This window comes from Galliscardovia ingluviei (assembly GCF_014635685.1).
Taxonomy (GTDB): domain Bacteria; phylum Actinomycetota; class Actinomycetes; order Actinomycetales; family Bifidobacteriaceae; genus Galliscardovia; species Galliscardovia ingluviei.
The window spans coordinates 1-230,686 of sequence record NZ_BMDH01000001.1 but is presented as its reverse complement, the minus strand read 5'-3'; the positions used below and the strand labels follow the sequence as shown (position 1 = coordinate 230,686).

Here is a 230,686-nt window from a genome sequence, read left to right as displayed (position 1 = left end):
TTTGTTCAGGCAGCACACGCCCTAACACATCAACATGTTCTAATACTTCAGCAAGTGCCTCAATATTTTGGACATCTGGAAGTTCTCGCGCATCCATGGCAATGGGTTCACGCTCACCTGTTAAAGCAACTTTTCGAGCAATGGCTGCTACTGTACGTGGATTATCACCAGAAATAACACGGCATCGCACACCTTGCTCTCTAAACCATGCAAGCGTGTCTTTGGCATCTTCACGAATACGCTCTGCACATGTTACCAGCGCAATAGGCGTGATCTGCGCAGGTAATGATGGCTGATCTACGAATGCATCTATTGTATGGCGCATCGCATTATCTTGAGTAGCATTATTTTGTGAAGTATCTTGCGCTGCATCCTGCTGCTGTTGGTGCTGATTGAGCTGTTGCAATGGCACTGCTGCAAGAATAAGCACACGTGAACCTGCATCGGCAAGACTACCAACTTGTGCTAATAGTGCTTGATATCGCTCAGCCTCCTGTGCAAGCACAACTTCAGGAGCTCCCATAATCCATAGCACGGGACTCTTTGGCTCGTTTTGCATAACTGCATCGGTAATAATCGCACTCCACTTTCGCGCAGAAGAAAATGGAATTCGAGCCAATGGTTCGCGCCCCGCATAGCCTTGCTCACGGAGCGAAGCGAGTAGCGCTTGCGCTGTACTATTGGGCTGCCCCTCATTACTGATATCAAATAATACTTGGTAAACTTGGCTTGCACTATAGGTACTAAAAGCACTATGTTCACTATTTTGTTGTGCACCATGTTTTGAAAGTTCGGTTGCATTAAGCGATACATCGTCAAGCAGTGTCACACGTTCTAATGCAATACCACCATCCGTAAGCGTACCTGTTTTATCAAGATTCAGCGCATCTACACGCGCGAGCGTTTCTACTGCTTCTAATTCTTGAACCAGCGTATTATGACGGGCAAGACGCATGGCAGCAACAGCAAAATTAAGTGATGTCAGTAAAACCAGACCTTCTGGAATCATTCCAACGACACCAGCAACCGAAGAGACTACTGCCTGCTTCCAAGCGCCAGTTTGTATGGCAATATCCCAACCGCCAACCGTACGAATCTGTGTCCATACCAGCAACGCGCATAATGGAACCACTACTACCGTCATCCACTTTAAGATGGTATTGATTCCGGTTACCAGATCAGAATGTGTACGCTGATATACCTTTGCTTGTGCAGTAAGTTTTGCTGCATAACTATGCTCTCCAACCGCATGAACTGTACCTATAGCTAATCCAGACACTGCTGTTGAACCGGAGTGAGCAATATCTCCTACACCTTTACGAATAGTATTTGATTCACCAGTGAGCATGGATTCATCCAGCTCTAACCCCCAGGTTTGTTCAATGCGCGTATCAGCTGGAACCTGCTGCCCTGCACGAATCCACAGAGTATCGCCAAGTACGATATCTTCACTGGCAACTTCGATATCATGACCATCCCGTCGCACAGTATATTGTGCAGCCACTAAAATAGCGAGTTTATCCAGAGTGCGCTTGGCTTTAAGCTCAGTAATAATGCCAATTCCCGTGTTGATAATAATAACGAATCCAAATACGGAGTCTTTCCACTGACCGGTCAGTAGTACTAGCACCATCGCAGTGAGCACAATGCCATTAAATAAGGTGAATACATTCGCTGTAATAATTTGCCCGAGTGTGCGCGTGGAACGATTTTGCACAATATTGCTTTGACCTGCTCGTACTTTTTCTTGTACTTGCGCCGAGGTGAGACCAATTGTGGCTACTTGTGGCAACGATTGTTCTGTGTCCATGGCACCCCCATGCCTTAACCGCATATCAACTACATGTAGTCTACATGAATATCGGGTTTGTAGTATGAGGTTAGGTGAAGCTTCGTGAAATACTTACCGAATACTTCTTTGCCTTTACCAGCATTACTTGACTGCACTTGTACGCATAGCCTTTATTCGCTTAACCAAGCAGTATCTAAGGTAAGTGTTCGAGCATGAGGCTCGTTATTGATTACATCGGCAATGGTCTGTGCAAGTTGTGTTTTTGCTTGGTCAGCAGTAGTTGACTGGTGACTTTCCTGCCATACAATCCTTGCAGCATAGAGTTTATTTGCAATGTATTGATCTATTTCTTCACCCTTTTGCGCATACTCTTCATGCAAAATAACTGGAATCCCAGCAGCGCGGGCTTTTGCTAAAGTATCATCCCAACCTTGAGCACTATCGTATGCAAGAATAATAGCGCTTACTCCTCGAGTTATAGCATCTTGTACAAGCCGCTGCTGACCGCCAGCATCACCATGCGATTGCATGACAATAGCTTTCATATCCTGAATGTTGACGGCAGATTCAATGAATGCACTGCGCCGATCAGTATCTTGGTGTTCGCTTGAGTGCGCAATAATCGCAACTTGCATATCACTAAAATCAACACCATCATGTGCAGGATATGGCTCAAGATGCGGTGTATCTCCAATTGCAGACTCTTGTGCAACTTTCGGCCAAAGCTGTTCTTGACTGCAGCCACCAACACCAATAAGCAAGCATACACTGAGAGCACCTGCTATTACACGGCATATAGTGATATGCAAATGATGCACTATTTTCATGCTCTATCCTCAAACTCCATATTGTACATACAGCAGTTGCATATACTTCAGTTTTGACCTATTACCCTTACTTAGTCGCATCTTAGTCGGTAGGTATGTAACACCGGATAAAATCGGAAAAGCTTCCTGTAATACTCTATAACGCTGATACCGACTATTGGATTTGTCCGAAAACGTCATCACGATATATCCTTCAACAGCTCCTTTTGGTGCAGCTACGCCCTTTTGCAGAAGTACAAGGACTGGCCGGTCTTTATTGCCAATGTCCCTGGCATTATCTTCGGCCTGATCACTTTTGTAACCGCCTTGCACTAAGCCGTCTTCATCTTTCTTTTTCGATAGTAAAAAAATCTCCTCCTAGTAATCTAGAGGGAGATTTTTCTTGTCTATTACAAGTCCAGCAGACCATCTTCATCAAGGATTTTCACCTGTTTGCCTGTCCTTTTCAGATAGCCCATTTTTTCGAGGAGTTTGAATTTGCGGGAGAGGGTTTCGGGAGTAGTTCCCAAGTAGAAGGCGATATCTTTCATCTTCATGGACAGCTGGACCTGGTCGCTTCCAGCCACTTTAGCCAAGTCGAGCAGGTAGCTGGCCAGCCTTTCTTCGACCCGCTCCATGGCCAGGAACTGGGTCTGCCTTTCCGTGGCCAGCAGCTTCTGGGTGCTTAGTTCCAGCAGTTTGAGGGAGAGCTGGGGATTTTCTAGGAGGACCCGGTTGAAGTCGGCCTTGCTCAAGCTGCAGATTTCCGTATTCTCCATGGCCTGGCCGAAGAAGCTGTCGTTTTCCAGGCCAAAAAGCTGCTTTTCCCCTTCATAGTCACCCGGCTGGGCAACCCGGAGCAGCTGCTCACGGCCGCTGGAGGTCAGCTGGTAAACCTTCATGTTTCCCCGGGCCACGATTTGCAGCTTTTCATCCCCTGGCTGAAAAATCGTCTCACCTTTTTGATACCGCCGGTGGATGGCCAGGGAATTGATCTTAAGCTGGTCTTTTTCTGGCAGGTCCATGAATAAGGGAACCAGGCTGACACACGTATGCTGCACTTTGCTCTCCTCTGCTGGTAAAAATTAGCCCAAGACCAAGTGGTCGAATTCTTCCAGGGTCTGATAGGTCTTAGTCATCGCACCGCAGGCGTCGGCCGGAATGGCGTAATCCGCGGTCAAGGACCGCAGCTTGCTGAAGTCGGCAGTCAAGTCTTCCTGGCCTGCTTTCACCTTCTTTTGGATGTCTTCATAAACCTTGCGGACTTCAAAAACTTCCGGGTGGTGGGAGCCGTGGGCCTTGGTAATTGCCTTCGTATATAAGTCTAACATTTCATCGTTCTTGGTAAAAAATTCCTTGATCATCATTTTTCTCCTTTTTCTTGATTAGTCGTTTTTCTTTTTTGCTTTTCTCTTATTTAGCGCTGGCCTTCAAGACGTCATAGCCGATATTCTTCACGGCTTGAGTGATCGTGTCCACATTGGTTTTTTCCGGGTCGAAGTTGGCCTTGGCCTTGCTTGCGTTGAAGAGGACCTTGACGCTGGTCTTTTCAACCCCGTCGACATCGGCGATCGCCCCTGCGATCTTCTGCATGCAGGTCGGGCAGGCCAATGTTTCAAGTTGTAAAATTGCTTTTTGCATGATTTCTTGTCCTTTTTCTATTGGATGCTTTCGATGCCCTTAGTATACGGGCCTGCTGCTTGCGAAACATTGTTTTCTATCAAGTTTCGCTATTTTTGTAATTTTGACCGGTAGGCCAGAAGGCGCATGGCGTTTAAGATTACAACGAGGATACTGCCTTCGTGGACAAACATCCCGATGGCCATGTTCATCCATGAGCTGGCTAACACGCTGACCAGCAGGACGGCTACGACAGCCAGGGCGATGGTGATGTTCTCAATCATGTTCCGCCGGGTGGCCTTAGCTAGGGCCAGGGACCGCGGAATCCGGTCAAAGCTGCCGTTCATGAGGACCACGTTTGAAGTCTCAATTGCCACGTCAGTCCCGCTGCCCATGGCAATCCCGATATCTGCACGGGCCAGTGACGGACTGTCGTTGATCCCGTCGCCGACAAAGGCCACGATTTCACCGGCTGCCTGCCGCTTTTTGACAAATTCGGCCTTGTCTTCTGGCAAAAGCTGACCATATGCCTCAGTGAGGCCCAGTTCTTCCGCTACTAGGTCAACCGTCTTCTGGTTGTCCCCGGACAAGAGGAGCAGGTTCTTAACGCCCAGCTTCTTTAAAGCAGCCAGGTCTTCCTTGACCCCGGCCCGGATCTCATCCTTTAAGCCTAAAGCAAGTTCCAGCTGTCTGTTAACAGCCACCAGAACCAGGGAATTACCAGCACTTGCCAGCTCTTCCATGTCCCTTTTCATTTCTTTTGTGACTGGGACATGGTACTGGTCAAGCAGGTAGCGGTTGCCGACCAGGACCTGCTGGCCAGCTACTTGAGCAACGATCCCGCCGCCCTGGAGGACCTGGGAAGCTTCAACTTCTTTAGCTTCTAGGTCTTCATAGTAGCCAGTGATAGCTTTCGCCAAAGGGTGGGCAGATTCTTTTTCCACGCTGACCAAAAGCTGTTCAGCCAGCTGTCCCTGGCCGTACTTTTTCACCTGGCTGACCCGGGGGTCGCCGTAAGTCAAGGTCCCGGTCTTGTCGAACATGATCGTGTCGACCTTGCTGAACTTGGTTATGACTTCACTGCCTTTAAAAAGGATCCCCTGCTTGGCCCCGTTCCCGATCCCGGCCACGTTGGAGACCGGAACCCCGATAACCAAGGCGCCTGGGCAGCCGAGAACCAGGATGGTTACAGCCAGTTCCAGGTCTTGGCTGATAATGCCAACAATAATGGCCAGGAGCAGGACGACTGGGGTGTAGTACTTGGAGAAGCGGTCAATGAGACGCTCAGCCTGGGACTTGGAGTCCTGGGCTTCTTCGACCAGTTCGATGATCTTGCCAAAAGTCGTTTCATCCCCGACTTTTTCCGCCTTGATCCGGATGGTCCCGTTTTCCAAAATAGTACCGGCATAGACCGGGTCACCGGGCTTTTTGCCTAAAGGCATGGACTCACCGGTAATGCTGGCTTCGTTGGCCGTCCCGGAACCGGAGACGACTTCCCCGTCAACCGGGATCTTGCCGCCGGTCTTGACCAAAAGGATGTCCCCTTCGTCCAGGTCGTCTAAGTCAACTTCTTCAAAGTCGCCGTCTTCAGTTTGCCGAAGGGCGGTTTCTGGCACCATCTCCACCAGTTCCTTGATGGCTGACCGGGTCTTGGCCAGAGTTTTTTGTTCAAGGTAAGCCCCAAACAAGAAGAGGAAGGCCACGATGGCGGATTCTTCGAATTCCTGGATGATGAAGGCACCTAAGATGGCCAGGGTCACCAGCAAGTCGATACTGATGACTTTGACTTTCAGGGCCTGCCAAGCGGATGCGGCGATCGGGAAGCCGCCGATGAGGGAGGCGGCCAGGAGCAGGCCAGACTCTGCTGTTTCACTTTTAAATAACCATTTTGCGGCAAAGGCCAGGATGATTAAGATGCCCGTAGCGGCCGTCAGCCGGTTGCGATTTTTCATTAACCATTTTTGCATTGATCTTTTGACCTCCTTGCTTTGAGGCTTTTAATATACCGGGAAAACATGTTTCCCCAAATGATTTCTATCAAGATCGGGATTTTTGCAAAAATTTTTTTTACGAAAATAGCCACCCAGGGGAATTTGATCCTCTGAATGGCTTAGTTTCAGTCGGCGCAATACTTGGTCAGATTCTTCCCGATTTTGCACGAAAGCGCAAATAATGGGACAAAAAAGTCCCTTCACGCTTAAACATGAAGGGACTCTTCTTTATCTTAGTCGGTAACTTAGTCGCTTATCTTGGTCAGTCGACCGACTAAGTTATTCTTTCGTCAGCACGGCCACCGTCTCAACATGGCATGATACAAGCACCTGAATGTCTGGATTCCGTACACATTTCCGTCCGTTCGCGGGAACTGCTCAAAGCCAAAAACGGCGCTTTTACAGGTGCTCTCCGTTTGAGGGAACTGGTCCACATGCTTTTTTACCTATAATACGGCGGGCTGGAGGGAGGCCATCGTCTCAACATGCCCTCCCCTGCCCAATCGGTTTATGATCAAGGTCTAGGCCCAGTATGCCGTCAACTTGGGATCCGGTGGATCACCGTTCACGACGACCACCTTGCCGTCCGGTTCAAATCAGGGCAAAGCATGTCATCAAAGCACTTGGGTGAACCCGTTGAGAGGTGGTGTCTGGAATTTGAGAGCATATGACGTGAAATGTCCCATTTGCTGCAAAATCAATCAAGGAAAGGCCATTGTCATGAAAAATAGGCTGCGTTGTTGATATCTTTTCAACAGCGCAGCCTTGTTCCTGCCATTATTCGTAGATTATTCTAATGTAATCGCAACATCTCCGATACCAAGCATCTCTCTCATTTCCTGCTGCGACAGATCAACATGTCCCAGCCTGGTATAGGCCCAGGAATTGGAACCGTAGAAGATCACGATCTGATTTCCGGAGTAAAGAACGATATCTCCATAGCTTGTTTCGGTCTGTACATCATTCCGCACGATGCTCTACCCAATCGAACCGACCTGCTCAAAGCCGCCGTACATCGACATCTGAATTGTAACAGGGCTTAATTCCTTCAGCTCCTCTACAGACGCATTGTTTTCCCAAGTTACGGGAACCTCTATTTCACCGATCAATAATCGCATGGTATCCTCTGCTTTCTGCTTTTCTTCATCGGACGGTTCTACCGGTATCACACTCTCTATTTGGGAAGATATCGTTTGAGGCTCCGTAGAGATACTCTTTTGCGCCGCACATCCCGAAAGGACGAGCAATATAGAAGCCATCAGAATAGCCGGTTTTCTCAATGCAGCTTACCTCCTGTAGAGTTCTTCTAGAGACAACTGGAATGTGGCCTGTTGGGGAAGCATCTGGATCAACTGATTGCCTTCCTCCGTTAGATGGAGCCACAATCACCTGCGATAGGACGCCGACTGTTCTTCACCGCCGTAGAGGATCGCAAACCAGCCGCCGGACAAGTTGATATCCGTTTTCCCAGCCATTCTGCATTTCTCTCTCATCCCATGATTTTCATTTCAGATATTCCTCAAAGAAGCTCTGCAGCTTCTCAAAGGGGATCGCATCCTTACCGCCACCGTCATAGAGGTCCGTATGAACTGCATCCGGAATGATCATCAGTTCCTTGTTGTCCGTGTATTTACTGTCCTTTACCATGTTGGCGTAGGCATCCCGGCTGAAATAACAGGAGTGTGCCTTCTCTCCGTGAACGATCAGGACAGCGGAGCGAATTTCATTGCTGTACTGAAGGATTGGCTGATTTAGTAAAGACTCGCAGCCGACGACATTCCACCCTCCATTGGAGTTCAAGGAACGCACGCATCCGCGACTTGCCGCTGCGGCACCGGGGCCTGTCCCTGGTGCGGCGGATCAAGGCGATCTACCGGGAAGCCCAGGAACACAGCCCGCTGGGTGCATGGCAGACGACCGTGATCCCGATGCGATACGGCACCGGCATCGACTGGGACGAATTCCACACCCCAACCGAATACCACGGCGCCCCGACTGACCCAGCACCGGACACACATTTTGGCCTATAACCCGAATATCTACCTCTGCAACCTTGCACTTACTTAAAGCAATTTATCCAGCTCAGCCTTGCACTTACCCAAGTATTTAAGACACTCTTTTGAGTTCTTTATTGCATCCTTATCCAGCGAGCATTTTTCATCTTCAAGCTCTTTTATATTGGCTTCAACTTTCTTAATTGTAAGGCTGGTTTCAGATGATAGTTTCTTTATGGCATCTACATCATTAAGTGCATCTTTCAGAGCACATTTACTAAATACGAGCAGTTTTACAGTCTGCCTGAGCCAGTATCCACTATTGGTTTGGGATAGAATAGCTGCCATAGATGCACTTCCGGAACCGGCTATTCCAAGCAACGCTCCTCCACCTGTTATAATAGCTGTTCCTCCTGCCATACCAAGCCCTCCGGCAGCAAGCGATCCACCACCCACAAAAGCCAAGCTGGCACTTGTAAGTGCTGCTCCATGCAGTCCAACTACTGCTTCACCAGCAATGAGAGTTGCTATACCGGGAGCGAAAGCAAATGCCAGACCCCCTGTAGCTACGGCCGTAATAGCTACAATTCCAGCAGCTATGATCTTATTCTGCGTACTTCCGCTGATAACAGCCTCGTATTTTTTATATGCTTCCCTGATTGCATTAATCTCAGTCTGATTTACAATAGTCTGTCTGCGTGCAAACTGATCATCGATATAATCGTACTTACCTTTTCCGAGCCCCTTAAAGGCTCCATCATTTTTTGAGCCAAGAGGATAATATGGCTTAAACACAACCAGTTCACAGGTAAGAAGATAGAACCATCTGCGGTTTTCTTCTGTATCAGGTAAAGAGTAGATAGCATCATATATGCCCTTTTCATCTGTCACAAAATAGTCCCCGCCATCAATTTCCATTCCTGCCAGGACATTCTGCTGCCATGTTTCAAGCCACAGCTTTTTCTTTTCTTTGATATCTTCCTTATCAGTATGTTCGATATCTTTTGTGATAGCTATCGATTCAAGAGAATATAAAGCCCTTGTCTGTGCCGGAGTTAAAGAAAAGACGTTAAAGCAATCATTTGACATCATATCCTCTGCTATCCTTTCCTCTGCCTCAGTTTCATTTATGTTTGATTTATTTTTGGCTTTTCTCTGGAAGAATACTTTTATGTCATCACTCCAATACTTACTGTCAGCCACACAGGCAAATATAAATCTTCCTACTCCTGCAATGTCTACATCTGCAAGCAATGTTCCTGCAAACTTGCCGCTCTTCTTATCTTTGTTTAAGACAGCTTTTAATGTAGCCCCGGCAACATTTATCCCTACAAAACATCCGCTTGATATCAGAACCATCCTTGAAATCAGCCTGTTATTAAACGGAATGATATTGACTACATCCGCTTTATCCAGCTCCTCAAAAGATCTTATTTCTTTTTCTTTGATTTCAATAGCAAGCTTCTTTACTACATAAAAGCCCCTTACCAGACACTCATTTATGAGTATGGGAAAACTTTTTTCAAAAACAACAGTTCCTACAGACCCCAGGTTTGCAATCTCTTCTTCTAAATTAAAAGTCCGCTCCTGACCGTTTTCATCTGTAAATCTGCTGTTTTCAAACAGCTTAATCAGCCATGATGAATATAGTTTTTCTGCCTCTTCAAAGTTCTTAGAAATATTCTTAAATACAGGCAGTTTATATAACTCCTTAAGAAGCTTTAGTACTTCCTTAGGAAGATTTAAATCATCTATGAGCGCTCTCTTTGATATGGCTGCATCAACAGCAAGACTAAATACCCAGTATAAGAAACCGTATGTAAGCTTCTCCGTTGTATTTCTTCCAATGGCATAGTAATCCGGTGCCTTTTCCGCAATAATACCTTTATCGCCGAACTTATATCTGTTACCACTAAACTGTGTAAACATAGAAAATACAAATCCCGCAACAGAAGGATGGTTTGATAATATGTTTAGCCATTCCTCTATACCTGCCTGTACTTCTATGTTAAGATTCTCCTCAACAAATGGAACAAATCTGTCCTTCATGAAAGCAGATGCGCCTTTATAACCAGTCTTCTTATAACCTGCCATCTTGGCAGCTATGGTGATATATTTCTCCCAGTCCTTGTTCTTCCAGTCGTTAATTTTCTCAAGAGCTTCAGCAGATAGCTTAAGCTGGCTGAACAAACCGGTAACTATTCCACTTGCAACCGCAACGACATAATATGAATAGTCTTTCTCATTTACTGCATCGTCAAATTCAGCATCTACAAATTCATCGCTGCCAAAAGTCCTGTCAGACTCAAACATATTTACATCGATACCATCGTCGATCTTATATTCAAAAGCATACTTTGAGTGATCTATCAAAGAATACTTGACAACCGGCACCTCGCTAAATATGGCATTCTGATCACTTATAGTTGCTACAGCTGTGGAACCCTTTTTTACCAATTCATTACTTCCCATAAGAACAAAGCCTCCTTGCATCATAATAAATGATAAATGCTATTTTCTGTATGTGCTGAGGTTGAATCCCTCTCTTCTTGCCATCTGCAACAGCTGTTCATTTGATGCATCTTCAGCATCACATATATCAAGGAATCCCAAGCCACCCGAATATGCCGCGCTCTGAGCGCCATATCAATCTTAGGCAAATGTTCCGTCGCCTTATCCCAATCAAGAATTTCATAAATAAATTGAAATTTCTATTTATCATCCTTGTAAAACTTTTCTGATACACAACACATCATTAAACATAGCACCTAATACTCATAGTATACTCGCGTCTATGCTGCCCTAAAATGTCAGGAATACCGTTTGAATCAGCGTAAATGTCAAAATCTTTTTTTCTTCTCTACCTTAAGAACAAAGTAATCAATTTGTAAAGAAGCATTTTTTCGAGTCAATTGCACATTATCTACATTCGGATTTCCCTCATGCAGCAAAGAACAGCGCAGACTATATATATAACATTCCCTGATAAATATGGCATTCCCTCCTCGGTTGTCTGATTCGAAATTTTTCTTTGGATAAGTTGCCGAGAAGCGTTTGTCCTGTTCGGCGCCCAATTTGCCCAACTGCCCGAAAACCGTAGTATTAGCGAGCTTTCGCAGCTATTTTCCTTCGACCCTTGACATCAACGCTACCGTCTCCACATGGTGGGTGTGCGGGTAAATGTCGAAGGCTTGAATCGACTCAAGCCGGTAGCCAAGCTCCTGCAATGTAGCGGTGTCACGCGCCAAACTTGCTGGGTCACACGCAACATACACCACTGACTCAGCTCCAGAAGCGGCAATCGCACGACAAACTTCAGCTTTAGCACCTGCTCGAGGCGGGTCAAGCACCACAACCTGCGGATGGGCAAACTCTCGAGGTACGTGACGTAAGGTTTTCGCAACATCGCCAATCCTTGCGTCGATACTATCAAAACCCATTGCGGCAGCGTTCGCACGCGCCTGCTCTACTGCCGGTCGCGCACCTTCCACCGTAAAAATTCGCGGCTGAGTACCGTCGCCCGTCGCCAATGCTGCCATCGGAAGCGTAAACAGTCCCGAACCAGAGTAAAGTTCCCATAGTACCGGCGCATTCTTCGCACGTTCCCCGCTCGACTTACGTAACTCACGCAATTGCTGCTGCACCAGCGAAAGCACGTAATCCACTAGTACCAGCGGCGCCATACGATGCATCTGCCAAAAACCACCAGCGTGTACTTTGTAAGTAAACTCACGCCCCTGCACGCTCACTCGCTCGGTAACCAGCTCAGTTCCGGCCATAAGCTTATCGTTAACTATCCAAGCGAAATTATCTTCGATAGACCGTCCCTCACGCGGTTCGGGTACTGCAAGACGCACACGGGCATTAGGCTTCGCACCGCCGTCAAACACATGGTAACGTTCAGCAACTTCAAGTAAAGCGCTACTTGCTAACGGCATGGTGTCAATTGGCACACCCACATGCGTGCCGCGCTTACGCATAGTGACTCGCCCCTCACCATTCGTCACCATTTCGATGCGCGTACGCCAGTATAATCCTTGCGTCTTAGTATCACAGTCAAGTCGAGTGACTGGCACAGTATCAAGAGTGACTTTACCAAGCCGCTCCATTTGCTCACGTACCATCGTGCTTTTCCACTCAATTTGACCGGGTAACGATACGTGAATGAGATCAGCGCCACCTACGCCACCGCCGCCTAACGCTGCAGGTCCAGCTAGCTGCCACACAGGGTCAACCCTATACGGACTTGGCTCAATAACTCGAACTACTTCCCCTGTAGCAAAACGATTTTTGCGATTATGCGGTTCATCCAACTCAATTTCTACCAGCTCGCCGGGGAGCGCGAAACGCACAAATACTACACGACCGTCAATATGTGCTACACACCTGCCCTGATCGGCATACCGTTCAATACGTACTTCTAATTGCACGACAACTCCTTATGCGCTGATGCTTTGTGGTTATGCAATGGTGTAGCAATAATCAACCAAGAAACCCACACTACCAACGCAAATAATGGCACTCCCATAATGAGGCGCAATGTTCCAAGCCAGCCAACGCTACCCATCAGATAAGCCGGCACTTGCACTGCCAGTCGTAAGGTAAATACAGCAACCCACAATACTGTGGTTTGCATATAAGCACGCCACAGTGGCTTATCATCACGCCAATCATGTAGCCACGCAGAAAAATGCTCAGTAACTGGATGCGACACCCATTGCACTAACACACCCAGCCCTGGAATTCGCGCAATAAGCGAAATACTAAGCACTACAATCCAAAACGCATTAACAATAAACCCGGGAACATAATAGTTTCGAGCATCATGACTTAACCATGCCCAAACCAAGCAAATACCGACAGCAAGTAGACCAGTAAGTGCTCCCGTCACAGACTGTCGTTGAATAAGGCGTGCAATAAGCTGTAATACCGCGAGTACTGCAGAAACAGCAACAGTAATCAACACATTATGTGTCACTACAAAAAGCACCACAAACACAAGACCGGGCAAAATCGATTCCACAATTCCTCGAGGCCCGCCAATAGCCTGCATTACCGTAAAGTCATCATTAGCCAGACTTGCTAGACCAGCTCGTGGTGTCGCACTACCCTTTAATTGAGTAGTTTGATCAGCCTGACTAGCTTGTTGAGCCTCATCAGTCTGCTGAGATTGACCAGTCACCGACTGGGTATTACCGTCTTGGGTATTACTGGCTTGATGCTCTGCTTGGGTGTGCGCCATACTTCATTTACTCCATTACACTACGAATTCAACAATAGCCTACCCGAGACCTTCGAGTAGGCTACTTATGCGCTTCAATGCCACGAATTACGAGTTCACATTCCCATAGCACTTGTGCAGTAGTTGGAGCAAAGCTCCATGCTGAATGCACATGATACTTCGTGTTATCGGTATTTAGCGAACCTCGGAGAAGAGTGGACCACGCTTCAAAGTAGTTTGCGTTTCTACCTGCTGCATTGGTGTTAATGGTCCGTCTGGCTGACCTGGGATTGTTGCATCCTCGCTTTCTTGCTCTGCTGCTTGAGCTTGAGCCAGCTTACGACGCTGTGAAGGAGTGATAGGACCATGCATTGGCAACAGATCGCGTGGGGCTAATGGTTCCTCACCGCGCTCTACTACTACATCCTTGAAATATTGGTCAAAAGTGTCCTTCATTTCGCCATCATGAACTGCTTCACCAGAGAAAATACCTCTGAGCATCCATCGTGGCCCATCGATACCAACTACTCGAGTCATCACAGTATGCTTACCGACGTGAACTGGAAGCATCAGTTCCTTACCAAAGGTGCCATCAACTTCTTCAGCCTCAGGATTAGCAGCGAGTAAATCTGCACGCACTCCGTCCCAAAGACCTTGTGATTTTGGAGCTGCAAAAGCCTCTAATTCCAATGATGCACCGTTGACAGAAACATTAGCTCCAACAACAGAACCATCATCTTGATTGACTTTTAGTCTAAGGGAAATGCCATCGAGATATGGTAAATACAATGCTCCAATATCTAGATAGTCGTCGTAATTTGGAATATTGTCATCATCAACATCCCATGGTCCACAATCTTGACCTCGCACGTCATCAGCGTTTGCAGCATTTGCATTATCTGCCGTATCCTGCGTAGTTTCTGCTGTCTCTTGCTCAGCTACTTCACCAGCATGCTCGTCATCGAGTGCTGCCTGCTCTTTCTTCGCCTTACGACCAAAGCCAAAGAATCCCATCATGTCTCCTTACATATATGGGCGTATGTATTGCCTATACAAAGTATTTATACAAAGTATTGCCTATACATACTACTGTAACCGCTACTACACTACCCTGTACCGGTTACAGATGTACTCAATGCCGTCTACTCAAAGCCCAACACAACTTGGTTCAAAGTAAAACTCTATACTTGGTATTCAATAGTCAGCGGAGCATGATCCGACCAGCGCATATCATAACTTGGCGCTTTATCAATACGCCATCCACGTGCTGCCTCAGCAAGTTCAGGGGTAGCGAACTGGTAGTCAATTCTCCAACCGGTATTATTATCAAACGCACGACCACGCTGTGACCACCACGTATACGGTCCTTGAATATCTCCTGCCAAATTACGCATCACATCAACAAATTCCAGCTCATCAAGCCAGCGGTCAATATAAGCACGCTCTTGTGGCAAGAAACCAGAATTCTTTTCATTGGATTTTGCATTTTTAATATCTATTGGCGTATGAGCAATATTAAAATCGCCACATAATACAGCCTGATTACCACCGTTTGCAGCAATATCCCTAAGCTCACGCATACGCACAACCATCGCATCAAGGAAGCGATACTTTTGTGTCATCTTCACTTCATCATCAACATTGCCCGCATGCACATACACGCAAACTACCGTAATAGTGTAACCTTCAGGGGTTTGAATATCGGCTTCAATCCATCGACCGGAATCCACATCCTCGTGTAAATCACCAAGTCCATAACGCATATCCACTACTGGTAGCGTAGACAGCAATGCCACTCCTGCTCTACCTTTAATGCGACAGACTTCATTCATACGCGTTAATTGATCTTCTTGCTCAATTGCGCCAGCAGCAACATAGCGAGAGGCAAAATCATCAAGAATTGGATCAATTTCACTCTGTGGAGCACGCACCTCCTGCATACACCAAATATTTGGCGTATGTTCACTAACCCACTGTCCCACATGTTTTCTATTCGCTGCACGAATACCGTTCAAATTCGCTGTAGTAATGGAAATACTCATGAACTTAAGTCTAACGAGTATCGCGCGTTTACGAAAGTATGTTGTCTACAAATCACAGTTTGTCAGCAATCGCAATTGCTCATAAAGCTACGCTCTAGGAAAAGCCTGATCATAGCGTTCTAGTAACTGACCAATGGACACATGGGTATAGCGTTGCGTAGTAGCAAGCGAGGCATGACCCAATAATTCTTGTACTTCTCGCAAATCTGCACCACCATCAAGCATATGCGTTGCTGCACTATGGCGTAATGCGTGAGGTGCAATATCAGGTACTCCAGCTTCATGTGAAAGTCGGTGGACAATCGTACGCACTTGTCTGACACCAATACGCCGTCCACGAACACCCAGAAACAGTGCTTGACTTGCATCATCCGCTGTAGCCTTATCACGGGCACTGCCCACCTGCAATGCCGCCTGTAGTATTGGACGCCCCTCTTCAATCCACGTTTGCAATGCATGTAATGCCGGAATACCAAACGGCAGCACGCGCATTTTATTACCTTTACCAAGCACACGCACCATATGATTATCCCAATCTATGCTGGAAATATTGCACGATACCAGCTCGCCTACGCGCATTCCTGTAGCATAGAGCAGTTCGACCATGGCTGCATCGCGCAGCGCACACGCATAATCGGTGCGTTCAGTAGGTTCAGTAGCTTTATCGTGCGTAGAAGATGTCGTTCGCGCTATATGCTGTTCGCTACACTCCATCAACTGCTGCGCTTGACTTTCATCTAATACCGTGGGTAGCACCTGTGGTAGCTTCGGTGTTTTCAACAGTCCTGCAGGATTATGTGTAATCATGTGCCGGTCTTGGCAGAATTCAAAAAACCCGCGTGCTGCTGCAAGCTTCCTCACTACGCTACTTCGCGTGTGATTATCTGAAAGCCAAGCCATCCACATGCGTAAATTTGCTGCGGAAACATCCTGCAGTGTTTTCACTCCATAGTGCTCAAGTTGTATAAGACACTGCCGAATATCACTGATATATGCCTGTACCGTGTGTGCAGCACGACCGCGATTTACTCGCAAATATGTGGCATACTGATGTAGTGCTGCATCAAAGTATGCACTATCAGCACTTGCGCAATCACTACACGTCGAAGCACTACTGACAGTATTACTACTAACAGTTTTACTATTCTTAGTATCGCTGGTCACAGAGCTATTATGCATAGCGTTGCTACTTTTGGAGTCACACTGGTTTTGGCGCATAACACCCAAGCATAGTAATAAACGTCTATGTTTTCGATTAGCGTACAATTATGCAAGAAACCACAAGCCAAGATGCTACCTCTATTGCTATTACGTTTGTTATCCCTTCATACAATGTAGAGCAGTATTTAGGTCGTTGCTTATCATCATTACTTATTGAACAAGACCACACTGGCGTGGAAATTCTGGTAGTCAATGATGGTTCAACCGATGGCACACTGCAACTCGCTCATGATTACGAAGAACAATTCTCTGATGTGATTCGCGTTATCGACCAGCCAAATAAAGGCCATGGAGGTGCTGTTAATACTGGTATTGCCAATGCTCGTGGCACCTATATTAAAGTAGTTGACGCTGATGATTGGCTCGATCAAGAAGCCTTGCGCGTCGTACTTGATGAAGTGCGTAAACAAAGCGTCAGCCCTGCACCTATTGATTTGCTGATTACCAATTATCGCTATGATAAACAGGGCAAACGTGTCAAAAAAACAGTGCGTTATCGCAATGTCATGCCAGTAGGTCGCCCATTTACATGGAATGAAGTCAAGCGCATGGCTCCAGATCAAAACCTGCTCATGCACTCTTTTACCTACCGTACAGCTATTTTGCGTGAAAAACACAACTTGTATTACCGGAACACACCTTCTATGTCGATAATCTCTACGCATACGTACCACTACCTCATGTGCGTACTATGCTGTATTTAGATGTAGATTTATACCAGTATTTCATTGGTAGAGACGGTCAATCTGTAGAAGAAAAAACCATGATTTCCCGCATCGATCAGCTTATTCGAGTAGTAGAAGCCATGATTTATGCCACCCCTCAACCAGAAGGCGTACCTGCTGGACTATACCGGTATATGATTCACTATCTCACTATCAATATGGGTATTGACTCGGTATTCATGGTATTGTCAAAAAATCCAGAACACTATGAGCACAAGGCTCAATTGTGGAATACGCTGCGTACCCAAAACCCGAAGGCATATGATGCAGTAACTCATACGCTTATCGGTCGTCTGCTAACTGTGCCAGGGGCTTTGGGTCGTGGCTTAATTCATGTTGGATACGGTATTGCTCATAGGTTTATTGGCGTGAACTAAACCGTCATATAACATCATAGTCATCATGCCCGTATCCGTTTGCGCGAATACCGCACGGTCTGGATTATGTTCATGCTCCACTTGGGCTAGGATACGGGTAGGTAAGGTTACTCTGCGAGTTAAACCAATATACTCGTAGTATTGCCAATCACACGTGGAATCAGTAAATAAGAAAAAGCGTGCAATTTGGCGACGATCAAACCATTGCATAGCTGCCTGCCATAATCGTTTGCCTAAGCCAAAACCACGCAGGCGTTGATCAACAATAAACAGCGCCAATTCGCCTTGGTATCCCATATGTTCACGTTGCGCTTGGCGAAGCATGCGATGATCATTATGCTGATACTGCAACAGCTCAGCAACTTGCTTACCATTGCGCACCACATATGCTGGCTGTTTTGCCAATGCGCACAGTGCACGCACTGCATGATGAGCAAAGAGTGTACGATATGGCTTGTGTTCAGGGTGACGACGATCAACAACTGCTGCACACCCAGCAATTTGCTCTTGCCCAGTCTTGTTATCAATCAGTGTTGCTACAAGAATTTGAGTACTGCGAAACATGCATCCGACAGCATCTAACATCCCTAATTGTGCTTGCGCAAAAGCGTCGAGATTATCATCCGTATGCCAAGCTTCTTGTACCATACGTGCTAATGGCTTAATATCAGATGGTTGAACAGCACGAATATGTACACGATATGATTGCTTGCTATGATTATGCATATTGCTAACCTAACATACTTGCACTGTGCTGAGGCAAGAAGCATACATTCTTTGCACAAGCATTGCGAAATCGAGGCATTATGAGTTTTTCTGCAGCACGAGCAGCATACCAACGTCTATATGCTGGAGTTCCTTCATCCCAATATCGTAATACCGGCAATATCGCTAATACCGACCAGAGCGCCAGCAATACCGATATGCTACTCACTCATGCAGCATGGAATGTTAAGCATGTGCGAGCTATGGAGCAGCCTCTACTGGAAGCTGGTAGACCACTGATGGCACAAGCAGCGCACTGCATTGCACAAAGTGCCGTAGCACTACTTCAATCACGTGGTATTCGGCTTGAGCAAGCTCGTATTATTGCTGCAATCGGTGGCGGCAATAATGGTGGTGATGGATTATTTGCAGCAAGCGAATTACGCACATTAGGAGCAACCGTTACTCTGGTATGCACCAGCGATGCACCACATGCTCAAGGTTTAGCAGCAGCACAGCAAGCAGGCTGTGATTGCATTACGCTGCACACTGATCAAGATATTGCTCAAGTGCTTACAACAATTTGTGATGCCGACGTCATTATTGACGCTCTTGCTGGCATCGGTATTAAGGGATCGTTACGCGGGGTTACCGGTAATTTGGTGCAACAATTACGAGAAGCGCAATACACTGCCCAACATTTTCCCGCAGTATTAGCGGTAGATACCCCTTCAGGTGTGGGCGTTGATGACGGTTCTTGCGATGGACCTATTCTGGATGCCACACTTACCGTAGCATGTGGCGTGTTGAAACCTTGTCATCTGCTGCCTCCAGCAGCCTATGTCTGCGGCGATATCATTGTTGCAGATCTTGATTTTGACTTGACATTATCTGATCCAAGCGTAGTTCATGCTGATTTAGTAGCACATTGGTGTATGAGTCCTACACGTTTCGACGATAGTAAATATTCACGTGGGGTTGCAGGACTGGTCACTGGCTCTGTAGCATATCTAGGTGCTGCATTGCTGTCTGTACGAGCAGCAAGTCGCGCCGGTGTGGGTATGGTACGCTACTGCGGACCAGAGCATGTGCGTGCTATGCTGCTTGCACAAGTACCGGAGGCTGTTCTTGGATCTGGCACAGCAAGTGCTTGGGTTGTTGGATCTGGTGTCCCAGATAGTCGCCATAGTCAAAACTCTGTTGGGGACGAACAGCAGCGACAAGCGATTGCAACGCTGTTACAGGAGTATTGTGCTCTCGGTCAGACTGACCATGAAGCACAGCAGTCTCATACCGAGCAAATGCCCGCTGAGCAACTGCCTGTTGAGCCATCATATATGGCTCAACCAATACGCCCTATGGTTATTGATGCTGGAGCGTTGGACCTTATTGACCCTCATACACAGCAACTCTCCCACACAATAGTGACCCCACACGCTGCAGAGTGTGCTCGATTGCTCAATACCTTGCAATCTCAGTCTTCTGCACAGCTTACCCAAGTTAGCGTGCATGATGTGCTTAATCATCCTGTAGCAAGTGCACTACAATTATGGCAGACTACCGGCGCTACAGTACTGCTTAAAGGCGCGCATACGGTTATTGTGGGCGGGCCAAGAGAGCAGGAACCAACCATTATTGTTGCTGATAATGCATGTAGTTGGATGGCCACTGCCGGTAGCGGCGATGTGCTTGCAGGACTTACTGGGGCAATTTGCGCAAGTGCTAGTGAATGGATAGCACGTCATAGCACACCTGAGTATCGTGCTGATGCGCAATATGCTGTAGATTTTGCCCATCTTATGCCGATACTTGCTGCTGCTGGAGCGCATTGGCATGGTTTTGCCGGTCGCCTAGCTAGTGGTGCTGACCGTAGTCACGGCGTGGTTTATCCGCCATGTAATCCACAGCAGCCTCAACCCGCACTACATGCTTGGTTGCGATCAACAATGCGCAATACTGGAAAACCAATTATCGCCAGCGATATTATTGAACGGATTCCAGCTGCTATGCAGGCGGCATATCAAACAGCGTAGCGAACTGCTACGGCTATTCATCGCCATTGATTACAGTATACCTGTATGTAATTGCAGTACATGCGAAGTTATTTGCAAGTCTGGAGTATTATGCGAAATTCATCACAACTACCTGACCATAACTACAAAGATCGCCAGAACGCAACACAACAACCACAGTATGCAATTCAGCAGTTACCAGAGCATATTCCGACGGGTATTCGCGTAGTAGTTCGCCGCTCTGCGGGTATAGACGAAGAGACTGGTCGGACAATACTGCGTGACGCTGTAGGACACGTCATCAATTGGGATGGGAGTACGCTCACCCTATTGCGTGATGAATCAGCTAATGGTGCGCGACCTGCGCAAATCATAACTATCGAAGGCAAAACTATTGTGCGTATTAAACCAGTGCCAGAACGCCCGAAGCATTATCCTATAGCACGCTCCTAGCACAATGTACGAATAAGAGCATCGAGCAAGTAGTTGCTAGTAACTTACAAATCGCGACCAGCAACACATGAATCGCAACTTGCGGCTTGCAGCTTGCAACTCATGTGCAAATGCTGCGCGTTCTAGTTTTACCATGCAGTCACAGTATTAACACCGAGACCGCGCTCACCTTCTAAACTTTGTATTTGCTTACCGGCAAAGGCGAGCGCTACAAGTTGTTCTTGCCACTGCTCTTCTTCTATGTGCAGTAGCTCAGTGTCGTGTTTAGGCTGATTGCACTGTTCTTGTCTAAAATTCCTATATGGTTGCGCAAAACTAAAGAACTCTTGACTTGCCAGCGTCTCACCAGATTCCAAAGCCTCAGCCATCACTAATAAATCAGACGCAATCTGACGCAACAGTGGCGCTACAGTATCACCATCTTCTTCCACCATCGCTCGCGTACGCGCAGGATCGGTGAGCGCAACACGAGTCATATCACGCCAAGAGCCGGCAGCCAAGGCTTGTGCAACAAAACGCAGCGGACTTGATTGCATAGCATTGGCAAGCTCTGTAGCCACAACATGAGGCATATGAGAAATAAGTGAAGCAGCACGATCATGAGTTAGATCATCAAGCACAATAGCGCGGTTTTCCAATGCACCAACGATAAGCGCAAGCAACTGCTGTACTCGAGTAAGCGGCGAGCGCTCATCGATAGTAATTGCCCAGAGTGCATCGTCGAGCAGTCCGGCATATGCTGCATCGAAACCACTATGTTCATTGCCTGCCATAGGGTGAGCGCCGACATATGATGCTCCCAGACCTGCACGCTCAACACTGGCACGAACTTGTCGCTTTACACTACCCACATCTGTGAGCGTAATATTGGCATCCCACACTCGTGAAAGCGTGCTGCACACTTGTTCCATGGTGGTTAGTGGCGTACACAGTATCAGAATATCGGGGTGAGCAAGCACCAAATCTTCCACGCGATCCACTGTTTCAATACCCATACGCTGCGCCTTGGCGTAAGGAGTTTCTCGATGATTCCAAGCCACAACTCGAATGCCACGCTCAACAAGCCGCAAAGCTAAAGAGCCTCCAATAAGCCCAAGTCCAGCAATTGCAACCGTTTTAGGCATTGCCTCCTGCCATGATGTGTATGCGCTGTTCATCCTTACTCACCCTTACTACCAACTACCACTTGCTGTTTTACTGTATTTGCTGTTTTACTATTTGTCAGTGCTGCATATGTCAGACCAATTACATAACCCTTATTACCACAATAATGCGCGTTGCACGATATGTTCCACGCCCTGCTGTTGTGGCTGTTGTCCTTCTTGGCTTGGGTTGGAACAAACACCACCTTCAGGAAGCATCCATGCATCTACTGGAGGATTTGGACGCTCACCTCGCGGATACACTGCTAGTGTTTTTACCCAATCGCCATGCTCTATCATGCCTTGTAGCACAGCTTTGCAGGAATGCTCCCAAGGGGCCGCGTCCATGGTAATAATAAAACTATAAGTACCAGCATTGCCTTTAATAGGACGGGACATAAACGACGTCATATTCAACCCGGCATCGCGAATAGTGTCAAGCAAATTCGCTAATACTCCAGGTCCTGTGCTTAAGGGAGCACATGCCACAATGGACTCCCATGTGTTACCACCACTATTACCCTGCTCTCGCACGCGAGCAATGCTCGATATTGCAGTTGTTCTAGGAGCTAGTACTAGGAAGTCCGTTCGCGCACCATCATAATCTTGTACTGATTGGTATGCGGGAACAACATCATAGAGTTCTGCACAAATCGGTGGAGCTAATGCCACTTGTCCATCTTGGATATCTCTACATGCAGCAGCATTGGAAGCACTGGCTATCGCTGCTAACTGATGCTCACGAATAAAGGCATTGCACTGTGCCAATCCATGAGGGTGAGCGTGCACTGTGTGTGCCACCTGCGCAAGCGGAATATCGCCGAGTAATTGTGCCGTATGCGGCGTCACAAAAGCATCAAAGGTAATCGGTACGCTTAATCTCAAGAATCCAGCGCATTGCGCGTCCATAAGCATATCCAAATTGGGGACAACTACACCTTCTACAGTGTTATCCCATGCCACAATTCCAAGGCCATGACCAGTTTGTACTTGCTCGATAATCTCGCGAGCTGTTTCGACAGGCTGAGGTTGAACATGTATGTGATATTGCGCTAATGCCGCAACTGCACGGCGAGCAGCAAGATGGGTGAAGGATCCTTGCGGCCCCAAAAAATACAGGGGTACTGTATCAGACACATCACCTGTTGTGCTTGTGGTTTGTTGTTTGGCTGTTATCATCTACTACCCACCGACTTGGTAACACTAGGATTATTATTTGTACCACTACCATACCAAGCATCCACCAAATACCCACTCGTTGCGTCCAATATGGGTATGAGGTATCAGCGAATCCTAAAATAATCAGTGCACGAGTATGGGTTGCAGTCTGTGAAATAACGCCGGTTACTATTGTGGAACATAGTAAATGTAATCCCACATGAAGTGCGCCTCCGCGTCTGCGTGCAGCATACGTCGATCCAGCCACTAATAGCAGTGATAGCGCCAAACCGTAAGGAAAATTATATTGTGCACCAGTGCGGTGTGCCGCAGCACCAATACATGCTACAGCAAGCGCAGAGCCGATGGTGCGCAATACACGGCGAACAATTACCGACCCCTGAGACTGACGCTGTTGACCATCAGCATGTTGTGTTAGTTGTTCTACCATGCCACACCACCGGCTCAAAACATAACCTCGTTACTCTTAACAGCACTTGAGGTTATCGCTATGTGTAATCACGCAATACGTTGCACAGCACATAGCGTATTGCGATGACAGAGATATTATTATTGTGCATTCTTATTTTGACGGCGCTGCTTCGCATTCCACTTGTACCACTGCTCACGATCCAAGATAATCTTGCGCACACGCACCGACTCTGGAGTAACTTCCACGCACTCGTCCTCATTAGCAAAATCAAGTGCTTCTTCCAAGCTCATCTTAATTGGAGGAGTGAGCGTTTCTAGCACATCTGCTGTTGAGGAGCGCATATTCGTCATATGCTTTTCTAGGGTAATGTTAATATCCAAATCCCCAGGCTTATTCGCAACGCCAACAATCTGGCCCTCATACACTGGGGACTGTGGATCGACAAAGAAGTTGCCACGCGCCTGCAACTTTTGCATAGCGTATGGGCTTGCCTTACCCTGACGATCGCAAACCATAGAACCGTTCTGGCGAATGGTAATAGCACCAGCCCAAGGAGCATAACCCGCAGAAATAGAGCTTGCAATACCAGTGCCACGTGTGGAGCTTAACAATGCTGTACGGAAGCCGATTAAACCACGAGATGGCACAGTAAACTGCATACGCACCCAACCAGAACCATGATTAGTCATGGATTCCATGCGACCCTTACGATCTGCCAACAGCTGGGTTACCGTACCCATATATTCTTCTGGCACATCAATAGTGGTACTTTCCATTGGCTCGTTAATCACGCCATCAATAGTTTTGGTCACTACCTGTGGACGACCAACAGTAAGCTCATAGCCTTCGCGGCGCATTTCTTCAGCAAGCACAGCCAAAGCAAGCTCACCACGACCTTGAACCTGCCATGCGTCAGGACGCTCCGTTGGTAGCACACGAATGGATACATTACCAATCAGCTCACGATCCAAACGGTCTTTCAGCATACGCGCTGTCAGCTTGTGATCTTTGCCTTCTGTACCAGCTAATGGAGAATCATTAGTACCAAAAGTCATAGAAATAGCTGGCTCATCAACATGAATAAGTGGCAGTGGCTGTGGATTAGTTGGATCAACAATAGTTTCACCAATCATAATGTCATTCACACCAGCAATAGCCACAATATCACCAGGACCTGCGCTTTCTGCAGGCTCTCGGTCAAGGCCCTTGGTAACCAAAATTTCCGTCAGCTTAAAAGACTCAATAGAACCATCTACACGAGAAAGGCCATACTGGCGACCCTTTTGCAGTGTACCGTTATAAATACGCACCAATCCTAGACGACCCAAATATTCAGAAGCGTCAATATTGGTGACATGAGCCTGTAATGGCGCGCCCTCATCATATTCTGGGGCAGGAATAGTGTTAATAATAGCCTCAAAGAGTGGCTCTAAATTATCATTTTCTGGAACACTACCATTTGCTGGCTGCTCGGTAGATGCATGACCAGCCTTTGCTGCACAGTAAATCACTGGCAAGTCCAGCAAAGCGTCAAGATCAAGGTCCACGCCCTCTTCACTTACATCCTGTGCAAGACCGAGCAACAAGTCAGTAGATTCAGAAACTACTTCTTCAATACGAGCATCTGGACGGTCAGTTTTATTCACACACAAAATCACAGGAAGTTTAGCTTCTAAAGCCTTACGCAAGACGAAGCGAGTTTGTGGCAATGGACCTTCTGATGCGTCGACGAGCAGTACCACGCCGTCAACCATAGAAATACCACGCTCAACTTCACCACCAAAATCAGCGTGACCTGGTGTATCGACCACATTGATAGTAATGCCGTGCTCTTGACCTAACTTTTGAGCAAGTGGACCAGTGTATTGAATTGCAGTGTTCTTTGCAAGAATTGTAATGCCCTTTTCGCGTTCCAAATCATTGGAATCCATAACACGATCGGGTACTTCTTCACGCTCATTAAATACATGAGACTGCTGAAGCATGGCGTTCACTAATGTGGTTTTGCCGTGGTCAACGTGTGCCACGATTGCCACATTTCTAATATCCGCGCGTACCGCCATTGAAACCTCTCTTTGTTATACCAAACGTCACCGGTCATACAACACTTATGCCACTATGCAGAGCAGCACATCATCTCGTTCGCAAGCAGTGCTGCACATGACTTCGATATGACCGATGTCATATAAGTCAGGGATACAACACCAAACGTAGACAGTGTACACATGCTCTGTATCAACTGGTCTGACCAGCGTAACCTTGGCTAAGTTTAGCGATGTTCCCTGACTTTTGGCTTTGACTATGCAACTTACTCAGTGCGTAGCGCGGTAGCAGGATCTTTACGCGAAGCCTGACCAGCTGGAATAATGCCACCGATAAGGGTAAGGATGACACTCAGCACTACCAATATCAGCGCAGGAAGCGGCTCAAGTACAGCATTAACTTCCGTATTACCCATCAGTGAATGCAGTAATGCATTGCCCGGCAGCAATAACAGCCACGTCACTCCTACACCAATTAAGCCAGCACACAATCCAATCATGCCAGTCTCCGCATTAAAGACCTGTGCAATATTACGCTTTGAAGCGCCCATTGCGCGCAAAATTCCAATTTCTTTCGTGCGTTCAAGCACAGAAATATAGGTAATAATGCCAATCATAATGGACGATACCACAAGAGAGACTGACACGAATGCAATCAGCACATATGTAATCACATTAACAATAGTCGTCACTGAGCTCATTAAAGCACCAACATAATCTACATACACGATGCGATCTGGCTCGCTTGCCTTGTCATTATAGGCTTTAATAGCGTCAGAAACCTTGTCTTTTGCTTCAAAACTATCCGTATAAATGCGAATTTCGCTTGGCGCATTGCGGTCTACTAATCCAAAATCAGCAAGGGTATCGTCATATGTGCCTGTAGATACATAGCGATCATAAATTTGCAACAGTACTTGATTATCAGCCGTAGCTAAGTATGCATCAAACTGCGAGGCAATCTGATCTTCGCTTAAGGCTGGCATGGCGCCCGATCCGGCTGCACTTGACTCGCCTGCTGAACCTGTCGCACCTTGCGCTGCGGCGGCTTGTGTCATCAGTGATTTCGCCATATTGGCTTTTTCACTCACACCCAATCCTGCAACATATTGACGTGCATCAGCAATTTTTGTCGCATCATCACTTGGCGAGAACGTCAATCCTGTAATGACACTGACATCTTTTGAAGCTTCCTGAGCCTGAACTGGAGCACTTTGTGCTGTGCGATCAATAATGACATCAGTGAGCGCACTTGTGTAGCCTACGGATCCGGTAAGCATGGTTGTTTTTGCATCTGCTTTTGGACGAATTACACCTGCAATTTCGAGCTGTTGCGCCGCGTCAGAATTGGCAAGTTTGCTCATCTCTTGCTCATTATCACCAACATAGGTATAGTGTCCATCGCTACCAAGTACATACTGGTCACTTGCTGTAATCAGCTTCATCGTATGCCCTACGACGTCGTCATACTTTAAGCTCGTCGTATCAATAGACACTTTTTTGCCATCGGCAATCGTATTCATAATCTGCTGATAATCGGCAGATCGTAGTAACCCAATTCCATAGAGCACATCCATTGGTACTTCATTATTGCGATCGGCAATCAGTACTACTTGGTGAGCATTCTTCGGCCAAGCACCGGTAACTACTTCGTAATTATCGGTAATGACTGGGCTTATCAGCTCATTGGCACTACGTCCCGGCATCAACTGTTCAAATGATGATGGAGCAGCATTTTGCTTTTTATTACCGGTTAATTCGCCCATTTGCATGGAGGTAATATCTGACATCGTTGTGCGTGAGCCTGATGCCATCACCATTTGGTTCGTCATGCCTTTAGCTGATTGACCAAAGGTTACACCATTAGCAGTTACAAGCTTATTGTCAGGGTCATTGCTTACTACTTGAAAGCGCATATCATAGGAGTAGTGCACACCATTATCACCAACATATTGGCGAATTTCACTCTTAGGATTATCAAGATATTGCTTGAATTTGGTGAGATTATTATGCGCAATACTCGTGGTGATGCTTGAGGCTTGGGTAAATGCCGTGCTATCCGCATACACTTTATCCGTGCCGTGCCCTGGGTCTTTCTTCTCCCCGCGCTTCGCACTATTTTCCATAAGTGACTGCAAATCCCAGCTTTGCGCGTCAATTGTTATCGGGTACGAAGTCATTGTTTCACGCTGGAGATTGACAATATAAGTATTCACGCCTGTAGACACTGCAAGAATCAGCGCAATGCCAATAATACCAATCGAACCAGCGAATGACGTTAATATAGTGCGTGCTTTTTTCATGCGCAGATTCGTAAAGCTCAAGGCGATTGATGTGGCTAGTGACATAGATGCTTTGCCCATCGTGCGATGCACAGGAGCTTTTTGTTCAGATGAATCTACTGTGTATGGATTGCTATCGCCTAAAATATGCCCGTCTTTGAGATTAACAATGCGCGTTGCATACTGTTCGGCAAGCTCTGGATTGTGAGTAACCATAACTACCAGTCGATCTTGAGCTACTTCTTTCAACAATTGCATAATCTGCACTGAAGTTGCTGTATCAAGAGCGCCAGTTGGCTCGTCAGCAAGCACAATATCAGGATCATTGACCAAGGCACGTGCAATTGCCACACGCTGCATTTGACCGCCAGAAAGCTGATTAGGTTTTTTATGAATATGCTCACCTAATCCTACTTGCTCCAAGGCTTTGCGCGCACGCTCTGTGCGTTCTTTTTTGCTGACCCCACTAATAGTCAGTGCGAGCTCTACATTGGTAAGAATATTTTGATGAGGAATAAGATTATAGCTTTGAAATACGAAACCAATAGTGTGATTACGGTAGGAATCCCAATCGCGATCACGATATTTAGTAGTTGAAATACCGTTAATCACCAGGTCGCCGCTATCGTAGCGGTCCAGCCCACCAATAATATTAAGCAATGTTGTTTTACCAGAGCCAGAAGGTCCAAGTATAGCAACAAATTCATTATCACGAAGTGTTAGCGACACATCATCGAGTGCACGTTGCACAAAATCACCAGTTTTATATTGCTTCGTAATATGTTCTATGCGTAGCATGTACTCTCCTGTACTCGACGTTTTTCACTATGATTGTTCACTGTAATTCTTCACTAGATACTCATACTATTGTCGCATAGTCTTCAGCATTGCTATATAGTCCTATGCATTGCTCAGAGCTAAAGTGCCTTGCTCCATTTTCGGTTCTTCTTGTGCAGATTGTGGCAAAAATGGTGCTAATGCTGGTAAATCATCAAGTGAGTGCAATCCCAGTCGCTCTAAAAATTCATTCGTAGTGACCAAAGTAGCGGCATGTGATTGCTCATCCATACCCTGCTCCTCAATTAACCCACGTACTAGTAGAGAACGCACTACTCCATCTGCATTAACGCCTCGAATTGCCGCGATTTTTGCACGTGTAATAGGCTGCTGATATGCGATAATAGCCAGCGTTTCTGAAGCAGCAGCAGAAAGTTTAGCTGTACGATCTCCTGAAATAAAAGCGGCAACAATATCTTGAGTGGATGCACTATTGACTAATTGCCATGTATTATCTTGATGCCGCAGCGCAAAGCCGCGAGGTCTAGTAATGTGGGCTGTTTGCTCTTGCTCGTCAAACTGCACATTTCCAGCATATTCTTGCTGTAATTGCAACAGTACTTGTTCTACTTCATCAACCGATACCTCAAGAATATGCGCGAGATGCGTAGCAGTTTGCGGCTCGGCTGCCACGATAAGCACCGCTTCTACAGCAGTTGCTAATCCACCTGGCGCTTGTAAACCAAGTGGTAATTCGTCTGACTGCGACGGTTCATTTTCGTCAGTGCGTTGACTCATTCATACCTCTCAGGGCGGCAACATACATGGGTGGTTCAACTATGAAGTAAGGTGCATACGCCTTTTAAGCGCATGCACCTTAGCTTAACACGACTGATAGTAGTTACAATACTATCTCTTTGAGAGCGATTTACTCTTCGTCATCGAATGGGTCAAAGTCACGACGAACGCGGCGGCGCGGACGTTCGCTACGCTCTTCACGGCTCTGTCGATATTCGTCATAAGCATCATCCACAGCATAGCGAGACTCACGACGTGGGCGACGCTCATAGCGATCCTCGCGATCATAGTCACGCTCGGTACGGCGACGACGCGGACGCTCATCACGCTCGAAACGGTCATCATCCTCATAACGATCAGTGCGATCATCATTGTCATAACGACGGCGACGACGCGGACGATCACTGCGATCTTCACGGTCGCGATCATAGCCATGATCACGACGAGAACGGTGCTCACGTTCGCCTCGGTCGCCACGGTCAGCACGACCACGGCGCTCGCCACGCTCAGGACGAGCGTTATCCTCAGATTCCTCAAAACCTGGGATGGCAAGAGAAATCTTACCGCGATCATCAACGCCCTGTACTATAACTTCAACGTTATCGCCCTCTTTAAGCACATCTTCTACAGTGTCAATGCGCTCACCATTGGCAAGATTGCGAATTTGAGAAATATGAAGCAACCCATCAGTACCAGGTGCCAAGTTCACAAAAGCGCCAAAGCTAGTAGTCTTAACTACCTTGCCGTTATACTGTTCACCAGCAACAGGCACATGAGGGTTAGCAATCTGATCGATCAGCTCACGAGCCTTATCTGCAGCCTGACCACCTTCAGAAGAGATGAATACGGTACCATCATCCTCAATAGCAATTTCTGCACCAGTTTCTTCTTGAATCTGGTTAATGGTCTTGCCCTTAGGGCCGATAACTTCACCAATCTTATCCACTGGAACCTTGGTGGTGATAATGCGTGGAGCAAACTCACTCATTTCAGCTGGCTCATCAATGCACTCGGTAATTACTTCCAAAATAGTAGTACGAGCTTCTTTAGCCTGCTGCAGTGCTGCTGCCAGAATATCAGCTGGAATACCATCAAGTTTAGTATCAAGCTGCAATGCGGTGATAAATTCAGCAGTACCAGCTACCTTGAAGTCCATATCACCAAAAGCATCTTCTGCACCAAGAATATCAGTCAAGGTCTTATAGATCATGGTGCCATCAACTTCACCAGAAACCAGACCCATAGCAATACCTGCGACTGGAGCCTTTAATGGTACGCCTGCTGCCAACAAGCTCAATGTAGAAGCGCAGACAGAACCCATTGATGTAGAACCATTAGAACCAATGGCTTCAGATACTTGGCGAATAGCGTATGGGAAGGCTTCGCGATCTGGAAGTACTGGTACCAATGCCTTTTCTGCCAAAGCACCGTGACCAATTTCGCGACGCTTTGGAGAGCCTACACGACCGGTTTCACCAGTTGAGTATGGAGGCATCTCATAGTTATGCATATAGCGCTTATTTTGTGGACCACTTAATGCATCAACCTGCTGCTCCATCTTCAGCATGCCAAGTGTGGTAACACCAAGAATTTGAGTCTCACCACGCTGGAAGAGCGCAGAACCGTGAACACGAGGCACAATATCTACTTCTGCAGAAAGCGTACGAATATCGCGCAATCCACGACCGTCAATACGCCAATCCTGTGTCAAAATACGACGGCGAACAATCTGGCGTTGCAACTCTTTGAATGCGTTGCCTAATTCCTTTTCCTTCTCATCGTCATCCATATCAGTGAATTCAGATGCTAAGGTATCCTTGACCTGCTGCTTGATTTCAGCAATACGATCTTGGCGTGGGAGCTTTTCCGCAATAGAAAGTGCTTCATCCAAATCAGCATGAGCAATTTCATCAATACGTGCGTAAAGCTCGTCGGTATACTCTGGGAACAGCTGGAATTCCTTAGTTTCCTTAGCTGCGATACGGCGCAATTCTACTTGTGCTTCACAAATGGTCTTAATGAATGGCTTTGCAGCTTCCAAACCACCTGCTACAACGGTTTCATCTGGCTTGGTCTGCCCATCTTCATAAATTAGCTTCCAAGCATTGTGTCCGGCACCTGCTTCAATCATAGCGATAGCAACATCGCCATTTTCGATAACACGACCAGCTACAACAATCTCAAATACTGCGCGTTCGCGTTCGCTCCAACGTGGGAACGCCACCCATTGACCATCAATCAATGCTAAACGCACACCTGAAACTGGACCAGTAAATGGCAGGCCAGAAATCATAGTGGATGCTGATGCAGCATTCAGCGCGATTACGTCGTAGGCATCATCTGGGTTGATGGAAAGTACTGTTTCTACAACCTGCACCTCATTGCGCAAAGTGTGTGGGAACAGAGGACGAAGTGGGCGGTCAATAATACGGCATGCCAAAATAGCTTCCGAACTTGGGCGTCCTTCCCTGCGGAAGAAAGAGCCAGGAATACGTCCTGCCGCATACATTTTTTCTTCCACATCCACAGTTAGTGGGAAGAAATCATAGTTTTCTTTTGGACTTGAGCCTGCAGTTGTTGTGCTCAAGATCATAGAATCATCATCTAAATAAGCTGCTACTGCACCATCTGCCTGCTGTGCTAAGCGACCGGTTTCAAATCGTAATACGCGCTTACCAAACGAACCATTATCAATAATTGCCTCTACGGCTTTGATTTCGGGACCCTCCACGGGTTCCTCCTTACATGTTCATAACCTCTTTACCAGCACACTCAACATAACTTCATCTTAAACCTGTTTAAACCTGCTGGAAGGATATGTAGAACCCTTCTACACACCCTGTTACATCTTGTACATCACACGCTGTTGAATACTTCTAACTGTTATAGCTTATATGCAAAAGCGCCCGAGCATATGCCCGGGCGTAACAAAACTATCGGCGCAAACCAAGGCGCTCAATCAAGGAACGGTAACGTTCAATGTCAACGCGCTTGAGGTAGTCGAGAAGGCGACGACGGTCACCAATCATCAACTGCATACCACGACGGGAGTGGTGATCATGCTTGTGATACTTCAAGTGCTCAGTCAAGTCAGAAATACGCTTGGACAACAGTGCAACTTGGACTTCAGGGGAACCTGTGTCACCCTCGTGTGTTGCGTACTCACTAATAATTGCTTGCTTTTCAGCATTGCTAAGAGCCACAGCTCCTCCTTATACTCGTTGCGCGGTGCTACAACCACACTGGCTATAGCGCTCTGAATCCGCGGGCGAAATCACGCCAATCGACTATTATACACAACCCTTTGTCATTACTGCGAAACCGTGTTGAACATGTCCTATGCACTCGCAAAAAGAAATACATATAAGCAACACAGCTTGGTTTGCGAAAACTACATCCTGTCCAATGACACTCTATGCTTGTTGCATAACTACTGCTTGACTTTACGAAGAATTATTACAATGCAACTATCTGCCCGTATGTATGCATAACTTGCATATTGATTGCTATCTCTTATAAGGAGCAGTATATGTCTATAGAAAATCCAATGTTGCTTACGCTTAACAACGGCACTGTGATTCCACAAATCGGTTTAGGCGTATTCCAGACGCCAGATGGTGAAACTACCGAACAGGCTGTGCTTGCAGCACTTGAAACCGGATATCGTCATATTGATACCGCAATGATTTATGGCAATGAGGCTTCTGTCGGCGCCGCAATTCGCGAAAGCGGCATTGCTCGTGAAGATATTTTTGTTACTACCAAGCTGTGGAATAATGATATTCGCGCAGGACGTGCCAAAGAAGCCTATCAGGAAAGCCTAGACCGTCTTGGACTTGACTATGTAGATTTGTATTTAGTCCATTGGCCTGCAGCCGGTTGGCAGCAAGCATGGAAAGACATGGAAGACCTCTATCAGCAAGGTAAGGTTAAGGCAATTGGTGTGAGCAATTTCCAGCGGCACCATCTTGAAGAGCTTGCTCAATTTGCTACTGTTACCCCAGCTGCCGACCAGATTGAATCCTCGCCACAGTTTGATAACCGTGCACTTGCTGATTATTGCGCGGCTCACGGTATTGTTGTTGAGGCATGGAGTCCACTTGGTGGTACTGGTGGTAGTTTGCTTGCTGATCCACGGTTGGCAGCTATTGGCGAGCGCTATGGCAAGAGCCCAGCCCAGGTGGTTATTCGCTGGCATGTGCAGCATGGTGTGGTAGTGCTACCAAAGTCAGTTCATGCGGAGCGTATTGCACAGAATTTTGATGTGTTTGATTTTGCTCTTAGTGATGAAGATATGCATGCCATTGATGCAATGAATACTGGAAAGCGTAATGGCGCTGACCCAGATAATTTTAATTTCTAGTATACCTTGCAGCACGCCATGCATGGCATCAGCTACTTCTAGCTACATCTAATGTAGTGTACTGCGTCAGAGCTTGTGTCAGAGCAATAGCATACCGCACTAATGCCGTTTGGGGAGGTTCGCCTCCCCTTTTCGCTTTTATATATGGAGAATAGTAAAAATTTATCGCAGCCTTTACTGCATAAGCATTGGCAAACCACCAAAAATCGCCACTAGCAGTGCCAGTATTTCAATGAGGAAAAACAGAGTCATTGCCGACCAAGATCGCGTCAAGATATTGATTTTAGAATCTTTTTTAATAAGCACTAACATACCCACGTATACGACAGCAAAAACTGCAAGCGCAGCACCAGCGGCGATAATACCCATATTAAGCGCATTAACACCAAGACTTTCTTTACCGTAGATAACGAATGTTGCTGTCCAAAAGTTTAGACGCAATAACGCAATACCGCCAATAAACTGCTCTGCAGCAAGGGCAAGTAAAAAGAGTATTCTCCACAATACGTGTCGTGATTCAAGCACTGCCATTGCCAAAATGAGCAGCATAATGACTGTTATACTCCAGCCGAGTAAGGCCATTCCTTGCGCAGTAATATGTGAAGTAATACTGAGAATACGGTCGGTTTGATTCATGGCAAGCGAGCGCCCAAACCCATAAGGAGCACTAGCAACAACAATAAGTGCAAGAGTATAAGCAATAATACGCCACTTGTGTGTGCTGCGGCGCTCTTGCTCAGCTAAAGACAACTCACGAGGATGAGAAAGCGCAGGATCACTGACACGCACCTGCTGCTCTTGCTGGCGCTCATTCGCTTGCATGTTGGCAACCATACTGACACAAACTCCCGCATATACTCTACTGTACTAATCCGTACTCAACTTCGCGTACTAGTGTACACGCAAATTCGAGCATATGCGGGAAGTGTTGCATAGCATCAAGTTGCATAGCATCAAGTTGGTCAGTAACTGCATATCACTCATCGTTGCAGAGCGATCACCGTGGCAATAGCGCTAACAACTAATGAATCGTAGCTGGATGCTCAGGCTTGCGGTCAGTAAGCAAACCTGAGTAACAAGCTGGTTAGATTTCGCTTACACGCAGCAGGGCTTTAATCGTTGTGCGCTGATCCATAGCTTCATATGCCTCTTGGACTCGATCTAATGAGTATTCGCTAGTAAATACGCGCCCAGGATTGATACTGCCGCTCAACACAGCTTCGACAAGACGCTGCATATCATAGGTGCGCACTGGAGCAGGGCCGCCGCGCAATCCGACATTACGATAGAAGTTTGCAATGGTATCCACTTGCCCCTGAGGTAATCCAACGCGACCGACAATCGCACCCGCACGAGCTACCTTCATTGCAGTTTCATTGGAAAGCTCAGATCCTACACATTCAAGAACAGCATCTGCGCCGTAGCCGTCTGTTAGTGCAAGCACACGCTCGACAGCAGCATCACCGCGCTCTTCGACAATATCCGTGGCACCAAATTCTCGGGCTAAGGCTTGCCTATCCGCATGACGGCTCATAGCAATAATGCGTGAGGCTCCTAGCATATCTGCTGAAAGTACACCACACAATCCTACTGCCCCATCGCCAAATACCACAGCAGTATCTCCCGGCTTGACTGCAGCACTTACCGCTGCATGGTAACCAGTGGCCATCACATCAGATAATGTGAGTAGTGATGCCAATTGCGCGTCGCTAAGGTCTTTTGGATTGGCTGGTACTGGTACTAATGTGCCGTTTGCCAACGGTACGCGCAAATACTCTGCTTGGCATCCCATGCCGTCATTACTACCAAAATATCCGCCGTGTGGGCAGCTTGATTCAAAGCCTGCTCGGCATACTGGGCACTGACCACAGCTGTATGGGAATGGAACAATAACCAAATCTCCAGCTTGGGCAATGGTCACATTTTGCCCAATAGTTTCTACAATGCCGATGGCTTCATGTCCTGCTTGAGAATCGGCAGTCTTTTCTCCACTTCTAAACCACCACATATCAGATCCACATACGCATGCGCGCACTACGCGAATAATGGCATCTGTTGATTCTTGAATTTCTGGCATTGGTCGTTCTTCACACGCCATTTGCCCTTTGCCTTTGAATATTGCTGCTTTCATAATACTCCTATCAGTGTGTATCTGCTTATTCGATTGGTTTGTATATATCAGTGTTTATACGTATGCTTGAGCTTGCTCAGATTCCTGTGCAATACGGCGCGTAGTAAACCGCGACTGTTCAATAATGCGCTGGCGTTGCTGGTGTGAGACTTCATGAATCAAATCTTGATGTCCTTTCACAAGTCGATCCGCTTCATCAGTTTCACCTTGAGCAATAGCTCGCCAATACCGCTGTTTGAATGCCACATAGCGTTGTTGATTAAGCAAATCTTCCATCTGCTCGTGTAAGCGTTCTGCTTGTTCTTCTAAAAGTTCAATTTGCCGAAGTGCTGCAGCTTTACCCTGCGGTGCTTCTTGCATGTATTGGCGGATACTTGCTAATGGCATTCCTGTAGCTTGTAGACAAGAGATTGCTACTAAATTGTGAATATCCGTATCTGTATAGACTCGGTGTCTGGAGCTTGGATCACGTGCAATCGGTCCAATAATGCCAGCTTGCTCGTAGTATCGCAGTGTGCTTTCTGGCATACCGCATAATTCGGATGCCTCTCGTATCGTGTACCAAGTTTGCGTAGTGCTCATAGTTCTACCCTATGAACTTCAAGCGCTTGAAGTTCAAGTTCTCGCTCTTGGCGTGTCGTTTAATACCATGTTGTTACCTATGTCATCTTATCGATTACAGATATTTAATTACGCAGTATTTATGCTGCATTTTCTTGAGTTTTCCCTACATGAATTTTTTATATTCGATATAATAGGAGCGTTGTAATTCTCTAGGATTCATTGGGGATTCATACTTTGCAACACGTTGCAAAGTAGAGAGATAAGCGGGGAAAAATGATTCAACTTAAACGAACAATAGCTCGCGCTGTTGCAGGAGTAGCCACAGTAGCTGCTTGCGGCACTTTCGCGATTACAGCACCAAATCTGGCTTTAGGTCAAGATACATCAACTAATACTGTGACTGCATCTACTACTGCTAGTCGAGGTATTGATACGAGTGAAGGACTTGAACTTGGTTCTGGAGCTCGTGTTACATCTACCGTTTCTATTAATCAAGTCGGTGTTAAAGAAGAAGCTCTTGCTGCTGTGAAAAAATGGCGTCAGGACGCACTGGATACTAACGTACGATGGGTAGTTAACGGCAAAGAAAAAACAGTTGCTGATGCACTCACAACAATGGGGATTTCTCGCGAAGAATATCTTAATCCGAAATGGTCATACGCTATGGAGCGCTTGGCTATTCAACGCATCGCTGAAGTCTTATCATATGAGCTTGGTCATACACGTCCGAATGGAGGATCTCCTTGGACAGTCTCCTACAATGGTATTCAAAGCGGTAGTGAGATACTCTCCTGGGGCGATTCGACAGTAGCGCAGGCCATCAATCATTGGGCAACTGAAAAAGCAGATTGGGTTGGAAAAACCGGTGGAGTTACTGGGCATTACACTACTTTGATTAATCCTAAGTATTCCTCTTATGGTTTTGCTGGCGCGAATCAGTGGCGCTGGGCCGGTGAAGCTACAACACGTTCCGATAACGACAATCCAACAAACTGGTCAGGCGATTTAACATTCACCCTCCCAATGGAAGCCAGTCATTTCCAAAATGCAGAGCTTCAAAGCCCTGTTAGCCTTTCTGTTGGACAAACACACGCTATTGCAATGAGTGAAGTCTACTCTGGTGGTCAATATGATAATGACACCAATCTTCGCTATATTCTTTCACTTAAGAGCAGTGACACAAATATTGTTAGTGTTGATGGCGATAAAATTGTTGGCATTAAACCGGGAACAGCAACAATTACTGTAGCATCAGGTGATCAAACACGAAATATTACTGTTAATGTGGTTGCGGCTAAGATTACCGGTATTAGCAATCCAAACGGCATTACCGTCAAATCAGGTACTACAGTAGCTGACCTTGGCCTACCAACAACAGTTCACGCGACTTTTGACAACAACACTTCTGATGATGTGCCTGTTTCATGGAATGAGTTAACTGCCGAGCAACAGCAGACGTTGAAAGCTCGTCAAGGCGGTTCGTTTACTCTCTCCGGTACTGTTGCAGGTTGGGATAAGCCGCTGCAAATTACCGTTACCGTATCTCCTGCCACTGTAGTTAGTGCTGATATCTCAAATGCCGACAAGCAAGTACAAACTCCATCTGGCACAGCACCTGCACTCGCCAAGCAAGGTCAAGTAGTGTGGTCTAATGGCGATACTGAGATGGCAGATGTGCAATGGAATGCAATAGAAAAGTCGCAGTATACAAAGCGCAATGGAGGCACATTCACCGTTCAAGGCAAGCTTGCTGGCAAAACAGTAACGACCACTGTTACCGTGCTTCCTGCCAAGGTATCTAACATTGCACCAATTGCTCCAGTAACTACCGAGGCAAAAACTGCACCGAAACTACCTGAAACTGCCAAAGTCACATGGTCAAATGGTGACACTTCTGATGAGCAGATTACTTGGAATATCACCAATGCTGACTATGCCAAGCGTGGTGAAAAGCAAATTAGCGGCACCATTCTTACTGGCACAAAGCATGAGCAGACTGTTACAACAACGCTGACCGTCACTGCGAGTATCGTCAAGGTGAATAATCCAGAAGCTGTAACTACTCCATCTGGTACGGATCCAAAAGATCTTCTGCCACAGCAAGTCACCGTCACCTACTCTGATGATGAAAGTGAACAAGTTGCCGTCACATGGGCTGATAGCAGCAAGGACCAGTACACCCAAACCAAGGGTGGTTCATATCAGCTGACAGGAACTGTAGCAGGCACAACATTGCCAGCTACCATTACAGTGCATGTCACTCCAGCAACTCTTGATAAAGTAGATAATCCGACTGCCATCACTGTGGCATCTGGCACCAAAGAGGCCGATTTACAGCTACCAAAAACTGTAGTGGCACACTATTCTGATGGTACTGCTGCTACCGTACCAGTAAAATGGAATGCGCTGACTGACGAGCAAAAGGAAGTGCTTGCTGCAAAAGATGAGGGTTCATTCGCCCTTTCAGGTACTGCTGAAAACAAGAACGTCACTCTTACTATTAAGGTAATCGCAGCAACAATTACTGGTATTGTTTCTCCTGATGACATCACCGTCAATTCCGGCACTACAGCAGATGAGTTGCAACTACCTGCAACAGTTACCGTGCACTGGAGCAACGGAAGCACCAGTGAAGCTGCAGTACAGTGGAATGCACTGACTGATGAGCAGAAAGTTATTCTCACTTCAATCAAGGGAGGTAGCTTCACACTCGGTGGCGATGTGGCAGGCTACACTAAGCCTCAGCCACGCCTACTGATGCGACTGTTTGCAGCAGTAACTGGCGAAGCCACATCCACAGACGATGTCACTATTACTGTGCATGTCACACCTGCTACTGTCAGAAGTATTGCTCCATTACCTGATGTATCCACTGATTCTGGTGTTGCACCAAAGCTGCCAGAAACAGCATCGGTTACGTGGTCCAATGGACAGACCACGAATGAATCAATCACATGGAATAAGCTCGATACAGCACTCTATTCCACGCGTAATGCCAGTACATTCGAGGTTGATGGCACTGCTGCTGGATCGCCAGTGAAAGTAACAGTAAAGGTTCATGCTGCAGCTATTGTTTCCGTTGTTCCTCAAACACAAACTGTGGAAACCATAGCAGGAACGGCACCTGCAACCCTTCCATCAGCGACAGTCACTTGGTCCAATGGTGATACCGAGTCGGTAATGCCATCATGGGATGCCATCAGCGATAATGCAGTAGCCCAAGCTGGCGAATTCACTGAACAAGGCACGGTTACCGTAGATAGCCAAACCTTCAACGTGAGCGTAAAAGTGGTAGTCAAGGCTAAGGAAGAGCCAAAGCCTGAACCTGAGCAGAAGCCGGATTCAAAGCCAGCCGATAACCAGCAAACTGGCAAGAACAATTCCACAAATCAGCAGTCTACTCCAGCAAAGTCGGCTACACAGAGCAAACCAAGCACCACGCTTGCAGCTACTGGCGCTGCCATTGCAGCCATTGTAGTGCTCGCTGTGCTTGCTCTAGCTGTTGGTATCGCATTGCGCGTGCGATCCGCCAAGTCTACTACTGCTACTCAGTCGCAACACACTGAAGAGTAGTTTGCAGTAGTACAACAGCACAAAGTACAAAAACACTAAGGGCTTCCCCAAAAGGGAAGCCCTATTCATACGCGCAAAATTTACTAATATTTACAAATATTTATCAATACTTATTACTTATTGCACGTACTACTATTGCAAACGCTGAACATATTCCTCACACGCTGCCTGTACTTGAGCATCACTGATATTCATCGCACTATGCACTACAAATGGTTGAGCCCACTGCATCTTGGTGTACCTTGCTGTGGTCTTAAATGGCAAAAGCAAATCACTACCATTAACCCCATACTCGCCATCTTCACGATACTTATCACGATCTGCACCACAGCTGACCGCAATCATCAATTCCTTACCCTCAAGCGCGAAATTCGTACCATACGCCCAGCCATAACTCAATACCATGACTTCCCATTGCTTAAGCAAGGCCGGAGAGCTGTACCAATACATAGGGAACTGCCATACAATGCGATCAGCCCAAGCCAATGCTTCCTGCTCCGCTGCCACATCAATCTGGAAATTCGGATATAACGCGTACTCATCACGAACTTGCACCCCGTCTACAGTGCCAGCAGCTTGTGCAAGTGCACGATTGACTACTGATCCAGTTGATAATGCTGGATGAAAAACTTCAACTAGTGTATTCATGAACTACTACTCCTATTGCTCATTATTCCTGTTGCATTATATTGTGAAATATTGTAAAGATGTTTACTGCAATACTACCGGTTCAAGCCATTCATTGCTGGTAACAACTCCTGGAACAGCAATAGCAATATGACTAAACCATGAATCTTCTGCAGCACCATGCCACTCTCTTTTAGTGGTTTGCAATATACTTGCTATGCATTGTGCAACTTCAAGTCCACTTGAAGTCAAACCAACACGCATGCTCAACACACCCATACATCCGTGTCACGCCAATTGCTTGTCAGCTCAATACACTTGGCACTTTCATAATCTGGAATCACCAGAGTCACTAGAATCACCAACGCCTGCACCTATAGAAGAGGCTTCTCTTATACACCGCACACATACCATGCACAAGAGAAGCCCTGAACCCCCGAAATGAGTGGGAAACCCACTCAAGCCTGTAAACTTCCCAACCTGAAGTCCAATCGGTCTTTCGTCATTGAAAGCTTACAAACAGCAAGGGGTTGGTTTAGCGATACTGCATACCGCCGTCAACGATGACGGTTTGACCGGTGACATAATCAGCCTTATCGCTTGCCAAGAATGACACGACGCCTGCTACATCAGCTGGATACTCAAACCGATGCAACGCAATAGAATCAAGCATATCAGCCATATTCTGACCCTTTGGCTTGCCATTGAGCTTGCCAAGTTCCTGATCGATATAATCCCACATTGGAGTTGCCACAATACCAGGCGCATAACCATTAACAGTGATATGCTTTGGCGCTAACTCTTGAGCGGAAGCCTGCAAAATACCGCGAACAGCAAACTTGGTACCAGAATATGCTGGAAGAATTGGGAATCCTTCAAAACCGGCAATTGAGGAAGCACAAATAATCTTGCCCTTTTCCTTACCCAGTGCTTCAAACTTTGCTGATGCAGCTTGAATACCGTAGACTACAGAGAATACGTTAATCCTAAAAATACGCTCAAGCTGCGCTTCGGTCACATCAGCAATTGGCACAACATCACAAATACCAGCATTATTAACCAGCACATCAAGCGTACCTAGCTCATCTACTGCAGCATCAATCAGCGCAAACATAGAATCGCGCTGCGATACGTCAACTGCATGGAAGCATGCTCGCTGACCAAGTTCTTCAATAGCGGCAATCACACCTTGAGCCTTCTGCCGCTGCTGTTCCAAATCACCAATAGCAATATCAAATCCATCTTTCGCAAGCTGCATGGCAATACCTTCGCCAATACCCTGTGCAGCACCTGTAACTACAGCAACTTTACGTTCTGCCATTATTCCTTCTTTCACTTTCGTGAGAGAGTACCACTGTGTACCCGTATGGTCAGCAAGACACGGTCTAGCTCGTTGATCATCTTCGTTCAACGTAGACCACTGTAGTACATTTCACTCGCGCTGAAGGTAGGGCACGCCGAGCGTTTTTTAAAATCAACGCTTCTATTGCATATATGCTTTGTAATTCTATGCAACTGCTGTATTTATTCGTTCCATTCGGTAATCACATCAAGATTATCCGTGGGTCTGGTGCCATCATCATGCGTCACCCATCGCACGAGCAATTCGTCATATGCTGCTTGCTGCTTACACTGCACGACACCCTGTTTCATAAACGCTAAAACTGCTAAAAATCGTGCCACAATCTCTAATGTTGAGCTTGCATCAGCAATCAACGTATTAAACCGCACCGCCTGCCCTGCTGGAACACCTAGTAAACGGTCTCGAACTACTCCAGCTTCATGACGTAAATCCACCAGTGGCGCATGCAATTGATGTACGACTACATGATCTGGCGGCGCTAACGCAAGAGCCCTCGCAGCAAGTCGCGCTAAATCTTCAGCGCTCAGCGTCCACTTCAGCTGGGACACAATGGGAGCACTCGTAACTATCGGGGATGCAGGATGCGTGCGGTTGCCTAAATGCTCTCGCACACGCCTACGGAAATCTTCTCCAGCATTCTTAAAAGCCTTATATTGCAACAGTCTTGCAATAAGCAAATCACGTTCACGCAAGGCTTCAATATCATGCATTACCGGCTCTTGTCCGTTAGCATCTGGCAAAATTGCAGCACTTTTCGCTTCTACTAAAATTGACGCCACATCAATAAAAGCACTAGCCTCTTGCGTAAGCTCATCACCGGCAAACTGCGCAATATACTGCACAAATTCGGTAGTAATCTGCGCTAATGCAAGCTCAGTAATATCAAGCTCATGTTGTGCCAGCAAATTAAGTAGTACATCAAATGGACCGCTATACGCATCAAGTGCTACGAGAAACTCACGCTCAACACGATCGTCTTGAGTACGCCGAGTGCTTTGCTCATGAGATTGCTGCCCAACCGGCACTACTGCCCTACCTTACGACATGGTTGGCAATGAGCTCACGCGCAACCTCACGATACTCTTTTGCCGTTTTATGCTCAGGCGCATACATGGTAATTGGTGCTGCTGCAATTGTGGCATCAGGCAACTTAATAGATCGCGTAATTACCGTGTGGAACACCTTATCTTGGAATGCTTCATAAATACGGTCTAATACTTCTTGAGAGTGTAGCGTGCGCGTATACATGGTGACGAGTACACCTTGTACTTTCAATCGCGGATTGATACGTGATGTCACTTTTTCAATCGACTGCATAAGCAATGCCACACCACGTAATGCAAAGAATTCAGCAGCCACTGGAATAATTACGCCATCAGCAGCAGCGAGAGCATTAACAGTAAGCAAACCAAGAGATGGCTGGCAGTCAATAATAATAACATCATACTCGTCGCGCAATGGTTCGAGGACGCTTGCTAGTACACGTTCTCTACCTACCTCAGTTACCAACTGCACTTCTGCGGCAGATAAATCAATATTCGCCGGAATAACGTCAAGCCCCGGGAAGCGCGTATGATGCACTACTTCATGTGGATTAAGCGTTGTATCAAACATTGCCGTATAAATCGTGGTATCAATACTATTGGCGTTAATACCTAATCCAACCGATGTAGCTCCCTGCGGATCTAAATCAACAATCAAGACTTTGCGACCGTACCCGCTTAAAGCACCAGCGATATTGATTGATGATGTGGTTTTTCCTACACCACCTTTTTGATTGCACATAGCAATAATAGTTGCTGGACCATGGTGGTCTAATGCTGCTGGTGCAGCAAATGTTTCGTATTCACGTCCCAAAAGATCAGTTGGCATACTCTCAGAGTACCAACATGGCTTCCGCTTTGTGAAATCGTGTTTTGCATTGTATAACTTATCGAGCACGAGGATGTGCCAACATATACGATTCCATCAGTAATTGCGGAGAAACATGAGTATAAATCTGCGTAGTCGTTACCGAAGCATGACCCAGTAATTCTTGCACAGTACGCACATCAGCACCACCTTGAATAAGGTGCGTAGCAAACGAATGGCGCAAGGTGTGCGGGTGCAGCGGCACTTGCAGACCGGCACGATTACCGGCATCTTGTACCACATTCCACATGAGTTGGCGAGAAAGTCGCTTGCCACGCGTATTCAAAAAGACTGCTTGTAATTCAGCTTCAGTTTTGGCACGTTGCATTAATACTGTACGCCCAGAAGATAGGTACACTTGCAAAGCCTCACGAGCATAAGAACCAACTGGCACGAGACGCTGCTTATTGCCTTTACCAGTAAGTCGAGCTAAACCGCGTTCCAAATCAAGATCCTGCAAATTGAGCGCCACCGCCTCAGAAACGCGGCAACCGGTAGCATACATAAATTCCAACAGCGCACGATCTCGATAAGCAAGAGCCTGCTCATACTCGCTACTCGTAGCATCAGCTTGAGCAGGCACACCTGTAGCTTCTAATAATTGCTGCACTTGCCCAATACTTAATACATCTGGCAAATGCTGCGCCATATGCGGAGCTTTCACACTATGAGACACATCGCTATCTACAAAGTCTTCTTGTAGTGCAAAACGATGCAATTCATGGATACTGGCTAATCGTCTGGCCCGACTTTTAGCACTTTCTTGAGCAAGTGAAGTAATAAACTGCTCTACAAGTGTTGTATTGACTTGTGCGAGGTCAGCACAGCCCTGATCTTGGACAAATTGCATATAGCGCAAACAATCAGAACGGTATGCGGCAAGTGTTGCAGGAGAAAGTCCGCGTTCAATACGTATATAGGCAAGAAACTGTTCAAGTAACTCTTCAAATGAAGTGTTCAGCACGTTCCCACGATGCGACTGGTCTGCGCTAACCATGCTGTTTGCCTGTCAGTACATCCATAATCGCACTCAATTGCGCAGTTGGCTGTGCATTAAATGGGTCAAGTAACTGTGCTTGCATCGAGTAGGGCTCTTGTAATTGCACATGCGTCCAATCCACACTGTAGCGCATATCCGTATGACGCACTGCTTGCAAAAACTGCGCACGCAATTGTGCACGGGTACCGCGCGGCGCATGATGTAAAGCCTGCTGCACATCAGCGTCTTGCATCAATACCTCCATCTGTCCGCTCGATACAAGCTTGGAAAATATTGTACCGTTAGCAACATCATGATAATCCAAATCAAGCTGCTGCAATTGATCAGCGTTCAGTGTATGACCTTGCTGTTTAGCTCTGTGCTGCAAGCCTTCAATAATGCGTAACTTGCATGCCCAATCCACCCAAGAACTTAAGTATTGCCACCGACCACTAGCCAGTGCATCAAGCACCAACTGCCAATGCTCAAGCACACGCTGCACCTGAGGGAAAGCAATATTGGTGTCTTCACTATGCCCACGCACGAAATCACGTACCACGCGCAAGTACTCGCGCTGTATAGCAAGAGCACTCATACTTCCACCATGCGCTAATGCCAAAGGAGCTGTTCCTGTAATATCCTGACTTACTTGGCGTAACGCCTCAGTTGGATTCGCTAATTGCAGGTGGGCAAATGGACCATCACCGGCAATATCTGTACGCAATACATCTTGTTCACTCGACTCACCAAGCGCTCTTGCCCTACACGCAGCCTCAATCACACACAACACCAGATGCGTGGTTGCTAACTTCATCCATGTTGCAACCTGTGAACGATTTGAATCCCCTACAATCACATGTAATCGTCTAAACAAATCAGAATCGGCATGCGGTTCATCGCGAGTATTTACCATAGGACGCACGCGCGTAGTGGCGCTTGAAATTGCATCATCAAGGAAATCAGCACGCTGAGTTAATTCAAACCCGTATGCATTTTTGCCACTGCCGCTTACTCGTCCAGCGCCGGTATACAGCGAGCGCGTTACTAAAAACGGAATCAGCTCATGCTCGATAGCGCGTAATGGCACTTGTCTGCGCAGTAAATAGTTTTCATGGCATCCAAACGAGTGCCCTTGTGAATCCACATTATTTTTGAACACATGCACACGAGTATGCTCACCATACTGTGTTGCTAGGCGCTGCTGGCACGATTGCGCTAACCGCGCCATAATCTGCTCGCCTGCAGCATCTTGTGCTACCGCTTCGAGTACTGTTCTAGATTCTGCGGTCGCATACTCAGGGTGTGAACCAACATCTAAATACAGCCTTGAACCGTTATCCATATACGTATTGGTAGATCGGTCGCGCGAAACCACGGGTTTGAACATTTCCATAGCAACCTGTGTCGCAGCTATTGGCTGATTAGCACCAGTAACTGCCACACCGTACTCTGTTTCAATACCAAAAATTCTAGAATAATGCGGTATTTGCGACCACCCTGCATGGCGAGTAACGCGCGAAGTCGCAGCAAGTGGTGTGCGCCTGCGTTGGGAAGCAGAATGTGGATCGGTGCTACTGGTGCGTAGCTGTGGCATAGTTTTTACTCACCGCCCTGTTGCACAAAACTTGATACATACTCTTGGGCATTGGTTGCAAGTACCGATGCAATATCGTCGAGTACTGCATCAAAGTCCTGAGTTTGTGCCTGAAATTGTTGGCTGTGCTGCGCCTCTTGCTGCGCTACCACTTGGTCTTGCTGCGCTGACGATCGTTGTTGTTGCTCTTGTGGCATACTTCCTCACTTTTGCATGGTGTTACACTGCATAGCTTCATATTGCATGGTGCCATATTGCACAAGTTGCAGTCGCATTGCGCGGTGTGCATTACTTCGTTTCCGGCTCATGCTTACCATGTAACACTTACCGACTTATGCATACCGGCTCATGCTTACAGACTAGTGCGCTCGCGATGCTTGTGCAATACCTAGTTTCCCATGTGAGCACGCAAATATGGGGTTAATGCGTCAGTAATCGGACCATTAGAAGCCACAATATCGTTATTTTCACCCCATACTATTTCACTACCATCCCAGCGTGAAAGCCTGCCTTGTGCCTCCCACACCACAACTGCCGCTGCAGAGACTGCAGGAAAATCCCATGAATGCAATGTTGGTTCAAAATATGCGTCATAACTACCATCCGCTACACGGCACAAATCCATAGATGCAGGCCCAATGCGCTTAATATCGGCTGGCATACCGGCAATATCGGAGACGGTTTCTAACGCACGGTGCGATTCATCAGAGAAGTATGACATGCCGAAGCACAATACGGAGCCTTGTAGTGTTGGTGTGGTTGTTGGCATGATTTTTTCGCGTTTCTCTTCTCCTGCAGCATTCACGCGAATACGAATAGCACCCTGGCCTTTAGCAGCAATATAGGTGGTGCGTAATGCTGGAGCATGCACAATACCCATTGCTGGATACATTTCACCTTCATTATTCACGTGCAGCAACGATACGGTAATCGTCCACTCAGGCATATTACGGGCATAGTTAATTGAGCCGTCAATATGACCAATACACCAGTAATATTCTCCGGGCTGGCGCGCAGATCCAACAGCTTCCCAATCCTCAAAAGGCGCAATCTGCCGTATGCGCTCGTGGCAAAAGCGCATAACGCGCTCGTCAATTTCTGAGGAAATTTGCATACGGCGATCTTGCGCTTGTTGTGTTTGCTGGTCTAAATCATGTGGCTTGAGCTGGTCTCCTAAAGCATACTGTCCAGCTTCAGTAACTACAGCAACTACTTGTAAGGCAAGTTCACGTAAATCCATTTGCACTCACTCTCTACATTCTTTTATAGTGTGCATGGCCATATTGGCTCTCGTCTAGCTATAAACACGTATATAAAAACGTATCGGTTTTACCTACTACCCTCTAATACGGTTTTGTCGTTCTCTATTTCTGCCTATTTCCTACTTATGTATACTTCTATGTGATTAGTTTGCTATGAGCTATTCTAGCGGCACTCCTTTACCGCTACCAATGACGCAATACATCCTCAATACTGGAACTGTTAGCTATTACTTGTAAGCGTCGCTGAGTAGCAGCATCATCGGGAGTCTGCATGCGTATATCATGGATGTTTCCCTCTGTATCACACACTACTATAGAACTCCATGAGAGCGCACGAATAGACTGAGGCCATTTATTCAACAAAGCTACACGAAGTCGCGCTCGGTCGGTGAGCCCTTGTGTGTACAACGCACGGTACTGTTCTGCCTTGCTATTAGGAATGTTATCAAGGTTTGGCAGAGGCTGTACATTACCCGAGACTTTGGCATAAAGTGATTCTTCTGGATCAAGCGCTCCCCATGCAATATCGCATGCCGCGCACTGTGCAGCTGCCCAATTAGTGTGTAACTTGCGGCGAATACGCTCAATTATCTGCCATTTGAGCAACCACTCAATACGACTTGCTGCATCGCGCGCAAAAAGCCGTTCCTCATCGCTTATCCCTGTAAGAGTATCAAGGTCATCAAGCACTTGCTGCCATAACTGCATAACGAGTGCTGTATCCTGATCCGGCCAGCATACTAGCTGCTTCTCGCGATTTATGTCACCAGAATTTTCACTTTCATCGTCCGCAATTCCGTAAACCGCCGCACCAACACTGTGTACTTCATCAAACAGCCTATGTTGTATTTCAAGCGCTGTAAGCTGCTGACCGCTGCGCACAGGAACTTTTACTTGCAAAGCAAGATCATGCGAAAACTCATGTATGGCACGCACTGGATCCTCTGGTACTACACCATCTAATAACGCCGCAAATGCCGCAGGAGTGTATTCCTTACATGCCGGGTCATAGGCACATTCAGCAAGCCACGCCAACATGGATGTTGCTCCAAGTTTTATCATATTTGGGATAGGCATACAGTTAGCATCCCCCGAAATTACGTGCAATCGGCGCATAGCACTACTGCTATGTGATTCATCGCGCGTATTAACTATAGGGCGTTCAAAAGTAGTTTGCAGACCAAGTTTGGCATGCATAAAATCTGCACGCTGGGAAATTTGAAAACCCGCCCGCTCACTTCGCTCACCAATCCCTACCCTGCCAGCGCCAACCAGTACAATACGCGAACTGAAATGGGCAAGCATAAGATCAGCGAGTTGCTCAAACGGCACTATTCGTGATATTTGGTAACTCTCATGCGCTCCCCAACTAGCTCCCTTGCCATCAGTAGTTGAGCGATACAGGTGAATATTACGCCCTTGAGTTTGTAAGATCTGCGCGGCAGACAGCATGAGCGTATCACCCAGCATAGTGGCAGCAACTGCTGCGCGAGGAGTATTAACTTCCGCACTCGAATACTCAGGGTGCGCATGGTCTACATAGCAGCGAGCGCCAAAATCACTTACCGTGTTGGTAATAAAACGCTGAGGCTCATCCGTGAGCATATCAGCACGAGCGCTGGCTCGCGGCAAATGGTATCCACGCGCATCATTGATAGGGTCTTCTCCTCGATAATCCCATCGAATATGACGCCGAGCTGAGGTAGCTACAGCATCAATTACATCAAAGGAAAGTTGAACAGGATTAGCATTGGGATGATCTCTGTCAAGAATGCCATATTCAAGTTCAGTACCCATTGGACGCAATACACTCACGCTTACCACCTTATGTTTACTGTCTTATTGCCGTACACATGCCGCAATCAATGCCACAATATCACCTTCAGTCGCAATATCGTTAAGTCGCGCCCACTGGCTCGGATTAGCTTCACTAGATTGTGCAGCAAGCTCTTCATATTCGCGTTCTACTGCTTGATGCACCAGCGCCATACTCATAGGCATAAATTGCAAAGCCGCTTCATCATTCTTCATCGTGTAAGCTGTGACATCAGTTGGTGTTGATTGTGCTTTACTAATCGTCGCTTTAATAGCAGCTGTTTTTGCACGATCTACAATATTGCGTAGCATTGCACCGCTTATTAAATCAGCAAAATAAATCGGTCGCAATACTGTTTGCGCACTACCCGCTTGCATTTTTTGTTCTTGCAACTGGCATACTAATCGACTGCTATCGCGTGTAAAAATATCCTCAATCATGGCGCTGATAACATCTTGCGCATTCACTCCAGATTCAAAAGGCAAGTCGTCAGTAATATAGTGACTTAAAATTGCAGCAGCCTGTGCCCTATCTGGGCGAGCAATATGTACTTTAATATCCAATCGCCCTGGGCGTAATACTGCAGGATCGATCATGTCAATTCTGTTTGAAGCGCCAATAATAATCACATTATGTAAGGCTTCTACACCGTCAAGCTCTGCAAGAAACTGCGGCACAATTGTTGTTTCTACATCAGAAGAAATGCCTGTTCCTCTAGTACGTAGCAGCGAATCCATTTCATCGATAAACACTACGACCGGTCGTCCATCGCGAGCGCGCAATCTGGCACGTTCGAACATTTCTCGCAGCAACCGCTCAGATTCACCGACATACTTACTGAGTAATTGTGGACCTTTCACCGAAAGAAATACGCCCTTACCGCCCTGACGCTCAGCTAACGCATGAGCCAATGCTTTAGCAATCAGCGTTTTACCATTACCCGGAGGCCCATATAGCAACACTCCACGAGGCGGCACTAAATGATAACGCGCAAAAGCATCGCTGTAAGCAAATGGCAATTCAACTGCATCTCGTATTTGCGATATTTGTGCGTCAAGCCCGCCAATATCTTCAAATGTCGTATTTGGCACTTCTTCAAGCACTAAATCACTGTCTTCACGCTGGTCGATAACTTCAAGCGCAAACATAGCGTGCACATCTAAGCACACCATACTGCCCGGTTTGATTAATGTGTGAGCCAATTCTCCAGAACGCAATACTATGCTGAGCGTACCCGACTGATCCGCAACCTGTAATCGTCCATCCTCAAGTACAGTATCCACTATGCGCACCGGACCTGTAGACGGTAGCTGCCTCGTATCACATAAAATCAAATTGTCATTAACCAGCACCGTTTGTCCAGCACTGAGACGGTGAACATTCACCGTAGGTGCTACTCCTACCGACATCAGTCGCCCGCTGAGCGTCACTAATGCTGTAGTATGGCGCACACCATCATCATCCGTATACGACCCGTCAATACTACGAAATGTAGCAACGGTAAGCGGCGGATGTGATAATCCTGCAAGCTGCGACTTAGCAATTTTCAGTTCTTGACTAGCACGAGTTAATGCAGCTGCGAGCGCATGATTTTTCTGCATCAGTACATCAGCATGACGAGCCAACTCAGCGAGTTTGCGCTCGCTTTCAGTGGCTGCCTGCGTATTGTGAGTATCGCTCATCGTACCCTCCCTAAGTGGGATATACCAGTTCTGCAATCTATTGTGCCCATATTTATAAGCAAGGGCAAGAGCATACTCCTTACTTTCCCACATTGCGTAACAGTGCATACTTCATGCAATATGTTTGTTAGAGTGTTGCTATGAATTCAACTACTCCAGCACACAGCGACCCAGATCAGCACAGTACCTCATTGCACACCAAGGGCTCAGACATAGGCGAATCGCAGAATAATGCAGTATCGCGTAATAATGCCCAGTTGCAGAACAATGCGGTTAGGGGACTTATTGTTATGGATATTGATGCCACAGTAATTGATGAAGAGGTTATCGACCAGCTGGCAATGGTTGCAGGAGTAGAAGACCAAGTTGCCCCTATTACAGCACAAGCAATGCGCGGCGAACTGGATTTTGAGCAAGCGCTACGACATCGTGTGTCACTACTTAGAGGCTTGCCAAGTAGTGTATTTGCGCAAGTGTATCGCACCTTACATCCTACGCATGGCGTGCGTGAGCTTATTGAGACTGCGCATCAACATGGGTTCAAAGTAGGTGTAGTTTCTGGTGGTTTCCACGAGGTTGCAGATATGTTAGTGCGTGATTTACATATTGATTACTGTTTAGCGCATCGCCTTGAAATAGCCAATGGTGTACTTACAGGCAATGTTGAAGGTGATATTGTCACTAAAACACGCAAACAGCAAATGCTGAGCACTTGGGCACAAGAGTGTGGTCTTTCCATGGATCGAACAGTAGCTATTGGCGATGGTGCGAATGATATTCCTATGATTCTTAGTGCAGGTGTGGGTATCGCATTTTGCGCTAAACCCAAAACCCGTGCCAGCGCGCCTTTTGCTATTGATACCCGCGATCTGATGCTGGCTTGGCCGATTATTGCTCAGAAACTGCATATTACCAACTAATACGCAAATCAGCATGGGTATCACCTGACGCTGTATATCACCCTTGTATACGCCATGCCAAATGCGAACTCGTTATCGCTTGCGCAATAGGCTGATAAACATTTGGTCGCTGTGATGCAAATGTTCAAAAAGCGTCACATCTCCTGGTCGATTAGGCAACGGCATCGGCTTGCATACTCTACGCAATACCTCGGTGGTATCAAGCCTTTCCACACGCTGCGCATACTGCGGGTCTGCTAGCACATCATCTACAATTTGCACAGTTTCTTCTACTACCGGAGAGCATGTGACATACGCGATAACACCACCTGACATTGTGGCGTCAATACCGGAACGCAATAATTGCGCTTGCAATTGCGTAAGATCATCAATATCTTCTGGTCGCTTACGCCATCTTGCTTCGGGACGGCGACGCAATGCACCTAAACCGGAGCAAGGCGCATCAACCAGTACGCGCGTAAACTGTTCGCGCATATGTTTGCCAAAATACCTGCCATCATGCTCATACACGGTATCCACAGCTTCACTCGGTAGCCCTTCAATATTGCTACGCACCAAGTTTGCACGATGAGCACTTGGCTCATTCGCACTAACCACAATATTGCGTTCAGCAGCTAGAGACGCTATTAATGCTGTTTTTCCACCAGGACCCGCACACATATCCAACCAGTGAGCGCGTGCCGATATTGGCATACTTGCTAAACTCTGCTGCTCGTAATCCGACGCCTGACCTTCAACCGAAGCGTGTGCCAGAGCCAAAGCAGCACATTGACTTCCCTCATCCTCTACGCCAACCAGCTTATGTTGTATGGCTGGAATCTGCGCTGGATTTACACCGCTAACACGTAATGCGTATGGGCTGAGCAGCCCCTCTTGTACTACTGCTCGGCGTGGCAATTGTGCTTGCAAATCCTCTTGCGAAATAGCTTGACCATGGCGAGCCAGCGTGACCATAGCAGGTTGGTTATCCTCCTCTAGCATGCTACTTACTACCGCCATAGCATCACCTTCTTCATCATACCCAGCATGCTTCCACGCCTGATACAATGCTTCAACAATCCATTTCGGGTGAGAATACCGCACAGCAAGACGTTCAAATTGGTTATGGCTATCAATACGAGAAACAATCATTGACTGCCACGTCTGCAATGGCTTAGCAATAATTTGGTGCATTACTGCATTAACAAAGCCAGCTCTTCCTTTGCCATACAGTGATTTCGCTAATACTACAGTACTGGCACCAACAGCGTGTGGCGCAATTTCCATCCACAATGCCTGATACGTGCCAAGCTCAAGAATAGGTACTATCATGTCATCAATATCGTCAAGAGCACGGTGCGCAGCAGCCGCAATAATTGGACGAATCAGCCCTCGCCAGCGCAGTACTCCATACACAATATCGGTTACTAATGCGCTATCCGCTGTGCTTAATTGCGCATGCGCACATAGTTTTGGCACTAACAGATTACTAAAACTATGCTGCTCATCAATCCGCAGCAGCGCCTCGTAGGCAACGCGCCTTGCATCAGCATGACGGGGTATTTTGCGATTTGCTTGAGATGCGCCTCGAGCTGACGCCTGCTGATGTGGTTCTTGACCTTGTGCACGTCGATTTAATGTTTTTGCCGAACGATGTTGACGTTGTCCAGCAAGACCTTGAGCATTCATATTCACCTATGTTCATACACAATTGCTATTCGTCACATAGTACGTATAAGACTATTATATACAATTTGCACCATAAGCACACTACTTGGCTAGCACGGCATCACTCAAGTGTGCTCCACGTGCCCAATCTGCAGCACGCATAACTTTTTTGCCTTGCGCCTGCACTTCAAGTAGTTCTATCAAACCTTGACCGCAGCGCAGCCATACGTGACGTTTGTCAGCAGCAATGCGTCCAAGCGCAACATCTTCAAGATTAACACCAGCAAACCCACGTTCCAGTACAGTTTGCGCATCTTCAGATGGCACACACTGGGCACGCAATACTCGTAACAGTATCCCATTATCAGGCTGAGTGGCATCGGTTAAGCTCACCCAAGCTCCGGGAGCCGGAGCGCATGCACGAATCTGATTGACTATCTGTTCACACGGCGCGCTCACTGCAATATGAGCATCATCATGGGTGATTTTTGCAGCATAGCTCACGCCCTCTTCGCTTTGCGCATGCAAAACAGCTGTACCGTGCGCTACCTGTTGCAAAGCATGCACTAAAAGTGGCGCCTGCTCTACTGCCATTCGTTCAAGCAGCTCACCAGCATTCTCTTCATCAGCAATTGCTGTAGGCTCTTGCGCCACAATAGGGCCATCATCCATGCCTACGTCAATACGAAATACGGTAGCTCCCGTACTCTCCATACCCTGCCAAATAGCACGTTGAGCAGGTGCTGCCCCTCGCAATGTTGGCAATAGAGAGAAATGTAAATTAAACCAACCTTGCGGCAACGCCTCAAGCACTGGACGTTTTAAGATATTGCCAAAAGCAACCACTGCTGCTGCATCAACATGCAACGTGCGCAAGGTCTCTAACCATTGCTCACTATTAGGATTATCCTCATATACTGGCAATCCTAGTTCAAGTGCTCGCGTCTTTACTGGACTTGGTTTGAGCTTACGCCCACGTCCACTTGGTGCATCAGGTCTTGTTAATACGGCAACAACATCAATATCATCAGCCGCTACTAATGCTTCTAGTGAAGGAACTGCCACCTGAGGTGTTCCAGCAAAAATAATACGCACGCCTTCTCCTTGACCTAGCATTGCACAATACTATGTACCCAATTGTCTAGATTACACTATTGCACTAGCATATGCACCAACAGCAAACTATCAATATATATCAAACTATCAATGCATCAATCCATCAGCTCATCAGATCATTAAGATGTAATGGCTGAGCTAAAGGCACACCGTAGCGTATAAGCTCTGCACGTACTTCCTGCATATCACTTAAACGAATACCGCGCATGCCCACAGCATTAGCACCAACAATATTCATAGCTTTATCGTCAATAAACACACTTGTTGCCGCATTAATACCAAACTGGCGCAACGCATACTCGTAAATATCAGCATGTGGTTTGCGCAATCCAACATTGCCTGAAACAACTGAGTCCTGCAACTGCTGCAGAATTGGGCAATACTGGTAAGCAATTGGGAATAGCTCTTTCTCCCAGTTTGACAATCCCCATACGCGAATCCCCAAAGATTTCAACTCTTGCACCAGCACACGTGCACCTGGAACCACGCCAGTTAAAGAATCTTCAAAATTAGCAATATAGTATTCTAAAATTGAAGCCCAAGGCTCGCCGTGTGTTTCACGCATCCATGCTATTGCTTCCTCCTGTGATACCCCTGCATCCATGCGGTCATTAACATCATAAAAACCTGAAATATCATTATCGAGAAATGCGTCAATCACATCCTGCGCATACCGTGGTTTGAGTACAGATTGCGGATCCCACGTAATAAGCACATTGCCAAAATCAAAGACTACATCAGTAATTGGCTCATGCAAATGCGCAGCTGCCTGTTGTTCAGCCACCATAACGTTATATTGCATTTGCGGCTCTCCTGGCCAACCTTTCATACTGCCTCCTTGCATTGTGTAACTACGTAACGCAACTACTACATAAGAACTATTGGATGTATCACCTACATACTACCTATACATGAAACGCTACCTATAGGCAAACTAGAGCTACTTAAATAGGTTGAATCTGCACAACATATGCGCTCGGCAAGTCTAGAGCACATCTTTAGGATCCATAGCAAAACGCAATTCCGTACGAGCCCGTCCTGCAGCATGTTTGGCAATACTAGCACGCAGTCGCAGCGCAAGTTCATCACGCTGATCATGAGATACACGAATAATGGCACGCACACGGTCTTGAGCAATATCAAGCTGCCCACGCTCGTTAGGTTCAGGCGCAATCGGACGCGGCCCTAATACACTAGGCCAATCCATATCACCACAATGTACAGTTGCCCAAGGCCCATCCAATACTCCAATATCATGAAGCGTTTGGGTCACTGCATCACGCTCTCCCCAAACAGTAGCGGCACTTATAACCGGAGGAAACACCGCGGCAGCACGCTCTTGAAGCTCTTCTTGTGCCAAGATACTCGAATCCCACTGCATCAGTGAGTTTGCCATAGCTTCATCTGCTTGCCCAATCAAGAGCACTTGCCCTTCATTCGCCCTGCTTGCTGCCATAGAAGCTGCCTGCATCCACTGCTGAAGCATATCAATACGCGCATCAATACCTTGAGCATACAAACTTACCCAAGCATCAATCAACAGCACTGCCCGATAGGTGCCATACCCATGAGGTGTAGTAACCCTCGGAATAGCGCCATAACTTGCCAACACTACTACGCTACTGTAATCAATTTGTTCCACAATACCGCGAGGCTGGTCTGGATTAGATACCACAATAGGCACATTACGCAGTACATCGCGTAATTCTTGTACTGTATCGAGCGATCCTACACGCACTGTTTGCAGTTGCGTGCCGCCACATTTCGGGCACGAAAAATGCACTGCCGGAGTACCACACCATGCACATTGTGGTGCGTACGCTTGTGCAGATTGTAGCGGCCCTTGGCAAATATGGCATCTTGCAAGTGTATGACAAGTGCCGCAAGCAAAAACAGAACTTGTACTCGCATGCGGCATAGCAACAAGTACTGGACCTTTTTTCAATGCTTGATACACTGCTTCTACCGCACGGTGTGGCAAACGTGTATGCGCTGTTGGGTCGCCTTGCTGTGTAGCATCTTCCGGATTAAGCCAACGTACCCACGGCATATGTGTTTTCAACGTGGCACGATATGGGATAACTTCACTGGCTTGACGTTGCTCTATCTGCCACTGGCTCATAGCAGAACGAGCATGGGAAGCCACAATCAAAGTACCATCATGGCGGCGAGCGCGCAATGCGAGCACGTGGCGCACTTGCGGATAAGGCATAAACCCATCGGCATACTGATACACATCATCATCGACGACAATATATACCGGTCGCTTGGTTAGAGGCGCATACATGGTGGCTCGCAGTCCAATCACGCAGGACACTTGCCCACTCGCTAGTGCCATGTATCCGCGATAGCGTTCTTCTGGAGTCATTGTGGAATATAGCGTCACCACATCTCCGCTGTATATTCCTGATGCTTCATCTTGGCAAGTAAATGGAGTCAGTCCGTAGGCCGCTAAAGCACTAGCCATATCAGTAAGGCGGCGCACATCAGGTAATACAACAGCTATGCTTCTGCCCTCAAGTAAGCCCTGTACTACTACCCAAGCGAGATCCTTAGCCCACAGACGAGGCCCGGGCAGAGTTTGATATACCACTGTTTGTGTGGCATGAGCTTGTAGCGCATTACGCAGCTGGTCACTACCAGAATACTGGGATTGTATTCTTTTCCATGCTTGTTCTGACGATTGTTGAATATGCTCGGTACGAGTACCAAACGGTAATTGTGTATTATGCCGCTGCGTGCGCTCGGCGCGTTCTGTAAGCCAAGTATCAACCCGAGCAACTCGGGGAGGAATGGCAAGCCGAATAATATTAGCGGGAGTACCACCGTATGCATCTGCAATTGCTTCAATATCGCCGCGCATTGCCTCATCTGCAACAATTACCGGTGAAATAACGCGCTCTAGAAACCGCAATGATGCAGTAGGAGTATCGCTATGCTCCTGACGTTTCCAGATAATACCGTCAAGCAACTGGTGACCAAATCGCACACGCACACGCACACCTGGTAATGCTTGACTATCTTGCGACTGGTCTACAAGATAGTCAAACGTTCGCCCTAAATGTGTGGCTTGCACATCAAGCATTACCGAAGCAATAGGCTTATGATCAGCCGGCACATGGATTTTATGGTTGGCGCGTTTGCGCTTACGTGGAGCCAATCCATCTAATGCCAGCTGCTGCGCCTGTTGAGCAATTTGCTGGCGTGCAGCAATATCATTATGCTCTTCATTGCTCTTTGGCGAACTCGACATGTCCAATCACCAGCACTATGTGTATTACATTTACTTCATTGCAGCAATAACCTGTTGTAGCTGCTGGACTTTATTAGTGTGTTCCCATGTAAATTCTGGTAACTCGCGTCCAAAATGACCATAAGCCGCAGTCTTACTATAAATCGGACGAAGCAAATCAAGCTGGTCAACAATAGCTGCAGGACGCAAATCAAACACCTCATGCACTGCATGCTGAATCATTTCGCGGCTGATACCTTGTGCCTCAGTGCCGTATGTTTCCACATCAATAGAAACAGGATCAGCTACACCAATCGCATAAGCAATCTGCACTTCTACACGATGCGCAAGACCAGCGGCAACAATATTCTTAGCTACCCAACGCGCAGCATATGCTGCAGAACGATCAACTTTACTTGGATCTTTACCACTGAACGCGCCACCACCATGATGCGCCGCACCACCATACGTATCGACAATAATTTTGCGCCCTGTAAGCCCAGCATCAGCAGCCGGACCACCAAGCACAAAAGAACCAGTAGGATTCACCAGCACACGATACTGGTCATGAGCAATACGGTCAGCACACACTTCATCCAAAATCGGGGTAATCACATGCTTGGTAAGCTGCTCTTGCAACCAAGCACTATCAACCTCAGGATCATGTTGCGTAGAAATAAGTACTGTTTCCACATACTGCGGCGTATTGCCTTCATATGCAATGGTCACCTGAGTTTTACCATCCGGGCGCAAATGTGGGACAATCCCCTCTTTACGCACCTCGGCTAGTCTCATTGACAAACGATGCGCAAGATAAATCGGCAATGGCATCAAAGTTTGCGTCTCATCACTGGCATAGCCAAAAATAACGCCCTGATCGCCAGCACCCTGCGCCTCATAACGCTCTTCTTGAGACGCAACAGATTCCTGGCTTGCATCCAAACGAGAGACACCTTGATTGATTTCAGCACTCTGCCCAGTAAGCGAAACCACCACGCCACAAGAAGCAGCATCCAAGCCAATGTCTGAGCTGGTATAGCCGATACGAGCAACTACATCACGCACAATAGACTGAATATCGCTATAGCCTTCGCTATTAACCTCACCAAATACAAAGAACTGCCCAGTGGTAGCACACGTTTCTACAGCAACATGAGAGTGCGGGTCTTGACGCAGCATATCATCTAAAATTGCGTCAGAAATTTGATCGCACACCTTATCAGGATGCCCTTCAGTCACCGATTCAGCACTAATTAGTCGTATATCCATTCCATCTCCATGTACTTACGCAACACGTGCTGTGGTTACACGCTCCTGCAATACTTTTTGTAATACTACTGTTATAAAAAAGGCTCTGCATAGCACAGAAGTACTGCTAAACAGAGCCTGAACTACGCTTAATGGTTATTTATTAATTACCCTCATTAACGTCATCTTCACCAAGCGTCTCTTCAAGCAGTCCCTCATCAATTTCACGGAATGCGATAGACAATGGCTTTTCTTGATTCTGATACTCAACAAGAGGTCCTACATTCTGCAACAGACCTTCATTGAGCTGAGTAAAGTACGAATTAATTTGACGCGCACGCTTGGCAGCAAAAATTGCCAATGCATACTTCGAATCGGCATGATTCATCAAATCATCAAGTGGTGGATTTGCAAGACCCTGTGGTTCTGGGCTTGTGCCGAGTGCCATGGCTACTCCCAACTTTACGTCTGTACGTATATCTCTATTCGTATTGGTATACCGATACCGACATACTCTTAACTTTGAACTTCACAAGTCTAGCGCCAATCATTGACATGAGCCACGTATACAATGATGCAGCATAATCCACTCTTAAGTCACCACCCTTATTGTCCACAATATGACCTTCCTACGCGTTGAAGTACTATAAGTGGTTGAATGTCACCATGGTAGAAATGCGATCAGCTAAACTCATGAATAACCGCGTATTCGCGGGGGCTCGTGCACTCTATCGCGCCGCGGGCGTAGACGCTAACGATTTTGGCAAGCCAATTATTGCAATTGCAAACTCTTTCTCCGAGTTTGTACCTGGTCACGTGTTCTTGTCAAAAGTAGGACGCTTGGTTTCTCAGGCCGTCAAAGAAGCAGGTGGCATTCCACGTGAGTTCAATACTATTGCCGTCGACGATGGTATTGCAATGGGTCATACGGGTATGCTCTACTCACTGCCAAGCCGTGATTTAATTGCTGATGCTGTAGAGTATTCAGTCAATGCGCATTGTGCGGATGCTCTGATTTGTATTTCTAACTGCGATAAAATCACCCCGGGCATGTTGATGGCGGCATTGCGCCTTAACATTCCAACCATTTTTGTTTCCGGCGGTCCAATGGAAGCCGGCACTACTGTGCTTACTGATGGTACAGTCAAAGAAAATACTGATTTGATTGACGTTATGTATGCCACGGCAGATAATAACGTTTCTGATGAAGATTTGCTGGCATACGAGCAGTCTGTTTGCCCGACTTGTGGATCATGCGCCGGTATGTTCACAGCAAATTCCATGAACTGCCTGAACGAGGCTATTGGTTTGGCTCTGTCTGGGAATGGCACTGTGCTGGCTTCACACCAGTATCGTAAGGATTTGTTCGTGAAAGCCGGGCACGAAATCGTCAAGTTGGCACATCGCTATTATGATGACGATGATACTTCGGTATTGCCACGTTCTATCGCCACCAAGGAAGCCTTTGAAAACGCCATGACTATGGATGTGGCTATGGGCGGCTCTACCAATACTGTGTTGCATATTTTGGCAGCAGCACAAAGCGCTGACGTGGACTTCACTCTTGATGATATTGAACGCATTAGCCACGATGTGCCATGTATCTGTCAGGCAAGCCCATCGGGTCCTTGGGAGATCTCTGACGTACACCGCGCAGGTGGTATTAACGGTATTCTCGGCGAGCTTGATCGTGCAGGCAAACTACATCACAATACTCACAGCGTTGATTATCCATCGTTAGAGGCTAAGCTCAACGACTGGGATATTATGCGTGAGTCTTGCACTGAAGAAGCCAAGCAGCTGTATTTAGCGGCTCCAGGTCATATTAAGTCACCAGAACCGTGGACACACGCTACTACTTTTGATTCTTTGGACACTGACCGCGAGCATGGCGCTATTCGTGATATCGATCATCCTGCTATCAAAGAGGGTGGTTTGGCTGTATTGCGCGGTAATTTAGCTCCTGATGGTTGCGTGGTGAAAACTGCCGGCGTGCCAGAAGAGATTTGGAAGTTCCGCGGTCCTGCCTTGGTTGTGGAATCTCAAGAGCAGGCTATTGAAGTAATTTTGAATGACACCCTCAAGCCTGGTCAGGCGCTGATTATTCGCTATGAGGGCCCAAAGGGCGGTCCTGGCATGCAAGAAATGCTCTACCCTACTTCATTTGTTAAAGGCAAGGGCATTGGCAAGGATGTCGCGCTGATTACTGATGGTCGCTACTCAGGCGGTTCCTCTGGTCTGTCTATCGGACATGTGGCTCCGGAAGCTGCAAATAAGGGTCCAATTGCATTGGTTGAAAATGGCGATATTATCACTATTGATATTCCAAACCGTTCCATCAACGTGGAATTAAGCGATGAAGAGCTTGCTCAGCGCCGTGCAGCACTTGAAGCAGGCGACGGTTATGTTGCTCATCGCAATCGTCACGTTTCACAAGCTCTGAAGGCTTATGCAGCATTTGCCCGCTCAGCTGATAAAGGCGCAACTCGCGACCCAGAACTTATCGACAAGATGAGCGGACTCGCCTAAGCGCAGCATTGCTACATCGTATTTGTATGAAAGGGCATAGTCACAAGCTATGCCCTTTTGTAATATGTCCATACTTCATTCTGACATGAGCTTTGCTACTTAAACATTAGTAGTGGAAACATATCTCAATAATTCGTCTATGTTACTTTTCGTTCGCTTACAAGCAAATGTAAGCACTTGCTCCCCCTATTTACAAAATTAGAGTTATTTAGTATTCTTTTGTTTTCAAATTTAAACTATTCAGCTATCTCTCTCTTTAACACTTTAAAAATTGATTAACACCTGATTAGCTTTCTTGATATTATAATATTGTAGTATAGTATTAATGTAGTAATCAGAAAGTGAAACCAGATGCTCAACACAGACGAAAATTCACCAGAAAGTAAGCAGGACGACCCCTGGGAAGTCACATCATTGAAAATGCGACGTAGCACAAAGCGCGCCATAAAAGTTTATGCAGCAGAACATGATGAAACTATGCAAAACATTCTTGAGCAGGCTCTAACAAATCTGCTTACTGAGAAAAATAGAAAATACATGCAAGAGTAAGTAAGATGGCGCATCGTACATACTTAAATAAAGGAGAAGACAGTGGTACAGTCCAATACTCCTAATTTTATCGAACTGTTTGCAGGTTGTGGAGGTCTTAGTCTCGGACTTCGCTCTGTAGGATTTCATGAATCCATGGCGAATGAGTTGTCTTCTATGCCTGCAGAGACTTTTGCTCTTAATTTGATGAATATTGATATGCGTTCGACAACATTCCAACAAACGGAGATAAAAGAGCGTAAGGTTCTTTGGATTAACCCCTCTTCCGATGATGTACTCGAGCGTCTTGTTGATAATCCATTTGAACGACCAGAAACGAATATATCGGAATTATCAAGTACAGATGATTTTGACGGCAAGCTTATCGTCGGAGATATTCGCCGACTAAATAAGTTTATTGAGAATCGTGGTGAACCGCTAATCCACGGAGAAGTCGATTTAGTTTCTGGCGGCCCTCCTTGCCAGAGTTTCTCTTTAGCTGGACGCCGCGAGTTAGGAAATCAACGAAATCAGTTACCATGGGAGTTTGCTAAATTCGTTAACTCTCAACGCCCACGTATGGTCTTACTAGAGAATGTAGAAGGCATTCTCCGTCCTTTTAAAGAAGGAGATGTTACCTACTATGCGTGGTTTGAGGTATGTAAGGCCTTTGCCAATATAGGTTATGTTACATGCCCGATGCTGGTGAATGCTCGTTTTGCTGGTGTAGCACAGAATAGGCCTCGTTTTATCATGCTGGCTATACGCGAAGATTTGATTAATAATCTTGACGACAATACTTTAATTTGGTTCGAACAAGGTCGCAGGCTTATTAAAGAAGTTAAAAATAATAATCCTGCCTTCGATAAGGCACTATGGGCTTATTGGGATCTTACTAACACCGATTCTAATAAAGCACAAAACTCTCTCTTTGAACCACTAGTCGCTTTCCGCGATACAGAACGCCAACATAGCGTATTCGACGCAATTTGCGACCTTCAAGACGAAAACCCTGCCCCTCTCAGTGAATACGTACACAATATCAATTCTACGTTTAGTGATTATCTCGAGGGCGGCAGTAAAGAAATGAAGAATCTGCGCCATCCTAATAGCACACCTAAAGTTAAAGCACGATTCCGCTTATACCAGATTATTGCAAACTCATCTAAATCCATAGGCGATGAGATCAAAAAAATTATGCGTAAACAACAATCCACTATCTCAGAGCTGACATATCAAGTGTTAGCAAAAGCAGACTTGCTTTACTATGAAGATAAACTTCCTAAAACTCCTGAGCAGATGGTTGGATATTTGCAAGGTTTAGCTACTCGTAAATTCTCACAAAGAGCTTTAATTAGTAACCTTCCAGCTCCAGCAGCTCTGTCTATTCCAGATGATGTTGCACATTATTGTGAACCTCGCACTCTGTCAGTTCGAGAAATGGCTCGCATTCAATCTTTCCCTGATACTTTCGAATTCCGAGGTATTGCAACTACGGGTGGTGAACGTAGACGCTATCAAGTTCCCCAATACACGCAAATTGGAAATGCAGTGCCCCCACTTCTTGGACGCGCATTGGGGAAAGTCGTGAAATCAATATTATTAGAGCTTAAAAAATAAACTCTTCAGGCTCAGAAAATAAAAGAGGGAAATCATTTTTGTTCATCTTGAATAAGACACCGTGATCTCGCCACTTGCCGTCTACATTAAAGTGAGCGGCGAGGTCTAATGTCACTTTATCTGCTTCAATTAGTGGGGCAAGCAGCGATGCGTTCGGGTTCTTTGTATGCATTACACGAACATAACGAAAATATTCGACTCCATCAATCATTTCTGAAGTCGCTCCAACCCAAAATGTTTCAGGATGTTTAGTACGTAGTCGCTCTTTAAGCAGTTTCATAGTCCACGATGCGACATAACTTCGTTTATCACCATCCTGATACTTCATATCAAGACGATCATCATTCTCATTTACTTCCAGTACTAACCCATACGCATTTGGTCTAGAAACACGGAAAGTTTCATAAAGCTGCAGTCGTGCATCGGAGGATCCACGTGGAACCTGCATCTTACCGTACTTCTCAACGATTTCTCTATATGGCATGCCAGCATCAGGTACTTGAGAAAATAACGTCGAACGTGTCGGTGTACGCAATTTCCCATTACGTGTAAGTCTAGTTGTTTTGAGTTCAATACCCATATAATCAGGATTCTTGGAATTGTTTCGCTGAATACCGAGGGCATGTTCAAGAGTATCTCCCACTCCCGGATCACCAGGAGTAATAGAACGCTGTGGTCCAGCAGCATTAATCTGACGAATAAGCTCAAGCAACTGCTGCTCTATTAGACTGCTATTGTCACCAGAACTAAGGATGTTATATGCATAATCATGCTTTACAAGAGAATCAGCAACAAAGGTATCAGAGAGATTAAAGACATATATTGCGCCATCTATTACTGTGAGCGCTAGTAGATTACACGGCTGACAGTACTTTTTCAGATCGTAAAACCAAATTCTAGGATCACCGGACTTTGTGATTGGACGATAAAGCGATGCTTGTGTCTCAACCACCCTATCTGAGTGAACGAAAAAAGCAGGAACAACATGCTTATTTTCTGGTCCTTGCGATTGAGTCTGGAAATCGTGAACCTTTGATTCCGATAGCAAATCTCTCACTGGAGCAACAGCATCCATAATGGACTTTTTGTAGCCAGTTGGAGTTGGAACTAAAAATGCCACAGGTGTATTCAACTTAGCAAAAATTGTAGCAAAATTTTCAACTGGCGTGTCAGACATACTAAGCATAAAAACCTCGCTTACATCATTGACACAGTACGCTTATACAAGCATAGCCCTTGTATCGTTTCTAAACGTGGATATAAGCTCATCTGGTGCGTTGCCAAGTCCGTGCTCCATACCATTAGCTATATCTTAGCTTTTCTACAAATGAACAATCCTTGTCACTTTGTGTTTAGTGAAACCAGCTAAAAATTGCACAATAGTCGATAATAGAAAACAAAGTGCAGAACACTGCCATTCCTAGACACAGGTAGCCCCATTTAATCAAACGGATACGCCTATTCTCATCCTCGCGTGCTTTCTTCTCATTCTCAATTTTATTGTCAATTTGATATAGGATTACAGACTTCTTACTCTTTATGCATGCGTCATCGCGCAATATTTGCAATGGAAGCTCATAATCTATCCGTCTTGGATTAAAAATATCAAATAACCCAATTATGACAGCGAAGAATATGCACAATAGAGCAACATACTTTAGCCATTGCACTTGAACATTTGATATAGCTGTGAGCGGAGAGGTAAGAGATGCAAACCCTATCAACTGTAAACTAAGTTGTATTGATGTATCAACTTGATGCCGTCGATACTCCTGTTGACGATTTGCTTCATCTAACACATATGTGAGTGACTCAATAACTTCTAATTCGCTACTCGCCTGATTAATTTCATTGAATTGCCCATGCTTCGCTTCGGAAGACTTCAAATCTCTTGACATATTCTTGCCTCAGCAAGTATGAAAATGAGCCAGATCCAAAGAGTGCTGCACAATATGAATCTGATTCTCCGGATCAGCTTGGCTAGCAGGTAACACAGGTTTCCACGACTGATCTTGTAACTGCTCTGGCACATCTTATCCTTTCACTGAGTATTTCATATATAAGTTCCAATTAGCTAAGATAGTCTTAGTACTTATCCTTTGTTTGTCTGCCCATACGAACACAACTATGCGAATAGCAATAATATGTAATCATTCAAACCACATGTTTTTCTTAAATCTCATCGAAAAACATTTTCATTCCATTATTTTCGATTATTTTTCAATACCTATTTTCACTTTTATCAGTGTAACTCTATGATCAATATATTGTATCACTTATAAAACAGCAAAATTCGATCTTTATCTGCAGCAATAGATAATTCTTTAGATAAGCACACCATAAATGATGGCAATGAAAACGTCTAAAACGAATAATTGTTATTAGTCTGAGGTTATATATTGCGCATATGCAGACATATCCAATAGCGGACCGATGAAGACACGAGACGCTTTCTTTTTATCTTCATTTTTCAAAGTAATTCTACGTTCAACGAGTAAATCTCCTATCTCTGGCGATGAGTGAAGAACACATTCTTCTTTTGAAGTAGTTGGATAGGTTATAGAAGTTGCGTTCAGCCATTGCTGAGAATAACCCAAAAATATTTCATCCGTACCTATGATTGCTTTTAGTTTAGAAAAAATACATACACCAGCTGGAAAATTAACACAAGTATCAGAGTCTTGAACAAACGTCATAGTATCCCAGTGACGAATTACTAATTCGTCACTTAGCAAATACTCGATTTCCTTCCACCTCTTCACATCAGTCATTTTTACAACTTTAAAATCTGGGCATCGAAAATCACCAAATGCAGAATCATAAATTGTCTTCAGCGAAGAAATAATACTGTACCATTCGTTAATCACTTCTTCATCGAATAAACGTACGCCTTGATTAGCATAGATGGTATCGCCATCAATTGTATCCAGTTCTATTTCTTGAGACCGCGAAACAGCATAAAGAAATCGCACAGCACAAAAAGCAGCTGATACATCGCTCCCAGATAGAGAGTCAAAATCCACTGATAATTCTAATGTCGTGTGAAGTGTATCTTTCTCCGTTCTCAACCTCACGTGTATTAATTGCGATTCATCTTTCCCGACCCATTCAATTCCAGTTTGACCTGATGTGCGACTCACCTGTTTCAAAACAACATGTGTATCATCTGAAACTAATATAAAAGAAGTTGGATGTGGATCAGTTTTCTTCAATAATCGAATAGACGAAGAAATCACATCTTCAGCTTCTTCAATCAAGGACTTAAATAATGTACCTTTTATATTTTGTATCGACAACTCTGTAAAAGGTGTGCCGTATTGAATAAAATCAAGTAATTCCTGCTTCTTCTCCGATGTGTCCGCATACAGAGTGAACGATTCCTTAAGAGGAGCAAATTCAGTTGCCGCTGTATATTTTGCAATTACATCTATGACTACAGAGTAACCCTCACTATTAGTTATACTGCTGGAATATACAAGACCTGGCCGAGTAATAAATAACGGATTATTCTTATCATATTTGCTTATAGCTCGAATAGTATATGCATAATTCGGATCAGTACTGCTAAGTAGTTCTGCATAAGTAAATAATTTCTTTGTTAGTTCATTTTGATCCCTTAAATCAGACTCCTGTGCAGCTTCCAATATCATTTTGATTTGACGATTAATTTCCTCTTTGCCATCAGCCATATAGTAGTCATATACTTCTGGCATAGCAGATGCCCAGGCCTCTATATTGGTAAGCCCATACCAATGACATTTAAAAGAAGAGCAATCCTCTATTGTAGTCTTAAACCACGTACGGTTCTCAAGCGTTGGATCTAGGGGAAGAACCAAATACCAATTACAAATAGTCATTTGATTTTCTCTACAGTATTCTTGTACTCTGCGCCAAGAATTAACAATCTGGGATTTGTGACTATTCGAAAGATTTGTTGCAAATTTCTTTACCTGATATACGTCATACGAACCATCATCTCTCTTGCATAGCAAATCAATACCACCATCTCCTCGTGATGGTCGGATTCTCATCGCTTCTGGATTTTCTCTACAAATGAATACTGCAATGATAGTTTCTACATCATCACCTGAGATTCTTTCCCAAGGAATTCTACCGGGCATGAACATATTCTCCTCAAGTTCTTGTAAAACTCTACTTTGATTAGTCTAATATCACATTGCCTGCATCATTATATGGAAGACAGGCCTCCATACAGTCAATCCAACTTATCGAAGGAAATGCACAATCATTAAAATTTAATAATTCCAGTTTTGAAGAGTAACCACTGTAAAGACAAACTCAAAAATGATGATATTACCTCAGGATTTGCATTCAAACACCTGAGGGAATATCGTATGTAGTGACAGTAGCCTCCAAGCCTCTTTACAATGCTCAAACCCGAAGGCTCTTTTATAGTTTTGACGCCTGCAGAAAATACCAATAACGAACTTGATGCAAGTCTTTTTTCAAATCTACGCATAATGCTGCGTAATATATTCGGCAAGAACCGTACCAAGTGCGCGGTGCGACGGCAATTCCATATGTAATTTATCAGCATCACTTGCCTCAGCGACCCGCGAAGCATCAACAAACCCACAGCCCCGTGCCTGTGCTTCTTGCCTGATCCAGTAAGCAAGCTGCTGCGAGCGCTCTACCGCATCCTCTTCAAAGCCAGCAAACACGCTAGCAGCAATACCCGGCTTCACATGAATCGGCGAAACTAGTATCACCTGAGGCACTGCACATTGTGGACCGTACTCGTAAGTTTGCACCATATGCGCCAGCAAGCCGATACCAGCTGCGATAACGCGAGGTGTAGCGTGAAACATGGATTTCAAATCATTGGTACCCAGCGCAATAATTACTACATCTAGTGGGCGGTGTGAATGTAATGCAATCGGCAGCGCAGTAGCGCCATTCTTCGTAGGAACAGGCTCTATTGGATCATCATAGACTGCAGTACGCCCGCCTAAACCTTCTTCAATCACGCGCCAGTCGGCACCCAATTGCTGCTGCAGAATGCCAGTCCATCGCATATCATCAGGGTGGCGACCTCCAGCAACTAGTGGATCAGTGCCAAAAGTATTTGAATCTCCAAAACACAATACGTGTCTCATATATGCCCCACAACGCTTTGCCAAGTGCTTCACAATGCTTCAACATGTGAAAAACGCAAAAACACGTTACTTAATATCGTATTCCTGCGCCATAAGTTGCCAAAGCTGCTCAGCGGCGCGGTCAACTTCATCGTTAACAATCACCACGTCAAACTCATCCTCTGCGGCAAGCTCAACACGAGCAGTTTGCAGACGACGCTCCTGCTGCTGCGCAGTTTCTGTACCACGTCCAGCAAGACGGCGTACAAGCTCATCAAAACTTGGCGGCGCTATAAATACGGTAAGAATCTCTAATCCCAACTCACTGGCTCGCTCGCGCACACGGCGTACTCCCTGAATGTCTATTTCAAGCAGTGTTGGCACCCCTTGTGCTAAGTGATCGAGCACAGGCTGCAGTGGTGTGCCATAGCGCGCCATACCGTGAACTACTGCCGTCTCTAAAAAGCCACCTCGCTCTTGCATGGCTACAAAATCACTATCGGTCATAAAGTGGTAATTTACACCATCAACTTCACCGGGGCGAGGAGCACGAGTTGTTGCAGAAACTGATACCCACACCTCAGGGTGATCTTGCAACATACGTGCTTCAACAGTGCCTTTACCCACACCCGCAGGTCCGGAAATAATTACTAAACGGCGTTGTGTTGGCGCGTCGGCAGTTGTGGATGGTGTTGCAGTATTCATAGCACTCACTTACTTATGATTAGTTTTTTACAAGGGATAAGACCTATATGTATTATGCACTACACTCCCCACGAATGCACTGCTTACCATTGAACGCTAAAATAAATCGGAGTGAGTCCCTGTTGCTACCAATGTTAAAACTAGGACATCATCCTGCTTATAATAAATCAGAAGCCAATCTGGCTCAATATGACATTCCTTATGATTCACCCAGTTACCAGTAAGCGCATGATCACGATATTCTTCTGGTAATAATGAATCATTGGCAAGCAAGTCAATGACCATTTCGAGCTTATCAAACCGTTTGCCGCGCTTTTTGACAGTTTTCAGCTGTTTACGAAACTGCGAAGTGTACTTAATGGTATAGCGTGCCATAACAGTTACTATTCGTTTAGCGCTGCAGCGATTGCATCGTGTGCGGTTTCATACCCTAGAACTTTTTCATCCCGAGCTATACGCTCTGCCTCAAGCATTGCAGCTATAGTTTCGCGATTAGGTTGCTTCAATTGGATAGAAAACGGCATAGCTTGGTCGCGCAGTGCTTGGCGTACAAAAATATTAAATGCTGTAGTAAGACTCATACCCATCTCGTTAAACAGCCGATCTGCTTCCTGCTTTATTTGCGTATCCATACGAATACTCACAGTTGTTGTGCTCATCCACATACCTCCTTTTGTATTACAAAATATATCATTTGCATGAAAAAATCAATACAAATACATACATTAAGAAAGCAAAAGTTAGAGTATGCATACTTCTATTGATATTCCAACCGGCTCAATGCGCACCTAATATGCGGTTCCCTATACTTTCGAAGACAAAGCCGAAGTAATATAATGTGAAGCTGATACAGCTGCACTTTCACTATCCTCAGGCTCAGGTCTTACAGAAAACTCCTGTGCTGTGCCAGCATCTACCGCCTCTTGCAATGCCGCACGCACATCATCAGCAATCTGATCAGTTGCCGCACTCAAAGCTGCAATATCAGGGCCATGCGTAGAAATAGAGCGTGAAACCGTCACCAAAACATTACCGCGAGTTCCGTGGAATACCGTTTTCAAATCTTTAGCCTCTGCACCCTGCCAACCATAGCCTGGAGAGAGAATCGGACCAGTAAATACCGAAGGATCTACGCCACTCATTTTCATCCACTGACCGATAGTGGCACCAATAATAAGCCCAACCGATCCCATGCCATGGACACCCTCATTAAAATTCTGCGCCGCATGAGCCACACCATAAGCCACGGTCTGACCTGGGAAATCACCTCGCTGGCGGATTGCCGATTGTAATGAGATGCCCTCAGTATTGGAAGTTACCGATGCAATAAAAACACCTCTACCATTTCCCAACGCCTCACCAACAAGAGTTACTAATGATCTAAAACCGTAATACGGCAGCAGTGTAATAGCATCAGCAAGCATAGGAGCTCCCGGCTTCAAATACGCATCTGATAATGCTGAAACCGTAGTAGGCAAGCCTCCGCGCAAACAGTCAACAATGGTAATAATGCCCATCTGGCGCGCAGCATACAATGCACGTTCGAGTGCTGCAAGACCGCGTGAACCATAGCGTTCAAACATCGGCATTTGAAACTTTACAGCAGCAGCTCTTCCTTGGGCTGCCTGCAACATGCGCATAGAGAAAAGCTCAGCACCCTCAGCGCAAACATCATAACCCCAATCACGCAAAAGCTGGCGGTGTGGATCAATGCCTATACATAGCGGCCCATACTGATCCATAGCGGATTGTAAGCGCGCGCCAAATTCAGAACGCTCAATATTCCCTACTGGAACCCCTATCGCACTCATGAGTAGTCCTTACTAATACACCCATCCAATAAGCCCAACCTGTTGCAGCCAAAGTCGCACAACACAAAAAAGTAGTGCATGGCACCGATTACAGTACCACACACTACTTTACACCGAACGGTAAGTCGAAGTGCCGATTACTCTGATTCTAGAGCAAAGAGCTCACGCGCATGCTCTTGAATACTCATAATCTGATAATCATTCTTCTTCACTGCTTCAATAGCCAACAGCACTGCCTGGAATTCAGTAATAGTGGTAAACTGCGGCAAGTCAGCAGTAATTGCAGCTGCACGAATAGCATAACCATCTGAGCGAGAACCGCGAGAATTTGGCGTATTTAACACCATATCAATCTGATTATCCTCAATCAGCTGCACCACATTCTTGCCCACGCTACCAGAAACATGCTGCACTTTCGCTTCTGCAGAATCAATACGGCTGGTAATTTTATCCACAATCTTGGATTCAATACCATAGCGTCGTAGCACTGAAGCAGTACCCGCAGTAGCCCAGATAGTAAAACCAAGCTCCACTAATCGCACTGCAAGCATCGGCAATTGGCGCTTATCGGCATCATTTACTGAAATAAACACATTACCGTTGGTCGGCAAACCACCGTCATATGCTGCAAGCTGGCTCTTTGCAAAAGCATGTGGGAAGTCACGGTCAAAGCCCATCACTTCGCCAGTGGAGCGCATTTCAGGACCAAGCAACACATCAACAGTGCGACCAATTGGGGTGCGGAAACGCTTAAATGGCAATACAGACTCTTTCACAGCAACTGGCTGACCATTGCGCACTTCGCCGCCATCGCCATGAGGAAGCAGTAACCCACGCTCACGCTGCTGAGCGATAGTTTCACCAACCATAATGCGCGCCGCTGCCTTAGCCAAAGGAGTACCTGTAGCTTTAGAAGCAAATGGCACAGTGCGGCTTGCACGAGGATTCGCTTCAATCACATACAGCGTATTGCTCATAAACGCATACTGCACATTGATCAAACCCTGTACATTGCAGCCTTTTGCAATAGCTAGCGTTGCTTCGCGCAGGCGACGAATCTGATCGTCAGAAAGCGTGCTTGGAGGCAGCGTACAAGCAGCATCACCTGAGTGTACACCTGCTTCTTCGACGTGTTCCATAATGCCGCCAATATACAGTTCCTCGCCATCAAAGAGCGCATCAACGTCAATTTCGATAGCGTCAGAGAGGAATTTATCAATCAGCAATGGCGATGGCAAACGACCAGAAACCACCATATCTGCTTGCGCTTCCTCAAGAGCACGTGCCACATAGGTACGCAATTGCGCATCATCATACACAATTTCCATACCACGACCGCCGAGTACGTAAGAAGGACGCACCAAAACAGGGTAACCAATGGCATTAGCAGCCTGTTGTGCTTCTTCAAGGCTCAAGGCAGTGCCGTAGCGTGGAGCATTTAAGCCTTCACGGCGTAGTACGTCGCCAAACAGCTCACGATTTTCTGCCAAATCAATTGATTCTGGAGTTGTACCCAAAATTGGAACACCAGCAGCCTTCAAACGCGCAGCCAAAGATAACGGTGTCTGTCCACCAAGTTGCACAATAACGCCCTTAACCGGACCCATCTGCAACTCTGCCTCATAAATTTCCAGCACATCTTCAAAGGTCAATGGTTCGAAATACAAGCGGTCAGACATATCGTAATCAGTAGACACAGTTTCTGGATTACAGTTCACCATAATGGTGTCATAATCTTGACCAAGCTCTTGCACTGCATGCACGCAAGTGTAATCAAATTCGATACCCTGACCAATGCGGTTTGGACCAGAACCGAGGATAATTACTGCTTCACGCTCACGAGTGCGCAACTCAGTTTCATCAGCATAGCAGCTGTAATAATACGGTGTTACGGCATCAAATTCTGCTGCACAAGTATCCACTGTCTTAAACACTGGGTGCAAATCGTAAGTCCAGCGAAGCTCACGAATGGTGTTCTCACCTTCGTCACCGAGTCCGCGCAAATGTGCAATCTGCACATCTGAAAGTCCAGCTTTCTTCGCACGCTTTAAGAGCGCATAGGTCAGTGTTTTTGCTTTACGCACTGCCATAGCAGTTTCATTAATCAGCATAAACTGGGCAATAAACCACGGATCAATTTTTGTTGCTGCAAAAATCTGCTCAGCACTAGCTCCGCCCCAAATAGCGCGCTGAATTTGCAGATAGCGATGCTCAGTAGGCACGTGCATTGCCTCGAGCAATCCTGCAACTTCTTCCTCATCAGGCACTGGACCATCCCAGCTAAAGCCCATATGACGTTTATCAATAGAGCGCATAGCCTTACCGAGTGACTCTTGGAAGTTACCAGCTAATGCCATAGCTTCGCCAACGGACTTCATGGATGTTGTTAAGCGCTCTTCTGCTCCGGGGAATTTTTCAAATGCAAATCGCGGAACCTTAGTAACCACATAATCAATAGTTGGCTCAAAACTTGCAGGAGTAGAACGAGTAATATCGTTTTGAATTTCATCCAAGGTGTAGCCTAGTGCAAGCTTCGTTGCAATTTTTGCAATTGGGAAGCCTGTGGCTTTAGAAGCCAATGCAGAAGACCTTGACACACGAGGGTTCATCTCAATCACGATAACGCGACCAGTTTCAGGGTGTACAGCAAACTGAATATTGCAGCCGCCTGTATCCACACCAACGCCGCGAATAATAGCAATACCAATATTGCGTAGATTCTGGTATTCGCGATCAGTCAAGGTAAAGCATGGAGCTACGGTAATTGAGTCACCAGTGTGTACGCCAACAGGATCAACATTTTCAATCGGGCACACCACTACCACATTATCATTGCGGTCGCGCATTAACTCAAGCTCATACTCTTTCCAACCTTCAATGCCCTCTTCTAGCAGTACCTCGTTGGTTGGAGAATAGTGCAGACCAGCTCCGGCAATACGATGCAGTTCTTCCTCATCATGCGCAATACCAGAACCCAAACCGCCCATAGTAAAGCTTGGGCGTACCACAAGCGGGTAGCCAAGTTCAGCAACAATCTGATCTACTTCTTGCATAGAATGCGCGATACTTGAACGAGCAGATTCGGCACCAGCTTGTTCTACTACTTGCTTAAAGAGTTCGCGATCTTCACCGCGGTCAATGGCTTCAAGGGATGCGCCAATAAGTTCAACATTATACTTTTTCAGCACACCTGCCTCGCCTAATGCCATTGCTGCATTAAGCGCAGTCTGTCCGCCGAGTGTTGGCAGTAAAGCGTCAGGGCGTTCTTTAGCAATAATGCGTTCCAAAATAGGCACAGTAATTGGCTCAATATAGGTAGCATCTGCCATTTGAGGATCGGTCATAATGGTTGCAGGGTTGGAATTCACCAGAATAACGCGAATCCCTTCTTCTCGTAGCACTCGACATGCCTGAGTTCCCGAATAATCAAATTCTGCAGCCTGACCAATAACAATAGGACCGGAGCCAATAACCATCACGGAGTGAATATCTGTGCGTTTAGGCATGTGTGTGTCCTCCTAAGCCTGTGCTTGTGTAGTTGCCGTTTGACGCATACGGTCTACAAATCGATCGAATAAATACGAAGCATCATGTGGTCCAGCTGCAGCTTCTGGATGATATTGCACTGAAAATGCTGGAATATCAAGGCATTCGAGACCTTCTACCACATTGTCATTCAAATCAATATGGCTGACGCGCACTCGGCCATACTTTCCATCTTGATATGGTGCGAGCACTGGCTCACCAATTGGCGCATCTACAGCAAATCCGTGATTATGTGCAGTCACTTCAACTTTTCCAGTTGTTAAGTCTTTTACCGGCTGATTAACACCACGGTGACCAAACTTAAGTTTATACGTGCCAAAACCTAGTGCGCGACCAAGAATCTGATTACCAAAGCAAATGCCAAAGAATGGAATACGTGCATCTAAGACCTGACGCAACAAGGCTACGGTGTCGTCTGCCGCAGCAGGGTCTCCAGGACCATTCGAGAAGAATACCCCAGTTGCACCAACAGCTTCAATATCTGCAAATGTGGACTGCATTGGCATCACTACTACCCTGCATCCGCGTTCTGCCAAACGGTGTGGGGTCATAGACTTAATACCAAGATCAAGCGCCGCAACGGTAGCAACTGGCTCTTTACCTGCAAAATCACCCGTTGGCTCAATAACATAGTGCTCTTGTGTACTGACTTCCGCGCTTAGATTGGCACCTGCCATAGGAGGTTGTTCACCTACTCGTGCGAGCAAAGCTGCTGGAGGAACTAATGTACCGGCTTCGCTCAGTAGTGCTTTTCCAGAAAAAATACCAGCACGCATCACGCCTGCCGAACGTAAATGACGTACCAGCTTTCGTGTATCAATATCGCTAATACCCACAATCCCCTGACGCACTAGCTCTTCGTCAAGACTGCCTTGTGCTCGCCAATTACTCACTACTGGACTTGGCTCACGCACCACATAGCCAGAGACCCAAATTTTTGATGATTCTGGATCTTCAGTATTCACACCAGTATCGCCAATATGTGGGAATGTTTGCACGACAATCTGTCGATCGTAACTCGGATCAGTTAATGTTTCCTGATAACCGGTCATTGCAGTTGCAAAAACAATTTCGCCAAAGGTCTCTCCATGGGCTCCATATGGGCGACCAACATAGATTTGTCCATCTTCGAGTACAAGTACGGCATCCTCTGCACTGTAGTATTGTTCAGTGAGAGTAACAGAATCATTGAGGCTCACAAATCCCCCTTAAGCAGATGGTCTGGTTTTTTGCTCTTCTATTTATCATACGTGATTCTCTCATGCTGTACACACTGTTGCTCATAAGTATGCTTGCACTCTGATACGCAGTGCTACACCACAAGTTCATTGGTAATTTGTGCTTACAAAAAAGCCGCCACATAAGTGACGGCTCAAATATCAATCTTCAGATGGAATATCAGGATTACCAGCATCAACTGCCGGTGCTCCCTCATGCGCAAAAGACTGAGTTTGTTTTGTGCGATGTGGCGCATCAAGTGCAGCCAAATCTTCTTCGCTCATAGCGCGTACACGATCTGAAACAGCAGACAATACAGCATGCATAAACGACGGTGAGTCCGAATCGCTTAATGTTTTGGCCTGTGCAATAGCCTCATCAATAGCTACGCCGTCAGGAACTTCGTCATTAAACGCAATTTCCCAGACTGCGATACGCATAATATTGCGATCGACTACAGGCATACGGCGTACTGTCCATTTTTCAGAACACTCACCAAGTAACGTATCGATTACTCGTTTGTGTTCAGCTACACCTCGAACTATTTCAATAGCATATTCTGGTAGAGGTGTTTGCGCACCTGGATGCTCAATACGCTCTTCAAGCAGAGACAGAATCTTCTGCCCTTTTTCATCTGCTTCGTATAACGTGTTTAGAGCTCGTTTACGAGCGGTGGAACGTGCCATGAAGCTCCCTCAAGTCTCTTAGTTTTCACGACCCAAGTAGGAGCCGTCGCGGGTATCAACCTTAACCTTTTCACCTTCACCGATAAAGAGTGGAACCTGAATTTCAGCTCCGGTCTCCACAGTTGCTGGCTTGGTACCTGCGTTAGAGCGGTTGCCCTGCAAACCTGGCTCAGTATGGGTAATAGTGAGTATTACAGAAGCAGGAAGTTCCACATTCAATGGGGTGCCATCATGGAAGCTGACGATGCAGTCAGTGCCTTCAAGCAAGAACTTGCTCTGATCGCCTACAAGAGCCTTTGGAATATAAATCTGATCGTAGGTGGTCATGTCCATGAATACGTAGTTATCGCCGTCTTCATAGGAGTATTGCAAAGTACGGTTGTCTACGGTTTCAAAATCAATTTTCATGCCAGCATTGAATGTTTTATCAACAATCTTGCCAGAAAGTACGTTCTTAATAGTGGTACGTACGAAAGCTGGACCTTTACCTGGCTTAACGTGCTGGAACTTAGTTACTGTCCAGAGTTGACCATCAAGATTTAATACTGATCCGTTCTTAATATCGTTGGTTGTTTGTGCCAATTGATTCACCTATTCATTCGTATTCACAATAAGCCGTCAATATTATGCCACTATCCGTATACATTTATTGGTTGTTGTCTCTTTGCCGTTCACTATTACTCATTATCACTTATTGATGCTAAGTTGCATGTGTTATAGCGTATTTTCTACGTGAGCTTGTTGCACGTAAACAATATGGCTTATAGGATAGAATCATCTCTATGCATATTGAGCATTCTGTAACTACAGTGTGAGCACCGTCTTGTAATTACGTAATTACATCTGATTATGAAAAAGCCTCGGAATTACTCCCGAGGCTTATACGGCTATTTAACTAGAACTAGCCAATGATCTTGGTTACACGACCTGAACCAACAGTGTGGCCACCTTCACGAACTGCGAAGGTCAAGCCCTCTTCCATTGCGATTGGCTGGATCAACTCTACGGAGAAGGTAGCGTGATCACCAGGCTGTACCATTTCAACGCCTTCTGGCAAGGTGATAACGCCAGTTACGTCGGTGGTACGGAAGTAGAACTGTGGACGGTAGTTGGAGAAGAATGGTGAGTGACGGCCACCCTCATCCTTAGTCAAGACGTAAACCTCACCCTCAAACTTAGTGTGAGGAGTTACGGAACCTGGCTTTACAACAACCTGACCGCGCTCAACGTCGGTACGACCGAGACCACGGAGCAAAAGACCGGTGTTGTCACCAGCTTCGCACTCGTCCATCTGCTTGTGGAAGGTCTCGATGGAGGTTACGGTGGTGTTCTGGGTTGGACGAATACCAACGATTTCTACTGGGGTGTTGATTGCGAGCTTACCGCGCTCAACACGACCGGTTACTACGGTACCACGACCGGAGATGGTGAACACATCCTCGATTGGCATCAAGAATGGCTTATCGAGATCGTGTACTGGGGTTGGGATGTATTCGTCAACAGCCTTCATGAGTTCCTTAACGGACTCAACCCACTTCTCATGATCTGGAGCATCGTCATGCAATGCGCCGTATGCAGAGGTGTGGATTACTGGGCAGTCGCGATCGAAGCCGTTTTCGTCGAGGAGGTCACGAACCTCTTCTTCAACGAGCTCAATGAGCTCTTCGTCTTCGACCATATCGCACTTGTTGAGTGCAACGAGGATCTTTGGAACGCCTACCTGACGAGCGAGCAATACGTGCTCACGAGTCTGAGCCATAGGACCATCGGTTGCTGCTACTACGAGGATAGCGCCATCCATCTGTGCAGCACCGGTAATCATGTTCTTAACGAAGTCAGCGTGGCCTGGGCAGTCAACGTGTGCGTAGTGACGTGCTTCAGTCTGATACTCAATGTGAGCAATGTTGATAGTAATACCACGCTGCTGCTCTTCTGGAGCGGCATCAATCTGGTTGAAGTCGTATGCAGGGTTTACATCTGGATACTCCTCGTGCAGAACCTTGGAGATTGCTGCGGTCAGAGTGGTCTTACCGTGATCGACGTGACCAATAGTACCAATGTTAACGTGCGGCTTAGTGCGCTCGTACTTTGCCTTTGCCATGTGTTATGTCCTCCTGGACGATTCGTAGTTTGCTTGTGCAAACCATGCACAAGACACTCGCTACATATTACTAGATTGTTGGGACTTTGCTATGAGCTCAACGCTCCGAGTCAGCCTATAAATTGTAACGCTGACTCGGAGGTTAAACAACTGCAAAACCCCGATTGCGGTGATAACTCTGTAAGTGAATTACTCGCCGCGCTGGGCCTTGATGATCTCGTCAGATACTGCCTTTGGCACCTCTGCATAAGAGTCCATCTGCATGGTGAACATTGCACGGCCCTGGGTCTTAGAACGCAAATCACCAATGTAGCCAAACATTTCGCTCAGTGGTACCTTTGCGTCAATAACCTTAACACCAGTGGAATCAGTCATAGACTGGATGGTGCCTCGACGGGAGTTAATATCACCCATAACGTCACCCATGTACTCTTCTGGAGTACGCACCTCAACAGCCATAATTGGTTCGAGGATTACTGGGTGAGCCTTAGGAGCTGCTTCCTTGAAGCACATAGAACCTGCGATCTTGAAGGCAAGTTCTGAGGAGTCGACATCGTGGGTCTGACCGTCGGTGACGGTTGCCTTGACGCCCACCACTGGGAAGCCTGCGAGTACACCGGATTCCATTGCTTCCTGCACACCAGCGTCGATGGAAGGAATGAATTCCTTGGTGATGTGTCCACCAGTAACCTCGTTGACGAACTCGTAGTTTTCGCCAGCTTCGGTATCCAAAGGCTCGAAGTTCATGAGTACCTTTGCGAACTGACCAGAACCACCGGTCTGCTTCTTGTGGGTGTACTCTTGGTTCATTACAGCCTTGCGGATGGTCTCGCGGTATGCTACCTGTGGCTTACCTACATTGCATTCCACCTTGAATTCGCGACGCATACGGTCGACGATAATATCAAGCTGAAGCTCGCCCATACCAGAAATCAAGGTCTGACCAGACTCTTCATCGGTCTTCACCTGGAAGGTTGGATCTTCGTCAGACAGCTTTGCCAAAGCATTTGCCATCTTTTCCTGATCCTGCTTGGTCTTTGGCTCTACAGCCACTTCGATAACAGGATCTGGGAAGGTCATGGATTCCAGAGAAATAGGAGCCTTCTCGTCGCACAATGTGTCACCGGTAGAAACGTTCTTCAGACCTACGAAGGTGTAGATGTTACCTGCAGAAGCGTTATCTACTGGGTTCTCCTTGTCAGCGTGCATCTGGAAGATCTTACCGACGCGTTCCTTCTTGCCCTTGGTAGAATCAAGAACGGTATCGCCTGGCTTGACTTCACCGGAGTATACACGCACAAAGACGAGCTTGCCGTAGAACTGGTGAGTGGAAATCTTAAATACCAAAGCGGAGAATGGTTCGCTAGTCAATGGCTTACGATCAATTTCGATGGATTCATCGGCTGGATCGAAGCCCTTGATTGCTGGAACGTCTTCTGGGCTTGGCAAGTAATCGACAACAGCGTCAAGCATTGGCTGTACGCCCTTGTCCTTGAATGCAGAACCGCACAATACTGGGTAGGCTTCACGAGCTACAGTGAGCTTGCGAATACCAGCGCGGATCTCTTCTTCGCTCAATTCACCAGATTCAAGGTACTTCTCGAGCAACTCTTCATCAGATTCTGCAACCTGATCAAGAAGTTCTGCACGATACTGCTCAGCCTTTTCCTGCAAATCAGCTGGAATATCAACGGTGTCATAGTGGGCACCCTGATCGCTGGAGACATCGTTCCAGATATAAGCCTTCATGCGGATAAGGTCAACCACACCAGCGAAGTCGTTCTCTGCACCAATTGGCAGCTGAACTACGAGTGGGGTTGCACCGAGCTTTTCCTTGATGGTGTCTACTGAGTAGTAGAAGTTTGCACCCAGCTTATCCATCTTGTTGATGAAGCAGATACGTGGAACGCCATACTTATCAGCCTGACGCCATACGGTTTCAGACTGTGGCTCTACGCCTTCCTTACCATCGAATACTGCAACAGCACCATCGAGTACGCGCAAAGAACGCTCTACCTCAGCAGTGAAGTCCACGTGACCTGGGGTATCGATGATGTTGATCTGGAACTGCTTGTCAGTGTCGTGGGTCTGACGATTCCAGAAGCAGGTGGTAGCAGCAGACTGAATAGTAATACCGCGTTCCTGCTCTTGGGCCATGAAGTCCATAGTCGACGCACCATCATGGGTTTCGCCGATCTTGTAGTTCTTGCCCGTGTAGAACAAAATACGTTCTGTTGTTGTAGTCTTACCGGCATCAATGTGAGCCATAATGCCGATATTACGAACCTGATTGAGGTCGTTAAGCACATCTTGTGCCATGGATGTTCCTTAGCTCTCGAACTTGAATATTGGGGATTACCAACGATAGTGAGCGAAGGCCTTGTTAGCCTCTGCCATCTTGTGGGTATCCTCGCGGCGCTTTACGGAAGCACCCAAGCCGTTGGATGCGTCAAGAATCTCGTTTGCCAGACGCTCAGCCATGGTCTTTTCGCGGCGAGCACGGGAGAAGTCAGTCAACCAGCGCAAAGACAAAGTGTTTGCACGAGCTGGCTTTACTTCAACTGGTACCTGGTAGGTTGCACCACCAACGCGGCGGGAACGAACCTCAAGGCTTGGACGGATATTGTCCAAAGCGCGCTTAAGAACGGAGACTGGCTCCTGTTCGGTCTTTTCCTTGACGATATCAAGTGCAGAATACACAATGTTTTCAGCAATTGACTTCTTACCGTCAAGCAGAATCTTATTGATGAGCTGTGCCACTACCGTCGAACCGTAGATTGGATCGGGCAGGAGCTGATGCTTCTTGGCAGGTCCTTTACGTGACATATCTCTTACTTCGCCTTCTTTGCTCCGTACAGGGAACGACCCTGCTTGCGGTCCTTAACGCCCTGGGTATCTAATGCACCACGGACGATGTGGTAACGTACACCTGGCAAATCCTTCACACGGCCACCGCGTACGAGCACAATGGAGTGCTCCTGCAAGTTGTGACCTTCGCCTGGAATGTAGGCGGTAACTTCAATACCTGAGCTCAGGCGTACACGTGCAACCTTACGAAGTGCAGAGTTTGGCTTCTTTGGTGTAGTGGTGTACACACGGGTGCACACACCGCGACGCAGTGGGCTACCCTTCAGTGCCAAAGTCTTGGACTTCTTTGGCTTTGGCTTGCGGCCCTTACGGACCAGCTGTTCAATCGTAGGCAACTGTCTCTCCGATTCACATGGATGTTCTCTATTCTGTGGAACCGCCACACTGCAGCCCACATCTATCCATGCTCAAGAGCAAAGAGTAGAAAGCCACAGTCCACCGGCCCGATGGTCCTTCACACTCAGCGCGCTATTACTAGGTTGCTTCACCGTGTTCCAGAATGTCCCACTCGAATGACGCCATAACATAGGCACCATTAATGGCACACACAAATAATCAGTATATCATACCGTGCGACAAAACACACTAATACCGATTGCTTCGCTAAAGCCTACACTACTGACCCGACAAGCTACCAGTTGTATACATACCGCACACATCAGTGCATCGTAGATCACACATCTCTCGTCATACAGCACGCATTATTACTTTGCAAAGTACCATGCACACTGAGCATTTATCACTCGCTATCAGTTTTTCTAATAACGATTACGTAGTGTTCCCTTGCATTTGCCGTTATGCTGTGTATGTCAGCAAACAATAGGAGGATCCATGGCATATACCAAGAATGCACCATTTCGCGCCGATGTCGTTGGCAGCTATTTGCGCCCACAGGAACTAAAGGACGCTCGCAAAGCTTTTGAAGCAGGCACACTCGATGCTGCAGGATTGAAAGCTGTAGAGGATGCCGCAATTACCAAACTTGTCGAACAACAAAAGCAAGCTGGCTTGCACGTTATTACCGACGGTGAATTTAGGCGCGGCTGGTGGCATCTTGACGCAATGTGGGGATTCTCCGGTGTTGACAAGGTAGCACTCGACCATGGATATCAGTTCCACGGCGAAGAAACCCGAGCAGAGTCTGCGCGCGTAACGGGAAAAATCGCTTTTGACGGCACTCATCCATTTGTTGAGCATTTCCGCTTCTTAAAGCAGTTTGAAGACGATACCGTAGTAGCACGTCAAACTATTCCAGCACCTGCACAAACCGTTGCTGAATTCTACCGTCCAGAAAATATTGAGTCTTTGGAAGCCGTATATGGCAAGGGCGTTGAAGCTGATGCCGCAGTTGACGCTGATTTAGTAGCAGCATACCGCGGTCTGATCGCAGCACTCTATGATGAAGGATGTCGCAATGTGCAGCTTGATGACTGTGTATGGGGCATGCTTTGCGATCCAGATTACGGTAAAGCAAAGCTGATCGCTCCAGGAGAGTATGCAGATCCAAAAGAACGTTTCTTAGCAATCAATAATGCCGTTATTGCCGATCAGCCAGAAGATTTGGTCATTACCACACACGATTGCCGTGGTAATTATCACTCAACTTGGGCTTCTCAAGGTGGCTATGAGCCAGTAGCTGATATTCTGTTTGCTCGTGAAAACGTAAGCGCGTTCTACTTGGAATTTGACGATGACCGCTCCGGCGATTTTGCTCCATTAGCCAAAATTCATCCAAACGCTACTGTGGTGCTTGGTCTTATTACTTCCAAGTCCCCAGTACTTGAAGATCCAGAAGTAGTTAAAGCTCGCATTCAAGAAGCTGCACAGTATGTACCCCTGGATCGCTTGTGCCTATCCACACAGTGTGGCTTTGCTTCTACCGAAGAAGGCAATGAATTAACCGAAGAGGAGCAGTGGGCTAAAATTGCTTTAGTACGTCAGGTAGCTGCTGAAGTTTGGGGCGAAGACTAGATCTAAATAACTGAAACTTGATGTAGTTCAAAAGCGCAACTACGGTTTTACACTCAGTTACTCTGCATTGGTATTGTTATCGCGTATTTCAGTACCATATCAGCCAGTAGTAACTGAGTTTTTTATTGCACTATGTAGCTACTATAAGCCCCATATTACAGACTCTTTGTATTTGGAGGGGCTTGTATTGCTTGCTACCGGTTACTATTGGGTACTAGCAGATTTTGGCAGCCTGTTTACCTTGTTCTTCCGTACGGTTTGAAACATCAGATATTCCAAAGTAGCCGCTTTTGGCACATGGCAGAAAAGTGGACATATAAGGTACTAGAGTGTTGGCATATAAGCCACAAATCCCAAAACCATTTAACTCTGATTTTACCTAGGTCACGTACTGAAACCACGTAGAACGAGAAAGGGCTTTGCCTTAAGACAAAGCCCTTAACGAGGGTGGCTAACGTGGCTCGAACACGCGACCTTCTGAACCACAATCAGATGCTCTACCAACTGAGCTATAGCCACCATTGTTGCATCTGATCACATGTGACCAGCACAACGAATTGGTACTATACACTATGCGAGCAATCTTTGCATCTTTAGTGCCGTTTCAGCGTGTCGCGATGATATATTGCAGCGTCCGCCAGCGCCTGCTGTTCCATATCCATAAATTGTTGCGCACAAGAAACAAGTGAATACTGCTCTACTGCACGCTCTGCATACACACCACTCCATATCTGACGTTCGTGTGGGTGCTCAATCCACCAATCAATAGCGTCCGCTAATGCCTGCACGTCGCGCACAGGAAACAGCGAATGCTCGGTAAGTGCAAATTGACTAGCTGCACTTAATGGACTTTGCGCAATAACCGGTACTACCCCACAAGCAGTAGCCTCTAACACACTAATTGATTCCAAATCAACAAGAGACGGATGAACAAGCAAATCAGCACTACGCAAGAAGTCAGGCATCGTATTATGCTCATGAAAACCAATGTCACAGCGTACACGCTTATACCCATGTTGAGCACGCAACAGCACACGTGCAGCTAATTGTAATGGACGAAGCAGTGGACCAGTGCCTGCAATACTGACTCGAATACTATTTCGATGCTTGCATCTTGCCACCGCGCGCAGCAGAGTAATGTGGTGTTTTTCCCGAGTTAATCTACCGCTGGCAACAATATGAAACTGCTTTACATCTGTAACATCAGTAGCATCTATAACATCTGCAACATCAGCAGCATCTGCAGCATTCTCCGACGTACCAGACTCTGCTTTTGGCGTATATACAGGCTCATATCCGTTAGAAATAACATGAATATTAGCGCGATACCCGTGCGCATGTAGCAACTTCGCACCCATAGTAGTTGGCACATGAATATGCTGTACATGATCATAGAGCCAATGCCGAAACAGTCGATAGATAATACTCACTGCACCGGGAATATATCGTAGAGGACCCGCAGAATACAAAATATTTTCTGGTTGAATATGAAAACCAGCAGTAACTGGTATTCCCATACTACGTGCTACTCGAAGTGCCGCCCTGCCAAAAGTAAACGGCATATAAATATGAACAACATCCACTCCGGCAAAACATGCCCGTAGCACACGCTCATCTACTTGCGCAAAATGCATTTGTTGTTTTGCTGCAATACGGGAAATCATAGGAATATGGCGCTCAGGTACTGCGTATGTACCTGCGCCAATGCCAACAAGACGCACACGTGCGCCTAATTTTTCTAATTCTGCAGCATATTGCAGTGCCGAATTTGAAGTACCATTGCCGCGATTACCAAAACTATCAAGTACCAGCGCAATAGTAAGCGGTTTAGATGACGCCTTCATCTCGGTTTCTTGAATAATGCTTTCTTGCATAACTCCCCCTACATTGCCTGTCTACCTTTAGTATACCGAATTTTATTCGTCCACATGTTGGACGCAATACCTGTATACGCCACCAGCCTCGCACTTTGGGGTAGTCACCATGACACAATATGAACTATGGCTAACCATCATGCTCAACTTCATGACAGTCCTTGTGCCATTAACTTACCTGCTAATGCCGCAGCGCGCACTGATGCTGTAGCGCAAGCAGGGCAAGTGTCTACCACTGCAACCAATGCAATACCTACTGATACCGATCAACTCCATGTGCAGCATCATCTTGGTGCTCCATATAGTGAACATCCAGTGCGGGTATTATTGCTTGGTTCCGGTGAGTTAGGTAAAGAAATCACTATCGAGCTCATGCGCTTAGGAGCTTGGGTATGTGCCGCAGACTCCTATGAGCACGCACCAGCACATCATGTAGCTCATGAGGCCCGCGTACTGAATATGGCAGACCCAGACCAGCTAAACGCCCTCATTGCTGAAATCCAACCAACTATCATTATCCCGGAAGTAGAAGCTATTGCTACCGATCAGCTTCGTTTTGCAGCCCTTGACGGTATTCAAGTTGTACCAAGCTGCCAAACTGCCCGCATTTGCATGGATCGAGAAGCCTTGCGTCGTCTTGCAGCCGAAGATCTAGGACTTCCTACTTCTCCATACCGCTTTGCAGGTTCTTTTGAAGAATTCAAAGCCGGTGTACAAGCCGTGGGCTTCCCATGCGTAGTCAAGCCAGTAATGAGTTCTTCTGGACATGGACAAGCAGTAATGCACAGCGAAGAAGACATCGAGCAGGCGTGGAATACAGCACAAACTGGCGGTCGCGTAGCCGTTGCTGGACAAATAAGCCGCGTAGTTGTTGAAGGCTTTGTCAATATCGTTGAAGAACTCACTATACTAACCGTAAGCTCAAGTGCAGGAGTAGTCACATGCTCCCCTATTGGCCAGCGTCAAGATCATGGCGATTATCGTGAATCATGGCAGCCAGCCAATATCAGCCAGTCGGTACGTGAACAAGCTGCTGCCTATGCAACCACTCTTGTGCAGGGTCTTACTGATGCAGCGCGCGCTCAAGGTGAACGCGGTTGGGGCGTTTATGGCGTGGAGCTTTTCGTCCTTGAAGATGGGTCCGTGCTGTTTAATGAGGTTTCTCCTCGCCCACATGACACCGGTATGGTTACGATGCTTTCTCAGCATTTTAGCGAATTTGCGCTCCATGCGCGTGCAGTACTTGGTATTCCAGTAACTGAAGATACTGTGCAACTGCGCAACCCTGCATTAGTCAGCGCCAGCCATGCTATTGTTGTTGAAGGCGAAGGTGAAGTCACTTTTAGCAACCTTCCACAAGCATTAAGCGAACCGTATACTGATGTGCGTCTTTTTGGCAAGCCTGTAGTCCATGGCGAACGCCGTATGGCAGTAGCACTTGCGGCAGGTACCACTGTCGAGCAAGCGCGCGCTAAGGCTACAGCAGTAGCCGAGACGCTTGAAATTACAGTATCTCAAAACCAGCAATAGCAAGCGGTACACGCTGATATACAACAGCGTGGCCACAATATGGCGCTAAACATAGCCTGTAAACTTCACACGATGTATGTTGTTATTGGTAGTGTTTGAGTGTCCAAATCCCTTGGTTCACCTGCATTTGTGCATTGCATTTGCAGCCAAGAAAGGCAATTATGGAAAAGCAGCAAAAGCTCTACGAGGGCAAAGCAAAGAAACTATACGCAACGGACGATCCAGATGTTCTCTGGGTAGAGTATTCCAATCAAGCCACTGCAGGTAATGGCGCGAAAAAAGAACAAATTGAAGGCAAGGGCAAGCTGAATAATCGCATTACTTCCCTTATTTTTGCACTGCTCAAAGCACGCGGCGTGCAAAGCCATTTTGTTCGTCAAATCAATGAAACCGACCAGCTGGTACGTCGCATGACTATGTTCCCTCTGGAAATTATCATGCGCAATGTTGCTGCCGGCTCATTCGCGAAGCGCTACGGTGTTGCAGAAGGTACCGAGCTTGCTCAACCAATTTTAGAGTTCTGCTACAAGTCTGATGATTTGGGCGATCCATTCATCAATGACGATGCTATTGTGGCTTTGCGTCTTGCTACAGCAGAGCAGCTTGCTGAAATTTCCCGTCAAGCTCGTTTAATCAATGAAAAGTTAACCGAAATTTTCCAAGCTATTGATGTCACACTCGTTGATTTTAAGATTGAAATTGGCGAGACCAGTGACGGTCAGATTTTGTTGGCTGATGAAATTACTCCAGACACATGCCGTCTGTGGGGCCATGATGCTGCACAAGGTCAGATTGAACATCTCGATAAAGATTTGTTTAGACGTGATCTTGGATCCATTATTCCAGCGTACGAAGAGATTGCTGCACGCTTAGAAGCCTTAGCTCAGCGTGAGTCAGTAACTATCTAACGTATGGCAAAGCCGAGTAGTGTATGCTGCTCGGCTTTACTCTTCATTATTTACTCTTCACTACTCAAATACCTACTTAATACCTTGAGTACTAAATACCAATAGCACTGTAGTAATGCAGTACGAAGCAGTTCAATAAGGAGAACCACGTGGTATACCGCGTTTATGTTGGCAAGCGCGCCGGTTTTGATGTCCAAGCAAGGCAACTTTTTACAGAGCTACGCGATATTGTAGGGATTACTACACTAACTCGCGTGCAGATGCTCAACCGCTACGATGTTGAAGGCATCGATGAGCAACTGTTTGAATCTTGTATTCCAACAGTATTTAGTGAGCCACCAGTAGATGTGGTATATCGTACTTTTGATGAGATTGGCATTCAGCCTGATCAGCAGGTATTTGCTACCGAATATTTACCGGGGCAATTCGATCAACGTGCAGACTCTGCAAGCGAATGCATTCAGCTTATTAGCCAAGGTGAACGCCCTACAGTGCGCACCGCCATCCTGTATATTCTCGATGGAACTCTCAGCGCTGATGACGTGCAGCGTATTGAGCAGTATGTAATCAATCCTGTTGAAGCCCGTCTTGCCAGCCTTGAAGAGCGTACTACACTACATACACCAGTTACCCATCCTGCCAAAGTTGCACGATTGACCGGCTTTAGAGAATATAGCGACGACCAGTTAGCGCAGCTTATTGAAGAGTATGGGCTGGCTATGGATGTGGCTGATTTGCAATTTACACGCCAGTATTTCTTGTCTGAGCAACGTGACCCAACTATTACCGAACTGCGTGTTATTGACACATACTGGTCAGACCATTGCCGACATACTACATTTGGCACTGAGTTAGACCATGTTGCTATTGATGACGATGTAGTGCGCGAAGCTTTTGAACAGTATTTGCGCATGCGTCATGAATTAGGGCGTGATGCTAAGCCCGTATCGTTAATGGATATGGGAACTTTGGGCGCAAAATGGTTGAAAGCTCAAGGGGTACTCACTGGGCTTGATGAGTCAGAAGAAATTAACGCATGTACAGTAAAAGTTACTGTTGATGTCAACGGCAACGATGAGGATTGGCTGTTCCTCTTTAAGAACGAAACGCATAATCATCCTACAGAGATTGAGCCATTTGGTGGCGCAGCTACCTGTATTGGCGGATGCATTCGTGATCCACTATCTGGACGTGCCTACGTATATCAGGCTATGCGCGTCACTGGAGCCGCAGATCCAACGGTTCCCGTAGCTGACACACTTGAAGGAAAGCTCCCACAGCGCAAGCTTGTTACTGGAGCTGCTGCAGGGTATTCTTCATATGGCAACCAGATTGGCTTAGCAACAGGTCAGGTTCATGAAATTTATCACCCTGGCTATGTAGCTAAGCGCATGGAGGTTGGCGCCGTAGTCGCCGCCACTCCTGCTGATCATGTTCGCCGTGAAACTCCAGCTCCTGGCGACAAGATTATTCTGCTCGGTGGTCGCACAGGTCGAGATGGTATTGGTGGCGCCACAGGATCTTCTAAAGCACATAATGTAGAATCACTAGAACTTGATGGTGCCGAAGTCCAAAAAGGTAATGCGCCAGTAGAGCGCAAGTTACAGCGCTTGTTTAGGCGCGGTGAAGCTACTCGATTAATTAAGCGATGCAATGATTTTGGCGCAGGCGGCGTAAGCGTAGCCGTTGGTGAAATTGCCGATGGTTTACTGGTAGATTTGAATGCTGTTCCAAAGAAATATGACGGTTTGGATGGCACTGAGCTTGCTATTTCTGAATCTCAGGAACGTATGGCTGTTGATGTGGCAGCAGATGATGTTGAAGAATTTATGCGTTATGCTGCACAAGAGAATCTCGAAGCCACAGTAATTGCCACAGTCACTGCAGATCCGCGCATGGTGATGCAGTGGGATGGCGATACCATTGTGGATTTGAGTCGTGAATTCTTGTCTTCCAATGGCGCTGCTAAACATCAGCAGGTGCATGTAGAGCAGCCACAAGATTGGCATACTCCTTGGAGTGCCCCTCAACAATACACAAACCTTACGGAACGCATGCGTGCTGTAGTTACTGATTTGAATAATGCCGGTAACAAGGGCTTGGTTGAGCGCTTTGATGCCACTATTGGAGCTGGCACTGTGCTCATGCCTTTTGGCGGTAAATATCAGCTCACCGAGCCAATGGCTATGGTGGCGAAGCTTCCTGTTGAGGGTGAAACCTCCACTGCTTCAGCTATGGCTTGGGGATTTAACCCATTCTTAAGTGAGCGCAACCAGTTTACTGGGGCGTATGCGGCTGTTGTGGAATCAGTGGCAAAATTGATTGCTACCGGTTATTCACGTCGCAATGCCTATTTAAGTTTCCAAGAGTATTTCGAGAAGCTACGTGATACTCCTGAACGCTGGGGTAAGCCTGTAGCTAGCGTGCTTGGTGCGTTGATGGCTCAGGTTGATTTAGGCGTGGGTGCTATTGGTGGCAAAGATTCTATGAGTGGTAGCTTTGAGGATCTCGATGTACCTCCTACCCTCATCAGTTTTGCTGTTTCTGTTGGCGATGTCGCACGCACTACTTCTCCGGAGTTTAAGCGTGCCGGACATCGTGTGGTACGCCTTGTTCCACGCATGAAAGCTGATGGCATTACACCTCAGGCTCAGTCGCTACTTGCTGTATTTGATACTGTTGAGCAGCTTATTGGACAAGGGGTGGTGTGTGCTGCTGCAACTCCTGGTTACAGTTGTACTGCCGGCTCATTGTTTACCATGGCGCTTGGTAATCATATTGGTCTGCACTGTGATGCAGCTGCTGATATTGAGGCATTGTTCGCCCCTGCTTACGGCTCGTTCGTGTTAGAGCTTGCTGATTCAGCTGATATTACTGATATTGCAACAACTGGCGCATTTACTGTAGAACAGCTGGGTACTACTTGCAATGAGTATGTTCTAGATTTGGGTGGTGAACAGCTACCCCTTGCTGAGCTGCAGGAGGCTTGGGAATCTCGTCTTGAAGATGTTTTCCCTTACCGATCTGACGATCAAGAGGCATCCCAGCACGTGCCAACAGCCGATTTTGCTACTGCTGAACGCCATACGTATAGTGGCTCTCGACTTGCACGCCCTCGCGTTATTATTCCAGTATTTCCAGGTAATAATTGCGAATATGACGTAGCAGCTGCGTTTAAGCGAGCAGGTGCTGTCCCTCAGACTTTGGTTATCAACAATCTCTCACCTAGTGCGGTAGCTCAGTCCACACATGCATTGGCTCAATCTATTCGAGAAAGCCAGATTGTTATGCTACCTGGTGGCTTCTCTGGAGGTGATGAGCCTGATGGATCTGCTAAGTTCATTACTGCATTCTTCCGCGCTCCAGAAGTCACTGAAGCAGTGCGCGATTTACTTAATAATCGCGACGGATTGATGCTCGGCATTTGCAACGGCTTCCAAGCACTTATTAAGCTGGGATTGGTGCCATTCGGCGATATTGTGCCTATTGATGAGGCATGCCCTACACTGACCTTTAATACGCTTGGACGTCACCAGAGCAAGATTGTGCATACGCGCATTGCTTCTACGCTCTCTCCTTGGCTTGCACAAACTCAGGTTGGCGATACGCATACTATTGCTATTTCCCATGGCGAGGGACGATTTGTGGCAACTGATGACGTGTTACAGCGTATGCTTGCTCAAGGTCAAATTGCCACGCAGTATGTTGACGACCAAGGCGTACCTTCGATGGATTTGCAATATAACCCGAATGGTTCGTTGCTGGCAGTCGAGGGTATTACTAGCCCAGACGGTCGCGTGTTTGGCAAGATGGGACACACTGAGCGCAGTGGTCAGCATTTGTACATGAATATTCCTGACGTTGTTGATCAACCACTGTTTGAAGCGGGTGTTGCTTATTTTGCCTAACTTTTAGTATCTACCCCGTTTTAAGCACGTACTGATACTACATTTGAGAATCTGCCTACTTACATAGCTACTGTATGACTGTTATGCAAGTAGGCAGTCTCGTATTTGTTAGCTTCGTGGAAATACGATATCGATATCAAAATTCAGCTATGCAGGAACCCAACCTTGCTCTATGCCATCTACTGGTGTGTCAGCTTGCGTTACTGCGTCCAATTGTTCTTGTGCAGTACGCCGTACTAATGCTTCATATCCACTTAATGCCGCAAAAGGCATAAATTGTGCTGCTCGCTGTGCTGCACTCAATGGAGCACGTCCGTGAGGCTGCGGATGGAGACAATCCATAATATCGTTATACCGCTGTGTTGAAGCAAACGGTAAAGTAGCAGCCATTTCCTGCCACTCTGCGTCTGTTGCGATAGACGATGTGACGGCCAATAACTTTTTCATGCGGCATGACCTCCTATCTGCCGATTGCGCTGCAACCCTGTAGCACCTTGTTCGAGATTCATCGCCTTCATTACGGCACTGCGTCCAAATTTTTGCTGAATATCCCGCAATGTATGACTAACTTGTAGCTCACGCTCTTCTGTAGTTGTGCTCGTAGACTGTTGTATACGAGTATCCTGTTGAGTACGCATATCCTTATCAGCCTGTGCGTGTGCCGCAAGTTGTGCAAAGAGATCAGGCTGCTCATAGTGAAGATGAGGCGCATATGATGGCACTAAGTCATTAAACGATAAGGTGATACGCCGAATCATATAAGTCGGATCTACAATAGCGCGATACAGCTTCACAATTTCCTCCCGCAATCGCGTTCCAGAAGCTGTAGGCACTGGCAGCGTTACCGACCCATGAGCTGGTTTAGGAACTACCCTGCCATAATGATCATGCGCCAAAGCATGCTGCTGGCGATAATGCGCATACTGCGCTGCTGCACGCTCTGGCACATAAGCAACTTCTTGTGCAGACACACGTTCATACCCAATAGCGAGCGCTATATTGCTCACTTGGTAATGCTGTTCAACAACATCAAGAACAAGTGCATCCGTCATTTCTTTAGTCACTAATAATGCGTGAGCATAATCATATGGTTCTTGTAGCACTTGACCAGAGCTTAACGAGGTATGCGCTGGTTTATATGCTTTAATATCAGCAATCGTGCATGATTCATAACCCCATGCGTGGTCAATAAGAAGCTGCGCATTGATACCAAAAGTGCTATATAGCAGCTGAGCATTGTAATAATCAGAAGCCTTGCCTAATGAACAACGCGCGATGTCACCCATAGTCATCAACCCTAACGATGCTAATCGCTTGGCAAGTCCACGCCCTACTCTCCAAAAATCAGTAATAGGCGTATGCGCCCACAGCAGTTTGCGATAGCGGTATTCATCCAGTTCTGCTACACGCACGCCATCACTATTAGCAGGCATATGTTTAGCCACAATATCCATAGCGACTTTGCATAAATATAAATTACTGCCAATTCCAGCAGTTGCTGTAATACCAGTGGAACGCATAATATCGCGAATAACACGAGTAGCCAGCTCATGCGCATTACATTGGTAAGTTCGTAAATATCGGGTGACGTCCATAAATACTTCATCGACGGAATACACATGGATATCTTCTGGAGCAACATATTGCAAATACACGCGATATACTTGGGCACTTACTTGCAAATACTGTGCCATGCGTGGCTTGGCAATAATCATGTCAGCCGCGTATTCGCTATGGGTTTCAAGATCATATACTTGAGTAGCACTACCAGTAAATCTATGGTGTGGAGCCTGCATGATGCGATGAGCATTGACCTGCTGGAGTACTTGTTTAGCTTCAAAGAGACGCGCACGTCCTCCAATACCATAAGCCTTCAATGACGGCGAAACTGCTAAACAAATGGTTTTGTCTGTGCGACTGGCATCAGCTACTACCAGATGCGTAGTTAATGGGTCAAGCCCTCGCGCCACGCATTCTACAGAAGCATAAAAAGACTTCAAATCAATGGCAATATAGGTGTGCTGCTGGGTACTGCTCTGTGTTGAAGTATGCATTATGCTCCTTTCTTTGATTACACTATACCAAAATTAGAACAAATGTTCGAATCAAAGATGTTGGTGTCTCTTCATCGGTATCCACATTCAGAAATAATGTTGCCTAATATCAACACTGATTGCTAGAGTAGTCGCGTAACGATTGGCAATACTTCTATTTCCCTACTTGAGGAAGGAAGCCATTAGGCATGTCCGTCGAACTCGAAGACATTCACGAAGAATGTGGTATTTTCGGCGTCTGGGGACACCCCGACGCATCTCGTCTTACATACTTTGGTCTCCATGCTTTGCAACACCGCGGACAAGAGGGTGCAGGCATTGTTTCCAATAATCAAGGTCATTTAATTGGTCACCGCGACCTAGGACTACTGACACAAGTATTTAGCGACGAACGTGAGATTACTCGACTACAAGGTAGTCGTGCTATCGGTCACGTGCGCTATGCCACAGCAGGATCCGGATCAGTTGACAATATTCAGCCATTCTTATTCCGCTTTAATGATGGCGATATGGCATTAGCACATAACGGCAATCTCACCAATAGCCAGTCATTGCGCAAAGAGCTTGAAGATCAGGGTGCTATTTTCCACTCTAATTCTGATACAGAAGTGCTTATGCATTTGCTGCGCCGCTCACAGCAGCCAACATTTATGGATAAGCTTAAGGAATCCCTGCGCCAAGTACACGGCGGATTTGCTTACTTACTGCTTACTGAAGACGCTATGATTGGCGCACTCGACCCTAACGGCTTTAGACCGCTGTCGCTCGGGCAAATGCGTAACGGCGCTTACGTATTAGCTTCAGAGACTTGCGCTTTGGATATTGTGGGCGCTGAGCTTATTCGCGATATTCGCCCGGGTGAAATCATCGTTATCGACGATAGCGGATACCACATCACCACATACACCGATCAGACGCAGCTTGCTATCTGCTCGATGGAGTTTATCTATTTCGCACGTCCTGATTCCAATATTTATGGTGTCAATGTCCATTCTGCTCGCAAACGTATGGGCGCTCGCCTTGCTCAAGAGGCTCCAGTAGATGCGGATATGGTTATTGCCGTACCAAATTCCTCGCTTTCAGCAGCAAGCGGCTATTCAGAAACTGCTCACTTGCCTAATGAAATGGGCTTAATTAAAAACCAGTATGTAGCACGAACTTTTATTCAGCCTACACAAGAATTGCGCGAACAAGGCGTGCGTATGAAACTGGCTGCAGTGCGCGGCGTGGTACAAGGCAAACGTGTAGTGGTAATCGACGATTCTATTGTGCGCGGTACAACATCACGCCGTATTGTGCAGCTTTTGCGCGAAGCGGGAGCGAGTGAAGTTCATATGCGCATCTCCTCACCGCCATTGAAATACCCATGCTTCTACGGTATTGATATTTCCACTACCAAAGAGTTAATTGCTGCGAAAAAGTCTGTAGAAGAAATTCGTGATTATATTGGCGCAGATTCCTTGGAATTCTTAAGCCTTGAAGGACTAGTGGACTCCATTGGACTTCATGCCGATGCTCCATATGGAGGCTTATGTGTAGCGTACTTTAACGGGGATTATCCAACTGCACTGGGTGATTATGAGGAAGAGTTCCTTGCATCCCTTACCCAAGAAGATCGCGAACGTATTCCTCGTTTCGCTCATGATGCAAGTACGTATATTGGTAACGAATTCACCACTAATACCGTAGTGCATACCGAGCAACACGAAGTAAAGAGCCAAAACTAGCCAAAACCTGCAACTAAATCTGCCGCAGGTACGGCCGTGCGGCACACACCGAAAGGAATATCATGCCATCAGCCTACGAAAATGCGGGAGTTAGCGTAGAAGCGGGATATGAGGTTGTGCGCCGTATTGGAGCACATGTCAAACGTACTGAACGGCCAGGGGTTTTAGGAGGACTTGGCGGTTTTGGCGGTCTATTTGACCTCGCCTCTCTTGGATACCAAGAACCTGTACTGATTTCTGGTACTGACGGCGTAGGTACTAAGTTGATGGTGGCTAATATGGCACACCAGCACAACACCATAGGCATTGACTGCGTGGCAATGTGCGTTAATGACATTGCGGCACAAGGCGCAGAACCACTGTTTTTCCTTGACTACATCGCATGCGGCGCTAATGATCCAGCACTGCTTGAGCAGGTTGTTGCTGGCGTTGCTGATGGTTGTGTGCAGGCTGGGTGCGCTTTAATTGGCGGAGAAACTGCAGAAATGCCTGGCATGTATGACCCTACCGAATACGACTTAGCAGGCTTTGCTGTTGGTGTTGCTGAAAAATCCGCCATTGTTGATGGTTCTACCATTTGCGAAGGCGATGTGCTTGTAGGGCTTCCTTCAAGCGGAGTACATTCTAACGGCTTTTCTTTAGTACGCAAGGCATTATTTGAACAGGCTGGTTACAGTGTCGATACTGTGCTTGACGAGTTCGGTGGCAAAACACTTGGAGAAGTGCTGCTGACACCAACTCGTATTTATGTGAAAACGTTGCTGCCACTGTTCAAAGCTGGTGTAGTGCGTGGTGTAGCACATATTACCGGTGGTGGTTTTATTGAGAATATTCCGCGTATGATTCCTCAGGGGCTTGCTGCGCAGATTTCGCTTAATGATGTTCCAGTACTACCTATTTTTGATGTTATTGAACGTGCAGGTCAGGTTGATCATGTGGAAATGTTCAATATTTTCAATATGGGCATTGGCATGGTACTTGCTATTAAGCCAGAACAATTAGATACTGCCACTGCGTTGCTTAACGATGCTAATGAGCCATATCATATTATTGGCAGTATTGTTGAGCAGTCAGGCGAAGACCGCGTAGTATTCGCATAGTATTGCAGTACTACAAACCTTTCTCTACCAAAACCCACTTCTATCACATCCTTGTACAAGCGCAGGAGCTAAGGAGCATTATGGGACAGCGTATTCTAGTTATTGGTTCGGGAGCACGCGAACATACTATCGCACATACACTTTTGCGTGGAGCAAGTGTGGAAACTGTATATTGTGCGCCTGGTAATATCGGTATGCAACGTGACGGTATTCATGTTGTGCAATTAAGTGAGTCTAATCATGCAGCACTTATTGATTTTGCTCGCCAAAATAATGTTGACTGGGTGTTTGTCGGACCCGAAGTGCCTTTGATTGAGGGAATCGTTGACGATTTTGAAGCAGCTAGAATCCCTGCTTTCGGCCCTCATCGTGCAGCAGCGCAAATTGAGGGTTCTAAGACATTTGCTAAAGAATTGATGGAGCGCCACAGCGTACCAACTGCAGCATATGCAAGTTTTTCATCATATGAACAAGCAAAAGCTTATGTTGAGCACGTTGGTGCACCAATTGTGGTTAAAGCTGATGGTCTAGCTGCCGGCAAAGGCGTTACTGTTGCTATGGATATGGATAGCGCTTTGCATGCTCTTGAAGAGATTTTCCTTGATCATCGATTTGGCTCAGCTGGAGCTAGTGTGGTGATTGAAGAATTCCTTGAAGGTCAAGAATTTTCACTGATGTGCTTTGTGCGTGGCAATGAGTTCTGGCCTATGCCAATTTCACAGGACCATAAGCGCGCATTTGATCATGATTTAGGTCCAAATACTGGAGGTATGGGTGCATACAGCCCTGTGCCTCAAATTAGCCAGGATATGGTGACTACGGCAATCGATACGATTATTCGCCCTGTCACTCAAGCTATGGTGGATGAAGGCACTCCATTTACTGGTATTTTATATGCCGGTCTTATTGCTACTGCTGATGGCCCTAAAGTGATTGAGTTTAATGCTCGCTTTGGAGACCCAGAAACTGAAGTGGTATTGCCACAGCTTACTAGCGATTTGGGGCTAGCTATTAGCAATCTGCTGAAAGGTCAGACTCCAGAATTTGTTTGGGATACGCAGTGCGCTACTCTTGGCGTGGTTGTGGCATCCGAGGGCTATCCTACGGCTGTTATTAAAGGAGCGCAGGTTCCTCAGCTTCCTCAATTCGATGATCATACTCATGTGTATTATGCTGGTGTTGAGGGCGAGGATGCTGAGCATATCGTAGCAAACTCTGGGCGTGTATTCTTAATCGAAACTTCACAACCAACATTGCAGCAGGCTCAAGATCGCGTGTATGAAATTCTTGATGCTTTAGAGCTTCCAGGAATGTTCTATCGTCATGACATTGGCGCTAAAGCATTGCACGCTGCTTAAGTAAGGCACTATGTGCAAGATTGCAGTACCTGCATATCTGTACGTACAACTACGCGTCTATGCATAGTCGTAACTACTGCATTTGCTATACATAATCGGGGTCTTCCACAATGGGAAAACCCCGATTATTATATGTCCGCAAAGCTCACGCACACTATTGATTTATGTATGCGGGTATTTCACTCTCATACAACCGCTTCGCGCAATATGTATTACTGGTGTTGTGCTGGCTTAGGAATAAGCAATGACGAGCAGAATGCCAGAGCTAATAGAATCAATCCAGCAACCATCGCAGCAATATATCCTGCAGTTGCGCCACTAGAAGCAGTCAGTGCCTTTTGAGCAGCATACAGTACTGCATAGCTTAAACCTGCACCCAAATTGAATGCGCCAGAATTCAAACCTGGCAGATATCCAGGATTATCCTCTGGGGAAAGCACAATACCCAAACCGTTAAGCATAATATTGGCAGTGCCTGCATAAGAAATACCTAGCGCAACTGACAACACAACGAGAGCCCAAATGCTAGGAACCTTGCATAAATAGATACCGAAGAGCACAAATACTACGCTGGCGATCAGACCACCACGCAGCACCATACGATAGCCGAATCGTGAAGCCAAAATACCAGCAACAGGTCCAAAAGCTAAACCAACAAGAGCATATGGTGTCAGTGTAGCAAAGGACACTACGCTAGCACTCATACCAGTGCCAAATTCGCTATCTTGTGCAAGTGCTGGAACGATACCGTTCATAATGGCAAATACACCAGTCATAGTCAGCAGTGTGGTCAGTAACAGACCCCAAGTACGGCGCTGCTTCAAATAGTGAGTAGTAACCATTGGGTGCTGCTGACGATTTTCCACATTCCAGAACACCACGAATAGTACTGCTGCGATAACAATTTCTACAATAACCAGCACCCAATTTGCGTCAGCGAGTTTCTGAATTTCATTGATGGCCAAATATGCTGCCAAGAATGCTGCGGCAAGGAAAATAACACCTGCCCAATCCATCTTTGGCGTTTCACTTGCGGTGCTTTCCTCGCTCCATGCAAATACCATGATAATGGCGAGCACTGCTACACCAACCATCACCCAGAATACTGAACGGAAACCGAATGTGCCAGCAAGCCAGCCTCCCAAGATAGCATCTACGCCGCCAATACCACCGTTTACCGAGGTAAGGATTGCCATCAGTCGTGCATACCGTGCATCTTCAGTAACCTTATGATGCAGCATAATCAGTGTCATTGGCACAATAGGACCAGCAACACCTTGAACTACACGTCCAATCATCAACATGGTTACGTTCACAGATAGTGCTGAAATAGCGCAACCCACAGCGGTAAGTGTCAAAATTCCCAGCAGTACTTTGCGGCGACCAATTAAATCACCTAAACGCGGCAGGAATAGAGAAAACACTGCGCATGATGTGAAGAACACCGTCTGTGTTAAACCAATTTGTGCATCGGTGGTATTCAACTCGATACGCATTGTAGTAAGTGCTGGAGAAAGCATAGAAGCGTTGAGCTGGAATGCGAAAATTGCAGCCATAAGAGCAGTCATCAAGGCAACAATAGATTTTCCACCTTGATCTAACATTGGTTCTGACTTTGTAGTAGTCATCATATGTCCTTTTACTTGGTTCCTATATGAAGTTTGTGTTAGCCGATACGCTTGATAGCGTCAGTTACCAAATCCCAGAAGCGTTCAACATGCAGACCCAGACCAACTTGTGTATGGCACTCTTCTTCACTTGGTTCTGGCCCTCGCAAATCGGCAACAGTCATACCCAACGTGGTTTCACCATGAATTTCAACATCGAGTGGGCAACGGCGGGTCTCAATTACTGAACGATCAATCAGGTATGCTACTGTGCAAGGATCATGCACTGGAGGATCAATGAAGTCCTGATTGTCCTGATATGTTTTACGGAAGAAATCCATAAGTCCAGAAACAAAGTGAGCCAAATCAGTGTCAAGACTTTCAATACGCTGTTGTACTTGAGGAGTGCACAGAGCCTTATGCGTTACATCAAGACCAACCATAGTAAGTTTCCATGGCTCATTGAACACAATATGTGCCGCTTCTGGATCAACTTTAATATTAAATTCTGCTACCGCACTCCAATTGCCTTCATGAACGCCACCGCCCATCAATACAATTTCTTTCACACGCTCAACAATTCTTGGTTCTAAGCGTGCTGCCATAGCAATATTGGTGAGAGGGCCGGTCGGCACTAAGGTAATGGTACCCGGCTCGTGGCTCATAATAGTGTCAATAATGTAGTTAACAGCATGCGTGGATTCAAGTGGACGGCTTGGCACAGGAAGCTCAACACCGTCAAGACCCGTTTCACCATGAATGGATGCTGCAACTTCTTGAGTACGCACAATAGGTCTATCGCAGCCAGCATAAACTGGGATATCAGTTGCATGAGCTTTTTCTAAAACAGCTCGAGCATTATAAGTCACCTTTTCAAGGCTTTGATTGCCGCCAACAGTGGTCACTCCTAGTAGCTCGATTTCAGGATTACCAACTGCCAATAAAATAGCAACTGCGTCATCATGTCCTGGATCGCAATCCAAAATAATCGGTGTTGTCATTGTGTTCCTTTCTGCAAATACCTGCTGTACACAGTATTTGAAATCTATTTTCGACTGCCAAAACGTTCTAGTAACCATGCGGCATCCGCAGTATCTATTGGTTTTGGCGTGTTACCAGCAAATCGTTCATTAACAACTGCAGGCGCGTAGGATACTAATGTTTCATGGCTAATGCCATAATCTTCAAATGGGTGTAGTCCAAGCATAGAATCTCTAAATTCCAAAATGGCACGAACGACAATAGCTCGTACCTGATCGAGGGGAGCATGGTCTGGAATTTGCGCACCCAAAATTTTGCCAATCTCCCGTACTTTGTGTTCACGCACGTCAGCAACAAATTCCACAACTGCTGGTAGCGCATAGCCCACTGCCTCTCCATGCACGATGTGATGTTGAGCTCCCAGCACATGTGCTATTGAATGACCGACAATAGTACCTGCTTGGTTGAGACTCCAACCTGCCAGACTTGCTGCAATCATTACTCTACGGCGAGCTTCAAGATCGTTGCCATCAGCTACTGCGCGAGGCAGATAGTTATAGAGTAAGAACATAACTTTTTCATCTATTGCATCCGTTATCGGATTAGCTAAAGCCGATAGGTAGCCTTCTGCAGCATGGCAAAAAGCATCAAGACCAGTAGCAATAGTCATGCGTTGCGGCAAATTAAGCGTTAATGTAGGGTCGAGCACCGCATATGTGCTGGTTGCATTATCTGCCAGCACAGCAAGTTTATTACCATGTTCATCAGTTACAATGAGCGCATTAGATAGTTCGCTACCTGTACCTGATGTTGTTGGCACACTGATAAGACCCTGGCATCGTTGAGTAGCGCGACGTTTTGGCTGACCATTGCTACCAGAGAGTTCTACATAGTCGGCAATGCTGCCGCCATGCGTCGCCACAATGGCAATTCCTCGTGCAACATCGAGCACACTGCCACCGCCAATGGCAAGAATACAATCGGCTTGATGTTCACGATAGCGTGCTGCTCCATCATCAACCGTTGCTATATGAGGATCTGCATGTATGCTATCGAATACTGCAATCTGCCTGCCAGTTTGTTCAAGTGCAGCAATCGCCTCTTGCACTGGTGCTAACGAATGTATAACACTATCTGTTACCACCAGCACGCGGGAGTAGCCTTCTCTATCGCAAATGCTGACAAGGCTTTGCGCGAGATGCTCACTGTATACTACTTGCACTGGTTGTACCATGGATATTGATAATGAATCCATTTCAACTCCTACTGTGCTTATGCAAGCTGGGATGCAGCTCTATCTGCTTCTTCGCAGAATTTCTTGACCAGTGCAATATCTTTTTGCATAAATCCACCTTCGTATTTAATACTGGTCTTTGTTAGTGAATCTACGCCATATGGGTGGCACTGTTTAATAGCATCTGCAACATTATCTGGACCAAGCCCACCTGCCATAATAACTGGCTTGCCACATTCGCGTACGATTGCAGCATCAATGCTCCAATCGTGAGTAAGGCCACTTGCTCCGATTCCGGTATCAGGCGCGAGTCCGGAGTCGGTGAGAATAAAATCACAATACTGCGCGTATTGTTTTGCACGATCTATGGCGGTAGCATTATCTACAAGCACCGCTTGCATCAGCTTAATCCCTGGCACTGCTTCTTTCAGACGCTGGGCAAACGCCTCGTCTGCTGCATACCCATCTCCAGCAATATGCAAAATATCTGGCTTAACGCGCTGGGCTAGTTCGATCATCTCATCAGGATCATTGGTGAGCATAATAGCCACTGCTACTACACCATGTTCGCGGCATGCTGCAAAAATCTTATCGACGCGCTCAAGTGGCACACGATGTGCTGGTACACCTCCATGTTGCATCGGTACAAGCCCTAGATGGTCAGCGCCTGCTGCAATAGTTTGCAATGCTTCTTCGTATTCAATAATGGAATAGATTTGTTTAACTACCATAGTCTCCCCCTGTATTGGTATATTGATAATTTTTCAATGAAATGTATTGGCAAAACCTTGCCGCACACTGATTTTCTTGCGTACTCTTTATTGTGCGTTGATTTCTACATCAGTTTGCATTTTCTTATACATACGCTCAACAGTGATATCTGGAACTGCTTTAGTGCATTCCAGAGCAATACTTGATGCAGCTTGTGCGATACGCCCAACTTCTTGCAATTCACGATCTGGATTGTCAAAGAAACTCCACACTATTGCTGCCATACCAGAGTCGCCAGCACCATTAGCTGTAGCAATATTGGTTTTGTATGGAGGCACATGGATAAAGTCATATCCTTGTTCGCTATGTTTTGCACAAAGCATGCCGTGCGCCCCGAGCGATATAAATACATGAGCAACGCCTCGATCAAGTAAGGTCTTTGCCGCAGCACCCGCAGTGTATTGATTAGTGATACTAATGCCGGTAAGTACTGATGCTTCCAAATCATTTGGCTTGAGCATCGTCATTTTATCTAGAATTGGCTCAAAACGATGGGCTTTAATAGTTGATACAGTATCTCCAAAAAGCGGCGCTGTAACATGTTCGCCAATCCATGTAAGGGTTTCAGGCTCTAAATTAGCATCAAGTACACAGATGGCTGCATGATTGATCACTTCAAGGCGTTCTTGCAAAAATTGCGGTGTTATTTCTTTACAAATATCCATATCATTAACCGCAACTAACATATCGCCTGTTTCATCAGTAATAAACATATAGGTAGACGAACGTCTTCCAGGCAATTGTGCAGCATAGTCTAAATGAATATTATTTGCTGCGCATGCATCTGCTAATGATTTTCCATTGGCATCATCACCATAGACAGTTATTAAATATGTTGGTATGCCAAGATGTGCCATATTTTGTGCAATATTTTGTCCTACTCCACCTGCAGATAAACTTACTACACCAGGGTTTGAGTCTCGATCAATTACGGTTGTATGAGGGCGACCACAAATATCCATATTCATGCCGCCGATAACTATAGCGTATGGTTTTTGGGGCTTCATTGCTTCCATATTTCCTCCTCTTCCTATCGTATCCACACTGATTACACATAGGTCAAGCGTTTAACCAACACCCAATATACAACATGTGTTTATTAAGCACAACTTTTGTTTATTGCGTGTTGCTCAATACAATGTACTGTTATGCACCACTTTGTACATGCAAACTACACTATTGCACCCGCTGCACTTCAATTGACAAAGCCCGACGCTCTACTTGTTCGGCAGTCATATCAGTACAAGTTGCTTCAACACTATCTAGCACCAAAGAAGCACTCGCCATTGCCATACCAATAATCTCTTGAAAAGTATGCTCTTGTTCTATATACTGCCATGCTAATGTACTCAATATTGCAGTCGGCGCACCATTACTTAAATGCTTTCCGAGCAATTCCTCAGGAATACGAGCCAACCATACTTCATGTTCTTGAGCAAAAACAGCAGTGCTTGCATTAAGCAATAGCGCTACTGTGCGTACACCAGCTTCACACAGCACGCGTACACACTGCACAGCATCATCTACACTGCGCACATCAATACCAGAAACAAGCTGCGCTTCTGTAGCTGCTAACACTAACGTATCAATACGGTCAAGCACCGAAACTAATCGCTGTGCCTTATTAACAGAAACTACACGCGCATATATTGGCTTATGCACATGCTCACACAACCATGCAATGGCTTCCTGCGAAAGACTGGTATCAAGTACAGTGATCGCAGCTTGGGTAAACAACCCTAACCGTTGCTGAAGAAACTGAGGAGTAATCCCCGAACTAATCCCCATATCATCAAGCGCTACAATCTGCTCTCCACTAGCGGAAACCACCGATAGATACTGACTGGCTTTATCATGCACCTGCAACGATCGAGTAATATCAATATTGTGATGCCGCGCATCTTCCTTAAATAATTTACCATTGGCATCATCGCCGTACAGTGCCACAAGATAATTCTTAATCCCAAAACTTGTTAAATTGTAGGCAACATTGCGTGCAATACCACCAACAGAAGTAACCAAATGCCCGACATTTGAACTTAAGCCCACTACGTGTTCACTGGCCATACCATGAATATCAATATTTACACCACCAACAACGGCAACATACTGCGCTGGAGAGACGATATACCCCTTACCTTGAATATATCCTTTGCGCATCAGATTAAAAATATGTGCTGCAGTACCAGAACGAGTAATACCAAGCATGGATGCAAGCTCCTGTTGCGAAATCATTGGATTTTGCTCAATGCATGCCAATATTTCTTCTTCGCGTTGCGTCAGTGCCATATTGCCTCAATTGCTTATGTTATAAATACACTCTTCCTAGCGCCTTAACACTATCACCAAAGAACACTAAGCACTACTTCTACCGTATTTCTACCATACGCAAATACACTATTGTGCGCACTCTTGGCATATACCAAATATTTCTATAACATGCGTACGCACTTTGAACCCATGATGCTGTGCCACTTGAGTAAACCATTGCTCCTCAGGCGGCTCTATATCTACCGTTTTACCACATTGTTCGCACACTAAATGATGGTGATGTTCCGGAGAGCGCTCTGCGCAATCTCGAAACAGCTGCTCTCCACCCATGCGCAAAGTATCCGCATGACCACTTGCAGCTAACGCATTGAGCTGACGATACACCGTCGCCAAGCCGATGCGTATGCCTTGTTCTTGCAATTGTTTATGGAGTTCTTGAGCCGAAATAAAGTCTTGTGTTTGACGCAGTTGATTATGTATTGCTGTTTTTTGAGCAGTTGTTCTCGATGATCCAACGCTAGTATTTGATGGAGATGTTGTATTCCCTTTACGTTCCGCCACTACACTCACCCTTATCAATCGTCTTGTACTACTTGAGATTATAAACATTTATCAGTTTGATACAAGACCGTTGAACTGTATTATCGAACTGCAGAAGCTTGCACAAACTCGTACTTCAATATTTCGTTTCCATACTCATGTTGCGCAAACGATTGCGCAATTACTGATAACCCACTATTAAATAGAAGTATTTGTGAAGTAATTAACAGCTCATTTTCTCCAGTATCTCACTGCCATGTTTATTGTAGTTCATCTTATATTCATAAATAGAACCCATATATTTCAACAATTCTATATACGACACGCCGTAAACATCAATAGTACCAACCAACCGGTAAGTACTTTGCACAAACGCTTGCGCAAATCTTGTGGTTGCGCTATAGTAATAATCGTCAGGAAGAAATACACAAGAAAGGAACAACAATGAATCTCAAGCAAGCATTCATTCGCAGCGCAACTTTGTACACTCTGTCTCAGACCAGCTCACCAGCTGTCGCACAGGCACTTATCGACACATTGCGTGAAACCGAAAAGCGCTAAAGCTAAAACTAAAACTAACCATACAAAAATCTAAATTACAAATAACAAGGAGTACAAAATGAATATTAAGAAGGCAATTCTTCGCGGACTTTCTCTTTCCGGTGCATCTATGATGATTTCTAACGCAGGTGCTAATGAGCGTGTTATTGAAAACGCTCTTGACATCGCCAACCAGCGCTAGATCTCACTCACTCCAATAGCATATGGCTATTGTTATGTATAGATAAACAAATATCAGTGAATGAGCATCTATACGAACAGCGTCGTTCGCATATCATGCTTTCTTTTTGCTTTGCAATACAATCGTCAGATATCGATAGCAATAACACCAATATGGTGTGCACTTGCATGTATTTACGTCATGATTTTGGTTTATAGCAATTAAGGTTTGAAAGTTCTTCTGAAAAATTCAGCATGTATAAGTTACTAGCCTAAACATACAAAACACAGTTCAAGCATTCAACCACCCAACCACTACCAAATCCCAAAAATAAGAAAAGGCTGCAACTCAAGCGTTGCAGCCTCATACGTATTACTAGCACGATGATATCCGCACTAGGCAGCTATTGCTCCCAAATACCGGTGCGCTCAAGTTCGCTCGCAACATCGACTGGATTGCGATCACCACATAGCACAGTAACATGCCCCATTTTGCGATTATGCTTAGCCTGTGCCTTGCCATAATCATGAACAAACCAATCAGCATGAGTTAATGCAGCAGCACGCACTGCTGGAATATGCTGCCCGAGCACATTAACCATAACCGCCGGCTCTAGTAGTCGAGGCTGCGGAAGAGGCCAACCGCTAATACCACGAATATGTGCTGCAAACTGATCAATTGAGCACGCTTCAATTGTGTAATGCGCAGAATTATGCGGACGAGGTGCAAGCTCATTGACCAACACGCGACCATCGCAGGTCACAAACAGCTCAATACCTAACGTTCCCGCCAGTTTGAACCCTTGTGCAAGCGTAGTGGCCAATTGATGAGCAATAGCATCAACTTCAGTATCAACATCAGCAGGCGCTATGGTCATGTGCAAAATATTATTGCGATGCTCATTGCGTACTACTGGGAACGTAACATAATGATCACCGTCGCCAGAAACCATAATCGAAGCTTCAAAAGCAAAATCGACAAAGCCTTCGACAATAGATTGTGGGAAGTTATCGTCTGACCAAACACGATCAAAATCAGCTTCTTCGCGCAATACCAGCTGACCGTGTCCATCATAGCCGCCCTCAGCAGTTTTGAGCACACAAGGCAGACCAAGCTCACTCACAGCTGTGCGAACTTCAGCTTGACTATGTACCTCTCGCCAAGGAGCAGTTGCAATACCAAGCCCATTAATAAACGATTTCTCACGAATGCGATTCTGTGTCACACGAAGTAAATCCGTACCTTGCGGAATAGCCACAATATCGCTTACAGCGTCCAAAGCATCCGCATCAACATTCTCAAACTCATAGGTCAGCACATCACTACGGTCTGCTAATTCCCGAATAGCGTCCTGATCATCGTAGTCGGCAATAATTTGAAAATCTGCAACCTGTGCGGTTGGGCAATCAGGGGTAGGATCAAGCACACCAATGCGCAACCCCATATATTTTGCTGCAAGCGCCATCATGCGACCAAGCTGACCGCCACCAACAATACCAATCGTATCTCCAGGCTGCAATGCTTGTATCTTACCTTGTGTACTTTCAGACAAGCTCGGCATTCGATTCCTCCACTTTGTCTTTCAATCCGGCACGATAGTCTTCAAGTGCCTGAGCTAACTCACTATCAGTAGTAGACAGCATGCTCACTGCAAGCAAACCAGCATTTGTTGCACCAGAATTGCCAATAGCTGTGGTTGCAACTGGAATACCACCTGGCATTTGCACAATAGATAGTAGAGAATCCAGCCCGCTTAATGCGCGTGACTGTACTGGAACACCGATGACTGGCAATGTTGTTTGTGCAGCAATCATACCCGGTAAATGCGCTGCCCCACCCGCGCCAGCAATAATTACACGCAATCCTGCCTCACGCGCACCATGAGCAAACTCAGCCATAAGCTCTGGAGTGCGGTGAGCAGAAATAACCTGCTTCATATAAGGGACATGGAATTGATCGAGGATTTCACAGGCATGAGCCATGGTTGGCCAGTCACTTGACGACCCCATAACTACTGCAACTTGTGGCTTACGTTCTGACATCTTACCTCTTTACGTAAGGTTTGACTTATGTCAAAGTGGACGGTTTGCCAGTGCCTGAAAGTAATTCAAGTACCAATACTACTGTACGAAGTCTTGCGGACGCACATTACACGAGAACGCAGCGTGCCACAAATAATGAGACGCACAACTACATCGTCATTGCAAGACTACTTCATCATTGCACAATTGCGCTACCATTACATAATGATGTCACCATTACATAATGATGTCACCATTGCACAACTACATTGCCAAACATGCTCCCCTGCACAACGCGGTCAAAAGCCACCGACGCGTGATCAACATCGTAAACACCATCAATAACAGGATGCAAATCAGCATGCTCTACAAAACGCAGCATACGAGCAAAATTCTCAGGGCTGCCCATAGTAACACCCTGAACGCGAATCTCTTGGAAAAATACACGCGTCAGCTCAGCACCTGGCTGATCTCCACTTGTTGCGCCACAGGTAACTACAGTACCGCCCTGTCGCACACTTTTTATGGAATGTGACCACGTTGCCTGCCCTACGCTATCAAGTACAGCATCAACTTTATGCAGCAATCGAGCGCCGCTATCCACTGCCACATCAGCACCAAGTGCTAACGCTCGATTCTGACGCTCTGTACTGCGTGAAGTTACTAATACTTCTAAACCGGCAGCATGTGCCATCTGAATAGCTGCTGTAGCAACTGATCCGCCTGCCCCTTGAATAAGCACACTATCACCCGGTTTGACTTGTGCCGCCTCAAACAGCATGGTATATGCAGTAAGCCAACCAGTGCCAAGTGCCGCCACCTCACTCATACTGAGATTATTCGGCTTAGCAAATACATGAGCACATGGTACATCAACATATTCCTGCATCAACCCCGGATAATATTCCGAAGGCAGCGTGCGGCGAGCGCCAGCTCCAACTCCTGCATGATCAGCGCCAAAAACACTGTATATCACTACTTCATCGCCTATAGCACAGCCAGGAACTCCACTCCCTGCGTCTACCAGCACGCCAGCACCATCAGTACCAAGTGTCATCGGCAATTGCCGTTCGCTTAACCCCCCACCCATCAGTGACCAGATATCGTGGTGATTCACACTATTAGCTGCAATGCGTATGCGCGCGCCATGCTGACCGAATGTATTTGCTGTATCCAAATCAGCAATTTGTGTAACTTGCAAACCTGCCAAAGGATTATCTGGATGAATGGATTGTGCACTAATAGCCTTCATTGGCTCCTCCCACGTACCTATCTTGTTGCCTGATTATTGTATTATCTGATTACCTATCGCACATTATACGTTGGAAAAGCTAACTACTGCGCTTATCAAGTAAGTACTTACCAAACTGTGCCTTATAACATGACAGCGCTCAGGCATTCGATGTTACAGTGCCACGGTGCGCCACTGCTGAGCATTTGGAATGTTGCGTACTATGCGAGTACTAGCTGCTAATACGGCTGCACAGCATAATACCGTCGCAAACACACTTATAGCAACCGTATATGAAGATGCGGCAAGCAGCCAACCAGCTAATGCACCACATGTTGCAGATAGTATTTGTGCTGGCATAGTTAACGTCACAGTCACACGACCTTGCATATGATGTGGGGCTTTAGCAAAAACAAACCCTAGAAGCGTCGCATTCATCATGGCAATAGGCAGTCCTAAACCAGCATTTACCAGCAATATCAACCAGTATTGATGAACCACTATCAGCAATAAACCACATACCGCTATCCATATCAAACTTATGCAGGCAGCAGCTCCCACATGCACGCGAGTGCTGAGTTTTCCTGCAATCAGTGAACCTACAAGCATAGCCAAGGCAATCGTACCGCTGATATAGCCAATGCGTGTAGCACTAATACCTTGTGCAACAAAATCAAGCTCGATGGCGTATTGCACACCGTTGATACCAAAGTTGGCAAGAGCAGCAATACTTACTATCAGCACTACGCGCGGTTTTGTAAGCGACCACTGCCAGCCCTCTACCATATCGTGCATGAAGCTGGTATGGTGCGGCACGGCAGTTTTGGCATGAATTTCATCACTATCATCCTGCTCTGTGACAACCCGCAGGGCATGCGAACGAGATTGCGCACGCAGTGGAAAACAGCTTATTGCAGCTATGGCATACAACACCGCTGAACCAGCAAAAGGAACCCAAGGCGCCATGCTATACAACATACCGCTCACCGGTCCACCGAGCATACTTACTGTAGCATCGCGACCTTCGTTCAAACTGCGAGCGCGAGGATAAGCCTCTATAGGCACAATGGAGCGCAGCATAGCATCTGTCGCCGTACCAAATAGTCCATGCACACCAGCAGCGATACAAGCAAGTGTCATCAATACTGAAAACGGCAACATATTCAGTGCACACAGTAGTGCAACTAGAGTCCAAATTCCTATACCAATGCCAGCATTCAGCGCAATACAAAACACACGATTTACTCGGTCAACCAGTGTGCCACCAAAAACTTGTGCTGCCAACCCCACAATCGTAGATCCAGTAGCCAGCCAACCGGCCTGCAAAGTAGAGCCAGTAAGTGCAAATCCCAGTAAACTCAAAGCCAGCGTACGCAACGCCAACCCTGCAGCAAGTGCAGTATCAGCACTCAACCAAGCTGGATACTGAGGATAAGCAAATAATGAAGTAGTAGTAGCATTACCCTGCATTACAGCCCTACGCTTACTCATCGCATACACCGACCTTCCGTAATGCCTAGCAGTATACGCGCTGCAACATCAGATACTGCACCATATTCCACAATCTCACTGGTGGCTCCATCGATTGCTCCTCGCATGTTTTATACTTAAGTCCATGGCTCAAACCACGAAGCTTGCATTGGAACTGTCATTAAAGCGACTACTACTTACTAAGCCGCTTGATAAAATCACAGTAACTGATATTGCCCAAGACTGCGGCATTAGTCGCATGACTTTCTATTACCATTTCAAAGATATATACGACCTCGTGGAATGGGCTTGCCAAGAAGATGCGGGTCGAGCGCTTGCAGGCAATCGTACTGCTGATACATGGCAGACTGGGTTTTTAGCTATTTTTAAGGCAGTACGCGCCAATAAACCATTTATTATGAATGTGTATCATTGTGTTAGCCGCAAACGTGTGGAGCAGTATTTGTATGACATTACCTATGATTTACTTATTGGTGTAGTTCAGGAAGAAGCTCGCGGATTGCGCGTGAGACAAGAAGATCAGCAGTTTATTGCAAATTTATTTAAGTATGCGTTTGTAGGGCTGATGCTTGATTGGATTGCTCATGATATGCGCGATGATGAGCAGGAGCTAGTTAATCATTTGAATACGGTTATTGAAGGCGATTTTAGGCGAGCGTTAGAACGTTTCGCATACTAAATATTGCGCATTTTTATCAATTGCCACTCAGTGTTTAATTTTTATACACTTGCGGCTCAGTGTTTAATGACACACCTGCATAACCCTCCTAGAATCAGCAGTGTTGGTTCACCAACCACACTGTGTACTTAACAATGTTTAAGTGCATTGACCCCAAGTTCAGGAGGTTATCATGTATTATTCCAACGGTAACTATGAAGCATTTGCTCGGCCAAAGAAGCCACTGGGTATTGATCATAAAAGCGCGTATATTGTTGGCACCGGACTTGCGGCACTCTCTGCAGCATGCTATCTGGTCCGTGACGCACAAATGCCAGGAGAGCATATTCATATTTTTGAAAAAGACGCTACTGCTGGTGGCGCATGTGATGGCTTGAATATTCCAGGACTTGGATACGTAATGCGTGGCGGACGAGAAATGGATAACCATTTTGAAGTCATGTGGGATCTTTTCCGTTCAATACCTTCTATTGAAACCGAAGGTGTATCAGTGCTTGATGAGTACTATTGGCTGAATAAGGAGGATCCTAATTATTCACTCTGTCGTGCTACCAAGGATCGTGGTCATGATGCAGGCACTGATGGCAAGTTTGGGTTAAGCGACAAAGCTGCTCAGGAAATTATGAAGCTGTTCTTCACCCCAGACGAGGAACTCTATAATAAGCCTATTACTGATTTCTTTGATGATGAAGTACTCAATTCAAACTTCTGGATGTATTGGCGTACCATGTTTGCTTTTGAAAACTGGCATTCTGCGCTAGAAATGAAGTTATATATTCAGCGTTATATTCACCATATTGGAGGACTCCCAGATTTCTCTGCTTTGCGTTTTACCCGCTATAACCAGTATGAGTCCATGATTTTGCCAATGGTACGGTACTTGGAAAACGCTGGCGTGCAATTCCATTTCAATACGAAAGTGGAAAATATTGAGTTTACTATTGACTCTGCTACAGGCCCAGTTCGTGAGGTAACTGGCACTGGTCAGGATACTATTTTGAAGATTGCTCAAGCAGCAGTACCGCGCAACCCATATTCCACGCCAAATCGCAAAATGGCACAGCGCATTATTATTGCGCATGATGGCACAATGCAGGCCATTGATTTGACCGAAGATGATCTCGTATTTATCACTAATGGTGGCTGCGTGGAGAATTCTTCTATGGGTAGCCAAACAACTCCAGCGGCGTGGAATCCTGAATTAAAGCCTGGCGGCGGCTGGGATATGTGGAAGCGCATTGCTAAGCAGGATCCAAGTTTTGGTCATCCAGAAGTATTCTGCTCAGACCCTCAAGCAACTAAGTGGATGAGCGCAACCGTGACGACGCTTGACGGGGAGATTCCTCCATATATTCAGCGTATTTGCAAGCGTGATCCATTTACCGGGCATGTGGTTACTGGCGGTATTGTTACTTGCACTGATTCGAATTGGCTTATGAGCTGGACACTTAACCGCCAGCAGCAGTTCAAGAACCAGCCAAAAGAGCAACTGTGTGTATGGGTGTATGGTTTGTTCCCGGACAAGCCTGGTAATTTTGTTAAGAAGCCAATGCAGGAGTGCACTGGTGAAGAAATCTGCCAAGAATGGCTCTATCATATGGGTGTTCCTATTGATCAGATTCCAACACTAGCTCGGGATCATGCCAATACCGTGCCTGTTATGATGCCGTATATTACTGCTTTCTTCATGCCTCGTGCTGCAGGAGACCGCCCAGATGTCGTCCCAGATGGAGCCGTAAACTTTGCCTTTATCGGTCAGTTTGCACAAACTCCACGCGACACGATTTTCACCACTGAGTACTCGATGCGCACTGGTATGGAGGCCGTCTATACGCTGGCTCGCGTGGATCGAGGTGTTCCTGAAGTTTGGGGTTCAGTCTATGACGTGCGTAATTTACTGAATGCATCTGTGAAATTGCGTGACGGTAAACCTATTACTGATATGCATTTGAATTTCATTGAGAAAACAGTATTAAAGAAAGTACTTCATAAACTTGAAGGCACTGAAATTCCAATGCTACTGCGTCGATACGGCGTTATCGAATCCTAGTGTTGGGTATCGAGCGTCGCTTGAATAATTGGGGGTCTAGGGTATTGCGCTTAGGATGTTATCCAGTGCAATACCCTAGTTTTTTCACTTTTCCACAAGAACCACAAATCGCCCTCATCCGAGTTGTAATCCCGTATACTAAAGCGTTATGTAGATAGGAGCCACATTATATCTGATGTTATAGGAGTTACTTTATGGAACATATTGCATGGGCCGATGAAAGCATTCGCCACAAAAACATGCCATTCCCTACATATTTCATGTGTGCATGCATCGTTGATGATAACAACCAATTACGTGAGCTTATGCTTTCTCTCAAGCCTATCCATGCAAATAAACTCCATTGGCGCAATATGACCACTAAAGAAAAACTTCATACGCTATCATCACTATCAACACTTAATTCAATATCGTTGATTGTTGCAGCTGAACAAATGAATCCTACTCCAGCTGAGCGTGCTCGAAGGTCAGTATTACGACGGTTACTCAATAATCTAGAACATTTTGAAATTGATCAACTCATTTTGGAAAGTAGGACGCCAACACAAGATAACTTAGACAGGCAGTTATTATCCTATCTACGCACAAATCATACTATTTCCTCAATTCGTATAGACCACATTAGAGGAGTTAATGAACCTTGTCTATGGCTCCCAGATCAAGTACTTGGAGCATACGGCGATACAAGAACTCACACACTTGACTGTAGTGAGTTTATTACTAACAAAATTTTAGATGAATACATTACACTATGATTCACTAAATAACGCAAAACCGGGCCCTATCATAACACAGGGTCACCGGTCTTACTTCCATTCCTACCCGCAGGTGGAAGGCACTATCTCTCAGTATAGCGTAAAATTTGCACCACTACAAATACCACGCACAACATCTGGTGACCCCGGCCGGGCTCGAACCGGCGACCTTGAGATTAGAAGTCACATGCTCTATCCAGCTGAGCTACGGGGCCATATGCGTGCACTGCCGAGGTGGCTGTGCAAACTCAAGTATTGTACCGCAACCTAGACACATAACCGCCGACAGGATAGTGTGCGTGTTGCCCGCATAGCCTACTATAAAACTACCGTGCAGATTGACGAGCAGATTGTGTATACGTATGACTTAGCGCATAAATCAGCCACATGAGTGGCAATGTCACCAAGAATGCCAAGTAGAACCAATGCAAACTCACATGCGCATACAAGAATCCACCCATAAGTGGTCCCAATGACATTCCCAAATCAATACCAATGTAATAGGTACTATTTGCTACTCCACTACGCGCCTTCCCCGCAATAATTACTGCTTGAGATTGCGTAGCCGAGCTCATCAAACCATAACTCGCTGCCATCATAAACGCCGCTAACAGCAACATAACATCATGGACCATATACTGCAAAAACACTAAGGTGAGCGCCATACCAAAGGTGCCAATAACAAGCCAGAACGTAAATGGTTTACTATCGAATAAATCGCGTAATGTTAAACGCATAATCAGCAAAATAATGGCATACATGGGGAAAAATAAGCTCACATGCACGCGCAAATGAAGGCCAGCGGCAAATGAGGCAATAAATGACTGATTAGCAAAATACGGAATAGCAAAAAGCATGAAAATCAGCGATAACGGTATTACTTTAGGCTCAATAACCTTGCGAATACTCCACGTGTGGCTCACACCACTACCTGCTGCTTTACTACTATCTGCTGCTTTGCCACTATTATCAGATTGCCCTGCTCGATATGGATTGCCACCATTACGCACGAGCATCACCGAGCACACCATAGCCAGTGCCATAGCAATTGACACTCCAAAAGCCGGGCGATATCCCACAGCCTGATGCACACCGATACCAATTGATGGGCCAACTGCCATCGCCAACGCATTCATCGTGCCATATAATCCCATACCGGCACCCATATGACGCAGCGGCAAAAGCAAAGACATCCACGTTGCCAAGCACACTGAACAGCAAGCAAAACCAACACCATTAACCATGCGAGCTGCAATGAGTGAGGCTGGCGAGCTAGAGCAGGCATACCACACATTAGCAATCAGGTAGAGTGATGCTCCTACGCCAACCAATACCCGCTTAGATGTTTTATCAGACAGCGCCCCTGCAATAGGTCTGCAAAATAGGGAAACAATACTCATCATTCCAGAGACAAGCCCCATGAGCGCTCCACCCGCGCCAAGAGATTGTGCAAAACCAGCAACCAGAGGCGTTACCAGCATATTACTGGCCATAAAGAAGAAAGTCGCTGCCATTACTAAAGCAACATCTCGCGTAATCAGTTTATCCTCAGGCGCTTTGCCTAATCGTGTTTTGCCATGCAACGGCTTGCTTGTTTGCTGTGCCACACCCCTATTGGCCACTATGCACCACGATCCTACTCTTGCCTACTACTCTCTACAACTACCTTGATGATTACCCGTTATCCTACGGTATTGCCAAAAACCTCAGCCTGTAAGTTTTTCCTATTGGCCTCAAGTCTGGTAATTTCACCAAGCAATTCAATTTGCTGCTCTTGTGGCAAATTACTCATACCTTGGCGAGCGCGAGCAATAGCACGCATATATCCTAGATCCAAAAGTCGCACTAAAAGTTCTGTGGCAAACTGCACTTCTGCTTCTAACGGTTCACGTAGTGGCGAAGAAGCTGACATATGCTGTGTTTGCTCTACAACTTCATCGCTAACTTGCTGCGGAAGCGGCAAAGGCATAGCGGCAAGATGCGAAATAGGATTCTCTAATACTGCCCCACCTGCTTTAGTAATCTGGTGTATCCACAGCCCTTGTGAAAGCTCAGTGCCTCGACTTGGCAAACCACCGGCAGCAATAATAGCTGTATAAATTGACTTAAATACTGGCACGGAAAAACTTTGCTCACTAATATGGGCAAATATTTGCGGGTTTATAGCCAATGGCACTTGGATAATCATTGCCAGCAGCTCTTGTTCGCACATAAGCACTGTGTCATCAACTGGCAGCTTGACATATTGCTGCGAACTTAAAGCATCATAGCGAGCCAGCATTGCCACATACGCGCGCTGTGCAGAAGAAAGCTGACCAGCATTTGATCCGACATTAGGCTGACGCTGCACATATGGGTTCATATCGCGGATACGTAGTTGTTCATGAGCTTTATTAACCTCTCGAAATAGCATATTGATATCCACGCCCACGCTGCGAGCAACGCGCTGCGCGTAGACAAAGCGCAACGATTCATCACGAATTTGTGCGATAATTGGCGCTACTGCCTGCACTGCGCCAATCTGACCCGGAGCATAATTTGTATCAAACTTGGCGAGCACTGTGCGAATAGTGAAATCATAGATTGGCGTAGCGTGGCGAATAAGCGCACGAATAGCCTCATCGCCTTGAGCAATACGCAAATCACATGGATCCATGTTATTGTCTGCAACTGCAACAAATGCTTGCATTAAAAATGCATTATCAAGACCAAAAGCGTGCATAGCGGCTTTTTGTCCTGCAGAATCCCCATCAAAAGTAAACGTTACACGTGCTGTACCGCCTTTGAGCGTACCGCGCAGTTGCATGCCACTTAACACATTATCAGAAATAAAACGGCGCACTATTTTCACATGTTCTGCGCCAAAAGCAGTACCACATGTTGCTACCGCATTCGTGATGCCAGCTATATGGCATGCCATCACATCGGTATAGCCTTCAACAATCACAATGGCATGCGTTTTTGAAATTTCCGGTTTCGCTAAATCAAGCCCATATAATACTTGGTTTTTGTGGTACAACGTAGTGTCAGGCGTATTGATATATTTCGCCTGAATAGAGTCGTCATCATAGAGTTTACGCGCTCCAAAACCTAGCGTACGCCCAGTGGCGTCACGAATAGGCCACGTTAGTCTCCCGCGGAAATAGTCATAAATCCCGCGATTGCCACGGCGCGCAAGCCCTGCATCAACCATTTCTTGTTGGGTAAAGCCCTTATCTGATAAATGTCGAACTAAATTATCCCATCCTTGGGGAGCATATCCACACCCGAAGCGCTCACTATCGGCCTGAGTAAAATTCCTGCCAGCAAGCAACTGACGTGCTGGCAATGCCTCAGCGGTCATCATTTGCGCCGTAAAAAACCGCTGTGCTTCATCATTGGCTTCAAGCAACCGAGAGCGTGTAGAACCTTTACGCTCTACACCGCCGGCAGCATTTTCATAGTGTAGTTCAATATGGTAGCGATCCGCCAAAATTTCCACAGCGTCGGCAAAACCAACATCCTCAGCTTGTTCAACATAGCCAAAAATATCGCCGCCGAGCCCGCATCCAAAACAATGCCAGGTACCTAATGATGGGCGCACAGAAAAACTAGCTGTTTTTTCATCATGGAACGGGCATAGTCCCATGAATGTACCAGTTCCAGCCGGTTTAAGCGTTACATCAGCAGAGATAACATCATATAAATCCGCTGTCGCGCGTACCTTTTCAATATCTTCGTGCTTAATCAGACCTGGCATACTTGTACCTTACCGTAGCGTGTGCGCAAGTTGACGCACATAGCGGTTCCCCATACTCACTACAGAACCATCAGTTAAACTGGCTACCTGATCAATAGCCACACGCAACCGCTCATGATCATTCGTTGCCCTACGCCAATCTTCAATAAACACTGGGTCAAGCGCTGGACTTGGGTCAAGTTTACTGCCTCCAACTATGCTGGCACCCTCCATCAGCATCTGCACACATGAGCCAATAATATGCTGCTGATCTCGATGAGATTGCATCAGCGAGCGCGGTTGCATAACAAAATGCACAGCAATACCTTTTAATGCCATAATCTCATACGATGTTTCTTGAGGAATAACAACATGCGCACTGTATCGCGTCAGATTGCCTTGCCCATGTGCCTGACGTGTAGCACGCTCCACAGCAATCGCGAATCTACCAATCAATGCACTTGTAGCATTTTTAAGCTGAGCTAATGCCCTGCGTGATCCATCGAAGGACGCAGGCAGTAATGCTTGAGCGCGTAACCGTTCAAAGGCTTGTACCAGTAACTCTGGCTGCCAAGTATCTCCATACCATTGCCGCGTCTCACTAATCATGGCATCAAGTGTGGCGCTACTCGCTAATAGCGCAGGATCACATGATCCTGCCACAATAGCATCTTCAACATCATGCACACTGTAGGCAATATCATCAGCTAAGTCCATAACCTGCGCTTCCATAGGCTTCGTGCGTGCAGGAGCGCCCTGTTTTAACCATGTGAATACTGGCACATCATCAGGGTATACGCAGAATTTATTAGATTTGGAACCGTCTGGATTCGTTGGCGCATCCTGCCAAGTCCACGGATACTTCACTGCAGCGTCAAGAGAAGCTCTAGTAAGATTCACCCCCACACACCGACCTTGTGCGTTGAATACTTTAGGCTCTAGCCGTGTAAGAATACGCAGCGTTTGCGCATTGCCTTCAAATCCACCAATCTCTTCAGCAAAACTTGCCAGCGCACGCTCGCCATTATGCCCAAATGGAGGGTGTCCTAAATCATGAGCGAGGCATGCGCAATCCACAACATCGGGATCACAACCGAGCATGGCTCCAATTTGTCTGCCAATCTGCGCCACCTCTAAGGTATGAGTAAGTCTGGTACGTGAAAAATCGTCAGTTCCTGCAACTAAAATCTGTGTTTTGGCACCAAGTCTACGCAAACTTGAAGCGTGGATAAGCCGCGCTCTATCGCGTTCAAAAGCGGTACGCTCTTGCGATTTTGGTGGCTCTGGCACCCAGCGTTCCATATCCCTAGCTGTATAGCCATCCTGATTGCTATTACTTCCAGATGCCTGCAGGTTGGACTGACTGTGCTGGGAGTGCTTCGTGTATTGTGCTGCGCGTATTGCCATACTTGTATTGTAGCGACTATCAGTTCGCTACCCGCACAACTTGCAAGCATACTTAAGTATAAGGTAGTACACACTATGCGCTGTATAAGCCTCGCAAAGTCATGCAGTTTATAATATGGTTTGCGGATCAAGCAACGCCAAATCAGCGTCATCTAATACTTCAGGCGCATGCACATATAATCGCGGAATACGATTGCGCAGACATGTGAAAATCTCGTAGCTAATCGTATCGGCAGCACGTGCCCAATCATCAGCAGTTGGTTCCCCAGCCTGCTCGCCGCGACCAGGGCCGAACAATACCACAGTGTCGCCTTCTTGCACACCAAGCTCACTAGCTTTTCCATGCAAATCCACAATAAACTGATCCATACATACTCGACCAGAGACATGCAGTACGCGAGCACCTTCACGTGTCATAATACGAACAGGTCCTCCCGGCTTATTCACGTGCTGTGCGCCTTGCATATCAAAGCCAGAAGCAGAGCGATGAATACCATCGGCATATCCAATAGGTACTATGGCTGTAGAAGTATTATCAGGAGTTAAATAAGTACGACCGTAAGAGATACCATGACCAGCAGCCACATCTTTTACTGTGCCAAGCTGTGCCTGTAATGTCATTGCCGGGCGCAGGCGATAGGTTTGCGGCGTACCCATAGCAGGATCTGGCTCGTAGCCATACAAACCTACACCTGGGCGTGTTAATTCAAAATGAATATCTGGACGATCTAGTGTTGCCGCAGTATTGGCTAAATGCCTGATAGGGGCTTCAATACCAGCCTGCTTCATACGAGCGGTAAATTCATGGAATGTGGCAATTTGTTTATCAGTAGATGCCACGAATTCAGGCACATCTGGAGAATCAGCAACAGCTAAGTGGCTCCACTGCCCGATAATCTCAATCAATCCCTCTTCGACAAGTGGCACTAATGCGGCAAGCGCTTGATCAAATGATTCAGGAGTAAAGCCATTGCGTCCGAAACCAGAATCTACTTTTACATGGATACGAGCGCGCTTACCACAGGATGCAACAGTATGACGTGCCGCTTGTGCGATGCGAGTAATACCTGCAAAAGAGCCAACGGAAATATCAATATCCTGTTCAATAAGCTGCTCAAAAGGCACCTGAGTACCGTTGTAGACCCAAGTTAAAATATGGCACCGATCAACACCGATACCACTTCGACGCAATGCCAAGGCTTCACGCGCTTGCGCAGTGCCTAACCATGTGGCACCACCTGCCAGAGCCGCAAGTGCTGAAGGAATAAGACCATGACCATAAGCGTCAGCTTTTACTACGCCCATCACGGCAGCATCACCAGAAACGCTTACTAAATGGCGCATATTATCGCGTAATGCGCGTAAATCAACAATGCATTGCGCCGGATATGATTCAAGTGCGTTGCGGTAATGTGCTAATCCTTGTGGTGACGAAAATTCCCATACACCAGCAGCTGTCATGCTCATGTGCCCCATTGTGTCCCAATTCGCAGACAAGCGAAGTGTCTCGTGTGCATACATAACATCATATTGCGCACATAGCAACGCATATAGCAGCATATAGCATCACACAGCACATATAACATCACACAGCACAGCACACGTCATACACGAGCGCATATGCCCTAACATTGCCCTAACCGTATAGTATGCTCGCTCATGTTACAGCTGTCTTACAGTTTGGAATGTGCATTTAGCGTAAAACATTGCCATGGTAAGACACCGTATACAGTGTACACAAGCACACATCCGTATCAGGGCACGTTAGGAATCTGAAATCTTATGAATGATTTGATGCGCAAAAAAGACCTTGCCACTGTTGTAGCGCAAGCCACACCATTAAAGCGCACCATGCGCACATTTGACCTTACTATGCTTGGTATCGGAGCCATTATTGGTACCGGTATTTTTGTACTTACTGGAAAAGGCGCTCTTACTGCAGGCCCTGCATTATCAGTTTCATTTCTGTTAGCAGCAATCTGTTGCGGTTTTGCAGGATTATGCTATGCCGAGTTTGCTTCTATGGCACCAGTTTCTGGCTCCGCGTATTCGTATGCATATTTGGCATTCGGAGAATTACTAGCTTTTGTAATTGGCTGGGATTTGATTTTGGAATACGCCTTGCAAGCGGCAACGGTATCAGCTGGCTGGAGCGGCTATTTTACTAAGCTATTACAAGGTTTTGGTATTAACCTACCTGTAGAGCTTACCGCAGCATATGGCACTACTCCGGGGGTTACTACATACTTTAATCTACCCGGATTTGTTATTGTGCTCGTTATTACGTGGATTCTTTCTACTGGTATTAATCAAACCAAGCGCATGAATGACATTATGGTGATGATTAAAATTGCCATTATTGTGCTTTTTATTGTGTGTACTGTTTGGTACGTCAATCCAGCTCATTGGAAGCCATTTTCGCCATATGGCTGGTACACTTTCCAACCTGGTTCCACACAACCGATGGGTATTCTGCCAGCTGCTTCTATTGTATTCTTTAGCTTTATTGGTTTTGATGCCGTATCCTCATCTGCAGAAGAGACAGTCAACCCTAACCGCACACTGCCTCGCGGTATTCTCTATTCGCTTGCAGTTTCTACAGTGCTCTATATTGCCATGACGCTGATTATGACTGGTATTGTGCACTACCCTGATTTTGCTAAGTTTATCAATGCTCCTGTGGCAGGTGTTATTTTGGCAACAGGATTAAATTGGCTTGCTGTTATTGTCAATATTGGCGCTCTGGTTGGTATGACAACCGTTATGCTAGTGCAATTGTATGGTCAGTCACGTATCTGCTATGCCATGAGCCGCGACGGACTGTTCCCTCCGCTTTTCGGTGAAGTTCATAAGAAGTATCTCACTCCATTTAAGGGCACATGGTTCTTTGGTATTGCTACAGCACTAGCTGGCGGTTTTATCAATATTAATGTGCTTTTTGAGATGGTTAATATTGGTACACTTTCTGCCTTTATTATCGTTTCTGCCGGTATTTTGTGGATGCGCAAAACTCAGCCTGACGCACATCGCGGTTTCAAAGCTCCCGGCGTACCATTCACTCCTCTTATTGCCATTGTATTCTGCTTTGTGTTAATTGCAGGACTGAATTGGGAAACTTGGGTACGCTTCTTAATCTGGTCTGGAATAGGCATTGCTATTTACTTTGTGTATTCCAGAAAACATTCAGCACTAGCAAAGAATAAAACTTCTGCTAAAGCTGCAACGCAAACACAGCAGTAAGTTACAAAATACAACATAGTCCATAGAGAAGTGCCGCTAACCTATTTTGTTAGCGGCACTTACATAGTATTCGCAATCAAGCGACTTAATACAGGCGCTTACAGAGAACCTTAGAGATACTTAAAGATACTTATTGCACACAGTTCGGTCCGCGGCGTTCAAAAGGATCAGCGCTAATACCCTGAGCCACAATACGCTTGCACCATTCTTGCGCACCGAACAGAGAATGATCTCGATAATTGCCACAGCTGCGTGCTGTAGTCGCTGGTACATCCTCCCACGTTGCTTGGTATGCAATATACTCAAGCGATTCTTGCAAGGCTTGCGCAATCTCTTCGGTAGTATGCTCTCCCCATGTCAGTAAGTGGAAACCTGTGCGGCATCCAAAAGGAGAACAATCAATATACCCAGTAATGCGCTGGCGCAATAGTACTGCTAACGTATGCTCAATAGTATGCAATGCAGCAGTATCAATAGCTGCTTGATTGGGTTGCACTAATCGCAAATCATAATTGGAAATCACATCGCCATGTGGACCACGCTGAGTATCGATAAAGCGTACGTATGGCGCTACCACTGCAGTGTGGTCAAGTTGGAAACTTTCAGGCTGTACTTGTTCATGTGGTGTAGTCATATTCATAGTGTAAAACAGTTGCTCGAAGTCCAGCCAATAATGTGACCTTGCTCACGCATATGACAAAGTGATGCAATTACGATGTGTGCGCGTGATAATGTCGTACACTACATACGGCTATGACACAATCCAATGTGCATAGACCGCAAAATGCCCAGAGTAGGGCTACGGAGGATTTATGGAAGCGACTACCGACACATCACGTACACCTCATATTCTATTAGCAGTTACTGGCTCTATAGCTGCCTTCAAAGCACTCAGACTCACTAGCGATTTAGTGCATCGCGGCTATGACGTTCGTGTGATGCTTACTCAGTCCGCTCAGCAATTTGTTACTCCATTATCATTTGAAGCGCTCGCACATACTGCAGTACGCACCGATATGTTTCCAGAGCATGAATACTCTCAGTCTGTTGATGCTGATGGGCATCCTCATGTTGGTATTAGTCATATTGATGATGCTCGCTGGGCTGATATTGCTGTTGTTGTCCCAGCAAGTGCCAATACACTTGCGAAACTTGCTCATGGTATTGCTGATAACTACGTAACTAGTACATTATTAGCCGTCACCTGTCCGGTGCTTATTGCCCCTGCTATGAATACTCATATGTATGAGCATCCTGCAACGCAGCGCAACTTGTCCTTATGCCAAAGCTATGGCATGCATATCGTTGAACCAGATAGCGGTATATTGGCATGCAATGAGGTTGGTAAGGGACGGCTTGCGGCATTAGCGGATATTGAGCACGCTATTGAAGAACTCCTGAGTACCAATACGCCAAATGCGACAAATGTACCAACTATGCCAAATGAGCAAGCCTCAACGGCACCAGCGCTAACAGCACAGCAGCAAGCACAAGAGTCGCAACACCAGTCACACGATTTGCCTCTTGCTGGTAAGCGCGTACTGATTACAGCAGGACCAACGCAAGAAGCCCTTGATCCAGTACGCTATATTACCAATCATTCTACGGGCACTATGGGCTATGCCCTTGCCGAGCAAGCCCGCGACCTAGGTGCCAAAGTCACGCTGATTTCAGGTCCCGTATCAATAAACGAACCAGCAGGTGTACATGTTATTCATGTGGTCAGCGCTCAAGACATGTTTGCAGCTGTGCAAGAACACTACGCACACTGCGATTTAGCAATTATGGCAGCAGCAGTTGGCGATTTTCGACCAGAGTATGTAAGTAAAGAAAAAATCAAAAAACACGGTAAAACTACACTAGAGCTCACTTTGGTTGCTAATCCTGATATTTTGGCATGGGCAGGAGCACATAAGCGTGAGCAACATCCTCAAATCCTCTGCGGTTTTGCCATGGAAACACAGGATCTTATCGCTAACGCAAGCACGAAACTTCGCGCCAAGCATGCCGATATGATTGTGGCTAATTCACTGCGCGAAGAAGGTGCTGGTTTTGGCACCGGCACTAATATCGTCACACTGCTTTCCCCTACTGCTAGTGCCAACAGCACACTAGCAGGCGATGGCGTGTATCTGACTCAATTTGACCGTATGAGCAAACCGCAAGTAGCACAAGCGATTTTGCATGAACTTATGGATTGCTATGGCAACTAGCGAGAAGCATTACCTGTGCTGAACTATGTGCAAAATATGCACTCATTCATGTACAAAACCGACTGCATCTAGACTAAACATCTCAACTAACTGCATTATTTTGGAGGAATTATGCTTGTTGCAGTAGATATTGGCAATACCAATATTGTTATTGGCTTTATTGACGGCACTGATATTATTGGCACTTATCGTTTAACCACTGGCACTCGTCGCACAAGCGATGAATATGCCATGATGCTCTCTACTTTTATGTCGATGTCGCAGGTTAATCCGCGCGATGTTGATGATGTGATTATTTCCTCTGTAGTGCCAAAAGTGATGTATGCATTTAGGGCAAGTATTGTCAAATTCTTGGGGCTAGAACCAATTATCGTAGGCCCTGGGGTAAAAAGCGGCATCAATTTGAAAGTGGATAATCCAAAGACTGTTGGCGCTGACCGCATTGCCGACTGCGCAGGCGCTTACCATTTATATGGCGGTCCTGTGCTCGTGATTGATTTTGGCACGGCTACCACATATGACTATGTTGATAGCACTGGAAGTTTTTGTGCAGGTGTTATTGGTGTAGGTATTGAAACAGGTGCTAATAGTTTGTGGAGTCAAACAGCACAGTTACCAGAAATTGAAATCACCCGACCTGACACTATTCTTGCTACAGGCACCAAAACTGCAATGCAAGCTGGATTGTATTACGGATTCTTAGGCGGCGTGGAATACACCATTAACCGCTTTAGACAAGAACTTGGTACCGATTTCAAAGTAGTAGCCACTGGCGGACTTGGCAATGTGCTCTATGACGAAACTGACGCCATTGATATTTATGATCGTGAGCTTATTTTCAAGGGGTTAGCGATTATTTACGCGCGTATGCGTGGACGGAATTTCAAACCACGAGGCACTCATGCATAAAAGCACTCCAGAACCCCCATACACAATAGGCGTTATAGGTCCTGGCAGAGCAGGAACCGCCATGGCAGCATATTTGGGCACGCATACCGACGTGCGTATTATTGGCTGTGCTTTAGGAAGCGCAGATCACCAGCAACGATTTATGCAATGCAATCCTGATACGCAGTGTTTTGCTACTATCCCCGCATTAGTGCAAGCATGCAATGTTATTATTATTGCTGTTGCCGATGGCGCACTTGAGCGCGTGTGTAGTGCAATGGTCGAGGATTGTGCCAGCCAAGGCATTACGTTGCAATCACGTCTGGTTATGCATCTTTCTGGCGCCTGCGCTGCCGATGTGCTCGATAGCGCAGCAGAGGCGGGAGCTGTAACGGTGGCGTGCCATCCTATTCAGGCGATTAGTGCAGAAGCAGCCCAATCACCAAGCCACGCTATTGCAACTTTTACGCCTATTACGTTTAGTGTTCAAGGCGACGACAGTGCGTGTCAATGGTGTACAAATGTGCTGAGTGCATTAGGCAATACCGTTATCCCTATTTCTAGCGATAACAAAGCACTCTACCATGCTGCTACTTCTGTTGCCGCTAATCTCAGCATGGCACTATTCCAAAGTGCTGTTATGATGTTTGAGCAATGTGGGTTTAGTCGAGAGCAAGCTCGACGTGCATTGGCTCCACTGATTCAAACAAATGCGTATAGTTGGGCAGAGCAAGGCATAAGTGCTTTAACTGGTCCTGTTTCTAGAGAAGATTGGACCACTATTGAGAAGCATATTCAAGCTATCAGTGCGTGCACAGCAGCATGGGATAAACAGCAGCAGCATCAAGAATCACTTACGAATGAGCAACAGCACGCTATAGATGAGCAACAGCATGCTCAAAACCGTGCAATACACCGACTGTTACCGATCTACACTATGCTCACTGAGCAATTGCGAGATCTGTACAACCCTCAACATTAGAATACAGTTGCAATTTGAATACAGTTGCAATCGGCATGGACCCTAGAGCGCAGCAACGCACTTGTATGGGCTGTGACCAAAAGGAGAATTATGGCAATTACAACAGCTAGCTTTGCCAAAGCTAAAGCACAAGGCCGTAAGCTCACGATGCTTACCGCCTACGATTATACAACGGCTCGTCTTGTTGACGAGGCTGGTGTTGATGGCATTTTAGTTGGAGACTCGCTCGGCATGGTGATGCTCGGGTACGACTCCACCCTGCCAGTGACGATGGAAGATATGATTCATCACACGCGCGCAGTAACCCGTGGCGCTAAGCATGCGCTGGTTGTTGCCGATTTACCATTTATGGCATATCAAGTTTCTACCGAACAGGCTGTAGCCAATGCCGGTAGACTGATCCAAGAAGGCGGTGCAAGCGCTGTCAAACTTGAAGGCGGCGTAGCTTTTGAAGAGCAAATTGCCGCTATTGTACGCGCTTCAATTCCGGTAATGGGACATATTGGACTGACTCCTCAATCCGTAAACGCTTTTGGTGGTTTTAAGATTCAAGGAAAGACACAAGAAGCTGCACAACGTGTGCTTGATGATGCACGTGCTATTGAGCGTGCTGGCGCGTTTGCTGTAGTACTGGAGGGGATTCCAACGCAACTTGCGCAGCGTATTGCTCAAACTATCAGCATTCCAACTATTGGTATTGGTGCTGGCGATGTTACTGACGGTCAAATTTTAGTTGCACAAGATATGTTAGGCATGTATGGCGAGCTCTCCCCTAAGTTTGTGCGCCGATATGCCAATATTGGTCAACAGATTACTCAAGCTATTAGTGCATACATCGCTGATGTGCAATCTGGTGATTTCCCTAATAATGAAGCTGAAGGCTACACCATGGATGGCACGCAGTTAGAAGGTCTACACTAGCTCACTAATTACACTAGCTCAATTTGTGCTGTCTTCACGAATATGACGTGCTCACGAACATAACGGGTCGCTAATATGACGTGTTTACTGCGCTATTGGCATACTTGAGGAGATTACTATGAGTGAACAATTATCACCAATTCCAGTCGTACATACTATTGATGCTATCCGAGAACTTGTCCAAGAGTGGAAGCGACAAGGACTTTCTGTAGGCTTAGTGCCAACTATGGGTTATTTGCATGAGGGCCATCAAAGTTTGATTGAGCGTGCTGCACAAGACAATGATCGCGTTGTGGTTTCTGATTTTGTCAACCCTATCCAATTTGGACCAAGTGAAGATCTAGAAAGCTACCCTCGTGATTTGCAACGCGATACCGCATTAGTAGAGCGTGCAGGCGGTAGCGTACTATTTAATCCAACTCCTGCAGAAATGTATTTCCCTAACCGTACCACTGCCATTACTATGAGCACTATTACTGAGGAGCTTTGCGGTAAAACTCGCCCAGTACACTTTGGTGGTGTCTGCACAGTAGTTGCTAAATTATTCAATATTGTCACTCCTGATCGCGCCTATTTTGGTAAAAAAGACGCTCAGCAGTTGTTGGTGATTCGTCGCATGGTGCGCGATTTGAATTTTAATATTGAAATTATTGGCTGCCCTATTATTCGCGAAGCTGATGGCTTGGCAAAAAGTTCGCGCAATACATATTTAACTGAGGCAGAACGTGCTGCAGCTCCGGTATTACATCGCGCATTGGAACGCGGTCGCATGCTTGCTGAATCTGGCGAGCGCAGCAGTGAAGTTATTATTGCCGCTATTCGTGAAGTATTAGATAGTGAGCCATTAACTGATACTGAGTACGTGGAAATTGTTGATTTAGAAACTGTACATCCTGTGCCAACCCTTGATCAACCAGTGTTAGTGGCACTTGCAGTGCGATTAGGAACAACCCGTCTGATTGATAATTTCTTCTTCCCAGATGAGCTATAAGGAGTACTGAGCATACCCATGTTATTAACCAAGCTTAAAGGCAAAATTCATCGCGTTACTGTTACTGAGGCTCGCGTGGACTATGTTGGTTCTATTACTGTGGATGCCGACTTGTTGAAAGCAGCTGGTATTGAAGAATATGAACTAGTACATGTTGTGAATGTCAATAACGGCAATCGTTTAGAAACATACACCATTGCAGGTGAGGCTGGTAGCGGCGTTATTTGTTTGAATGGAGCTGCTGCTCATTACTTTGCGCCAGGAGACAAAGCCATTATTATGTGCTATGCGCAGATGGATGAGCAGGAAGCGAAAAACCATGAGCCAAAAGTGGTGTTTGTAGATGAGCAAAACCATGCCACACGCATTACGCATTATGAGCGTCATGGGCAGATTGCATAGCCATGTACCACAAAAAATCATGATGCAGTCATTGTAGTAGGTATATCTACGCAATAGCACTGTTTGGGTTAAGATAAAGGTTGCGGGCAACTAGCATGCTCGCAACCTTTTCGCGTATTGCGCTCAAAAGAACTTATATTTTTTCTTACAATGATAGCGCTAACATTATTCGTATACTACACTAAGCAGTAGAGCGATAATCGCACGTAACCATACATTATCTGGAGGCAATTGCAGTGAACGACAACGAAGTCAAACGAGGCACCATTTCATTACATGGAGCACAACGTATAGCCGATGTCCCGCGTAGAATATTCGGCTCATTTATCGAGCATTTAGGGCGTAGCGTCTATGGCGGTATTTACGAGCCAGAGCATGAAACCGCCGACGAGCATGGTTTCCGCGGCGATGTGCTTGATTTAGTAAAAGAACTTGGTGTCACCTGCGTACGCTATCCGGGCGGCAATTTTGTCTCCAACTATCGTTGGCAAGATGGCGTAGGACCTAAAAGCCAACGCCCAGTCCGCAGAGATTTAGCATGGCATACTACTGAGCCAAACCAAGTAGGACTTGATGATTTCTACCACTGGAGTAAAGCAGCTGGTACAGAGATTATGATGGCCGTAAATATGGGCACACAAGGTTTGCAAAGTGCTTTGGATGAAATTGAGTATGCCAATGGCGCTCCAGGCACAGCACTTGCCGACTGGCGTGTAGCTAACGGTATTCGTGAGCCTATGGATATTCGCATGTGGTGTATTGGCAATGAAATGGATGGACCTTGGCAAGTCGGGCATATGAGTGCTGAGGAATATGCTGTGGCCGTGGAGCGTACTGCGCATGCGATGAAATTGGCAGAACCCGGTCTTGAGTTAGTGGCTTGTGGTTCAAGTAGTGCCAGCATGCCTACCTTCGGCACATGGGAACGCACCGTGCTTACACGCGCCTATGATTATCTCGACTTCGTCTCTTGCCACGCATATTACTTTGAGCGAGGAGCCAAGTCACCACAAGACTTTTTGGCAAGCGGCGAAAACATGAAGCATTTCATTGCAACGGTTGCAGCTCAAGCTGACGATGCAAAAGCTGCACATCAAGGCGATCATGATATTGCCCTCTCCTTTGACGAGTGGGGCGTGTGGTATCAAGATGATTGGAACCGCCAAGAAGCAGAGTGGAAAGCACAAAATCGCGTGCTACATAACGAGCCATGGCCTACAGCGCCACATCTTTTAGAAGATACGTATACGGTACGTGATGCTGTGGTAGAGGGTGCGTTAATGATTGAATTACTCGCCCATTGCGATCGCGTTCGCTCAGCTTCACGAGCACAACTAGTAAATGTTATTGCGCCAATTATGACCCAAAATGGCGGTCCTGCATGGAAACAGACCGTATTCTACCCATTTGCTTTTGCTGCACACCATGCTGTAGGCGACGCCTTTGCTCCAACGATCCATAGTAGTCAAGTACATACTGAAAGCTATGGCGATGTCGATGCTGTACGCGCAGTAGTTACCTTCGACCAGCAAACACACTCTGGCTGCGTGCTGATGGTCAACCGCGATATGCAGCAGGCTACAGAGCTTCACCTTGATTTACAGGATTTGCTCTCCAATACGCAATTCACTGAGATTATTGCTGATGAGCAAGTACTGCTACACGATGATGATCCATATGCTACGAATACTATTGAGCATCCTGATCGTGTGAAGCTGCGCACACTCGATATTACTGCAAGCGCAGAGCATCCTGCACAGTTTACTGTCACTTTGCCTGAAGAAAGCTGGGCTGGATTCGCATTCCACCTTGTGTAATCGCCTGCTAACCATAATAAAGCTGTAGGATGTGTCCAATGATCTCTAGCGTAGGGGCACATCCTACTTAATAACTAATATTTTGTTAAATCAAGTGTCATATCTATATGCAATGACTGTGGAATAACATGACTTGAGATGAATATTAATGACCGTGAAGACCATCGACATATTTCTTCTGACATCAACTCTACCGATTCTTTATCGACTCCATTGAATGGCTCATCAAGAAATGCTACATTGAATTTACCAGTAGTACACATTATGTACCACAGTTTCTTCCTCGTTCCGGTAGATAGTGCATCAGTTCGTTTCCCAAACCATATATTTAACCCAAAACGAATGGCGCGCTGTATTGCTTCATCTTTACTCACTCCAGTTAATTGTGATGACAATACAAGATGGTCAACCAAACTTAGATTCGGATGTAATGCCGGCGTAGCTCGACAAATCCTCCTGTATTTTCTCGTTTCCGGCGAACTTGCATCGACTCCGTTGATAAGAATTTTCCCATAGATTGGATGTAGATACCCAGAAGCTGCTTCAATAAGTGTCGATTTGCCGTATCCATTTGGGGCAGTGATATGTACTATTCCACTCCCGTTAATCGAAAGGTTCAGATCTTTCAGAACGGTATACTCTGATGAATATGCCAATGTTAGATTATTCACTTCAAAGGAAGGTAAAGGACTCGATTCACCCCTGCCCATATCGCACCTCCAAATAATATCAATGAAATTACTACTTCCAAAATAGGCATACTTAATTGAGAACAATACAGTAGTAATGCTATTGACGCACTAGAAATAATTACGGACACAATACCTGTAGACATTGAACTAGTTATTGACCCATCAGGAAATTTCGTTCCATCCGAAAGTATTGCAGAGGCTATCCATGAGCTGGATAGGACGCAGCATTCAACACTCATTACGATAAGCCAATGACCGCCTAAAATAGATGAGATTACTGCAATCGGTATTACTATTGGCAAGCAAATTACGGCTGCAATCAATATAGGCACTAGCGAAACTAATACGGCATGCTCTCCCATTTCCCAAACAAATCTATTCTGATACAAGAGAGCATACGATCCAACCCTGTTTATTATTACTTCCGAGGACGTAATAGTAATACCAAACACAATCACTGCAGATAATTGATCAATTATCATGGATGAACTTACCATTATCATGTTGATTGGTAAGAAAGTTTTCGCACCGAGAAGAGCGAACAACAATAACCATGCTACGCATATTAGATGGGAAAAATATCCTATTCGCCATGGATCAAAAAGATCTTTACTGATAATTCTTGTCCAATGTAATATCAGGTTCTGAGAATGTCGCAATATAGCATCGTTACTATTCCACACTTCATTGTTAAGTGAAAAATCTATTTCTGAAAGGAGACGGGATACAGACAATACCAATACCAGACACATTGACAAAACAGTAACGGTGAGGATAAGGAAAACATTAAGTGAATATATATACCAAGACTTCATGCCCCGATATGAACTTCCGAGTTCAACAATACCGATTATACAAAGTGCTATTAATACAAAGTAAAGCAGCGAATATTTTTTATTCCCTCTTATCTTTTCTCTCGTCGCAACACTGAGTGTAACCAGTAATTCCAATAAGCAAATCAAAAAGGGGAATATGAACAGAATGACAGCCGCGACGACATCCGACTCTAAAAAGATTTCTTGTATCGCAGCACTGTAACACCATCCACCAGTCACCATCAGCGATAGCACAATTTTGTCCATGCTTTCCGCACATACCACTTGAACTCTCGGTATGCCTAATGTTTTATAAAAATTGCGTAGCGGATGCATCGTTAAGTAGACTGTTCTAATTGAGAATAATTCTTTTATAGAGTATGCAATGGGCATGTACAGTGAAAACAATACAGTACTGATTAGCGCACGATGTTCTCCCAACTCGATTGTTATATAGCTAAATAATAATGTCGATATTAGCGACGAACTACAAAGAATACATATCAATGCAGCAATGCGACAACCACGAAATAATGGGATAGATATATTCCAGCCAAGATTATCTAAGACCACTGAATCATTTATTTTACGGGCTACTTTCCATGTCAGAGTATTCCAATTCACATGCGGTCCTTAGTGATTTTACTCTTTTTCTCGGTTTGTATCACTAAGGCTACAGTTGCCATAAGAATCGATGCAAGAACGATAGGGAGGACAGCAATAACACTCATTTTTCCTACCGACCAACAAATAGCGGTCGTAACACCGTTCAAGAAAAACGCAACCATATCAATATTTAGTATAAGCTTGTTTGAGATAACCACAATCGCTAATAAACACAATGTAACAAGTATTAGTGCACAAGAGAATACTAAAATAGTTATATTTCGCTTATTTAGCGAAATAACTCCCAATAAGATTATGCAAAACATCATTACTAATGCAATTCTCTTCCTCAATTGCATATATATCTTGGTCATCATTCCCCAATCATTACAATAAAATCGAAATAGCAACGATGCAAAATAATATTGCCATTACTGAGATTCGAGATTTGGTGTTATTTTTTCCAGCACTAATACGATTCCACGAAAACATAGTCATGGTGATGACCACGGTTACTATCCATGCGTAAAACCATATCGAATTTTTAGGTGAAGTCTGATTAAGCACAAGTGCAGCTACCTGTACAGGTACAGTAACTAATAAACCTGACAGTGTTGCCATGCCTAATCCAGTGTATTTTTCTCTACTACTCACCTTGCCGATTGGCAAAATAAGAGAATTCAATATCTTCTCGTCAACATCTACACAAAGATACAGGTATAGGATTTGAAATGCAGTAGAAATAATTATTGCTAACGTTATGCCAATTCGTACAGCAAGCTGCATGAGAGTAGGATCTGATATAGATGCACTCAGCCCATATTGCTGGATATTTTCTTCAATTTGTTGTGAAGCTTGCATAGACAACCTTGAAACCATAACTGCGACAAAAGATATCACTCCCACCATAACAATACGTCGATCAACTGTATTACGTTCAGATACAGCGTGTTGAAGTACAGTGTCTTTTCGGTTGAGAATACTTCTCATATTATGACCTCGAAACAATTATCAGCGTCTCTAATATCGCTCCACTAAAAATAAATACCAGCGATATCATCAAAAGAATAAATGAACATCTTATCCTTCGAATATAAATAGCAAATTTTGTAGTACCAGCAATTCCATGCTGATAATTAAGGATTGAGAGTACAGGAACTAGACCAGATGCGGCAGCAAGTATATACCCAATTATCTCGATTATCGCATAACCCGCAACAGAAATAATAACCGACTTTGCTCCCACCTCCATTATCGCGGCAGCTGTAGTAGATCCTACTGTAAATCCAATAAATGCAATGTTTAATAAAGAACTAAGTCCAAATGTTAGCACTCCAGAAAACAAACCCAATGCTACTACTGAATTCCGTAGTAGAATAGATAAAAACAACGGGTTTATAGTACTGTCCAAAGGGGCAGCAAGCATTCCTCCACCACCCCTCATGTGACCGATTAGAGTGCAATATGAAACTCCAACAGATAGAGCAAGCACTAGAGATGAAATAATAATCGCTAGATTAATTTCATCTCGGATGGTACTTATTTCCATATGACCTCTCATAATGCATTCTTATGCTACTGCAACACTTGTTCCCCACTTTTTTATTGCCCATTTCGCAGTTGCAACTGCCACTCCCGCAAGACCTCCTGATGTTACAGCCATAGCTATACCTAGTGCTGCACCACCAACGGAAATAGCATTCACAATTTGAGAAGCTGCAGCGGTCGAAATCCCAAACATACCTGCGATATATGCTGCTGATAGACCAGTAACAGCTAGACCAATAATAGAAAGGCTAATTGCAGTAACCGTGATCAGAGTCGTTTTTATAATATCATTTACTGATCTATTCATTATGTAACTCCATACACAACATTGTGTAAATCTATGCCTTTTACTCGATGCGTGGTAATAAGGCAAAATTATTATACTTACAAGATACCCAATATAAACTGAATATACACACCTGCTGAGGAAAAATCTATAATCGCTAAACCAGAGTAGGATACGCTACCCACTACAATCTGTAGCAACAACGTAGAATTCATTCTAGAGACTTAATGAAGCTATGTCAAATCAGAGTAGTCAGACATACAGATTTTATATATGCACTCTCTGCATATGTCTCTTGTTTTAACAATCAATTCATCTATGTATATAGAAAAGTAATCGATACATAAAGCTGGGCCGGATTCGCATTCCACGTAGCCTAAAGGTTGCACTCTGTCCACTAATAATAGCCTTGCTGGGCAGCATACATATCAGCATAGAACTTGCAGCTGTCCAGCAAAGTATGGTGGTCACCATCACCTACAACTCTACCTTGATCAAGCACAATAATATGTTGTGCATGGCTTATCGTCGTAAAGCGATGAGCAACGAGAAGCACAGTCATAGGACGATCAATATCAGCAATCGCTTCGAACATTGCCTGCTCAGATACTGCATCAACCGATGCAGTCGGCTCATCTAGCACTAGTAAGCTTGGATTCTTATATAAAGCACGCGCAGTCGCAAGACGTTGCCATTGTCCAATGGACAGCTGTCGTCCACCTTCAAATCGCCTTCCTAATAACGTATGAAAACCTTGTGGTAATTGCTGTTCAAGTGAAAACAGACCCACTGCTTTAAGGCTAGCACGGACATCTTCCAAGCTATTACTAGTATCACTGTTATCAGCATCATCAAAAACATGACCACGTCCAAAAGTGATGTTATCACCTAAAGATCTCTCAAACTTAACAAAGTCCTGAAAAAGTGCAGAACAGTGTTCATATATCTCTTTTCTACTGAGTTTTTGAATGGGTATTGTATTAAGTAATATTTCACCCTTTGTCGGTTCATAAAAACGTAATATGAGTTTACAAACGGTTGTTTTCCCAGAACCATTAAGTCCAACAAGCGCTGTTGTAGTACCTTTCTCAATAGTAAACGACACATTGTCGAGCACTTGTCTATCAGTACCTGGGTATGTAAAACTCACATTCCGAAACTCAACAGATATCGCATTACGATTTTTTATACTATCTTCTGCATCACTCTTTTCTGTCGTTTCTGAATCATACATAGTGCACGTGCCCTCAGTGATATTGCTAGGATTCATTTCCATAACTGCAACCCAATTCGACACATAGAGTAAATGTTGATAGATGCCCGTTACACCTAAAAATGCCGACAGCACTAGCCCATTCATCTGCGACGTAGCAGAAATAAAACCTGCAAGTTCACCTACGCCATTTCCTTGTAACGCAATAAAAGTTGCGACAATAACCGCGCCAACATTGGCAAATACTGAAATCAAACCTAGCCCGCCTGATGCCTTGAGATTCCAAACAGTTAAAGCACGATCCTGCTGCAGAAAAATTTTGCGCAATTTGATATACCCTTGCTCAAACAGTTTCTCTAAACTAAATATTTTTATTTCTTTACGCGCAGCATCAGATGTCAATAACGCTCGGAAATACGCAGCAAGCCTTAACTTAGGAGCACGCGCGTACTCAATATCGTATGCTTTAGTTTGCATCTGAAATGTTGCAATAGCAGCCGGAATCGGAGCAACAAGTAGCATCAGAGCAATCCAGATATTCCATGAGGCAATAACTGTTACGACACCAAGAATAGCAATAACACCCTGAATTGCAGAACGTGCAGAATCAAACAAACCAAAAATATGTGATCCAGTAGATGAATCAACGCGTTGTATTGCATCATATGTTGTTGACGACTCGAAATCTTGTACTTCAAACGTACGTAATTTATGAACTAGGTCAACATCTGTGTCATAAGATAAGCGCAGTGTTAGCTGATCGCTAACATATTTTATTACATTTTCTAACACATAAGCGCCGATTAATGCACCTGCAAATAGTGCTAGAGCCCATAAACCATTCGGATAGAAATGCGAATCCGAACCAGATTCTGTCCGAGTAGCATCGTGAGCAACAGCAGATACTAGCTCACTAATCGATGATACTTGCACAGCAGGTAGCAAACCTCGTATCAAAGTCATCACTATCAGAGCTAATAACGAGAAACGACCAGTTGCATATAGCATACTTAATGCGCGCTTCAAAGAGACACCTAAAGGAGCCGCATGATGACTTGCTAATGAAGAAGAGCTATCCTTAACATCATCAGTTTGAGTGTTTCGCATCAATGATCTCCTTCTCTCTTCACCAGCCCCACTCTTTGCACTAAGGGAGGTTTTCATAGTGTTCTCTTTTTATAGATAGAGAATTATACGTATCAATATGTTATTTGAATCATATTCGCTAGGTCTAAAGCACTTCATATTCTGAAAAACTGATTACCGAACAAACTATTAGGTTAATTAATCCTGTATTTATCAGTGCAAGTACTTGAATCCGTTACATGATTATTTAGAGCTCATAGTACGTCATCGACTATTTATTTGAGAATCGTTCAAATTACATACGAAAAAGGTCTAGAGCCCTTGCGAACTCTAGACCTATACCCAACGAGAAGAGAGAGATTATGAATAGAGATTAGTTAACCTTGAAGCCCTGCTGAGTGCCGTAGTCAACCAAATCCTTTTGCCATGCTGCCACGCCGTCAGCAATGGTGCCCTTGCCAGCAAATGCGGTCACGAAGTCACCATACTTACCGCGAGCATATACTTCGTATGGCAGGAAGTTGTAGCCAGGAAGCACGTTCTCAGCAGCCTTTGCAAGCTCTTCGTTGTACTTCTGTCCACCGAAGTATTCAACGTCCTTGCCGTCCTTATCCTTCAGAGCGGTCATAGCAAGGAAGTCCTTATCAGCCAAAGTTTCCTTATCGGCTGGGAATGCGCCGCCATCAACACGAACCTTAATACCGTCCTTGTTGTGAGCTACATATTCAACAAACTTGTATGCAGCTTCTGCCTTTGCAGCATCATCCGTCTTAATAACTGCGAGTGAAGAGCCACCACTTTCTGCGTTCATTGGCTTGGAAGCATCCCAGCTTGGCATCTGGGTAATGCGCCACTTACCCGTTGCATCTGGAGCGCCGGAGAGCAGGTTGTATGGCATCCATGCACCAGTGAGCAGAGCGGCAATAGAACCATCATTCAGACCGCGGTTCCAGTCATCAGTCCAACCAACAGTCTTGGTGTCGATCAGACCTTCGTCAATCATCTTCTGCCAGTATTCATTCCACTTCTTAGCGCCTTCATCACCTGTCAAATCAATCTTGACTGACTGACCATCGCTACCGATGGAGAATGGGTGACCGCCAGAAGCCCATACCATAGAATCATAGAAACCAGCATCGCCAGAGTCAGAAGTAATGTAGCTGCCAACAGCCTTAATCTTCTTTGCTGCCTCGTAGAAGTCATCCCAAGTCTTAATCTGGGTAGCGTCTACACCAGCCTTGTCGAAGACTTCCTTATTGTAGTAGAACGCCATTGGGCCTGAATCGATTGGCAGACCAAAAACGCCGCCTTGGACGTTGACTGAGTTCCAAGTACCAGTAGTGAAGAAGTCAGAGAACTTATCTGCTCCATACTGGGTGAGGTCTTGCAAATGCTCGCCAATAGCATACTGTGGCAATGCGTAGTACTCTACCTGAGCAACATCTGGAGCGCCGCTACCTGCCTGCAATGCATTATCAAGTGCCTGATATTCCTTGGTGTTCGTACCAACGTTATCAATCTTGACCTTGATATTTGGATTGGCCTTTTCAAAGCCTTCGACAGTACGTGGCACTGTAGAATCCCATGCCCATACGGTCAGGTTTACTTTTTCATCTGAGTTGCTAGATGAGCTGCTCTTAGCATCTGAGCCACCGCATGCAGCGAGTGAGCCCAACATAGCTACAGCACCGACCATTGCGATGGTCTTCTTCACTGTATTGAACTTCATCGTTCGTTCTCCTTCCATAAGCATTCATCGAATGCTTGGCGTTCCATTAAGCCATATACCTTAATGGTAACGTAAACATTTTGTATTATACACATCTTTATCATGCAACAAAAGCGCATCATATCAGCGTGTTTACGCAAACAATGAATGTTGCTCGCATCCACGGTTTCATATCAACCATGCAGTATCCTTGCTTGCGTATTTTCGTATTTACTCAATGGTTCAAACCCTTGTAAATACGACGTTTAAGTTATACCTATTCAATTATGTGCATGCATTGGCTCTCCTAGATACTGCAAAGCATTAAGAGCAACGCAACCAGAAGAGCCCACCTTATGCCGTATTAAACTGTTATCAAATTGTTATTGAGCAATAACAGCAAAACCATTCGGTGCAAGCTCAAGGTTACTTCCTTGAATCTCACAATTATTACTAATAACAACATGACCGTCAGTAGCAACAGATACTGGTTCAAACACGCGGTTAAACACAAAAGTAAAGCTCTTACCATCTTTTGCTACACGCTTGGTTATCAACAATCTGTTATCAGCAACATTGGAGGAGCGCTGTGTGCCACCGTCTGTTGCTATTGCCAACTGTCCATCAGAACCCGTGTCGGCTAATTCTGGAAGTTCAAAGCCAAGAGCTTCACACACTGCCGGTAGCGAGCGCACTAGTCCTTCACGTCCAAGACGACAACCAATATATGCTGCCTTACCCTGACCAAATTCATGAACAGTGAGCGCAGGTACACCATCCATACCTGTCCAAGGCTTATCAACATAGGTTGCTAATACTTGCGTATCAGGTTCAACTGAGGTGATTACATCAGCCCAATCATGAGCTACTGCCCCATTAGACAGCTGTAAAGACTCAGGGGTGCCATCAAAATCATTGCCCATAGGGGCAAATTCTTCAATACGCACGCCTACCAAATCACGGATTGCGCCAGGATATCCGCCCAGCCACACATGGTCATGCTCATCAACAATGCCTGAAGCATATGTGACCAATACCTTACCGCCAGCCTCAGCATATGCACGCAAGCGGTCTGCCATTGCCTGATCAATCATCATCATACTTGGCACAACTACTGCCTCATACTCTTCCCACTCAAGTGTAGGAGGAACCATATCAGCAGTAACCCCTAAGTCGAGCAGTGCACGGAACCATTGCACTGGTTCATATGCATGGCGCACTTGCTGCGTAGGAGTTGCTGTATGTTCACTTGCAAATTGCGATTGACGATCAAAAAGCACTGCCACACGAGCTCGTTGCAATGTGGTGCCAAGTACACCTGCATCTGCTAGCGTCTGCAAATCAGAGCCGAGCTTGCATACATCCTTAAAGTTCTGTGAATGCTCACCAGCATGACTTACCATCGCAGAGTGATACTTCTCCGCACCAGCCTTTGACTGTCTCCACTGGAAGTAGCATACCGCATCAGCACCCATCGCCACGTGAACCATAGCATCACGTTCAAGCTGACCAGGCTGCTTACGATAGTTAATTGGTCGCCAGTTTACTGCGGCAGTGGAATTCTCCATCAACCACCAAGGATGCTTACGTGCAAAACCATCGCACAGTGATGCAGAATATGCCATCTCATCAAGCATGGCGTCCCCTGGAGTGAAGTAGTGATCGTTAGACAGGAAATCTACTTCACTTGACCAATCGTCATAATCAATATCCACGCCAAAAGCAGAAACCATAAAGTTTGTAGTCAGTGGAATATCTGGCGTAATCTGTGCTAATGCATCGCGTTCGGCAATATAGAAATCCTTTAATGCATCAGAAGAAAAGCGCTTAAAATCAAGCAACTTACCAGGATTAGTGAAATTGCCCTCACCAATAAAGCGCGGGAGAATAATCTGATCAAAATCAGTCATACGCTGCGACCAGAAATTAGTACCCCAAGCATCATTCACATGCTCAATCGTGCCGTACTTGCGCTTACACCATGCGCGGAATGCTTCCTGCGCATCATCCGAATAATCATAAAGATTATGGCATCCATACTCATTAGAAACATGCCATGCCACAACATAAGGATTGTCCTTATAATGCTCGGCCATTGCACGAGACAATTCCAGCGCATAGTGACGCATAATCGGCGATGTTGGACGCCAATGCTGACGAGCACCTGGCCACACAATATCCCCGCGTTCATCACGCCACAAAATCTCAGGATGCTTATTAGTCAGCCATAGCGGAGGGGACGCGGTAGCATTAGCCAAATCTACGGCAATTCCAGCACGACCAAGCTTGTCAATAATACGGTCTAGCCAGCCAAAATTCCAGCGGAACTCAGATGGTTGAATATTCGACCAAGAGAAAATTCCTAATGATACAACATTTACTTTTGCTTGCTGCATTAAGCGAATATCTTCATCCCAAACTTCCTCTGGCCACTGATCCGGGTTGTAATCACCGCCAAACCAGAAGCGTTGTGGCTGATCCTTAAGCGGTTGAGGCCAACGATATGAGCGTGCCATAATATCTCCATTCAACGAATTGACTATTCCTTAACAGCACCTGCTGCCAGGCCAGACTGCCAGTAACGCTGCAAAAGCAGGAACGCAATAACCAAAGGAATAATAGTGATCAGAGAACCGGTAATTACCAGATTTTGAATAGCCGTACCACCAGAAGTGCTCGCCTGATCTTTCCAGTTATTCAAACCAATAGTCAAAGGATACCAATTGGTATCTTTGATCATAATCAATGGCAAAATGTAGTTATTCCAAGTAGCAACAATGGTAAAGAGTGAGCACGTCACAATACCAGGAGCTAGCAATGGCAAAGATACTGTAGTAAAGGTACGCCACTCCCCTGCGCCATCAATACGAGCTGCTTCCAGTAATTCGTTTGGCACAGCCTGATCGGAGAAAATCCACATTAAATACAAACCAAATGGGCTGATTAGACTTGGAATAATCATAGCCCAAGGTGTATTGGTAAGACCCAACTTAGCGAACAGCAGGAACTGTGGCACTGCCAATACAATACCCGGAACGGAAATAGCGCCGATAATAACAGCAAATACAATTTTACGTCCGGGGAAGCGGAACTTAGCCAGAGCATAACCGCCCATAATAGCCAGCAAGGTAGCGCCGCCAGCACCAACAACTACATACAAAATAGTATTGATAAACCAGCGTCCAAAAATACCATCTTGGTAGGTAAACACCTGAACAATATTGTCCCATAATGCAAAGCTATGTCCGCCTACCAGACCGAAGGTCGATACAAAATCAGACTGCGTTTTCGTGGCGTTAATCAGCAAGTAGAAGAATGGGAACAAGCAGTATAGGGCAAAAATACCGCATACTACAGTAAGCAGCGTGCTACGGCGTGGGTTTTGAGGATTTTGGAACCCACTTTTTGCTGCGCGCTTACGTTCTGCCGCCTCGTCCTTATGTAGACGACGTTCGCGTTCCTTTTCTCGACGACGTGCTTGCTTTTCTTGTTCTCGAATTGACATTGTTTGTGATGCACTCATCACACTCACCCCCGATGAAGTCGATGCTTCATATCCTTTCAAGCCTTAATTACGTTGTGTATATAGCGATATGTATGTAGTGATACCAACTCGAATTACTTCATTTGTTCACGCATACTGCGCAGCTGCACTGCATACGCAATAGCCATAGTGATTACTGCCATAACAATAGCGAGCGCAGCCGCATAGTTCGCCTGGTTACCTACGAAGCTCAAGTTGTAGGCGTAGAGATTTGGAGTGTAGTACGTAGAAATAGCATTGCCTGGAACCATGGACTTCATAACGCTTGGTTCGTTGAACAGCTGGAAAGAGCCGATAATAGAGAAGATCACGGTTACCGCGAGACTGCCTCGCAATTCTGGCATCTTAATACGACGCACAATCTGCCATTCTGTTGCACCATCAATAGCAGCAGCTTCATAAAGAGAATGTGGAATAGTGGATAATGCGCTGTAGAAAATCAGCATGTTGTAGCCGACAAATTCCCAAGTCACAATATTGCCGATAGATGCAAGCAATACATTAGGTGCCATCACATCAAGATTAAGACCAAAGGTGCTGTTAATAGAAGCTACTAAACCATAGCGGGCGCCATACATGAAGCCCCAAATCAACGTAGAAACTACTGCTGGAACGGCGTATGGCAAGAAAGTGACAATGCGGAAGAACTTGGTGCCATGCAGTTTCATGGAGTCAAGTGCTAATGCCATCAGTGCAGACAGCGCCAGCATAATAGGAACCTGTACGATAGTGAAGAGCGCTACCCTGCCAACTGATCCCCAGAAATTAGGGTCAGCAAAGAGACGTTGATAATTAGCTAAACCTGCAAAAACAGTGCCACCAATCATGCGTTTTTGGAAGAAGCTAATATAAATGGCGTAGACAATTGGAACAATGAATACGAAGACGAATACCAGTGCGAATGGCCACATGAATTTCCATCCGCGCCAGTCAGCGCGATGACGTTGTTGTATGCCCTGGCGAGCAGTATGTGTTGAAACACCCATCTCAACACCTCTTCCTTGAGTGTGGGTTCCTAGCGCGCAACTCGCTTATTTGAGCTACGCTGCTCAAAAATGTTTACGCAACCATTATAGTGCTTACAACATTTTGTGCAAGTAGACGAACATTTGTGCACAATCTTTGATGGATTATTGGTTATTTTTCGCCACTTTTCGTTTTATTTGTATTTTAATAGCGGCGTGTCGCCATTCAAATATCAATAAAAACTATTGATTTTTCAATAATGGCATCGCAAACAGGCGTGTAATCCATACTATGAACGAAAACTGTTGTAGACTGTGGTCATACGACATACTGGAAACAGTAAAGCAAAGCATAAGCATAGTAGCTATGCTATTGAAGCCTGCTGCACACTCAAAAGAGGACCTGAAATGAGTACAACACCCCGTATCGTATCCATGGCCGACGTCGCCAAAGCAGCAGGAGTATCATCGCAAACTGTCTCCCGCGTATCCAATGGTTCTGATGCAGTACGCCCAGAAACCAAAGCCAAAGTGCTCACCGCTATGGAAGAACTAGGCTACCGACCAAATTTTGCAGCGCGCGCGCTCAAACGTGGCAAATTCAACGCTATCGCTGTTATTCTGTTTGATATTGGTGCTACTGGGAACTTACGTACTTTACAAGGTATTACAACCGTTGCCGCTGAATTAGGATACGTTATCACACTGGTGATGCTGGATTGGAATGAGAAGCCAACACTGGCTCAAGCACTTGAGCGAGTAAAAACCATGCCAGTTGATGGAGCTATCGTAATTTTGGAACACCTAGTGTCTGATTATCATACATTTACACCGCCTCAAGATATGGCAATTACTGTAATCACTACAGAGCCATCAGACAAGTATGCAACAGTTGACTCTGACCAAGCACATATTTCATCAACTATTATGGAGTACTTTTTCAAGAATGGGCATCGCCATATTCATTATGTATCCGGGCCTGCTGATTCAGTTGCTAATACCTACCGAGAGCAAGGCTATACTGCAGCAATGGAGCGCAAGCATCTCCCTATTCCTCCAATTATTCGGGGAAATTGGACTGCAGAAAGTGGCTATGATGCAGGATTGCGCTTAGCTGCAACTCCTGATTGCACTGCCGTGTATGCAGCCAACGACAATATGGCATATGGCGTAATACAAGGCTTACGCGCTGCTGGCAAGCGGGTACCAGAAGATATTAGCGTTATCGGTGTGGATGATTCTTTGCAAGATACTGTTCCGCGGCTTGATCTTACGACTATGCGATTGCATTTTGGACAAGTTGGCAAAGCAGCTGTAGAAACAACAATTGATGCTATAGAACACCCAAACCGACCAATTACGCATAACACAATTCAAGGAACATTGATAATCCGAGGTTCTGTACAGTCAATATAAATATATAACTATATAAGAGATACGTGTATGAGCGATACATACATGAGGGATACGAGCAAAAGCGTATGAGCGATATGAGTACGCGGACTCACGCACACCTATCACTTATGCTTATACTTATGCGTACCAACCCAGAGGAATAGTTGACGTAAATTGGCGTGCAGTACCATCAACAGGATCAGTAAATCTAAGAGTACGCGCTACTAGCTGCAAAGGATGTGAAAAATCATCCACAGAACGCTGCACCACCTGAGGATAGAGCACATCGCCTGCAATTGGCAAACCTAGCGCATTCATATGTACACGTAATTGGTGCGTTTTGCCGGTATAAGGGGTCAGCACATACTTACGCCACACTACCCCTGCCATATCACGTACACATAACGGCGCAGCGTCTGGCAAATCAATCAGCGTTCGCGCATTACATACTCCTGCAACCTCTTGAGCTTGCAATACTCCACGATATTTTTCAATACGAGACATACGCTCTAGTGGAAATACTTCTGGCGCTTCAAGACTGCGCACAACACCATGCTGCGGTCTGCATATCGGCTTCATTGGCGCTAAACAATCATAAGTTTTGTGCACTTGGCGATGTTCAAACATCAACTGATAAGCGCCACGATATTGCGGATCACGCACAAACAACACAATACCAGCGGTGTCACGGTCAAGACGATGCGCTGGGGTAATGTGCGGCTCATCAAATGCATGACGCAAACGCATAAGCGCTGTCGATCGATACCACATACCACGCGGCGTAGTTGGCAAAAAATGCGGTTTATCAATAACAATAATGCGTTCATCAACATACAGTATTGTTCCGGTAAACGGAATAGTTGGCTCTTGACGAACCCACCGATGTGACGAACGCATTAAGACACTCATAACCTAGTAATTATGTATTACTCGTAATGCTACTACTTGTATCACCAGCTACTCTACAGTAACTGACTTTGCTAAATTGCGCGGCTTATCAACATCGTACCCCTTGCTTTGTGCCATATACATAGCAAAAAGCTGCAAAGGAACAACATCTACTAAAGGAGAAAGCAACGTATGGCATTGTGGACGCCAGAATACAATATCCGCGTAGCGTTCCACATCCTTATCGCCTTCTTCTGCCACAGCAATAATAGAAGCGCCACGAGCCTTAACTTCTTCAATACCAGAGATCACTTTGGCATGCAAAATATTGCGTCCCCGCTCAGGAGGCACAATGAAGACCACTGGCTCACCCTCATCTACTAAAGCAATAGGTCCATGTTTAAGCTCACCCGCTGCAAAACCTTCAGTAAAGGTGTACGCAATTTCTTTCAGCTTGAGTGCGCCTTCCATTGCCACAGGATAGCCGACATGGCGCCCTAGGAATAAGAATGACTTTGCATCCACCATCTGTGCCGCCGCACGCTGGACTGTTTGTGTTTGTGTATCTAAAATCCACTGAATTTTCTGCGGCATAGACTGCAATGACTGCAACATCTGGTGAATCTCATCCTTAAACATGGCACCCTTAACCTGCGCCAAGAAAAGCCCCAGCACATATGCGGCAGTAATCTGCGCCACAAAAGCCTTTGTGGATGCCACAGCAACCTCAGGACCTGCATGGGTGTACAGCACTGCATCAGATTCTCGTGGAATACTCGCACCCTGCGTATTGCAAATAGCTAATACACGTGAACCTTGCTCACGGGCGTGACGCAATGCCATTAACGTATCCATAGTTTCACCAGATTGTGAAATCGCCACTACCAGTGTGCGTGGTGTCAAAATTGGATCACGATACCTAAATTCATGTGCCAATTCCACTTCTACTGGAATACGCACCCAATGTTCAATCGCATACTTAGCAACCATGCCTGCATAAGCCGCCGTACCGCAAGCAATAACCACAATCTTGTCAATAGCTTTAATATCATGCTCATCAATACGCACTTCATCAAGATTCAACTCGCCCTGCTCATCTAAGCGGCCAAGCAATGTGCGTTGTACAGCAGATGGATCTTCATGGATTTCCTTATCCATAAAGGAATCCCATCCACCCTTTTCGGCAGCAGAGGCATCCCAATTAACCTCAAATGTTGGGCAGTCATGAATAACATTGCCGTCAAAATCAGTAACTTCCACATTAGTAGCGCTTACGCACACTACTTGATCTTGCCCAATTTCTAAAGCTCGCTTGGTATATGCCACGAATGCAGCCACATCAGAACCGAGGAAGTTCTCGCCATCGCCCAAACCAACAACTAGTGGAGAATCATGGCGAGCGCCGACAATAATATCAGGCTGGCGGCAATCAGTTGCCAAGATAGTAAACGCGCCCGTGAGCATACGAGCAAGACGGCGCACAGCTTTAGATAAGTCAGGCTTACCATCTTGCTCAATAATCGCATCAACAATCTTACCCAAAAGCTTGGCAGCTACCTCAGTATCCGTACTCGATGAAAAATGGTAGCCTTCAGCTTGCAAATCAAGGCGCAGTTGGGAAGCATTTTCAATAATGCCATTGTGAATAATAGCCACTTTCCCATCGGCTGAAGTATGCGGATGCGCATTGCTATCGCTTGGCACGCCATTCGTTGCCCAACGGGTATGACCAATAGCAACCGTAGCCTGTGGCATAGGGTGTTGCTCAATATCACCAACTAAATTTGATAAGCGACCTGCTTTTTTTCGCACAGCTACTTGATTCATACCAGGAGCGCTGAGCGCAACTCCTGCAGAATCATATCCTCGATATTCAAGACGCCCTAAGCCCTGTAAACACACTTCCAAAGGTTTCCCACATGCTGTGTGTACAGAGCCAGCATATCCTACAATTCCACACATAACACCCTAGTGTATTACAAAGTGTAGCGATATGCGCTACGCGAAGCGCATATTCACACCATAGCTACAGCTATAAGGAAGATACAAGGCCTACTACACCTATTACAGCTACACTTGCAACTATCGCTACATAACTACTGCTAATACTATTGCTACTGACCTTACCAGCTAGAGTACATGCTGCAAAAACTCTTGGAAACGCGGCTGGGTTGGATGATCAATAATATCGGCAGAACCACGCTCTACCACCACACCGTCAGCCATAAACACTACTTGGTCTGCTACTTCACGAGCAAACCCGATTTCATGAGTAACAATAACCATAGTCATGCCCTCACGAGCCAGCTGCTTCATAACAGCAAGCACTTCCCCGACAAGCTCAGGATCGAGTGCAGAAGTCGGCTCATCAAACAGCATAATCTTAGGGTGCATAGCAAGAGCACGCGCAATAGCCACACGCTGCTGCTGACCACCCGAAAGCTCTACAGGATAATGATCCAGTCTGTCAGCCAAACCTACTCGAGTTAACTGCTCAATAGCCTCTTGTTTAGCCTGTGCTTTAGGAATATGCGCTACATGCACTGGAGCTTCCATCACATTCTCAAGAGCCGTCATATGAGGAAACAGGTTAAAGCGCTGGAACACCATACCTAACTGCGCACGCTGACGGGCAATAGCTTTATCATCCAGCGTCTGCAACACTTGACGCCCTTGATGTATCACTTTGCGGTATCCCATAAGTTCACCATTGACCTCTAAACTACCGCCAGTCAAAGTTTCCAACTGATTAATTAAGCGCAATAGTGTAGATTTACCTGATCCAGAAGGACCTAAAATAACTGTTACGCTACCTGGCATTACCGTTAAATCAACGCCTTTTAAGACATGCAATGAACCAAAGGCCTTATGCACTTGATGCATTGCAACTGCTGGTATTTGCTGAGTATTCATTGTCCCGCCTTACGCATTAAGCCCTGCAAATGTTACGTTATTTTTGTGCACAATCTCATCTTGAGAATCATCAGCCTTTGAAGAGGCATCTACTGGATGCTTAGCACGCGCACCAATAGGTCGCACATCAAAACCTTTACCAAAATGCTGCTCCAGCCTAGCCTGAATAACCATCAAAATAGAAGTAATAAGCAGATACCAGAAGCATGCCACAATCAGCAAAGGAATAGGCTTATAAATACGGTTTGCAATGGCATCAGTAGCAAATTGCAATTCTAAAGTAAAAGGCACAGCAAGTACTAATGACGTGGTTTTCAGCATACTAATAGCTTCATTGCCTGTAGGAGGAATAATAATACGCATAGCCTGAGGCAAAACCACGCGGCGCAGAATTAACGATCTAGGCATACCCAAAGCCTGAGCTGCCTCACTTTGCCCCTTATCGACAGCATCAAGACCAGCACGCACAATCTCACTTAAATAAGCAGCCTCATTTAACGACAACCCGATCCATGCTGCATTAAATGCAGTAATAACATCGGCAGAGTCAATACTCCAAAATGTAATATCAGTAAAAGGAATTCCAAGAGAAATGCGCGGAATCAACACGGCAAACAGCCCCCAAAACACCAACTGTGTATACACTGGTGTGCCACGGAAAAACCAGATAAAGAACCAGCTAACTGCCCTGAGCACAATATTGCTAGATTGGCGCATAATAGCAAGAATCACTGCCAGCACTAAAGCCACTACCATAGCAATAACCGTCAGCAGCAACGTGTAGCCAATGCCAGAAAGCACGTTTTCGTTAAATAAATACTTCCAGACGATATTCCATTCAAACCGCGGATTGGTAGCCACACCCCACAGTAAGGCAGCAGCAAGTATCACAACAATAACACCTGCTACAACGGGACCTGCTTTGCGCACTGGAAGCGCTTCAATTCGATTGTCAATATTGAGCTCGTCTATTGGCGAGTTTTGCTGTGCAGTTTTTAACCGTGCCATTATTCACCTTACATGCTCGCGTGTGTCTTTGCTCTGTATATGTTTGAGTTTTCTATTGGAAGCTAGTTATAAAAGTTAGTGCTGCTTAATTACTATAATCATGCAATCACTCTTGAGGATTAATAAGCGCCTGATGCTCTGCACCATCGTCAGCACCCCACATATGCAATATCTTTTGATAATCACCACTATCCATCAACCATTGCATAGCTTGCTGGATTGCCTCAACAGTCTGCTCATCACCTTTAGTAATAGCAATACCGTGGTGTGCGACCCCAATATCTTGACCGAGAGATTCAAGGGCATCCCCAGTTTGACTCATAGCATATCCTGCAACAGGTGAGTCTGCATAAAATGCGTCGATTTTACCAGTCATAACTGCCGTAGTAACTGTTGCTTGCTGCTTAAAAGACATAACCTCAATATCAGGTTTATCTTGTGCTTCACATTGTTCACTAGCAGTTAGTAGGTGTTGTTCTTCAATAGTGCCCGTCTGCACACCAATTTTTCGACCACACAGTTGATCACGATTGACACGCTCTGGATTGCCCTTACGCACTACAAATTTTTCACCAGCCTTGAAATAGCTGACAAAATCTACTGTTTCTATACGCTCTGGAGTAATAGAAAATGCTGACATACCAATATCAAATTTAGAGCCAATAGAAGGAATAATAGAGTCAAAAGAAGCATTAACAAACTGAGCCTTGAGCCCAAGCACCTGTGCCATAGCACGAGATAAATCTACATCATAACCAACTGGCGTTTGCCCATCGCTCGCAAGAAACTCCGCTGGCGCATATGAAGCATTCATACCAACAGAAAGCTTGCCATCACGTGCCACTGATTCAGGAACTAATCGCGCAATATCATCTACACGGCTAATATGTGAAACATCATATGCTCGGAAACTCGACTCATCTACAGTACCGCACGAACTTAATGCTACAACACATACGATGCTTAACAGACTTGCACACATTGCTCGCCCTGTACGCATCAGAGATTTTAGCCAATGCCTTCTTGTTGTCACTCGTCCTCCTCAATAGTTCCTATGCCATATTGGAGTATTGACACTACATTGCTATGCTGATGTTCAAATACTGGAATATGTGGGATTGAACATACCTGACGAATACACTAGCGCCGATTTACCGCACGCATAGCACGCAGTGCATCGCGCTTATCTTGCTCTTCACGCAAAGCCTGACGCTTATCATATTCGCGCTTACCTTTAGCTACTGCAATCTCAACTTTCACTCTGCCATCTTTGAAATACAAACTCAAAGGAACAATCGTGTAGCCTTTTGCTTCAATAGCACGTGACATTTTGAGAATTTCCTGAGCTTGAAGTAAGAGTTTACGCTTACGCTTCGGACTATGATTCGTCCATGTGCCATTGAGGTATTCTGGAATATTGGCGCCTTCAAGCCACACTTCCCCGCGCTTATCAATAGAGACAAAGCTCTCACTCAATGACGCACGTCCCATACGTAAGGATTTAACCTCTGTACCCCATAGTGAGATGCCTGCTTCGTAGCGATCTTCAATTGTGTAATCATGGCGTGCTTTACGATTTTGTGCGATAAGCACTATTCCTGTACTTGTATCTTTTGCCATTGCTCCCGATTTCTACCATGTACGCAGTCCTAGCTGCACGTCTTTTAGTACTTTTGCAACACTCGTATAACCTGTATGTATCATACACTCAGTGTGCAGTTCTGTACAAAACTTCTTCGTACACCTCAACTAGAAATTCTCTATGCCACCAAGCTATGTCATAGAAAAAACCGCTGACCGAAGCCAGCGGTAACAAAACACGTACTGTATTGCGCACTACAAGAGAACTTTAGTAGTGCACGTATTCGTAGGCTCCAGTATTGTAAATTGTCTGATATGCAGGGAATGTCGCAAATCCAGTACCACCTTGAGAAATCAGTACTGAACCGTCAGCATTCACACGCTCGACAACGGCAACATGCCCATACGTTGGGTCAGCTGCCCAAGATCCAGTCCACTGTCCACGTGCAAATACCATAACGGCACCGACATGTGGTGTTCTATTGACAACATATCCGAGTCTACGTGCAGTATTAGCCCAGTCAGCACCATTGCCCATATAGGAACCTACTGGAAGCCCAAGCTGAGAGCGTCGAATATATGCCCACAGTGTGCACTGTCGTTCCGGATAAGCACTACCGCCAACAGTATTACCAGTTGCGTGACCGTAGCAGAATCCTGCACCTTCTGGACATTGACCAGGGACGCCATAATTCATACCACTAGCCGAACCATAGTTGGTACCGCCGGTATTAGATGATGATCCGCCACCATTACCAATCTGCTGCTTACCGCCACTCGATGCATCTGCTTGTCCGCCAAGATGCTGCTGATTCCAAGAATCAATCTCAGCCTGCATAGAAACAATTGCCGCTGCTTCCTGCGCTGCTTGAGTTTTTAATTCTCCTTGCTGAGATTCCAAATCCTTGCGTCGCTGCTCACTTTGTGTACGCAGTGCGTCCAGCTCACTCTTTTTCTGCGCTGCGTCATCGGCAGCTTGCTGGGCTTGAGCTGCCTGCTGTTCAGCCTGATCTTTCAACTGTGCGATTTGACGTTCAATAGCATCCAAACGATCTTTGCGATTCATCTGCAAATTCTGCTCATTTGCTGCATCATTAGCAACACTAGCTTCTGAACGACTTAGCGCAGCCTGAGATTGCATAGAATTGATAAAATCATCAGTATCTGCAGACCCTGTAGCAATACTCAAAATATTGCCTGCTTGCGAGCTATGGAAACTATCGCGCGCGATCTGCGCTACCGCAGCATGCGCATCATCATAGTCTGCACCAGTTTGCTTAATTTGTTCTTCCAACGTGGCTTTATCTTGTTGTGCAGCCTTCAAGCGTTCCGTTGCAGCTTGAGCAGCATCTTTAGCCTGCTGTGCCTGCTGATTAGCATTATCTAACGCCTGTTGGGCTGCAGGAATCTGATTTGATGTTAAATCATCAAGTTCAATAATTTTTTGAGCCAGCTCAGCATTAACCCCAGCAAGTTGCGCTTTCAAGTCAGCATGATGTGCCTTAGTTTGCTGTAGTTGCGACCAAGAAACAGCTGAGGCGGTTTGTGTAACACCTAACTGTGCAACAGCAAGAGTGAGACCTAACCCTAGTGCTAACAGTGCACCAATGGCCCTTCGAGTCCACACCTGTCCTGTGCTTCGCATTCCGTCTCCTTACGTTGTGACAAACACTATCTGTAACTATAGCGTATTTATGTCGCTTTGCCTACACCCCATATTGATGCTGACTACGTTTCATACGATACGCGTATGTTAACTTACGCTTTCAAATATCGACGCAATGAAATCGCAGAAACGACAACTGAAAGCAGTACTGCTCCCAGCACTAATCCAGGAGTGATCACAGCTACTGTACGCATTGTAATAAATGGCATCCAGGAAATTGTTTGCGCTAACCACCGTGTAATGAACACTTCTACCATGCCAGCGAGTACAGCTCCAGAAAGCAACGAGCCTAGGAATGCTGCTAACGCGCCTTCTAGTACGAATGGCAAGCGAATAACGAGATTAGAGGCACCAACAAAACGCATAATCTCAGTTTCATTGCGCCTAGAAGCTGCTGACATACGAATCGTGGTGCCCGTCAGAAGTACGGCAACGACAATCATAACTACTGCAAGAGCTACTGTTACTGCTGTTGCCCTGTTCAGTACGGCGAATACTGGGTCAAAAATCTGACGCTGGTCTTGTACATCTTCGACACCATTAACACCAGAAAGCACTTCTGAAACCTGTGTGTATTTTGAAGGATCAGTTAGCTGTAGTCGCAAAGAATCTTGCATATCAGCAGGAGTCATAGTACGACCTTGATACACGCCTCCTGGATACCGTTTGGTAAACGTGTTATCAAAAAATTCTTGACGAGAAACATAGCTGATATCAGAAGAAACTACTTTAGGAAGTTGTGTAGTAATAGTTTGCTCAATATCTACAATCTCTTCCTGCGTAGGCGCCTTGCCAGAAGCACAATTCGCAGACTGACTACTGCCATCCGGGCAAAGCCAAACCACTACCTCAACTTTGTCGTACCAATCACCTTTGGCCTGAGTGATTTGTGCTTGCATCAGCACAGAAGCACCAATAAATAGGAACGAAATAAATGTTACTAACATTACTGAAAGAATCATGGAACCATTTCTACGAATATTGGTCCATGTTTCTGAAAGTATAAAGCGAAATCGCATTATCGCTCCTCGTGATCTTGGTCTGAATGCTGCTCTTGTGGGGTATGTTGCTTAGTATCACCAGAATGCTGCACTGCCCCTCTATCTGCACTGTTGCCATCGTGATCACTGGCATCGTGCTGTTCACGCTGACTTGGAGCCTTAGGCGGCGCAGGCGGCATGAACTTCGCATGCTCTGCTGGAGCAGATGGAACAGCTGACGTAGACTGTGTAGTTGTACCATCCGTAGAAGCTACAGCGTCGGCATCATCGGAATGAGCTGGAGCTGATGCAGCACCAGTAGTATCCGTAGTATCTACAGTATCTTTGGCAGTTTTGTTGGCTTCTGTGGCTTCTTGCACATCTGAATTATTTCCAACAGTTGACTGCGCCTGATCAGCAACCCCAGAGCCTTCATGCAACTGATCGAGTTTAAGCCCTTTACCCCACGTTAAAGTATCTTCAAGAGATACAAATATTTCTCCGTAGCGACCTTTTCTACCAGTATGCACACTCTGGGCGAGCCTAGCAATGCCCTCATCTTGCTCCACTAACTGTGCAGCTTGAGCAACGGCTTGTACCGATCCCGTAACTTCTTGTTCGCGTGTAGGAAGGCTTCCTTTGGTATCGTTTGTCTCTCCATGAGCATCAGCAAGTACTTGTTTGCGCAAACTATGATCAACGCCAATAACGCGCTGTGCTTTTGCCTCAACCTCAGCATCTGGGAAGTAGCGAGTAGAATCATAGGATCCTTGACGCTCATCACGCACAATTTTGCCATTATGCAATTCGATTACACGCTTGCGCATCGAGTTCACAATTTCCTCATTATGCGTAGCCATCACAATAGTAGTGCCAGTGCGGTTAATAGCCTCCAACACTTCCATAATGCCCACAGAAGTCGTCGGATCCAAATTTCCTGTTGGCTCATCAGCAAGCAGTAGGCTTGGGTGATTCACATAAGCACGGGCAATAGCCACACGCTGCTGCTCACCGCCGGAAAGCTCTTGCGGTCTGCGATCTTCTTTGCCAGTAAGACCAACTGTTTCCAATACCTGCGGCACAAGCGTCTTAATAGTAGAACGCTTGGCACCAATCACTTCAAGAGCAAATGCTACATTTTCCCAAACTGTTTTATTGGGCAATAACTTGTAATCTTGAAATACGAATCCAATAGACCTGCGGTAATGTGGCACTTGGCGATTGCTCATACGGCGCAAATCATTGCCCGCGACGCGAATATCACCTTCAGTGGCTTGTTCTTCGTGCAACAACAAACGCAATAATGATGTTTTACCAGAGCCAGAAGCGCCTACTAAAAACACAAATTCACCACGCTCAATATCAAGCGAAATTGCATCAAGCGCTGGTCTTGAACCACGCGGATATATTTTGCTCACCTGATCGAGACTGATTAATGCCATAAGTACTCCTTACTTATGCCTCTTCTTGTTTGCGCTGCTGATGACGCCAACGAATACCCGCATCAATAAACCCATCGATATCGCCATCAAATACCGCTTGGGTTTGTGAAGTTTCATATCCAGTACGCAAATCTTTTACCATTTGATATGGGTGCAACACATATGAGCGCATCTGATCGCCCCAGCTGGCCTTAATATCGCCAGCAAGTTCTTTCTTTTTACGCGCTTCTTCTTCATGACGAATTACCAGCAATCGCGATTGCAGAACAGACATTGCTGCAGCACGATTTTGAATCTGGCTACGCTCATCTTGCATGGTAACCACAATGCCAGTTGGCAAATGCGTAATGCGTACAGCAGAATACGTAGTATTAACACCCTGACCACCTGGACCAGACGACATATAGGTATCTACACGAATATCAGTATCTGGAATATCAATATGATCTGTTGGCTCAACCAAAGGCACTACTTCAACAGCTGCAAAACTCGTTTGGCGCCTACTCTGATTATCAAATGGTGAAATACGAACCAAACGGTGTGTACCACCCTCTACTGAAAGACGACCGTACGCATATGGCGCATCCACTTGGAATGTTGCTGATTTAATACCTGCTTCTTCGGCATACGAGGTATCCATAACCTTAGCCTTGTAGCCGTGGCGCTCAGCCCAGCGTAAATACATACGCAACAACATTTGTGCCCAATCGGCAGCATCCACGCCGCCAGCACCAGAGCGAATAGTCACCACAGCACTACGCTCATCATATTCACCATCGAGTAGTGTTTGAATTTCAATATCAGCTAAAGTCTGATGCACTGCCTGGATTTCTGTTTGTGCCTCCGCAAGAGTTTCCTGATCAGCTTCTTCCCTACCAAGCTCAACCAAAGTTTCTACATCAGCAATACGAGAGGCAACTGTTGTTAAACGCTTCAGCTGGGATTCAGCAGCTGAAAGTTTACTAGTCACTTGTTGGGCATGATCTGGATCATCCCAAAGACCTGGCGCACTGGCTTCTTGCTCTAACTGCTTGATACGCTGCTGTAAATCATCGAGATCAATGGCTTTGGCAATAGTGTCATATGTTGCATGCAATGCGTTGATTTCTTGAGAAAAATCAAAATCTGCCATTATCTCCATACCTATCTTGAATTTGTGCGCCGCGTTTGGTGTGCAGCTGGCACGTATACAGCTTCTTACCCTAAGGCACAAATTGTACTGGTTAGTCGCAACAATAGGTATTCATTTTATAGAAAATCTTACACAGCTCTTGCAATAATCCATTATACTCATAGAGCGTAATGCACAACTTATGTGCGAATTGAGGAGGCAAAATGACACGAACCGCATGGGGCTGGGGACTTGCCAGCGTAGATGAGGCAGGCACTGTACTTGATGTATGGTATCCACAGCTTACCGTTGGTCAGGCTCCATCTGAGGGAGAACAACCAGCACATAGTTTTGGCGATCTTGCTTCGCAAACATTTGATGCCCGTGGTGTGAAACGTCAGCCTGTATTTACAGTCAGTGATTTCGATGAGCCTGTGCGCGATGCAGCTGATGCCTATTTGCGTTTACATGCATTGAGTATGCGTTTAGCATTGCCTAATAGCATCAATTTGGACGGAATTTTTGGCAGTTTAGCTAATGTAGTGTGGACCAATTGCGGACCATTCCCAGTAGCTAATTTTGCTAATCGTCGCCTTGAATTTATGGCAAGTATGGCTCGTGCAGGTCTGCCAGCAAATAACGTAACGGTGTTGGCTATCGATAAGATTCCACGCATGGTGGACTATGTGGTACCAACTGGCGTGCGTATTGCCAATGCTGATCGTGTGCGCTTGGGTGCGTATGTTGCTCCTGGAACAACGATTATGCATGAAGGTTTTATTAACTTTAATGCAGGTACCCTTGGCACATCCATGGTTGAAGGTCGTATTTCTCAGGGTGTTGTCGTTGGCGATGGTTCTGATATTGGCGGCGGTGCTTCCATTATGGGCACACTCTCTGGCGGCGGTAAGCATCGCGTCACTATTGGCGAGCACAGCTTGCTTGGCGCTAATGCTGGCATTGGTATTTCTTTGGGTGATCACTGCGTGGTTGAAGCTGGTTTGTATGTTACCGCTGGCACCAAAGTCACTCTATATGATAAGGAAAAGGTCGCTCAAGGGCTGCCACTTGAAATCGTTAAGGGTGCTGAGCTATCGGGAAAGAATAATATTCTCTTTATTCGCAATAGTGTTACTGGTGCTATTGAGGCTCGTCACCGTGCAAGTGGTATTGAATTAAATGCTGACTTGCATAAGAACTAATTGCTGGTACGGCTATTTCATCTGTGCTGAGCATATATAGCTACATTAGACGTAAATAGCTACCGTAAATAGCTACATTGAGCAATAGTCAAAAGGCATATAAAACTGGGCTTATAACGTGATGTTATAAGCCCTTTCGTATGTCTGCGCGCTAGCTTCCACTGATATGCCGCATGATGTATCGCGAATGCTGATTATCATGCCGATGATCACTATGCCATCACTACCGTGCTACCGTACTTATTCCGGTCGTTCACTTAATGGCACTACATGGCGTAATGGCTCACCGGTATACACCTGTCGCGGACGACCAATCTTGGTGGCAGGATCCGCCAGCAATTCCCGATATTGCGCAATCCAACCCGGAATACGACCAAGCGCAAATAATGTGGTAAACATTTGTGGATCGAATCCAATAATGCGATAAATAAGTCCTGTATAGAAGTCCACATTAGGATACAGATGCCGCGACACAAAATAGTCATCGTGCAATGCAATATCTTCTAATTCTAATGCCACATCAAGCAAGGCTTGCAGCTCTTGATTCTGCTCACCGCGGTCAGCCACAATGCGCTCTAAATAGCTTTTTGCAATAGCAGCCCTTGGATCATACGATTTATAGACGCGATGACCCAAACCAGAAATCTTACGACCTTCTTGTTTAGCTTGCTCTACATAATCACGAACCGTGCCGTCACTTTCTCGAATTGCTTGCAACTGACGCAATACACGCTCGTTAGCACCACCATGGAGCGGACCAGATAAGGCATTAATACCTGCGGCAACAGCAGCATACAAATTGGCATGAGCACTTCCAGCAATACGCACTACTGATGTAGAACAATTCTGCTCATGATCAGCGTGAATAATCAGCAACTTATCTAAAGCATCGACCATCAGCGGATCCGATTCATAATGCGTGTATGGCACAGCAAAACTCATGCGCAAAAAGTCATCAACATATCCGCGTGAATGATCAGGATACAGCAACGGCTCATTACGACTTCTACGGTGAATCAGTGACACAATGGTACGTACTTTTGCCATAATAATTGCAGAGGCTTCATGCAAACTATCTTCATCAATAGCAGTAGTGTCAGGGTAAAACGCTGCCAATGCATTGACTGCGGAAGCCAGCACACTCATTGGATGAGAAGATCTTGGGAAGGAGCCTAAAAACGCGCGAAAATCTTCACCAACCATCGTATTGCGTAAAATCCGCTCTCGAAAATCACCATATTCAAGGCGTGTTGGTAATTCGCCGCGTTGCAACAGCATAGCAACTTCAAGGAAGTTGGATTCTGCACAAAGCTCTTCAATAGGGTATCCACGATAGCGCAAAATTGAGTTTTTACCATCGATAAAGGTAATTTTTGACTCGCACTGTGCTGTGGTAAGGAATCCAGGGTCAAGCGTCACCCATCCATCATTGCGTAATCCTGACACCACAATGCCATCAGGACCTTGCGTCGCATGCACTACAGGCAATTGGTAGTCATGCCCAGCAATACTTAATTTTGCACGATCACTTTCACTAATATGAGATTGCGATGCAGACAATGCGCTATTAGCATTACTTGTGCTTTGCTTGTGTGTTGACTGTTCTTGACGCTCCATAACCATACGTTAGCGCACTTTAGGTTACAGTTATGTTGCACTGTCCACGTAGTAATACAATATGTCGCATACTGCATACTTATGCAGTTTTGATGTGTAGACATACATAATGTGCATAAATAACGTATGCAAAACGCGCACAGCCTTCACTGCGCGCGTTATCACTATTGTAACTTCGTTACTTAGTACTCTAAAATCTTAGTACTCTAAAATCTTAATGCTCCAAGAAAGAACGATCCGTTAAAATAATTGGATCTGCATCAGTAATAGCAATAGTGTGCTCACTATGAGCTCCACGAGAGCCATCTTCTGCCTTAAGCGTCCAACCATCTTGAGGATCTTGATAAATTTCGTCCGTAGTCTTTAAGAACCATGGCTCAATAGCAATTACCAAGCCTGGGCGTAAGCGATACCCGTGATGTGCTCTACCATCATTGGGCACATGAGGGTCGCCATGCATAATTCGACCAACACCATGCCCGCCAAATTCAAGATTGATTGGATAGCCGTATGAGCGAGCTACTTCACCAATCGCTGCTGAAATATCACCTAATCTATTGCCAGCACGAGCCTGATCAATTCCTGCGGCGAGCGCCTCCTGAGTACAGCGAATCAAACGCAAATCTTCAGGATCTTGATTCTGTCCGACGACGAAACTAATAGCAGAATCTGCCACCCAACCATCAACATTGATTGCTAAATCAAGGGAGAGTAAATCACCATCTTGTAGAGCATAATCATATGGCACACCGTGAAGTACTGCATCATTAACTGAGGTACAAATATAATGTGCAAACGGACCGGTACCAAAATCAGGAGCGTAATCAACATAGCAGGATTGTGCTCCTTGGCGGGACTCAATGCGACGGCGCACGAAGTCATCAATTTCCAGCAAGTTGGTTCCTACATGGGTCATCTCTTGCAAATCATGCAAAATAGAAGCAACAAAACGTCCTGCTGGTCGCATTGCTTCAATCTCTTGAGGTGTTTTTAGCTCAATCATATACACTCCCAAACTCATCGATACTTAAGAAACTGTATCTAGTGTGTGCTCTTACCGCGACATTCGCCAGCTGGCATAAGTATCAGCATACTCTGCCCAATACATCTATACAGTTTTATACTTTTATACTTTTATACTTGGGATTCAGTTTTTAGATTAAGCATAAGCACTTGTTGAGCGAAACGACTAGGCTAGAGCTATGGAACAAACACATACTCAATCACAGAACACGAATTCTGGTCTTGATCCAGCGTCGTTTTCTTCAGTAGTTAGTCCACAGGATGATTTTTTCCGCTATGTTAATGGCCCTTGGATTGACACCTACATCATGCCCGATGATCGTGCACGCTATGGTTCATTCGATGCTTTGGCAGAAGAAGCGGAACAGCATATCCGTGAAATTGTTGAAGATGAGCAATCCCCAGCAGTGAAATCTGCTGTATTGTACCGCTCATTTATGAATATCGAAGCAATTGAACAAGCAGGATTGCAGCCTATTGCCAGCGATTTGCAAGCTATTGACCATGCTGAAACTAAAGAGGAACTTACGCAAGTTCTTGGCGCTCTCAATCCTCAAGGCGGTCCTGATCTTATCGGTATGGCAGTGTTTGCTGACCCAGGACACCCACAAACCAATGTGCTGCATATTGTGCAAGATGGTTTAGGCTTACCTGATGAAGCCTATTATCGTGAAGATCGGTATGCGCCAGTACGCGAGTCTTATCAAGCCATGGTGGCAAAGCTGCTGCAATTAGCGCATTATGCAGATACTGACAATGATGCACTTGCTCAAGCTCAACAGTTTATTGATGTGGAAACACGGATTGCTGCACAGCATTGGGATGTTGTTGCCACTCGTGACGAGGATCGCACTTACAATCCTACGGATGGCAAGCAACTGCGTGAACAGCTCCAACACTTCAACCTAGAGGCTTGGGCCAATTCCTGGCAGCAAGCATACAATGCTACCGACACGGCAAAGCTCTTGCCAATAGACATGGATACCGTGCTTGATCATGCGATTGTGCATGAGCCTAGTTTTGTTACTGGAATTGATGCTTTCTGGCAGGATAGTGATCTTGCTGATCTTAAGCTTTGGGCACGAGTGCATACGCTTATTGCTTGGGCCGGATATTTAAGCCATGATTTTGATAGTGCTCGATTCAATTTCTACGGTAAAGTACTTTCTGGCACGGCTCAACAGCGTGACCGTTGGAAGCGCGCTGTATCCTTAGTCAATGGTTTGTGTGGTGAAGATGTGGGTCGAGAGTATGTGCGTAGGCACTTCCCACAGTCTTCTAAAGAGCATATGGAGCGTTTAGTTCAAAATTTGATTAACGCATATCGTATGTCTATTAGCGCTAGCGATTGGCTCAGCCCACAAACTCGTGAACAAGCACTGGAGAAACTGGCTAAGTTCCGCCCAATGATTGGATATACTAATCACTGGCGCGACTATAGCGCGCTAGATGTCAGCGATGCGTATACTCTGGTTGAGAATTTGCGTCACGCTTTTATCTACAGCGCTGGATTCCAATTGGCAAAAGCTGGTAAGCCTGTTGATCGTGAAGAATGGTTGATGAATCCACAGACTGTCAACGCTTACTACGAGCCAACAATGAATGTTATTGTGTTCCCTGCAGCAATTTTACAACCTCCATTCTTTAATCCTGACGCCGAAGATGCTGCTAATTATGGTGGTATTGGTGCTGTTATCGGTCATGAAATTGGTCATGGTTTTGACGATCAAGGCAGTAAATATGATGGCGATGGCGTATTACATGATTGGTGGACTGCGGAAGATAGATCTCGCTTTGAGGAACGCACTCGCGCATTAATCGAACAGTATAATGCCTTTGTGCCTCTCCAACTAGCACAAAAATATGCAGATGCAGGGCAAGCTGACCAAGCCCCTCATGTTAATGGCGCACTTACTATTGGCGAGAATATTGGCGATCTCGGCGGCGTTAATATCGCATTGAAAGCCTACGCTATCTCACTTGGAGCACAGTCCAACGATCCTCAAGATCTGCAAGCAGCATTAGAGCACGCGCCAATTATCGATGGGTTTACTGGTTTGCAACGCTTCTTCTTATCCTACGCTTCTATCTGGCGCGGTAAGAATCGCGATGAGCTTGCTGAGCAGTATCTACAAATTGACCCTCATTCACCTGCTGAGTTTAGAACCAATGGCATTGTGCGCAATGTGGATTTGTTCTATGAAGCATTCGCAGTAACACCAAATCATGCTATGTGGCTTGGACCATCTGAGCGAGTACATATTTGGTAACACATTTGTACTCTAGCAGTATGCGCTCTGTACTGCTAGATATCATGAGCCGCGGTGTCAAATTCTGATGCTGCGGCTTGTGTTATCTGCTCTTCATGCTCTTCACTACCTGAATGTTCAGCACTACTACTTGATGCATTGCTATCGAGCGCGGACGCTGACGGCGACTGCTCTACTGCTTGTGCAGTTGTTGTTTTACTGGCATGCTGGGCACGCTTAGTAAATACTGATACACCGCGATTCAAATCATGACCAATAGTATCTGCCAAAATCACCAAACCAGAATGCTGTACACCGTCTTTTTGCCACTGCTCACTTACTAAAGTGCCAGAAACTACAATAGGTTCTCCAACGTGCAGTGACTGCAATACGTTGGTAGCGAGTGACCAAAATGCTTTTACACGCACCCAAGTGGTTGGGAATTCTTGCCACTGCTGCGTAGCACGATTCCAATATCCTCCAGTGGAAGCCATGCGAAAACTAATACATGGCGTGCCACTTTCCTGAGCATACCTAGTTGGTATAGTGCCAACATTGCCGGATAATACGATAGTTGCCTGAGACGTTGCCATAATATCTTCTTTCCAAAACGCATACTTTGGCCCTAGTGCGCGGCGGAGCCATGGTTCACCACAAGAATCCATGATCTTGCGATGATCCAGGTCGCCGGACTCGGTACTTCCACTATGCGCTTGACAAGCAGCAAAGTCATCTTTTTTGTCGTTGGTGGACAAATATATACCCCCGAGCTAATACACAGTTCGGGGGTATCTTCACATTGAAACCTACACTTTCTACAATCCTAATAAATCATGGTGCTGGTTATTCCTTGCAAATACTGGAATAACATCTAATGGAGCATCAACCCTCACAGTGCTACCTCCAGCATATGAACGTCCAGTATGCAGATCAACCCAAACAGTACTGTTATCTCCCGGAAGATAAACATCTCGTTCACGAAGTGCATATTCAGTTATTGGGGCTACTAATAAATCTGGGCCAAACATATATTCATCGCTGATATCTACAGCAGCCTCATCATGTGGAAACTCAAAAAATAGACCACGAATAAGCGGCGTACCAGACTTATGAGCCTGCTCAAATAATTCTCGAGTATATGGTCGAAGTTTTTCACGTAGTTGGATATACTTCACTAAAATTTCTTCGACTTGTTTACCCATACTCCAAGGCTCATTGTCTGCTCCAGATGGAGAACGATGCTCACCCGTTGCAGTCGTAATAGTTTCCTTCATACTCCCGTCGGCAGCGAGCGCACTTCGATCCCCATGGTTACGCATTACAGGACTGAAACAAGAAAATTGCGCCCACCGTAAGAACAGTTCCCTAAATTGTTCGCTATTAATATCTCCGTCATGGAAACCGCCCATATCTGTCGTAAACCACGGAATACCAGCCATTCCCATATGAATAGCACATGTAATCTGTGCTCGTAAATCAGCAAATGTTGATCCTACATCGCCAGACCACACCAATGACGCATATCTCTGAGAACCAGCCCAAGCACAACGTGTTAAATTAACAATTTGTCCTTCACGCCCCAGAGCAATCTGCCCTTCATAGAAGCCTCGATTATATTCACGTGGGTAAATGTTACCAATCTGCAAATTAGAACCCGCATAATACCTATAGTTATCAAAGTCATATGAACCGTATTCAGGCTCAGCCTCATCCAGCCAGAACGCATCAACACCATTATTGACATAATTTCGTTTGCACAAATCCCAAACAAACTGTCGTGCTCTTGGATTCGTTGCATCGTAATATTGGCTTGGACCTTCGAACATCATCGAAAAATCTTCACCTTGTTCAGCTTTTATCAGCAGATTTTTTGATCTCATCTCATCATAGTTTTCAGATTCAAGAGAAACTTGTGGCCACACTGAAACCATGAGCTTAATACCAAGTTCGTGTAATCGTCGAGCCATGAGTTCTGGATTGGGCCAGAATTCTGGTTCAAAACGATAATCACCCATTTTCGGCCAGTGGAAAAAGTCCACAACAAGTACATCTAAAGGAATATTTCTCTTATGGAATTGCTCAGCTACATCTAGTACCTGCTGCTGGTTCCAATACCGTAACTTACACTGCCAAAAACCTAATCCCCATTCAGGCATCATCGGAGGGTGTCCTGTCGCATCAGCATATTGACTGATAATTTGCGAAGGCGAGTCTCCACAGGTAACCCAATAATCAATTTGTTCGCTCACCATTGCATGCCACGACGTGCGATTTTTCGCAAACGTTGCATCTCCAATTGCAGGATTGTTCCACAAAAAACCATAACCTTGTGATGAAACTACAAATGGCACAGAACTTTGCGAATTCCGATGCGCCAATTCAAATGTACTTCCCTTGAGGTCCATTACTGGTTGCTGGTATTCCCCCATACCATAGAGATGCTCATGTTCAGGCGTTTCAAATGAAACTGTAAGCTCATGACCTCCACCTTTAACATGTTTATAGTCTCGAGCTTTCAGCTGTAACGAACCCCCACCATCAATTTCTTTGAATAGCACAGTACCATCTGCTTTTTTAAATGTTAGCTCGCAGCGGTTGGTATTATATCCTGATGCATCATTGTGTTTTTCAGAGGCTCGAGCTTCAACAATAAGATTATTATTACGCAATATAGCAGTTTGTGTCTCCTCGCTATATTCAACAACAACTCGGCTTACATCAATATTGCAAGGTTCTAATGCGCCAATCCCTTCTTGTGGTTCATGCATCATCCTTGAACGCACACGAACACTGTTATCCCCCCAAGGTTCAATGCGTACATACTCTCCGCCGCCAGTCCAAGCAATAACATTATTAGTAGTATCTATAGTAAAAGCCATAACACAATCCTTAATCTTTAATTGCTCCAGCAGTTACTCCTGCAGCAACATATTTTTGAGCTACAATTAACAGCACTGCCGTTGGTATTGAAGCAACAACCGCAGTTGCCATCATCGGCCCCCATTCTTGGTTTTGCGCACCAATGTAGTCGTAGATGCCCATGGTGATTGGGCGTAATTTACCTCCACCAGAGTCGAGTGTTGAAGCAAACATAAAGTCTGACCAAGCCCACAAAAAGGCAAATAGTGCCGTTGTAACTATGGAATTTCTTGATAACGGAATAACAATTTTGGTAAAAATAGACCAATGTGAAGCTCCGTCAATTGCTGCAGCTTCAATGAGCGATTTCGGCATAGAGACCATATATGAAGTCAATAACATCACAGCAAAAGGCACAGCAATTGTTGAATCTGCTAATATAAGACCCCGCAGAGTATCTAGCATCCCAAGTTTATTAAAAATTTGATAGAACCCAAGCGCCATGACGACTGCAGGAATCATTTGTGCCAATACAAGAATGAAATTCACTGACCGTACTCCACCAATGTTCAAAATGCCAATGGCATATGAAGCAGGAAGCGCGATCAGTAACGTAACAAGAACACAGCTTATTGCAATAACTAATGATGTGCCCAAGTACGGCAGCTGATCTGATAACACTTCCTCATAGTGCTCAACGGTGAAATCAACAGGAATAATGGAGCCAGACCGAATCGAACGTCGCTGAGTGAATGAGATGTTAATCATCCAGTACACAGGGAATAACATTATGGCAGTTATCACGCAAGCAATCACAGTTTTATACCATGATGAACGATGTCTCATTATTGCTCCTCCTGACGTTGTGCCCAAAGATATACACATGCAAATACCAGCGCAATAAGAATCAAAATTGTCCCAACCGCTGAAGCTTGTGAATATTGGATAGTAGAAGAATGTCCTTTACCAAATGCCATCGCATAAGACCATGTTGCCAGTGTTTGAGAAGTCCCTGACCCTTGGGTCATAATCCAAATAATATCTACAGTTTTTAGCGTGTATACAAAACCAAGTAGCAAACAAATAAGTGTTACCGGTTTGAGGAGTGGAAATGTAATATTCCAAAAACGTTTCCAAGGGCCACAACCATCTAATGATGCTGCCTCGTATAGGTCATTATTGATATTTTGTAGGCCTGAATACAAAATAACCAGATTGAACGGTATACCTAACCAAATATTGGCAATAATTACAGCCCAAATCGAATGTGAAGACTGTAACCACCAAATAGGGTTGCCACCTAAAGCCACAATCAATTTATTTAATATGCCATTATCCGCGTCCATAATCCACTGCCAGGTAGTACCAGAAATCATCGGGGGCAATAGCCATGGCACTAAAAATAGACCACGTAAAAAATTCGATAGTTTGAAATTTTGGTTAAAAAACACAGCAAGAAGCAATCCAATTGAGTATTGGAAAATAATGGATAATACGACAAAAAGTAATGTTTGCCGAAGCGTGATCCAAAATTCAGTATTACTCAACAACTCCTTATAAATGTCAAACCCTACGAATGGTGCTTCACCCGTCACAAAACTCTTTCGAGTAAAATGATGTAGGCTCATAGAAATATTTTGAATGAGTGGAGCCACATAGAAGGCAATAAAATAAATGATAAGTGGAGCAATAAATCCTAAAGCAGCGATTGTCTTTTTTCGCGCTACTGTACTCTGTTGAGTATGTTGTGCAATTGATTTCATAATAACTCTCTTCGCGCCACTGTGAGTACAATGCGTACGCACAGTGGCATTCGTATCAATTCATAAATACTCAGCTATTGAGTGCAGTTTGAAGATTCTTTGAAAGAGTGGCAGAAATCTGCTCATATTCAAGCCCAACATCCGTAGTGCGACCTTGTGCAGATTCAACTGAATCGATCCATGGCATCCATTGTTCATTATCCTTTGCCTGGCTGTCACGAATAGATTTCTTTGCAGCAAGATATCCAAGTGTCTCGTTCGTCTTAGCCAAATTCTTATCACTGGTCATACAAGTAATTACTTGTGCTGCAGCCTTTACCTTGGTCTCTTGTTTCGTCTTATGCAGTGGCAACGTCGCAAGTTCTCCACCAGTAGGCACTGGAGCTACTCCGCCGTTTTTCGCAGGAATAGGAATTACTTTATATCCTTTTTCTTTTGCCGAAGCTGCTTGCCAAGAACCGTTTTCCGCAAATCCATATTCTCCTGTAAGGAATAGATCCCATGCTGCTGACTGATTATCCGTAGCAACAGACTTTGGCGCCCATCCTTGTTTGACCCAATTTGACACCAACTGTTGAGCCTCTTGTGCACTTTGAGAATCTGGCTTATCCAATTTTGCCCCAGCGCCCCAGAACCACGGCAAGAATTGGAAAACACCTTCTTCGCCAGTGATACCGGAGAATGTAATACCCTTAGCACCGGAATCTACAACTTGCTTAATAGCGGTATTTAAGCTATCCCAATCTGTAATACTTGATGGGTCTACTCCAGCTTTTTCAAGTATTTGTGGATTGTAATACAATCCAAGCGCATTTGACCCAAATGCTAATCCATATTGAACGCCATCAACAATACCCGGTCCTTCGATATTTTCGTCAAAGCCACTAGTATCAACTCCTGCGGCTTTAATATCTGTAATAAGACCAGCATCTACTGCCGTAGGCATAAATGGATTATCAAGCAGCACTACATCAGGCGCATTATCTTCTTTTACCGACGTAGTTAGATTATTGAGCACGTCATTTTGAGGCATTCCTTGTCTCTTTATCGTATAGCCTTCTGGAGCGCATGATTTTACATAGGTATCCCATGCATCACCGTCTGAATATTGAGGATAAGGATCCCAAAACTGAATTACCTTATCATCTGCTTTTGTAGATCCTCCACATCCAGCCATTGCAAGCACTAGGCAACTTGCAAGAGAACCTGAAATGATCAGCTTGACTTTACTATTCATGCTATCCTCCATTAGAATCTCTTCATTGAGTTCTATTTAACCGATTAAAACATTGTAACACCAACAATTGAACCGGTTAAATAAAGATTAACATAGAATCGAAAAAAGTCAAATACAACTTCAGTTTTTCTGTGACAACGAGCCTAAATCAGCAAAATTTGGCTTCACCAAAATTGTTTCAGTTCCCGTATTATGCTGCTGAATCTGGCGAACTAAAACATCCATAGCAGTATCAACAATAGCGTTGACATCGATAAAAAAAGACGTATATGGAATTTTCATGCCAGTTGCAATCTGATCAGGAACAACCGTAATTATTGAAATATCATCGGGCACTGCGAGCCCGCATCCTTGCATAACTTGCGGAGCAGCCAAAACAGCAGCATCATTGTGGATAATAAAAGCAGTAGCTTGAGGGTATCCGCATAAAGCCTCAGTTATTTCAGTAGAGGCCCCCAATGTCTCATCATTTGCATAAACAACCCTTAACACAATACCTACGGACTGAGCACACTCTAAAGCTTTTTGAAGAAAACGTACTGCATAATTCATCTGAATATCATATTGTTCCTGCGGCCAACCAATAAGAACAACTTCTTTGTGCCCAAAAGCAGCAAGGCGATGTATCATCATTTCAGCTGCATATTCAAAATCAGTATCTACATACGGCAAACCTTGGGTATTATCAGCTTTACCCAGAAGTACAACAGGTAACTTGAGCTGCTTAGCAGTTGCAATACGCGGATCATCATTAACAATATCCAGCAAGATTGCCCCAGCTATTTTTCTTCCTTCAACAGCATCCACAATAAGCTGCCTATCATTCTCACCAGTGAGCAACAGCGTGTCATACCCGAATTTACGAGCCGCATTTGAAAGGGCATACAAATAGGCTCCACGGGAAAGAGAGAAAAAATTACCGCTACGGTAGGGCGCAACAATTGCTATGGTATTTGTTTTCGCTGTTGCAAGTGCTCGGGCAGTGTGATTAACAGAGTAACCTAGCTTTTTCATCGCCTTTTGTACACGCTTTGTTGTCTGTTCTGAGATAGCATTACTACCTGATAGCACATAGGAAACTGTCGCTTTTGAAACACCAGCTTCCTTGGCAACATCCTGAATAGTAACCACAACTTCCTCCTCAATTCAGACAATCGCTCATAAAGCATTTACGAACGTAAGCCATCTTCAGCGATAGTCATTCACACTAAGGCTACGGTACAACACCCAGTCTACCGAAAGAAAAGTTCCTCGAACCAAATACGATTCGAGGAACTTCACTCATCCAAAAAGGTGCGTTATACGAAAATCTGAATGACTACTGCTCCATCAGCGCTTGAGTGCGCTCAGCAATACGAGCCGCAGCCTGCTCAGCTGGAACTACTTCAACATCCGAGCCATCACGATTGCGAATTTCAATAGTGCCATTATTGACCGTATCCCTACCAGCAATAACTACCAGAGGCACGCCAATAAGTTCAGCATCCTTGAACTTCACGCCCGGAGACACCTTAGGACGGTCATCATAAACAACTTCAATACCCTGCGCGTCAAGAGTACTAACAAGGTCTTCAGCAACCTCAAATGCCTTAGCATCGCGCCCAGTTGCTACCACATGGACTTGGGCTGGAGCAATAATTGCAGGCCAAGCAATACCCTTGTCATCATGATGTGATTCCACAATACATGCCAATACACGGGAAACACCAATACCATAGCAACCCATCCACACGGGCACAGTTTTGCCATGCTCATCAAGTACCTTCAAATCCAGTGCCTTGGAATACTTCAATCCCAACTGGAATACCTGACCAATTTCCACACCGCGCTGAATAGTAAGCGCACCAGAACCATCCGGGCTCATATCACCATCGCGCACAACAACAGCCTCAACCGTGCCATCGGCTTCAAAATCACGCCCATATACCAAGTTGATATAGTCTACATCCTGCTCATCAGCACCAGTAAACCATGCTGAACCTCGAGCAATATGCGCATCAACAAAATAGCGCAAAGGCTGAGCAATACCACTTCCCTCACGACGAGCCTGAGGGCCGAGCACCATTGGACCAATATAGCCGACTACCAGCTCAGGATGTGCTTTCAAATCATCAGCTGTCGCTTCTTCAATCTCACTTGGAGCAAACTGTGCTTCCAAACGCTTCATATCAAGCTGACGGTCACCAGGGATACCAACAACCACAAGCTCACGCCATGGCTTATCATGCTCATCATCTTCAGCATGCTTTACAGCAATAACCACATTCTTCAAAATGTCGCTACCCTGCCAAGAGCGGCCATCACTACGAGCAAATCGAGCATTTGCCTGCTCAATCATGCCATCAATAGTGCCAGCATCTGGAGTATCTTTACGCTCAGCAGCAGGAGTATTACTGAAATCAATATCTTGAGGAGCAGGAGTGGTGAGTGCTTCCACATTCCACGCCTTACCGGAAGGTGCTTGCACGAAGGTATCTTCACCAATAGCCATTGGCGCTAAGAATTCTTCCGATGCAGAACCACCCATTGGTCCAGACATAGCAAATACGGGCACATAATCAAGATTCAATCGCTTGAAAATACGCTCATATGCTGCGCGCTCATCTGCATATGCTTGGCGCATACCCTCTTCATCAATAGAGAATGAGTACGCATCCTTCATCACAAACTCGCGACCACGCACTAAGCCTGCACGAGGACGGAATTCGTCACGGTATTTCGTTTGAATCTGATACAGCGTTACTGGCAAATCCTTGTATGAAGAATACATATCCTTGACCAGTAAGGTAAACATTTCTTCATGTGTTGGCGCTAATAAATAGTCCGCATCATGACGATCCTTTAAGCGGAATAAGTTATCGCCATATTCTTCCCAGCGATGTGTAGCTTCATAAGGCTCACGTGGAAGCAATGCGGGAAAATGTACTTCCTGCGCACCAATAGCATCCATTTCCTCACGAATTACTGCTTCAATACGCTGCAACACGCGCCATCCCAATGGCAACCATGTCCAAATACCTGGAGCAGCTTTACGCACATAACCCGCACGAATCATTAATTTTGCTGAATCAACATCTGCATCAGCAGGGTCATCGCGCAGTGTGCGAACAAACAGCGATGACATACGCATTACATGAGAACTCATGAATTACAGAGTAAACACGTCAAGAGACAACTGCCATGATAAAAGGTTAGCGCATAATTCTCTAAGTTTTACTGCAATGCCATACCATACATGCAATACAAATTATTACTGCACTCATGCAGTGCTCGACTTTTTAGAACGGGTCTGCGAGCGCAAACTCGTCATCATCGGCATCAGTACCAGCATCGGCAGTATTATCAGAGCCTTCAGACGCAATTTCAGCACCATCATCAAAAAGTGATCCTGCTGCAAATAATGCACCTTGTGTTAACGCATCCTGTGTTAATACACCTTGCGTAGCATTATGCTGCGCGCCATTTGCCATATGCCCGTACTGCGCAGGAGCAAAAGCTTTCGCACCATATGTCGCTAATTTGAGTTGTGCATGTGCATCATCGTCATGCAAAGCAGTATCAAGGTCAAACGCCTCCTGTGAAATCTCATACGCGCGAGCATGTATCCCCTGCATATACAATCCAGAAAGCCGCTCTACACGTGACAATGCCACATACCCCATACCGGGAGTAAAAGTCCTGCGTAAATCCATTACCGCGCGATCAAGCGTCATACCCTGCGATTTATGAATAGTAATTCCCCAAGCCAAACGTAATGGCACTTGGGTGACACTGGCTACTACCTCTTGCCCATCGAGCATTTGCCAATCTGCTGGACGCACTACTGTAGTATTGCCATTTGCAAATTCCACAATTGGCCAGCCTCCACGCCGTTCAGGAGTAAAACCAATAACTGTACCCAGTGAACCATTGACGTATTGCTTATCTTGGTCATTGCGTAATGCCATTACCGTTGCACCAATTTTTAGCACCAGCGTTGACGGTGCAAGCATAGTTTGCAAAAGCCGCTTCACCATAGCACTATTGCCTGCATGAGTATGTTCAAAAACATGCTCATCATGTGCTATTGCTTGTAAACGCATGGCATTGAGTTTATCTGCCTGCGCATTGGTAGGAAATAAATGGACAGCTACTTCATCCTCATCTGGCATAAGCCCTAATCGGGAATTCATTACTTGCTGATCTGCGGCACTTACACGACCTGCGCGAATATCAGTCAGCACGTGCAAAAGTTTGCCATCATCTTGGCGATGTTGCTCATCTAAATAGCAGATCGTAGGTCGCAGTTGCTGCCATACTAATGATTGGGTAATAAAGCCTTCTGGATTAAGCCCATAGCGCGCATATGGCTCACGCGCCTGCAACAACCCCTCATCTGGTTCGAGCAGATCTTGATTGCGTCTCGAATTACTGACTGGTGGTAGTTGGAAAAAATCTCCAGAAAGCACTACTTGCAATCCGCCAAAAGGTCTTTCATCACGGCGTAGTTTGCGACAAACAGTGTCAACTAAATCAAAAGCCCAAGCATGCAGCATCGATACTTCATCAATAACCAGCACATCAGTGTTTGCAATTATTTTGCGCCTACGCTGACGAATAGTTTTTAATGTGGTATCAGCCAGCCATGTGTGCACACCAATACCAGAAAATGAGTGAATAGTTTGCCCGTTAATATGCGTTGCCGCAATACCGGTAGAGGCAGTCATGGCCACGCTCAAGCCTTGCATACGCGCCCATTGCACAAATTGGTTAAGCACGTATGTTTTGCCTGAACCAGGAGCTCCGGTAAGAAATACTGATGCTCCAGATTTGAGGATGTCAAGAGCTTGTTGCTGACGCATAATACCTCTTTACATTGCGCTACACACTGCACTACAACACAATTCGCGCTTCACCTATCGTGCTGCATACCGGTCAGTAATGATACGAGTCTGCTGCTCATACTGTTGCATAGCAGCAACCAGTTCGTCAACCGAATCAAAAGTAAGCATTGGTTTCAAATATTGCGCAAATTCCACGCGAATATGATGATCATAAAGATCAAGCCACGTGTCAGTGAGTGCATAAGCTTCAATAATGCGACTTATTTGCCCGTCTTCATGAGCAAATGTAGGATTAGTGCCAATAGAAATTGCTGCAGCGTATCGTGGCTGCTGAGGCGTATCAAGATCAGTAATCCATCCTGCATACACTCCATCTGCTGGTACTACTGAGCTGAGCTGCGTGCTTAAATTCGCTGTTGGGAAACCTAAATCTCTGCCGCGCTGCTTGCCATGAATAACAGTGCCATCCACACTATACGGCCTACCTAAAATCGATGCAGCAACATCTACTGCACCACAGGAGAGCGCAAAACGGATAAACGTTGAACTCCATGTACGCACCGTGGTATTCGGGTACTGTTTGGTAATTGCTCGACGTTGTGCTTTAGTTACTTGCTCAGGATGGAGTAAAAGGCGTGCAAAAGCCTGCTGTGCTTCTGGGGTTGGATTGGTAGGAATGCGCTGAATACCGGGACCGCGATCGTCTACCACTGCTAATTCAAAAGTGCGCGTGGCTTGAGCAACGGTATCAATAGCAGACACAGTTCCAGCTCGATCCTTACCAATGCATGCATCCTTGCCAAGCACAAGAGTGCGCATACCAAGTTTGCCAACTAACGCACCCAAAAAATATTGATAGGTCAGTTTGCCAAATGCCAACGTATATCGCACAATAATGGCGTGATCAATGCCGCATTGCTCAATCAGATTAAGGCGCTGTTCTAAAGTAGTTAGCGCATAGGAATCATCGTAGGTTTGATCTGGGGCAAGCTCCTGACCTTGATGATCTGCAGCATATCGGAATACTACTGCGGGGCGTGGGTCAAATAATATAGCCACTGATAGGGCATGATGACGTTGTGCAATATCGTGAGCTCGCTGTAATACAGCTTGGTGTCCCAGGTGTACGCCATCAAAATTGCCGATAGCAATAACTGTTCGTGTCTCTTTGCCAAAATCTGGCCATTGCACTTCGCCGGAATTATCAGGAGTTACATGCGTGACCTGCATGAATTCACCGCCTTACTTGCCTTGGTTTCAGGTGCAGCCTTTCGCATGCACTCCATCTGGCAATTACCCTACAGTCTGTTATCGATGTTGCTTTCGCTAATATTGTAGCGTGTATACTCAGCATGTGGTACTAGTGCCGTGTATGTTATGTCATACTCGTTTAGGTTTGCTCGAATGCGCATGCTATACCGTTGTAGTTTGCTATTCGTGAGCAAAAACAGCAACTGGGCGAATATGACGGCGCCCTATGCGCACTATGGCCACAAGTTCCTGCGAAGTACATGCTGCTGCAATATGTGCAGTTGTAGCTTGCGTATTATCCATGTGCTTGACCATTGATGTATGTTCCGTATACGGCGGATTGTTCAGTTGCTCAGCCATATCAGCACGCAATAACACCCTGCCAAATCGCAAATCTTGTGCTTGAGCAGCTTGCACAGTCAGCACTGGCAATGCATGTTCTACCGCCTGTTTGAGAGGTAATACGTGGCGCTGCAATTGTTCATCAGTACACGTAATATGTACGACTTGCTTGGTATGTGTTTGCCCAGATTTATCCACATATTCACGAGATGCTGTGCTTGCCCCAAACGTTCGCTTATCGTCAGCGCAGAATTGCCCTACCCGTGTACGACGCAATGCTACTAAGTGTGCGCCCACACCAAGCTGCTGCCCTAAGTCTCTAGCCAGCGCTCGAATATAAGTTCCAGCAGAGCATGTTACGCGCACGCGCACATCGACAATGGTATCTCTACCTTGGCTTTGTGTAACACCTACACTGAGTACAGTAAAATCACTAATAGTAATCGGACGCGCCTGCAGAGCTACTTCCTTGCCTTGTCTAGCCAGATCGTATGCACGTTTACCATGCACTTTAATCGCAGAAAAACTATTAGGAACCTGCTCGATATTACCAATAAAGTGCTGATTGATAAGCTCTTGCAACATTGGCACAGTGATATTACGCACGACATCTGCACGCTCTGAGATCGGAAGAACCCACGGAGCTTGTAGACTATCTACATCCAGCAATTGCCCATCTGCATCGTCAGAGTCCGTTGCTTGACCAAAACGAATCGTAGCCTCATAGGTTTTATCAAGACCAACAATATAGTTCAATAGTCTTGTCGCCTGACCAAAACCAATAACGAGCACACCGGTTGCCATAGGATCAAGTGTGCCCGCATGCCCAACTTTTCGAGTATGCAGCAACTTTCGAGCGGCAGCTACTACATCATGGCTGGTTACACCTTGTGGCTTATCAACTACAATGACGCCACTTGAAAGTAGAGCATGGTATGGCGATTCTTGTGATGTCATTACGCTTCATTTTCCTCAGGTTCAGTTGCAGTATCGAATTGTGCAGGTTCGGCAAATTCTGCTAAATCAGCATCAGCTGTTGTCCCGTCAGCTTCTTCCGAATCGGCTTCTTCTGAATCAGCTACTTCCGGCTCATCATCATGCTTGTATGGGTCCGCATCCCCTGCATACTGCGCACCTTCACGCTGTGCCGCCAGATCACGATCACGTTTTAACGCCACGGCGAGAATATCCTCAATTTCTGTTGCTTCGCCTGGGACTTCATCATATTTGAATTCCAGTACTGGAGTTAATCGCAATCCTGCTTTTTGTCCAACTAGTGAACGCAAACGACCACGAGATTGCGCTAACGCTTGCGCTGCACGTTTACGCTGCCCTTGCTCTTTGCCTGCTTCACCAAGTTGAGTCCAAAATACACGCGCTAACTGCATATCATTTGTCACGCGCACGTCAGTAATAGTGACGCCTGCTAGACGAGGATCATGCAGAGTGTATTCGAGTGATTGCGCAATAACGCGCTTAATAAGTCCCGCAATACGTACTGCGCGTGGGTTTGTTCCTTTTGCCATGCTATCCCTTCCAAAATACGTGCGACCGCCCAAGCGCAATGTCAAAGGCGGCCGCAACTTAAAAGTAATTACTTACTGGTTACTTGCGTTCAACTTGCTGCATCTCGAAGGTTTCAATAATATCGCCTTCTTGAATGTCATTAAAGTTGCCGAGGTTAATACCTGCTTCGTAGCCTTCTGCCACTTCAGTGACATCATCCTTGAAGCGACGTAACGAAGTAATCTCAAGGTCATTCACGGTAGCTACACCATTGCGCAAAATACGAGCTTTAGTGCCACGCTTAACCGTACCATCCTGGACGAGTACACCAGCAATATTGCCGAACTTGGAGGAGCGGAAGATTTCACGAATCTCGCTATGAGAGGTGACCACTTCTTCAAACTCTGGCTTAAGCATACCCTTCAAGGAGGCTTCAACGTCTTCAATAGCCTTGTAGATGATGGAGTAGTACTTGATTTCTACGCCTTCACGATCTGCCAAATCAGCAACCTGACGGTTTGGACGAACATTAAAGCCGATAATAACAGCCTTGTCCACAGTTGCCAGATTGACATCGTTCTGGGTAATAGCACCAACACCACGATGAATAACCTGAATACCGACTTCTTCAGATACTTCAATCTTCATCAAGGAGTCTTCCAGAGCTTCCACAGAACCAGAGGAATCGCCCTTGATAATGATGTTCAGCATGTCAATTTCAGACTTCTTGAACTGTTCCTTAAGGCTTTCCAAGGATACAATCTTACGCCTCTTGGCAAGCTGTGCTGCACGCTCTGTAGCCTGACGCTTTTCTGCAATTTGACGCGCAGTACGATCATCAGGAGCCACCAAGAAGAGATCACCTGCTGTTGGTACGGAAGTAAGACCAAGTACCTGTACTGGAGTAGACGGCGTTGCTTCTTGCATTGACTGACCATTTTCATCAAGCATGGCACGCACGCGACCATACGATGTACCAGCAACGATAGCATCGCCAACATGCAAAGTACCCTGTTGCACCAGTACGGAAGCCACAGCACCACGACCTTTATCAAGTCGAGCTTCGATGGTTGCACCGCGAGCGTCCTTATCTGGGTTAGCACGCAAATCTAATGTTGCATCTGCAGTCAGCAATACTGCTTCAAGCAGCTTGTCCACATGAGTGCCCTGCTTTGCAGAGATATCAACGAACATGGTGTCGCCACCGTATTCTTCAGGAACTAAGCCAAACTCAGTGAGCTGACCACGCACCTTATCTGGGTTTGCGCCTTCCTTATCAATCTTGTTGACTGCAACCACGATTGGTACATGCGCTGCCTGAGCATGGTTAATAGCTTCTACTGTCTGAGGCATAACGCCATCATCAGCTGCAACTACCAAAATAGCCACATCAGTAAGCTCAGCACCACGGGCACGCATAGCAGTAAATGCCTCGTGACCTGGAGTATCCAAGAAGGTAATCTTGCGGTGCTCGCCATTCAAGTCAACAGCAATCTGATATGCACCAATACGCTGAGTAATACCACCAGCTTCGCGTGCAATTACGTTGGTCTTACGAATAGTATCGAGCAGTCGGGTCTTACCGTGGTCTACGTGACCCATAACGGTAACCACTGGAGGACGAGGCGCAAGATCCTCTTCATCTTCTTGCAGTTCTTCCTCGTCTAAATCGATATCAAATTGTTGCAGCAGCTCTTTATCTTCTTCTTCTGCAGAAACAATCTTAATATCCCAGCCGATTTCTTCGCCTAGAATCTGGAATGTTGCCTCATCCAAGGACTGCGTAGCTGTTGCCATTTCGCCAAGATGGAAGAGAACAGTTACCAAAGCTGCTGGATTGACATTAATTTTTTCTGCCAAATCAGCAAGGCTTGAACCCTGACGCAACTTAATAACTTGCCCGTTACCGGAAGGAATACGTACGCCTCCGATAACTGGTGCTTTCATTTCTTCAAATTCTTGCCTCTTTGCGCGACGTGCCTTACGTGCTTTAGAGGAACGGCTGCCCTGGCGACCGAATGCGCCAGCTGCACCGCCACGATTACCGCGACCTGGACGACCTGAGGATTGTGGTCCATTACTTGGTGCTGGCTGTGCTGCTGTAGCGCCTGGACGAGCACCACCGAAACGACCACCAGAACGGCTAGAACCAGCAGATGCACCTTGACCTGCGCGACCGTGTCCCCACTGTCCTGGACGTGCTGATTGTGCTGCTGATGCTCCGCGTCCGCCGCGACCACGACCGTTACCGCCGCCTTGTCCCGGACGTCCGCCGCGACCGCGACCATTACCAGAACCTGAACCATTACCATTGCCGCCCTGACCTGGACGAGACATTGGGTGAGGACGAGGAATATCGCCTGGCGTTGGCACACTCATACCCTGCTTGCGGCTATATGGATTATTGCCAGGTCGTGGACCGGAACGTGCTGGAGTGCCATGTGCAGCTGCAGCATCACGAGCGCTAGGACGTGGTGCAGGAGTAGCATTATGTCGTGTATCTGCACGATTTGCAGCCCCGCGTGATCCACCATGTGCGCCATGCTGAGCACTACCCTGCCCCGGACGGGCACCAGGACGAGGAGCATGTGGACGTGCAGCATTCTGTACTGCGTCTGAAGCAGCTTGCTTAGCAGCATGAGCAGGATTGGCATGTGCAGCCTTGTCATGTGCCGATGGGCGTGCAGCTGGCTTAGCAGCTGCGGTTTCACTCGTTACAGATGCGCTGTGCTCACCGCCTGAACGTGCAGCTGGCGCATGAGGTGCTGGCTTATGAGCCTGTGCACTGCTAGGACGAGCACTCGGACGAGCAGCTGGCTTAGCAGCACGTTCTGATGACTTTGGTGCTGCACTAGCTTGCGAAGAATCGGTTGAAGGCTGGAATTGAGCCTTAAGTTTACGTACTACAGGTGCTTCAACTGTAGATGATGCTGATTTGACAAACTCTCCCATATCCTTGAGCTTGTCGAGAACTGTTTTACTATCTACACCAAAAATCTTGGCTAATTCATATACACGTGCTTTGGGCACCAATTTCTCCTATTCCCAACCGCGCGTATATATGACGCGCGATTATTGATCACTGATGGCTACCATGCGTTGGTTGTACATGTGCTGTTTCATCGTGCGACCATTGTTATTACCTCGAGCGTTTCCGTGAGGGCATAGTTCACCCTCGGGATCTGTACCGCATTAAGCATACTCATTGCCATGGATACACTTCTATGCGTGTCGCGAACAAAATACAAGAAGAGCACAGCGCCGAAACACTGTGCTCATATCAAATGTTATATAGGCTCTCTATGCTAAAAGATTCAGTCTTCAGTAGCAGATTCCTCTTGCACTTCTTAATCTACTTGCGCATCGTTGTTAGCCTGTGCTTCAGCTGCCTTGCGAGCGCGAGTTTCTTCTGACTCAATACCAATTTTCCACCCAGTGAGCTTGGCAGCAAGGCGAGCATTCTGCCCCTCTTTGCCAATGGCAAGGGAGAGCTGATCATCATGAATAAATGCAATTGCTGTTTTATTCTTCTCACTGACTACTTGCACGCTAGTGGTATGTGCTGGAGACAGTGCTGCTGCAACAAACTGAGCTGGATCAGTAGAATAATCTACAATATCAATTTTTTCCTGACCAAGATTTTCCATAACAGCGCGCACGCGAGAGCCACCTGGACCGATAAGCGCACCCTTTGGATTTACTCCTGGAGTATTCGCACGAACAGCAATCTTGGTTCGTGCACCAGCTTCACGAGCAATCGACATAATTGATACAGCACCAGCAGCAATCTCTGGTACTTCGCGCTCAAATAAGCGACGCACTAGTTCAGGATGTGAACGTGACACTACAATTTCCGGACCGCGCAAGCCTCGGGACACATTCACCACATATACACGCACACGCTCACCATGGCGGAACCGTTCTCCTGGAACCTGCTCACGACGAGGCAAAATAGCTTCAACATCACCTACAGCAACATGAATATTGCCCGGATCCTTGGAATCCTGCTGAATAACGCCGGTAATCAGTTTGCCTTTTTGACCGGAAAATGCGCCGAACACTTTATCATCGGCAGCACGGCGGAAGAGCTGGGTAATAACCTGACGTGCAGTTGCTGCAGCTAATCGTCCAAAATCTTTTGGTGTATCGTCATATTCTTCTGACAATAGCGGCGCAGGATGTGGATCATCCTCGGTTGGCTGCTGTGGAATTTCACGCTGAGCCCACACTGTAAAGCTGCCAGCACGAGAATCAAGTTCAATACGCGCATGTTTCGCAGCATGAGGTGTTTTCAAATATGCTAAGCGCAACGCTTCAGATAATGCTGCATCCAGGGTCTCAGCATCGATTCCCTGCTCAGCGGCGAGTTTCTGCATTCCTGCCAAGTCTAATTCCATGCTCAAGACCTCCCATATGAAGTTATTGCTGAAATTCGGCTATTTCAGCATAATGGTCTGCAACGGATATTAGTGTAACGATTCATGCAGACACTTTATTTCCGCCGCACACGCCATCACTGGTATCGACATGCTTTTGTAGCATTGCTCAAAGTATGTATTGCGTGTGCAGTGTGCAGTGTTTTGCTGTTTTCCCATCTAGTTTTTCTTGAACGAGCGCAGGCCGCGCCAAGTATTGTTGGCCAGCAAGAGCCTATTGAACAAGCAAGTACATGTGCCCAAAATCTTGTTTATGCTGAACAACATAGTGCTGTTGCATATCAAGCATTACCCTCATCAATGAAAGCGCTGCATGCACGAGCTGCCAGCTATCGTTGGCATGCCACAATGATGCAATGCCCTGAACGCACAGGGGAAGCTCTACTTCAAGCTGCTGCATTTGATACACTCGCATTGCGCCTTTCACAGCAAGCCCAAATGCATGTGCAATGGCAAACGTTATGGCCAAGTAGTCAATTGCCTTCACTATCAGCAACCGAGTATGCCAGTTCCTCTCATTCTCAACATACTGCTACTCCAATAGTTGCTTCACAAAACTTCATTCTCGCGCAAGATCAAACTGGCTATGCCCTGACTATTATTGCTGCCCGCTTTGAGCACACATCGCTGTATGCACTTACACAAAACAACACCACCAATTATGCACAGTATCCAACTGCACAAACACTTAACCAGCAATCTATTGCTACACAAGCTCAAATTCATACCCGTAATGCGCAAACACTAGTAGGTGATAATCAAACTGTTGCAGCACAGTCAGCCAACTCAGCCGACAAATCAGCAGATAGCACCAAGCAATCTGCAATAGCACAAGATCCTCGCTCTGGAGTGTATAACGTACAAATGGTACTTGATAACACTCAAGAGCAGTCATCACCATATCTTACTGATCCTCAAACAGGACTGCGCACCACGCTGCCTGCATTACTTGAAATGCATGGTGTGCTGCAATCTATCCAATCACTGCCATCAGCAAGTGAGCAAGGGCAGGAATTCCCTCAATCTTGGCTAGATGCGCTACTTGCTCAGGCTGTAACAGCATTCCAGTGGGGATATCCATTACAACCTGAGCAACTTTTGGCAGCGTAGCTTTGCGTGTATTGACTTAGCTTTGCGTGTATTGCCAAGTATTAAAACTCTATTGGCTACTAATTACACTACTCAGCAAGCTCACTATTAGCCATTTCTGGCAGTAAGAAACTCGCGCAAGTTGCCAATGCAAACGCCAAAGCAAAGCAGATAAAGGTGAGCGACTTACCGCCATTAGCCATACCAAGCAACACCGGTACACTCAATGGCGCGCAAATTGCTGCAATTCTACCCATTGATGCCGCAAAACCAGCTCCCGCAGCACGCAAACGTGTTGGGAATAATTCTGGAGTAATAGCATAGAGCACACCCCATGCACCCAAGTGAGCAGCCGACATCAGCATACCAAAGCAAAGTACTTGTGCTACCGACTGTGCATGCGCAAACGCCAAGGTGAAAATAGTTGCAGCTACCAAGAACGTAATCATCGTTGGTTTACGACCAATTTTTTCAACCAGCCAAGCTGCCAACAAATACCCTGGAAGCTGAGCCAAACTCATAACTACGGTGTACCACAAAGTGTGCTGCAGATTGCCAAACTGATCAGCTAACAGCGACGGCAGCCAAGAGAATGCGCCATAATAGGCGAAGTTAATCATAATCCAAATTACCGTAATCACCACAGTACGCAATGCTAAACGGTTGCCAAATAAAGCACGAATATGAACTTTCGGCAACGGATCACTTGCAAAACTTTTTACCGCTTCATCAGTATGAATACCAGAGGCAAGCTCAAACTCAGTAACTGCTTGCTCTGCCTGTTCAACTTTACCTTTTGCCTGCAAAAAACGTACTGACTCCGGAATATGCATGCGCAAAATAACTGCATACACCACTGGTATAGCGCCAAAACACAAGGCAATACGCCAACCCCAATCACCGGTTGCAGGAATAATAATAGCGCCAATAAGCGCAGCAATAATCCAACCTACTGCCCAGAATGACTCAAGCAACACGGTAAGTCGACCGCGAAGTTTACGTGGCGCGTATTCACTCACTAATGTTGATGCAACTGGCAGCTCAGCACCTAATCCGAGACCAATAACCAGCCTGGATACTAGGAGCATCGGCAAATTCCATGACAATGCCATAGCGATATTCGCACACCCAAACAATGCAAGCGAATAGGTAATCATGGTTTTTCTACCATATCGGTCAGCAAGCGCACCTCCGAGTGCTGCACCAATTGCCATACCGACAAAACCAATAGACAGCACCCATGATTTCTCTTGCATGGTAAGAGCAAAATGTTTATCTGCGGCAATTGCTGCTACGACATAAGAAACTAACCCAACATCCATTGCATCTAACGCCCAGCCAATACCGCAGGCGATAAGGAGTTTCTTGTGCATAGCGTTGAAACTGAGTCGTTCAAGGCGCTCGATTTGTGTTAACTGTGTACTGTGACTCATGTGCATCTTTCACTATATAGATACAGTAAAGTTCACTAGGAGACATCGATTCGCACACTGTTGACTAACAGCACACACCATACCAATACCCTACCAACAGCACTGACAGTAATTTACAGCAACCGGCCAATTACGCGATATATCTCACCGACAAGACAGTGTTACCGACAAGGCAACAATTACACCGACCACTCAGTATTGCTTGCCAAGAAAACGTATCTTGCCGATAAGGCGTTGTCAAACACTATTGATGCCGTTGTGGTATCAGCGATGCAAGCGCACTATTGCCTGCACGCTTCATATTGCTTGAACTATCCATATCCGCTAATTCTTGGCTATGTGCTTCGTATTGACGCTGCAATGATGCAAGAAGCTCCTGCATAGATAGCTGGTCAGAGCCATAAGAGCTTTGCTCTGGTTTGAGTCGATATACTGCTGCTGGTCTATGCCGACCAACTTTGCGCGTTTCGCCGGTCGGTTCAAGCTGCCCAGAAGCAAGTGCTGCTCGCCTGAAATTTGCCAGATCCATATGCTCATGCCTGAGCAATTGAGCAACAGTATAGAGTTGCTGCAACGTAAACTCTTGTCCAATCAGTGCTGCTAATACACGAATATCAAGTGAACGTTGCGCCAAATGTTGCTGCGCATACTGCATAAGCTGTTTATCATGCGCACTGAGTGCAGGAAGTTGCTCCAATGGCAGCCATACGCACGAAGATTGATCTAGTGAATCAGGAATGGTGTTGTGTGGTAATACTGATGTGTTCTCCTGTGACGATACCCAAATAATATACTCAATAGATAACGTAGACTTCCCACCTTTTGAGTAGGAATATTCGCCTACGGTTGCGACTTGTGACCAATACAAAATCGGTTGGTCTGTTATTGTACGCAAGCGCTCAAACGCACAATAATCAAGAGTGTGCATAGCATGCAGTGACCCCCATGGCAGTTGCCATTCATGCTTTGCCTGCGTCATACTCATGGCTTGAATATGATGTAACGCGCAATACGCGAGTATTTCATCCGATTGTGGCGTTGGCTTCCATTGCAATACAACTAATCGCACAACAACATCAGGGGGTAGCATCTGCCGCTCGCTGATATTGGCATTGCTGTGACTATAGTGTAAATCTTGCACGTGCACCTCTTATCGAAGAGTATATCACTTATAGTCTACATGACTATAAGTAGTGTTGTATGATGAGTCTCTAGTTTTTAGCCCAGATAGTTTCAAGCCTAGAAATAATGAATGACAATAGAAAAGGGTTCCAAATACACCAATTATCTGGAACCCTAAAAGCGGATAAGGCGAGATTCGAACTCGCGGAGGGGGTCGCCCTCACACGCTTTCGAGGCGTGCTCCTTCGACCGCTCGGACACTTATCCATTCGCGAAGCGCGATATACACAGGTCTTCGCAACTTTCATAGTATGGCACACGCGGGCTCAACATGCAAGTTTTGCAAAGGTATGTCGTACTGTACTTTCCCAAAACTCAGAACGCGGTAACAACTTGTGCATACTTCATTCACACCGCATGATCCAACTCAGGTAGTGTCTTATGTTGAAGCTCAGATTCCGCCTTTGTCCAGCATCAGTCTGCCCCAACTCAGTCTTACTCCTCAGTCTGACTCCACCTCAGGTAATGTGCGCTTAGCTCTAATTGCCTGTGCCCTAGTAGCTAATTCATCATCTGCTGGGTATGACACATATTCTAAGGTCAATCCACGCGCCGGAGCCGGTCCAGTATCACCCTCCCTACGCGGATGTTCCAGCTTATCTATAAACCACGCTACATCACGCCGCCCACGCCCAATTGCAAGAGTTGCCTGTACCAATGAACGCACCATATTATGGGCAAATGCGTCAGCTACGATAGTAAAACACAGTAATCCAGACTCCATATGCGGAGTTTCAAAACGAGGCTGGAAACCCGTAACATTACTTGCAACATTGCCTGCATGTACTGAGGTAGGCTTTGGCAGTAATGCGGACGTATGTACACGCTGCCAACTTGCATACTTTACTTCGCGAATAGTCGTACCACCTGGATTCGGCGTCGCGAATGATCCAAAATCTCGTAAGCCAGCAACATACGTAGCCGCCTCATTCATTGCTTGAACGTCCAGTTCATAATCAAGTTGCAGCACAGCATGGCGCATTCGTGGATCAGCATCCACTCCTCGATCACATACCCGATATACATAGGTACGTTCACAAGCCGAAAACCGTGCATCAAAACCCTCAGGTGCCTGGCTCACGCGATGAATAACGATATCTTCTGGAACCACATGCCGTAGTCTGCGCTCTAACGCTACAGGTGCTTCATAGGACATATGACCAACACACGATTGCACAATAGTATCTGGAATATCAACATGACATACTTGATGTTGCGCATGAACTCCCGTATCTGTTCGCCCTGCAACGGTAACGCGAAATTGAGCTAGTATCCCTGGCCATTTATGTAGGTGCAACACTAGTGCCAGAGCACGTTCCAGTTCTCCCTGAACTGTTCTGCGGTCTGGCTGACGTGCCCATCCATAAAAATCAGTGCCATCATAGGCTAAGTCAATGCGAAGTCTCATGTTGTCCACCTTGCAAATGAACGTGTGCTACAACTACAACTGCTAATACAACTACTACAACCGTTAAAACAACTACTACTCGGAACTCACAACGAGTACCTCATACTGCACCAATGCTCTATATACAGTTATCTATCAGCACAAACCAGTTTCAGTCAATACCATGTACACATTAATGGCATCTGGTTGCACATGTCAAAATACTGGATCGCGTATCCCGAAATACCTGATGGTGAAGTACCGGTAGTAAGAGAAAAGGCGCCACACCAGTGACGCCTTAACTTACACTGCATTAGATACAGTGAATACGCTTAATTAGCTTCTGCCTCAGCAGCTTCCTCAGCTACATCAGCATCTTCTTCAGCTTGTGCTTCTGCAGCATCAGCAGCAACAGCTTCAGCGTTAAGATCCTCAGCAGCCTTATCAGCTTCTGCAGCTTCGCCTTCGGATGCTTCTACTGCCTGCTCTACAGCGTCTGCTGCAGCGCCTTCAACGATAGCAGCATCAGTTGCAGCTGCCATCTCTTCAGCTTCCTTGTCGGCAGCTACCTTTGCAGCAGCTTCTGCTTCCTTAACAGTAGCCTGCTTAGCGCTGACTGGCTCGGTTACTAGCTCGATAATTGCCATTGGAGTATTGTCACCACGACGTGGAGCAATCTTAACAATTCGAGTATAGCCGCCTTCACGCTGTTCCATCATGCTGGCAATTTCAGTAAACAGCACATGAACAACATGCTTGTTGCGGATTACGCGCATAACGCGACGGCGGGAGTGCAAATCACCACGCTTAGCGAAAGTGATTAAACGCTCTGCCAATGGGCGCAAACGCTTTGCCTTTGGCAAAGTAGTGGTAATACGACCATTCTGGAAAAGGCTTGTAGCCATATTGGCTAACATCAGGCGCTCATGCGCTGGGCTTGATGCCAGACGTGGGCCCTTCTTTGGTTGTGGCATGTTTTCTCCTTGAGGATTCCGCACTTTGGGAGGGCATGAGCCCAAACATCCAAAGCGCGGAAAACGGATTCGAAGAGCATTCTTGCCGCTAAAGATTATTCATCTTCTGGCGAGAAGAATGTGCCCCCTTCGAGATTAATAGTATCAAGACCTAATGGTGAAGCCTTAAGGGATAAGCCCATAGATTCGAGCTTCTCCTTAACTTCATCAATAGACTTTTGACCAAAATTGCGAATATCGAGCAAGTCCTGCTCAGTATGGGCTACAAGTTCACCAATAGTGTGAATACCTTCACGCTTTAAGCAATTGTAGCTACGCTGAGTAAGATTCAAATCCTCAATTGGCACAGCCATTTCTGGATTCTGCTCTTCAACTACAGGGACAGGACCAACCTCGACACCCTCTGCCTGAACATTAAGTTCACGGAAGAGACCGAATAGTTCTACCAAAGTAGAACCTGCAGATGCTACGGCATCACGTGGCGAGATTGCTGGCTTGGTCTCTACATCAACAATGAGACGATCAAAGTCGGTGCGCTGCTCAACACGAGTAGCTTCAACCTTGTAGCTCACCTTGAGTACTGGAGAGTAGATAGAATCTACTGCAATACGACCAATTTCGTCGGTATCCTGTTTGTTCATTACTGATGGAACATAACCACGGCCACGTTCTACAGTAAATTCGATTTCTAGTTCACCATCTTCAGCCAAAGTTGCAAGATGCAAATCTGGGTTAGCAATGGTTACACCTGCTGGAGGTGTAATATCACCAGCAGTAGCTTCACCTTCACCATTCTTGCGAAGATACATCACTACTGGCTCGTCATATTCACTAGTCAGCACAATACCTTTAATGTTAAGAAGAATTTCTGTAACATCTTCCTTAACACCTGGCAAAGTGGTGAACTCATGCAGGGCGCCAGAAATTCGCACACTGGTCACTGCGGCACCTGGAATAGAGCTTAACAGAGTACGGCGTAATGAGTTACCGAGTGTATAGCCGAATCCAGGTTCGAGCGGCTCGATGGTGAAGCGGGAACGCTGAGGATTCAATACTTCCTCAGTCAAAGTCGGACGCTGTGCAATAAGCACGTTGACAATCCTTTCAGCTCGAACCGACCGTGCACTCGCCGGTTCTTGCGGGTTGGATAACTAGTTCTATTAGTGCTTCTAGAATCAGACGCGACGACGCTTTGGAGGACGTACGCCGTTATGTGCCTGTGGGGTTACGTCGGTAATAGAACCAACTTCAAGACCTGCAGACTGGAGGGAACGGATTGCGGTTTCACGACCAGAACCTGGACCCTTAACAAAAACGTCAACCTTCTTGACGCCGTGTTCCATTGCCTTACGCGCAGCAGCTTCTGCAGCCATGCCTGCAGCGTAAGGAGTGGACTTACGGGAGCCCTTGAAGCCAACGTCACCACCGGATGCCCAAGAGAGCACTGCGCCTGATGGGTCGGTGATAGAAATAATAGTGTTATTGAAAGTGGACTTAATATGCGCCTGGCCAGCAGGTACCGACTTGCGGTCCCTACGACGTGGCTTGCGCGCGGCCTGCTTCGCAGCTGCCATGGATCCTCATTTCTAAAGTTTGAACGGTTTACCCTAGAAGAATTCTAGGTGGCCTTATGCCTTCTTCTTTCCTGCTACGGTACGCTTTGGACCCTTGCGAGTACGTGCGTTAGTCTTGGTACGCTGACCGCGCACTGGGAGGTGACGACGGTGACGAATACCCTGATAGCAGTTAATTTGGATCTTACGACGAATATCTGCTTCAACCTCGCGGCGCAGATCACCCTCGATCTTGTAATTACCTTCCAGATAATCACGCAATGTAATCAGCTGATCATCGGTAAGGTCCTTTACACGGGTATCTGGATTGATACCAGTTGCATCGAGTGTTTCCTTTGCACGAGTGCGTCCTACACCGTAAATATAGGTGAGTGCAATCTCAATGCGCTTCTCATTAGGGATGTCGACTCCGGCAAGACGTGCCATTCTCGATTTCCTTCTATTCATCGGAGGTCGTACGCCAAATCTCCCTTGTGGGCCCAGGCCTCCGAACCTGGGGTTCAACGCCGCATATGGTGGTGCGCACGCTGTGATTTAGCGTCTTGCATGCCGCTGGCGGTCTGTACTAGCCCTGACGCTGCTTATGGCGTGGGTTTTCGCAGATCACCATGACGCGGCCGTGTCGACGGATCACGCGGCACTTGTCGCAGATCTTCTTCACACTTGGGCTGACCTTCATGGTTTTCCTTTTACTTGTAGCGGTATGTAATTCTGCCGCGATTCAAATCGTAAGGGCTCATTTCCAAAACAACGCGATCTTGTGGAAGAATCTTAATGTAGTTCTTGCGCATTTTACCGGAAATAGTTGCCAGTACAATATGCTTATTCTCAAGTTCTACTCGAAACATTGCATTTGGCAATGCTTCGACTACGATTCCTTCTACTTCGATCACACCGTCTTTTGCCATAAGCCTTCGATCCGTTCCTCGGCGATTACTCTACGATGTATCATAAGACACACCAAATGTACAGAATAGCAGAAGCAGGATACCTTATCAATAAGATATCCTGCTTCGGCGTGTCTAGATTAAAGCTGAGTTACAGTATTTAGTTAATTTTGCTATCAAGTGCTGTAACAATAGCCTTGTGTATCTCGTCAATATCACCTACACCATTAATATCAACAAGAATCCCGCGTTCGCGATAGATGTCTAGTAGTGGAGCTGTTTCCTTCGCATACACGTCTAAACGCTTCGCGATAGCTTCCGGAGTATCATCTGAGCGTCCTTCAATTTCGGCACGCTTCTTCATACGCTCCATCAACACTTCACGATCAGCATCAAGCGCTACTACTGCATCAAGCTGCTCACCGCGCTGTGCAAGCATAGCGTCTAATGCTTCTACCTGACTTGCATTACGTGGATAGCCGTCAAGAATCCAACCTTGAGCAGCATCTTCTTGACCTAAACGATCCTCTACAATGGAGTTGGTAAGTGAATCAGGTACAAGCTCACCTTTATCGGTATAGCTTAATGCTTTCAAACCAAGCTCAGTACGGTTCTTGATATTGAAACGGAACATATCACCGGTAGAAATAGTTGGAATGTGATAATGCTCAGCCAACTTTGCAGCCTGAGTACCTTTACCCACGCCTTGTGGGCCCATAATCAATAAACGCATTTACTTATCCTTCTGTGTGTCTTCTTCTAGGAAACCAGCATACTGGAACTGCTCTGTGCGTGCCTTGGCCTGACGCAACGTATCAAGGCCGACACCTGCGATAATCAGAATGGTAGTTCCACCAAATGGCAGTTTCTGATTCAGTGATAATGCCATAATCAGCACTGTCGGAATCAATGCCACAAAGAGTAAGTAGACCGCACCAACAGTGTTCAAGCGGTTAATAACATACGTTAAGTATTGACTTGTAGCTCTTCCTGCACGAATACCAGGAATGAAACCGCCATATTGCTTCATATTATCAGCTGTTTCATCGGTGTTGAAGGTAATTGACGTGTAGAAGAAGGTAAAGAACACAATCATGAATGAGTACAATACGATGTACCACACGGTTGTTGTACTGGCGAGATTGGTGTTAATCCACTGTACCCACTTCTGGTCTGATTTACCGAACTGTGCAATCAGCGTTGGCACTGCCAGAATTGATGACGCGAAAATTGGTGGGATAACGCCAGACATGTTGATTTTCAGCGGTAAGTATGTAGAGGTGCCACCGTACATCTTACGACCGATCATACGGCGAGTGTACTGCACTGGAATACGACGCTGCATCAATTCCACATAGACTACGAAAATCAGGATGACAACGAGTGTGCCGGTGACAATGCCGAACTTCTTCCAATCGCCATCGGTGCCGTTGGTGCCGAATCCAATATCCCAAAGCTGTGGCAGGAAGCCGGAGCAAATAGACATGAAGATCAGGATGGACATACCCTGGCCAATGCCCTTATCAGTGATAAGCTCTGCCATCCACATAATCAGACCGGTACCACCAGTCATAATCATGATCATGACGATCAGGTTCCATACTGAGCTGTCAGGAATAATATTGCTACATGCATACCCGAATAATGCACCAGTACGAGCAGTCACGATAATAGTTGTGGACTGAAGTACGGCAAGACCGATGGTCATATAACGGGTGTACTGTGTCAGTTTTGCTTCGCCTGACTGCCCTTCTTTATGCAATGCCTCAAATCGTGGAATAACTACGCGCAACAGCTGTACCACGATGGATGCGGTAATGTACGGCATAATGCCGAGTGCAAAAATGGAAAGCTGCAACAATGCGCCACCGGAGAACAAATTTACCAGGCCAATAAAGTCCTCATTGGTGGTTCCGGCTACGCAGTCCTGTACTGCCCGGTAGTTAACACCTGGAGTAGGAATAAATGAGCCAATGCGATAAATTACGATAATGCCAAGGACAAAGAGGATTTTGTTCCTCAATTCCTTTGTCCGGAGAGCCTGGATCAGTGTTCTCACGAGTTCCTCCCTGTTATGCGACGTCGTCGTTGTGTCGCACGGGTTACCAGTGTACTCACATGCAATGACCCTCCCTTGCATTTGCGAGGGAGGGCCGTGTTGCGTATGTGCTTGCTCCCGATTACTCTTCGGAAACAGAGCCGCCAGCTGCCTCAATCTTGGACTTGGCGCTTGCGGAGACCTTTACACCCTTGAGTGTAAAAGCAACGGAGGTTTCACCCTCGCCAAGCACCTTAACTGGCTTATTAGCGCGTACTGCACCTTTTGCTACCAAGTCAGCTACAGTAACTTCGCCACCCTGTGGGAAGAGAGTTACCAAAGCATCAATGTTAACAACTTGGTATTCCTTCTTGAATGGGCTCTTGAAGCCGCGCAGCTTTGGAAGACGCATGTACAGTGGAAGCTGTCCGCCTTCAAAACCTGGGCGTACTTGGTAACGAGCCTTTGTACCCTTCATACCGCGGCCAGAGGTCTTACCCTTGGAGCCTTCACCACGACCTACGCGAATACGATCGCGCTTTGCACCTGGAGCAGGACGCAAGTCGTGCATGCGGATGATGGTGGTTTCTTCAGAATCTGCCATTATCAGTCCACCTCCTCAACGGTGACCATGTGGCGGATTCGATTGACCATACCGCGGAACATTGGATTATCTTCCTTGACCACGGACTGACCAATCTTGTGCAAGCCCAAAGCCAAAGCTGTGCGCTTCTGTGCTTCGTTCTTGTTTACGAATCCACGCTTTAAGGTGATCTTCAGGTTAGCCATCACTCACCGTCCTTCTGCTCGGAAGCCTTCTTTGCAGCAGCTTCTTCACGTGCCTTGCGTGCTTCGGCAATACCAATTGCGCGCTCACGCAGCAACATATCTGGAGCTACTTCTTCGAGGCTCAAGCCACGGCGTGCAGCAACTTCTTCTGGTTCTTCGAGCTGCTTAAGAGCATCGATTACAGCATTAACAGTGTTAATGGCGTTGCTGGATCCCATGGACTTGGTCAGGATGTCAGTAATACCAGCGCATTCCATAACTGCACGTACAGAGCCACCAGCAATTACACCAGTACCTGGAGCAGCTGGGCGGAGCAATACTGTACCTGCAGCATCGTGACCGATTACAGGATGTGTAATGGTGCCACGAACGCGTGGGATAGTGAACATGTGCTTCTTAGCATCGAGCTGTCCCTTTGCAATTGCAGCTGGGACTTCACGAGACTTACCGTAACCTACGCCAACGGTACCGTTTCCGTCACCGACTACAACGAGTGCAGCGAAGGAGAAGGTACGACCACCCTTGTGGGTCTTTGCCACGCGGTTAATAGTTACTACGCGATCGAGGAGCTCTTCGCCACGGTTTTCTTCACGACGGTTACGGCGTTCACGACGACCTTCACCGCGTCCACCGCGACGACCACGACGCTCTTCGTTATTCTGCTCGGAAGCTTCTTGAGTGTTCTGAGTGTCTTCAGCCACTTGAGTTTCCTTCACTTCGTTATCGCTCACAGTGCCAGACCTCCCTCACGGGCGCCTTCAGCAACAGCTGCGACGCGACCATGATACTTGTTGCCACCACGATCGAAAACAACTTCTTCGATACCTGCAGCCTTTGCACGTTCTGCAATCAACTCGCCAACCTTGCGAGCTGCAGCAGTCTTATCGCCTTCAAAGCCTTCGAAATCCTTGGTCAAGGTGGAAGCGCTTACCAAGGTGATGCCCTTGGTGTCATCGATAATCTGTGCAACCATGTGGCGGTTAGAACGGGACACAACTAAACGTGGGCGTTCAGCAGTGCCGGAAATGCGCTTGCGCAGGCGGGCATGACGACGGTCGCGAGCTACCTTGCTACCTTTGCCAAAAATCTTGACTGTCATTTTACTTACCAGCCTTTCCAGCCTTGCGCAGGATACGCTCATCTGCGTACTTCACACCCTTGCCCTTGTAAGGTTCTGGTGCGCGAAGCTTACGGATGTTGGCAGCAACCTGACCGACAACCTGCTTGTCAATACCCTTAACAAGGAGTTCGTTTGGATTAACTACTTCGAACTCAATGCCTTCTGGAGGGTTGACGGTGATGGTGTGGGAGTAGCCCAAGAAGAACTCGAGACCCTTGCCCTTTGCAACCACGCGGTAACCGGTGCCGACAATAAGCAGACGCTTTGCATATCCTTCGTGTACACCCTTAACCATGGATGCCACGATAGAACGAGCAAGGCCGTGCTTTGCACGAGTTGGACGAAGATCATCTACTGGAGTAAGAACAACGTTGCCGTCTTCTACTACGCCAGTAATGCCTTCTGGAATGGTGTATGAATCAGTACCCTTTGGGCCTTTGACACTGAATGCCTGGCCGTCAATGGTGACTTCGACCCCTGCCGGAATGGCGACTGGGAGCTTACCAATATGTGATGCCATTTGTTAGCTCTCCTTTCTCACCATACGTAGGCGACAATTTCGCCACCGATGCCTTCTTTGAGGCATTCCTTCTGGGTCTTCAAGCCGGAGCTTGTGGAAATAATAGCGATACCTAAACCACCGAGTGGCATTGGCAAAGCATCAGACTTTGCGTAACGACGCAAACCTGGCTTTGATACACGCTTGATACCTTCAATGCTGCGCTCACCATTTGGACCATACTTGAGTGTAACTTCGAGAGTCTGGCCTACCTTGGCTTCCTTAGCGGTGAAGTCCGCGATGTAACCTTCGCGCTTAAGAATTGCAGCAATTGCTGCTTTGAACTTGGAGTACGGCATGTCTACAGTTGCATGCTTTGCAGTACTCGCATTACGCAGACGCGTGAGCATGTCTGCGATTGGATCTGTCATTGTCATGTGGGCTTGTGCCCTTCCTCGCCGTGGTTTCCGCCGCTTAATAGTTAAGCAGCGGACCTTCAGCGTCGATGTTTACCAACTGGACTTCGTGACGCCTGGCAGCTCGCCACGGTGTGCCTTTTCTCGAAGGCATACGCGACACAGGCCAAACTTGCGATACACGGAATGTGGACGGCCGCAGACCTGGCAACGTGTGTAAGCACGTACCTTGAACTTCGGCTTGGCCGCCGCCTTATTCTTCAGAGCGGTTTTTGCCATATCAGTTCTCCTTGAACGGGAAGCCAAGGTGCTTAAGCAATACGCGAGCTTCCTTGTCGTCCTTGGTAGTGGTTACGACGGTGATGTCCATGCCACGCTGGTGATCGATTGAATCTGGATCAATCTCCAAGAACATTGACTGTTCCGTCAGGCCAAAGTTGTAATTGCCGTTTCCATCAAACTGGTCGCCGTTAATACCGCGGAAATCACGGATACGTGGCAAAGCTAGAGTCAGAAGACGATCTAGGAACTCCCACATACGGTCACCGCGCAAAGTGACGTATGCACCGATTGCTTGACCTTCACGAAGGTGGAACTGTGCAACGGACTTCTTTGCCTTGGTGATCTTTGGCTTTTGACCAGTAATAGCAGTGAGGTCACGGATTGCGCCTTCGATGAGCTTGGAGTCGCGTGCTGCGGCACCAACACCCATGGAAACTACAACCTTTTCTACACGTGCTACCTGCATTGGGTTGGAATACTTAAATTCCTTCTCCAATTCTGGAACGATTTCTTCGTTGTAGCGCTGCTTGAGGCGTGGGGTTGCTGGCGCTTCAATGGTGTTTTCGCTCATGCCAGCTCCTTTCCGGACTTCTTTGCTACGCGCACGCGTACAGTCTTGACCTTATCGCCGCGGGCTTCTTCCTTAACCACAACACCAACGCGTGTTGGCTGCTTGGTTTCTGGATCAATCACCATAACATTAGAGCGGTGAATTGGAGCCTCGGTTGGGATAATGCCTGCCTGCTGACCCTGCTGGGTTGCACGTACATGCTTCTTAACGATTTGTACGCCTTCAACGATAAGGCGATCGTTAGGAAGTACACGAAGTACTTTACCTTCCTTGCCGCGATCCTTGCCGCGAATGACCTTAACCTGGTCGCCTGTCTTGATCTTGGCTACCACTTAGATCACCTCCGGTGCAAGTGACACGATCTTCATGAACCTCTTATCACGAAGTTCGCGACCAACTGGTCCGAAGATACGTGTGCCTTTTGGTTCACGACCAGAGCCGAGAATTACAGCGGCATTCTCGTCGAACTTAATGTATGAGCCATCTGCACGACGGGTTTCTTTTACGGTACGTACAACGACTGCCTTAACGACGTCGCTCTTCTTTACCGATCCGCCTGGAATGGCATCCTTGACAGTGGCGACGATAACGTCACCAATGCCGGCATAGCGGCGCTTCGAACCACCGAGCACGCGGATTGTCAAGAGTTCCTTGGCACCCGTGTTGTCGGCGACACGAAGTCGCGATTCCTGCTGAATCATTGATTCTCCTTGCGTCGAGCCGGTCCTCCCCCAACACCCGAACTATAGTAGCATGGGTGTTGGGCGAGCCTTGCCGAACTTTACTTAGCGCGCTCCACGATGGCGCTCAAACGCCAACGCTTCGTCTTGCTCAATGGCCGAGTTTCCATAATACTCACGAGGTCGCCAATATGTGCCTCGTTGTGTTCATCATGGACCTTGACCGTGCGGTTCTTGCGAACGACCTTACCATAGAGTGGGTGAGATGAACGCAATTCCAACTCCACCGTAATGGTCTTGTCCATGGCGTCGGCCACGACATAACCACGACGGACCTTACGGAAGTTTCGCTCTTGCTTCTCAGCCATGCTTACTTCTCCTCAGTCTTTTCGGTGTCTGCAGGAGCTTGTGAAATTCCAAGCTCACGCTCGCGTAGCACCGTGTACATACGGGCAATGTCACGCTTAACGGCCTTGATACGCGACGTGTTATCGAGTTGACCAGTTGTAGCCTGGAAGCGCAAGTTGAAGAGCTCTTCCTTTGAAGAACGCAGCGCATCCTCGATTTCGGCGTTGGTCTTGGCGTTGAGATTCGCGATTGAGTAATCAGCGGTACCGATAGCCATTAGTTGTCACCACCTTCACGAGCAATAATTCTGCACTTCATTGGGAGCTTGTCGATTGCACGGCGCAGAGCCTCGCGACCGACTTCTTCAGATACGCCACCGATTTCGAACATTACACGACCTGGACGTACGTTTGCTACCCAGAATTCTGGAGCACCCTTACCGGAACCCATACGAGTACCGAGAGGCTTCTTGGTCAATGGACGGTCTGGGAAGATTGTGATCCAAACACGACCACCGCGCTTGATGTAGCGGGTCATTGCAATACGTGCAGCTTCAATCTGGCGGTTGGTAACGTATGCTGGTGCCAGAGCCTGAATACCGAGATCGCCGAATGCAATCTCGTTACCGCCCTTGGACATACCAGTACGTACTGGACGATGCTGCTTACGATACTTTGTCCTCTTAGGGATAAGCATTGTTTACTCCTTTGCTTCCGTGGCAGCTGGAGCTGCAGCCTGAGCTGGTGCTTCAGTGGTCTGTGCTGCTGGTGCAGACTGACCCTTTGAGCCCTGCTGTGCACGAGAGCCACGACGTGGGCGACGATCACCACGACGACCGCGGTTGTTCTGCTGTGCCTGCTGCTCTTCGAACTCACGCTCGGTCATGTCACCCTTGTAGATCCAGACCTTTACGCCGATACGACCGTAAGTGGTCTTTGCTTCAAAGAAGCCATAATCGATGAGTGCGCGGAGAGTTTGCAGAGGGACGCGACCTTCGCGGTAGAACTCAGAACGGCTCATTTCTGCGCCACCGAGACGACCGGAAAGCTTGATACGAATACCCTTTGCACCTGCACGCATTGCGTCCTGCTGTGCCTTGCGCATTGCACGACGGAATGTTACGCGGTTAGAAAGCTGCTCTGCAATACCTTGTGCTACGAGCTGAGCATCAATTGCAGCATTCTTAACTTCAAAAATGTTGAGCTGAACTTGCTTACCAGTGAGCTTTTCGAGCTTGGCGCGAACACGATCAGCTTCTGCACCACGACGGCCAATAACAATACCTGGACGTGCGGTGTGAATATCAACACGCACGCGGTCACGAGTACGCTCGATGGTGATACGAGATACACCAGCGCGCTCGAGATCCTTGTTCATTGCCTTGCGGATACGATCGTCTTCGAGAACGAAGTCGCTGTAACGCTCGCCGACCTTAGTGGAATCGGAGAACCAACGGCTACGATGCTGCTCGGTGATGCCCAGACGGTAGCCAAACGGGTTAATCTTTTGACCCATTATCGGGCTCCTTCCTTGTCAGCAACGATTACCGTAATGTGGCTCGTACGCTTGTTGATACGGGCAGCACGGCCTTGAGCGCGTGCACGGAACCGCTTGAGGGTTACACCTTCGTCTACGTATGTAGTTACGACCTTCAATTCGTTCTCACGGAATGGAACGCCTGCACGCTCTGCCTTGACGCGAGCATTAGCAATGGCGCTTTCCAATACCTTGCGTACTGGAACAGCTGCATCCTGTGGTGCGAACTTCAAAATGGTCACGGCTTCGGTCGCCTGCTTGCCTCGGATGAGGTTGACGACGCGGCGAGCCTTGCGCGGCGTCACGCGTACGTGACGTGCGATTGCTTTAGCTTCCATGTGTCTTTACTCTCCTCGCCTTTAGCGGCGTGCCTTCTTGTCGTCCTTAACGTGACCCTTGAAGGTCTTCGTAGGAGCGAACTCACCGAGCTTGTGTCCAACCATTGCTTCAGTGACGAACACTGGAACATGCTTGCGACCGTCATGAACGGCGAAGGTATGGCCAATGAAATCTGGGGTGATCATAGAGCGACGTGACCACGTCTTAATAACGTCGTGAGTGCCCTTTTCATTCTGTGCGTCGACCTTCTTCTGCAAGTGGGCGTCGACGAATGGGCCCTTCTTGATGCTTCGAGTCATCTTCTCGACACTTCCTTACTTGCGGTTCTTACCGGATGGACGACGACGAACGATCATCTTGTTAGATGCCTTCTTTGGACGGCGAGTACGAACTTCACCCTTACCCCATGGGGACACAGGTGGCTTACCACCGCGTGTACGACCACCGTGTGGGTGGTCCACAGGGTTCATGGATTCACCACGAGTCCATGGACGCTTACCGATCCAGCGAGCACGACCTGCCTTACCGAGCTGAATGTTAGCGTGATCAGAGTTGCCAACTTCACCTACGGTTGCACGGCAACGTGCGTCGACGTTGCGGATTTCTCCGGAAGGCATACGCAACTGAGCATATGCACCGTCTTTTGCAACAAGCTGAACAGCAGCACCAGCAGAACGTGCAATCTTTGCACCACCCAATGGGCGCAATTCGATAGCATGTACGATGGTACCGGTTGGAATGTTGCGCAATGGCAAATTATTGCCTGGCTTGATATCAGCTTCTGGGCCGGTTTCAATACGATCGCCCTGCTTTACTCCTTCTGGAGCAATGATGTAGCGCTTCTCACCATCTGCGTAGTGCAACAAAGCAATACGTGCAGAACGGTTTGGATCGTATTCAATGTGAGCTACAGTTGCTGGCACGCCGTCCTTATCCCAACGACGGAAATCGATGAGACGGTACTGACGCTTGTGACCACCACCGCGATGGCGGGAAGTCATACGACCATAAGAGTTACGACCGCCAGTCTTGGAGAGCTTACGCACCAAAGACTTTTCAGGTGTCGAACGGGTTAAATCAGAGAAATCTGAAACAGATGCGTTACGACGACCAGCAGTCATAGGCTTATATGTACGGATAGCCATAATCTAGTCCTTAACTTTCTCGGCTAACCTTCAGTTGCCGAAGATATCGATTGTTTGACCCTCAGCAACCGTGACGATGGCGCGCTTTTCATTAACACGACGGCCATAGCCTGTGCGTGTGCGAGTACGCTTGCCCTGACGATTAAGGGTATTAACGTTCGTTACCTTGACTTTGAAGATCTGCTCAATCGCCTGCTTGATCTGTACCTTGTTTGCTGATGGGGCTACAACGAATGTGTACTGACCCATATCAGAATTGGCATAGCTCTTTTCTGAGACGACTGGCTTGAGGATGATGTCGTGTGCTGGATTGTTTACAACTGCCATGACAATCAGGCCTCCTTCTGAGCCTCTGGTGCACGAGTATCAACGAACTCAGCCAATGCTTCCTTGGTGAATACTACATCTTCTGCAGTAACCACATCATAGGTGTTGAGCTGATCAACGAAGATTGGGTGCACATTGGCAAGATTGCGTACAGACAACCACTCATTTACATTGTCACGGGTAAATACCACGGTGACGAAGCGGTCCTCTAGAACGGCTTGCAAAGCAGTCTTAGCACTCTTGGTGGATGGTGTTTCGCCAATACCAAAATCAACGACATGAATACGACCTGCATTGAAGCGATCGGAAAGCATGTAGCGAAGTGCAGCTGCCTTCATCTTCTTAGGAGTGCGCTGGGAGTAGTCGCGTGGTACTGGACCATGAACTACAGCACCGCCAGCCCACTGTGGAGCACGAATGGAGCCCTGGCGAGCACGACCGGTACCCTTTTGCTTCCATGGCTTACGACCGCCGCCGGAAACGCGAGCACGATTCTTTACTGCATGAGTACCTTGACGAGCTGCAGCCAGCTGTGCCACAACAACCTGGTGAACCAGAGGAATGTGGTTAGCAACTTCTTCTTGTGCAATACCAAAGACTGAAGCTGGGGCTTCTACAGTACCTGCTGCCTGACCCTGTGCATCCGTGATATTCAGTGTTACGTTAGCCATCGTACTAGGCTCCCTTCACTGCGGAACGGACTACGACAAGGCTACCCTTTGGGCCTGGAATAGCGCCCTTGATAGCGATTACGCCGTTCTCTACGTCGGATGAAACAACTTGAAGGTTGAGCGTGGTTGCAGTTACATGACCCATACGTCCAGCCATGCGCTTGCCCTTAAGAATACGGCTTGGAGTTGCGCATGCGCCTACAGAACCTGGACGACGCTCGTTCTTGTGAGAGCCGTGGGTACGACGATAAGACTTGAAGCCCCAACGCTTAATAGTACCCGCAAAGCCCTTACCCTTGGTAGTGCCGGTGACATCTACCAAAGAACCTTCTTCGAATACTTCGCAGGTCAATTCCTGACCTGGCTCGAAGTTTTCGGTTTCCTCTGTACGGAATTCCACTAAATGACGACGTGGTGTAACGCCTGCCTTAGCGAAGTGTCCGGCGAGTGGCTTGGTAACCTTACGTGGGTCGATTGCACCGTATGCAATCTGTACAGCCTTGTAGCCGTCGCTTTCTTCGCTTTTAACAGCAGTTACTACGTTTGTGGAAACGTCAACAAGTGTAACAGGAACAAAGAAGCCGTTCTCATCCCACACCTGTGTCATACCGAGCTTGGTGCCCAGCAGAGCATTCTTGATGTTCTTACTCATACGGTTCCCTCCTCCCCTTACAACTTGATCTCAATGTTCACGTCAGCTGGCAAATCGAGACGCATCAGCGAATCAACAGCCTTTGGCGTTGGATCCACAATATCGATGAGACGCTTGTGAGTACGCATCTCAAAATGCTCACGTGAATCCTTGTACTTATGAGGAGAACGGATTACCACGAAGACGTTCTTTTCGGTGGGCAGCGGAACGGGGCCAACTACTGTTGCGCCCGCGTTCGTGACCGTCTCGACGATCTTCTTCGCCGACTGGTCGATGACCTCATGGTCATAGGACTTAAGCCTGATGCGGATTTTCTGTCCCGCCATTGCCTTCCGCCCTTTCTTGCGTGTATCGAAACTGGTTATCTAGCCTATTTGACGCATATGGGCGCACCCGTCTGGCAAGTCCAGCGGCAAAACCACATCAGTGTACAACCCTCAAACTTAGTTTGCGTTGTACGCGCTATTGAAAATACAATATATGCGAGCCAAATTAGGCAACTGTTATATTTAAGCACATGCCATACCCTAGAAAATTCCGGGCGTGTCGATATAAAAAGTACTTGATAGCAATGCTACCAAGCACTCTCTAAATTATCGTTTTCTTTGTCTATTTAATTCCTCATTATTTCTCGTCAGACTATCCTTACTTCCTTAAAAACATCAGTGCCAATAACATGAGGATTAGCAATGTGCTAAGCCACATATCCATCAGCAGTTACTTCACTGCTCCAACGGTCAGCCCTGAAACAATATATTTCTGCAAGAATAAGAAAACAACTACAACTGGTATTGCGGCGAGCACAGCACCTGAAGAGAATACCCCCCAATTTTGAGAGAAACGATCAGAAACGAAAGCATACATACCAACTGCAAGAGTCTGTTTCTCAGGAGAAACAAGAACAGTACTTGCAACTGCGTATTCGCTAACCGTACTGATGAATGACAATAAGCCAATAACAGCAAGAATTGGAGAAACAAGCGGGAGAATAATGGTAAAAAATGTTCGTGCATGACCTGCACCATCAATTTGTGCAGCTTCATCAATTTCTTTAGGAATAGTATTGAAAAAGCCATACATTAAATATGTATTCACGCCCATTGCTCCACCTAGATAGACCATAATAAGTGCAATTCGACTATTAATTCCAAGAAATGGATAAATTTCCCCAAGCTTTGTCAATAACAAATAAATAGCAACTATCGATAGTACTTGCGGAAACATTTGTACTACAATAATGGAGAGTAATCCAATACGTCTGCCCGTAAATCGCAATCTTGAAAATGCATATGCTGCTAATGCTCCAATAAATACAGAGGCTGCAGCTGTAATCAATCCAATTACCACTGTATTTACATACCAATAGGCATATGGATGCTGTGCCATATGGAAAAGTTCGTAATAATTGTCACTACTGATACTACTAAACAGGGTATTTGAAGAAACTAAAGTTCCTCGATTATTCAGTGATGCAGAAAAGATGTATAGGATTGGAAAACCGGCAAAAACGCATACGGCGATAGCGACTATATGTCTCCACCCTTGCGAACGAAGCCACACGAAGATCTTATTGAATTTTCTCTTTGTAAGATTTGAAGTCATCACATCATGACTTGCATGAGTCGAACTACTATTCCGAAGTTTATTGCTCATCCTAATTCAACTCCTCAAGCGATTTTGTAGCTTTAAAACTTATTGCCGAAACTAAGCCAACTACAAGGAAAATAATAATTGAGAAGGCACTTGCAAGCCCGTAATCACGATTAGCACCAACGAATGCGATCTTATATACCATCGAAATCAAGATATCTGTACTTCCGATGTTCATACTGCTTCCCGTTTGTACAGGACCACCCGCAGTAAGCATATAGATGAGATTAAAATTGTTGAAATTCATTGCAAAAGACGAGATCAATAATGGTGCAACTGATACTAACAACAGAGGGAATGTAATATATCGGAAAATCTTCCAGCGAGAGGCACCATCTAGTGTTGCTGCTTCTACAAGATCATGGGGAATGGACTGCAGAGCACCCATACATACAAGGAACATATATGGGAAGCCAAGCCACAGGTTTACAACAATTACCGCAATTTTTGCCAAAGTTGGAGCATGTAACCATGGAATCTCTGTACCATGGAATACTACTTGATTAATAAAACCAAATTTTTCATTGAGCATACCTGCCCATACCAATGCTGATAAAAATGCCGGAAATGCATATGGCAAAATAAGAATTGATCGATATAAGCGACGGAATTTCATACGGTCGTCATTAAGAGTAATGGCGAGAAATAAACCAAGAATAAAAGTTGTCAGCACCGAAAGCACTGAAAATTCAATTGTCCATAATAGGACGCGAAGAAATGGTTGCTGAAGTTCCTTCACTGTGAATAGTCGAATAAAATTCTGAAAGCCAACATTTACGCGCCAGCCAGGCTGTAGTGCAACCCCCGCATCATTAACAAAAGCACCTGTTCCATTATCTCGATACTGTTCATGAGTTTTAGTGTCAATCATGGTATCGCTAGATTTGTCATAGCGAAAAGTAGAAATGTATGCTGACGCAGTTTGCCCATCAGAAGTTCGTAATACTCCATCATTCGGATTTGTACTTACTGGAACAGAAAGAGAGACAATAGCACTTTGATCCTGCAATATTTGACTAAAGTTTAAAACTTTACAGTTTTGAAGTTGGGAACTGTGAATTGTACCATCTGCATTTCGTGTACCATCGATGTGATGCAACGGTTGCGTATTATCCCCAACAAGCAGTTGTTCTTCTGAATCCTGGACTATAAATGAATAGTCTGCACCACACTTTGCTACAGATAAAGGATACTTTGGAGAATCTTCTTTCTTCACTAGGGAAGACTGCATCAATGCAGTGATAGCTACTTCTTTCGTACCATTATGTCCTGTTCCATAATTTGTAAATGCGATATATGCAGAATACGAGATTGCAAAAAGTTGAAAAATAAGCAAAAGCACAATTCCGGGAGCAAGATATTTGGCAGCCAAACCATGCGAGCGCCAGTATATCCAATTGATAACTCCAGTACCCACAAGAAGAAGACCTAATACAACCCATTTGTGTTGCATGAGAAGCGCAAATGCACCGTATAGACTCATCGCATCTAACATGCCAAGCAAAACAATTTTTACGACTATAGGCAATATATTCGCACCTACATTATTGCCTACTTGCGAAACAATCCGCTTTTTCATTCTCTTTCGCTTATTCTGTATGTTTTCTTGCTTACTCATATCAACTGCCTACTTACTCTCCGGAATGTAGCTATCTCATCCAGATATCCCTGCTCTAGTCACATGTGATCCTCAGATATTGGAACAATGTGACTAGAACAGAATGAAAGAGCTACTTTCGCATAATGCATTTTCAAAGATATGGAGCTATTTATTAATTGTTTTTTGGATTTCTCCGGACATGTTATCCCATATCTGAGTAGGGTCGCCTTGTTGATTGACAATGGAAACCTCAGCGTTGTTCCAGGATTGCCAAACTGCAGACATTTCCGTAACATTTGGCATAGGAACACCTGTTTTACCAGCCTCTTCGAAGCCTTTAACAAAATCATCCTCGGCAACTTTTTCAAATGCTGAGCTCAATGCTGGAGGTAGTCCACCAGCTTTATATAAGGCTTCTTGAACTTTTTCTGTACCTACGTAATTAGTGAGAAAATTCGTAGCGGCAATTTTATTTTTTGTTTGAGAGCTAAGGAAGAAGCCATTGACTCCTACAAATGGCTGAGCAGGTTGACCTCCTGCTGACGGGATAGCACTAACTGCGACATTTAGTCCTGCTTTTTTCAAGGCCGGAATATTCCATGGGCCTGTAATGATATAAGGAGATTCTCCTGCTTCAAATTTTGATAGTGCAATATCGGCAGTTATCGAGGTACTTAAAATACCTTCTTTTGCTTGTTCAGACAACCAAGATGCAAAAGCTTTTCCTTGTTCGTTGCCAATAGTTAAGTTTTTAGCATCGTAACTGCCGTCACTGTTTTGCGCAAATACAGAAGAACCAAAGGAAGTTTGTACTGGATACATCGTGTATGCATCGCCTTGATCGCCTATCTGTAACAGATAAGGGTACTTTGCGTTTGCCTGTTTTGCAGTATTCACCATATCATCCCAAGATGTAGGTGCGTTTGGTGCAAGTTTTGTATTTCGCACTAGAGCCACATTCTCAATTGAATAAGGCAGCGCGTAAATTTTACCTTGGTAGTTAAAAGCATCAATAGATACCTTTTCAAAATCTGATTGTGCATCTCCAAGGTCGATTGGCTGTATCACACCATCAGTTGCGAGTAATCCAGTCCAATCATTTGGACCAATAGCAATATCTGGTCCTTGTCCAGCAGGCACCTGCGTAATTAAATCTTTCTGTACGGACCCTAAATCTTTTTGAATTACTTTGACATTTATACCTGTTGATTTAGTGAATGAGGATGCCACATCTTTAAGTGCAGCAGTATGGTCAGCATCCGCCCAGACCGTAATTGTTGCGTTTTTGCTCTCCGATGAGCTTGTATCTGATGTATTACCACTTGAACATGCGGATAGTCCAAGTGCGATTGTGCTTGCAGCGGCAATAATAGCCATTATCCGCCGAGTAGAAAACACTTCCATGTGTTGTCCTTTCTCTCAATACACACTGTTACTCTAATGTGTGTATCTGGCAGACAGAGTATCAGTTTCCAACATGGAAGATTTTATTTTTCTTTATCTAGACTATTTTTTTCAGAAATTTGCAATAATATTTTCAGTTCTTTCTTCTATTTGCATATTTGATTTAATTGTGAATCATATACTTTATCCGCGTTTAATACCGGTAGATGCTCTTACCACAAGTTCGGGTGGAAACAACGATTCTTCACAGTTAATAGTATTTCCTCGAATATCGTCAATTAAAACTCGTGTTGCATAGGATCCCATGGCCATCATAGGCTGACGAATCGTCGTCAATGCGGGTTGAGTATACCCCATAATCGTTGAATCGCCATATCCGACGATGGATATATCACGAGGAATATTCTTCCCATGTTGTGTTAATGCATGTATAGCTCCCAGTGCTAGTAAATCTGAACTGCAAATAATCGCACTCATTCCCTTAGCATATAGTCTTAGAGCTCCAGCATATCCGCCTTCTTCAGCCGCAAAACTAATATCAATACACTGACTATGCTCTCCCCCGAAGGTTCGATGCATTGCCTGTAGATATCCATCTTTAAGGCGCATTGCCATAATTGATGTATCTGAATCAAGTAGTAATCCAATATGTTTATGCCCTAACATTGCCAAATGTTGTACCGCAATTTGACCGGCAGCTTGTCCATCACAAGAAATACACGGAGCATCTATGCCATCGACACAACCATTAATAAACACAATTGGTAGATGCTGCTCAATCAGACTTTGATATGCATCAGCATTGCTAGTGGTATCTGCATGCTCACCTTCTACAAACATAATTCCCGAAACACCACGATCCAAAAGCATCCCCACATACTCATCTTCACTAGCACTATCGTGGCTCTGAATACAAACAACAGGCGTATATCCTTGACGAACTAGATTTGTTTGCACTACCTGCGCAAATAACGGATAAATAGGGTTTTCCATTGTCGGCAAAATCAATCCAATCAGACCAGAACTACGTGGTCGTAACCCTCTTGGACGTTCAAAACCAAGCACGTCAATTGCTGTAAGTACCGCCCTTCTCATTTGCGGGCTAACACCAGACTTTTCATTAAGCACGCGCGATACTGTTGCTTTACTCACTGCGGCTTGGCGTGCTATTTCTTCTAATTTTGATGCCATATTAGAAATTATACATCTTTAGAAAAAATTTTCAGATTTGAGAAATACCGATTCATAATAATGAAAATTCTAAACTCAGCAACTTATCGCCAGTAATGTAGAAGTACTCATTGTGGAGGAGATTATTTATGCTTACTACACTACAGCTTTACCAAACACCACTGGCTCATCATGACGGTTCAGGACTTTATGTGGATAACCCACAACCTAATCTCCACGATACTGTAATCTTACGAATACGAACATCAATCCAATTTCGAATTCGCCAAGTCTATGTGCGTACAGTACGCGATGGGGAGCCAAAGTACATACAAGCTTCAATAGATAAGCTCACACAAAAAGAGATATGGTGGAAAGTTCCTCTTGTAATTACTAACTCTGTAACACACTATCGATTTCTCTGTATCAGTGATACCCCTCCTACCCACCATTGGCTCAACGCACGAGGACTATGTACATATATGCCTTCTGACGCATATGATTTTGCACTCACAACATATCATGTACCTCAGTGGACTCGCGATGCCGTTATGTATCAAATTTTTCCGGATCGCTTTGCTTTGTCTACTCTGCACCCATTAGCCTCTCAAGAATACCCATCTTGGGCACACCATAGCAATTGGAATGAGCCAATTCAGCCGTACCCGCAAAATATGCAACAGTTTTATGGAGGATCCTTATGGGGTATTATAGAGCATCTCAATCATGTAGAACAACTCGGAATTAACCTTATATACCTCACCCCATTCTTTCCCTCTCGTTCAAATCATCGCTATGACGCATCTTCTTTCCATGAGGTTGACCCACTCTTGGGAGGTAATAGCGCATTACAAGAATTAATATCTCAAGCACACAAAAAAGGCATAAAAGTCATTGGTGATCTCACACTCAATCATTCAGGCTCATCGCACCCATGGTTTCTTAAAGGTAGAGACTGTCCAGACTCTGAGGAACACAATTTCTATTACTTTGATAGCACACTACCCATTGGATACGCTTCATTCAGCGGTGTTTCTTCTCTTCCAAAATTCAATCACAGCAATATGGAATTACGCAAAAGACTATATGAAGGAGCACAATCATCAACCGCATATTTTATGCGTGAATTCAATTTAGACGGATGGCGCATTGACGTAGCTCAATCCGCAGGTATATATGGTGCAGATAACTTTAATCATGATGTAGCGCGTATTACTCACAACACTATGCAACAAGTAAACCCAGAAAGCTTACTACTTGCAGAACATCAATTTGACGCTTCTGAGTCACTTCAGGGAGACGGATGGCAAGGCACCATGGCCTACGCTGGATTTACCAAACCTGTGTGGGCTTGGCTGACTGATCATCGAGAGCATAACGACTGGGGCGCCCCTGGTGGATCTGATCAGTATGACGGCATACAAATGGTGGAATCCATAAAGGAAAATCAAGCACGAATTCCATGGCAAACACTACTTACAGACATGACTCTGCTAGACTCACACGACACGGCACGTTTTGCTTCTGTAGCAACCCAATATTACAAACTCGGTATCGTATTACAATTTACCTTCCCCGGCATTCCTTCGGTATATTACGGTGATGAAATTGGACTTCATGGAACAAGTCTAGATGATGGTCGTCAACCTTTCCCGTGGAATCATAGCCAATGGGATACAGCAACACTCGACTTGTATAAGCACATTATCGCTTTGCGACATAATCATTCCGCATTGCGCACAGGTGGGTTACGATGGCTACACGTAGATCACGAGTTTGTAATTTTTGCCAGAGAAAACTCGGATGAGACTCTTCTTATCACCATCAATCGCGGATCTCATTCACCAGTTATCAGTCCAATAAACGCCCATGATTTACTTAGCGGACAATTATTGCACAAGGGAGATCCTATACCTGCAGATGCGAATACTGCATTCATATGGCAAGTTGAACAATAATTTACTCAATACGCAATAATTTACTCAATTCGCGCATAACATAGCATGTTTCTGGTAACAACAGCAAGCACAAGGGGTGCTCAGCATAATTGCTAAGCACCCCTTAACTCTGTGTATTCGTAAATCTTGTATTACCGTATATATACGATCTACACAGGTTTACTCTGCTACGCGCTCAGATGCTTCTTCTACTGCAAAGCGTCCTTCACGATCCACACGCAAGCGGTGTCCTTCTTCTTGAGGAACGCCATAATATGCCGCAATAGCAATATCTTTCATATCCTCAATCATTGGCACTCGTGGATTTGCTGGGGTGCACTGATCCTCATATGCACGCATACCGATTTGATCAAGCACACTCCAGAATTCTTCTTCATCCACACCGCACTCCTGGAAGCTGCGATTCATGCCCAGCTTGTTATCACGGTAGTCTTCTACTGCGCGAGCGAGGTTTTCTACAGCTTCTGCATCACTGTTGCCAGTATCCACGCCAAGCACGTGTGCGAGCTGAGCATAGCGTGCTGGCGCAATGTACTTATTGTACTTTGGCCAGCTGGTTGGCTCTAATGGAGTCTGTCCATTGTAACGAATGATATATGGCAGCAGAATGGAATTGGTACGACCGTGTGCAATATTGCACAGTGCGCCAATAGTGTGGCTCATGCCGTGGCACATACCAAGGAATGCCGAACCAAATGCCATACCTGCCATCGTACCAGCATTGTGCATACGCTCTTGTGCATCGGTCTTTGCCAAACCAGGTTCACCATTTACTGATTCTGCTAAGTTATCCCAAATGAGCTTTGCCGCATGTAATGCCATAGCATCGGTGTAATCATTAGCATATACCGAGACAAATGCTTCAAATGAGTGCGTAAGAGCATCAAAACCAGAATCAGAAGCCAATTTGCGTGGCTGAGTGCGAGCCAATACTGGATCCACAATAGCTACTGATGGTGTTAATGCATAGTCAGTAATTGGGTACTTGTATCCAGTCTTGTGGTCGGTAATCACTGCAAATGGGGTGACTTCAGAGCCTGTACCAGAAGAAGTAGGAATGCATACCAGCTTGGCTTTGCTTCCCAGTGGTGGAATCTTGAATGCGCGCTTACGAATATCGAAGAACTTCTCACGCACATCAGAGAAGGAGATTTCTGGGTGCTCATACAGAAGCCACATAATCTTTGCAGCATCCATTGGAGAACCGCCACCAACAGCAATAATAGTGTCTGGCTCGAACTCTTCGCGCATCATTTCTGCGCCTTTTTCTACAGTTTCTACTGATGGTTCAGGCTCTACATAATCAATAATGCGGAAAGTGACGCGGTTGGCGCGAGAACGCAACTGGTCGATAATTTTATCGACAATGCCAAGCTGCTCCATCATCTTATCGCAGATAATAACAGCTTTTTCAATGCCATACATATCACGCAAGTACTTTACTGCATTAGGCTCAAAGTATGTTTTGGAAGGAATCTTGAACCACTGCATGTTGTTGTTCCTCCGTGCAATGCGCTTGACGTTAATTAAATTGACTGCTTGAACATTTCCTGCAACTGAGTTGCCACCATAAGATCCACAACCGAGGGTCAGTGATGGTGCGATGGAATTGTAGATATCACCAATACCACCAAGTGAGCTTGGCTGATTCCATACAATGCGGCAAGCGTGCATGCGCTGACCATACTCGCGTACGAGCTCTTGGTTATTCGTGTGAATAGCAGCCGTATGTCCTTCGCCAAGGCGCAGCATAGCTTCACACATCTGCATGCCTTGCTCCATATTGTCATACTTCAACAGTGCATGTACTGGAGCAAGTTTCTCGTGAGTTAATGGCTCATCATCAGAAACTTCTTTACATTCTGCAATCAAAATAGTGGTGTCTGCTGGAATATCAAATCCTGCTTCTTTGGCGATGAAGTGTGGGGACTTTCCAGGCACGATTGAGTTAAGCGTTGGTTTGCCACCTGAATATGCTGTGCAGCCGAACATGTATTGTTCTAGTTTTGCCTTTTCATCAGCATTAACAAAGTATGCACGACGTGCGCGCAATTCCTTTACGAGTGCGGCATAAATATCCTTGTGTGCGATAATAGCCTGCTCTGTGGCGCAGATCATGCCGTAATCGAAGTGCTTAGACAGTACGAGATCGTTGGCCACGCGCACAATATCAACATCGCGGTCGATAAGCGCTGGAGCATTACCTGCACCTACGCCCAGTGCTGGCTTGCCGGAGGAGTATGCAGCACGTACCATGCCAGGACCGCCAGTGGCAAGAATAGTAGCAACACCTGGGTGCTTCATCAATGCGCCAGTGGCGTCGATTGATGGGTGTTCAATCCACTGAATGCAGTTTGCTGGAGCGCCTGCTTCAATAGCTGCATCACGCACAATACGAGCAGCTTCGATAGAGCTCTGCTGTGCGCCTGGGTGGAAACCAAATACAATTGGGCAGCGTGTTTTCAGAGCAATCAAAGACTTAAAGATAGTAGTTGATGTTGGATTGGTTACTGGGGTCACGCCTGCAACTACGCCTACTGGTTCAGCAACTTCGTCAATACCGAGGACATCATCTTCGCGAATGATGCCTACTGTGCGCTGTCCTGCCAAGTAGTTGGTAATGTGTTCACATGCAAAAATATTCTTAGTGGCTTTATCTTCTACCAGACCACGTCCAGTTTCATCAACAGCCATTTTTGCAAGTACTAAATGCTTGTTTAGGGCAGCAATAGATGCCTTGGCTACGATGCGGTCGACTTGCTTTTGATTGAGGCCTTCAAATTCACGCAGAGCAACTTGTGCACGCTCTACCAGCTGATTTACTTCTTGTTCGGCTTGAGCTTTCTTATCTGCTGCCTTCTGAGCCACAGCTTGTTCATTTTGTGCTGACACTGCCGACTTTGCGGTCTTCTCCTGTGCCATACGTCCTCCTTGTGTTCAGTTGCATTACCACAACTGTCCATGTTTGTGTGATATGCCTCACATCTTAATGGCACAGCAATAATCTTCCAGCAGATACCCGCTTGTTAGTTTTTTATGTTTGTTTTGTCTATATTTGTTTGTTATATATTAGTAATTGTTAATTTTATCCATATAATATAACACCTTAATTCCCAAAAAGCACATAAAGTCAATAAGCCACACACTCAGAAATACAACTTTTATCAATATGGTTATTAAAAGTATTTCCCCTACCTTAACTTTTATAAAGTGCATTATTAAAAGTGATATACTGGCAATATGTCCACTGCACAACACATCACTCACCAACCACACCAATCTGCGCCCACAACCAAACAACACAGCACGCCTGCTCCCAAGCAGCCCAACAATCCCCAGAAGCTTCCCCAATCTGCACAGCGAATTGTGCAATACCTAGCAGCACACCATAATGCTACAAAACAAGAACTTAAAACAGCTTGTAACCTCAGCCTACCAACTATTAATCACGCTGTATCCACACTACAAGCCCAGCATATTATTGTCGAAAGCGAGCGTAGAGCTTCTACAGGAGGTAGAGCAGCACTTGCTTATGCCTATAATCCAAATCACCGTATAGCCCTTGGTGTTTCAGTAAATAATGCACATGTCGTTGTCATCGCTACTGATATGCGCGGCAATATTGTACTCACTACGGAACGCACTATGGTTTTGCGCACAGATTCTACTGCAGATATTCCTGTATGCGTAGAGATAATTCGCACCGCTATCACCCAATTAGAACGCAATCCCCTGTACGGACCTGTTGCAGGTATTACCATCACTGTATCTACCAATAAACCTAATGCCGCTTTGCGACCAGCTAATCTACCAGTCACACTTACGACTATGTGGAGCGCTGATGCCTTTGAACGAGCATTACACATTCCTTGCACTATGGTCACGCATACTTTGGCGAATGCACAAGCAGAATTAACACAGCAATCAGTACAATCTGCCATATTTTTATGTATCGGTACACACCCAGATGGCATTGTCATGATTAATGGACGCGCATTACAACCGCCAGTTTTGCAAGCAACTTCACCACGTATTACCAGATCTACCCGTTCAAACACGGCACTTTCACAACCAGCGCCCACCGCATCCCCCCTGTCATCGCGTTTTGCTCATATGCCAGTTGATCCCAATGGTCCACAGTGTTCATGTGGTCAGCATGGCTGTTTTACAGCACTGTGTTCCTTGAGCACACTTCCAGAGGACTATGAAAGTATTCCTGGATTTTTCTCCGTGCTTGACCAAGGCGAAGCAGAGCATAAACGACGCATGAATACTTGGCTTTCCAATATTGCGCACGTTATTGTGCTAGCACAATCTTTTATTGATTTGCCCGTGATTATTGGTGGAGACGCTGCTATGTTTCTTGCCGATGATGATTTTCATGCCTTGCAGCAGCGCGTACATCAGCTTTCAACGATTCCTACACAAAGTCCAATTTTGCGCAGTGTCAGTATGCAACATCAAGATGCTTATGGTGCAGCTATTCTTATCGCATTGCGTGAGCGTGAGCGTTATGGCACACTGGCAAGCCAATAGTCACAGTTCTTATGCAGTTTGTTATGCACATTGTTATACAAACTCAAAAAAGCGCCCTACAATAGCAGTATGAGAAACCCATCATTACACCGGTATGCAACCAGACCAGGCCTCTATTTAACGGACGACGGAGGCGCCGATGTTATCGTATGGTCAGAGACCGCACAGCACATGTGGGTTAGCGTTATTGAAGATTTGCATGAGCCAAGTGTTTACTATGATATTGCCACTCCTTTGGCTCAAGATCACACCTTAGCATTACCGGAAAGTTTGCAACTGTATCCAGTGGCTGTTCGCGAGGTGCCAAAAGTAGGCTTACGCGAGACCCTATTTGCTATGCAAGGTCCAGAATATGGCATGTGGTCAGTACATATCCCGTACCTCAAAGACGGCATGCGATATGGTATACGCGCTGACGGCGCTTGGAATCCAAAACGCGGTGTGCAGTTTAACCCATATAAAATTTTGCTCGACCCGTGTGGTAAAGGCATTGATGGGCAGATGCAATTAGTACCTGAAGCATTTTCATATGAGTGCAGTATCGATGCGCAGGGTAATATTTCTGGGTCTGCATATGGCCCTATGAGTAAACTGGATTCGCTTGGATTTGTTCCGCTTTCTGTAGTAATTGACGATAGAGACGAACATAAGCATGCTGGAGATCCTGAACATCCACACGTGCCGTGGAGTACTACTATTCTCTACGAATTGCATGTTAAAGGTTTCACTCAGACTGCACCGTGGCTTCCAGAGGAATTACGTGGCACATATGCCGGTCTTGCTCATCCGCAAACGATTACTTATCTGCAACGATTAGGCATTACTTCCGTTGAACTTCTGCCAATTTTTGCGAAACAAACCGAGGTTGCTGTAGCTCAGCGCGGACTGACTAATTATTGGGGCTACTCGACTTTAGGCTATTTTGCTCCTGAACCTTCCTATGCTACAGCTCGCGCTCAACGTGCTGGCGCTCAAGCGGTACGTCAAGAAGTTATTGACATGGTGCGAGCACTACATGAGGCTGGTATTGAAGTAATTTTAGATGTGGTCTATAACCACACGTGCGAATCTGGTAATGAAGGTCCTACTGTTTGTTGGCGCGGACTTGATAGTGCAAGCTACTATAGGCGGCAAAACGATAATCCTGGGGCTCTCCTAGATACTACAGGGTGTGGCAATACGCTTGATTTTTCTAATACGCGCGTGATTTCCTATGCTATTGATTCTCTGCGTTACTGGGCTAAGCGTATTGGTGTTGATGGGTTCCGTTTCGATTTAGCGGCAAGTTTGGCGCGCTTAGATGGTCAGTTTAGTAAGCATCATCCATTTTTGTATGAGTTACGCACTGATATGGTATTAGGTAATCTGAAAATGATTATGGAACCATGGGATCTGGGTGAATCTGGCTGGCGTACCGGCCAATTTGGTATTCCTTTTGCAGAATGGAATGACAAGTTTAGGGATGCCACGCGCACATTTTGGCTTACTGATATTCATAATCTTGATACTGGTCTGCAACCACATGTTGGTATGCAAGAGATTGCAACACGATTGTGTGGATCAGCAGATTTATTTGCTACTGACCCTGGTCGTGGCGCTGTGGCTTCTATCAATATTGTGGCGTGCCACGATGGTATGACTCTTGGCGATTTGACGCGCTATAGCCATAAGCATAACGAGGCTAACGGTGAAAACGGCTTGGATGGTTCTGATAATAATCATGCTACGAATTTTGGTGTAGAAGGTCCAAGTACTAACCCTGCTGTGAATACGAGGAGACAGCGTGCGCAGCTTAATCTACTCGGCATGATGCTGATGAGTTTAGGCACACCAATGTTGCTGGCAGGTGACGAGTTTGGCAATACACAGTTCGGCAATAATAATGCATACGCGCAGGATAATGAGATTTCTTGGCTTGATTGGAGCTGGTATCATGCCAATGAAACGACATGTGAACATCAATCTGCCCAAATGCATCAATTGCTTGCAGTACGTAAGTTAATTGCTTTGCGCAAAACTATTGAGCAGTATCAGCATGAGGAATTCTTTACGCTACTTTCGCTGCTTGGGCTTCTCAAACCGTCAAGTAGAGTGCAATGGTATTTACCTGATGGAACCACACCTATGGAGCGTGACTGGTTCGATCATCATGTGCGAGCATTTAGTATGCGTCTTGCTTCAAAACATCGCAAAGACGTTATTATTGTAGTCAACGGTACTATTGAAGATTTGAATATGAAACTGCCAGATGATTGTCGCTGGCGCTTGTTGTGGAGTTCTTCTGATCAGGAGCCGTCTTGTCCGCTTAATACGGAGTCTTGGCTGATGCATCAGGATTCTATTGCCCTGTTTACTGTTGAATAGCAACGTAGGAGTAAACAATGCAGGGAAAAATGCAGAGATAAAGTGCTGGAATATACAGCGTAGGTATTAGCAGAACCTGGCCTTTACGACGAAACCCTCGAAACCTTGCGGAATCGAGGGTTTTGAAGTACGTAAGTACGTAAGCTTAACGCTTTGAGTACTGTGGAGCACGGCGTGCCTTGTGCAGACCAGCCTTCTTGCGTTCCACAACGCGAGCGTCACGAGTCAAGAATCCTGCGCGCTTCAAAGCAATGCGGTTTGCATCACGATCGATAGCGTTCAGTGCACGTGCTACGCCCAAACGAATTGCACCTGCCTGACCGGTGGTGCCACCACCGTCGACGAGTACGATAACGTCAAACTTGTTTTCGAGCTTCAGCAAAACGATTGGAGAATTCACTTCACGCTGCTGAATCTTACCTGGGAAGTACTCTTCCAAAGTACGACCATTGATGGTCCACTTGCCGGAGCCTGGTACGAGACGTACACGGGCTACAGCTTCCTTACGACGACCAGTGCCATAGCCTGGAGCGATTGTGGAAGTACCGGTGCCTGCACCAGCGTTGGTTTCGGAAGTGTACTGGGTCAGTTCTTCCTCGGTCTCCTGGACCGCGGCATTGTTATTCTCAGCCATGATGCTGCTTTCCTTTCGGTCCTAGTTACTTAGCCTGCTGGGAGACCTGAGCGATCTCATAGACGGCTGGGTTCTGGCTTGCATGTGGGTGCTGATCGCCGCGATAAATGCGCAGACGATTGAGCTGTACCTTTGCCAAGCGATTCTTTGGAAGCATACCCTTAACGGCAGCACGAATCATGCGTTCTGGATTCTTTTCCAGCAACTCGCCGTAGCTGTCAGCGCGAAGTCCGCCTGGGAAACCAGAATGCTGGTAAAGGTTCTTGCCCAACTTATTGCCAGTCAAAGCAATCTTGTCAGCATTGATGATAATAACATTGTTACCACCATCAGCATGTGGAGCGAAAGTTGGCTTATTCTTGCCACGCAACAACGTAGCTGCAGTAGTTGCAAGACGACCGAGCACTACATCAGTGGCGTCGATTACGTACCACTCATGGCTCAAATCGTTAGGCTTCGGAGTGAAAGTTTTCACGATGACCCTTTTCTGTTTCTATTGTGTTCCGGGTATTGAGTTGGTTAGGCTCGCTACCGCATTATCCGTGGGCTCCCTGAAAGTCCTATTGGCGAGTGGGAAAGCGCTTTGAAGGACCCCGTAGGGAAACACAACAATCTAAGAGAATACCGCCATCACCTGACATTTTTCCAGGTAATAGCGGTATTGAACGGTGTGTCGAATTGCTTACTTATTGCCGCGCATTACAGCAGCTAATGATTGTGCTCGTTCAAGCTCAAAGAGCTGCTCAACACTTACAGCTTTTCCTTCACTATCAGCTAACGGAATGCGCCAATTGGAGTACTCATTATTCGTTCCCGGCTGATTTTGCGCTCGACGCTCACCCACCGCATCAGTAATAGACGCAGCATAGAGTTTGCTTGGTGCAAGTAATAGTGCACGGTGAAGACCTTCAACAATTTCTTGCTCATGTGCTTGTTCGTCTTCTAACCACTGACGCTCAATACAACCTTCGTCAATCAGCATAGACAAAAGCGCATTATGCTCATGGTTCGCACTCTTCATAAAGTCCTCATACGAACCAGTAAGCAATCCGAGCTCATTGCGCAATTTCACATGCACATAATTGAGATAACCTGCTGCTGGCGGAATATCATGGGTATTCACGGAAGCGAGCGCCAGTTGTGCCCATTGCTGCGGTGGAATGAAAGCACCTTCCATTTGTTCAAACCATTCCACAGCGCAGCCCATTAATCCATGATCGCGCAATCCTTGAGCCATATACTGCGGCACTACACCGAGGTCTTCACCTACTACAACACCATGAGCACGCTGTGCTTCCAGCGCCAAAATACCCATCATAATATCGGCATCATTGCGCACATAAGCACCTTGTTTTGCACTGCGTCCCTGTGGAATCCACCATAATCTGAACAGTCCAATAGCATGATCAATACGCACTGCACCGCTATGAGCAAACATATTGGACACTAGGTCACGATATGCCTGATATCCCGTTTCGCGCAGATATTTTGGATTGAGTGGTGGTTGGCTCCAATTTTGCCCTTGCTGGTTGAAATAATCTGGAGGCGCACCGACTGTAGCCCCTTGAGCAAAGCGCTCAGGATTCCACCATACATCAGAGCCAAGTGGGTGTACACCAACGGCCATATCTGACATAATGCCGATTCGCATGCCAGCACGATGTGCGCGCTGCTGTGCTCCGGTAAATTGCTCATCAGCAATCCATTCAAGCCAGCGGTAGAAATCAAGCGTATCCGGGTATTTATTGCGCAGTTGGTTTACCGCATCGCTATCACGATGAGTGGTCGTAATCCACGAATTTGTATCCGCGCTTGGCGCTCCCCACTTATCGTAGGCCAAGCACCATGTAGCATATCCTTCTAGATCATCACCTTGCGCTTGCTTAAATTGATCAAATTCACGTTGACGTTCAGCGCTACGCCCTGCTTTGAAAATTGCCCATAATGCTGGCATTTTCGCATTCCACATGGCATCGCGATCAATTTGCTGAGCATTGGTATTCAATGGTTCAACACTTTGCCATAACTGTGACACATGTTCACGTGTGGCATCATCAAGATTTGCATACTCCGCAATAGCTTCTGGCCGAATATACGTGAAATTGATAAAACGCCTTGAAATTGGTAAATACGGGGATGGCGTAAGCGGCGTGCATGGCTCTGCAGCATGTATTGGGTTAATGAGTACGAAATCTGCACCTGTGTGCTGGGCATGTTCAAGCAGCAAGCCGAGATCTTCGAAATCACCAACTCCCCATGAAGCAGCTGAGCGGATGGTATAGCATTGCGCCATCCATCCCCACATGCGTTCTTTGTCACCTTTAAGCCCATCAATAAGCTCCACTTTTTCTGGAACACTAATCAGGGTAGCTTCAGCTTTGCGTTCCGCCACCTGTACAGTAAGCGTGTGATAGCCAAGAGGTACATCGGAGGGGATAACAATGCTTGAATTAACAATAAAATTACCATTCACCAAACGTGCAGGTTGTCCGTCTCCAGCATCAGGCGTGAGCTGCATTTGCGTACCATCTTCGCACGTCAGTGTAGCTTGGGGAATATCAGTAACGCCATGATATACCGGCACATGCGTTGTTTTCCCATGAATATGAAGCACCGTAGGCGCTACTAGTCTGCCAAACTTCTGCTCCGCACTTTGCACGAGCGCTTGTTCAATAGCTTCTTGATTTGACGCATCGATACCAAGAGATGCAAGAACATCAATAATGACACCATCGTCAATTTCAACATATTCGCCTTGCTGACCAATATAGCTGGTTTCAATGCCTTCTGCTTTTGCCAGCTGGATTAATGGTCGTGCTAAGCGTTCTGTGGATTCTTCTCGCTGTTCCATAATGCATACTGTAGCGTGAAAATGTAGATTATGGGTATTCGACAAGCCAAAATATGAGCAAATTCCCTATTTATTCCCTATTTATTGCCTATTTACTCCCTGTTGCTATTGTGTATTACACATATTGCCCAAATTCTCTAACACCACTTATCTATTGACGTGTTATCGACCCATGCGTTCTTCTACAGCATGGCGCACAGACTCATCAGTATCTTGAGCAAGGCGTTCCAAGGTTTCTTGAGTAGTTGATGGGTTTAACGCCACTGCACGACGAATCATTGAGGTAAGTACTGCCGGTCCTTGCATATCTTCATCTACGCCAAAGCGTGACAGATAGTCAAGCGTTTGCGCAGTATTGCTTGAATCTTCGGCACCTTCCATACGCATTTTCCATGATGTTTGCGGATTCAGTAATGCCGCGGCACGCACTTCTTCCCGCTCATCTTTAGTCAACCTACCAACAAGCCAATTTTTATCATTGCTATTGGCGGCCACCGCTTGACGCACTTGCCAATCACTATCTTGAGAAAGTTTGACTAAAATATTAGGAAATGGCATTGTTTGTGCTAGGAAAATACGATCTTCTAACAGCGTATGAGCATTGCCTGCGACGGCTTCAAGTAATGCTGTCGCACGAGAGAATGCCGATTGGTCTTTACGGTCAGGCAATTGGCGAGTGGCAAAATCATGTAATAGTGCAGCATCGTCAGTATGGCGCAAGCGCTCATATGTTACCGTTAATGGTTCATGCTCAGTCTGTGTCTGCTGAGCCTGCTCACCCTGCTGTACTGGTTGCTCATGCGACTCTCCTTCAATGTTTTCTGTCGCATTATCTTGTATCGAATTTTCTTGTGCCATGTTACCCACACTCACTGCTATTCAACTATTCAACGCTGTACTTAATTACTCACTACCATAGTAACTGCTCAATGCCGTACCGTCACCGTACACTACACTGCATGCGTTAGCAACTTTGTATGCAACGCTTATCCACAAATTCTTGTAACCCGCATATGCATTACTCAACTACAGTACTTTGCGCTTTCGCAGCGCGACTACTGTGCCTGCTGAAGAACAGGGCGATTCACTTGCTCGCCAAGCGTTAAGTTAACCGTCGCATTAAACTGTTCTTGTACTCGCTGCTGCAATAACGGTACTGCCTCCTGTGGCACATCTAACGTCATTGTCACATTTTCAGCAAATGCCTCATGAGCAACCTGTGCACCAACCGAAGCAGCAAGATTGCGCATGATTTCAAGCCTCGCATAGCTGACGCGAGCAGTAACTACAACACATGGCACAATTGTTGCCAACTGAGATGCCTGTACTGCCAGTGCTGCACCACGCGCGTAGGCGCGAATAAGCCCCCCAGAGCCCAGTAAAATCCCGCCAAAATACCGTGTAACACTTACCACGCAATCCGTAAGTTCATTTTGGCGCAGCACATCTAAAATTGGTTTACCAGCAGTACCACTTGGCTCACCATCATCGCTCATGCGCTCACCTAGACGACCACCATCTTCTCCCCAAACTGCGGCAAATGCCACATGTCGCGCTTTAGGGTGCTGTGCACGAATCTGCTCAATAAATGCCGCTACCTCCTGAGGTCCGGTAATATGACAGGCATCACCGATAAACTCACTATTGCGTTCAATAAATGAGTTATGTGCAGGGTTTTGCGCAGTATCGAGCAAAGTTTTCATGGCTCTACACTATCGATTGGTCTCTATTTCGGACCTACGCCTTAGGATATACAAACACTAGTTACTAAAATGTGGCGCCTTTGCACCAATGCACTCATATACAATATTTACAAAAAAGTAATGTGTCGTACATCACATTACTCGATACTCTAGGGTAGAGTTAGACCATAGCGGCGGACAATGGCGTACCGCCGCAAACGTTTATGCATCCTCTGCTCTTTTACGCATCGTTACGCAACTAGGGTATTTGGGTGAAATGGCTTAAGAACGTTGTAAACATTAGGGTTTTTGGCATGAAAAAAGGGTTTTGAGAATGTCACTCAAAACCCATTGGCGGAGTCAGAGGGATTCGAACCCTCGAACAGCTTGCGCCGTTAACACCTTAGCAGGGTGCCCCTTTCGGCCACTCAGGCATGACTCCGTTTCACGGCTCCGCAGGCTTCTGCCCACGATGCGCGCAACAAGCTATTACTTTACCACTACCGCAAGAATAGACACGCCACAAGCATAAAAATGCATATACGAATACGTCAAACGACGCAATATAGCACACCAATCACAGTCTATAACCAATTTTGAGCCACTAATTACAACACAAAACTCAAGTCCCTTATTATACTTCCTTATCCACAGCACCTTGTCTCAATTCTCTGTCACTGAGTCTGCCAGTACACAGTCCAGCACAAATCTGTTAGCATACAACCATGAGTAACGCACCGCGACTTTCAGGAGCCCAACTTGCACAAGCAACACATGCTTGGGGCTCTGACACTTCCGGGTGCACGATACTGCATATCGATATGGATGCGTTCTATGCATCCTGTGAAATACTACGCCGACCACAATTGCGCGGTAAACCTGTTATTGTTGGCACCGGCAACCGCTCTGTAGTATCAGCAGCAAGTTATGAAGCTCGCGAATTTGGTGTTCGCTCTGCTATGCCAGTTGCAACTGCTCGGCGACTTTGCCCTCAAGGAATTTTTCTACCTGTAGATATGCCATATTATCGACAGAAATCGCGCCAAGTATTTCAAATTTTGTCAAGTATTACTGATCAGGTTGAGCGTACAAGCGTTGACGAAGGCTATATGGATGTTGCGAGCACTTTGCGCATATGGAAATCACCTCTTGATATCGCGCATTACATTCGCACTCAGGTCTTTGAACAGCTCGGTCTCACCTGCTCTATTGGTATTGCTAGCAACCGTTTTGTTGCCAAACTTGCTTCTACTCAAGCTAAACCTAATGGCATGTTGCTGGTACCTCAGGCTAGGCAGGCTGAATTTGTACAGCTCCTCCCCTTGCGAGCACTGCCAGGAGTAGGCCCAAGCACCTGCGATAAACTGGCGACTTGGGGAGTTACTACTACTGCCCAATGTGCGCAACTTTCTCTTGAACAACTGCGTCAAATCACTAATTCTGCCGCTGCAGCACAGTTTTTGTATAATGCTTGCCGAGGTATTGGCACCAAACAGCTCACACTCCACGCGCCAGAACGTTCCATTGGTCAAGAGCGCACTTTCCCTCAAGATACACGCAATACTCGTGAAGTTACCGCTATGTTGTTGCAGTGCAGTGATCATGTAGCTTCACAACTGCGCAAACGCCAAGTGGTGGCACGTACTGTTACTGTTAAACTCCGTTCTTCAGATTTGCGATATGCTACGCGTTCATACACATTGCCAACTGCCACTCAGTCTGCACCGGTGATATTCCGAACAGCTCGCACACTGTGTGAGCAATTATTGCATATGCAGTCTCATGCTTTGGATGCCACTAATCCACATATGGCAGTGTCTCTTCCTGAACTCATCCGACTGGCAGGAGTAAGCGTTTCTCATATCAGCGATCAAAAAACTACTGCTATTCAGGCAAGTTTTGATGATCTGATAGCGCAAGAACAATCTACTTCATCAATCACTGATAGCGCACAGGGAGCGCAAACTTCACCTAAGCCTACTTCCACACGCCTTAATCATGCGCAGCAGGCTCTTGATGCTATCCGCGAGCGCTATGGAACTTCTGCTGTGCATTTTGGCGCATAGTTTCAGCACTTAACAATGTATTTGATTATTACTTAAACAGCGCTTTGGCATTGTTGTAAGAAACATCTTGCACAAGCTTGCCGAGCGTTGCTACATCGCTTGGAATTTCTCCACGCTCAGCCCACTCACCGAGCTGTTCGCACAAAATTCTACGGAAGAACTCGTGCCTTGGGAAGCTCAGGAAGCTACGTGAATCAGTGGTCATGCCAACAAAATTGCCTAGTAATGATCCTTCAGCCATTACTTGAATCTGGCGACGAATACCTTCACGAGTATCGTTAAACCACCAAGCATTACCAAGAGCCATATGCTGTTGCATGCCGCCTTGGAAGCATCCAACTACTGTCATAATTGGCAGGTAATCGTTTGGATTCAGGGAGTAGATAATCATGCGTGGCACTGAGTCAGTCTTTGCAGCTTCGTTGAGTAGTGCGGCAAGAGGCTCTGCAATAGCTCGATCATTGAGCGCATCGAAGCCCGTGTCTGGTCCGTGATGCTCGAAACCGCGATCATTGATATTGCGCATAGCGTGGATATGCAATTGCATAGCCCAACCATGAGCTTTGTAAATCTTCATCAATTCAATAAAGAGTGCTGTGCGATACTGAGCTAACTCTTCTGCTGTAAGCGTTTGCCCTGCGCGAGCCTTATCGAGAATAGCGTTCAATTGACTTGCCGTTGCTGAAGCGAATACCATAAGATCCGCTGCATGGTCAGAAAGCCTTGCACCATGAGCGTGGAAGAAGTCCACACGGTTGTTAATAGCAGCCATCATATCGTCGAAGCTGGTAATCTTCATTGAGGTGACTGCTTCGAGTTTCTCAAGCCATTGCCCGAAGTCAGGCTTATCTGGATTGAGCGCTTTATCAGGGCGCATAGCTGGAATCATTTGGAAGGTATCGCCACCTTCGTGGGCGAACGCTTCATGATATTCCAGAGAATCTACAGGATCGTCAGTAGTGCAGATGGTATCAAGATTCATACGACGCAGCAGAGCACGACGGGAGAAATCTTTTCCTGCAAGTGCTTCATTTGTGCGCTCATAAATAGAGCGTGCTGTTTGAGTATTGAGTACTTCTTCAATACCAAAGTAGCGGCGTAGTTCTTGATGTGTCCACATAAAGACCGGTGAGCCAAAAGCCTTCTCCATCGTCTGTGCATATGCGTAGAACTTGTCCCAAGAGCTGCCCTTGCCGGTAATCAGTTCTTCTGGAACGCCATTGGCACGCATCAGACGCCACTTGTAGTGGTCGCCGTAGTTGTTGCCATCAGTTAACCATGCTTCAACAATATCTTTGAAATTTGGATCTTTATAAATTTCTTCTGGGTGCAAATGACAGTGATAATCCACAATTGGCATATGCTTTGCATAGTTATGGAATAACTCTTTTGCAATATCAGATGTTAATAAGTAATCTTCATCCATAAACGCCATTTCAGTCTCCTTTGCCCATGGTGCTGTTGTACTCACAGTAGGAATATTTATGCGCAAAGCTGTATTTGGTTGCCATTTGTTTCCCATATATGCCTCATTTATACAGTTTGTAACGGTTTCATATCCCTCTTAGACAAATAATTATGAAGTTTTGCCAAATTTTGGCAACGACAGACCATCATGTTGTATTCACGCGTATGTTGAACACGTACAACGTTCGGTTAATCATCAATGAAGAAAGGATAACCGTATGTCTAGTGACTCATGCGCCTACTGCGATGAAGGAGCAGCACTTGACGCGTTCGGCATTAAAATTGCAGAATTACCAGCAAGCAAACTTGTTTTGTTTAAGGAGCAAAGCCATAAAGGACGTGTTATTGTCGCTTCCAACCATCATGTTTCTGAAATGGTTGATTTGAGCGAAGAAGAGCGTAATGCATTCATTGCCGATGTTAATTTGGTTGCTCAGGCACTGCATGCTGCGTTCGCACCAGACAAGATCAACTATGGAGCATATGGCGATACTGGACACCACTTGCATATGCATTTAGTACCTAAATATGCTAATGATTCTTTCGAATGGGGCACAACTTTTGCCATGAATCCGGATCGTGTATATTTCGACCAAAACCAATATAAGGAGATTGCTGACGCCATTGTCACTAATTTAAAGCACTAGCACTTTATGTTCTTGAGTTTGAGTCATGTCTAATTCTAGAACATACTGCTACCTCCCCGAGGGTGTCTATTGGAACCCATGTGCAAAAAGCTGGAATGAAGTTGATCGGTATTTGTTCCAGCTTTTCTCTATGTTCCAGCTTTTCTATAAGCCACAATGAATTCACAAAAAGAGCAAGTCTCTTGTGCAGCCTATGCTTCCCAGCAATCACACACTTGTCGTCTGAAAATACTCATATACTCGTACACTTATATACTCATATACTCGTATACTCATATACTCACTTCCTGGCAGCATGTAAACGTTGTACTGCTTGGTCAATCGCATCATCAGGCACAGTGACTGACCAACGCAAGTAGCCGCTATCCCCATAGAATTCACCAGGGCTAACAATAAGTCCTAGCTTGGCGAGTTCTTGCATATCTTGCCAACAATCGCCATGCCGCGCAGCAGTCCAAACATATAGCGCACCATCTGGCATATGCGCATCATAACCAAATTCCCGTAATGCTGGAATAAGCCGATTAAAACGATTTCGGTAGCGCTCTACTTGCGTTGCTATTGCCTTGCTATCATTCAACCCAGCTACCATAGCTGCCTGCACTGGCCCTGGAATAATTTGACCAATTTGCCGACGAGTAGCAGTCATAGGGCGAACAAGCGCAGCATCCCCAGCAATGAGTGCTGTTCTATACCCTGCCATATTGGACTGTTTTGATAGTGAATACAACACCAAAATATTGCGTGCACTTGAACCACTAATCGCTGGCTCAAGCATACATGGCGCACTTGGGATTGTGTCCTGTTCCTGAAGCATTACTTCTGTCGCAGTTGCATTGGATTGCACAGCATCGTGCTTCCAGTACAACAAGGCATAACACTCATCGGAGAGTACTACAGCGCCAATGCGCCGCGCAGCCTCAACTACCTGGCGCAATGCTTGAACGCTTGGTACTGTGCCCGTAGGATTATTCGGAGCATTCACCCACACAGCTTTCACATGTGGATTATGCTCCCACACGGAAGTATCAGTAACATCGTCTACTGCTAGAATTTGCGCACCTGCAAGCTGCGTACCAATAGCGTAGGTAGGATACGACACTTTCGGCTGTACAACCACATCATCGGGTCCCAAACCTAGCAGCGAAGCCATGAGTGCCACAGCCTCTTTTGAGCCTACTGTTGGCACAATATCAGCATCAATGGCTTGTAGATCGGTTCTACGGTATCTGGCAAACCACTGCATTATCGCTTCACGCAGTTGCGCAGTGCCTGTGGTTTGTGGATAGCCGTGCGCATTGGGCGCATCAAGATGTTCAATCATGGCTTGACGCACCGAGTCTGGTACAGGATCTACTGGAGAGCCAATAGAAAGGTCAATCATACCCCCGACTGCTTGCTGTGCAGTGTGCCGCAATGGTTGTAATCGTGACCAATCATATGGTGTCTCATACGGTAAAAATCCCATACCAGCCCTTTCATAGCCAATATCAACTTGTATTATTTATTGATTCATAGGATTTATTGATTCATAGGAGGCATCGATGCAATTTGTGCATAATCATGATCAATAGGACCAAAAGCCTGAGCGCCCCCTTGATCCCCTACTTCTGCAAAGTAGTCAACCGCAGCATCCTTGTACCATGCCCACTCATCTGGCAAATCATCTTCGTAGAAAATTGCTTCTGTAGGGCATACTGGTTCGCATGCTCCGCAGTCCACACACTCGTTTGGATTGATATACAGTGTGCGAGGACCTTCGTAAATGCAATCTACTGGGCATTCATCAACGCATGCCTTATCTTTAACATCAATACAAGGTTCAGCAATAACGTATGGCATACTGCCTCCTTAACGTTCTATTTCAAACTCACCCAGTACCTAGCATACGCCAACTTCGCCCAGTAGGCACTGTACGTGTGTTACTCCTGCAGTTCGTGTAATCCGAGCCTTGAATGCCGATATCCATAGAGAGCATAAATGGCAAAACCAATAACCAACCACACAATAAAGCGAATCCAAGTCAGCACTGATAGGTTAATCATCAACCATAAACAGGCAGCTGCGATAAGTAGCGGAATCCAAGGATTTCCTGGCATTCTGAAACTACGCGTTAATTCTGGACGCTTGCGTCGCATAATTGGCACAGAAATTGCCACTAGTAAGAACGCTGAAAGTGTACCAATATTTACCATATCTGACAGCACATCAATCGGGAAAAATGCTGCAACTACAGCTACTACAATGCCGGCAATAATTTGCAAACGAGCAGGAGTGCCATGAGTACCTGTTTTAGACAAACCACGTGGCAGCAGACCATCACGGCTCATAGCAAATACAATGCGTGTAAGCCCTAGCAGCAGCACCATAACTACGGTGGTTAAACCAATAACAATGCCAAGAGAAATCAGTTTAGCTGCCCAATTAGCACCAACAAGTTCAAATGCTGTTGCTAGCGATGGGCTTTGTGCTTTAGCTAAATCCTTGTATGAGACCATGCCTGTAGTAACAACTGCTACCAGCATGTACATCACGGTAACTAAACACATACCTAAGAAAATGCCACGTGGGACAGTGCGATGAGGATCTTTTGCTTCTTCGGAAGCAGTTGCTACTACGTCAAAACCAATAAATGCGAAGAACACCAACGCAGCTCCGGAAAGGATGCCCGGTACGCCGTAAATACTTGGTTCCATTCCGGTAATAAACTGCCAAAGTGGCTGGAACATTACCCCTTCTTGAGCAGCGCCTTCAACACTGCCAGCTGGCTGTGAGGGTGGGACAAATGGTGTGAAATTTGATGCCTTTACATAGAAAAAGCCTGCAATAACGACAAATGCTACAATGCCAATTTTCAAAATTGTGAGCGCACCATCAACTTGTGCTGAAAGTTTTGTGCCAAACACCAGCAGTGTGGTAAAGAATGCCACAATAATAATTGGCGCAATATCAATATGGAATGAGCCAATATGCACGTTAGTATTAAAAGGAATACCTACTAATCGCAATAAGTCATTGAGATACACGCCCCAGTATTTTGAGATCACGGAACCTGCCATCAGCATTTCCAAAATAAGATCCCAGCCGATAATCCATGCAACCAGCTCGCCTACTGTGGTGTAGGTGAAGGTGTATGCCGAGCCTGCTACTGGAACGATTGAGGCAAATTCTGCGTAGCACATTACTGCTGCGCCACAGACAATGCCAGCTATGAGGAAGCTGATGATTACTGCAGGACCAGCATGGAATGCTGCGGCTTGCGCGCCAACAGAAAAAATGCCGGCACCAACAGCCACTGCAACGCCCATAACAGCAAGATCCCATGTAGAGAGGTTGCGCTTGAGTTTGCGATCTTTTTCTTCTGTTTCAGCAATAGTTTGCTCCACAGTCTTGGTGCGTAGCAAGTTCATAATTGACTCTTTCGACACGTCTTTGGGATAACCATCTGACATTAGCCGAAATATGTACTACATTGAGCAGGCAGTCCACCATTTGGAATAACTGGTGTCGAATACCTACTCAAGTGATACGCCAACAAAAACAGGCTCAGGCACCAATGTAATGCCATACGCTTCATGCACACCACGAACAATACGCCCAGCTAACTGCATTAATTCGTGAGCACTTGCGCCACCTCTGTTGGTCAATGCCAAAGTATGCAACTGCGAAAGCCCTGCATGTGAATGAGGCAAAGCAAAACCCTTAGCGAAGCCCGCATGTTCAATCAACCATGCTGCCGACGTTTTTATCTCATGCGCATTGCCGGTAGGATACCGAGGTGCGTCCTCAGGCAATGCTGCTGCTTGTTCAGCAGAAAGTATTGGATTAGTAAAGAAACTGCCGCTAGAATGACGATTTGCGGGGTTCTTTTGCTCATTACCAGCAAGAGCTTGAAAACGCTCAATATCTTCTATAATATGCGCTTCCTGCTTGGTCGTACTCATCCATGGCGAAGCGTACCGCATTGGATCTTCTAACATGCCTTTTGCCGCACGAATAGCAAGAATCTGCTCGCGCACTACTGTCGCTGGTACCACAGTACCTACTTCGACACCAAGTGCACGCGCGAGCTGTGATGAAGTAATAGTTGGATCTGGATTATGGGTAAGTTTTAACGTTACTGAAAGCACCACATAGCGCGGTGTAGGACCACATTGTGGAGCATCATTTGGTAGCGTTGCCTGATACTGTGGTTGCGCAGTTTGTTTCAATAACGAGGTTCTATACCCAAACTGCATATCATGTGCCGTTAGTTCAGTTACTCGTTTTTCAACCCTATCCCACACTTCAACGTTATCAACGCTTGTACCAACTTCTTGACCATACGCCCCAATATTTTGTACTACACTCGCCCCAACAGTGCCAGGAATACCACTTAATGCCTCAATACCTACAAGACCAAGTTTGATAGCAAACTGAACAACATCATCCCAGTTCGCTCCAGCTTCGGCATTGATATGCACTACGCGCTCGCCATGCTCTACCGGAGCTACTTCATCTGGCACAGTAACGGCGTTACGCGCATCGCGTACTACTATGCCATGAAACTCATCATCGCTTACAACAGTGTTTGAGCCTCCACCAACAACAAGCAGATTAAGCCCTTTGCTATCAGCGTCCTCTACGGCTTCTATAACACCTACTCTCGAATCAGGTTCAATAAATCGTTCTATAGATCCGCCAACGGCCATGGTGGTGATATCTGCAAAAGTGGGTGTCTGTGTCATATGATCTACTCTAACACGGTTGCGTAACAGCAAAAGATCATCTTCAATGATTGCAGCCCTTCGTAGGCTGATCACCACGCCCCTCTACATCACCAAACTGATGCCCAGCGGTATGATCCTGAATCAAGCCCCTTAACTACAACATTCGCTTAGTTCATGTCAGGATCAAATACATAATTCATCGCCACATCACTATCAATCTGTTGAGCATACATAAGCAAACCCATAAGCTCATCAATCAGATTCTTACCATCAACGGTAGTAAAAAACTCAGCCAAATTCACAGCCTCACTATCACCACCCACAGCATAAGGAGGCTTCACATCAGGCAAGCCAACAACCCACACCACATCACTTGCCGGCAATGCACTCAACTCACGCTTAATCACCTCAAGCTCACTCAAAGCCGGAGCCCACCACCCCTTAGGAACACCAGCCCAATACAAGCTATCAGCATTTGGAAAACGACTACCCCACACGCCATCTTCTAACCGAGTGCACACCGTAGCAAAAAACGCATTACCATACGCAAACGAACCCACAGTACA

General features: G+C 46.1%; 196 protein-coding genes, 4 tRNA genes and 5 pseudogenes (1 of these 205 cut by a window edge). 38 read left to right on the top strand and 167 right to left on the bottom strand.

Annotation, left to right across the window (positions count from 1 at the left end; translation table 11 throughout):
- The 14 genes and pseudogenes from IEU85_RS01005 to IEU85_RS00940 all read right to left on the bottom strand — a co-directional run.
- Positions 1 to 1,810: the 5' portion of an HAD-IC family P-type ATPase gene (locus tag IEU85_RS01005; RefSeq protein ID WP_229714668.1), read on the bottom strand. 818 nt of this gene lie to the left of the window's left edge; 1,810 of the gene's 2,628 nt are visible here — the first part of the coding sequence; its start codon is at positions 1,808 to 1,810; its stop codon lies beyond the left edge, outside the window.
- 152 nt (positions 1,811 to 1,962) lie between these two features.
- Positions 1,963 to 2,619, bottom strand: coding sequence for a substrate-binding domain-containing protein (locus tag IEU85_RS01000; RefSeq protein ID WP_188354390.1), 657 nt, complete (start codon positions 2,617 to 2,619; stop codon positions 1,963 to 1,965).
- A 389-nt stretch (positions 2,620 to 3,008) separates the two neighbouring features.
- Positions 3,009 to 3,659: a Crp/Fnr family transcriptional regulator gene (locus IEU85_RS00995; RefSeq protein WP_188354389.1), complete on the bottom strand. Its 651-nt coding sequence runs from the start codon at positions 3,657 to 3,659 to the stop codon at positions 3,009 to 3,011.
- 24 nt (positions 3,660 to 3,683) lie between these two features.
- Entirely contained in the window at positions 3,684 to 3,965 is a 282-nt protein-coding gene (locus IEU85_RS00990) for an iron-sulfur cluster repair di-iron protein, ric (protein WP_188354388.1), read from the bottom strand.
- Positions 3,966 to 4,011: 46 nt separating this feature from the next.
- A complete protein-coding gene (locus IEU85_RS00985) occupies positions 4,012 to 4,239 on the bottom strand; it encodes a heavy-metal-associated domain-containing protein (RefSeq protein ID WP_188354387.1) in 228 nt (75 codons plus the stop codon).
- Between the two features lie 89 nt (positions 4,240 to 4,328).
- The gene (locus IEU85_RS00980; RefSeq protein ID WP_188354386.1) at positions 4,329 to 6,185 is read right to left on the bottom strand and encodes a heavy metal translocating P-type ATPase; all 1,857 of its coding nucleotides are present in this window, start codon (positions 6,183 to 6,185) and stop codon (positions 4,329 to 4,331) included.
- An 812-nt stretch (positions 6,186 to 6,997) separates the two neighbouring features.
- A pseudogene (locus IEU85_RS00975) lies at positions 6,998 to 7,468 on the bottom strand (cyclophilin-like fold protein).
- Positions 7,469 to 7,712: 244 nt separating this feature from the next.
- Positions 7,713 to 8,009 carry an alpha/beta hydrolase gene (locus tag IEU85_RS00970; RefSeq protein ID WP_229714750.1) on the bottom strand — a complete coding sequence of 99 codons (297 nt, stop codon included), beginning with the start codon at positions 8,007 to 8,009 and terminating at the stop codon, positions 7,713 to 7,715.
- A gap of 263 nt (positions 8,010 to 8,272) precedes the next feature.
- The gene (locus IEU85_RS00965) at positions 8,273 to 10,675 is read right to left on the bottom strand and encodes a hypothetical protein (RefSeq protein WP_188354385.1); all 2,403 of its coding nucleotides are present in this window, start codon (positions 10,673 to 10,675) and stop codon (positions 8,273 to 8,275) included.
- A gap of 647 nt (positions 10,676 to 11,322) precedes the next feature.
- A complete protein-coding gene (locus tag IEU85_RS00960) occupies positions 11,323 to 12,633 on the bottom strand; it encodes a class I SAM-dependent RNA methyltransferase (protein ID WP_188354384.1) in 1,311 nt (436 codons plus the stop codon).
- Positions 12,624 to 13,256, bottom strand: a complete 633-nt coding sequence (locus IEU85_RS00955) for a DUF3159 domain-containing protein (protein WP_229714722.1) — start codon at positions 13,254 to 13,256, stop codon at positions 12,624 to 12,626. Before IEU85_RS00955 ends, IEU85_RS00960 begins: the two co-directional genes overlap by 10 nt.
- Before the next feature lie 363 nt (positions 13,257 to 13,619).
- Positions 13,620 to 14,438 carry a DUF3710 domain-containing protein gene (locus tag IEU85_RS00950; protein WP_188354956.1) on the bottom strand — a complete coding sequence of 273 codons (819 nt, stop codon included), beginning with the start codon at positions 14,436 to 14,438 and terminating at the stop codon, positions 13,620 to 13,622.
- 167 nt (positions 14,439 to 14,605) lie between these two features.
- On the bottom strand, positions 14,606 to 15,466 hold the full coding sequence (locus IEU85_RS00945) for an exodeoxyribonuclease III (RefSeq protein WP_188354382.1): 861 nt from the start codon (positions 15,464 to 15,466) through the stop codon (positions 14,606 to 14,608).
- Between the two features lie 87 nt (positions 15,467 to 15,553).
- Positions 15,554 to 16,645: a tyrosine recombinase XerC gene (locus IEU85_RS00940; RefSeq protein WP_188354381.1), complete on the bottom strand. Its 1,092-nt coding sequence runs from the start codon at positions 16,643 to 16,645 to the stop codon at positions 15,554 to 15,556.
- A gap of 89 nt (positions 16,646 to 16,734) precedes the next feature.
- On the opposite strand from IEU85_RS00940, the gene IEU85_RS08620 reads away from it, so the two are divergent.
- Together IEU85_RS08620 and IEU85_RS08615 are read left to right on the top strand one after the other, a co-directional pair.
- Complete coding sequence (locus IEU85_RS08620) at positions 16,735 to 17,391, top strand: glycosyltransferase family 2 protein (protein ID WP_229714667.1); 657 nt, start codon at positions 16,735 to 16,737, stop codon at positions 17,389 to 17,391.
- Positions 17,379 to 17,789 carry a hypothetical protein gene (locus IEU85_RS08615; RefSeq protein WP_229714666.1) on the top strand — a complete coding sequence of 137 codons (411 nt, stop codon included), beginning with the start codon at positions 17,379 to 17,381 and terminating at the stop codon, positions 17,787 to 17,789. The genes IEU85_RS08620 and IEU85_RS08615 overlap by 13 nt, the downstream gene beginning before the upstream one ends.
- Here IEU85_RS08615 and IEU85_RS00930 read toward each other — a convergent pair.
- Complete coding sequence (locus IEU85_RS00930) at positions 17,739 to 18,515, bottom strand: GNAT family N-acetyltransferase (protein WP_188354380.1); 777 nt, start codon at positions 18,513 to 18,515, stop codon at positions 17,739 to 17,741. The two genes, IEU85_RS08615 and IEU85_RS00930, sit on opposite strands and share 51 nt — an antisense overlap.
- An 80-nt stretch (positions 18,516 to 18,595) precedes the next feature.
- Between IEU85_RS00930 and IEU85_RS00925 the strand changes: the two genes are divergently transcribed.
- The gene (locus IEU85_RS00925; protein WP_188354379.1) at positions 18,596 to 20,527 is read left to right on the top strand and encodes an NAD(P)H-hydrate epimerase; all 1,932 of its coding nucleotides are present in this window, start codon (positions 18,596 to 18,598) and stop codon (positions 20,525 to 20,527) included.
- A gap of 90 nt (positions 20,528 to 20,617) precedes the next feature.
- Complete coding sequence (locus IEU85_RS00920; protein WP_371866592.1) at positions 20,618 to 20,959, top strand: DUF6725 family protein; 342 nt, start codon at positions 20,618 to 20,620, stop codon at positions 20,957 to 20,959.
- 128 nt (positions 20,960 to 21,087) lie between these two features.
- Here IEU85_RS00920 and IEU85_RS00915 read toward each other — a convergent pair whose 3' ends face one another.
- The 8 genes from IEU85_RS00915 to rpsO form a co-directional block, all read right to left on the bottom strand.
- A complete protein-coding gene (locus IEU85_RS00915) occupies positions 21,088 to 22,116 on the bottom strand; it encodes a prephenate dehydrogenase (RefSeq protein ID WP_188354378.1) in 1,029 nt (342 codons plus the stop codon).
- A 102-nt stretch (positions 22,117 to 22,218) separates the two neighbouring features.
- Positions 22,219 to 23,238 carry a prephenate dehydratase gene (locus tag IEU85_RS00910; RefSeq protein ID WP_229714665.1) on the bottom strand — a complete coding sequence of 340 codons (1,020 nt, stop codon included), beginning with the start codon at positions 23,236 to 23,238 and terminating at the stop codon, positions 22,219 to 22,221.
- A 1-nt stretch (position 23,239) separates the two neighbouring features.
- Entirely contained in the window at positions 23,240 to 23,710 is a 471-nt protein-coding gene (locus IEU85_RS00905) for an alcohol dehydrogenase (protein WP_188354376.1), read from the bottom strand.
- A gap of 119 nt (positions 23,711 to 23,829) precedes the next feature.
- Positions 23,830 to 25,755 carry a translational GTPase TypA gene (gene typA, locus IEU85_RS00900; protein ID WP_188354375.1) on the bottom strand — a complete coding sequence of 642 codons (1,926 nt, stop codon included), beginning with the start codon at positions 25,753 to 25,755 and terminating at the stop codon, positions 23,830 to 23,832.
- 245 nt (positions 25,756 to 26,000) lie between these two features.
- Positions 26,001 to 28,814 (bottom strand): ABC transporter ATP-binding protein/permease, encoded by a 2,814-nt coding sequence (locus IEU85_RS00895; RefSeq protein WP_188354374.1) that lies wholly within the window; start codon positions 28,812 to 28,814, stop codon positions 26,001 to 26,003.
- A 102-nt stretch (positions 28,815 to 28,916) separates the two neighbouring features.
- On the bottom strand, positions 28,917 to 29,591 hold the full coding sequence (gene scpB / locus IEU85_RS00890; protein WP_188354373.1) for an SMC-Scp complex subunit ScpB: 675 nt from the start codon (positions 29,589 to 29,591) through the stop codon (positions 28,917 to 28,919).
- Positions 29,592 to 29,721: 130 nt separating this feature from the next.
- Entirely contained in the window at positions 29,722 to 32,322 is a 2,601-nt protein-coding gene (locus tag IEU85_RS00885; RefSeq protein WP_188354372.1) for a polyribonucleotide nucleotidyltransferase, read from the bottom strand.
- A 202-nt stretch (positions 32,323 to 32,524) separates the two neighbouring features.
- Complete coding sequence (gene rpsO, locus IEU85_RS00880; RefSeq protein WP_188354371.1) at positions 32,525 to 32,794, bottom strand: 30S ribosomal protein S15; 270 nt, start codon at positions 32,792 to 32,794, stop codon at positions 32,525 to 32,527.
- Between the two features lie 326 nt (positions 32,795 to 33,120).
- On the opposite strand from rpsO, the gene IEU85_RS00875 reads away from it, so the two are divergent.
- Positions 33,121 to 33,954, top strand: coding sequence for an aldo/keto reductase (locus IEU85_RS00875; protein WP_188354370.1), 834 nt, complete (start codon positions 33,121 to 33,123; stop codon positions 33,952 to 33,954).
- A gap of 174 nt (positions 33,955 to 34,128) precedes the next feature.
- Here the strand turns inward: IEU85_RS00875 and IEU85_RS00870 are convergent, their stop codons facing one another.
- The 3 genes from IEU85_RS00870 to IEU85_RS00860 all read right to left on the bottom strand — a co-directional run bounded on the left by IEU85_RS00870 (position 34,129) and on the right by IEU85_RS00860 (position 36,667).
- Positions 34,129 to 34,776, bottom strand: coding sequence for a hypothetical protein (locus tag IEU85_RS00870; protein WP_188354369.1), 648 nt, complete (start codon positions 34,774 to 34,776; stop codon positions 34,129 to 34,131).
- Between the two features lie 262 nt (positions 34,777 to 35,038).
- Positions 35,039 to 36,085 carry a zinc-dependent alcohol dehydrogenase family protein gene (locus IEU85_RS00865; protein ID WP_188354368.1) on the bottom strand — a complete coding sequence of 349 codons (1,047 nt, stop codon included), beginning with the start codon at positions 36,083 to 36,085 and terminating at the stop codon, positions 35,039 to 35,041.
- Positions 36,086 to 36,139: 54 nt separating this feature from the next.
- Positions 36,140 to 36,667, bottom strand: a complete 528-nt coding sequence (locus IEU85_RS00860) for a MerR family transcriptional regulator (RefSeq protein ID WP_188354367.1) — start codon at positions 36,665 to 36,667, stop codon at positions 36,140 to 36,142.
- Positions 36,668 to 36,922: 255 nt separating this feature from the next.
- On the opposite strand from IEU85_RS00860, the gene IEU85_RS00855 reads away from it, so the two are divergent.
- Positions 36,923 to 40,222, top strand: a complete 3,300-nt coding sequence (locus IEU85_RS00855) for an Ig-like domain-containing protein (protein ID WP_188354366.1) — start codon at positions 36,923 to 36,925, stop codon at positions 40,220 to 40,222.
- 132 nt (positions 40,223 to 40,354) lie between these two features.
- On the opposite strand, the gene IEU85_RS00850 is transcribed toward IEU85_RS00855, so the two are convergent.
- From IEU85_RS00850 to arc, 11 genes are all read right to left on the bottom strand, one after another.
- Positions 40,355 to 40,870: an NAD(P)H-dependent oxidoreductase gene (locus tag IEU85_RS00850; RefSeq protein WP_188354365.1), complete on the bottom strand. Its 516-nt coding sequence runs from the start codon at positions 40,868 to 40,870 to the stop codon at positions 40,355 to 40,357.
- Between the two features lie 63 nt (positions 40,871 to 40,933).
- The gene (locus tag IEU85_RS08610) at positions 40,934 to 41,113 is read right to left on the bottom strand and encodes a cupin domain-containing protein (RefSeq protein ID WP_229714664.1); all 180 of its coding nucleotides are present in this window, start codon (positions 41,111 to 41,113) and stop codon (positions 40,934 to 40,936) included.
- 271 nt (positions 41,114 to 41,384) lie between these two features.
- The gene (locus tag IEU85_RS00840; RefSeq protein WP_188354364.1) at positions 41,385 to 42,170 is read right to left on the bottom strand and encodes an acetoin reductase; all 786 of its coding nucleotides are present in this window, start codon (positions 42,168 to 42,170) and stop codon (positions 41,385 to 41,387) included.
- A 203-nt stretch (positions 42,171 to 42,373) separates the two neighbouring features.
- Positions 42,374 to 43,237: a segregation and condensation protein A gene (locus IEU85_RS00835; RefSeq protein ID WP_188354363.1), complete on the bottom strand. Its 864-nt coding sequence runs from the start codon at positions 43,235 to 43,237 to the stop codon at positions 42,374 to 42,376.
- Positions 43,238 to 43,244: 7 nt separating this feature from the next.
- Positions 43,245 to 44,084 (bottom strand): ParA family protein, encoded by an 840-nt coding sequence (locus IEU85_RS00830; RefSeq protein ID WP_188354362.1) that lies wholly within the window; start codon positions 44,082 to 44,084, stop codon positions 43,245 to 43,247.
- A gap of 58 nt (positions 44,085 to 44,142) precedes the next feature.
- A complete protein-coding gene (xerD, locus tag IEU85_RS00825; protein ID WP_188354361.1) occupies positions 44,143 to 45,120 on the bottom strand; it encodes a site-specific tyrosine recombinase XerD in 978 nt (325 codons plus the stop codon).
- Positions 45,113 to 46,696, bottom strand: a complete 1,584-nt coding sequence (gene pafA / locus IEU85_RS00820) for a Pup--protein ligase (protein WP_188354360.1) — start codon at positions 46,694 to 46,696, stop codon at positions 45,113 to 45,115. Before pafA ends, xerD begins: the two co-directional genes overlap by 8 nt.
- Positions 46,697 to 46,701: 5 nt before the next feature.
- A complete protein-coding gene (locus IEU85_RS00815; RefSeq protein ID WP_188354359.1) occupies positions 46,702 to 46,893 on the bottom strand; it encodes a ubiquitin-like protein Pup in 192 nt (63 codons plus the stop codon).
- 191 nt (positions 46,894 to 47,084) lie between these two features.
- Complete coding sequence (locus IEU85_RS00810; RefSeq protein WP_188354358.1) at positions 47,085 to 47,936, bottom strand: inositol monophosphatase family protein; 852 nt, start codon at positions 47,934 to 47,936, stop codon at positions 47,085 to 47,087.
- Between the two features lie 205 nt (positions 47,937 to 48,141).
- On the bottom strand, positions 48,142 to 49,773 hold the full coding sequence (locus IEU85_RS00805; RefSeq protein ID WP_188354357.1) for a proteasome accessory factor PafA2 family protein: 1,632 nt from the start codon (positions 49,771 to 49,773) through the stop codon (positions 48,142 to 48,144).
- A gap of 24 nt (positions 49,774 to 49,797) precedes the next feature.
- The gene (gene arc / locus IEU85_RS00800) at positions 49,798 to 51,456 is read right to left on the bottom strand and encodes a proteasome ATPase (protein WP_188354356.1); all 1,659 of its coding nucleotides are present in this window, start codon (positions 51,454 to 51,456) and stop codon (positions 49,798 to 49,800) included.
- A gap of 140 nt (positions 51,457 to 51,596) precedes the next feature.
- Between arc and serB the strand changes: the two genes are divergently transcribed.
- A complete protein-coding gene (gene serB / locus IEU85_RS00795) occupies positions 51,597 to 52,376 on the top strand; it encodes a phosphoserine phosphatase SerB (protein WP_188354355.1) in 780 nt (259 codons plus the stop codon).
- Positions 52,377 to 52,448: 72 nt separating this feature from the next.
- Here serB and IEU85_RS00790 read toward each other — a convergent pair whose 3' ends face one another.
- From IEU85_RS00790 to rpoZ, 6 genes are all read right to left on the bottom strand, one after another.
- A complete protein-coding gene (locus tag IEU85_RS00790) occupies positions 52,449 to 54,044 on the bottom strand; it encodes an RsmB/NOP family class I SAM-dependent RNA methyltransferase (protein WP_188354354.1) in 1,596 nt (531 codons plus the stop codon).
- An 81-nt stretch (positions 54,045 to 54,125) separates the two neighbouring features.
- Entirely contained in the window at positions 54,126 to 55,139 is a 1,014-nt protein-coding gene (fmt, locus tag IEU85_RS00785; protein WP_188354353.1) for a methionyl-tRNA formyltransferase, read from the bottom strand.
- Between the two features lie 103 nt (positions 55,140 to 55,242).
- Entirely contained in the window at positions 55,243 to 55,968 is a 726-nt protein-coding gene (locus IEU85_RS00780; RefSeq protein ID WP_188354352.1) for an HAD family hydrolase, read from the bottom strand.
- A 156-nt stretch (positions 55,969 to 56,124) separates the two neighbouring features.
- Positions 56,125 to 58,392 carry a primosomal protein N' family DNA-binding protein gene (locus IEU85_RS00775; RefSeq protein WP_188354351.1) on the bottom strand — a complete coding sequence of 756 codons (2,268 nt, stop codon included), beginning with the start codon at positions 58,390 to 58,392 and terminating at the stop codon, positions 56,125 to 56,127.
- A 30-nt stretch (positions 58,393 to 58,422) separates the two neighbouring features.
- Positions 58,423 to 59,640, bottom strand: coding sequence for a methionine adenosyltransferase (metK, locus tag IEU85_RS00770; protein WP_188354350.1), 1,218 nt, complete (start codon positions 59,638 to 59,640; stop codon positions 58,423 to 58,425).
- 142 nt (positions 59,641 to 59,782) lie between these two features.
- Positions 59,783 to 60,067: a DNA-directed RNA polymerase subunit omega gene (rpoZ, locus tag IEU85_RS00765; RefSeq protein WP_188354349.1), complete on the bottom strand. Its 285-nt coding sequence runs from the start codon at positions 60,065 to 60,067 to the stop codon at positions 59,783 to 59,785.
- A 218-nt stretch (positions 60,068 to 60,285) separates the two neighbouring features.
- Between rpoZ and ilvD the strand changes: the two genes are divergently transcribed.
- From ilvD to IEU85_RS00750, 3 genes are all read left to right on the top strand, one after another.
- Positions 60,286 to 62,148 carry a dihydroxy-acid dehydratase gene (ilvD, locus tag IEU85_RS00760; RefSeq protein WP_188354348.1) on the top strand — a complete coding sequence of 621 codons (1,863 nt, stop codon included), beginning with the start codon at positions 60,286 to 60,288 and terminating at the stop codon, positions 62,146 to 62,148.
- A gap of 351 nt (positions 62,149 to 62,499) precedes the next feature.
- Positions 62,500 to 62,697, top strand: coding sequence for a hypothetical protein (locus IEU85_RS00755; RefSeq protein WP_188354347.1), 198 nt, complete (start codon positions 62,500 to 62,502; stop codon positions 62,695 to 62,697).
- A gap of 42 nt (positions 62,698 to 62,739) precedes the next feature.
- Positions 62,740 to 64,296 (top strand): DNA cytosine methyltransferase, encoded by a 1,557-nt coding sequence (locus IEU85_RS00750; protein ID WP_188354346.1) that lies wholly within the window; start codon positions 62,740 to 62,742, stop codon positions 64,294 to 64,296.
- On the opposite strand, the gene IEU85_RS00745 is transcribed toward IEU85_RS00750, so the two are convergent.
- The 17 genes and pseudogenes from IEU85_RS00745 to rpsL all read right to left on the bottom strand — a co-directional run bounded on the left by IEU85_RS00745 (position 64,286) and on the right by rpsL (position 82,662).
- Positions 64,286 to 65,473: an MvaI/BcnI family restriction endonuclease gene (locus IEU85_RS00745; protein ID WP_188354345.1), complete on the bottom strand. Its 1,188-nt coding sequence runs from the start codon at positions 65,471 to 65,473 to the stop codon at positions 64,286 to 64,288. The genes IEU85_RS00750 and IEU85_RS00745 overlap by 11 nt on opposite strands.
- Positions 65,474 to 65,648: 175 nt before the next feature.
- Positions 65,649 to 66,194 (bottom strand): hypothetical protein, encoded by a 546-nt coding sequence (locus IEU85_RS00740; RefSeq protein ID WP_188354344.1) that lies wholly within the window; start codon positions 66,192 to 66,194, stop codon positions 65,649 to 65,651.
- Between the two features lie 9 nt (positions 66,195 to 66,203).
- Positions 66,204 to 66,326: a hypothetical protein gene (locus IEU85_RS08770; protein WP_268234202.1), complete on the bottom strand. Its 123-nt coding sequence runs from the start codon at positions 66,324 to 66,326 to the stop codon at positions 66,204 to 66,206.
- 351 nt (positions 66,327 to 66,677) lie between these two features.
- Complete coding sequence (locus IEU85_RS00735; protein WP_188354343.1) at positions 66,678 to 68,417, bottom strand: hypothetical protein; 1,740 nt, start codon at positions 68,415 to 68,417, stop codon at positions 66,678 to 66,680.
- Positions 68,418 to 68,768: 351 nt separating this feature from the next.
- A complete protein-coding gene (locus IEU85_RS00730) occupies positions 68,769 to 69,413 on the bottom strand; it encodes an SGNH/GDSL hydrolase family protein (RefSeq protein ID WP_188354342.1) in 645 nt (214 codons plus the stop codon).
- A gap of 66 nt (positions 69,414 to 69,479) precedes the next feature.
- Entirely contained in the window at positions 69,480 to 70,097 is a 618-nt protein-coding gene (gene gmk, locus IEU85_RS00725; protein WP_188354341.1) for a guanylate kinase, read from the bottom strand.
- A 96-nt stretch (positions 70,098 to 70,193) separates the two neighbouring features.
- The gene (locus IEU85_RS00720; RefSeq protein ID WP_188354340.1) at positions 70,194 to 70,472 is read right to left on the bottom strand and encodes a type II toxin-antitoxin system YafQ family toxin; all 279 of its coding nucleotides are present in this window, start codon (positions 70,470 to 70,472) and stop codon (positions 70,194 to 70,196) included.
- Between the two features lie 8 nt (positions 70,473 to 70,480).
- On the bottom strand, positions 70,481 to 70,756 hold the full coding sequence (locus IEU85_RS00715) for a type II toxin-antitoxin system RelB/DinJ family antitoxin (protein ID WP_229714663.1): 276 nt from the start codon (positions 70,754 to 70,756) through the stop codon (positions 70,481 to 70,483).
- 234 nt (positions 70,757 to 70,990) lie between these two features.
- Positions 70,991 to 71,908: pseudogene (gene pyrF, locus IEU85_RS00710) on the bottom strand (orotidine-5'-phosphate decarboxylase); the annotation flags it as partial.
- Positions 71,909 to 72,045: 137 nt separating this feature from the next.
- Positions 72,046 to 75,414 carry a carbamoyl-phosphate synthase large subunit gene (gene carB / locus IEU85_RS00705; protein ID WP_188354337.1) on the bottom strand — a complete coding sequence of 1,123 codons (3,369 nt, stop codon included), beginning with the start codon at positions 75,412 to 75,414 and terminating at the stop codon, positions 72,046 to 72,048.
- Positions 75,415 to 75,426: 12 nt separating this feature from the next.
- Positions 75,427 to 76,653, bottom strand: coding sequence for a glutamine-hydrolyzing carbamoyl-phosphate synthase small subunit (carA, locus tag IEU85_RS00700; protein WP_188354336.1), 1,227 nt, complete (start codon positions 76,651 to 76,653; stop codon positions 75,427 to 75,429).
- A 180-nt stretch (positions 76,654 to 76,833) separates the two neighbouring features.
- A complete protein-coding gene (nusB, locus tag IEU85_RS00695; protein WP_188354335.1) occupies positions 76,834 to 77,358 on the bottom strand; it encodes a transcription antitermination factor NusB in 525 nt (174 codons plus the stop codon).
- Positions 77,359 to 77,376: 18 nt separating this feature from the next.
- The gene (gene efp / locus IEU85_RS00690; RefSeq protein ID WP_188354334.1) at positions 77,377 to 77,940 is read right to left on the bottom strand and encodes an elongation factor P; all 564 of its coding nucleotides are present in this window, start codon (positions 77,938 to 77,940) and stop codon (positions 77,377 to 77,379) included.
- A 319-nt stretch (positions 77,941 to 78,259) separates the two neighbouring features.
- Entirely contained in the window at positions 78,260 to 79,459 is a 1,200-nt protein-coding gene (tuf, locus tag IEU85_RS00685) for an elongation factor Tu (RefSeq protein WP_188354333.1), read from the bottom strand.
- Between the two features lie 189 nt (positions 79,460 to 79,648).
- Positions 79,649 to 81,778 (bottom strand): elongation factor G, encoded by a 2,130-nt coding sequence (gene fusA, locus IEU85_RS00680; protein WP_188354332.1) that lies wholly within the window; start codon positions 81,776 to 81,778, stop codon positions 79,649 to 79,651.
- A gap of 36 nt (positions 81,779 to 81,814) precedes the next feature.
- Positions 81,815 to 82,285 (bottom strand): 30S ribosomal protein S7, encoded by a 471-nt coding sequence (gene rpsG, locus IEU85_RS00675; RefSeq protein ID WP_188354331.1) that lies wholly within the window; start codon positions 82,283 to 82,285, stop codon positions 81,815 to 81,817.
- Positions 82,286 to 82,290: 5 nt separating this feature from the next.
- Positions 82,291 to 82,662 carry a 30S ribosomal protein S12 gene (gene rpsL / locus IEU85_RS00670; RefSeq protein WP_100510868.1) on the bottom strand — a complete coding sequence of 124 codons (372 nt, stop codon included), beginning with the start codon at positions 82,660 to 82,662 and terminating at the stop codon, positions 82,291 to 82,293.
- A gap of 496 nt (positions 82,663 to 83,158) precedes the next feature.
- On the opposite strand from rpsL, the gene IEU85_RS00665 reads away from it, so the two are divergent.
- Positions 83,159 to 84,298, top strand: a complete 1,140-nt coding sequence (locus IEU85_RS00665; RefSeq protein ID WP_188354330.1) for a 5-methyltetrahydropteroyltriglutamate--homocysteine S-methyltransferase — start codon at positions 83,159 to 83,161, stop codon at positions 84,296 to 84,298.
- A 446-nt stretch (positions 84,299 to 84,744) separates the two neighbouring features.
- On the opposite strand, the gene IEU85_RS00660 is transcribed toward IEU85_RS00665, so the two are convergent.
- Both IEU85_RS00660 and IEU85_RS00655 read right to left on the bottom strand, forming a co-directional pair.
- Positions 84,745 to 84,817: transfer RNA gene (locus tag IEU85_RS00660), tRNA-His, on the bottom strand.
- A 74-nt stretch (positions 84,818 to 84,891) separates the two neighbouring features.
- Positions 84,892 to 86,172, bottom strand: a complete 1,281-nt coding sequence (locus IEU85_RS00655; RefSeq protein ID WP_188354329.1) for a glycosyltransferase — start codon at positions 86,170 to 86,172, stop codon at positions 84,892 to 84,894.
- Between the two features lie 126 nt (positions 86,173 to 86,298).
- Here IEU85_RS00655 and purT point away from each other — a divergent pair, with 126 nt between their 5' ends.
- The 3 genes from purT to IEU85_RS00640 all read left to right on the top strand — a co-directional run bounded on the left by purT (position 86,299) and on the right by IEU85_RS00640 (position 92,518).
- Positions 86,299 to 87,702: a formate-dependent phosphoribosylglycinamide formyltransferase gene (purT, locus tag IEU85_RS00650; RefSeq protein WP_188354328.1), complete on the top strand. Its 1,404-nt coding sequence runs from the start codon at positions 86,299 to 86,301 to the stop codon at positions 87,700 to 87,702.
- Between the two features lie 161 nt (positions 87,703 to 87,863).
- Positions 87,864 to 88,610 (top strand): phosphoribosylaminoimidazolesuccinocarboxamide synthase, encoded by a 747-nt coding sequence (gene purC / locus IEU85_RS00645; RefSeq protein ID WP_188354327.1) that lies wholly within the window; start codon positions 87,864 to 87,866, stop codon positions 88,608 to 88,610.
- 149 nt (positions 88,611 to 88,759) lie between these two features.
- A complete protein-coding gene (locus IEU85_RS00640; protein WP_188354326.1) occupies positions 88,760 to 92,518 on the top strand; it encodes a phosphoribosylformylglycinamidine synthase in 3,759 nt (1,252 codons plus the stop codon).
- Between the two features lie 147 nt (positions 92,519 to 92,665).
- Here IEU85_RS00640 and IEU85_RS00635 read toward each other — a convergent pair whose 3' ends face one another.
- Together IEU85_RS00635 and IEU85_RS00630 are read right to left on the bottom strand one after the other, a co-directional pair.
- Positions 92,666 to 92,965: a hypothetical protein gene (locus IEU85_RS00635; RefSeq protein WP_229714662.1), complete on the bottom strand. Its 300-nt coding sequence runs from the start codon at positions 92,963 to 92,965 to the stop codon at positions 92,666 to 92,668.
- The gene (locus IEU85_RS00630) at positions 92,962 to 94,572 is read right to left on the bottom strand and encodes a Y-family DNA polymerase (protein WP_188354325.1); all 1,611 of its coding nucleotides are present in this window, start codon (positions 94,570 to 94,572) and stop codon (positions 92,962 to 92,964) included. Before IEU85_RS00630 ends, IEU85_RS00635 begins: the two co-directional genes overlap by 4 nt.
- Positions 94,573 to 94,760: 188 nt before the next feature.
- Here IEU85_RS00630 and purF point away from each other — a divergent pair, with 188 nt between their 5' ends.
- The 3 genes from purF to purD all read left to right on the top strand — a co-directional run bounded on the left by purF (position 94,761) and on the right by purD (position 98,757).
- A complete protein-coding gene (gene purF, locus IEU85_RS00625) occupies positions 94,761 to 96,299 on the top strand; it encodes an amidophosphoribosyltransferase (RefSeq protein WP_188354324.1) in 1,539 nt (512 codons plus the stop codon).
- A 62-nt stretch (positions 96,300 to 96,361) separates the two neighbouring features.
- Positions 96,362 to 97,399, top strand: a complete 1,038-nt coding sequence (gene purM / locus IEU85_RS00620; protein ID WP_188354323.1) for a phosphoribosylformylglycinamidine cyclo-ligase — start codon at positions 96,362 to 96,364, stop codon at positions 97,397 to 97,399.
- An 80-nt stretch (positions 97,400 to 97,479) separates the two neighbouring features.
- A complete protein-coding gene (purD, locus tag IEU85_RS00615; RefSeq protein WP_188354322.1) occupies positions 97,480 to 98,757 on the top strand; it encodes a phosphoribosylamine--glycine ligase in 1,278 nt (425 codons plus the stop codon).
- Positions 98,758 to 98,969: 212 nt separating this feature from the next.
- Here purD and uriT read toward each other — a convergent pair whose 3' ends face one another.
- The 7 genes from uriT to IEU85_RS00580 all read right to left on the bottom strand — a co-directional run bounded on the left by uriT (position 98,970) and on the right by IEU85_RS00580 (position 106,182).
- Complete coding sequence (gene uriT, locus IEU85_RS00610) at positions 98,970 to 100,385, bottom strand: uridine transporter UriT (protein ID WP_188354321.1); 1,416 nt, start codon at positions 100,383 to 100,385, stop codon at positions 98,970 to 98,972.
- Positions 100,386 to 100,423: 38 nt separating this feature from the next.
- The gene (gene uriH / locus IEU85_RS00605; protein ID WP_188354320.1) at positions 100,424 to 101,365 is read right to left on the bottom strand and encodes a uridine-preferring nucleoside hydrolase UriH; all 942 of its coding nucleotides are present in this window, start codon (positions 101,363 to 101,365) and stop codon (positions 100,424 to 100,426) included.
- Positions 101,366 to 101,409: 44 nt separating this feature from the next.
- Positions 101,410 to 102,600 carry an iron-containing alcohol dehydrogenase gene (locus tag IEU85_RS00600; protein WP_188354319.1) on the bottom strand — a complete coding sequence of 397 codons (1,191 nt, stop codon included), beginning with the start codon at positions 102,598 to 102,600 and terminating at the stop codon, positions 101,410 to 101,412.
- 17 nt (positions 102,601 to 102,617) lie between these two features.
- Positions 102,618 to 103,310, bottom strand: coding sequence for a phosphoribosylanthranilate isomerase (locus IEU85_RS00595; protein WP_188354318.1), 693 nt, complete (start codon positions 103,308 to 103,310; stop codon positions 102,618 to 102,620).
- An 87-nt stretch (positions 103,311 to 103,397) separates the two neighbouring features.
- Positions 103,398 to 104,366, bottom strand: a complete 969-nt coding sequence (locus IEU85_RS00590) for a carbohydrate kinase family protein (protein WP_188354317.1) — start codon at positions 104,364 to 104,366, stop codon at positions 103,398 to 103,400.
- Between the two features lie 160 nt (positions 104,367 to 104,526).
- Positions 104,527 to 105,639 (bottom strand): PfkB family carbohydrate kinase, encoded by a 1,113-nt coding sequence (locus tag IEU85_RS00585; RefSeq protein WP_188354316.1) that lies wholly within the window; start codon positions 105,637 to 105,639, stop codon positions 104,527 to 104,529.
- Between the two features lie 108 nt (positions 105,640 to 105,747).
- Positions 105,748 to 106,182: a Fur family transcriptional regulator gene (locus tag IEU85_RS00580; RefSeq protein WP_229714661.1), complete on the bottom strand. Its 435-nt coding sequence runs from the start codon at positions 106,180 to 106,182 to the stop codon at positions 105,748 to 105,750.
- Positions 106,183 to 106,780: 598 nt separating this feature from the next.
- Between IEU85_RS00580 and IEU85_RS08765 the strand changes: the two genes are divergently transcribed.
- Positions 106,781 to 106,903, top strand: a complete 123-nt coding sequence (locus IEU85_RS08765; protein WP_268234201.1) for a hypothetical protein — start codon at positions 106,781 to 106,783, stop codon at positions 106,901 to 106,903.
- 382 nt (positions 106,904 to 107,285) lie between these two features.
- Here IEU85_RS08765 and purK read toward each other — a convergent pair whose 3' ends face one another.
- The 4 genes from purK to IEU85_RS00560 form a co-directional block, all read right to left on the bottom strand.
- Entirely contained in the window at positions 107,286 to 108,443 is a 1,158-nt protein-coding gene (gene purK, locus IEU85_RS00575) for a 5-(carboxyamino)imidazole ribonucleotide synthase (protein ID WP_188354314.1), read from the bottom strand.
- Complete coding sequence (gene purE / locus IEU85_RS00570) at positions 108,427 to 108,924, bottom strand: 5-(carboxyamino)imidazole ribonucleotide mutase (RefSeq protein ID WP_188354313.1); 498 nt, start codon at positions 108,922 to 108,924, stop codon at positions 108,427 to 108,429. Before purE ends, purK begins: the two co-directional genes overlap by 17 nt.
- A 229-nt stretch (positions 108,925 to 109,153) precedes the next feature.
- Complete coding sequence (locus tag IEU85_RS00565; protein WP_188354312.1) at positions 109,154 to 110,155, bottom strand: zinc-binding dehydrogenase; 1,002 nt, start codon at positions 110,153 to 110,155, stop codon at positions 109,154 to 109,156.
- A 153-nt stretch (positions 110,156 to 110,308) separates the two neighbouring features.
- Positions 110,309 to 111,625, bottom strand: a complete 1,317-nt coding sequence (locus IEU85_RS00560) for an MFS transporter (RefSeq protein ID WP_229714660.1) — start codon at positions 111,623 to 111,625, stop codon at positions 110,309 to 110,311.
- Positions 111,626 to 111,749: 124 nt separating this feature from the next.
- On the opposite strand from IEU85_RS00560, the gene IEU85_RS00555 reads away from it, so the two are divergent.
- The 3 genes from IEU85_RS00555 (at position 111,750) to IEU85_RS00545 (ending at position 115,109) form a co-directional block, all read left to right on the top strand.
- Positions 111,750 to 112,304 carry a TetR/AcrR family transcriptional regulator gene (locus tag IEU85_RS00555; protein WP_188354311.1) on the top strand — a complete coding sequence of 185 codons (555 nt, stop codon included), beginning with the start codon at positions 111,750 to 111,752 and terminating at the stop codon, positions 112,302 to 112,304.
- Between the two features lie 172 nt (positions 112,305 to 112,476).
- On the top strand, positions 112,477 to 114,354 hold the full coding sequence (locus IEU85_RS00550) for an oleate hydratase (protein ID WP_188354310.1): 1,878 nt from the start codon (positions 112,477 to 112,479) through the stop codon (positions 114,352 to 114,354).
- Between the two features lie 194 nt (positions 114,355 to 114,548).
- Positions 114,549 to 115,109, top strand: a complete 561-nt coding sequence (locus IEU85_RS00545) for a hypothetical protein (RefSeq protein ID WP_188354309.1) — start codon at positions 114,549 to 114,551, stop codon at positions 115,107 to 115,109.
- A gap of 138 nt (positions 115,110 to 115,247) precedes the next feature.
- On the opposite strand, the gene IEU85_RS00540 is transcribed toward IEU85_RS00545, so the two are convergent.
- The 5 genes from IEU85_RS00540 to alr form a co-directional block, all read right to left on the bottom strand.
- Positions 115,248 to 115,324 (bottom strand) — tRNA-Arg (locus tag IEU85_RS00540).
- Positions 115,325 to 115,435: 111 nt separating this feature from the next.
- A complete protein-coding gene (locus IEU85_RS00535; RefSeq protein ID WP_229714659.1) occupies positions 115,436 to 116,716 on the bottom strand; it encodes an MFS transporter in 1,281 nt (426 codons plus the stop codon).
- A 74-nt stretch (positions 116,717 to 116,790) separates the two neighbouring features.
- On the bottom strand, positions 116,791 to 118,848 hold the full coding sequence (gene dnaG, locus IEU85_RS00530) for a DNA primase (protein ID WP_188354308.1): 2,058 nt from the start codon (positions 118,846 to 118,848) through the stop codon (positions 116,791 to 116,793).
- A 9-nt stretch (positions 118,849 to 118,857) separates the two neighbouring features.
- On the bottom strand, positions 118,858 to 120,234 hold the full coding sequence (locus IEU85_RS00525; protein WP_188354307.1) for a deoxyguanosinetriphosphate triphosphohydrolase: 1,377 nt from the start codon (positions 120,232 to 120,234) through the stop codon (positions 118,858 to 118,860).
- Between the two features lie 108 nt (positions 120,235 to 120,342).
- Positions 120,343 to 121,701, bottom strand: a complete 1,359-nt coding sequence (gene alr / locus IEU85_RS00520) for an alanine racemase (protein WP_188354306.1) — start codon at positions 121,699 to 121,701, stop codon at positions 120,343 to 120,345.
- 315 nt (positions 121,702 to 122,016) lie between these two features.
- Here alr and IEU85_RS00515 point away from each other — a divergent pair, with 315 nt between their 5' ends.
- Positions 122,017 to 123,474, top strand: a complete 1,458-nt coding sequence (locus IEU85_RS00515) for an APC family permease (protein WP_188354305.1) — start codon at positions 122,017 to 122,019, stop codon at positions 123,472 to 123,474.
- 130 nt (positions 123,475 to 123,604) lie between these two features.
- On the opposite strand, the gene IEU85_RS00510 is transcribed toward IEU85_RS00515, so the two are convergent.
- Positions 123,605 to 124,108, bottom strand: coding sequence for an S-ribosylhomocysteine lyase (locus IEU85_RS00510; protein ID WP_188354304.1), 504 nt, complete (start codon positions 124,106 to 124,108; stop codon positions 123,605 to 123,607).
- Between the two features lie 178 nt (positions 124,109 to 124,286).
- On the opposite strand from IEU85_RS00510, the gene IEU85_RS00505 reads away from it, so the two are divergent.
- From IEU85_RS00505 to IEU85_RS00475, 7 genes are all read left to right on the top strand, one after another.
- Entirely contained in the window at positions 124,287 to 125,687 is a 1,401-nt protein-coding gene (locus IEU85_RS00505; RefSeq protein WP_188354303.1) for a bifunctional phosphopantothenoylcysteine decarboxylase/phosphopantothenate synthase, read from the top strand.
- Between the two features lie 111 nt (positions 125,688 to 125,798).
- A complete protein-coding gene (locus IEU85_RS00500) occupies positions 125,799 to 126,596 on the top strand; it encodes a type III pantothenate kinase (RefSeq protein WP_188354302.1) in 798 nt (265 codons plus the stop codon).
- Complete coding sequence (locus IEU85_RS00495) at positions 126,589 to 127,557, top strand: Rossmann-like and DUF2520 domain-containing protein (RefSeq protein ID WP_188354301.1); 969 nt, start codon at positions 126,589 to 126,591, stop codon at positions 127,555 to 127,557. The genes IEU85_RS00500 and IEU85_RS00495 overlap by 8 nt, the downstream gene beginning before the upstream one ends.
- 90 nt (positions 127,558 to 127,647) lie before the next feature.
- A complete protein-coding gene (panB, locus tag IEU85_RS00490; protein ID WP_188354300.1) occupies positions 127,648 to 128,478 on the top strand; it encodes a 3-methyl-2-oxobutanoate hydroxymethyltransferase in 831 nt (276 codons plus the stop codon).
- A gap of 118 nt (positions 128,479 to 128,596) precedes the next feature.
- Positions 128,597 to 129,469 (top strand): pantoate--beta-alanine ligase, encoded by an 873-nt coding sequence (panC, locus tag IEU85_RS00485; protein WP_229714657.1) that lies wholly within the window; start codon positions 128,597 to 128,599, stop codon positions 129,467 to 129,469.
- Between the two features lie 18 nt (positions 129,470 to 129,487).
- Positions 129,488 to 129,871: an aspartate 1-decarboxylase gene (gene panD, locus IEU85_RS00480; protein WP_188354299.1), complete on the top strand. Its 384-nt coding sequence runs from the start codon at positions 129,488 to 129,490 to the stop codon at positions 129,869 to 129,871.
- Between the two features lie 236 nt (positions 129,872 to 130,107).
- Positions 130,108 to 131,688 (top strand): alpha-N-arabinofuranosidase, encoded by a 1,581-nt coding sequence (locus IEU85_RS00475; protein WP_229714656.1) that lies wholly within the window; start codon positions 130,108 to 130,110, stop codon positions 131,686 to 131,688.
- A gap of 74 nt (positions 131,689 to 131,762) precedes the next feature.
- Here the strand turns inward: IEU85_RS00475 and IEU85_RS00470 are convergent, their stop codons facing one another.
- From IEU85_RS00470 to IEU85_RS00425, 10 genes are all read right to left on the bottom strand, one after another.
- Complete coding sequence (locus IEU85_RS00470) at positions 131,763 to 132,398, bottom strand: ABC transporter ATP-binding protein (RefSeq protein ID WP_188354298.1); 636 nt, start codon at positions 132,396 to 132,398, stop codon at positions 131,763 to 131,765.
- Positions 132,356 to 133,819: a hypothetical protein gene (locus tag IEU85_RS00465; protein WP_188354297.1), complete on the bottom strand. Its 1,464-nt coding sequence runs from the start codon at positions 133,817 to 133,819 to the stop codon at positions 132,356 to 132,358. The genes IEU85_RS00470 and IEU85_RS00465 overlap by 43 nt, the downstream gene beginning before the upstream one ends.
- 369 nt (positions 133,820 to 134,188) lie before the next feature.
- Entirely contained in the window at positions 134,189 to 134,791 is a 603-nt protein-coding gene (locus IEU85_RS00460; RefSeq protein ID WP_188354296.1) for a hypothetical protein, read from the bottom strand.
- A 1-nt stretch (position 134,792) separates the two neighbouring features.
- Positions 134,793 to 135,350 (bottom strand): stage II sporulation protein M, encoded by a 558-nt coding sequence (locus IEU85_RS00455; protein WP_188354295.1) that lies wholly within the window; start codon positions 135,348 to 135,350, stop codon positions 134,793 to 134,795.
- Positions 135,351 to 135,371: 21 nt separating this feature from the next.
- Entirely contained in the window at positions 135,372 to 135,656 is a 285-nt protein-coding gene (locus tag IEU85_RS00450) for an uberolysin/carnocyclin family circular bacteriocin (protein WP_188355020.1), read from the bottom strand.
- 376 nt (positions 135,657 to 136,032) lie between these two features.
- A complete protein-coding gene (locus IEU85_RS00445) occupies positions 136,033 to 137,955 on the bottom strand; it encodes an ABC transporter ATP-binding protein (protein ID WP_188354294.1) in 1,923 nt (640 codons plus the stop codon).
- 352 nt (positions 137,956 to 138,307) lie between these two features.
- On the bottom strand, positions 138,308 to 139,663 hold the full coding sequence (locus tag IEU85_RS00440; RefSeq protein ID WP_188354949.1) for an ABC transporter substrate-binding protein: 1,356 nt from the start codon (positions 139,661 to 139,663) through the stop codon (positions 138,308 to 138,310).
- A gap of 362 nt (positions 139,664 to 140,025) precedes the next feature.
- On the bottom strand, positions 140,026 to 142,161 hold the full coding sequence (locus IEU85_RS00435) for a beta-galactosidase (RefSeq protein WP_188354948.1): 2,136 nt from the start codon (positions 142,159 to 142,161) through the stop codon (positions 140,026 to 140,028).
- A gap of 20 nt (positions 142,162 to 142,181) precedes the next feature.
- Complete coding sequence (locus IEU85_RS00430; protein ID WP_188354293.1) at positions 142,182 to 143,165, bottom strand: carbohydrate ABC transporter permease; 984 nt, start codon at positions 143,163 to 143,165, stop codon at positions 142,182 to 142,184.
- Between the two features lie 95 nt (positions 143,166 to 143,260).
- Positions 143,261 to 144,172: a carbohydrate ABC transporter permease gene (locus IEU85_RS00425; protein ID WP_188354292.1), complete on the bottom strand. Its 912-nt coding sequence runs from the start codon at positions 144,170 to 144,172 to the stop codon at positions 143,261 to 143,263.
- 387 nt (positions 144,173 to 144,559) lie between these two features.
- Between IEU85_RS00425 and IEU85_RS00420 the strand changes: the two genes are divergently transcribed.
- Positions 144,560 to 145,567 (top strand): LacI family DNA-binding transcriptional regulator, encoded by a 1,008-nt coding sequence (locus IEU85_RS00420; RefSeq protein ID WP_188354291.1) that lies wholly within the window; start codon positions 144,560 to 144,562, stop codon positions 145,565 to 145,567.
- A 117-nt stretch (positions 145,568 to 145,684) separates the two neighbouring features.
- Here IEU85_RS00420 and IEU85_RS00415 read toward each other — a convergent pair whose 3' ends face one another.
- The 10 genes from IEU85_RS00415 to prfB all read right to left on the bottom strand — a co-directional run bounded on the left by IEU85_RS00415 (position 145,685) and on the right by prfB (position 157,156).
- Positions 145,685 to 146,443, bottom strand: coding sequence for a pseudouridine synthase (locus IEU85_RS00415; protein WP_188354290.1), 759 nt, complete (start codon positions 146,441 to 146,443; stop codon positions 145,685 to 145,687).
- A 60-nt stretch (positions 146,444 to 146,503) separates the two neighbouring features.
- A complete protein-coding gene (gene glmS, locus IEU85_RS00410) occupies positions 146,504 to 148,396 on the bottom strand; it encodes a glutamine--fructose-6-phosphate transaminase (isomerizing) (RefSeq protein WP_188354289.1) in 1,893 nt (630 codons plus the stop codon).
- A gap of 168 nt (positions 148,397 to 148,564) precedes the next feature.
- Positions 148,565 to 149,347, bottom strand: coding sequence for an amino acid ABC transporter ATP-binding protein (locus IEU85_RS00405; RefSeq protein ID WP_188354288.1), 783 nt, complete (start codon positions 149,345 to 149,347; stop codon positions 148,565 to 148,567).
- A 9-nt stretch (positions 149,348 to 149,356) separates the two neighbouring features.
- Positions 149,357 to 150,355, bottom strand: coding sequence for an amino acid ABC transporter permease (locus tag IEU85_RS00400; RefSeq protein WP_188354287.1), 999 nt, complete (start codon positions 150,353 to 150,355; stop codon positions 149,357 to 149,359).
- A 106-nt stretch (positions 150,356 to 150,461) separates the two neighbouring features.
- The gene (locus IEU85_RS00395) at positions 150,462 to 151,355 is read right to left on the bottom strand and encodes an ABC transporter substrate-binding protein (RefSeq protein ID WP_188354947.1); all 894 of its coding nucleotides are present in this window, start codon (positions 151,353 to 151,355) and stop codon (positions 150,462 to 150,464) included.
- 140 nt (positions 151,356 to 151,495) lie between these two features.
- Positions 151,496 to 151,975, bottom strand: a complete 480-nt coding sequence (gene smpB / locus IEU85_RS00390; RefSeq protein ID WP_188354286.1) for an SsrA-binding protein SmpB — start codon at positions 151,973 to 151,975, stop codon at positions 151,496 to 151,498.
- A gap of 229 nt (positions 151,976 to 152,204) precedes the next feature.
- Complete coding sequence (locus IEU85_RS00385) at positions 152,205 to 153,581, bottom strand: CHAP domain-containing protein (protein ID WP_188354285.1); 1,377 nt, start codon at positions 153,579 to 153,581, stop codon at positions 152,205 to 152,207.
- Positions 153,582 to 153,694: 113 nt separating this feature from the next.
- Complete coding sequence (ftsX, locus tag IEU85_RS00380; protein ID WP_188354284.1) at positions 153,695 to 154,621, bottom strand: permease-like cell division protein FtsX; 927 nt, start codon at positions 154,619 to 154,621, stop codon at positions 153,695 to 153,697.
- On the bottom strand, positions 154,621 to 156,024 hold the full coding sequence (ftsE, locus tag IEU85_RS00375; RefSeq protein ID WP_188354283.1) for a cell division ATP-binding protein FtsE: 1,404 nt from the start codon (positions 156,022 to 156,024) through the stop codon (positions 154,621 to 154,623). Before ftsE ends, ftsX begins: the two co-directional genes overlap by 1 nt.
- Positions 156,025 to 156,037: 13 nt before the next feature.
- Entirely contained in the window at positions 156,038 to 157,156 is a 1,119-nt protein-coding gene (prfB, locus tag IEU85_RS00370) for a peptide chain release factor 2 (RefSeq protein ID WP_188354282.1), read from the bottom strand.
- A 203-nt stretch (positions 157,157 to 157,359) separates the two neighbouring features.
- On the opposite strand from prfB, the gene dapD reads away from it, so the two are divergent.
- Positions 157,360 to 158,337, top strand: coding sequence for a 2,3,4,5-tetrahydropyridine-2,6-dicarboxylate N-succinyltransferase (gene dapD, locus IEU85_RS00365; RefSeq protein WP_188354281.1), 978 nt, complete (start codon positions 157,360 to 157,362; stop codon positions 158,335 to 158,337).
- A gap of 240 nt (positions 158,338 to 158,577) precedes the next feature.
- Here dapD and IEU85_RS00360 read toward each other — a convergent pair whose 3' ends face one another.
- Together IEU85_RS00360 and map are read right to left on the bottom strand one after the other, a co-directional pair.
- Entirely contained in the window at positions 158,578 to 159,954 is a 1,377-nt protein-coding gene (locus IEU85_RS00360; protein ID WP_188354280.1) for a citrate synthase, read from the bottom strand.
- Between the two features lie 214 nt (positions 159,955 to 160,168).
- Positions 160,169 to 160,957 carry a type I methionyl aminopeptidase gene (map, locus tag IEU85_RS00355; RefSeq protein ID WP_188354279.1) on the bottom strand — a complete coding sequence of 263 codons (789 nt, stop codon included), beginning with the start codon at positions 160,955 to 160,957 and terminating at the stop codon, positions 160,169 to 160,171.
- Between the two features lie 199 nt (positions 160,958 to 161,156).
- Between map and IEU85_RS00350 the strand changes: the two genes are divergently transcribed.
- Positions 161,157 to 163,247: a M13 family metallopeptidase gene (locus IEU85_RS00350; RefSeq protein ID WP_188354278.1), complete on the top strand. Its 2,091-nt coding sequence runs from the start codon at positions 161,157 to 161,159 to the stop codon at positions 163,245 to 163,247.
- Positions 163,248 to 163,282: 35 nt separating this feature from the next.
- Here IEU85_RS00350 and IEU85_RS00345 read toward each other — a convergent pair whose 3' ends face one another.
- The 14 genes and pseudogenes from IEU85_RS00345 to nusA form a co-directional block, all read right to left on the bottom strand.
- Positions 163,283 to 163,891, bottom strand: coding sequence for a single-stranded DNA-binding protein (locus tag IEU85_RS00345; RefSeq protein WP_229714654.1), 609 nt, complete (start codon positions 163,889 to 163,891; stop codon positions 163,283 to 163,285).
- 150 nt (positions 163,892 to 164,041) lie between these two features.
- Entirely contained in the window at positions 164,042 to 166,105 is a 2,064-nt protein-coding gene (locus IEU85_RS00340; protein WP_188354276.1) for a glycoside hydrolase family 31 protein, read from the bottom strand.
- A gap of 10 nt (positions 166,106 to 166,115) precedes the next feature.
- Positions 166,116 to 166,931 (bottom strand): carbohydrate ABC transporter permease, encoded by an 816-nt coding sequence (locus IEU85_RS00335; protein WP_188354275.1) that lies wholly within the window; start codon positions 166,929 to 166,931, stop codon positions 166,116 to 166,118.
- Complete coding sequence (locus IEU85_RS00330; protein ID WP_188354274.1) at positions 166,931 to 167,848, bottom strand: carbohydrate ABC transporter permease; 918 nt, start codon at positions 167,846 to 167,848, stop codon at positions 166,931 to 166,933. Before IEU85_RS00330 ends, IEU85_RS00335 begins: the two co-directional genes overlap by 1 nt.
- Positions 167,849 to 167,918: 70 nt before the next feature.
- Positions 167,919 to 169,085 carry an ABC transporter substrate-binding protein gene (locus IEU85_RS00325; RefSeq protein WP_188354273.1) on the bottom strand — a complete coding sequence of 389 codons (1,167 nt, stop codon included), beginning with the start codon at positions 169,083 to 169,085 and terminating at the stop codon, positions 167,919 to 167,921.
- A gap of 120 nt (positions 169,086 to 169,205) precedes the next feature.
- A complete protein-coding gene (locus IEU85_RS00320; RefSeq protein WP_188354272.1) occupies positions 169,206 to 170,216 on the bottom strand; it encodes a LacI family DNA-binding transcriptional regulator in 1,011 nt (336 codons plus the stop codon).
- A gap of 187 nt (positions 170,217 to 170,403) precedes the next feature.
- Positions 170,404 to 172,209 carry a proline--tRNA ligase gene (locus IEU85_RS00315; RefSeq protein ID WP_188354946.1) on the bottom strand — a complete coding sequence of 602 codons (1,806 nt, stop codon included), beginning with the start codon at positions 172,207 to 172,209 and terminating at the stop codon, positions 170,404 to 170,406.
- Positions 172,210 to 172,480: 271 nt separating this feature from the next.
- Positions 172,481 to 173,926 (bottom strand): annotated as a pseudogene (locus tag IEU85_RS00310) (PIF1 family DEAD/DEAH box helicase); the annotation flags it as partial.
- A 54-nt stretch (positions 173,927 to 173,980) separates the two neighbouring features.
- On the bottom strand, positions 173,981 to 175,138 hold the full coding sequence (gene ribF, locus IEU85_RS00305) for a bifunctional riboflavin kinase/FMN adenylyltransferase (protein ID WP_188354270.1): 1,158 nt from the start codon (positions 175,136 to 175,138) through the stop codon (positions 173,981 to 173,983).
- Between the two features lie 201 nt (positions 175,139 to 175,339).
- Complete coding sequence (truB, locus tag IEU85_RS00300) at positions 175,340 to 176,458, bottom strand: tRNA pseudouridine(55) synthase TruB (RefSeq protein WP_188354269.1); 1,119 nt, start codon at positions 176,456 to 176,458, stop codon at positions 175,340 to 175,342.
- A complete protein-coding gene (gene rbfA / locus IEU85_RS00295) occupies positions 176,458 to 177,027 on the bottom strand; it encodes a 30S ribosome-binding factor RbfA (RefSeq protein ID WP_188354268.1) in 570 nt (189 codons plus the stop codon). The genes truB and rbfA overlap by 1 nt, the downstream gene beginning before the upstream one ends.
- Positions 177,028 to 177,106: 79 nt before the next feature.
- Entirely contained in the window at positions 177,107 to 179,959 is a 2,853-nt protein-coding gene (infB, locus tag IEU85_RS00290; protein WP_371866620.1) for a translation initiation factor IF-2, read from the bottom strand.
- Positions 179,945 to 180,037: pseudogene (locus IEU85_RS08840) on the bottom strand (translation initiation factor IF-2 N-terminal domain-containing protein); the annotation flags it as partial. The gene infB and the pseudogene IEU85_RS08840, both read right to left, overlap by 15 nt.
- A gap of 317 nt (positions 180,038 to 180,354) precedes the next feature.
- A complete protein-coding gene (nusA, locus tag IEU85_RS00285; RefSeq protein ID WP_188354266.1) occupies positions 180,355 to 181,404 on the bottom strand; it encodes a transcription termination factor NusA in 1,050 nt (349 codons plus the stop codon).
- An 84-nt stretch (positions 181,405 to 181,488) separates the two neighbouring features.
- On the opposite strand from nusA, the gene IEU85_RS00280 reads away from it, so the two are divergent.
- The gene (locus tag IEU85_RS00280) at positions 181,489 to 182,553 is read left to right on the top strand and encodes a hypothetical protein (protein WP_188354265.1); all 1,065 of its coding nucleotides are present in this window, start codon (positions 181,489 to 181,491) and stop codon (positions 182,551 to 182,553) included.
- Between the two features lie 68 nt (positions 182,554 to 182,621).
- Here IEU85_RS00280 and IEU85_RS00275 read toward each other — a convergent pair whose 3' ends face one another.
- From IEU85_RS00275 to IEU85_RS00095, 37 genes are all read right to left on the bottom strand, one after another.
- Positions 182,622 to 183,965 carry an MFS transporter gene (locus IEU85_RS00275; RefSeq protein WP_188354264.1) on the bottom strand — a complete coding sequence of 448 codons (1,344 nt, stop codon included), beginning with the start codon at positions 183,963 to 183,965 and terminating at the stop codon, positions 182,622 to 182,624.
- 244 nt (positions 183,966 to 184,209) lie between these two features.
- Positions 184,210 to 185,106, bottom strand: coding sequence for an NrtR DNA-binding winged helix domain-containing protein (locus IEU85_RS00270; protein ID WP_188354263.1), 897 nt, complete (start codon positions 185,104 to 185,106; stop codon positions 184,210 to 184,212).
- Positions 185,107 to 185,268: 162 nt separating this feature from the next.
- Positions 185,269 to 185,354 (bottom strand) — tRNA-Ser (locus tag IEU85_RS00265).
- Positions 185,355 to 185,589: 235 nt separating this feature from the next.
- Positions 185,590 to 186,555 (bottom strand): tRNA pseudouridine synthase A, encoded by a 966-nt coding sequence (locus IEU85_RS00260; protein ID WP_188354262.1) that lies wholly within the window; start codon positions 186,553 to 186,555, stop codon positions 185,590 to 185,592.
- A 311-nt stretch (positions 186,556 to 186,866) separates the two neighbouring features.
- Positions 186,867 to 187,508 carry a 50S ribosomal protein L17 gene (gene rplQ, locus IEU85_RS00255; RefSeq protein ID WP_188354261.1) on the bottom strand — a complete coding sequence of 214 codons (642 nt, stop codon included), beginning with the start codon at positions 187,506 to 187,508 and terminating at the stop codon, positions 186,867 to 186,869.
- A gap of 95 nt (positions 187,509 to 187,603) precedes the next feature.
- Positions 187,604 to 188,599, bottom strand: a complete 996-nt coding sequence (locus IEU85_RS00250) for a DNA-directed RNA polymerase subunit alpha (protein ID WP_188354260.1) — start codon at positions 188,597 to 188,599, stop codon at positions 187,604 to 187,606.
- An 84-nt stretch (positions 188,600 to 188,683) separates the two neighbouring features.
- A complete protein-coding gene (rpsK, locus tag IEU85_RS00245) occupies positions 188,684 to 189,082 on the bottom strand; it encodes a 30S ribosomal protein S11 (protein WP_188354259.1) in 399 nt (132 codons plus the stop codon).
- Between the two features lie 54 nt (positions 189,083 to 189,136).
- The gene (gene rpsM, locus IEU85_RS00240; RefSeq protein WP_188354258.1) at positions 189,137 to 189,508 is read right to left on the bottom strand and encodes a 30S ribosomal protein S13; all 372 of its coding nucleotides are present in this window, start codon (positions 189,506 to 189,508) and stop codon (positions 189,137 to 189,139) included.
- Between the two features lie 139 nt (positions 189,509 to 189,647).
- Positions 189,648 to 189,761, bottom strand: a complete 114-nt coding sequence (gene rpmJ / locus IEU85_RS00235) for a 50S ribosomal protein L36 (RefSeq protein ID WP_093959598.1) — start codon at positions 189,759 to 189,761, stop codon at positions 189,648 to 189,650.
- A gap of 10 nt (positions 189,762 to 189,771) precedes the next feature.
- Entirely contained in the window at positions 189,772 to 189,990 is a 219-nt protein-coding gene (gene infA, locus IEU85_RS00230) for a translation initiation factor IF-1 (RefSeq protein WP_188354257.1), read from the bottom strand.
- A gap of 139 nt (positions 189,991 to 190,129) precedes the next feature.
- On the bottom strand, positions 190,130 to 190,702 hold the full coding sequence (locus IEU85_RS00225; RefSeq protein ID WP_188354256.1) for an adenylate kinase: 573 nt from the start codon (positions 190,700 to 190,702) through the stop codon (positions 190,130 to 190,132).
- A complete protein-coding gene (gene secY / locus IEU85_RS00220; protein WP_188354255.1) occupies positions 190,703 to 192,028 on the bottom strand; it encodes a preprotein translocase subunit SecY in 1,326 nt (441 codons plus the stop codon).
- A gap of 121 nt (positions 192,029 to 192,149) precedes the next feature.
- Positions 192,150 to 192,611 carry a 50S ribosomal protein L15 gene (gene rplO / locus IEU85_RS00215; RefSeq protein WP_188354254.1) on the bottom strand — a complete coding sequence of 154 codons (462 nt, stop codon included), beginning with the start codon at positions 192,609 to 192,611 and terminating at the stop codon, positions 192,150 to 192,152.
- Positions 192,612 to 192,613: 2 nt separating this feature from the next.
- Entirely contained in the window at positions 192,614 to 192,796 is a 183-nt protein-coding gene (rpmD, locus tag IEU85_RS00210) for a 50S ribosomal protein L30 (RefSeq protein WP_188354253.1), read from the bottom strand.
- Complete coding sequence (rpsE, locus tag IEU85_RS00205) at positions 192,796 to 193,527, bottom strand: 30S ribosomal protein S5 (protein ID WP_188354252.1); 732 nt, start codon at positions 193,525 to 193,527, stop codon at positions 192,796 to 192,798. Before rpsE ends, rpmD begins: the two co-directional genes overlap by 1 nt.
- Positions 193,524 to 193,895, bottom strand: coding sequence for a 50S ribosomal protein L18 (gene rplR, locus IEU85_RS00200; RefSeq protein ID WP_188354251.1), 372 nt, complete (start codon positions 193,893 to 193,895; stop codon positions 193,524 to 193,526). The genes rpsE and rplR overlap by 4 nt, the downstream gene beginning before the upstream one ends.
- Position 193,896: 1 nt before the next feature.
- Complete coding sequence (gene rplF, locus IEU85_RS00195) at positions 193,897 to 194,436, bottom strand: 50S ribosomal protein L6 (RefSeq protein ID WP_188354250.1); 540 nt, start codon at positions 194,434 to 194,436, stop codon at positions 193,897 to 193,899.
- Between the two features lie 17 nt (positions 194,437 to 194,453).
- Positions 194,454 to 194,852, bottom strand: coding sequence for a 30S ribosomal protein S8 (rpsH, locus tag IEU85_RS00190; protein ID WP_188354249.1), 399 nt, complete (start codon positions 194,850 to 194,852; stop codon positions 194,454 to 194,456).
- 72 nt (positions 194,853 to 194,924) lie between these two features.
- On the bottom strand, positions 194,925 to 195,110 hold the full coding sequence (locus IEU85_RS00185) for a type Z 30S ribosomal protein S14 (RefSeq protein ID WP_004114370.1): 186 nt from the start codon (positions 195,108 to 195,110) through the stop codon (positions 194,925 to 194,927).
- A 1-nt stretch (position 195,111) separates the two neighbouring features.
- Entirely contained in the window at positions 195,112 to 195,684 is a 573-nt protein-coding gene (gene rplE / locus IEU85_RS00180; RefSeq protein ID WP_188354248.1) for a 50S ribosomal protein L5, read from the bottom strand.
- Positions 195,681 to 196,016: a 50S ribosomal protein L24 gene (gene rplX / locus IEU85_RS00175; RefSeq protein ID WP_188354247.1), complete on the bottom strand. Its 336-nt coding sequence runs from the start codon at positions 196,014 to 196,016 to the stop codon at positions 195,681 to 195,683. Before rplX ends, rplE begins: the two co-directional genes overlap by 4 nt.
- Positions 196,017 to 196,385: a 50S ribosomal protein L14 gene (rplN, locus tag IEU85_RS00170; RefSeq protein WP_093959612.1), complete on the bottom strand. Its 369-nt coding sequence runs from the start codon at positions 196,383 to 196,385 to the stop codon at positions 196,017 to 196,019.
- Between the two features lie 80 nt (positions 196,386 to 196,465).
- A complete protein-coding gene (gene rpsQ, locus IEU85_RS00165) occupies positions 196,466 to 196,732 on the bottom strand; it encodes a 30S ribosomal protein S17 (RefSeq protein ID WP_188354246.1) in 267 nt (88 codons plus the stop codon).
- Positions 196,733 to 196,734: 2 nt separating this feature from the next.
- Positions 196,735 to 196,989, bottom strand: a complete 255-nt coding sequence (rpmC, locus tag IEU85_RS00160; protein WP_188354245.1) for a 50S ribosomal protein L29 — start codon at positions 196,987 to 196,989, stop codon at positions 196,735 to 196,737.
- Entirely contained in the window at positions 196,989 to 197,408 is a 420-nt protein-coding gene (gene rplP / locus IEU85_RS00155; RefSeq protein ID WP_188354244.1) for a 50S ribosomal protein L16, read from the bottom strand. The genes rpmC and rplP overlap by 1 nt, the downstream gene beginning before the upstream one ends.
- A 3-nt stretch (positions 197,409 to 197,411) precedes the next feature.
- On the bottom strand, positions 197,412 to 198,227 hold the full coding sequence (rpsC, locus tag IEU85_RS00150) for a 30S ribosomal protein S3 (protein ID WP_188354243.1): 816 nt from the start codon (positions 198,225 to 198,227) through the stop codon (positions 197,412 to 197,414).
- Positions 198,227 to 198,586 (bottom strand): 50S ribosomal protein L22, encoded by a 360-nt coding sequence (rplV, locus tag IEU85_RS00145; RefSeq protein WP_188354242.1) that lies wholly within the window; start codon positions 198,584 to 198,586, stop codon positions 198,227 to 198,229. The genes rpsC and rplV overlap by 1 nt, the downstream gene beginning before the upstream one ends.
- A gap of 21 nt (positions 198,587 to 198,607) precedes the next feature.
- On the bottom strand, positions 198,608 to 198,886 hold the full coding sequence (gene rpsS / locus IEU85_RS00140) for a 30S ribosomal protein S19 (protein ID WP_188354241.1): 279 nt from the start codon (positions 198,884 to 198,886) through the stop codon (positions 198,608 to 198,610).
- A 15-nt stretch (positions 198,887 to 198,901) separates the two neighbouring features.
- On the bottom strand, positions 198,902 to 199,732 hold the full coding sequence (gene rplB / locus IEU85_RS00135; RefSeq protein ID WP_188354240.1) for a 50S ribosomal protein L2: 831 nt from the start codon (positions 199,730 to 199,732) through the stop codon (positions 198,902 to 198,904).
- A 30-nt stretch (positions 199,733 to 199,762) separates the two neighbouring features.
- Positions 199,763 to 200,059, bottom strand: a complete 297-nt coding sequence (rplW, locus tag IEU85_RS00130) for a 50S ribosomal protein L23 (protein ID WP_188354239.1) — start codon at positions 200,057 to 200,059, stop codon at positions 199,763 to 199,765.
- Between the two features lie 5 nt (positions 200,060 to 200,064).
- Complete coding sequence (gene rplD / locus IEU85_RS00125) at positions 200,065 to 200,730, bottom strand: 50S ribosomal protein L4 (protein WP_188354238.1); 666 nt, start codon at positions 200,728 to 200,730, stop codon at positions 200,065 to 200,067.
- Between the two features lie 4 nt (positions 200,731 to 200,734).
- Positions 200,735 to 201,382 carry a 50S ribosomal protein L3 gene (rplC, locus tag IEU85_RS00120; protein WP_188354237.1) on the bottom strand — a complete coding sequence of 216 codons (648 nt, stop codon included), beginning with the start codon at positions 201,380 to 201,382 and terminating at the stop codon, positions 200,735 to 200,737.
- 17 nt (positions 201,383 to 201,399) lie between these two features.
- Positions 201,400 to 201,708: a 30S ribosomal protein S10 gene (gene rpsJ, locus IEU85_RS00115; protein ID WP_006288664.1), complete on the bottom strand. Its 309-nt coding sequence runs from the start codon at positions 201,706 to 201,708 to the stop codon at positions 201,400 to 201,402.
- A 391-nt stretch (positions 201,709 to 202,099) separates the two neighbouring features.
- Entirely contained in the window at positions 202,100 to 203,035 is a 936-nt protein-coding gene (locus IEU85_RS00110) for a sugar ABC transporter permease (RefSeq protein WP_229714653.1), read from the bottom strand.
- Position 203,036: 1 nt separating this feature from the next.
- Positions 203,037 to 204,650 (bottom strand): ABC transporter permease subunit, encoded by a 1,614-nt coding sequence (locus tag IEU85_RS00105; RefSeq protein WP_188354236.1) that lies wholly within the window; start codon positions 204,648 to 204,650, stop codon positions 203,037 to 203,039.
- Between the two features lie 147 nt (positions 204,651 to 204,797).
- A complete protein-coding gene (locus tag IEU85_RS00100) occupies positions 204,798 to 206,036 on the bottom strand; it encodes a sugar ABC transporter substrate-binding protein (protein WP_188354235.1) in 1,239 nt (412 codons plus the stop codon).
- A gap of 183 nt (positions 206,037 to 206,219) precedes the next feature.
- Positions 206,220 to 207,227, bottom strand: a complete 1,008-nt coding sequence (locus tag IEU85_RS00095; RefSeq protein WP_188354234.1) for a LacI family DNA-binding transcriptional regulator — start codon at positions 207,225 to 207,227, stop codon at positions 206,220 to 206,222.
- Positions 207,228 to 207,355: 128 nt separating this feature from the next.
- Between IEU85_RS00095 and IEU85_RS00090 the strand changes: the two genes are divergently transcribed.
- The gene (locus IEU85_RS00090) at positions 207,356 to 209,164 is read left to right on the top strand and encodes a glycoside hydrolase family 13 protein (RefSeq protein ID WP_188354233.1); all 1,809 of its coding nucleotides are present in this window, start codon (positions 207,356 to 207,358) and stop codon (positions 209,162 to 209,164) included.
- Positions 209,165 to 209,323: 159 nt separating this feature from the next.
- Here the strand turns inward: IEU85_RS00090 and adhE are convergent, their stop codons facing one another.
- Complete coding sequence (gene adhE, locus IEU85_RS00085; RefSeq protein ID WP_188354232.1) at positions 209,324 to 212,086, bottom strand: bifunctional acetaldehyde-CoA/alcohol dehydrogenase; 2,763 nt, start codon at positions 212,084 to 212,086, stop codon at positions 209,324 to 209,326.
- 318 nt (positions 212,087 to 212,404) lie between these two features.
- On the opposite strand from adhE, the gene IEU85_RS00080 reads away from it, so the two are divergent.
- Together IEU85_RS00080 and glgX are read left to right on the top strand one after the other, a co-directional pair.
- A complete protein-coding gene (locus tag IEU85_RS00080; RefSeq protein WP_188354231.1) occupies positions 212,405 to 213,700 on the top strand; it encodes an ROK family protein in 1,296 nt (431 codons plus the stop codon).
- Between the two features lie 69 nt (positions 213,701 to 213,769).
- Positions 213,770 to 216,043: pseudogene (gene glgX, locus IEU85_RS00075) on the top strand (glycogen debranching protein GlgX); the annotation flags it as partial.
- Between the two features lie 166 nt (positions 216,044 to 216,209).
- Here glgX and rpsI read toward each other — a convergent pair.
- From rpsI to IEU85_RS00045, 6 genes are all read right to left on the bottom strand, one after another.
- The gene (rpsI, locus tag IEU85_RS00070) at positions 216,210 to 216,698 is read right to left on the bottom strand and encodes a 30S ribosomal protein S9 (protein ID WP_188354229.1); all 489 of its coding nucleotides are present in this window, start codon (positions 216,696 to 216,698) and stop codon (positions 216,210 to 216,212) included.
- A gap of 25 nt (positions 216,699 to 216,723) precedes the next feature.
- Entirely contained in the window at positions 216,724 to 217,173 is a 450-nt protein-coding gene (gene rplM, locus IEU85_RS00065) for a 50S ribosomal protein L13 (protein WP_188354228.1), read from the bottom strand.
- Between the two features lie 207 nt (positions 217,174 to 217,380).
- The gene (gene malQ / locus IEU85_RS00060) at positions 217,381 to 219,549 is read right to left on the bottom strand and encodes a 4-alpha-glucanotransferase (protein ID WP_188354227.1); all 2,169 of its coding nucleotides are present in this window, start codon (positions 219,547 to 219,549) and stop codon (positions 217,381 to 217,383) included.
- A gap of 162 nt (positions 219,550 to 219,711) precedes the next feature.
- Positions 219,712 to 220,407 (bottom strand): AbrB family transcriptional regulator, encoded by a 696-nt coding sequence (locus IEU85_RS00055; protein WP_229714652.1) that lies wholly within the window; start codon positions 220,405 to 220,407, stop codon positions 219,712 to 219,714.
- 197 nt (positions 220,408 to 220,604) lie between these two features.
- Positions 220,605 to 221,252, bottom strand: a complete 648-nt coding sequence (locus IEU85_RS00050; protein ID WP_188354226.1) for an IMPACT family protein — start codon at positions 221,250 to 221,252, stop codon at positions 220,605 to 220,607.
- A gap of 331 nt (positions 221,253 to 221,583) precedes the next feature.
- A tRNA-Ser gene (locus IEU85_RS00045) sits at positions 221,584 to 221,673 on the bottom strand.
- A 283-nt stretch (positions 221,674 to 221,956) separates the two neighbouring features.
- Here IEU85_RS00045 and dinB point away from each other — a divergent pair.
- A complete protein-coding gene (dinB, locus tag IEU85_RS00040; protein WP_188354225.1) occupies positions 221,957 to 223,297 on the top strand; it encodes a DNA polymerase IV in 1,341 nt (446 codons plus the stop codon).
- Between the two features lie 28 nt (positions 223,298 to 223,325).
- Here the strand turns inward: dinB and uxaC are convergent, their stop codons facing one another.
- Positions 223,326 to 224,819, bottom strand: a complete 1,494-nt coding sequence (gene uxaC / locus IEU85_RS00035) for a glucuronate isomerase (RefSeq protein WP_229714651.1) — start codon at positions 224,817 to 224,819, stop codon at positions 223,326 to 223,328.
- Positions 224,820 to 224,982: 163 nt separating this feature from the next.
- Here uxaC and IEU85_RS00030 point away from each other — a divergent pair, with 163 nt between their 5' ends.
- Positions 224,983 to 225,411, top strand: a complete 429-nt coding sequence (locus IEU85_RS00030; RefSeq protein WP_188354224.1) for an HIT family protein — start codon at positions 224,983 to 224,985, stop codon at positions 225,409 to 225,411.
- Positions 225,412 to 225,691: 280 nt separating this feature from the next.
- Here IEU85_RS00030 and dapC read toward each other — a convergent pair whose 3' ends face one another.
- The 5 genes from dapC to IEU85_RS00005 all read right to left on the bottom strand — a co-directional run.
- The gene (gene dapC / locus IEU85_RS00025) at positions 225,692 to 226,879 is read right to left on the bottom strand and encodes a succinyldiaminopimelate transaminase (RefSeq protein ID WP_188354223.1); all 1,188 of its coding nucleotides are present in this window, start codon (positions 226,877 to 226,879) and stop codon (positions 225,692 to 225,694) included.
- A 53-nt stretch (positions 226,880 to 226,932) separates the two neighbouring features.
- Positions 226,933 to 227,253, bottom strand: coding sequence for a ferredoxin (gene fdxA / locus IEU85_RS00020; RefSeq protein ID WP_188354222.1), 321 nt, complete (start codon positions 227,251 to 227,253; stop codon positions 226,933 to 226,935).
- Between the two features lie 80 nt (positions 227,254 to 227,333).
- Positions 227,334 to 228,821 (bottom strand): amino acid permease, encoded by a 1,488-nt coding sequence (locus tag IEU85_RS00015; RefSeq protein ID WP_188354221.1) that lies wholly within the window; start codon positions 228,819 to 228,821, stop codon positions 227,334 to 227,336.
- Positions 228,822 to 228,926: 105 nt separating this feature from the next.
- Positions 228,927 to 230,138 (bottom strand): FAD-binding protein, encoded by a 1,212-nt coding sequence (locus IEU85_RS00010; protein WP_188354220.1) that lies wholly within the window; start codon positions 230,136 to 230,138, stop codon positions 228,927 to 228,929.
- Between the two features lie 149 nt (positions 230,139 to 230,287).
- A partial coding sequence (locus IEU85_RS00005) for an Imm70 family immunity protein (RefSeq protein ID WP_188354219.1) occupies positions 230,288 to 230,686 on the bottom strand: 399 nt, incomplete at its 5' end.

Coding starts and splice junctions, on each gene's coding strand:
- IEU85_RS00735 (WP_188354343.1), bottom strand. CDS start 68,417: ATGCCCGGTAGAATTCCTTGGGAAAGAATCTCAGGTGATGATGTAGAA.
- IEU85_RS00555 (WP_188354311.1), top strand. CDS start 111,750: ATGGCTCAAACCACGAAGCTTGCATTGGAACTGTCATTAAAGCGACTA.
- IEU85_RS00930 (WP_188354380.1), bottom strand. CDS start 18,515: ATGCATAATCATAGCAAGCAATCATATCGTGTACATATTCGTGCTGTT.
- rpmD (WP_188354253.1), bottom strand. CDS start 192,796: ATGGCTAACCTGAAGATCACCTTAAAGCGTGGATTCGTAAACAAGAAC.
- IEU85_RS00100 (WP_188354235.1), bottom strand. CDS start 206,036: ATGGAAGTGTTTTCTACTCGGCGGATAATGGCTATTATTGCCGCTGCA.
- purM (WP_188354323.1), top strand. CDS start 96,362: ATGCCATCAGCCTACGAAAATGCGGGAGTTAGCGTAGAAGCGGGATAT.
- IEU85_RS08615 (WP_229714666.1), top strand. CDS start 17,379: ATGCTGTATTTAGATGTAGATTTATACCAGTATTTCATTGGTAGAGAC.
- IEU85_RS00460 (WP_188354296.1), bottom strand. CDS start 134,791: ATGAGAAGTATTCTCAACCGAAAAGACACTGTACTTCAACACGCTGTA.
- rpmJ (WP_093959598.1), bottom strand. CDS start 189,761: ATGAAGGTCAGCCCAAGTGTGAAGAAGATCTGCGACAAGTGCCGCGTG.
- IEU85_RS08610 (WP_229714664.1), bottom strand. CDS start 41,113: ATGCGTGTTGGTTTGACTTCAAGTGGACTTGAAGTTGCACAATGCATA.
- IEU85_RS00990 (WP_188354388.1), bottom strand. CDS start 3,965: ATGATGATCAAGGAATTTTTTACCAAGAACGATGAAATGTTAGACTTA.
- rplQ (WP_188354261.1), bottom strand. CDS start 187,508: ATGCCACAACCAAAGAAGGGCCCACGTCTGGCATCAAGCCCAGCGCAT.
- IEU85_RS00925 (WP_188354379.1), top strand. CDS start 18,596: ATGAGTTTTTCTGCAGCACGAGCAGCATACCAACGTCTATATGCTGGA.
- IEU85_RS00515 (WP_188354305.1), top strand. CDS start 122,017: ATGAATGATTTGATGCGCAAAAAAGACCTTGCCACTGTTGTAGCGCAA.
- IEU85_RS00225 (WP_188354256.1), bottom strand. CDS start 190,702: ATGCGTTTATTGATTATGGGCCCACAAGGCGTGGGTAAAGGTACTCAG.
- IEU85_RS00055 (WP_229714652.1), bottom strand. CDS start 220,407: ATGGCACAAGAAAATTCGATACAAGATAATGCGACAGAAAACATTGAA.
- rpsG (WP_188354331.1), bottom strand. CDS start 82,285: ATGTCACGTAAAGGACCTGCCAAGAAGCATCAGCTCCTGCCCGATCCA.
- ftsE (WP_188354283.1), bottom strand. CDS start 156,024: ATGGCATTAATCAGTCTCGATCAGGTGAGCAAAATATATCCGCGTGGT.
- arc (WP_188354356.1), bottom strand. CDS start 51,456: ATGAGCGATACTCACAATACGCAGGCAGCCACTGAAAGCGAGCGCAAA.
- IEU85_RS00920 (WP_371866592.1), top strand. CDS start 20,618: ATGCGAAATTCATCACAACTACCTGACCATAACTACAAAGATCGCCAG.
- xerD (WP_188354361.1), bottom strand. CDS start 45,120: ATGGTTAGCGCAGACCAGTCGCATCGTGGGAACGTGCTGAACACTTCA.
- IEU85_RS00875 (WP_188354370.1), top strand. CDS start 33,121: ATGTCTATAGAAAATCCAATGTTGCTTACGCTTAACAACGGCACTGTG.
- purK (WP_188354314.1), bottom strand. CDS start 108,443: ATGCCGAGCTTGTCTGAAAGTACACAAGGTAAGATACAAGCATTGCAG.
- ftsX (WP_188354284.1), bottom strand. CDS start 154,621: ATGCGATTTCGCTTTATACTTTCAGAAACATGGACCAATATTCGTAGA.
- IEU85_RS00350 (WP_188354278.1), top strand. CDS start 161,157: ATGGAACAAACACATACTCAATCACAGAACACGAATTCTGGTCTTGAT.
- IEU85_RS00330 (WP_188354274.1), bottom strand. CDS start 167,848: ATGAAATCAATTGCACAACATACTCAACAGAGTACAGTAGCGCGAAAA.
- IEU85_RS00865 (WP_188354368.1), bottom strand. CDS start 36,085: ATGAAAGCAGCAATATTCAAAGGCAAAGGGCAAATGGCGTGTGAAGAA.
- IEU85_RS00630 (WP_188354325.1), bottom strand. CDS start 94,572: ATGCATACTTCAACACAGAGCAGTACCCAGCAGCACACCTATATTGCC.
- IEU85_RS00015 (WP_188354221.1), bottom strand. CDS start 228,821: ATGAACTTGCTACGCACCAAGACTGTGGAGCAAACTATTGCTGAAACA.
- ribF (WP_188354270.1), bottom strand. CDS start 175,138: ATGCAGGTCACGCATGTAACTCCTGATAATTCCGGCGAAGTGCAATGG.
- IEU85_RS00495 (WP_188354301.1), top strand. CDS start 126,589: ATGCATAAAAGCACTCCAGAACCCCCATACACAATAGGCGTTATAGGT.
- typA (WP_188354375.1), bottom strand. CDS start 25,755: ATGGCGGTACGCGCGGATATTAGAAATGTGGCAATCGTGGCACACGTT.
- IEU85_RS00905 (WP_188354376.1), bottom strand. CDS start 23,710: ATGGTAGAACAACTAACACAACATGCTGATGGTCAACAGCGTCAGTCT.
- glmS (WP_188354289.1), bottom strand. CDS start 148,396: ATGTGTGGAATTGTAGGATATGCTGGCTCTGTACACACAGCATGTGGG.
- IEU85_RS00455 (WP_188354295.1), bottom strand. CDS start 135,350: ATGGAAATAAGTACCATCCGAGATGAAATTAATCTAGCGATTATTATT.
- IEU85_RS00505 (WP_188354303.1), top strand. CDS start 124,287: ATGGAAGCGACTACCGACACATCACGTACACCTCATATTCTATTAGCA.
- rpsC (WP_188354243.1), bottom strand. CDS start 198,227: ATGGGTCAAAAGATTAACCCGTTTGGCTACCGTCTGGGCATCACCGAG.
- IEU85_RS00405 (WP_188354288.1), bottom strand. CDS start 149,347: ATGAATACTCAGCAAATACCAGCAGTTGCAATGCATCAAGTGCATAAG.
- IEU85_RS00400 (WP_188354287.1), bottom strand. CDS start 150,355: ATGGCACGGTTAAAAACTGCACAGCAAAACTCGCCAATAGACGAGCTC.
- IEU85_RS00985 (WP_188354387.1), bottom strand. CDS start 4,239: ATGCAAAAAGCAATTTTACAACTTGAAACATTGGCCTGCCCGACCTGC.
- IEU85_RS00980 (WP_188354386.1), bottom strand. CDS start 6,185: ATGCAAAAATGGTTAATGAAAAATCGCAACCGGCTGACGGCCGCTACG.
- purD (WP_188354322.1), top strand. CDS start 97,480: ATGGGACAGCGTATTCTAGTTATTGGTTCGGGAGCACGCGAACATACT.
- uriT (WP_188354321.1), bottom strand. CDS start 100,385: ATGACTACTACAAAGTCAGAACCAATGTTAGATCAAGGTGGAAAATCT.
- nusB (WP_188354335.1), bottom strand. CDS start 77,358: ATGGCACGTTCCACCGCTCGTAAACGAGCTCTAAACACGTTATACGAA.
- IEU85_RS00325 (WP_188354273.1), bottom strand. CDS start 169,085: ATGAATAGTAAAGTCAAGCTGATCATTTCAGGTTCTCTTGCAAGTTGC.
- IEU85_RS00360 (WP_188354280.1), bottom strand. CDS start 159,954: ATGGAGCGTCAAGAACAGTCAACACACAAGCAAAGCACAAGTAATGCT.
- IEU85_RS00945 (WP_188354382.1), bottom strand. CDS start 15,466: ATGAGTATTTCCATTACTACAGCGAATTTGAACGGTATTCGTGCAGCG.
- IEU85_RS00525 (WP_188354307.1), bottom strand. CDS start 120,234: ATGGCAATACGCGCAGCACAATACACGAAGCACTCCCAGCACAGTCAG.
- IEU85_RS01000 (WP_188354390.1), bottom strand. CDS start 2,619: ATGAAAATAGTGCATCATTTGCATATCACTATATGCCGTGTAATAGCA.
- IEU85_RS00095 (WP_188354234.1), bottom strand. CDS start 207,227: ATGGCATCAAAATTAGAAGAAATAGCACGCCAAGCCGCAGTGAGTAAA.
- fmt (WP_188354353.1), bottom strand. CDS start 55,139: ATGCTAGGTCAAGGAGAAGGCGTGCGTATTATTTTTGCTGGAACACCT.
- uxaC (WP_229714651.1), bottom strand. CDS start 224,819: ATGGGAAACAAATGGCAACCAAATACAGCTTTGCGCATAAATATTCCT.
- rpsH (WP_188354249.1), bottom strand. CDS start 194,852: ATGACAATGACAGATCCAATCGCAGACATGCTCACGCGTCTGCGTAAT.
- IEU85_RS00600 (WP_188354319.1), bottom strand. CDS start 102,600: ATGGATTCATTATCAATATCCATGGTACAACCAGTGCAAGTAGTATAC.
- IEU85_RS00715 (WP_229714663.1), bottom strand. CDS start 70,756: ATGAGCACAACAACTGTGAGTATTCGTATGGATACGCAAATAAAGCAG.
- IEU85_RS00855 (WP_188354366.1), top strand. CDS start 36,923: ATGATTCAACTTAAACGAACAATAGCTCGCGCTGTTGCAGGAGTAGCC.
- infA (WP_188354257.1), bottom strand. CDS start 189,990: ATGGCAAAAGACGGTGTGATCGAAGTAGAAGGAATCGTAGTCGAAGCA.
- rpsI (WP_188354229.1), bottom strand. CDS start 216,698: ATGGCTGAGAATAACAATGCCGCGGTCCAGGAGACCGAGGAAGAACTG.
- ilvD (WP_188354348.1), top strand. CDS start 60,286: ATGGTAGAAATGCGATCAGCTAAACTCATGAATAACCGCGTATTCGCG.
- IEU85_RS00010 (WP_188354220.1), bottom strand. CDS start 230,138: ATGACACAGACACCCACTTTTGCAGATATCACCACCATGGCCGTTGGC.
- IEU85_RS00050 (WP_188354226.1), bottom strand. CDS start 221,252: ATGAAAACTTTGCTCGATACTGCGCAAAACCCTGCACATAACTCATTT.
- IEU85_RS00965 (WP_188354385.1), bottom strand. CDS start 10,675: ATGGGAAGTAATGAATTGGTAAAAAAGGGTTCCACAGCTGTAGCAACT.
- IEU85_RS00500 (WP_188354302.1), top strand. CDS start 125,799: ATGCTTGTTGCAGTAGATATTGGCAATACCAATATTGTTATTGGCTTT.
- IEU85_RS00840 (WP_188354364.1), bottom strand. CDS start 42,170: ATGGCAGAACGTAAAGTTGCTGTAGTTACAGGTGCTGCACAGGGTATT.
- dinB (WP_188354225.1), top strand. CDS start 221,957: ATGAGTAACGCACCGCGACTTTCAGGAGCCCAACTTGCACAAGCAACA.
- IEU85_RS00545 (WP_188354309.1), top strand. CDS start 114,549: ATGGAACATATTGCATGGGCCGATGAAAGCATTCGCCACAAAAACATG.
- IEU85_RS00745 (WP_188354345.1), bottom strand. CDS start 65,473: ATGTCTGACACGCCAGTTGAAAATTTTGCTACAATTTTTGCTAAGTTG.
- purT (WP_188354328.1), top strand. CDS start 86,299: ATGGCTAACCATCATGCTCAACTTCATGACAGTCCTTGTGCCATTAAC.
- pafA (WP_188354360.1), bottom strand. CDS start 46,696: ATGCCACAGCTACGCACCAGTAGCACCGATCCACATTCTGCTTCCCAA.
- dapD (WP_188354281.1), top strand. CDS start 157,360: ATGACACGAACCGCATGGGGCTGGGGACTTGCCAGCGTAGATGAGGCA.
- rpmC (WP_188354245.1), bottom strand. CDS start 196,989: ATGGCTATCGGTACCGCTGATTACTCAATCGCGAATCTCAACGCCAAG.
- tuf (WP_188354333.1), bottom strand. CDS start 79,459: ATGGCAAAGGCAAAGTACGAGCGCACTAAGCCGCACGTTAACATTGGT.
- rpsJ (WP_006288664.1), bottom strand. CDS start 201,708: ATGGCGGGACAGAAAATCCGCATCAGGCTTAAGTCCTATGACCATGAG.
- IEU85_RS00565 (WP_188354312.1), bottom strand. CDS start 110,155: ATGAAGGCTATTAGTGCACAATCCATTCATCCAGATAATCCTTTGGCA.
- IEU85_RS00790 (WP_188354354.1), bottom strand. CDS start 54,044: ATGAATGCTCAAGGTCTTGCTGGACAACGTCAACATCGTTCGGCAAAA.
- IEU85_RS00030 (WP_188354224.1), top strand. CDS start 224,983: ATGTCTAGTGACTCATGCGCCTACTGCGATGAAGGAGCAGCACTTGAC.
- IEU85_RS00510 (WP_188354304.1), bottom strand. CDS start 124,108: ATGACTACACCACATGAACAAGTACAGCCTGAAAGTTTCCAACTTGAC.
- rplR (WP_188354251.1), bottom strand. CDS start 193,895: ATGACAGTCAAGATTTTTGGCAAAGGTAGCAAGGTAGCTCGCGACCGT.
- IEU85_RS00280 (WP_188354265.1), top strand. CDS start 181,489: ATGCAGACACTTTATTTCCGCCGCACACGCCATCACTGGTATCGACAT.
- IEU85_RS08765 (WP_268234201.1), top strand. CDS start 106,781: ATGAATATTAAGAAGGCAATTCTTCGCGGACTTTCTCTTTCCGGTGCA.
- rplC (WP_188354237.1), bottom strand. CDS start 201,382: ATGAGTAAGAACATCAAGAATGCTCTGCTGGGCACCAAGCTCGGTATG.
- alr (WP_188354306.1), bottom strand. CDS start 121,701: ATGAGCATGACAGCTGCTGGTGTATGGGAATTTTCGTCACCACAAGGA.
- IEU85_RS00080 (WP_188354231.1), top strand. CDS start 212,405: ATGTCCACTGCACAACACATCACTCACCAACCACACCAATCTGCGCCC.
- IEU85_RS00450 (WP_188355020.1), bottom strand. CDS start 135,656: ATGAATAGATCAGTAAATGATATTATAAAAACGACTCTGATCACGGTT.
- adhE (WP_188354232.1), bottom strand. CDS start 212,086: ATGGCACAGGAGAAGACCGCAAAGTCGGCAGTGTCAGCACAAAATGAA.
- malQ (WP_188354227.1), bottom strand. CDS start 219,549: ATGGAACAGCGAGAAGAATCCACAGAACGCTTAGCACGACCATTAATC.
- IEU85_RS00110 (WP_229714653.1), bottom strand. CDS start 203,035: ATGAGCAATAAACTTCGGAATAGTAGTTCGACTCATGCAAGTCATGAT.
- rplE (WP_188354248.1), bottom strand. CDS start 195,684: ATGAGCGAAAACACCATTGAAGCGCCAGCAACCCCACGCCTCAAGCAG.
- IEU85_RS00340 (WP_188354276.1), bottom strand. CDS start 166,105: ATGGCTTTTACTATAGATACTACTAATAATGTTATTGCTTGGACTGGC.
- rplB (WP_188354240.1), bottom strand. CDS start 199,732: ATGGCTATCCGTACATATAAGCCTATGACTGCTGGTCGTCGTAACGCA.
- IEU85_RS00420 (WP_188354291.1), top strand. CDS start 144,560: ATGAGTACAACACCCCGTATCGTATCCATGGCCGACGTCGCCAAAGCA.
- IEU85_RS00665 (WP_188354330.1), top strand. CDS start 83,159: ATGGCATATACCAAGAATGCACCATTTCGCGCCGATGTCGTTGGCAGC.
- IEU85_RS00940 (WP_188354381.1), bottom strand. CDS start 16,645: ATGCATAATAGCTCTGTGACCAGCGATACTAAGAATAGTAAAACTGTT.
- rplN (WP_093959612.1), bottom strand. CDS start 196,385: ATGATTCAGCAGGAATCGCGACTTCGTGTCGCCGACAACACGGGTGCC.
- gmk (WP_188354341.1), bottom strand. CDS start 70,097: ATGAATACTGCAACACCATCCACAACTGCCGACGCGCCAACACAACGC.
- IEU85_RS00595 (WP_188354318.1), bottom strand. CDS start 103,310: ATGGTAGTTAAACAAATCTATTCCATTATTGAATACGAAGAAGCATTG.
- IEU85_RS00895 (WP_188354374.1), bottom strand. CDS start 28,814: ATGCTACGCATAGAACATATTACGAAGCAATATAAAACTGGTGATTTT.
- IEU85_RS00870 (WP_188354369.1), bottom strand. CDS start 34,776: ATGCAAGCGAATGAGCGCCAGCAAGAGCAGCAGGTGCGTGTCAGTGAT.
- panC (WP_229714657.1), top strand. CDS start 128,597: ATGAGTGAACAATTATCACCAATTCCAGTCGTACATACTATTGATGCT.
- smpB (WP_188354286.1), bottom strand. CDS start 151,975: ATGGCAAAAGATACAAGTACAGGAATAGTGCTTATCGCACAAAATCGT.
- IEU85_RS08620 (WP_229714667.1), top strand. CDS start 16,735: ATGCAAGAAACCACAAGCCAAGATGCTACCTCTATTGCTATTACGTTT.
- fusA (WP_188354332.1), bottom strand. CDS start 81,778: ATGGCACAAGATGTGCTTAACGACCTCAATCAGGTTCGTAATATCGGC.
- IEU85_RS00955 (WP_229714722.1), bottom strand. CDS start 13,256: ATGCAGGCTATTGGCGGGCCTCGAGGAATTGTGGAATCGATTTTGCCC.
- rplP (WP_188354244.1), bottom strand. CDS start 197,408: ATGCTTATCCCTAAGAGGACAAAGTATCGTAAGCAGCATCGTCCAGTA.
- IEU85_RS00315 (WP_188354946.1), bottom strand. CDS start 172,209: ATGTCATCGCTGTTTGTTCGCACACTGCGCGATGACCCTGCTGATGCA.
- IEU85_RS00345 (WP_229714654.1), bottom strand. CDS start 163,891: ATGGATTCTTGTGGTGAACCATGGCTCCGCCGCGCACTAGGGCCAAAG.
- dapC (WP_188354223.1), bottom strand. CDS start 226,879: ATGGGATTTTTACCGTATGAGACACCATATGATTGGTCACGATTACAA.
- rpsK (WP_188354259.1), bottom strand. CDS start 189,082: ATGGCAGCTGCGAAGCAGGCCGCGCGCAAGCCACGTCGTAGGGACCGC.
- IEU85_RS00430 (WP_188354293.1), bottom strand. CDS start 143,165: ATGAGTGCATCACAAACAATGTCAATTCGAGAACAAGAAAAGCAAGCA.
- IEU85_RS00815 (WP_188354359.1), bottom strand. CDS start 46,893: ATGCCACAAGAGCAACAACAACGATCGTCAGCGCAGCAAGACCAAGTG.
- rplV (WP_188354242.1), bottom strand. CDS start 198,586: ATGGAAGCTAAAGCAATCGCACGTCACGTACGCGTGACGCCGCGCAAG.
- IEU85_RS00275 (WP_188354264.1), bottom strand. CDS start 183,965: ATGAGTCACAGTACACAGTTAACACAAATCGAGCGCCTTGAACGACTC.
- purC (WP_188354327.1), top strand. CDS start 87,864: ATGGAAAAGCAGCAAAAGCTCTACGAGGGCAAAGCAAAGAAACTATAC.
- IEU85_RS00105 (WP_188354236.1), bottom strand. CDS start 204,650: ATGAGTAAGCAAGAAAACATACAGAATAAGCGAAAGAGAATGAAAAAG.
- carB (WP_188354337.1), bottom strand. CDS start 75,414: ATGCCTAAACGCACAGATATTCACTCCGTGATGGTTATTGGCTCCGGT.
- IEU85_RS00440 (WP_188354949.1), bottom strand. CDS start 139,663: ATGAAGTTCAATACAGTGAAGAAGACCATCGCAATGGTCGGTGCTGTA.
- dnaG (WP_188354308.1), bottom strand. CDS start 118,848: ATGCCAGGTCTGATTAAGCACGAAGATATTGAAAAGGTACGCGCGACA.
- prfB (WP_188354282.1), bottom strand. CDS start 157,156: ATGGCAGATTTTGATTTTTCTCAAGAAATCAACGCATTGCATGCAACA.
- nusA (WP_188354266.1), bottom strand. CDS start 181,404: ATGGAATTAGACTTGGCAGGAATGCAGAAACTCGCCGCTGAGCAGGGA.
- IEU85_RS00755 (WP_188354347.1), top strand. CDS start 62,500: ATGCTCAACACAGACGAAAATTCACCAGAAAGTAAGCAGGACGACCCC.
- map (WP_188354279.1), bottom strand. CDS start 160,957: ATGATTGAGCTAAAAACACCTCAAGAGATTGAAGCAATGCGACCAGCA.
- rplO (WP_188354254.1), bottom strand. CDS start 192,611: ATGGCAGATTCTGAAGAAACCACCATCATCCGCATGCACGACTTGCGT.
- IEU85_RS00470 (WP_188354298.1), bottom strand. CDS start 132,398: ATGGGCAGGGGTGAATCGAGTCCTTTACCTTCCTTTGAAGTGAATAAT.
- IEU85_RS00775 (WP_188354351.1), bottom strand. CDS start 58,392: ATGTCGAGTTCGCCAAAGAGCAATGAAGAGCATAATGATATTGCTGCA.
- rbfA (WP_188354268.1), bottom strand. CDS start 177,027: ATGGCAAAAGGAACAAACCCACGCGCAGTACGTATTGCGGGACTTATT.
- IEU85_RS00445 (WP_188354294.1), bottom strand. CDS start 137,955: ATGCGAAACACTCAAACTGATGATGTTAAGGATAGCTCTTCTTCATTA.
- IEU85_RS00915 (WP_188354378.1), bottom strand. CDS start 22,116: ATGAACAGCGCATACACATCATGGCAGGAGGCAATGCCTAAAACGGTT.
- IEU85_RS00950 (WP_188354956.1), bottom strand. CDS start 14,438: ATGGGATTCTTTGGCTTTGGTCGTAAGGCGAAGAAAGAGCAGGCAGCA.
- panD (WP_188354299.1), top strand. CDS start 129,488: ATGTTATTAACCAAGCTTAAAGGCAAAATTCATCGCGTTACTGTTACT.
- IEU85_RS00830 (WP_188354362.1), bottom strand. CDS start 44,084: ATGCCAACTGATCTTTTGGGACGTGAATACGAAACATTTGCTGCACCA.
- IEU85_RS00395 (WP_188354947.1), bottom strand. CDS start 151,355: ATGCGTACAGGGCGAGCAATGTGTGCAAGTCTGTTAAGCATCGTATGT.
- IEU85_RS00090 (WP_188354233.1), top strand. CDS start 207,356: ATGCTTACTACACTACAGCTTTACCAAACACCACTGGCTCATCATGAC.
- IEU85_RS00185 (WP_004114370.1), bottom strand. CDS start 195,110: ATGGCAAAAACCGCTCTGAAGAATAAGGCGGCGGCCAAGCCGAAGTTC.
- IEU85_RS00560 (WP_229714660.1), bottom strand. CDS start 111,625: ATGAGTAAGCGTAGGGCTGTAATGCAGGGTAATGCTACTACTACTTCA.
- IEU85_RS00850 (WP_188354365.1), bottom strand. CDS start 40,870: ATGAATACACTAGTTGAAGTTTTTCATCCAGCATTATCAACTGGATCA.
- purE (WP_188354313.1), bottom strand. CDS start 108,924: ATGTCAGAACGTAAGCCACAAGTTGCAGTAGTTATGGGGTCGTCAAGT.
- panB (WP_188354300.1), top strand. CDS start 127,648: ATGGCAATTACAACAGCTAGCTTTGCCAAAGCTAAAGCACAAGGCCGT.
- scpB (WP_188354373.1), bottom strand. CDS start 29,591: ATGAGTCAACGCACTGACGAAAATGAACCGTCGCAGTCAGACGAATTA.
- rpsS (WP_188354241.1), bottom strand. CDS start 198,886: ATGACTCGAAGCATCAAGAAGGGCCCATTCGTCGACGCCCACTTGCAG.
- infB (WP_371866620.1), bottom strand. CDS start 179,959: ATGGGAGAGTTTGTCAAATCAGCATCATCTACAGTTGAAGCACCTGTA.
- IEU85_RS00730 (WP_188354342.1), bottom strand. CDS start 69,413: ATGAGACACGTATTGTGTTTTGGAGATTCAAATACTTTTGGCACTGAT.
- rpsM (WP_188354258.1), bottom strand. CDS start 189,508: ATGGCACGTCTTGCCGGAGTCGACATCCCTAATGAGAAGCGCATTGAG.
- rplW (WP_188354239.1), bottom strand. CDS start 200,059: ATGGCAGTTGTAAACAATCCAGCACACGACATCATCCTCAAGCCAGTC.
- uriH (WP_188354320.1), bottom strand. CDS start 101,365: ATGACAACACCGATTATTTTGGATTGCGATCCAGGACATGATGACGCA.
- IEU85_RS00260 (WP_188354262.1), bottom strand. CDS start 186,555: ATGAGACTTCGCATTGACTTAGCCTATGATGGCACTGATTTTTATGGA.
- rplD (WP_188354238.1), bottom strand. CDS start 200,730: ATGGCTAACGTAACACTGAATATCACGGATGCACAGGGTCAGGCAGCA.
- IEU85_RS00425 (WP_188354292.1), bottom strand. CDS start 144,172: ATGGGTGTTTCAACACATACTGCTCGCCAGGGCATACAACAACGTCAT.
- IEU85_RS00780 (WP_188354352.1), bottom strand. CDS start 55,968: ATGAAAGGTTGGCCAGGAGAGCCGCAAATGCAATATAACGTTATGGTG.
- IEU85_RS00415 (WP_188354290.1), bottom strand. CDS start 146,443: ATGCGTTCGTCACATCGGTGGGTTCGTCAAGAGCCAACTATTCCGTTT.
- IEU85_RS00720 (WP_188354340.1), bottom strand. CDS start 70,472: ATGGCACGCTATACCATTAAGTACACTTCGCAGTTTCGTAAACAGCTG.
- truB (WP_188354269.1), bottom strand. CDS start 176,458: ATGACATCACAAGAATCGCCATACCATGCTCTACTTTCAAGTGGCGTC.
- purF (WP_188354324.1), top strand. CDS start 94,761: ATGTCCGTCGAACTCGAAGACATTCACGAAGAATGTGGTATTTTCGGC.
- IEU85_RS00655 (WP_188354329.1), bottom strand. CDS start 86,172: ATGCAAGAAAGCATTATTCAAGAAACCGAGATGAAGGCGTCATCTAAA.
- serB (WP_188354355.1), top strand. CDS start 51,597: ATGAATTCAACTACTCCAGCACACAGCGACCCAGATCAGCACAGTACC.
- rpoZ (WP_188354349.1), bottom strand. CDS start 60,067: ATGGCACTCGGCACAAGCCCAGAACCACAGGGTCTTGCAAATCCACCA.
- IEU85_RS00635 (WP_229714662.1), bottom strand. CDS start 92,965: ATGAAAAAGTTATTGGCCGTCACATCGTCTATCGCAACAGACGCAGAG.
- IEU85_RS00335 (WP_188354275.1), bottom strand. CDS start 166,931: ATGAGACATCGTTCATCATGGTATAAAACTGTGATTGCTTGCGTGATA.
- IEU85_RS00810 (WP_188354358.1), bottom strand. CDS start 47,936: ATGGATTTACGTGAACTTGCCTTACAAGTAGTTGCTGTAGTTACTGAA.
- IEU85_RS00740 (WP_188354344.1), bottom strand. CDS start 66,194: ATGTCAAGAGATTTGAAGTCTTCCGAAGCGAAGCATGGGCAATTCAAT.
- IEU85_RS00590 (WP_188354317.1), bottom strand. CDS start 104,366: ATGGAAGCAATGAAGCCCCAAAAACCATACGCTATAGTTATCGGCGGC.
- rpsQ (WP_188354246.1), bottom strand. CDS start 196,732: ATGGCTGAGAAGCAAGAGCGAAACTTCCGTAAGGTCCGTCGTGGTTAT.
- IEU85_RS00585 (WP_188354316.1), bottom strand. CDS start 105,639: ATGGCACTGACGCAACGCGAAGAAGAAATATTGGCATGCATTGAGCAA.
- fdxA (WP_188354222.1), bottom strand. CDS start 227,253: ATGCCATACGTTATTGCTGAACCTTGTATTGATGTTAAAGATAAGGCA.
- IEU85_RS00385 (WP_188354285.1), bottom strand. CDS start 153,581: ATGCGAAGCACAGGACAGGTGTGGACTCGAAGGGCCATTGGTGCACTG.
- metK (WP_188354350.1), bottom strand. CDS start 59,640: ATGGATATACGACTAATTAGTGCTGAATCGGTGACTGAAGGGCATCCT.
- IEU85_RS00860 (WP_188354367.1), bottom strand. CDS start 36,667: ATGAGCACTACGCAAACTTGGTACACGATACGAGAGGCATCCGAATTA.
- IEU85_RS00550 (WP_188354310.1), top strand. CDS start 112,477: ATGTATTATTCCAACGGTAACTATGAAGCATTTGCTCGGCCAAAGAAG.
- rplF (WP_188354250.1), bottom strand. CDS start 194,436: ATGGCATCACATATTGGTAAGCTCCCAGTCGCCATTCCGGCAGGGGTC.